The following is a 227,687-nucleotide window of genomic DNA, read 5'->3' as shown; positions in this document are numbered from 1 at the left end:
CAGGCTGTCGAGCAGATGACGCGAGACCATTTCGTCCGGGTTGCGCACGGCGGTCAGGTTGTAGGCCTTGTTCCACTTGATCAGCAGCGCCAGGTAGGCCAGCAACTGCGCCTGCTGCTCGGCGGATACGGCGACGCCCAGCGTCTGCGCGCCTTGCGCGAGTTCTTCGGCATGGCGTGGGGTAACGGCAGACATCAGGCGCTTTGCTCCAGCTGACGGCCAGCGCCGCGTTTCTTCAAATGGATCAGCAGCAGGGAAATCGCCGCCGGGGTTACGCCGGGGATACGCGAAGCCTGACCCAGGGTCTGCGGGCGGCTGTTGCCGAGCTTGCCCTGGATCTCCTTGGACAACCCGGAAATCCCGGCGTAGTCCATGTCGGCCGGCAGCTGGGTGTCTTCACTGGCGCGCAGGCGCTCAATTTCTTCCTGCTGGCGTTCGATGTAGCCGGCGTACTTGGTCTTGATCTCGATCTGCTCGGCGACCTGTGGGTCGCTGGCCCCGGCGCCGGTCACTGCGATCAGGCTGGCGTAGTCGATTTCCGGACGGCTGAGCAGGTTGAGCAGGTTGTACTCATGGGTCAGCGGCGTGCCGAAGCGCTCCATGATCGCATCGCCCTGGGGCGTACCCGGGCGCACCCAGGTGCTCTTCAGGCGCTGTTCTTCCTGGACGATGCCTTCGCGCTTGGCTTCGAAGGCAGCCCAACGCGCGTCGTCGACCAGGCCCAGCTCGCGGCCTTTCTCGGTCAGGCGCAGGTCGGCATTGTCCTCACGCAGGATCAGCCGGTATTCGGCGCGCGAGGTGAACATGCGGTACGGCTCCTGGGTGCCCAGGGTGATCAGGTCGTCGACCAGCACGCCGATATAGGCCTCGTCGCGGCGCGGGCACCAGGCTTGCTTGCCCTGGGCGCGCAGCGCTGCGTTGGCGCCGGCCAGCAGGCCCTGGGCGCCAGCCTCTTCGTAGCCGGTGGTGCCGTTGATCTGCCCGGCGAAGAACAGGCCGCCGATGACCTTGGTCTCCAGGCTGTATTTCAGGTCGCGCGGATCGAAGTAGTCGTACTCGATGGCGTAGCCGGGCCGCACGATATGGGCGTTCTCCATTCCACGGATGGAACGCACGATCTGCAGCTGCACATCGAATGGCAGTGAGGTGGAAATGCCATTGGGGTAGAGCTCATGGGTGGTCAGGCCTTCCGGCTCGATGAACACCTGGTGGCTGTCCTTGTCGGCGAAGCGATGGATCTTGTCCTCGATCGACGGGCAGTAACGCGGGCCGATTCCTTCGATCACCCCGGAGTACATCGGCGAGCGATCCAGGTTGCTGGCGATGATCTCGTGGGTGCGCGCGTTGGTATGGGTCATCCAGCAGCTGATCTGCCGTGGATGCATGTCCTTGTTACCCATGAAGGACATCACCGGGATCGGCGTATCGCCCGGTTGCTCGGCCATCAGCGAGAAATCTACCGAACGGCCGTCGATGCGCGGTGGGGTGCCGGTCTTCAGGCGACCGACGCGCAGCGGTAGTTCACGCAGGCGCTGGGCCAGGGCGATCGAGGGCGGATCGCCGGCGCGACCGCCGGAGTAGTTCTGCAGGCCGATGTGGATAAGTCCGCCGAGGAAGGTTCCGGTGGTCAGCACCACCGAATCGGCGAAGAAGCGCAGGCCCATCTGGGTGACCACGCCTTTGACCTGGTCCTGCTCGACGATCAAGTCGTCGGCGGCTTGCTGAAATATCCACAGGTTGGGCTGGTTTTCCAGGATCTCGCGGATCGCGGCTTTGTACAGCACGCGGTCAGCCTGCGCGCGAGTGGCACGTACGGCCGGGCCCTTGCGGCTATTGAGCACGCGAAACTGGATGCCGCCCTTGTCGGTGGCAATCGCCATGGCGCCGCCGAGTGCGTCGATTTCCTTGACCAGGTGGCTCTTGCCGATACCACCGATGGCCGGGTTGCAGCTCATCTGGCCGAGGGTTTCCACGTTGTGGGTCAGCAGTAGGGTCTTCACGCCCATGCGTGCCGCTGCCAATGCAGCCTCGGTACCGGCATGACCGCCACCGATCACGATCACGTCAAAACGGGAAGGGAAGTCCACCACGCACCTCGTGCCTGTAGAAAAGGGGGGCTTTTGATTGAAAAGCGAGAAGGGGCGCAAGTATAGGGACTTAGCCGGAGTGAATGAAGCCTTCTGCACAAAAAATAGCCAGTCGGTAAGGCTTCAGGTTTATAGAGAATAAAAGAATGAAGTTTTATAAAGCCTTATTTTTATATTTATATATGGTCAAGGCCTTTTCTGTGGATAACGTTCTGCAGGCCTTTGCTGGCAAGCTGTACAGAGAATGATAAGGCTGTGCTGATCCTGGCACTTTCCACTGGGCAAGCTGCTCATTAGCTGTGGATGGAATGGCTAGTTATGCACAGCCGGTTTTATCTTCAGCTTTCAAGCCTACTTATAGACCGGGCTTAGGCCTGGTTTTCCACAGGGCTTAGGTTCGCCTTGGCTGCCCATTGGATAACTTTCGGGCAGGGGGGATCCGCCTTGAACCAGGCAGGCGGATGCTACGAAGGCTGGTTTATTTACCGATGCAGAAGCTGGAGAAGATGCGCCCGAGCAGGTCGTCGGAGCTGAAGGCGCCGGTGATCTCACCCAGGGCTTGTTGGGCCTGACGCAGATCCTCGGCCAGCAGCTCGCCGGCCCCAGCCAGGGTCAGCTGGGCGCGGCCGTGCTCGAGGTGGCTAGAGGCCTGGCGCAGGGCTTCCAGGTGGCGGCGGCGGGCGCTGAAGCTGTTCTCGGTGGTCTGCTGGTAGCCCATGCAGGCCTTGAGGTGTTCGCGCAGCAGATCCAGGCCGTCGTTGGACTTGGCCGACAGGCTGAGGGTGACATGGCCGTCCGCGCAGGTATCCAGCGCTACGGCCTCACCGGACAGGTCGGCCTTGTTGCGGATCAGGGTGACCCGCGCCGGGTCTGGACGCTGGTCGAGGAACTCCGGCCACAGGGCAAAAGGATCGGCGGCTTCCGGCGCGGTCGAGTCGACTACCAGCAGCACCCGATCGGCCTCGCCGATGGCTTTTAGCGCGCGCTCCACGCCGATCTTCTCGACCTGGTCGTCGGTATCGCGCAGGCCCGCGGTATCCACCACGTGCAATGGCATGCCGTCGATGTGGATATGTTCGCGCAGCACGTCGCGGGTGGTCCCGGCGATCTCGGTGACGATCGCCGCCTCGCGCCCGGCCAGGGCGTTGAGCAGGCTGGACTTGCCGGCGTTGGGCCGCCCGGCGATGACCACAGTCATGCCATCACGCAGCAGGGCGCCTTGGCCGGCTTCGCGCAGCACTGTGGATAAGTTTTCGCGCACGCCATCCAGCAGACCAAGTACATGGCCATCGGCGAGGAAGTCGATTTCTTCCTCGGGGAAGTCGATCGCCGCTTCCACGTAGATACGCAGCTCGATCAGTTTCTCGGTCAGACCATGCACGCGCCGCGAGAACTCGCCCTGCAGCGAGCGCAAGGCATTGCGTGCGGCCTGGGCCGAGCTGGCTTCGATCAGGTCGGCGATGGCCTCGGCCTGGGCCAGGTCGAGCTTGTCGTTGAGGAAGGCGCGCTCGCTGAACTCACCGGGCCGCGCCTGGCGAGCGCCGAGCTGCAGGCAGCGCTGCAGGAGCATGTCGAGCACCACCGGGCCGCCGTGGCCCTGCAGTTCCAGCACGTCTTCACCGGTAAAGGAATGCGGGCCGGGAAAGAACAGCAGCAGGCCCTGGTCGATCACCTCACCTTCGTTGTCGTGCCACGGCCCGTAGTGGGCATGCCGTGGCTTGGCTTCGAGGCCGCTCAAGGTGATGCCGATCGCCCGCGCCCGTGGCCCGGAGACCCGCACGATGCCGACCCCGCCACGACCCTGGGCGGTGGCGACGGCGGCGATGGTTTCACGGGCGGCATTCATGGCGGCTTACTCGCAGGTTGGAAGGTAGGAGCGAGCTCTGCTCGCGAAGGTATGTTGCTGCCAGGGTTCGCGAGCAGAGCTCGCTCCTACAAAGTGTTTGTGACGGATAGCAAAACGCCCCACGAGGGGGCGTTCAGTGCAGCGGCGAGGAGGGTCAGGCTTTCGCCGCGGCCGCCTCGATCTTGCGGGTAATGTACCACTGCTGGGCGATGGACAGGACGTTGTTGACCACCCAGTACAGCACCAGACCAGCGGGGAACCAGAGGAAGAAGAAGGTGAAGATGATAGGCATCAGCTTCATCACCTTGGCCTGCATAGGATCCGGCGGCGTCGGGTTGAGCTGCTGCTGGATGAACATGGTGGCGCCCATGATGATCGGCAGGAGGAAGAACGGATCCTTGATCGACAGGTCGGTGATCCACAGCAGCCACGGGGCCTGGCGCATTTCCACGCTTTCCAGGAGGGTCCAGTAGAGCGCCAGGAATACCGGCATCTGCACCAGGATCGGCAGGCAGCCACCGAGCGGGTTGATCTTCTCTTTCTTGTACAGCTCCATCATCGCCTGGGACATCTTCTGGCGATCGTCACCATGCTGTTCTTTCAGCGCGGCCAGCTTCGGCGACACCGCACGCATGCGCGCCATCGACTTGTAGCTGGCGGCGGACAGCGGGAAGAACGCCAGTTTGATGATGATGGTCAGGACGATGATCGACCAGCCCCAGTTACCCAGGATGCTGTGGATATGTTCCAGCAGCCAGAAGATCGGCTGGGCGAGGAACCACAGGATGCCGTAGTCGACGGTCAGCTCCAGGCCCGGGGACAGTTCGCCCAGGTGCTTCTGGATCTTCGGACCGGCGTAGAGGATGGCGCTGGTCTCGGCCTGGGCGCCGGCAGCGACGCTGAGGGTCGGGCCGGTGAAGCCGATGATGTAGTTACCCTTGGTATCTTTGCGGGTCTGCACCACGTTGCTGGTGTCTTTGCCCGGAATCCAGGCGGTGACGAAGTAGTGCTGCAGCCAGGCGACCCAGCCACCCTGCACGGTTTCCTTGTCGGCCTGCTTGTCCATGTCGCTCATCGACACTTTCTTGTACGGCTCTTCGCTGGTCCACATGGCGGCGCCCAGGTAGGTCGCGGTGCCGGTGGCAGTGGTCGACGACGGATCACCGCTGCTGTCGCGCTTGAGCTGGGCAAACATGTTGCCGCTCCAGGCCTGGGTCGACTGGTTGTCGATCCGGTAGGCCACGTCCAGTTCGTACTGGCCGCGCTTGAAGCTGAAGCGCTTGATGTAGTTGACCCCGGCTTCGCTGTATTTCAGCTCGACGACCAATTCGTCCTGGCCGTCGGCCAGTTGGTACTGCTGCTGTGCGCTGCTCCACAGGGCGCGACCGCTGCTCTTGTCCGGTGCGTTGCTGCCGATCAGGCCGCTCTGGGCCAGGTACAGGCGCTCGCCACCGTTGTCGAACAGCTGGAACGGAATCTCCGGACGATCCTGACGACGCGGGTAAGCCGGCAGAGTCAACTGCACGATGTCGCCACCACGCGGATCGATGGCCAGGTCGAGCACGTCGGTCTTCACCCGGATCAGCTGATCGCTGACGGCGGCAGTGCTTTCAGGCTGAGCCTGTTCACTGTTGGCAGCCGGGATGTCGTCGTTGCTGCTGGCGACTGCCGGCGCATCGGGCAGATCCGGATTACTGTTGCTGGCAACAGCGGCACTCTGGGTCGGCAGAGCAGCCTGGCCATAGTCTTCGTTCCACTGCAGAACCATCAGGTAGGAGACGATTGCCAGGGCGACGAGCAGGATCGAGCGTTGGATATCCATGGATTACTCGGTCATCGAAGGGGGAGAAAGAGGCGGAACCGGATCGTAACCACCGGGGTTCCAGGGATGACAGCGGCTCAGGCGACGAATGCCAAGCCAGCCACCCCGCAGGACGCCATGCAGTTCGATGGCTTCCTGGGTGTAGCAGGAACAGCTGGGGTAGAAGCGACAGTGATTGGCCATCAACGGGCTGATGGCGTAGCGGTAAAACTGGATCGGAAGGATCGCCAGTTTACGCATGGGGACTGTCGCTCACCCCTATTCCGGTTTTGGCTTCAGGGCTAGGCTGCTGGCGGGCAAGGCGCTTCCAGAGTTTCTCGAACTGCTGATGCAGTTCGGGATTGTCCAGATCGCCAAGACCCTTGCGTGCCACCACGACAATGTCCAAACCGCCCAATAACGCCTGATGATGCCGGAACGAATCCCGGATCAGGCGTTTCAGGCGGTTGCGCTCGACGGAAAGCTTGACGCTTTTCTTGCCGATCACCAAACCCAGGCGGGGATGGTCCAGATCGTTAGTGCGAGCGAGGAGCAGGACGTTTTTGCCAGGAGCCTTGCCGCTGGGTGAGTCGAATACTGTCTTGAATTGCCGGGGTGTCAGCAGACGCTTTTCCCGACTGAAGTCTCGACTCACCACCCGTTCCGGTTTATCAGACGGTCAGGCGCTTGCGGCCCTTGGCGCGACGACGCGACAGGACTGCACGACCGTTCTTGGTGGCCATGCGTGCGCGGAAACCGTGGGTACGAGCGCGCTTGATAGTGCTGGGTTGGAAAGTGCGTTTCATGGTGCTTACCTGGGTGATCCACTGCGGGCCGGAATGGCCCCCGTTTAAAGAGACCGGCGATTCTAGTGAAAGCCGAGCCTCAGGTCAATTTCCAGACAGCCCTCTGAGCATAAAGAAGATAAAAGGAAAGAAATTCTTAAAAGAACTTGTAGTACTTATAAAGCTTTAAGGGGGCGGTTAGCTGTGGAAAACCCTGGGCAGGCCTAGTCGGGCGCCGCCTGCAGCGGTTGCAAAGATTGTCGGTAACCCGTGCGCCAACTGTGTGGAGGCTGGGTGAAGCCTGTGCAGCAAATGCCACTTTACCCACAGCCGGGTTATCCAGAGGCTTTTCCCCTCACTTGTCCATAGCCCTTACGGGTAGTTTATCCACAGCTTTCCTGGGTTATCCCGTTACCCAGGGAAACACTAATAAATCCTTGATTTTGCTCGGCGGATAAGCCGTTTTCGTGTGGATAACTCGGGTCTCGGGGGCTACAATGCAGGCTGTTTTTTGCCTCGCTGACCGTAGCGACTTAGGGGATTTCCGTGTCCGTTGAACTTTGGCAGCAGTGTGTTGAGCTGCTTCGCGATGAGTTGCCTGCCCAGCAATTCAACACCTGGATCCGCCCCTTGCAGGTGGAGGCCGAGGGTGACGAGCTGCGGGTCTATGCACCGAACCGCTTCGTTCTCGACTGGGTCAATGAAAAGTACCTGGTGCGGCTGCTGGAACTCCTGGCCGAGCGAGCCAATGGTCTGGCGCCTGCCTTGTCGATGCTGATCGGCAGCAAACGCAGCGCGGCCGCACGTGTTGCCCCGCCAGTCGCCACGCCTTCTATTAATAGTCATGTGCCGTCCGTTGCCGCGGTTGTGCACGACGCCCCGTCCAGTGAGCCGCAGGTCAGTTCCCAGCCCGTCGCCGCGACACGCCCAACCGAGCGCTCGGTTCAGGTCGAAGGCGCGTTGAAACACACCAGCTACCTCAATCGCACCTTCACCTTCGAGAACTTCGTCGAGGGTAAATCCAACCAGATGGCCCGCGCCGCAGCCTGGCAGGTGGCGGACAACCTCAAGCACGGTTACAACCCGCTGTTCCTGTATGGCGGCGTTGGCCTGGGCAAGACCCACCTGATGCATGCGGTGGGTAACCACCTGCTGAAGAAGAATCCGAATGCCAAGGTGGTCTACCTGCATTCCGAGCGATTCGTCGCCGACATGGTCAAGGCGCTGCAGCTCAATGCGATCAACGAATTCAAGCGCTTCTACCGTTCGGTCGACGCGCTGCTGATCGACGATATCCAGTTCTTCGCCAAGAAGGAGCGCTCCCAGGAGGAGTTCTTCCACACCTTCAACGCCCTGCTCGAAGGTGGCCAGCAGGTCATCCTCACCAGTGACCGTTACCCGAAGGAAATCGAAGGCCTGGAAGAACGTCTGAAGTCGCGCTTCGGCTGGGGCCTGACCGTCGCGGTCGAGCCGCCGGAACTGGAAACCCGCGTGGCCATCCTGATGAAGAAGGCCGAGCAGACCAAGGTCGATCTGCCCCATGATGCCGCCTTCTTCATCGCCCAGCGCATCCGCTCCAACGTGCGTGAACTGGAAGGCGCGCTGAAGCGGGTGATTGCCCACTCGCACTTCACCAACCAGCCGATCACCATCGAGCTGATCCGCGAGTCGCTGAAAGATTTGCTGGCCCTGCAGGACAAGCTGGTCAGCGTCGACAATATCCAGCGCACCGTGGCCGAGTACTACAAGATCAAGATTTCCGATCTGCTCTCCAAACGCCGCTCGCGTTCGGTCGCCCGACCGCGCCAGGTGGCCATGGCCTTGTCGAAAGAATTGACCAACCATAGCCTGCCGGAAATCGGCGATGCATTTGGCGGAAGAGACCACACCACAGTTCTGCACGCCTGTCGTAAGATTGCCGAACTGCGGGAATCCGACGCGGATATCCGCGAGGACTACAAGAACCTGCTGCGCACCCTGACTACCTGACACGCAGCCTTATTAGGCAAGGGACTAGACCATGCATTTCACCATTCAACGCGAAGCCCTGTTGAAACCCCTGCAACTGGTCGCCGGCGTCGTCGAACGCCGTCAGACCTTGCCGGTACTCTCCAACGTGCTGCTGGTGGTCGAAGGCCAACAGCTGTCGTTGACCGGTACTGACCTGGAAGTCGAACTGGTTGGCCGCGTGGCCCTGGAAGACAGCGCCGAGCCGGGTGAGATCACCGTACCTGCACGCAAGCTGATGGACATCTGCAAGAGCCTGCCGAGCGACGCGCTGATCGATATCCGCGTCGACGAGCAGAAGCTGGTGGTCAAGGCCGGGCGCAGCCGTTTCACCCTGTCGACTCTGCCGGCCAACGACTTCCCGACCGTGGAGGAAGGCCCGGGTTCGCTGACCTTCTCGCTGATCCAGAGCAAGCTGCGCCGTCTGATCGAGCGCACCAGTTTCGCCATGGCCCAGCAGGACGTGCGCTACTACCTCAACGGTATGCTGATTGAGGTGCAGACCGGCGTACTGCGCGCTGTCGCCACCGACGGTCACCGCCTGGCCATGTGCGCCATGGAAGCGGCCATCGAGAACACCGAGAAGCACCAGGTGATCGTGCCGCGCAAAGGTATTCTGGAGCTGGCCCGCCTGCTCACCGAGCAGGACGGCGAAGTCGCCATCGTCCTCGGCCAGCACCATATCCGTGCCACCACCGGTGAGTTCACCTTCACCTCGAAGCTGGTCGACGGCAAGTTCCCGGATTACGAGCGGGTGCTGCCGCGCGGTGGCGACAAGCTGGTGATCGGTGATCGTCAGGCGCTGCGTGAAGCCTTCAGCCGCACCTCTATCCTATCCAACGAGAAGTACCGCGGCATTCGCCTGCAACTGGCCAGCGGTCAGCTGAAGATCCAGGCGAACAACCCGGAGCAGGAAGAAGCGGAAGAAGAAGTGGCGGTCGACTACAACGGCGGCTCGCTGGAGATCGGTTTCAACGTCAGCTACCTGCTCGACGTGCTGGGCGTGATGACCACCGAGCAGGTGCGTCTGATCCTCTCCGATGCCAACAGCAGTGCCCTGGTGCAGGAAGCCGGTAACGACGACTCGTCCTACGTTGTCATGCCGATGCGCCTGTAACCCCCGAATGTCCCTTTCTCGCGTCACCGTCACCGCGGTGCGAAATCTGCACCCGGTGACGCTCTCCCCCTCCCCCCGCATCAACATCCTTCATGGCGCCAACGGCAGCGGTAAGACCAGCCTGCTGGAAGCCATTCACCTGCTCGGCCTCGCCCGCTCCTTTCGCAGCAACAAGCTGCTGCCGATGATTCAGTACGAGCAACCGGCCTGTACCGTATTCGGTCAGGTCGAGCTGGCTGATGATCGCTCCAGTAATCTGGGGATTTCCCGTGATCGCCAGGGCGAACTGCAGATTCGCATCGATGGACAGAATGCGCGCAGCACGGCGCAACTGGCTGAAGTGCTACCGCTGCAGGTGATCAACCCGGATAGTTTCCGCCTGCTCGAAGGGGCGCCGAAGATTCGTCGGCAGTTCCTCGATTGGGGAGTGTTCCACGTGGAACAACGCTTTTTGCCGGCCTGGCAGCGCCTGCAGAAGGCCCTGCGCCAGCGAAACTCGTGGCTGCGGCATGGTACACTGGACGGCGCTGCACAGGCCGCATGGGACCGTGAGCTGTGCCTGGCCAGCGATGAGCTGGACGGCTACCGACGGGCCTATATCCAGGCCCTCAAGCCGGTGTTCGAGAAGGTGCTGAGTGAGCTGGTGGAGCTCGAGGGGCTGACCCTGAGTTACTACCGCGGCTGGGACAAGGACAAGGCGCTGACCGATGTACTGGCTGCCAGCCTACCCCGCGACCAGCAGCTCGGCCATACCCAGGCCGGACCGCAGCGCGCCGATTTACGCCTGCGCCTCGGCGCACACAATGCCGCGGAGATTCTGTCCCGCGGTCAGCAGAAGCTGGTGGTCTGCGCACTGCGCATCGCCCAGGGGCATCTGCTGAACCAGGCCAAACATGGCCAATGCATTTATCTGGTGGACGACTTGCCGTCGGAGCTGGATGAGCAACATCGACGGGCCTTGTGCCGACTGCTGGATGATTTGCAGTGTCAGGTGTTTATCACCTGTGTCGATCACGAATTATTGAATGATGGCTGGCGCACGGATACGCCGGTCGCCATGTTCCACGTGGAACATGGCTGTATCACCCAGACACGACCACCGGGAGTGAAGGCATGAGCGAAAACCAAACGTACGACTCCAACAGTATCAAGGTCCTCAAGGGCCTGGATGCCGTACGCAAGCGACCAGGCATGTACATCGGCGACACCGATGACGGCAGCGGTCTGCACCACATGGTCTTCGAGGTGGTCGACAACTCGATCGACGAAGCGCTGGCCGGTCACTGCAGCGACATCAGCATCACCATCCACCCGGATGAGTCGATCACCGTGCGCGACAACGGTCGCGGCATCCCGGTGGACATGCACAAAGAGGAAGGCGTCTCCGCCGCCGAGGTCATCATGACCGTGCTGCACGCCGGCGGTAAGTTCGACGACAACAGCTACAAGGTATCCGGCGGCCTGCACGGCGTGGGTGTCTCGGTAGTGAATGCGCTGTCGAAGGAACTGATTCTGACCATTCGCCGCAGCGGCAAGGTGTGGGAACAGACCTACGTGCATGGCGTGCCACAGGCCCCGCTGGCCCCGGTTGGCGATGCCGATGGCACCGGTACGCAGATCCACTTCAAGCCGTCGGAAGACACCTTCCACAACATCCACTTCAGCTGGGACATCCTGGCCAAGCGCCTGCGCGAACTGTCCTTCCTCAACTCCGGTGTCGGCATCGTCCTCAAGGACGAGCGCAGCGGCAAGGAAGAGCTGTTCAAGTACGAAGGCGGTCTCAAGGCGTTCGTCGAATACCTGAACACCAACAAGACCGTGGTCAACCAGGTGTTCCACTTCAACATCCAGCGCGAAGAAGATGGCGTCGGTGTGGAAGTTGCCCTGCAGTGGAACGACAGCTTCAACGAGAACCTGCTGTGCTTCACCAACAACATTCCCCAGCGTGACGGCGGTACCCACCTGGCTGGCTTCCGCTCCGCCCTCACCCGTCACCTGAACAACTACATCGAAGCCGAAGGCCTGGCCAAGAAGCACAAGGTCGCCACCACCGGTGACGACGCCCGTGAAGGCCTGACCGCGATCATCTCGGTCAAGGTGCCGGATCCGAAGTTCAGCTCGCAGACCAAGGACAAGCTGGTCTCCTCCGAGGTGAAAACCGCGGTGGAACAGGAAATGGGCAAGCACTTTGCCGACTTCCTGCTGGAGAACCCCAACGAAGCCAAGGCCGTGGTCGGCAAGATGATCGACGCCGCCCGTGCCCGCGAAGCCGCGCGCAAGGCGCGCGAGATGACCCGCCGCAAGGGCGCGCTGGATATCGCCGGGCTGCCCGGCAAGCTGGCCGACTGCCAGGAAAAAGACCCGGCGCTGTCCGAACTCTACATCGTGGAAGGGGACTCCGCGGGCGGCTCTGCCAAGCAGGGCCGTAACCGCAAGACCCAGGCGATCCTGCCGCTCAAGGGCAAGATCCTCAACGTCGAGCGTGCCCGTTTCGACCGCATGATTTCCTCCCAGGAAGTCGGCACGCTGATCACCGCGCTCGGCTGCGGTATCGGTCGCGACGAGTACAACATCGACAAGCTGCGCTACCACAACATCATCATCATGACCGACGCCGACGTCGACGGTTCGCACATCCGTACCCTGCTGCTGACCTTCTTCTTCCGTCAGCTGCCGGAGCTGGTCGAGCGTGGCTACATCTATATTGCCCAGCCGCCGCTGTACAAGGTGAAAAAGGGCAAGCAGGAGCAGTACATCAAGGACGACGAGGCCATGGACGAGTACATGACCCAATCGGCCCTCGACGACGCCAGCCTGCACGTCAACGAGAGCGCTCCCGGTCTGTCCGGCGCGGCGCTGGAGAAGCTGGTCAACGAGTACCGCGCGGTGATGAAGACCCTCGGCCGCCTGTCCCGCGTTTACCCACAGGACATCACCGAGCACTTCGTCTACCTGCCGCCCGTATCACTCGATCAGCTGGCCGACCATGCCGCCATGCAAACTTGGCTGGAGGCTTTCCAGGCGCGCCTGAAGGGCGTCGAGAAGTCCGGCCAGAGCTACACCGCCAGCCTGCGTGAAGACCGCGAGCGTCACCTGTGGCTGCCGGAAGTGGAAGTCATGGCCCACGGCCTGTCGAGCTACATCACCTACAACCGCGACTTCTTCGCCAGCAACGACTACCGCACCGTGACCACCCTCGGCGAGCAGCTCAACAGCCTGCTGGAAGACGGTGCCTACGTGCAGCGCGGCGAGCGCAAGAAGCCGGTCAGCACCTTCAAGGAAGCACTGGCTTGGCTGATGGCCGAAAGCACCAAGCGCCACAGCATCCAGCGCTATAAAGGTCTGGGCGAAATGAACCCGGAGCAGCTGTGGGAAACCACCATGGACCCGAGCGTGCGCCGTATGCTCAAGGTGACCATTGAAGACGCCATCGCGGCGGACCAGATCTTCAACACCCTGATGGGCGATGCGGTGGAACCGCGCCGCGACTTCATTGAAAGCAACGCCCTGGCGGTATCCAACCTGGACTTCTGACCAGGTTGTTTCCCGACAGAAAAAACCCCGGCATGCCGGGGTTTTTTATTGTCTGTCGCTTAGCCCATCAGGCCCACCAATAGCGCACCACGTGGAAGAAGATCGGTGCGGCGAAACACACCGAGTCGAGGCGATCGAGCATGCCGCCGTGGCCTTCGATCATGTGGCCCCAGTCCTTCACGCCGCGGTCGCGCTTGATCGCCGACATCACCAGGCCGCCGGCAAAGCCCAGCAGGTTGACCAGCAGGGCCAGGGCGGCAGCCTGCCAGAAGCTGAACGGGGTGATCCAGCACAGCAGCGCGCCGACCAGAGTAGCCAGGGCGACACCGCCGACGAAGCCTTCGACGGTCTTCGATGGCGACAGCAGCGGCGCGATCTTGTGCTTGCCGGCCAGCTTGCCGCAGACGTACTGCAGCACGTCGGAGAGCTGCACCACTATCACCAGCCAGGCGATCAGCAGCAGGTTGCGCCCTTCGTAGCCGGGAATATCCAGGGTCAGCAGCGCCGGTACGGCGGAGATGCAGTACACCGCGATCATCAGGCCCCACTGCACCTTGGAGGCACGTTCCAGAAAGCGCGTGGTGTCGCCGCCCAGGGAGGCGAGAATCGGCAGCAGAAGGAACAGATAGACCGGGATGAAGATGCTGAACATGCCGTACCAATCGATGCCGATCAGCAGGTACTGCACCGGCAGGGCGAAGTAGAAGGCGGCCACCAGCGCCGGGTAGTCGCTACGCCGGGTCGGCGTAAGGGTCATGAATTCGCGCAGGGCGTAGAAGGACACGCCGTAGAACAGCACGATCACCCCGGTATTGCCGAACAGGAAGGCGGTGCCGATCACCAGCACCATCACCCACCAGGCGTTGATGCGCGCGTTGAGGTTATCGATCACCGAGTTGGGCGTGTCCCCGGCGCGGCGCTTGAGGATAAAACCGACCAGCGAGGCCAGCAGCAGAACGGCGCCGATACCGGCGAACAACAGCAGCGTATTGCGATCCATCTCAAGCCTCCTCGGGCGCGAGTGCCAGCAGGGCGTTGCGCGCACGTTCGAGGAACGCCGCCTTGTCTTCGTCGGCCAGGCGCTCGAGTGGCGCGCCAAAGCTCAGGGTGCACAGCAGCGGCAGCGGTAACGCGCGCCCCTTGGGCATGACCCGGTTGAGGTTGGCGATCCACACCGGGATCACTTCGACCTGTGGATTGGCCTTGGCCAGGTGGTACAGGCCGCTCTTGAAGGGCAGCAGCGGATCGTCGCCGAGATTGCGCGTGCCCTCGGGGAAGATGATCAGTGAGTCGCCCTGGCCGAGGGCATCGAGCATCGGCTGCAGCGGGTTGTGTTCGGGGCTGCTGCGGTCACGGTCGACCAGCACGCCGTTGAACACCTGATTGATCAGGAAGCTGCGCAGGCCGCCCTTCTGCCAGTAATCGGCGCCGGCTACCGGGCGAGTGGTGCGGCGCAGTTCATCGGGCAACGAGGCCCACAGCAGAACGAAGTCGCCGTGGCTGCTGTGGTTGGCGTAATACAGGCGTTGCACCGGCTGCGCGGTACAACCCAGCCAGAGCGCACGGGCTCCAGTGAGCAGGCGCGCCGCCGAGGTGATGGCGAAGGCAACAAATGAAGCGAGCATGGACAACTCCTATCCAGCGAGGGAAAGCCAGGGCATGGCCAGCACAGCAGCCAATGCCAACAGTATTTGCGCCGCCAACCAGGCGACTTGCAGGCGCAACAACCGCAGTGCGCCACGGCAGCGTTCAGCCCAGGGCCGTTCGACCGAGTTGGCCGGTTGCAGGCCGAGGCTGTGCAGGGCCAAATCGAGCTGACGGGTGTGCTCGGCAAGCTGCTCGGGTTGACCCGCCAGCTGAGCGAACAGTTCGGCATCCAGGGCGACCCGCACGGCCCAGTACTTCTGCGCCAGGCCGAGCAGAACCAGCAGGCCACAGAGCACTGCGCTGGCTGGGTTGACCTGGCCACTGAGCAGGGGCGCCAGACCCAGGGCCAGAGCCAGCAGGGTCAGCCCGGTGGACAGCTGGTCGAGCAGCCGGCCACGGCGCAGCAGGCCGGCCACCAGCTGCAACTGCATGTCAGTGGCCATGGACAATCTCCAGCGCAGCGGGATGGGCGTGACTCGGCAGTTGCTGTATCTCCAGCAGTGCCTGCAGCTGAGCAGGATCCAGGACTATCTGCGGGCGGGCTTGGCGGATCTGCTGCAGCGCCGCCGGGACATCCGCGCAGTGACCATAGCGCAACAGCCAGGCCGCCACGGCGGTAGCACTGCGCGAATAGCCGAGTGCGCAGCAGACCAATAGCGGCCCTTCTTGCCGCAACACCTCGATGGCCTCGGCAGCCTGCAGGCAGGCGTCGGCAGAGGGTGCGCAGAGGTCGAGCCAGGGCAGTGCGCGGTAGGCCTTGCCCTGGCTGTCGACTGGCAGCTCGGCACACAGGTCGAGCAGTGCGTTGAACGATTGGGCCTGCCCTGCCCCAGGCAAACGCCCGAGCCAGATGCCCTCGACGATCTGATCCGGTTGGGGATGGCGACGGGTCCACAGGCGCGAGTTGAGCCAGGCGGCGGCCAGGTAGGGGGCGAACAACCACAATGCCGCCTGGCTCAGGCGCCCATTCGCCTGCTTCTGGAAGCCCTCGGCGCCGCAGCAGGCGTAGTTCAGCGCCACCAGCAGCAGCGACAGGGCCGGCCATAGCAGCCAAAGCCAGGCACCGCCGAAATTGACCGCCAGGGCACTGCACAGCGCTGCGCCCAGACTGTAGCGCAGGGCCAGGCGCCAACGCTGCGCCGTACGGGCCAGGCTGGCCTGCTGCAGCGGGCTGCGTCCTGCGCTGGGCCACAGCCACACGCACAGCCAGCCGGCCAGGACGCCGGTGGGCACATCGATGAAGTGATGTTGCCAGGTGGTCAGCACCGACAGGCCGATCAGCGCCATCCAGCCGTGCAGCAGGCCACGCAGTAGCAGGCCTTGGGTATGCCGGGCGAACATCACCCAGATGATCACCAGCAGGGCGATATGCAGCGAAGGCGCCTGGTTGAAGGGCTTGTCGAAGCCCATCAGCACGTCGAACATCCAGCCGAATACACCGCTCAGTTCCGGCCGTTCGAAGGTGAAACGCAGCGGCCAGAGCAGGAAGCAGGCGACGCAGATGAGTTGGGTGCTGAGCAGGCGCAGGGCGTGGCGATCCATTTCCCGGCGGGTAGCCGGGAGCAGGAAGGACAGGCCGTAGAGCAGGTCGATCGACCAGTAGGGCACGATGCTCCAAGGCCACAGCGGCATCGCGCTTTCCCAGGCGAATACCAGGCTGCCGACATCGTCGCGCTGGCTGGTCAGCCAGTTGGCGAAGCTGTAGCTGGCGAAGAACAGCGGGCCGAGTAGCAGCAGCCAGAGTACCCCGCGTTTCCACAGCCCCGTTTCACGTGGAACAGTGGCGTCCATCAGGACACCCGCTGCGCCAGGGACACGCTGAAGATGCCCCATTCGTCGATACGTTGCTCCAGCTTGCGGAAGCCGGCAGCGGCCACCAGCTGGTCCATTTCCGCCTGGCTGCGGCGGCGCATGACCCAGGGCTGGCCTTCGCGATGGCTGGTCAGGGCGCGGGCGATCAGTTCCAGCTGCGGGTGCCAGGGCTGGCCGGTGTAGACCAGGTAGCCACCCTCCTCGACTGCCGCCGCCAGGCCAGCCAGCGAGTCGCCGACCATCTGGTTGCTGCCGAACAGCTCGTACAGGCCGGAGACCACCGCCAGCGTCGGTTTCGGCTCGAGGGCCGCCAGGTCGGCCTTGTCGAAGGCATCGCCTTTGACGAAGCGCGCGATGGCGCCCAGGCCTTTCTGCTCGATCAGCGCACTGCCGTCGCGCACGTTGATCTCGCTGTAGTCGCGCAGCAGGATCGCGTCCGGCTGTTGCTGCATGCCTTCCAGCGACTCGAGGATGTAGCGGCCGTGGCCGGCGGCGATATCGACGATGCGCACCGCCTTGCCGGACTCGCGCAGTTTGCCCATGGCCAGGCGCAGCAGTTCCTCAGCATGTACCTTGCGCTGGCGGATGCCGCGCCAGCCGATGGAGTTGAGGTAGTTCCGGTCGATCAGCCGACCCAGGGCGCTCTTGCCGCTCGGGGTATTGCGGTAGACATAGTCCAGGGTGCTGCCGGAGTCGAAACCGGTTTCGAAGCCCAGCTTCACGCCATCGGATAAGCCGCTACCGAGCTTCAGTCCGGCCCGCGTGGCGTGCCAGTACAGGTCGCCGAGCGAGTTCTTCGGCAGCGGCGCGGCCAATTCCTCGGCTTCCGCGCAGGTGGCGCCGAGGCGGTCGGCATCCAGCAACGTTGGTCGGCTTAGCGGCTCCTCGAAGCTGCGCAGGATGAAACGCCGCGCGCGCAACAGGGCATGGGCGCGGTCACGCTCGCCGAGGGTGTCGTGGAAGAAGCCAGGGAGGATGTGCTTCTCCTTGCGCAGGCTGCCCAGGCGTTCGAAGAACTGTTCCTGCGGCTGGCGGTGCACCACGAAGTCGGCGCCGGAGATCAGCAATTGGGTGGGGATCTGGATCGCCTGGGCATCGGCGACTACCCGCTCGGCGGCATCGTAGAGGCCGAGCAGCATATTCACCGAGATCGGTCGGCTGATCAGCGGGTCGTTCTCGAACGAGCGGATGCGCTCCGGATCATGGCTGAGGAATTTGGCCTTGACGTAGCTGTTGACGAAGAAATTGCCGCGCCAGGCGCGCATCAGCTTCAGACCGGGACGGGCGAACGGCACGTAGAGCTTGACCTTGAACGCCGGCGAAGCGAGCACCAGGCAGCGGATCTGCGGCGCGTAGTCGTGGGCCCAGGTCGACACCACTACGGCGCCGACGCTCTGCGCCAGCACGGCCATGTCCGGCTCGGCGATGGCGTACTTGGTGCGGATATGCTCGATAAAGGTCTGCACGTCGCGCACGCTGGTGGCGAAGCTCGGGCTGTCGCCGCGTGCACCGGGGGACAACCCGTGACCACGGGCATCCCAGGCGAAGAAATCGAACTCGGGCAGGTCCATCTCAGCGGGCAGGTGGGCCATGCGCCCGCCGTGCTCGTGGCCGCGGTGGAACATCACCACGGCCTGGCGGGGGCCGGCAGTCGGCGTGGTGGCGGGCCAGTGGCGATAGAGCAGCTCGACGCCGTCATGAGTGGTGAAGATGTAGTTCTGAGATTCGCGCATCGAAATATCCTTATTCCGATCAGGAGGGTTGTGTCGCCTCGGCCAGACCGTGGCGCACGCGGTTGAACAGGGTGTACAGCAACAGGGCCAGAATCACCGCCAGCAGCCCGTTTATCCAAGACGCCGCCAGCAGCCCGCACGCCACACCGGCACCCAGCACGCCGAAGCAGAAGGCGCGGTCGCTCTTGCCCATAGGTCCGTCGTAGCGCCGCCCGGCGCCGACCATCGGGCCGAGCACGCCGGCGTATTCGCTGATCACGGCAAACAGCACCACCAGCACCACCAGCAGCGGTGAAACGCCCGGCAGCAGGGCGAATGGCAGGTACAGGGCGCTGTCGGCGATCACGTCGCACAGTTCGTTGAGGTAGGCGCCGAGCTTGGACTGCTGGCCGAACTCGCGGGCGAGCATGCCATCCACGGCATTCAGTGCCATGCGCAGGAGCATCCACAGCGGGATCAGGGCGAACAGCCAGACGTGGCTGATAAAGACGGCGAGGAGCACACCGAGCAGCAGCGAAACGATGCCGGCGGCCAGGGTCACCTGGTTGGCGGTGACGCCGCGATCGAACAGGCGTTGTACGCCGGGACGCAGCAGATTCTGGAAACGCGGTTTGAGCTGGTAGATCGACAGCATGAACGAAATTCCTTTTCTAGCGGGCCCGGCAGTCAGCTCCAAGCTTAGCCGTATTGGGCGGTTCTCTGCCGTGCGCAGCGCATGGATTTGCCAGCTGCGGCGGGGGCTTGCGGAAAAACTTATGCCCCGCCGGGCATGTTCCAGAAAATCAGCTAATAACCATGTTATTCAATGACTTGCGGCGAGTAATGGCACTCTGCCGGTATTTTGCCCACAGCTTATCCACAGTTTGGCTGTCAGACCACTTCGGGCGTTTCTGTCGCCGTGCTCTGCATGGGCACGCCGGAAATCCGCTGCTGGGTCTGCTGCACCCAGGCGAAGGCGCGCTCGTTGAGTTCGGCAATCGCCCGTGGGCCACTGCCCTCGGCATGCATCACCGGGCCGATCACCACCTTGATGGTGCCCGGGTACTTGGCCCAGCCGTGCTTGGGCCAGAACTCGCCGGCGTTATGGGCAATCGGCAGCACCGGCAGGCCGGCATTCACCGCCAGCGAGGTGCCGCCACGGGAGAACTTGCCGATCTGTCCCGGCGGGATACGCGTGCCTTCCGGGAAGATCAGCACCCAGGCGCCCTGCCCCAGGCGTTCATGGCCCTGCTTGGCCAGTTGCTTGAGCGCCGCCTTGGGATTGCTGCGGTCGATGGCGATGGGCTTGAGCATGGCCATGGCCCAGCCGAAGAACGGCACGTAGAGCAGCTCGCGCTTGACCACCTGCGACAGCGGCTCGAACAGCGCGGACAGGTAGAAGGTTTCCCAGGTGCTCTGGTGCTTGGCGAGGACCACGCAGGGTTGCTGCGGGATGTTCTCCTGGCCTTCGACTTCGTAGCGCAGGCCCACCACGGTTTTTGCCAGCCAGGTGGCGCAGCGGCACCAGGCCTGGATGACGAAACGGTAGCGCGCGCGAAACGGCAGAAAAGGCGCGATGAACACGCAGAGGATGCACCAGAAGAAGGAGCTGGAGGACAGCAGCAGGTAGAAGAGGAAAGTTCTGAGGGCCTGCACTGTCGTCATGGGGGCTCGAGTTCTCTAGAGAAGAAGCTGATCGGCGATGGCTGCCAGATCATCGAATATCAGGGTTCCCGCTGGCAATGGTTTGCTCAGGGTGCGTTCGCCCTTGCCGGTTTTCACCAGTACGGGCTGGCAATGGACGGCCAGCGCGGCGTCGAGGTCACCACGGCTGTCGCCGACGAACCAGACGCCTGCCAGTTCTGTGCCGTAGTGCGTGGCAATCTGCTCGAGCATACCCGGCTTGGGCTTGCGGCAGGCACAGCCATCGTCCGGGCCGTGCGGGCAGTGCACGATCAGGCCGACTTCGCCGCCCTGCTCCGCCACCAGCTCACGCAGGCGCGCGTGCATGGCGTCGAGCGTGGCCAGGTCGTAGTAACCGCGTGCCAGGCCGGACTGATTAGTGGCCACGGCCACGGTCCAACCGGCCTTGCTCAGGCGGGCGATGGCGTCGATGGCGCCGGGGATGGGTATCCACTCGGCCAGCGACTTGATATAGGCGTCGGAGTCTTCATTGATCACTCCGTCGCGGTCGAGAATCAGCAGTTTTTGCAGCGCTGGCAAGGGAGCACCCGCTCGGATCGAAAAAGGCGATTCTACATCAGTCTGCCCGGCCTGCCGGGCAGCCATGGCTGACGGACGGTCGCACGTCGCGGAGGGACTGTACTAAGTTGAATCTAGTAACGGAAAGGATTCACCCAGCAGACAAGGAACCAGGTCATTTCCGCGATGCATGTCCCACAGCCGTCCATGCGCTCTTCGCAGAGCTGATAACGCCGTTCAGCCACCCTCTCCCTTCCTGCGTGGTCTTTGCCCCGCGGAACTCCGTCGTCGCGGTATCTCCCACTTGTCTGTCCAGGCAGGCCGTTTCGCTGAGCCTGTGCAGCGTCCACAGAGCCGAGAACGGACCCTCTATGGAAGGTTATCTATGAACATGCGATTAGCCAAAACCTTGTCTCCTCTGTCCATGGTCCTTGTCGGGCTGCTGGGCCTTTCTACAGCACATGCCGAGCCGATCATGCTCGACCAGGGCGAGCACTGGGCGAGCAGTGAACGCAAGGACTTCTACAGCCGCGATCAGGGTTCGCAGATCATGCCGCTGAACTGGATAGTGGCGTTGAAGCAGGCCAATGGCTCGCCGTTCATGGCCGACAGCCTTGATCGCTACGGCTACCTGGCCAACCCGGACAGTAAGCCGCCGGGCTTGCCGGTGGGGTTCACTGTGGCCAATGGCAAGTCCGGGCAGGTGATCGGTATGACCTGTTCGGCTTGCCACACCCGGCAGATCGAAGTGGACGCCAAGACCTATCGGGTCGATGGCGGGCCGGCCATCGTCGACTTCCAGAGTTTCCTCAGCGATCTCGACAAGGCGGTGGGCAAGCTGCTCGACGAGCAGGCCTCGTTCACTGACTTCGCCCATGGCGTGCTCGGCCCGCAACCCACGTCTGCGGAGCTGGCACAGTTGCGCAGCGAGGTCGAGGCCTGGTACCTGCCCTATCACACCCTGATCAGCCGTGCCCTGCCCACCGATCCCTGGGGGCCGGCACGTCTGGATGCGGTATCGATGATCTTCAATCGTCTGACCGGCCTGGATATCGGGCCACCGCCAACGTACATGATTCCGGAGAACATCCAGCCGGCAGTGGCGCCGGTACGCTACCCCTTCCTGTGGAATGCGCCCAAGCAGGACAAGACCCAGTGGCCAGGCTTCGCCGATAACGGCAACAACATCCTCGGCCTGTCGCGCAATGTTGGCGAGGTCTATGGGGTATTCGCCGTGTTCCATCCGCAAAAGGACAAATGGAGCCTGCTCGGCATCGACTACCTTGCCAACAATTCGGCCAACTTCCAGGGCCTGGATGCGCTGGAGGACCTGGTGAAGAAAATCGGCCCACCGAAGTGGCCGTGGGCTCTGGATCAGCAGTTGGCGGCCAGCGGCAAGGCCATCTACCAGCGCCCGACGGCCGATGGCGGTTGTGCCGACTGTCACGGCATCAAGCCCGGTACCACCCGCTTCTTCGAGCAGAAGACCTGGGCCACGCCAGTGCTGGATGTCGGTACCGATACACGGCAATACAGCATTCTCGACTTCCAGGTGCAGACCGGTGTGCTCCAGGGTGCGCATATTCCACTGCTGACCGATCCGCTGAAGGCCAAGGACTCGGCATTCAACGTACTTGGCCTGGCGGTGGTCGGCTCGATCTTGCAGCACTACGCACCGCTGCTGATGGACGCCGAGCAGGACGCGCAGAAGGCCGGGCTGAAGTCGCCGTTCACGCCGTTGACCAAGGACCTCCAGGGCGCGTTCCGCAAGCCCGAGGTAAAGGCCGATGGTCCCAGCTATGCCTATGAGTCGCGGGTCATGGAGGGTATCTGGGCGGCGGCGCCTTACCTGCACAATGGCTCGGTGCCGACCCTGGCCGAGTTGCTCAAGCCGGCGGCGCAACGGGTCGCCGCCTTCCAGGTCGGTCCGGCCTACGATGTGGTCAATGTCGGTCTGGCTGTGGAGCAGAGCAAGTTCGGCTACACCCTGCAGACCACCGATTGCAGCGCGCGCGACTCGGGCAACAGCCGCTGCGGCCATGAATACGGGACCCAACTGCCAGCGGCGGAGAAGAAGGCTCTGCTGGAGTACCTGAAGAGCCTGTAAAGAAAAACCCCGGCGCTCCGTGGGAGCGCCGGGGTTCTGCAGTGCCCTTCAGGGCTCAGCCCAGCAGCGAGATGTCGGCGACGCCGAGGAACAGGCCGCGCAGCTTGGCCAGCAGGGCGTAGCGGTTGGCCCGTACGGCGGCATCCTCGGCGTTGACCAGCACCGCCTCGAAGAACGCATCGACCGGCTCACGCAGGCTGGCCAGCTGCTCCAGCGCCTCGCGGTAGCGGCGCGCGGCGGCCAGCGGTGCCACGGCCTGTTCGGCGGCGGCCACGGCGGCGGCCAGGGTCTGCTCGGCACCGGCTTCGAGCAGGGCGTTGTCGACGCTGGTCGGGATCTGCCCGTCGAACTTGCCCAGCAGGTTGGACACGCGCTTGTTCGCCGCGGCCAGGGCCTCGGCTTCGCTGCGCGCGCGGAAGGCCTGCACCGCTTGCACGCGCTGGTCGAAGTCCAGCGGTGCGGTCGGGCTGAGGGCACGCACGGCCTGGTACACGGCGACGTCGACGCCTTCGTCTTCATAGCGCGCACGCAGGCGGTCGAAGATGAAGTCCTGCACCTGAGCGGCGAGACCGTCGGCCTTGACCTTGTCGGCGTACTGGCCGATGGCGAAGGCGATGGCCTCACTCAGGTCCAGGTCCAGCTGCTTCTCGATCAGGATGCGCAGCACGCCCAGGGCCGCTCGACGCAGGGCGTAGGGGTCCTTGGAGCCGGTGGGCAGCATGCCGATGCCGAAGATGCCGACCAGGGTGTCGAGCTTGTCGGCCACCGCCACGGCAGCCCCGGTGAGGGTCTGCGGTAGCTCGGCGCCAGCGCCGCGCGGCATGTACTGCTCGTTCAGCGCCTGGGCCACGTCGTCGGCTTCGCCGTCGTGCTTGGCGTAGTAGTAGCCGGCGATGCCCTGCATTTCCGGGAACTCGCCGACCATCTCGCTGGCCAGGTCGCACTTGGACAGAATGCCGGCGCGGGCGGCACGGGTGGCGTCGCCGCCGATGCGCGCGGCGATGAAGCCGGCCAGGGCGGAAACTCGCTCGGCCTTGTTGAACACGCTGCCGAGCTGGGCCTGGAACACCACGTTGGCCAGGCGCTCGTTGCGCTTTTCCAGCGGCTGGCGTTTGTCCTGCTTGAAGAAGAACTCGGCGTCGGTGAGGCGTGGGCGCACCACTTTTTCGTTGCCGGAAACGATCTGCGCCGGGTCTTTCGACTCGATGTTGGCCACGGTGATGAAGCGCGGCAGCAGCTTGCCGTTGCCGTCCAGCAGGCAGAAGTACTTCTGGTTGTCCTGCATGGTGGTGATCAGGGCTTCCTGCGGCACCTCGAGGAAGCGTTCCTCGAAGGAGCAGACCAGCGGCACCGGCCATTCGACCAGGGCGGTGACTTCATCCAGCAGCGCCGGCGGCACGATGGCGGTGCCGTTCTCGGCCTTGGCCAGTTCCGCGACGCGCGCGGCGATCTGCTCGCGGCGCTTGGCGAAGTCGGCGACCACGAAGGCGCCGCGCAGGTCATGGGAGTAGCTGGTCGGACTCTCGATCGCCACCTCGAAGTTGGCGTGGAAGCGATGGCCGCGGGACATGCGTCCGGCCTTCTGGGCGAGGATCTCGCAGTCGACCACATGTTGGCCGAAGAGCATCACCAGCCACTGGCTCGGACGGACGAATTCAGTCTTGCCGGCGCCCCAGCGCATGCGCTTGGGAATCGGCAGGTCGTTCAGCGCGGCGCTGACGATATCCGGCAGCAGGCTGACGGTTTTCTGCCCAGCGATGGACTGGCTGAACTTCAGCTTCGGACCACTCTGATCGATCTGGCTCAGCTCGACGCCACACTTCTTGGCGAAGCCCAGGGCAGCCTGGGTCGGGTTGCCGTCCTTGTCGAAGGCGGCCTGTACGGGCGGGCCATCGAGATTGACGGTGCGATCCGGCTGCTGGCTGGCCAGGGTCTCGACCAACACGGCCAGGCGGCGTGGCGCGGCGTAGTAGCGGGCGCTCTGGTAGCTCAGGCCGGCGGCCTTGAGGCCTTTCTCGACACCGGCGAGGAAGGCTTCGCCAAGGCTTTTCAGGGCTTTCGGCGGCAGCTCTTCGGTGCCCAGTTCAACCAGGAAATCATGGGCGCTCATTCTGCTGCCTCCAGCTTAGCCAGTACTTCGTCACGCAGTTCGGGGGTGGCCATCGGGAAGCCGAGCTTGGCGCGGGCCAATAGGTAGCTCTGGGCGATGCTGCGCGCCAGGCTGCGCACGCGCAGGATGTACTGCTGGCGCGCGGTCACCGAGATGGCGCGGCGGGCATCCAGCAGGTTGAAGCTGTGCGAGGCCTTAATCACCATTTCGTAGGCCGGCAGCGGCAGCTGCAGGCCCATCAGGCGGTTGGCTTCGGATTCGTAGAAGTCGAACAGCTCGAACAGCTTGTCGACGTTGGCGTGTTCGAAGTTGAAGGTGGACTGCTCCACTTCGTTCTGGTGGAACACGTCGCCGTAGGTGACCTTGCCGAACGGGCCGTCGGAGTAGACCAGGTCATACACCGAGTCGACGCCCTGCAGGTACATGGCCAGGCGTTCCAGACCGTAGGTGATCTCGCCGGTGACCGGGTAGCACTCGACGCCGCCGACCTGCTGGAAGTAGGTGAACTGGGTGACTTCCATGCCGTTCAGCCAGACTTCCCAGCCCAGGCCCCAGGCGCCGAGGGTCGGCGACTCCCAGTTGTCCTCGACGAAGCGGATGTCGTGGACCAGGGTGTCGACGCCGATGCGGCGCAGCGATTCCAGGTACAGGTCCTGGATGTTCGCCGGGTTCGGCTTGAGCACCACCTGGAACTGGTAGTAGTGCTGCAGGCGGTTGGGGTTCTCGCCGTAGCGACCGTCGGCGGGACGCCGGGACGGCTGCACGTAGGCGGCGTTCCAGGTCTCCGGGCCGATGGCGCGCAGGAAGGTGGCGGTGTGGAAGGTGCCGGCACCCATTTCCATGTCGTAGGGCTGCAGGATCACACAACCCTGCTCGGCCCAGTAACTCTGCAGGGCAAGGATCAGACCTTGGAAGGTGCTCACGTCGGGCGTAGTCTGGCTCACGAATTTCACCGGTATCGAGGCTTGGGCATAAAGCCGGGCAGTATACCCGATCAATTCTGCGGAAAGCGCAAGGAAGGCCCCATGCCACGCTGCTTCTGGTGCAACGACGACCCGCTGTACATCGCCTATCACGACCAGGAATGGGGGGTGCCGCTGCGCGATCCCCAGCGTCTGTTCGAGCTGCTGTTACTGGAAGGTTTCCAGGCCGGCCTGTCGTGGATCACCGTGCTGAAGAAGCGTGCGCGCTACCGTGAAGTGCTGTGGGGTTTCGAGGTGCAGCGCCTGGCGCAGATGAGCGACGAGGAAATCGAGCACTTGATGCAGGACCCCGGCATCATCCGTAACCGCCTCAAGCTCAAGGCCGCGCGGCAGAATGCCCAGGCCTGGCTCAAGCTGGAGGACCCGGTGGAGTTGCTCTGGTCGTTTGTCGGTGGGGTGCCGAAGATCAACCATTTCAGCGGGCGCGGCGAGGTACCCGCGGTCACGGCGCAGGCCGAGGCGATGAGCAAGGCGCTGAAGAAGCTTGGCTTCACCTTCGTCGGCCCGACCATCTGCTATGCCTACATGCAGGCGGCCGGCATGGTCATGGACCACACCACCGACTGCGATCGCTACCACACACTGCGCAGCTGAAGCGCACGCGCACAGTCGTTACAATGCCCGCCCTCTTTCCCCTCAGGAGTTGCTCGTGGAGAAGTTCAAAGGCGCCCTGGTCGTCGGCTTTCTGCGCTTGTTCGCCCTGCTGCCCTGGCGCGCCGTGCAGGCGGTGGGCGCTGCAATCGGTTGGTTGATGTGGAAATTGCCCAATAGCTCCCGCGAGGTGGCGCGAATCAACCTGGCCAAGTGCTTTCCCGAGCTGTCACCGGCCGAGCTGGAGCAACTGCTCGGCCGGGCGCTGATGGATATCGGGCGCACCTTCACTGAAAGCGCCTGCGCGTGGATCTGGCCGGCACAGAGGTCCATCGATCTGGTGCGCGAAGTCGAAGGCCTGGAGGTGCTGCAAGCGGCGCTGGCTTCCGGCAAGGGCGTGGTCGGCATCACCAGCCATCTGGGCAACTGGGAGGTGCTCAACCACTTCTACTGCGCCCAGTGCAAACCGATCATTTTCTACCGCCCGCCCAAGCTCAAGGCGGTCGATGAACTGCTGCAAAAGCAGCGCGTGCAGATGGGCAACAAGGTCGCGGCCTCGACCAAGGAAGGCATTCTCAGCGTGATCAAGGAAGTGCGTCGCGGCGGCGCCGTAGGCATTCCGGCCGACCCGGAGCCGAGCCTGTCGAGTGGCGTGTTCGTGCCTTTCTGCGCCACCCAGGCACTGACCAGCAAGTTCGTGCCCAATATGCTGGCCGGGGGCAAGGCAGTGGGGGTATTCCTGCATGCCGTGCGCCTGGGCGATGGCTCCGGCTACAAGGTGATACTCGAAGCGGCGCCCGAAGGCATGTACAGCGACAACGTGGAACAAGGCGTGGCGGCCATGAGCGAAGTGATCGAACGCTATGTGCGGGCCTACCCCAGCCAGTACATGTGGAGCATGAAGCGTTTCAAGAAGCGCCCGCCTGGCGAGAAGAAGTGGTATTGATGCCGCGGCCGATAGCTATTAACGTCTGAACACTTACCACTGGCTCACGACAGGACAGGCATGGACAACAAGCGCGAGCACAATCGCACCCCGCTCAAGGTCCAGCTGCGCATCGACCATCCGGTGCACGGCCAGATGCTGGTGACCACCCGCGACATTTCCGAGAGTGGCGTGTTCGTGGTGATCGACGATGCCCAGCGCCTGCTGCAGATCGGCGAACTGGTCAGCGGCCAGGTGCAAGGCCTGCCCATGGAGGCGCCGGTGGTGCAGATGGAAGTGGTGCGCTTCGAGCCCAGTGGGGTAGCGCTGATCTTCCAGCGCGACTAAGGGCTGCGTGTAGGGTGCGCCGTGCGCACCGGGAAACCCACAGATGCCAATGGTGCGCGCGGCACCCTACGGGGCTCCACCGTCCTGACCGGCCGCCTTCTCCAGGCGCCGCAGAAACACCAGCATTTCCTTTTCCGTCTGCTTGTCGCCGCGCTTGCGTGCCACTTCCAGGCCGTTGTGCCAGGCCTGGCGGGCTTCTTCGCCGAGGCCCTGGCGCTGGCAGGCCTGCCCGAGCAGCTTCCACGCCGCCGAATAGTTGGGGTCGAAACCCAGGCACTTTTGCAGGTGCTCGGCAGCCCGCGCCGGCGCCCCGGCATCCAGGTAGCCCTTGCCCAGGCCGAAGCGCAGCAGGGCGTTGTCGACGCCCTTGGCCAGCAGCTTTTCCAGGCTATCCGGTGTGGTCATGGACGCGGCCTCAGAAGAAGGTCAGACCGACCTGGAACAGACGCTCGACGTCGCGGATGTACTTCTTGTCGACCAGGAACAGGATCACATGGTCACCCGATTCGATCAGGGTGTCGTCGTGGGCGATCAGCACTTCCTCGTCGCGGATGATCGCGCCGATGGTGGTGCCTGGCGGCAGGGCAATTTCCTCGATCATCCGCCCGACTACCTTGCTCGATTTAGCGTCGCCGTGGGCGATGGCCTCGATGGCTTCCGCCGCACCGCGGCGCAGCGAGTGCACACTCTGGATGTCGCCACGGCGCACGTGGGTCAGCAGGGTGCCGATGGTGGCCAGCTGCGGGCTGATGGCAATGTCGATATCGCCGCCCTGGACCAGGTCGACATAGGCCGGGTTGTTGATGATGGTCATCACCTTGCGCGCGCCGAGGCGCTTGGCCAGCAGCGACGACATAATGTTGGCCTCGTCGTCGTTGGTCAGGGCCAGGAAGATGTCGGCATCGTTGATGTTCTCTTCCACCAGCAGGTCGCGGTCGGAGGCGCTGCCCTGGAGGACGATGGTGCTCTCCAGGTTCTCCGAGAGGTAGCGGCAGCGCGCCGGGTTCATCTCGATGATTTTCACCTGGTAGCGGCTCTCGATGGCCTCGGCCAGGCGCTCGCCGATGTGTCCGCCGCCGGCGATCACCACCTTCTTGTAGCTGTCTTCGAGACGGCGCATCTCGCTCATTACCGCGCGGATATGTGCCTTGGCGGCGATGAAGAACACCTCGTCGTCGGCTTCGATCACCGTGTCGCCCTGCGGCATGATCGGCCGGTTGCGGCGGAAGATCGCCGCCACCCGGGTGTCGACGTTGGGCATGTGCTGGCGCAGCTGCTTGAGCTGCTGGCCGACCAGCGGACCACCGTAGTAGGCCTTGACCGCCACCAGCTGGGCCTTGCCCTCGGCGAAGTCGATGACCTGCAGGGCGCCGGGGTATTCGATCAGGCGCTTGATGTAGTTGGTCACCACCTGCTCGGGGCTGATCAGCACGTCGACCGGGATCGCCTCGTTGTCGAACAGACCGGCGCGAGTCAGGTAGGCGGCTTCGCGCACGCGGGCGATCTTGGTCGGGGTGTGGAACAGGGTGTAGGCGACCTGGCAGGCGATCATGTTGACTTCGTCGCTGTTGGTCACCGCCACCAGCATGTCGGCGTCGTCGGCCCCGGCCTGGCGCAGCACGGTGGGGAAGGAGCCACGGCCGACCACGGTGCGGATATCCAGGCGGTCGCCGAGGTCGCGCAGGCGGTCGGCATCGGTGTCGACCACGGTGATGTCGTTGGCCTCGCCGGCCAGGTGTTCCGCCAATGTGCCGCCGACCTGGCCGGCACCGAGAATGATGATTTTCACGCGATCACTCCATTAGCCGCGTGACGCGGCGATCTTGATCAGCTTGGCATAGTAGAAGCCATCGTGGCCGTCGACTTGCGGTAGCAACTGGCGGCCATGGGTGGTTTTCAGGCCGGCGGTCGGTTGTCCAGGCGCGCCGGCGATATCCAGCTCGCGCGCCCCAGAAGTGCGGGCGAGGAAGGCGGCGATGTTGTCGCTGTTTTCCTGCGGCAGCACCGAGCAGGTGGCGTAGAGCAGCACGCCGCCGACGTCCAGGGTCGGCCACAGGGCGTCTAGCAGTTCGCCCTGCAACTGCGCCAGGGCGGCAATGTCGTCGGCCTGGCGGGTCAGTTTGATATCCGGATGGCGGCGAATGACCCCGGTGGCCGAGCAGGGCGCGTCCAGCAGGATGCGCTGGAACGGCTGGCCGTCCCACCAGCTGGCGGTATCGCGGCCGTCGGCGGCGATCAGGGTGGCCTGCAGGCCGAGGCGGTCGAGGTTTTCACGCACCCGCAGCAGGCGGCTGGACTCCAGGTCGATGGCAACCACTTCGCCCAGGCCCGGCTCGACTTCGAGCAGGTGGCAGGTCTTGCCGCCCGGTGCGGCGCAGGCATCCAGCACCCGTTGGCCGGGGGCCAGATCCAGCAGTTCGGCAGCCAGTTGGGCGGCTTCGTCCTGCACGCTGAGGCGGCCGTCCAGGAAGCCGGGCAGGGTTTTTACATCGCAGGGTGCGAGCAGGCGGATGCCGTCTTGGCTGAAGCTGCAGGGCGCGGCCTCGATGCCGGCCGCGCGCAGTTCGGCCAGGTAGGCGTCGCGGCTACCGTGGCGGCGGTTGACCCGCAGCAGCAGTGGCGGATGCTCGTTGTTGGCGGCGCAGATGGCCTGCCAGTGTTCGGGCCAGTCGGCCTTCAGGCGCTTCTGCAGCCAGCGCGGGTGCGCGGTGTGCAGCACCGGGTCCTTGTCCAGGCTGGCGCAGAGTGCCTCGCCGTCGCGCTGGGCATTGCGCAGCACGGCGTTGAGCAGGCCCTTGAGCGAGGACTTCTTCAGCTTGTCGACGCAGGCCACCGTCTCGCCGATCGCCGCGTGGGGCGGGATGCGGGTGTAGAACAGCTGGTACAGGCCGATCAGCAGCAGGGCCTCGACATCGCGGTCGGCAGCCTTGAACGGTTTCTGCAGGAGTTTCTCGGCGAGCAGGGCCAGGCGCGGTTGCCAGCGCGCGGCGCCGAAGGCCAGGTCTTGGGCTAGGCCGCGGTCGCGCGCCTCGACCTTGTCCAGCAGCGGCGGCAGGCTGCTGCCCAGCGAGGCCTTGCCATTTAGCACGGCGGCCAGGGCACGGGCGGCGGCCAGGCGTGGGTTCATTGTCCGAGCACCAGGCCGACGGCGAACTGCTCGCGGCGGCTGTTGTAAAGGTCGGCGAAACTCAGCGGCTTGCCACCGGGCAGCTGCAGGCGGGTCAGGCGCAGGGCGCCGGTGCCGCAAGCCACGGTCAGGCCGTCCTTGCTCGCCGCTAGGATCTCTCCGGGCTGGCCGGCGCCCTCGCCCAGGCTGGCGGCCAGCACTTTCAGCGGTTCGCCGTTTAGTGTGCTGTGGCAGATCGGCCAGGGGTTGAAGGCGCGGATCAGGCGCTCCAGTTCGTCGGCCGGGCGGCTCCAGTCGAGGCGCGCCTCGTCCTTGTTCAGCTTGTGCGCGTAGGTGGCCTGGCTGTCGTCCTGCACTTCGCCGTGCAGTTCGCCGGCGGCCAGCTTGCTCACCGCCTCGACCACTGCCGCCGAACCGAGCTGGGCCAGGCGGTCGTGCAGGCTGCCGCCGGTATCGGCGGCGGTGATGGTGGTACTGACCTTGAGCAGCATCGGCCCGGTATCCAGACCGGCCTCCATCTGCATCACGGTAACCCCCGAGCTGGCATCGCCAGCCTGTATCGCGCGCTGGATCGGCGCCGCGCCGCGCCAGCGTGGCAGCAAGGAGGCGTGGCTGTTGATGCAGCCCAGGCGCGGGGTGTCCAGTACCACCTGCGGCAGGATCAGGCCGTAGGCCACCACCACCATCAGGTCCGGCTTGAGCGCGGCCAGTTCGGCCTGGGCGGCCGGGTCACGCAGGGTCTGCGGCTGGTACACGGCAATCCCATGTTGCAGCGCCAGTTGCTTGACCGGGCTGGGCGCGAGCTTCTGTCCGCGTCCGGCCGGGCGGTCCGGCTGGGTGTAGACGGCGACGATCTGGCGACCGGCGTCGAGCAGGGCCTGCAGGTGCTGGGCGGCGAATTCCGGGGTGCCGGCAAAGACGATACGCATGGATCACTCACTGCTGGAAAAGAAAAAGGCTTGCCGGAGCAAGCCTTTGGGGAACGGGGTCAAGCTTGCTGGCGGTGCTGTTTTTCCAGCTTCTTCTTGATCCGGTCGCGCTTAAGGCTGGACAGGTAGTCGACGAACAGCTTGCCGTTGAGGTGGTCGCACTCGTGCTGGATGCACACCGCCAGCAGGCCTTCGGCGATCAGCTCGTAGGGTTTGCCGTCACGATCCTGGGCCTTGATCCGCACTTTCTGCGGACGGTCTACATTTTCATAGAAGCCAGGCACCGACAGGCAGCCTTCCTGGTACTGATCCATCTGCTCGGTGAGGGACTCGAACTCGGGGTTGATGAACACCCGCGGTTCGGATTTGTCCTCGGACAGGTCCATCACCACCAGACGCTTGTGTACGTTGACCTGGGTCGCGGCCAGGCCGATACCGGGCGCGGCGTACATGGTCTCGAACATGTCGTCGATCAGCTTGTGCAGTGCTTCGTCGAATACGGTGACCGGCTTGGCAAGGGTGCGCAGGCGCGAGTCGGGAAATTCGAGGATGTTGAGAATCGCCATAGATGTTTGTGATGCACTTGTGGAATAAAGTCAAAAACCGCTGCTAAGATGATGAACAGCTTTGAAAAACGGCTTTGAAGCCACGTATTCTGCGGCTTACAGGCGCCAGCCACATAATAAAGGGATTCACCGCATGAGGAAATCACTACTCGCCCTGCTGCTTCTCGCCGTCGGCGGTCTAGCCCAGGCAGAAGTGCAACTCAAGGAAGGTCACCCGGACCGCTACACCGTGGTCAAGGGCGACACACTCTGGGACATCTCTGGCAAGTTCCTCAGCCAGCCCTGGAAATGGCCAGAACTGTGGCACGCCAACCCGCAGATCGAGAATCCGCATCTGATCTACCCGGGCGATAGCCTGAGTCTCATCTACGTTGACGGCCAGCCGCGTCTGGTGCTCAACCGCGGCGAGTCGCGCGGCACCATCAAGCTGTCACCGCAAGTGCGCAGCACGCCGATTGCCCAGGCAATTCCGACCATTCCGCTGGAGGCGATCAACAGCTTCCTGCTGAGCAATCGGATCGTCGATAGCGAAGAAGATTTTGCCCAGCAGCCCTATGTGGTGGCGGGCAATGCCGAACGCGTGGTCAGTGGCGCGGGTGACCGCCTCTATGCCCGCGGCGCGTTCGACCAGGCCGAGCCGGTGTATGGCATCTTCCGTCAGGGCAAGATCTACACCGATCCGGAAACCAAGGAATTCCTCGGTATCAACGCCGACGATATCGGCAGCGGTGAAGTGGTGGCCCAGGAAGGCGATATCGCTACCGTCAGCCTACGCCGCTCGACTCAGGAAGTGCGTCTGGGCGATCGCCTGTTCCCCACCGAGGAGCGGGCGATCAATTCGACCTTCATGCCCAGCGAGCCGGCGATCGACGTCAATGGCGTGATCCTCGACGTACCGCGCGGCGTAGCTCGCATCGGCCAGTACGACGTGGTGACCATCAACAAGGGCAAGATCGATGGCCTTATCGAAGGCAACGTGTTGGCCCTGTACAAGACCGGCGAAACCGTACGGGATCGCATCACCGGTGAATCGGTGAAGATTCCGGACGAGCGTGCCGGCCTGATGATGGTGTTCCGCACCTACGAGAAGCTCAGCTACGGTCTGGTGTTGTACGCCACCCGTGACCTCGCGCTGATGGACAAGGTGAAGAACCCGTAATACCTGCAACCCCCGCTCTGCGGGGGTTCTGCTTTCTGCGCCGCCCGCGTCACCCGATCAAGGATGATCGTCATGCCAGCACTCTCTCCTGCTGAACTCGAGGCGCGTCTGCGCCTGCATTGCCTGCCCGAACTGGGTCCCCGGCGTTTCCGTCGTCTGCTCGATGCCTTTGGCTCGGCCTCCGCTGCCCTCAGCGCGCCGGCTGCTGCCTGGCGTTCGCTGGGCTTGCCGGACGGCTGTGCCGAGCCACGCCGCAGCGCGCTGATTCGTGAGCGCGCCGCCCAGGCGCTGGCCTGGCTGGAGCAGCCCGGTCAGCACCTGCTGCTCTGGGGGCAGCCGGACTACCCGGCCCTGCTGGGCGAGCTGCACGATGCGCCACCGCTGCTGTTCGTCGCCGGTGATCCGACTATTCTCGAGCGGCCACAACTGGCCATGGTCGGCAGCCGGCGCGCCTCGCGGCCAGGGCTGGATACGGCGCACGCCTTCGCCCGCAGCCTGGCCGGGGGTGGCTTTGTGATCACCAGCGGTCTGGCCCTGGGCATCGATGGTGCGGCGCATCAGGGCGCACTGGATGGCAACGGCAAGACGGTGGCGGTGCTCGGTACCGGCTTGCGCAGGCTTTATCCGCAGCGGCATGTCAGCCTGGCGACGCGGATTATCGAAGGTGGCGGCGCGCTGGTCTCCGAACTGCCGCTGGACTGCCCGCCGCAGGCCAGCAACTTTCCCCGGCGCAACCGCATCATCAGTGGCTTGTCGCTCGGGGTACTGGTGGTCGAGGCCAGCCCCTCCAGTGGTTCGCTGATCACCGCCAAACTGGCCGCCGAACAGGGCCGCGAGGTCTATGCGATTCCGGGCTCGATCCATCATCCGGGCGCGCGCGGTTGCCACCAGTTGATCCGCGATGGCGCCATTCTGGTGGAAAGCATCGAACATATCCTCGAAGCCCTGCGCGGCTGGCAGAGCGTGCCGCCTGCTCCGGCTGCAGACCCGGTCGACGAACATCCCCTGCTGCTGCACCTGCGTGCCGCGCCGCAGAACAGCGAAAGCCTGGCACGTGCCTGCGGCCTGAGCATGGGCGAAACCCTGGCGCTGCTCACCGAGCTGGAGCTGGACGGGCGGATCGTCTGCGAGGCGGGACGCTGGGTACCGCGCGCCGGCTGAGCTGGGTAAACTCGCCGCGAGTAAATCGTTGCGGGGGTAAGCATGCACAGCAGTTGGCGGGTACAGCGTATGGCGCGCATCGTGCGCGAGGGTGGCGTGATCGCCTATCCGACCGAGGCCGTCTGGGGGCTGGGCTGCGATCCGTGGAACGAAATGGCCGTGGATCGCCTGCTGGCACTCAAGGATCGCCCGGTGCACAAGGGTTTGATCCTGGTGGCCGACAACATTCGCCAGTTCGATTTCCTCCTCGACGACCTGCCCGAGCGCTGGGTCGACCGTCTGGCCAGCACCTGGCCGGGGCCGAACACCTGGCTGGTGCCGCACCAGGGTCTATTGCCCGAGTGGATCAGCGGCCAGCACGACACAGTGGCCCTGCGTGTCAGCGACCACCCGCTGGTGCGTGACCTCTGCGCCCTCACCGGCCCGCTGGTGTCGACCTCGGCCAACCCCGCCGGGCGCCCGTCCGCGCGTTCGCGCCTGCGCGTCGAGCAGTACTTCCACCAGCAGCTCGACGGCGTGCTCGGCGGTGCCCTCGGTGGCCGGCGCAACCCCAGTCTGATCCGCGATCTGCGTAGCGGCGACGTGGTGCGTCCGTCGTAGAGCGGATCGAGTCGCCATGCGCCGGAGCCGAACGAGCGATCTGATCGGGATGCCCCAGGCTCTCGGCACCGCAAGCCGCCGCAGGCGCCCGGACTGATCGCGGTCAAGTCTGCAGCCGAGGCGACGATGCTATGCTTGCGCCCTTTCCAGCTAGTCCGGATGACTGCCGTGAGTGACCGTACCCAGGCCGTGAAGGCCTACCTGCTCGACCTGCAAGACCGCATCTGCGCCGCCCTCGAAGCCGAGGATGGTGGCACCCGTTTCTTCGAGGACAGCTGGCAGCGTCCGGCCGGTGGTGGCGGCCGCACCCGGGTGATCGAGAACGGCGCACTGATCGAGAAGGGCGGGGTCAACTTCTCCCATGTGTTCGGCGACAGCCTGCCGCCATCGGCCAGCGCCCACCGTCCGGAACTGGCCGGGCGCGGTTTCGAGGCCATGGGCGTGTCCCTGGTGATCCACCCGGAAAACCCGCATGTACCGACTTCCCACGCCAACGTGCGCTTCTTCAGTGCCGAGAAGGAAGGCGAGGAAGCGGTCTGGTGGTTCGGCGGCGGCTTCGACCTCACCCCCTACTACGGCAACGAGGAAGACTGTGTGCACTGGCACCAGGTGGCCCGTGCCGCCTGTGCGCCGTTCGGTGCCGAGGTCTACCCGAAGTACAAGGAATGGTGCGACCGCTACTTCCACCTCAAGCACCGCGGCGAGCCGCGCGGCATCGGCGGGCTGTTCTTCGACGACCTCAACCAGTGGGACTTCGACACCAGCTTCGCCTTCCTGCGCGCCATCGGCGATGCCTATATCGACGCCTACCTGCCCATCGTCCAGCGGCGCAAGGCCACCCCCTTCACTGAGGCGCAGCGCGAGTTCCAGGCCTATCGCCGCGGCCGCTACGTCGAGTTCAACCTGGTGTTCGACCGCGGCACCCTGTTCGGCCTGCAGTCGGGCGGGCGTACCGAGTCGATCCTCATGTCGCTGCCGCCGCAGGTGCGCTGGGGCTATGACTGGAAGCCCGAGCCGGGCAGTAGCGAGGCGCGCCTGACCGAGTATTTCCTCACCGACCGCGACTGGCTCGCCGGCGTGTAGGATTGCCCTCTCCCCCGGCCCCTCTCCCATAAATGGGCGAGGGGAGCAGAGCAGAAGCCGCGTAGGGCGAGTGAAACCCGCGTATTTCCTCCGCCCGCTATCAAACAGAAGGACATTCCATGGACCGCTACGGCGTCTTCGGCAACCCCATCGGTCACAGCAAGTCGCCGCTGATCCATCGCCTGTTTGCTGCGCAGACCGGTCAGGCACTGAGCTACGAAGCCCTGCTGGCGCCGCTGGATGACTTCGCCGGGTTTGCTCGCGCTTTCTTCACCGAGGGCAAGGGTGGCAACGTCACCGTGCCGTTCAAGGAAGAGGCCTATCGCCTGGCCGATGAGCTGAGCGAACGGGCGCGCCGCGCCGGTGCGGTGAACACCCTGAAGAAGCTCGACGAAGGCCGTCTGCTCGGCGACAACACCGACGGCGCCGGCCTGGTGCGCGACCTCACGGTGAATGCCGGGCTCGACCTGGCGGGCAAGCGCATCCTCCTGCTCGGCGCTGGCGGCGCCGTGCGTGGCGTGCTGGCGCCGATCCTGGCGCATCAGCCGCAGGCCCTGGTGATCGCCAACCGCACCGTGGCCAAGGCCGAACAGCTGGCCCACGAGTTCGCCGACCTCGGGCCGGTGGCCGCCAGCGGTTTCGACTGGCTCAGCGAGCCGGTCGACCTGATCATCAACGGCACCTCGGCCTCGCTGGCCGGCGAGCTGCCGCCGATCGAGCCGGGGCTGATCCGTCCCGGTCACACGGTCTGCTACGACATGATGTACGGCAAGGAGCCGACCGCCTTCAACCGCTGGGCCGCCGAGCATGGCGCCGCGCGCTGCATCGACGGCCTAGGCATGCTGGTGGAACAGGCGGCCGAGGCCTTCTGCCTCTGGCGCGGCGTGCGTCCGGACAGCGCGCCGGTGCTGGCGGAGTTGCGCCGCCAGCTGGGCTGACATACCTACTTGCTGATCGGCACGCGCGCCGGCGACCTAGTGATCCTTCTGCAGCTGTGCCGCCGTAGAGCGGCCGCGCTCGCCTGAGGCGCGGCGCGCACCTATACTTTCGCCATCAGCCGGCAGGGAGCGCCCAGGCACCACTCCACTGTGCGGACCAACCTCGTGAACAAAGCTTTCTCCCTCGCCGGCCTGCTGCTGGCCTGCCTCACCCTCGTTGCCAGCCCAGCCCTGCAGGCAGCGCCCAAAATCCAGGAACTGGCCTCCGGCAGCGCCCTGCTGGTCGATCTCAACAGCAACCAGATCCTCTACTCCAGCAACCCCGACCTGCAGGTACCGATCGCCTCGGTGACCAAGCTGATGACCGCCATGGTCACCCTGGATGCCAAGCTGCCGCTGGACCAGCAACTGCCCATCGTCATCAAGGACGTCCACGAGATGCGCGGCGTCTATTCGCGGGTGCGGGTGGGTAGCGAGCTGAGCCGCCGTGACATGCTCCTGCTGACCCTGATGTCCTCGGAAAACCGCGCCGCCGCCAGCCTCGCCCACCACTACCCGGGCGGTGTGCCGGCCTTCGTCGTGGCGATGAACGCCAAGGCCCGCGCCCTGGGCATGACCCGTACCCGCTATACCGAACCGACCGGCCTCTCGGAGGGCAACCTGTCCACCGCCAACGACCTGGTCAAGCTGATCAAGGCCAGCGGCCAGTACCCGCTGATCGGCCAGTTCAGCAGCACCCGCGAGCGCGTCCAGGTATTCGCCAAGCCGCGTTACAGCCTGGGTTTCCGCAACACCAACAGCCTGGTGCACAAGCCGAACTGGAGCATCCAGCTGACCAAGACCGGCTTCACCAACGCCGCCGGCCATTGCCTGGTCATGCGCACGCAGATGGCCGGCAAGCCGGTGGCCTTCGTGGTGCTGGATGCCTTCGGCAAATACACCCACACGGCCGACGCCAACCGCCTGAAGAAGTGGCTGGAGACTGGTCAGGTGACCAAGGTGGCGCCAGCGGCGCTGGCCTACAAGAAGCAGAAGCAGGCAGAGCGGGCGCGCCTGGTGCAGGCGGCGCAGTAACGACGCAAGGCGGGCGATGTGAAAAGCCCGGCCTTGGTTGCCGGGCTTTTTTGTTTTCGGCGTGAAGGCCGAGCATGACGGGTGCGGTTTATTCCTGCGCTGTGGCAATCTGCCCCCCATCGCTGCCGCCACCGGGACTATCGAGCATCCATGCGTACCCTTGCCCTTGCCGCCGTCGCTGGCCTTTTGCTGTTCTTTCACGCCCGTGAGGGCTGGGTGCCCATCCTCGATTCGGCCAACCTGGCCTTTCATGAAGCTGGCCACCCGTTGTTCGGCCTGGTTTCCTCGCGGCTGATGGTCTACGGCGGCACCTTCATGCAGTTGCTCTTGCCGTTGACGGCGGCCTGGCAGCTACGCCGTCAGCAACAGATTGGCGGTTACCACCTGTGCCTGATCTGGCTCGCCGAGAACCTGTTGAATGTCTCCCGCTACATGGCCGATGCACGTCGTCAGGAACTGCCCCTGGTGGGCGGTGGCGACCACGACTGGACCTACATCCTTAGTAGTTGGGGGCTGCTGTCCTGGGACACCACGCTGGCGATGTGGCTGCGTGTGCTGGCCGTCGGCCTGATGGTCTGGGTGCTCTGGCGCGACTGGCGGCAGGTGCGGCCGGCCGAGGAGTGAGGCTGCGGCGCGCAGTGGCGCCGCCAGAAAAGCCTTGCCCCCTCCCGCATGCCGCTGCAGTACAGCGCTCGTTACGGCGTAGCCCGGGTGCATCCGGCAAGGCAACCACCCTGCCCCCGGATTGCATCCGGGCTACTACCTTAGAGCGCTGGCTTACAGGAACCAGCGATACTCCCGCGCGCTGACCTCGTTCATGAAGTCCAGGTGGTCCTGGCGCTTGTTCTCGCAGTAGACGAAGACGAACTCGCTGCCCAGCTTGTCCTTGACCACCTCGTGGGAGGCCATGGCCGCCACGGCGGTGAGCATGTCCTTGGGGAAGTCGATGCCGCTGCGGCGGTCTTCGTTGAGCGAGGGAATTGGCTCGCGGGCCTGGTCCAGGCCGTATTCCATACCGCTGAGGATGGCCGCCAGCACCAGGTAGGGGTTGGCGTCGGCGCCGGCCAGGCGGTGTTCGATGCGCAGGTTCTTGCCATCTGACTCGGGGATGCGGATGCATGCATCGCGGTCCTCGAAGCCCCAGCTGGCCTTGCTCGCCGAGTTGACCATGGCGCCGTAGCGGCGGAAGGCGTTGTGGTTGGCGGCGAAGATCGGCATGCAGTGCGGCAGCAGTTCCAGGCAGCCGGCTACGGCGTGGCGCAGCGGGCGCTGCTGGTCGCCATCGAGCAGGTTGTGGCCGGCTTTGTCGTAGAGGCTGACATGCACGTGCATGCCGCTGCCCGGGGCCTGCAGGTAGGGCTTGCTCATGAAGCTGGCGCGGTAGCCATGCTGCATCGCCACGCCACGGGTGCTGCGGCAGAACAGCGCGGCCTGGTCGGCGGCGTGCAGGCCGTCGTCGCAATGGGCGAAGTTGATCTCGAACTGGCCGGGGCCGAGTTCGGCGGTGATCACGTTGGCATCCACGCCCTGTTCCCGCGCCGCTTCCACGGTTGCATGCAGCACGTCAGAGAAGCGCGTCAGGCGCTCGATGTGCATGTTCGGCTGGTCGTCGGCGTCGCCGGTCAGCGGGTCGCGGGGGAATTGCGGCAGGCCATTCTCCAGCTTGCGGTCGAACAGGTAGAACTCCAGCTCGAAGGCCACCACCGGGCGAATGCCCTTGGCCTGCAGGCGCTTGAGCACGCGGGCCAGCACTTCGCGCGGCTCGAATTCGATCGGTGCCTCGGTGCCGTCGGAGCTGATCAGCATCTGCCCCATCGGCTGCTTTTCCCAGCGCACCGGCTTGAGGGTGCCGGGGATCAGGCGGCGCGGCGCATCCGGGTCGCCGTCGTTGAAGCAGTAGTCGCCAATCGGGTGCAGGCCGCCCTGGGCGCCGAGCAGCACACAGTTCTGCGGTACTTTCAGCGGGCCGCCGGCGGCGACCTTTTCCAGCATGTCCATGGGGTAGCGCTTGCCGTAGAAGTGCCCGGGAATGTCCAGGCAGATCAGTTCGACGTAGCGCACGTCGGGGTTGGCGGCGCGGAAGGCACGCACTTCGCTGAGCAGGTCGGGGAATGTCGTTGTTGTTGTCATGGTGGCTATCTGCGCGGATCAGGTGAAGACCCAGAGCACTCTTGTGGGGAAATCGGTGAGGTTGGCGTAGCGGAACTGCGCATGCGGCGGCAGCTGGAAGCTGTCACGTGGGCCGAGGGTGACCGGTTCGGCGTCGTCGCCATACCAGAGGGTCAGCTCGCCCTCGAGGACGAAACCGCCCTGCTCGGAGCTGTCGTTCAGATGGCCTTCGCCGCTGGTGGCGCCGGGTTCGAGGTGGCTTTCGAGCATGGAAAAGCCGCCGGACATGGTCGGCGAGGCCAGCACGTCGGTGATGCCGCCGGCGTAATAGAGGGTGCGTCGCTCGTCCGGACGGGTCACCCAGCGCACTTCGCGCGGCTTGCTCAGGCTGTAGAAATAGGTGGTCGGCACACCCAGCGCTTCGCTGATGGCGGTGAGGTCGGCCACGGTCGGGCGCGACAGGCCGCGCTCGACCTGGGACAGGAAGCCCACCGAGCGGCCGATGCGCTCGGCCAGTTCGTTGAGGGTGACGTTCTTGTGCTTGCGCAGGTCGCGCACCAGGATCGCCAGCCCTTCGATTTCATCCTGCATGTCCATGGGTATTCCTTCTTGCGTAGCCCGGATGCAATCCGGGGATAGCTGTCCCGGATTGCATCCGGGCTACGGGTTCAAATCACATCGCGCAGACGGTACCAGGCTTTGCCGACGGCCTCGATCGGTGCGGCCAGCAGGTCGCCACCGGGGAAGCGCGGGTTGCTCAGGCCCTGGTACAGGCCGAGCAGCTGGTCGTCGCCGAGGATCGCATCGCTCACCGCGCGGGCAGCGGCCAGGGTCGGCAGGATGCCGTGGCCGGAGAAGCCCTGTAGCCAGTACTTCTGGCCCTGGCGCCCGACGTCCGGGGTGCGGTGCATGGTGCAGTCGATATGGCCGCCCCAGCCGTAGTCGATCTGCACCCCGCGCAGCTGCGGGAAGACCCGCTCCAGATACGGCCGGGTGGCGGCCGGAACGTCCGCCGGGATGCCGCCCAGGTAGGTGCAGCCGCCGCCGAACAGCAGGCGATGGTCCGGGGTGACGCGGAAATAGTCGGGGACGAACTGGTTGTCGATGGCGCAGGTGCCTTGCGGGAACAGCGAACGCGCCAGCTGCGGATCGAGGGGCGCGGTCGCCACCTGGTAGGAGCCGACTGGCAGCAGGCGCTTGGACAACGCGGGGTCGAGGCGGTCGATGTAGGCGTTGCAGGCCAGCACCAGCACGTCGCCGCGCACCTCGCCATGCTCGGTACGCGCCACATAACCCGCGGCGGTCTCGCGGTAGTCGAGCACCTTGCTCTGCTCGAAGATGCGCCCGCCCGCTTTCTCGATGGCGTCGGCCAGGCCCTGGGCCAGTTTCAGCGGGTTGAGGTGGGCGGCGCCGGCGTCATGCAGCGCGGCCAGGTAGCGTGGGCTGGCGATCCACTTGGGTAGTTCTTTCTTGGGAATAAAGCTCAGCTGCTGGTAGCCGTACTTCTGCTCGGCCTCTTCGAGGTTTTCCTGCAGCAGGCGCACGCGGCGCGGCAACACGGCGGTGTAAATGGCGCCCGTGCGGTAGTCGATGTCGAAACCGTGGCGTTCGGGCAGCTCGCGCATTTCCTTGGCAGCCCAGGTCATGCTGTCCCACAGCTGGCGGGCGCGCTCCAGGCCGAGAGCCTTCTCGAACGGTGGCATATCGCAGGACCAGCCCGGCAGCGCCTGGCCGCCGTTGCGTCCGGAAGCAGCCCAGGCCAGGCGACTGGCTTCCAGCAGCACGACTTTTTTGCCGGCCAGGGCCAGACGCAGGGCGGTATGCAGGCCGCTAAAGCCGCCGCCGATGATCAGGATCTGTGCATCTTCACGACTTTCCAGGCGCGGGCGCAGCGGAATCTCGCCATAGGTGGCGGCGTAGTAGGTGCCGACGTGCTGCGCGGATTGCTTGAACATGGAAGCCTCGTGAAATTTCTTATTTGAAAGTTCATGAAAATCTACACGATAAAATTCACAAGGCCAAGTCTGGGGTTATTCCCGCGCTGAAGCCTGACGCCAGCGGACGACATCACCAGAGGCCACTTGCAGCAATGCGACATGCCCTTGGCGGGCGCATGCAGGAGCCGGCGTTGCCGGTTATCCTCCCAGGCATCCAGCGCAGAGGGCCCGACCATGCAGATTCGCAGCGATTTCGACAGCGGCAATATCCAGCTAGTGGATGCCAGCAACCCAAGGCAGGTGCGCCTGGCGATCCGCAAGGACTTCGCCAGCGAGCACTTCCAGTGGTTCCACTTCCTCGCCGAGGGCCTGCTGCCGGGCCAGCGCCATGGCTTCAGCCTGGTCAACGCGCCGCAGTCCAGCTACAAGAACGCCTGGAGCGGCTACCAGGCGGTGGCCAGCTATGACGGTGTGGACTGGTTCCGCGTGCCGACCACCTATGACCAGGGCGGCCTGCACTTCGAGCTGCTCGCCGAACAGGCCCAGGCCCGCTTCGCCTACTTCGAGCCCTACAGCCGCGCCCGCCACGCCCAGTTGCTGGTGCGTGCTCTGGCCCTGCCGAATGTCGAACTGCTGGCCTGCGGCAGCAGCCTGCAGGGGCGCGAACTGCCGCTGCTGCGAGTGCGCGGCACGGCCCAGGCGCCGCGCAAGATTTGGCTGATCGCCCAGCAACATCCGGGCGAGCACATGGCCGAGTGGTTCATGGAAGGCCTGATCGACAGGCTGCACGAGCAGGATGACCCGTTGCGTGGCCTGCTCGCCCAGGCCGATCTGTACCTGGTGCCGCACATGAACCCGGATGGCGCCTTCCTCGGCAACCTGCGCACCAATGCCGCCGGCCAGGACCTCAACCGTGCCTGGCAGGCGCCCAGCGCGGGGCAAAGCCCGGAAGTGCTGTTCGTCCAGCAACAGATGGCCGCCCACGGCGTCGACTGCTTCCTGGATATCCACGGCGACGAGGAAATTCCCTACGTGTTTACCGCCGGCTGCGAAGGCAACCCCGGTTTTACGGCGCGCCTGGACGCCCTGGAGCAGGAGTTCCGCGAGCGCCTGATGGCCTGCGGTGAGTTCCAGGTGGAACACGGCTACCCGCGTGACGAACCCGGCCAGGCCAACCTGGCGCTGGCCTGCAACTGGGTCGGGCAGACCTACGATTGCCTGGCCTATACGGTGGAGATGCCGTTCAAGGACCACGACCTCACGCCCGATCCGCGCACCGGCTGGAATGGCGCGCGCAGCAAGAACCTGGCGCGTGCCGTGTTCAGTGTGCTGGCGGCGATGGTCGACAAGCTGCGCTGATCAGCCTGTTCCGCGAACGCAGCCTAGAGGTCAATGCCCAGCTCCCAGCCTGGCTTGTGCGGGCGACGGTCTTCGCCACTGCGACGATCGGCCTCGAAACGAATACTCTGCCGGCGTTCGCTGTGCTGGCGGCGCTCGGTCTTGCATTTGTCGCGGGTGTCGATCTGGAAGCAGGCCTTGTTCTTCGGCGCTTCCTGGGCGGTGGCGGATCCCTGCTCTGGCTCAAGGGCCAGGCCGGGTGCGGCAAAGTCGATGGGGTCTAGGTCTGCCATGGGGCTGCTCCATTCCTGGCTGGCGCACAGGAAAATCCGGGGCCGGGTGCCGAGGGTTGTCCCCAGTCAGGCTAGATCGGCTGGAACAGTCGTGCCATGTCGTTCATCCGGAAGGGCGAGTGGTGCTTAGCGGTGAGATGAGCGGGGTGCTGAACGGTTGCTGAAGGCGCTTCACGCCCGCTTTCTGCCGGACATGAAAAAGCCGCTGACTCGATCCGAGGCAGCGGCTTTTTTTGCAGCAGAAGACGGAGCTTACAGGCGTGCGCCGCGTACCCCTTCGGCCAGCGACTGGCACAGGCTCAGCACGCCCTGGATGGCCTGCTGGTCGTCCGCGGCGTTGGCGATCTGGTCGATCAGCGCCGAGCCGACCACTACGCCGTCGGCCAGGCGGGCGATGGTCGCTGCGTGTTCCGGGGTGCGGATGCCGAAGCCGATGCACAGCGGCAGGTCGGTGTGGCGGCGCAGGCGGGTCACGGCTTCCTGCACGTGCTCGATGGTGGCCGAACCGGCGCCGGTAACGCCGGCCACCGAGACGTAATAGACGAAGCCCGAGCTGCCGTTGAGTACGGTGGGCAGGCGCTTGTCGTCGGTGGTCGGGGTGGTCAGGCGGATGAAGTCCAGACCGCCGGCCTGGGCCGGGTCGCACAGGTCGGCGTTATGTTCCGGCGGCAGGTCGACCACGATCAGGCCGTCGACGCCGGACTCCTTGGCCTCGGCGATGAAGGCGGCGACGCCGTAGTGGTGGATCGGGTTGAAGTAGCCCATCAGCACCAGCGGGGTGGTCTGATCGCCTGCGCGGAATTCGCGCACCATCTGCAGGGTCTTGGCCAGGTTCTGCTTGGCGGCCAGGGCGCGGATGTTGGCCAGCTGGATCGCCGGGCCGTCGGCCATCGGATCGGTGAACGGCATGCCCAGCTCGATCACGTCGGCACCGGCCGCCGGCAGGCCCTTGAGGATGGCCAGGGACGCATCGTAGTTGGGGTCGCCGGCGGTGACGAAGGTCACCAGGGCGGCACGGTTCTGCTGTTTAAGCTCGGCAAAGCGGCTTTGCAGGCGGCTCATCAGTGTTTCTCCTGCTTGGACTGTTCCATGTGGTGCATGACGGTCTGCATGTCCTTGTCGCCGCGGCCGGACAGGTTGATCACCATCAGGTGCTCCTTGGGCAGGCTCGGCGCACGCTTGAATACTTCGGCCAAGGCGTGGGCACTTTCCAGGGCCGGGATGATGCCTTCCAGGCGGCAGCACTTGTGGAAGGCTTCCAGGGCTTCGTCGTCGGTCACCGAGGTGTATTCGACGCGGCCGATATCATGCAACCAGGCGTGTTCCGGGCCGATGCCGGGGTAGTCGAGGCCGGCGGAAATCGAGTGGGCGTCGATGATCTGGCCATCGTCGTCCTGCAGCAGGAAGGTACGGTTGCCGTGCAGCACGCCGGGGATGCCACCGTTCAGGCTGGCCGCATGCTTGCCGGTTTCGATGCCGTGGCCGGCGGCTTCGACGCCGACTATCTGCACGGATGTATCGTCGAGGAAGGGATGGAACAGGCCCATGGCGTTGGAGCCGCCACCGATGCAGGCGACCAGGCTGTCGGGCAGGCGCCCTTCCTTCTCCAGCATCTGTTCGCGGGTTTCCTTGCCGATCACCGCCTGGAAGTCGCGCACCATCGCCGGATAGGGGTGCGGGCCGGCGACTGTGCCGATCAGGTAGAAAGTGTTGTGCACGTTGGTCACCCAGTCGCGCAGCGCTTCGTTCATCGCGTCTTTCAGGGTGCCGGTGCCGGCGACGACCGGGATCACGGTGGCGCCCAGCAGCTTCATGCGGAACACGTTGGCCTGCTGGCGATCGATGTCGGTGGTGCCCATGAAGATCACGCACTCCATGCCGAAACGTGCGGCCACGGTGGCGGTGGCCACGCCGTGCATGCCGGCACCGGTCTCGGCAATGATGCGTTTCTTGCCCATGCGCTTGGCCAGGAGGATCTGGCCGATGCAGTTGTTGATCTTGTGCGCGCCGGTGTGGTTCAGCTCTTCGCGCTTGAGGTAGATCTTCGCCCCGCCGCAGTACTCGGTCAGGCGCTCGGCGAAGTACAGCGGGCTCGGCCGGCCGACGTAGTCGCTCTGGAAGTAGGCCAGTTCCTTGAGGAACTCGGGATCCTGCTTGGCCTTCTCGTATTCGGCGGCCAGATCGTGGATCAGCGGCATCAGGGTTTCGGCGACGTACTGACCGCCAAACGAGCCGAACAGGCCGGTGGCGTCAGGGCCGGTGCGAAGGGAATTATGTGAACCAGGCATGGCTGTCATCCGTAGGTTGGTCAGACAATGGCGGCAAGTGTAAGGCTGGATGGGGCGGAGAAAAACCGATAAATCTGTTCTTATATGTGAGATAAACTGACAGGTGTGTGGCCTGTTCCTGGCATGGAAGCACGGTATGAACGAGCGTTGGCTATGGGCTTTCCCCGCGATTGGCGGATTTTTGCTGGCTGTTGCATTGGTGCTTCAGGTGCACAGGTGGAATGAAGAAGAGCACATGCTGCGGATGGTCGGCAGTGTGGTGTCGGTGAGTGGTAAAGGCTGCCCCGTCGTCGAATTTTCTCCCCGGTCTGGCGAGCGCGTAACCGTTGCGGGCACGGTCTGCAGTCGCCCCGGTTACGAAATCGGCGAGTCGGTGGAACTGCTCTACGATCGGACCGAGCCGCAGAATGCGCACATCAACAGCTTTGCGCAGAACTGGTTCGTCAGCCTGATGCTGGGTGGTTTCGGTCTGGTCTTCCTGCTCGGTGGCCTGCTCTTCATCGTGCCCGAGCTCGTCGCTAGCAGGCGCCGCGCCGGCCTGCACCGCGAAGGCAAGAGGGTGCAGGCGCGTTTCCTTGAGGTGCGACGCAATCCGCTGTCCACCCTCAATCACGTCCCCGCCTGGCAGTTGGTGTGCCAGTGGCAGAATCCGGCCAGTGGTGCCGTGCATCTGTTTTACAGCGAGGACCTGTGGTTCGACCCACAGCCCTTCATCGCAGAGGAGTCGCTACCGGTGCTGATCGACCCGCAGAACCCCAGGCGCTACAGCGTCGATATCAGCTTCCTGCCTCGGTTGGCTCAATGAGCCAGGAGCTGCCCCCGCTGAATGCGCTGCGCGCCTTCGAGGTGGCTGCGCGCCTGCAGAGTGTCAGCCAGGCCGCGGATGAGCTGAGCGTGACCCATGGCGCGGTGAGCCGGCAGATCCGGGTGCTGGAGGAGCAACTGGGGGTGGCGCTGTTCAGCAAGGACGGGCGCGGCGTAAAACTCACCGATGCCGGCATCCGCCTGCGCGACGCGGCGGGTGAGGCCTTCGAGCGTTTGCGCACTACCTGTGCCGAGCTGAAACAGCAGCAGGTCGATGCCCCCTTCGTCCTCGGTTGCCCCGGCAGCCTGCTGGCGCGCTGGTTTATTCCGCGCCTGGACCGGCTCAATCGCGAACTGCCCGAGCTGCGCCTGCAACTGTCGGCCAGCGAGGGCGAGCTGGATCCGCGCCGCCCCGGCGTGGACGCCACCCTGTGTTTTGCCGAACCGCCCTGGCCGGCGGACATGCAGGTGTTCGAGCTGGCGGCCGAACGCATCGGCCCGGTGCTCAGCCCACGCTCGCCGCGCTTTGCCGACTTGGCCCAGGCGCCGGCCGGGGCTTTGCTGGGTGAGCCGCTGCTGCATACCGTGTCGCGCCCGCAAGCCTGGCCGCAGTGGGCGCGCGCGCAGCAGCTGGACGCCACGCGCCTGCAGCTGGGCCAGGGCTTCGAGCACCTGTACTACCTGCTGGAGGCGGCGGCGGCCGGCCTCGGCGTGGCCATCGCGCCGCAGCAGCTGGTGGCCGACGACCTGGCCGGCGGCCGTCTGCTGGCGCCCTGGGGTTTTGTCGAGACGCCGGCGCGGCTGGCCTTGTGGGTGCCGGCGCGCACTCGCGACAGCCGCGCCGAGCGCCTGGCCGAATGGTTGCGCGAGGAACTGGCCGGCTGATTCTCGACTAGCCTCAGACAGGAACAGTCCTGCCTAAGGAGAAGCAGCATGTCCGATCACCACACCTACAAGAAGATCGAAGTCGTCGGGTCGTCGAAGGCCAGCATCGAGGACGCGATCAGCAATGCCCTGGCCGAGTGTGCCAAGTCCGTGCGCAACATGGACTGGTTCGAAGTCACCGAAACCCGCGGGCATATCGAGGGCGGCAAGGTCGGTCATTATCAGGTGACCCTCAAGGTGGGGTTCCGCATCGGCAATAGCTAGGAGCCCGTTGTGGGCCTCGGCCGCGCCCCTCTCCCCAGCCCTCTCCCGTGAACGAGAGAGGGGGCTATCCGTGTCTGCCCTGCACGCTGTGGCGTGGTCGGCAAAGTACATCGGCAACAAGCTCCAAGGCGTTGGCAGAAATTCCCCGCTCCGTGCGCTAGGCTGCCTGTGGTCTGGCAGCGTGGCGCTGGGGTTCGAACAAGAGCGCGCGCCCTTTCCGTCTGGGGGTGGATTGCCCCGCCATGGCTCGTTTGAGCCGTTTGTCTAACGAAGGAGCGTTAACCATGAAACAACTGATTCTGGGCCTGGCCCTGTTTTCCCTGGCCGGCTCGGCCCTGGCGGCGGCCAAACCGTGCGAGGAGCTCAAGGCGGAGATCGACGCCAAGCTCAAGGCCAAGGGCGTTGCCGCGTACAGCCTGGAGGTGGTGGACAAGGGCAGCGCTGGCGACAAGAGCGTGGTCGGCACCTGCGAGGCCGGCAGCAAGGAAATCGTCTACCAGCGCGGTTGAGCGTAGCGCCCGTCTGCACAGGCCGGAGTTCCCGCAAGGGGCTCCGGCCTTTTCGTTGCTGTGCCGCCCGCTTTCTCCGTGGATTTTAGCCACACACAACGCCCCACCCTCACTCGTCTCAACCGCGCAGTTGCCGATCCCAATGTGGCTCGGCGGCCAGGCGCTCGACCAGGAAATCCAGCAGCGCGCGCAGTGCCGGCAGCATCTGCCGGCGCGAGCCGTAGAGCGCATGGATGCCCAGAGCTTCCACCGCATAGCCCGGCAACAAGGCCTGCAGTTGCCCGGAGCGCAGCAGCGGCGCCGCCGAATAGAGCGGCTGCAGGCTGATGCCGGCGCCGGCCAGGGTGGCTTCCAGCAGCACGGTGGATTCGTTGGCGCTGATCGTGCCGCCGACCGGCACGCTGATGGGCTCCCCGGCGTGGCTGAACTGCCACAGGCTGCGGCCGAAGTAGGCATAGGTCAGGCAGTTGTGCCGGGCCAGCTCCTGTGGCGTCTGCGGCGTGCCATGCCGCGCCAGGTAGGCGGGCGCGGCGCACAGCACCGAGTGGCAGGTGGCCAGGCGCCGGGCGATCAGGTTGGGATCGAGCTGGTTGCTGATACGCACGGCCAGGTCGATGCGCTCCTCCACCAGGTTGACTGCCTGGCTACTCACCTGCAGATCCACCGCCACCCCCGGATATCGCTCGACGAAGGCGGCCACCGCCCGCGCCAGCCAGGCCTGGGCGAAGGACTGGCTGCTGGTGATGCGCAGGGTGCCGCTGGGGCTGTCGCTGGCACGCTGGCCGGCGCTGTGCAGGTCGTCGGCCACCGCCAGCATGTCGCGGCAGCGTGGCAACAGCTGCTCGCCCAGGCCGGTCAGGCTCAATTTGCGCGTGGTGCGGTGCAGCAGGCGCGCACCGACCCAGTCCTCCAGCTCGCCCAGGTAGCGCGAGACCATCGCCCGCGACATCTCCAGGTGCTCGGCGGCGGCGGTCTGGCTGCCACGTTCGACCACTTCGACGAAGACCCGGGCGGCGGTGAGTCGATCCATGATTAGCTCGATTGGTGCAATAGATAAGGGCAGGTTAAGCGGCTTTTTGCACGCTTTCCAGCAACTAACATGGCCCTCGTCGAATCCATCACCCCCGAGGTCAGCATGTCCAGTTTCCTTCGTTTGCGCGCTCTGTTCGCCGCCGGCCTGTTTGCCGTCACCGGCCTGGCTCTGGCCGCCCAACCTGCCTTGGAGCTGCAGGTGTATAACCCCGGCGAGGCTGCGGTGTTCCCGGTCAGCTCTACCCTGATCAGCGGCCAGCGCGATGCCGTGCTGGTCGATGCGCAGTTCTCCAGCCAACAGGCCGCCGAGCTGGTCAAACTGATCCAGGCCAGTGGCAAGCGCCTCACCAGCATTTACATCAGCCACGGCGACCCGGATTTCTACTTCGGCCTGCAAACCCTCAAGCAGGCCTTCCCCCAGGCCCGTGTGGTCGCCACGGCCGCCACCATCGAACATATCCGCGCCACCCAGGCCGGCAAGCTGGCCTACTGGGGGCCGATCCTCAAGGATGGCGCGCCCAGCGCGGTGATCATCCCCGAGCCGTTGCCAGGTGAGCGCCTGACCCTGGAGGGCCAGGAGCTGCAGGTAATCGGCCTCGACCCCGAGCGCACCACGCTGTGGATTCCCTCGCTCAAGGCGGTGGTCGGCGGTGTGCTGGTGGATGCCGGCGAGCATGTGTGGACGGCCGATACCCAGACCGCGCAATCGCGCCAGGACTGGCTGGCCATGCTGGCGCGCATCGAAGCGCTGCAGCCCGAAGTACTGGTGCCCGGCCATTATCTGGGTGACGTGCCGCACACCCTGGCCGCCCTGCAGTTCACCCGTGATTACCTGACCACCCTGGAAACCGAGCTGGCCAAGAGCAAGGACGCCGCCGCGCTGATCGCCGCCATGCAGCGCCACTACCCCGGCCTGCCGGGCGAGTCCAGCCTGGAGCTGAGTGCCAAGGTGCTCAAGGGCGAAATGCAGTGGCCATGAGCCTCCTGTATCCCCTGTGCGGCAGGTGCTAAGGCGCCGCCCCGCAGCCGCCGAGGCGCAATGCTGTGCTCCGGCACCAGCGGCTCGTTGCTGAGATCAGGGTTGCCTTTGTCGCAGATGGCCCCATAAAGCTTGTATGACCTCAGGAGGCTGTATGAGCAGGCTGTCCACCACCCCGATTTCCATCCTCGACCTGGCGCCCATGCGCGACGACGAGAGCGGCCCGGCGCCGGCCCTGCAACGTTCCCTGGCCCTGGCCCAGCATGCCGAGCGCGTGGGCTTCTCGCGCTACTGGGTGGCCGAGCACCACAACATGGAGGGCATTGCCAGCTCGGCCACCGCAGTGCTGCTCGGCTACCTGGCGGCCGGCACCACGACCCTGCGCCTGGGCTCCGGCGGCATCATGCTGCCCAACCATGCGCCGCTGGTGGTGGCCGAGCAGTTCGGCACCCTCGCCGCGCTGTATCCGGGGCGCATCGAACTGGGCCTCGGCCGCGCGCCGGGGGCCGACCAGCAGACCGCCCGCGCCCTGCGCCGCGACCGCCTGGGCAGCGCCGACGACTTCCCCCAGGATGTCGAGGAACTGCAGGCCCTGCTCGGCCCGCGTCAGCCGGGGCAGCAGGTGATCGCCATGCCCGGCATGGACAGCAACGTGCCGCTCTGGCTGCTCGGTTCCAGTCTGTTCAGCGCCCAGCTGGCGGCGCAGAAAGGCCTGCCCTATGCCTTCGCCGCGCACTTCGCGCCGCGCTACCTGCACCAGGCGCTGCGCATCTACCGCGACAACTTTCAGCCTTCGGCCGTGCTCGACAAACCCTATGCGATGGTTGGCGTACCGCTGATCGCCGCGCCCAGTGACGAAGAGGCCGAGTTCCTCGCCACTACCGCCTTCCAGCGCGTGCTGGCGCTGATGCGCGGGCAGAGCCTGGTGCTACGTCCGCCCGTGGAGAGCATGGCCGGGCGCTGGCAGCCGCACGAGCAGCAGGCGGTGGGCGATTTCCTCGGCCTGGCGGTGATCGGCGGGCCGGACAAGGTGCGTGCGCGCCTGGAGATCCTGCTGGAACAGACCGGCGCCGATGAGCTGATCTTCACCGGCGACCTGTACCAGCACGAGCATCGCCTGCGCAGCTTCGAGATTGTTGCCGGGTTGCGCTGAGCCCGGCGTTCACGCGTCACCGGATCGCGTAGCCCGGATGCAATCCGGGAAGCAGGCGGCTCCGATCCCGGATTGCATCCGGGCTACAAAAGGTAGGCCGCAGGCGATCAACCAAAAGTGTTGCAGCGCAGCACCTTGGCCCGCGCCAGCACCTGACGCTGGCTGTCATAGAGCCAGGCCTGGGCCTTGTACTGCAGGGGGCGGGCCTCGATGCGGTACTGCTGGCCGGCGGCGAAGCCGTCGTACTGCAGGCGCAGGTGGCAGGTCATCTGCAGCGGCTCACTGCTGAAGTCGCCACCACCGCCGCCACCCGCCACTTCGAACTGGAAGCGCACATCCAGCGCATGGGCGCCGGGGCTGACCTGAAAGTAGCGGCCGTCGCGGGTCTGTTTATCGTCCAGCTTGTGCGCCATCAGGGTGTGACCGGCGCTGGCATACAGCTCGACCCAGGCTTGTTGCGGGTCGGGCTTTGGCAGCGGGCTGGCGCAGGCGCCAAGGGTGAGCAGGATGAGGAAGAAGAGTGGGCGCATGGTGGGTTACTCCGGGCGGCAGATGTGCAGCATAGCGCCGATCAAACCTCGCCGCAGCGGCCTTCGCGGGCGCGTGCCAGTGGTTTGCCGTGTGCATCGTAGAGCCTGGCCCAGGGGCGGAAGCCGTGGCTGCCAGCCTTCAGGCTGTAGCGCTGGCCGGCGGCGAATTCGCCGTAGTCCAGGCTGAGCAGGCAGGTGCGCGGATGAGCCTGGCTGGTCGGGCCGATATTGCCCGGCGCGACCTGGAACTGCAGGCGCACCTGCAGCTCATGGCGCCCCGGACTGACCTGGAAATAGCGCACATCCTCCTGGGCCTTGTCGTCCACCTGCAGCGCTTGCAACTGCTGCTCTTCGCCCGCGTGCAGCTCGATCCAGGCCTGGCCGGGATCGTGACGCGGCAGCCACAGGGCGCAACCGGCGAGAAGCAAGGGCAGGCTGCAGAGCATCAGGCGATACATGTGACATTCCTCGTGGCTGGCGTCCGGCAGGGACAATGCAATAGGCTCGGCGGCATGCTCCCGACCCTATCGCTCGTCATACTCGACCGCGCCCGCCGCTGCGGGGTTCCCCTGCTGCTCGGCTTGCTGCTGAGCGGTTGCAGCAGCCTGGACTATTACGCCCAACTGGCTGGCGGCCAGTGGCAATTGCTGCAGGCGCGCGAGCCGGTCGGCGCGATCATCGCCGACCCGGCGCGCGACCCGCAGTTGCAGCGGCGCCTGGCCCTGGCCCAGCAGGCGCGCAGTTTCGCCAGCGCCCAGCTGGGCCTGCCGGACAACCGCAGCTACCGCCTGTATGCCGACCTGCAGCGGCCCTATGTGGTGTGGAATGTGTTCGCCACCGCCGAGCTATCGCTGGCGCCGCTGACCCACTGCTTCCCCATCGCCGGTTGCGTGGCCTACCGCGGTTTCTACCAGCAGGGTCGCGCCCGTGGCGCCGCCGCCCTGCTGCGCCAGGAGGGCCTGGATACCTATGTCGCCGGGATCGAGGCCTACTCCACCCTCGGCTGGTTCGATGACCCGATCCTCAACAGCATGCTGCGCTGGGACGACGAGCGCCTGGCCGCGGTGATCTTCCATGAGCTGGCCCATCAGCAGCTGTATGTGCAGGACGACACCGCGTTCAACGAGTCCTTCGCCAGCTTCGTCGAGCAGGAGGGCCTGCGCCAGTGGCGCGCCCGTCGTGGCCTGCCGGCGCAGGACGACGCCGGCGAGCGGCAGAAACAGCAGTTCATCGCGCTGATCCTGGCCAGCCGCGCGCGTCTCGAACAGCTGTACGCCAGCCCGCGCAGCGACGCGGCAAAACGCCAGGGCAAGGCCGCCGAGTTCGCTCGCCTGCGCAGCGAATACCGCCAGCTGCGCGATAGACAGTGGCGCGGCGACCGGCGTTTCGATGCCTGGATCAACGCTCCGTTGAACAATGCCAAGCTGCTGCCCTTCGGCCTCTACGACCGCTGGGTACCGGCTTTCGCTGCCCTGTTCGCCCAGGCCGGAAGCGACTGGGCTGAGTTCTACCGCCGCTCTTCGGCCCTTGGCGAGCTGGCGGCGGACGAGCGCAAACGCGCTCTGGCGGCGCTCATGGATTCGTCTCGAGTAAGCAGTTACGCGGCTTCGGCGCGATAGATCCAGCGCAGGCCGAACAGGGTCAGTGGCCAGAGCAAGGCGAGCGCAGCGATTCCGGCGAGAGTCAGTGGTAGCGACTCCAGGAGCGCGTCGTAACTGGTCAGCGCCGCGAATACCAGCAGGCCGGCGAGTAATAGCTGGGCGAGCAGCCAGGCCACGAAAATCAGCACGCCGGTAAGCGCCAGTCTCCCCGGTTTAAACCGGGCGAGCCTGGGCGGCAGCATGTGTCTGGCGCAGGCGAAGACGAGTGTGCCGTGAAGTAACGGGCCGGCGTACATCAGGTATGACCAGTCATGCAGCTGCCGCAGCTCGTAGGAGAACGACAGCAGGAGTTGCAAGCCCATGAAGATAATGCTCAGCCCCAGTAGCAACGCTGCTTCATCGCCTGCCACAGTTCCCGGCGCGGCGGGTGCCTTCGTCCCTAGGCGCAGGCCCAGCCACAGCGGCAACAGAAAGGTCAGGCTGAAGGAAATGATTTGCAGTCCTCCGTACACCCATTCCATGTCAAACGGCAGCCCATCTAGCCAGGGGTAGAAAATCTCGAATAGCCATCTTAAAAGGAGGCCAAACAGCAGTTTGGCGACGAGCATTGCCAGCCCGATGCCGAGGAGCAGGCGTTTGGGCTGTACAAAAGTGATGCGATGGCGCTCCAGGTAGCTGCGCACGAACAGGGCAGCAACCACAATGCTGAGAAGGATGGCGGCGGTCGAACTCGCTATCCATGCCGGCAAGTTATGCAGCATGTAGGTGGGATAGTTCGGATCCTGAAGCCAACTAAGCAAAATACTAAACAGGGTACTCAGTGCAGCTACCGCCGCGCAGGTTAGAGCAAAGGCCAACGGCTGATTAGAGGCTACCGGCAATTGTCGGTCCGGCATGTTCATTGTGGTGGATGCAAAGGGGTTGGCGTGCACGGAAAGTTCCTTTTTCGACAGTCCTGATGGGGTACGAGCTTAACCTCCGATGAGGTGCGGCGTTGTGAGGTCGTTCATTCCCGGTGGCAGTGCTCGCCCTCACCAAGCAGGTTGTGGTGGTGCTCAAACGAGCAACACTTACCGGTGAACAGGGTCAGGAGCTCACTGGTCGTACCCCTCGGCCAGGTGCAAATCCTTGAGCTTCACGTAGTTGGCCGCGCTGTAGCTGAAGAAGGCGCGTTCCTTGTCGGTCAGCGCTCGCGCCTGCTTCACCGGGCTGCCGACATAGAGAAAACCACTGTGCAGCAGCTTGCCCGGCGGCACCAGCGAACCCGCGCCGATCACCACCTCGTCCTCTACCACGGCGCCGTCCATGACAATGCTGCCCATGCCGACCAGGATGCGGTTGCCCAGGGTGCAGCCGTGCAGGGTGACCTTGTGGCCGATGGTCACCTCGTCGCCGATGATCAGTGGGTAGCCGTCCGGGTTGAACGGCCCGGCATGGGTGATGTGCAGCACGCTGCCATCCTGCACGCTGGTGCGCGCGCCGATGCGGATGCGGTGCATATCGCCGCGGATCAGAGCGAAGGGCCACACCGAGCTGTCTTCGCCCAGTTCGACATCGCCGATGACCACCGCCGAGCGGTCGACAAATACCTGTTCAGCGAGCCGCGGGCTGATCCCCTGATATTTACGAATCGCCACGATAGAAAGCTCCCAAGCTGCGGTTTACCCCGATTGTAATTAACATGCGCGGCATTCCGGTTGTGAATTGCCGCCTGCGGCCCCATAACCTGTTCATGAATTCGTGCATCAAAGGTGCCTTGCCGTGTCTGCCAGCAACCCGCTTCTCCAGGATTTCGACCTGCCGCCCTACTCCGCAATCAAGCCCGAGCATGTCGAGCCGGCCATCGACAGCATCCTCGCCGACAGCCGCGCGGCGCTGGTGTCCATCCTCGCAAGCCAGCGCGCCGCGCCGAGCTGGGACGGCCTGGTGCTGGCCCTCGACGAACTAGGCGCACGCCTGGGTCGCGCCTGGAGCCCGGTCAGCCACCTCAATGCGGTGTGCAACAGTGCCGAGTTGCGCGCAGCCTACGAGGCCTGCCTGCCCAAACTGTCCGAGTACTGGACCGAGATGGGCCAGAACAAGCCGCTGTTCGAGGCTTATGAAGCGCTGGCCGGCAGTCCGGCCGCTGGCGGTTTCGACGTGGCGCAACAGACCATCCTCGAGCACACCCTGCGCGACTTCCGCCTGTCCGGCATCGACCTGCCGGCCGCCGAGCAGAAGCGCTACGGCGAGATCCAGATGAAGCTGTCCGAGCTGACCAGCAAATTCTCCAACCAGCTGCTCGACGCCACCCAGGCCTGGACCAAGCACGTCACCGAGGAAGCCGCTCTGGCCGGCCTGACCGACTCGGCCAAGGCGCAGATGGCCCAGGCCGCCGAGGCCAAGGGCCTGGACGGCTGGCTGATCAGCCTGGAATTCCCCAGCTACTTCGCGGTGATGACCTACGCCGACGACCGCGCCCTGCGCGAAGAGCTGTATGCCGCCTACTGCACCCGCGCCTCCGACCAGGGGCCGAATGCCGGCCAGTTCGACAACGGCCCGCTGATGGCCGAGATCCTCGACCTGCGCCAGGAACTGGCCCGCCTGCTCGGTTTCGGCAATTACAGCGAACTGTCGCTGGCCAGCAAGATGGCCGAAAATACCGACCAGGTGCTGCATTTCCTTCGCGACCTGGCCGTGCGCAGCAAGTCCTTCGCCGCCCAGGACCTGGAGGAACTGCAAGCCTTCGCCTTTGATCAGGGCTGCGCCGATCTGCAAAGCTGGGACGTCGGCTACTACAGCGAGAAGCTGCGCGAGCAGCGCTACAGCATTTCCCAGGAGCAGGTGCGCGCCTGGTTCCCCATCGACAAGGTGCTCAGCGGCCTGTTCGCCATCGTCGAGAAGCTCTACGGCATCCAGATCAAGGAGCTTAGTGATTTTGATAGCTGGCACCCGGACGTGCGCCTGTTCGAGATTGAGGAGAACGGCCAGCACGTCGGGCGCTTCTTCTTCGACCTCTACGCCCGCGCCAACAAGCGTGGTGGCGCCTGGATGGATGGCGCTCGCGACAAGCGCCGTGCCGCCGATGGCAAGCTGGTCAGCCCGGTGGCCAACCTGGTGTGCAACTTCACTCCAGCCTCCCTCGGCAAGCCGGCGCTGCTGACCCACGACGAAGTCACCACCCTGTTCCACGAATTCGGCCACGGCCTGCACCACCTGCTGACCCGCGTCGAGCATGCCGGCGCGTCCGGGATCAACGGCGTGGCCTGGGATGCAGTCGAGCTGCCGAGCCAGTTCATGGAGAACTGGTGCTGGGAGCCCGAGGGCCTGGCACTGATCTCCGGCCACTACGAGACGGGTGCGCCCCTGCCCCAGGACCTGCTGGACAAGATGCTGGCGGCGAAGAACTTCCAGTCCGGGCTGATGATGGTGCGTCAGCTGGAGTTCAGCCTGTTTGACTTCGAACTGCACGCCAGCCATGGCGACGGCCGCAGCGTGCTGGACGTGCTCGAAGGCATCCGCGCCGAGGTCTCGGTGCTGCGCCCGCCGGCCTACAACCGCTTCGCCAACAGCTTCGCGCACATCTTCGCCGGCGGTTACGCGGCCGGTTACTACAGCTACAAGTGGGCCGAGGTGCTGAGTGCCGATGCCTTCTCCCGGTTCGAGGAAGAGGGCGTGCTCAACCCGGCGACCGGCCGCGCCTTCCGCGAGGCGATCCTCGCCCGTGGCGGCTCCCAGGCGCCGATGCTGCTGTTCGTCGACTTCCGTGGCCGCGAGCCGAGCATCGACGCCCTGCTGCGCCACTCTGGCCTGAGCGGGGAGGCGGCATGAGCGAGCAACCCGAAGTCACCCCCAAACGCTTTATCGCCGGCGCCGTGTGCCCGGCCTGCAGCGGCCAGGACACCATCAAGATGTGGAACGTCGACGGCGTGCCGCATCGCGAGTGTGTAACCTGCGGCTACGCCGACACCCTCAACGCCCAGGGCCACTCGGTGCCGAAGGAGCTCGGCACGCGGGTCAGCCTGGCGCCGCCGAAGCCGGCCGATCCCAAGGTGCAGGGCGTGCAGTTCTTCCCCAATCCAAAGCTGAAAAAATAGCAGGGAGCTATTTTTAACGTCGCACAGCGACGACCCGGAGGGTGGCTGCCAAGGATGGCAGGCCATAAAAAGCCGGAGTAGGCGACCAGCCGTCGCCGTCGCTCTGGTCAAACGGGCGCAAAACGAATACTGTTTTTATATACAGTATTCGTGAGCGTCCCGTATGTCCGTTTCCTTGCCGCCGCGCGGTCGCGGTACCGCCAGCAATCCGCACAACCGTTTCGCGCCGCAGCGCATCATCGCCAGTGACGACGGCTGGTTCCAGGAGGTGCCGCCCAGTCGTGCCACCGAGGTGCGGGTGGAAATGGCCAAGAGCATCATCAGCCGTAACCAGTCACCGGACCTGCCGTTCGACCGTTCGCTCAATCCCTATCGTGGTTGCGAACACGGCTGCATCTACTGCTATGCGCGGCCCAGCCATGCCTACTGGGATCTCTCGCCGGGCATCGACTTCGAGACCAAACTGATCGCCAAGCGCAACGCGCCGGCCCTGCTCGAACAGCAGCTGAGCAAACCAGGCTATGTCTGTGCACCGATTGCCTTGGGCAGCAACACCGACCCCTATCAACCGATCGAGCGTGAACACCAGCTGACCCGTCGTTGCCTGGAGGTGTTGCTGCGCTATGGCCACCCACTGACCATCGTTACCAAGGGTGCGCTGATCCTGCGCGATCTCGACTTGCTGACTCAACTGGCCGAGCGTCGTCTGGTCTCGGTGTATATCAGCCTGACCACCCTGGATGACGAGCTCAAACGCATCCTCGAACCGCGCGCCGCTGCACCTTCAGCGCGTTTGCGGACGATCCGCGTGCTGCGCGAGAACCGCATCCCGGTGGGCGTGCTGTGCTCGCCGATGATCCCGATGATCAACGACATGGAGCTGGAGAGCCTGCTGGAAGCGGCCAAACAGGCCGGCGCGCAGAGCGCCAACTACATGCTGCTGCGTCTGCCGCGCGAGGTGGCGCCGCTGTTCGAGGAGTGGTTGCAGGCGCACCACCCGCAGCGTGCCGAGCATGTGCTGAGCCTGATTCGGCAGAACCGCGGCGGCGAGCTGTACGACAGCCGCTTCGGCCAGCGCTTTCGCGGCCAGGGGGTGTTCGCCGAGCTGCTGGCTCAGCGCTTCCAGCTGGCGCTCAAGCGCCTGGGGCTGAGTCGGCGCGAAGGTTTCGGTCTCGACTGCAGCCAGTTCGCCCCGCCTGGCGGGCAGCTGTCTCTGCTGTAATTTGTGACTATTCACTGCTGGCGGCTGTCCGCATGCCAGGTCGATAATTCGTCCAGCGCAACGGTTCAGCATGAGGTAGACGCAATGCCCTACAAGCACAACGCCATTCCCCTGCAGGCGCGCACCGCGCCGGAAAGCGCCGACGAGGCGCTGAGTGCCATAGTCGGAGGCTTCAAGCGCTTCCGCACAGAGGTCTTCCCGCAACAGGAAGAGCTGTTCAAGGCCCTGGCCAGCGCGCAGAACCCGCGCGCCATGTTCATCACCTGCGCCGACTCGCGCATCGTTCCCGAGCTGATCACCCAGAGCGCGCCGGGCGACCTGTTCGTCACCCGTAACGTCGGCAACGTGGTGCCGTCCTACGGGCAGATGATGGGCGGCGTGTCCACGGCCATCGAGTACGCGGTGCTGGCCCTGGGCGTGCAGCACATCATCGTCTGCGGCCATTCCGACTGTGGTGCGATGAAGGCGGTGCTGGCTCCCGAGACCCTGGAGAACATGCCCACGGTCAAGGCCTGGCTGCGTCACAGCGAAGTGGCGCTCAAGGTGGTCGAGGAAAACTGCGGCTGCAGCGGCCACGACACCCTGAGCATCCTCACTGAGGAGAACGTGATCGCCCAGCTCAACCACCTGTGCACCCACCCCTCGGTGGCGGCCCGGCTGGCCAGCGGGCAGCTGTTCATCCACGGCTGGGTGTACGACATCGAGAGCAGCGCGATCCGTGCCTACGACGCCAAGAGCGGGGGCTTCCTGCCGCTGGACGGCGAGGTGGTGCCGATGGCCACGCCCCGGGCGCGCTACCCGGCGCAGTGAAACGACAAGGCCCGCGCATGCGGGCCTTGTTGCATCTGGCGTGTGGTCGGGCGCTGGGAGCTGTTGCTACGCCGGCAGGCCCAGCTCCACGCCCAGCTGACGCGACAGGCACGGCCAGTTCTGCCAGGCCGCCAGGGTCTGCGGGCTGCTCAGGCGGGCCCGGTAGTCCTGTACCGAACTCTGATGGAACACGCGGTCATCCAGCAGTCCTTGCATGGCGTGATGCACCGCTTCGTCCAGCTGGTTGGCGAAGGGCTCGCCGATCAGCTGGTGGGCGATCAGGTTGGCCACCGTGGTATCCAGCGGGATCAGAGGTTGGCCGAGGTGGGTGATGTAGCGGTCGTTGACCTCCTCGACCAGGCGATGGGCCAGGTAGGCCTCGTCGAGCAGGGCGTCGAGGCCCTGGTGGCCTTCCATCACGCTCGGCGGGCTGAGGAAGAACTGCTCGGCGAGCTGCAGCACCGGCTTGATCTGCGCCTCGATGCCGGCTTCGCGGGCCACGCTGTTGGCGGCGTCGAGCACATCCGGCACCTGTTCGATATAGGCGGCGACAAAGCGCTCGAGTACGCCGCGGGCGTCGCTGGTGGGGAGTTGGATGGTCGGGTGCAGCTTGCTCAGTTGGGCCTGCAACTGGTTGGCCAATGCACCGCTTTCGGCTTCATGGGCCAGTGCCTGTTGGATCTGTGCGCGCAGTGCGACGGTATTCATGACGGCTCCTGAAGTGAGGACATGAGACAAACGAGAATTCACCTTAGCCCGCAAAGCCTGCTCGCTAAGATCGGATTGTCATAATTATTAAATATTTATTCTTACTTGCTATATAGCGCGCCCCGCTCTGCGCTGCAGCCCTCGTCATTCTAGTCCTCCAGCCAAGGGGCAGAATCGAGCAGGCATTTTTCCGGCGGCGTTGTTATGTCGCGGTGGCTGGCTATACTCGAAATCGCAAGGCGTTACCTGATGGAACCGGACGGGCTTCGGCACGGAGAGGTTTCGACAGTTTTTGCCAGCTGTATCGGCAGTCGATCCCTTTGCCGCGGGCTTTGCCGGCGGGATAACAAGAAAAATTAAGGGGAACCCGCAATGATGCGACATCCACGAGTCTGGATGGGCCTCCTGCTGTGGTTGGCATTTGGCTCGGCGCAGGCCGAGTGGGCAGTGAATATGCTGCCGGGTGCCACCGAGGTCAGTCGTTCAGTCTTCGACCTACACATGATCATTTTCTGGATCTGCGTCGTGATCGGCGTGGTGGTCTTCGGCGCCATGTTTTGGTCGATGATCATTCACCGTCGCTCTACCGGCCAGGTCGCCGCTCACTTTCACGAAAGCACCACGGTGGAGATCCTCTGGACCGTCGTGCCCTTCGTCATTCTGGTGGTGATGGCGGTACCGGCGACCAAGACGCTGATCGAGATCTACGACACTTCCGAGTCGGAGCTGGATATCCAGATCACCGGCTACCAGTGGAAGTGGCACTACAAGTACCTGGGCCAGGACGTCGAGTTCTTCAGCAACCTGGCCACGCCCGCCGCGCAGATCAACAACCAGGCGGAGAAGGGTGAGCATTATCTGCTCGAAGTCGATGAGCCGCTGGTGGTGCCGGTCGGTACCAAGGTGCGCTTCCTGATCACCGCCGCCGATGTAATCCACTCCTGGTGGGTGCCGGCACTGGCGGTGAAGAAGGACGCCATCCCCGGCTTCATCAACGAGTCCTGGACCCGCATCGAGGAGCCCGGCATCTTCCGCGGCCAGTGCACCGAGCTGTGCGGCAAGGACCATGGCTTCATGCCGGTGGTGGTCGAGGCCAAGTCCAAGGAGGACTTCGCCATCTGGCTGGCCGAGCGCAAGGAGCAGGCTGCCAAGCTCAAGGAGCTGACCAGCAAGGAGTGGACCCGCGACGAGCTGATGGCGCGTGGCGAAAAGGCCTACAACACCTCCTGCGCCGCCTGTCACCAGGCCAGTGGCGAAGGCCTGCCGCCGATGTTCCCGGCCCTCAAGGGCTCGAAGATCGCTACAGGTCCGGTTGCCGGCCATCTCGGCATCGTGGTCAACGGCAAGCCCGGCACCTCCATGGCCGCCTTCGGCAAGCAACTCTCGGAAGTCGATATCGCCGCGATCATCACCTACGAACGCAATGCCTGGGGCAACGCGGTAGGCGACATGGTCACGCCGAAAGACGTCCTCGCGTTCAAACAGGCTCAGGAGTAAGGACATGAGTGCAGTGATCGACCACGGTCATGCCGGACATGACCATCACCACGGCCCGGCCAAGGGCCTGATGCGCTGGGTGCTGACCACCAACCACAAAGACATCGGCACCATGTACCTGTGGTTCAGCTTCGCCATGTTCCTGCTGGGTGGCAGCATGGCCATGGTGATCCGCGCCGAGCTGTTCCAGCCGGGCCTGCAGATCGTGCAGCCGGAGTTCTTCAACCAGATGACCACCATGCACGGCCTGATCATGGTCTTCGGCGCGGTGATGCCGGCGTTCGTCGGCCTGGCCAACTGGATGATCCCGCTGATGGTCGGCGCGCCGGACATGGCCCTGCCGCGGATGAACAACTTTAGCTTCTGGCTGCTGCCGGCGGCCTTCGGCATGCTGGTCAGCACCCTGTTCAGCGAAGGCGGCGGGCCCAACTTCGGCTGGACCTTCTACGCGCCGCTGTCGACCACCTACGCGCCGGAGTCGGTGACCTTCTTCATCTTCGCCGTGCACCTGATGGGCATCAGTTCGATCATGGGCGCGATCAACGTGATCGCCACCATCCTCAACCTGCGTGCCCCTGGCATGACTCTGATGAAGATGCCGCTGTTCGTCTGGACCTGGCTGATCACTGCCTTCCTGCTGATCGCGGTGATGCCGGTGCTGGCCGGTGTGGTGACCATGATGCTGATGGACATCCACTTCGGCACCAGCTTCTTCAGCGCGGCCGGCGGCGGCGACCCGGTGCTGTTCCAGCACGTGTTCTGGTTCTTCGGTCACCCCGAGGTGTACATCATGATCCTGCCCGCCTTCGGCGCGGTCAGTGCAATCATTCCGGCCTTCGCGCGCAAGCCGCTGTTCGGCTACACCTCGATGGTCTACGCGACCGCCTCGATCGCCTTTCTGTCGTTCATCGTCTGGGCGCACCACATGTTCACCGTGGGCATCCCGCTCACCGGCGAACTGTTCTTCATGTACGCCACCATGCTGATCGCCGTACCGACCGGGGTGAAGGTGTTCAACTGGGCCAGCACCATGTGGCAGGGCTCGATGACCTTCGAGACGCCGATGCTGTTCTCCGTGGCCTTCGTCATCCTGTTCACCATCGGCGGCTTCTCCGGGCTGATGTTGGCCATCGCCCCGGCGGACTTCCAGTACCACGACACCTACTTCGTGGTGGCGCACTTCCACTATGTACTGGTGCCCGGCGCGATCTTCGGCATCTTCGCCTCGGCCTACTACTGGCTGCCCAAGTGGACCGGGCACATGTACGACGAGACCCTCGGCAAGCTGCATTTCTGGATGAGCTTCATCGGCATGAACCTGGCGTTCTTCCCGATGCACTTCGTCGGCCTGGCCGGCATGCCGCGGCGCATCCCCGACTACAACCTGCAGTTCGCCGACTTCAACATGCTCTCGTCGGTAGGCGCCTTCACCTTCGGTGCCACGCAGTTCCTCTTCCTGTTCATCGTCATCAAGTGCATCCGTGGCGGCAAGCCCGCCCCGGCCAAGCCCTGGGATGGCGCCGAAGGGCTGGAGTGGACGGTGCCGTCACCGGCGCCCTACCACACCTTCAGCACCCCGCCGGAAGTGAAGTAGGAGCGGCATCGTGAGCGAGGTCATCGGCACCCGTCGTCTGGTCGTGCAGCTGCTGCTGGTGGTGGTGGCGATGTTCTGCTTCGGCGTCTTCGTCCTGCCGCCGCTGTACGACGCGATGTGCCAGGCCTTTGGCATCAATGGCAAGACTGCCGGGGCCTATGACGGCGCGCAGACGGTGGACGAGGCGCGCCAGGTGCGCGTGCAGTTCCTCGCCACCAATGCCGCCGGCATGGTCTGGGAGTTCAAGGCGCAGAACGACGAGCTGGAAGTGCATCCGGGCTCCAGCAACCAGATGCTGTTCGTCGCCTACAACCCCAGCGACAAGCCGATGACCGCCCAGGCCATACCCAGCGTGTCGCCGTCCAAGGCGGCGGCGTACTTCCACAAGACCGAGTGCTTTTGTTTCACCCAGCAGGTGCTGCAGCCGGGCGAGCGCATCGAGATGCCGGTGCGTTTTATCGTCGACCGCGATCTGCCCGCCGATGTGAAACACCTGACCCTGGCCTACACCCTGTTCGATATCACTGCGCGTAAACCGCCTGTCGCCCAGGCGACCCTTACCCAGTCGGCTCCATAAGGAGAACAACAATGTCGAGTCACGAGCAGTACTACGTTCCCGCCCAGAGCAAGTGGCCGATCATCGCCACCCTCGGCATGCTGTTGACCGTCTACGGTCTCGGCACCTGGTTCAACGACCTCAAGGCCGAGCGTGCCGAGTCCAATGGCCCGCTGATCTTCTTCGTCGGCGGCCTGTTCCTCGCCTACATGCTGTTCGGCTGGTTCGGCGCGGTGATCAAGGAAAGCCGAGACGGCCTGTACAGCCCGCAGATGGATCGCTCGTTCCGCTGGGGCATGAGCTGGTTCATCTTCTCCGAGGTGATGTTCTTCGCTGCCTTCTTCGGTGCGCTGTTCTACATCCGCACCTGGGCCGGGCCCTGGCTCGGTGGCGAGGGTGACAAGGGCGTCAGCAACATGCTCTGGGAAGGCTTCCAGTACAGCTGGCCGGCGCTGAGCAACCCGGATCCCAAGCTGTTCCCGCCGCCGAGTGCGGTGATCGATCCCTGGCACCTACCGTTGATCAACACCATCCTGCTGGTGACCTCCAGTTTCACCGTGACCTTTGCCCACCATGCGCTGAAGAAGAACAAGCGTGGCCCGCTCAAGGCCTGGCTGGCGTTGACCATCCTGCTGGGTGTGACCTTCTTGGGCTTCCAGATCGAGGAGTACATCGAGGCCTATACCGAGTTGGGCCTGACCCTCGGCTCGGGCATCTACGGCGCGACCTTCTTCATGCTCACCGGTTTCCACGGTGCCCACGTGACCCTGGGGGCGATCATCCTCACGGTAATGCTGGTGCGGGTACTCAAGGGCCATTTCGACGGCGACAAGCATTTCGGTTTCGAGGCGGCCAGCTGGTACTGGCACTTCGTCGACGTGGTTTGGCTGGGGCTGTTTATCTTCGTCTACGTGCTTTGATCGACCTGGCTGGCGGCAGGAGTTGCAACCTGTCGCTACCAGGTGACATGACTGACCAGTTGGCCGCTGTAGAAACCCCAGGCGATCAGCGCCACGGTCAGTGCCGTGAGAATCACCCGCAGGCTCAGCGAATTGACCACTCGCGAGCCGTGGCCCTCGTCCTTGACCAGGAAGAACAGGCCGCTGAACAGGCTGACCAGGGTGGCCAGCAGCAAGAGGATGATCGCGGCCTTGAGCATGCGTGACTCCGGGGGATGGGGAATGTGCAGTTGCAGTATAGCCAGACGCGCAGCGGGTTTCGGGAGTCGCCGGTGAGCGCCTTTCGCCCCGGCATTCTGCCGAGCGTGGTGGTGGCCCTGTTGCTGCCGCTGCTGGTAACGCTGGGCTTCTGGCAGCTGGCCCGCGCCGAGGAGAAGCGTGCCCTGCTCGCCAGTCACGAAACCCGCCAGAACGCGGCGCCGGTCAGCCTCACCGAACTTGAGCAACAGCGCGATCCGGCGCACACCCGCATCCGCCTGCAAGGGCAGTTCGACGAGCGCCACAGCCTGCTGCTCGACAACCGTCAGCGCAACGGCCAGGTCGGCGTCGAGTTGCTGCAACCCTTCTATGACCAACCCAGCGGCCTGTGGCTGCTGGTCAACCGCGGCTGGCTGCCCTGGCCGGATCGGCGTACCCCGCCGCAATTCACCACGCCGCAACAACCGCTGGAGCTGGTGGCGCAGGTCTATGTGCCGCCGGGCGCCAGCTTCCAGTTGCAGGGCGATGTGCCAGACAAGAGCTGGCCCCGGCTGATCACCCTGGTCGAGCCGCAGCGCCTGTGGCAGCAGCTCGGTCGCGGCGGTCTGGCCTATGAAGTGCGACTCGAACCGAGCTCGGCCAGCTACCTGGCCGAGTGGCCGGTGGTGGCCATGAGCCCGGACAAGCACACCGGCTACGCCGTGCAGTGGTTCGCCCTGGCGGCGGCCCTGTGTGGCCTTTACCTCTATTTCGGATGGCGCAATGCGCGGGAGCAGCACGATGAGCACAACCATGAATCCCCCCAACAGCATTCCTGAGGTTGCCGTGCCGCGCCTGCGTGGGCGCCTGCAGCTGATCCTGCTGCTGCTGGTGGCGATCGGCCCGATGGTCCTCGCCACCGCTATGTACCAGTGGCGCTTCTGGGTGCCGGATGCCCGCAACTACCACGGCGAACTGATCGGCAACGGCCAGAGCCTGGCTGATCTTGGGGTTAGCGGTGCCACCCAGGCCCGCTGGCAGATCCTGGTCACCGCGCCGCAGGCGTGCGCCGAGGATTGCCGTCAGCTGGTCTACACCGCCCGGCAGATCCAGATCGGTCTCAATCGCGAGGCCGCCCGTGCCAGTCATGGCCTGGCCGTCAGCAGCCCGTTGCCGGCCGATTACGAGGCCCAGCTGCAGCGCGAATACCCGCAGCTGGGTCGCTATGGCCTGGCGTTGCCGGCCTATGAGAAAGCGGCCAAAGGTGCCAGCGGGGCGCAGCTGTGGCTGGTCGATCCGCACGGCAACCTGGTGCTGCGCTACGACGCCACGGCCAAGGGCAAGGCCATCCTCAATGACCTGCGATTGCTCCTTAAGCTGTCGCAAATAGGCTGACGCCCACGCCATGCCCGCATAACAACAAGAACGAGGCCCCTGGATGACTGAACGCACAACCCGCCCCGGCTACCGCCTGGCCCTGTTCGCCACCCTGTTGGCGGTGGTGGTGATCCTGCTCGGCGCCTACACCCGGCTGACCCACGCCGGCCTCGGCTGCCCGGACTGGCCGGGCTGCTACGGCTTTATCGGCGTGCCGCAAAGCGAGGCGCAGCTGGCCCATGCCGAGGCGCGCTTCCCCGAGGCGCCGGTGGAAGCGCAGAAAGGCTGGAACGAGATGGTCCATCGCTATTTTGCCGGCGCGCTTGGCTTGGTGATTTTCGGCCTGGCAGTGCAGGCCCTGCGCCGGCGCGACGAGCCGGGCCAACCGCTCAAATTGCCGCTGTTGCTGCTCGGCGTGGTGATTGCCCAGGCGGCCTTCGGCATGTGGACCGTGACCCTCAAGCTGTGGCCGCAGGTGGTCACCGCGCATCTGCTGGGCGGCTTCACCACCCTGGCCCTGCTGTTCCTTTTGACCCTGCGCCTGTCCGCCGCGCTGCCGGCCCTGCCGAGCATTTCCCGGCGCCTGCGTTTGCTGGCGGGCGGGGCGCTGCTCCTGGTCATCGGGCAGATCGCCCTCGGTGGCTGGGTCAGCTCCAACTACGCGGCAGTGGCCTGTGTCGACCTGCCCACCTGCCATGGCGAATGGCTGCCGGCGATGGACTTCGCCAACGGCTTCCACCTGACCCAGCACATCGGCCCCAACTACCTCGGGGGCCAGCTCGACAGCGATGCGCGCACCGCCATCCACATGAGCCACCGTATCGGCGCCCTGCTGGTAACGCTGGTGCTGCTGGTTCTGGCCTGGCGCCTACGGGCTGCCGGCCAGGGCCGGCCGGCTGCCTTGCTGCTGCTGGCCCTGGCCGCACAAGTCAGCCTGGGTATCAGCAATGTGCTGCTGCATCTGCCGCTGGCTGTCGCGGTCGCGCACAACGGCGGCGGCGCAGCCCTGCTGCTGGTGTTGGTGCTGATCAACTACCGCTTGCGCACAGTTTCTGTAGGAGCGAGGCGGGCGGCCCAGTCCTCTGCTCGCGAATCCTGCGCCGCCGATGGTTCGCGAGCAGAGCTCGCTCCTACAGGTCTGGCCCAGGTCGGCAAATAATCACAAGGAGAGACCCCCATGGCTACTCTGCTGCAAACCCGCCAGGAGCACGCCAGCTGGCGTGACTACCTGGAACTGACCAAGCCGCGCGTAGTGCTGCTGATGCTGATCACATCCTTGGTCGGCATGTTCCTCGCCACCCGTGCCGGCGTAGCCTGGCAGGTGCTGGTGTTCGGCAACCTCGGCATCGGCCTGTGTGCCGGCGCGGCGGCGGCGGTCAACCATGTGGTCGACCGGCGCATCGACTCGATCATGGCGCGCACGCACAAGCGTCCGGTCACCGCCGGGCGCCTGTCGCCGGTGGCGGCGCTGGGCTTTGCCCTGCTGCTGGCGGTGGCGGGCATGGCCCTGCTGCTGACTTTCACCAACGAGCTGGCGGCCTGGCTGACCCTGGCCTCGCTGCTCGGCTACGCGGTGCTCTACACCGGCTTTCTCAAGCGCGCCACACCGCAGAACATCGTCATCGGCGGCCTGGCCGGCGCCGCGCCGCCACTGCTTGGCTGGGTCGCGGTCACCGGGCATATCAGCGCCGAGCCGCTGCTGCTGGTGCTGATCATCTTCGCTTGGACGCCGCCGCACTTCTGGGCCCTGGCCATCCACCGCAAGGAGGAATACGCCAAGGCCGACATCCCCATGCTGCCGGTGACCCATGGCGAGCACTACACCAAGGTGCACATCCTGCTGTACACCGCGGTGATGATCGCCGTGACCCTGCTGCCCTATGCCATCCACATGAGCGGGCTGCTCTATCTGGCCTGCGCTGTGCTGCTCGGCGGGCGCTTTATGTTCTGGGCCGTGGTGCTGTACCGTGACAGCCGACCGCACGCGGCGATCAACACCTTCAAGTACAGTATCTGGTACCTGTTCCTGCTGTTTATTGCCCTCCTCGCTGACCATTACCTGTTGCTGAATCTATGACCCGAACGCAGAAAACCCTGTTTGTCCTCGTCGCCGCTGTTGCCCTGGTGCTCGGCCTTACCGTCAACAAGGTGCTCAACAGCAAGGGCGACGGCACCGACAAGGTGGCCCTGCTCGACGCCGGCATCGTCCTGCTGCCGCAGAGCCGCAGCCTGCCGGATTTGTCGCTGACCAACCAGGATGGCCAGGCGCAGGCCGTGGACCAGCTCAAGGGCCAGTGGAGCCTGCTGTTCTTCGGCTACACCTTCTGCCCGGATATCTGCCCGGCCACCCTGGCGCAGCTGCGCCAGCTCAAGGGCATGCTGCCGGCCGAGACCCAGGCCCAGCTGCGCGTGGTGCTGGTGACGGTCGATCCGCAGCGTGACAACCCCGAGCAGCTGAAGAAATACCTCGGCTTCTTCGACCCAGCCTTCATGGGCCTGACCGGTGCCCAGGAGGATCTGCAGAAGCTGGCCGGCGCGGTGAGCATTCCCTATATCCCGGCCGACACCAGCAAGGAAAACTACACCGTCGACCACAGCGGCAACCTGGTGATCATCGGCCCGGATGGCACCCAGCGCGGCTTTATCCGCGCGCCGCTGAACAACGACAAGCTGGCGGCACAGCTACCGGGCCTGCTCGGCGTGAAATAGCCGTAGCCCGGACTGGGCTGAAACGTAGGGTGGATGACGCTCCATCCATCCACCGTGGCGGCCTGATGGTGGATGAACAAAGCGTCATCCACCCTACGAAAACCAAAGCAAGAAAAAGCCCGCTAATGAGCGGGCTTTTTGCTGGGCGGCTGGCTGGCGATCAGAACGCCGGCACTACCGCGCCTTGGTACTTCTCGGCGATGAAGGCTTTGACTTCGGCGCTGTGCAGCGCCTTGGCCAGCTTCTGCAGGGCCGCGTCGTTCTTGCTGGCTTCACGCACCACCAGGATGTTGACGTAAGGCGAGTCGCTGCCTTCGATCACCAAGGCATCCTGGGTCGGATTGAGGCCGGCTTCCAGGGCGTAGTTGGTGTTGATCAGCGCCAGGTCGACCTGGGCCAGCACGCGCGGCAGGGTGGCCGCTTCCAGCTCACGCACCTTGATCGCCTTGGGGTTCTCGGCGATGTCCTTGACGGTGGCAGTGATGCCGGCGCCGTCTTTCAGCTTGATCACGCCCGCTTTTTGCAGCAGCAGCAGGGCACGGCCGCCGTTGGTGGCGTCGTTGGGGATCACCACCTGGGCGCCTTGCGGCAGCTCGGCGAGGGTCTTGATCTTGCTCGAGTAGGCGCCGAAGGGTTCGACATGCACGCCGGCGATGCTCACGAGCTTAGTGCCGCGCGAGGCGTTGAATTCATCCAGGTACGGCTGGTGCTGAAAGAAGTTGGCGTCCAGGCGCTCTTCGGCCACCTGCACGTTGGGCTGCACGTAGTCGGTGAAGACTTTCACCTGCAGGTCGACGCCGTCCTTGGCCAGGGCCGGTTTGACGAACTCGAGGATCTCCGCGTGCGGCACGGCGGTAGCGGCGACGCGCAGGGTGTCGGCGGCCTGGGCGGCAGCGCTGGTCAGGGCGGCCGCGGCGGCCAGGGCAGTCAGCAGTTTTTTCATGGTTCAGCTCCTTGTGGGATTTTGGCGCGGGGTCCCGTGGGTAACGGGTCGCCCGCTGTTCTATGGGGTAGGGCGAATTCAGTCAGTTACTTGCGCGAGCTTTTTATTTCCTAGAAAAATGCACCACCAGCTTGTCGCCGACGGTCTGCAGCACCTGCACCAGCACCAGCAGAAGGATCACGGTGACCGCCATCACGTCCGGCTGGTAGCGCTGGTAGCCATAGCGCACGGCCAGGTCGCCGAGACCGCCGCCGCCGATCAACCCGCTCATGGCGGTGTAGGAGACCAGGGTAATGGCGGTCACGGTGGCGGCGGCGATTAGCCCCGGCAACGCTTCCGGCAACAGGGCGCGGAAGATGATCTGCAGGGTGGTCGCGCCCATCGCCTGGGTCGCCTCGATGATGCCGCGGTCGACTTCGCGCAGGGCGGTTTCCACCAGGCGGGCGAAGAACGGCGTGGCGCCGACCACCAGCGGCGGGATGGCGCCGGCGACGCCCAGCGAGGTGCCGGTGATCAGCAAGGTCAACGGAATCATCAGGATCAGCAGGATCACGAACGGCACCGAACGCAGCACGTTGACCAGCAGCGACAGCACCGCGTACAGCGCGCGCTGCTCGAACATCTGCCGCGGCCCGGTGAGGAACAGCAGCACGCCCAGCGGCAGGCCAAGCAACACGGTGAACAGCAGCGAGCCGCCGAGCATGTTGAGGGTGTCGAGGCTGGCGTAGCCGATCTCCTGCCAGTCGACATTGGGCAGCCAGCTGGCCAGCAGGGACTCGATCATCGCAGCACCTCCAGGTGCACGTCGGCGGCCTGGAAGCGCGCCAGCGCGGCGTCGATGTCGCCGCCGGTGAGGGCCAGGGTCAGCTGGCCATAGGGGCTGTCCTTGATGCGGTCGATACGCCCAGCAAGGATGCTGTAATCCACCCCGGTCTCGCGCGCCACGGTGCCCAGCAGCGGCGCGTAGGTGGCCTCGCCCTGGAAGGTCAGCCGCAGGATACGGCCCTGCACATGGGCGAAGTCGTCGCGCTGCTCGTTTTCGTCGATGTGCTCGTCTTCCTGGACGAAGCGCTTGGTGGTGGCGTGCTGCGGATGCAGGAACACCTGGGCCACCGGGCCCTGTTCGACGATCTGCCCGCCGTCCATCACCGCCACCTGGTCGCACACGCGGCGGATCACGTCCATCTCGTGGGTGATCAGCACGATGGTCAGGCCCAGCTCGCGGTTGATTTCGGCCAGCAGCTGCAGCACCGAGGCGGTGGTCTGCGGATCGAGGGCGCTGGTGGCCTCGTCGCACAGCAGGATCTTCGGCCGGGTGGCCAGGGCACGGGCGATGCCGACGCGCTGCTTCTGTCCGCCGGAAAGCTGCGCCGGGTACTTGTTGGCGTGCTCGCTGAGGCCGACGCGGGCCAGCAACTCGGCAACCCGTTGGGCGATCGCGTCACGGCTCAGCTCGCCGGCCAGTTGGAGGGGCATGGCGACGTTGGCGGCGACGGTCTTCGACGACAGCAGGTTGAAGTGCTGGAAAATCATCCCGACCTGCTGGCGGAAGCGGCGCAGGCCGTTGGCGTCGAGCGCGGTGACTTCCTCGCCGTCGACCGTGATGCGGCCGCCGCTGGGTTCTTCCAGGCGGTTGATCAGGCGCAACAGGGTGCTTTTGCCAGCACCGGAATGACCAATCAGGCCGAACACCTGGCCGGTTTCGATGCGCAGGTCGGTGGGCTGCAAGGCGGGCACGGCGCGCCCGGCGACCTGGTAGGTCTTGTTGACGTGGTGGAACTCGATCACGGAGCGAACCTTGTGGGTACGTGGGAGTGACTGCCGCCATCCGATGGGCGCGGCGACTCCTTCTAGCCTAGGCGGTTAGCCGAAAGCCGCGCATTTTAGCCGGTTTGTTTATGCGTTCTTAGTCTTTATTGGCCTGAATAGCTTATGCACAGGCATAAGCACGCAGGGCGGGTGCAACCCGCGTATCTGGCTCGCGGGTTACACCCGCCCTACGGGATGCTCCGGCGCTCGCGAGCTAGAGCCAGGCTAGGCGGGCAAGGGCCGAGGGCGCGGAGTTTACGAGCTGTAAATGAGCACCCGAGGCCCTTGCCCAACGACGCATGGCCGACGCGCAGCCGCGCCGATGGGGGTCAGCTGTTGCTTTGCGGGCTCAGCACCAGCCGCGGCTCCTGATCCGGCTTGAGCACCGGGGAGAACTGCGGGTTGAAGCCGGGTTCGAGCTTCTTGATGCGTGCCGAGAGCAGCGCGGCGACGAAGGGGTAGTCCTTGGCCTCGCGCACTTGCAGGCGTACCGCGCAATCGAAGGCGACCACGTCGGCGGCCACGGCGTCGAGCAGGGTGCGCAGGCCGTCGCGGTCGTTGGCGTCGAGCATCGGCATGGCTACGCTGCTGCTGGCGGCGGCCGGATCGATCAGGCGCGCGCGCGGGGTGGCGGCCACGGCGGGCTTGGCGGGTTCGACCTTGGCGACTGCCGGTGCCGGCTGAACCGGCTCGGCAGCGGCCTGCAAGGCACGGGCCTCGCGCTCGGCGGCGGCCTGTTCCTCGGCCAATTGCTGCTGGCGAGCGCGCGCGGCCTCCTTCTTGGCGATGATCGCCTCAGCTTCCTGCAGACGCCGTTCGACGCTCTCGCGGCGCTCGGCGGAGTCCTCGGTAACGGCAACGACTGCCGGTTTGGTCGCGACCTTGGCGGGCTCGGCTTTCGGTTCGGCTTTCGGCTTGGCCGCGGCGAGCGGTGCCGGCTTGGCACCGCCCTGGGTAGCGCTGGCGGTCAGGCTGGCCTGGTATTCCTGGCGCAGCGCCGGAGACGCGGCATTCAGATGGCGCTCGCCCTGGCTCAGGGTCGCATTGGCCGCGGCGGCATCGCCGGCCTGCAATTGCTGGCGACCCTGTTGCAGGTAGGCGCTGGCCAGCTCGCGCTGGTACTGGTCGATGCGCACATCGTTGCTGGCGGTACGCTGACGCAGGGCTTCCAGCCCGGATTCGGCCGCCTGCAACTCGCCGCGGGTGATCTGCGCGGAGACCTGGCTGAAGTCCTTCACCAGTTCATCCACAGTCCAGTATTCGGCACGGGCTTCGCCCAGCAGCAGGCCGAGGCCGAGCGCGGCGAGATAGCGATACGTTCCATTGTTCATTATGTGACCCGTTGGTTTTGTGGCGTTTTGGTCTGAGCAAAAAACGCCCAATACTAGCGGGCTCGGCGCGGCAGCACAAAGCTCAACAGAAAGAAGCCTGCGGCAGACACCACAATCGACGGCCCGGCCGGTGTGTCCTGATACCAGGAAAGGCTCAAGCCCGCGCCTACCGCGAGCATGCCGAGCACACTGGCGCCCACGGCCATCTGCTCCGGGGTGCGCGCATGGCGCTGGGCGGCGGCCGCCGGAATGATCAGCAGCGAGGTGATCAGCAGCACCCCGACGATCTTCATCGCCACCGCGATCACCACCGCGATCAGCAGCATCAGGGCCAGACGCAGGGCCGCCACGGGCAGGCCTTCGACCCGCGCCAGTTCTTCATGCACGGTGATCGCCAGCAGCTGGCGCCACAGCGGCACGAGCAGGGCCAGGACCAGCACGGCGCCGCCGATGATCCAGGCCAGATCGCTGGGACCGACGGCCAGCAGGTCACCGAACAGATAGGCCATCAGGTCGATGCGCACCTCGTCCATAAAGCTCAGGACGACGAGCCCTAACGACAGGGTGGTCGGCGCGAGGATGCCCAGCAAGGTGTCCGAGGCCAGCGGCTGGCGCTGCTGCAGGGTCACCAGCAGCACGGCCAGCAGCAGGCAGCCGGCGGTCACCGCCAGGGTCGGGCTGACGTCCAGCAGCAGGCCGAGGGCCACGCCGAGCAGGGCGGCATGCGACAAGGTATCGCCGAAATAGGCCATGCGCCGCCAGACCACGAAGGAACCCAGCGGGCCGGCGACCAGGGCCAGGGCCAGGGCGGCGAGTAATGCATTGAGGAGAAAATCGGGCATCAGTGGTTACAACCTGGACCGTGGACATGGGCCGGGCCGTGGATGGTCAGGCCGGGTTGATCGACCACCGCGCCATGCAGGTCGTGGCTGTGGTCGTGGTGGTGGTGGTAGATGGCCAGGCTCTTGGCGTCCTGGCCGAACATCTCGACGAACACCGGATCGTTGCTGACCTGCTCCGGGTGGCCGGAGCAGCACACGTGGCGATTCAGGCAGACCACCTGGTCGGTGGTGCTCATCACCAGGTGCAGGTCGTGGGAGACCATCAGCACGCCGCAGCCGTGGCGGTCGCGCAGCTGGGTGATCAGGCGGTACAGCTCGGCCTGGCCGGCTACGTCGACGCCCTGTACCGGTTCGTCGAGTACCAGCAGCTGCGGCTCGCGCAGCAGGGCGCGGGCCAGCAGCACGCGCTGCAGTTCGCCGCCGGAAATGCCCTGCAGCGGGCTGTCGATCACCTGTTCGGCACCGACCTCAGCCAGCGCCGCCTGCGCCGCGGTGCGGTCGACGCCTGGCACCAGGCGCAGGAAGCGCAACACCGAGAGTGGCAGGGTCGGGTCGACATGCAGTTTCTGTGGCATGTAGCCGATGCGCAGGCGCGGCTTGCGCTGCACGCGGCCGCTGTCGGGCTTGAGCAGGCCGAGCACGGCGCGCACCAGGGTGGTCTTGCCGGCGCCGTTGGGGCCGATCAGGGTGACGATCTCGCCGGCGCGCACGGTCAGCTGCACATCCTGCAGCACGCGCTGCCCGGCGAAGCCGACGCCGACGCCATCGAGCTGGACCAGCACCTCGCTCATGCCGCCTCCCGGCAACTGGCGCACAGGCCGACGATTTCCACGGTCTGGCTTTCCACTGCGAAGCCCACTGCTTTGGCGCCGGCGACAATCGCCTGGCTGATGCTCGGCAGCTCCAGCTCGATGGCGGTATGACAATTACGGCAGATGAGGAACTGGCCCTGGTGCGCATGTTCCGGCCGCACGCAGCCGATAAAGGCGTTGAGCGATGCGATGCGGTGCACCAGGCCGTTTTCCTGGAGGAAATCCAGCGCCCGATACACGGTTGGCGGTGCGGCGCGCCGGCCATCGGTCTCGCTCAGCACGCCGAGGATGTCGTAGGCGCCGAGTGGCTTGTGGCTGGCCCAGACCAGCTCCAGCACGCGCTTGCGCAGGGCGGTCAGGCGCACGCCCTGCTTGGCGCAGAGCGCATCGGCCTCGGCCAGGGCGCTGCTGACGCAGTGCGAATGGTCGTGTGGCAGGCAGGCCAGGGGCGTGTTGGCGGTGTGTGGTTTGAACATGACGAGGACGTCCGGGTGAAGAGACGTTATTCTATAACTCTTTGCCTGCCGAGTCTTGCCGTCGTGTTGCGTCTTTCCGTGGTTGCCCTGCTGTGCCTGTTTTCCCTCTGCGCCCGCGCTGAAGTGCAGCTGCTGACCAGCATCAAGCCGTTGCAGCTGATCGCCGCCGCGGTGCAGGAGGGTGTCGGCCCGCCCGCCGTGCTGCTGCCGCCGGGTGCCTCGCCGCACCATTTCGCCCTGCGCCCGTCGGATGTGCGGCGGGTGCAGAGCGTGACCCTGCTGTACTGGATCGGCCCGGACATGGAGAGCTTCCTGCCGCGTGTACTGCAGGCGCGCAGCCTGCCGAGCGTGGCGCTGCAGGACTTGCCCGGCCTGCAGCTGCGCCACTTTTCCAAGCTAGAGAGCGACGAGCACGGCCACGATGAGCAGGCCCACGACGAGCACGACCACGATCATCGCCCCGGCACGCTGGACGCCCACCTCTGGCTGCTGCCGCACAACGCCAAGGTGATAGCGGCGAAGATGGCTGCCGACCTGGCCCAGGCCGACCCGGGCAATGCGCCGCGCTACCAGAGCAACCTGGCGGCCTTCGAGGCGCGCCTGGACGTCCTCGACCAGCGTCTGCACGCGCGCCTGAGCAAGGTGGCCGACAAGCCCTACTTCGTCTTCCACGAGGCCTACGATTACTTCGAGGCCGCCTATGGCCTCAAGCACGCCGGCGTGTTCAGCGTGGCCGCCGAAGTGCAGCCGGGTGCACGGCACGTGGCGGCGATGCGTGAGCGCCTGCAGGCGGCCGGGCCGAGCTGCGTGTTCAGCGAGCCGCCGCTGCGCCCGCGCCTGGCGCAAACCCTGAGCGCCGGTCTGCCGGTCAAACTGGCGGAAATGGATGCGCTGGGCGCCGAGGCACAGAGCTACGAGCAGTTGCTGGAAGACTTGGCCAACGAGTTGGCCGACTGTCTGGAAAGCCTGTAGGAACAGCTCAGAGGGCGAACGGTAGAGTCAGGGCCACCTGCTGCCGCTGCGCCAGACGGCGTTGGAACTCGCCGGGATCCTTGACCAGCACATCACGGCCCTGGAAGCGCCGCGCGGCGATCAGGCGTGACAGCCAGAAGCGCAGGCAGGCGATGCGCAGCATGGCCGGCCACAGCTCGGCTTCGCTGCGGGTGAATGGCCGTAGCGCGGCGTAGGCGCCGAGCAGGGCGCGGGCGCGCGGCAGGTCGAGGCTGTCGTCGGCCTGCGAGCACCAGTCATTGAGGGTGATCGCCAGGTCGTAGAGCATCGGCCCCGAACAGGCGTTGTAGAAGTCGATCACCCCGGCCAGCTGGTTGCCGTCGAACAGCGCGTTGTCGCGGAACAGGTCGGCGTGCAGGTTGGCGCGCGGCAGGGCGAGGATGCGCGCCTTCAGCTCGGCTACTTCGTGCAGGCTGTCACGCAGCAACGGCACCTGCTCGTCGTGCAGCTCCAGGGCTAGCATCGGGCCTTCTTCGAGCATCCAGTCGAGACCGCGGTCGCTGCGCCGTTCGAGGATGCTGTCGCGGGTGGCTAGGTGCAGACGCGCCAGCCAGCTGCCGATCTCCGCGCAGTGGTGCGCGTTGGGCTGGCTGATGTGCTTGCCTGCCAGGCGCGGCTGCAGGATCGCCGGTTTTTCCGCCAGCTCGCCCAGGGCTTCGCCGTTTTGCATCGGCACCGCGTAGGGCACCGGCAGGCCGGCCTGGTGCAGGCGCGCGAGCAGCTCGATGAAGAACGGCATGTCGGCCCGTGGGCCACGCTCGACCAGGGTCAGCACATATTCGCCCCCTTCCAGGCTGACGAAGAAGTTGCTGTTCTCGGTGCCGGCACTGATGCCCTGGAAGTCCTTCAGCCGCCCCAGCCCATAGGGCGCGAGAAAGGCTTCCAGTTCGTGGCGTTCCAGGGGGGTGAAGACCGACATGGCGTGTGCGTCCGTTTATCAGGGGGCAGGCGGTTGGCCGGTTGCCCGGTGGTTTACCACTTAAAGATTTCCCAGGCGGGAATCAGCATGTCCGGCTGGTCGGAGCGGATGAAGTTGCCTTCGCTGCCGTCGGCACGCACCAGAAAGTAGGGCTTGCCGCCTTTCGGGGTGACCTTGATGGCATAGAGGAAACCGTTCTGCCGGTATTCGGTGATGGTCTTGTCGCCATCCTGGCGGATGGTCACGTCCGGATCGGCGCTCGGCGCATCGTCGGCGGCGATGGCATACAGCGGGCTGATGGCCAGCAGGCTGGTGAGCAACAGGCGGTTGAGTACGCGCATGGTAACCTTGTCCCTTTGTCGTCAATGGTCGGTTCAGTTTACCCCCGACCCTCAGGAAAAGGTTGATCCTGCGCATGTCTAACGCCCCTCTGGTTCTGGTCGACGGTTCTTCTTATCTGTACCGCGCCTTCCATGCCCTGCCGCCGCTGGCCACTTCCAAGGGCCTGCAGACCGGCGCGGTAAAGGGCGTGTTGAACATGCTCAAGAGCTTGCGCAAACAGTATCCGCACAGCCCCTTCGCGGTGGTTTTCGACGCCAAGGGCGGCACCTTCCGCGATGCCATGTTCGCCGAGTACAAGGCCAACCGCCCGCCGATGCCGGACGAGCTGCGCGGCCAGGTCGAGCCGCTGCATGCGGCCGTGCGCGCCCTCGGTTACCCGCTGCTGTGCGTCGAAGGGGTCGAGGCCGACGACGTAATCGGCACCCTGGCCCGGCAGACCGCGGCCCTGGGCCGCGACGTGGTGATCTCCACCGGCGACAAGGACATGGCTCAGCTGGTCTGCCAGCACGTGACCCTGGTCAACACCATGACCGGCAGCGTGTATGACATCGAAGGGGTGAAGACCAAGTTCGGCGTCGGCCCGGAGCTGATCATCGACTACCTGGCGCTGATGGGCGACAAGGTCGACAACATTCCCGGCGTGCCGGGCGTCGGCGAGAAGACCGCGCTGGGCCTGCTGGTCGGCGTCGGTGGCGGCCTCGACGTGCTCTACGCCAACCTCGACAAGGTGCCGGAATTGCCGATTCGCGGGGCCAAAACCCTGCCGGCCAAGCTCGCCGAGCACAAGGACATGGCCTTCCTGTCCTACCAGCTGGCGACCATCAAGCTGGACGTCGAGCTGAATGTCGGCGTCGACGATCTGCATCCGGGCGAGCCGGATCGCGAGGCTCTGACCACTCTCTATACCGAACTGGAGTTCAGGAGCTGGCTGGATGAGCTGCAGCGCGAGCAGGCGCGCAGCAAACCGGCGCCCAAGGCTGCGGCCAAGCCGGTGGTGAGCAGCGGCGGGCTGTTCGATGAGCCTGAACCGGCCGCCACTGAAGTCGAGGAGCAACCACAAGAGCAGGCCGCCGCCAGCGAATCGCGCTACGAAACCGTGCTGGAACAGGCGCAGTTCGATGCCTGGCTGCAGAAGCTGGAGCAGGCCGAGCTGATCGCCTTCGATACCGAAACCACCAGCCTCGACCCGCAGCAGGCCCAGGTGGTCGGCGTGTCCTTCGCCGTCAGCGCTGGCGAGGCGGCCTATGTGCCGCTGGCGCACTCCTACATGGGCGTGCCGGCGCAGCTGGATCGCGACGCGGTACTGCGTGCGCTCAAGCCGCTGCTGGAAGACCCGGCCAAGGCCAAGGTCGGCCAGCACGCCAAGTACGACATGAACGTGCTGGCCAATGCCTCGACGCCGATCCTGGTGCAGGGCGTGGCCTTCGACACCATGCTCGAATCCTATGTGCTGGATTCCACCGCCACCCGCCACGATATGGACAGCCTGGCGCTGAAGTACCTCGACCACAGCACCATCCGTTTCGAGGACATTGCCGGCAAGGGTGCCAAGCAGCTGACGTTTGACCAGATCGCCTTGGAGCAGGCCGGGCCCTACGCAGCTGAAGACGCCGACGTGACCCTGCGCCTGCACCAGACGCTGTGGGCCAAGCTGCAGGAAACGCCAACGCTGGCCAAGGTGCTGCAGGAGATCGAGATGCCGCTGGTGCCGGTGCTGGCACGCATCGAACGCCAGGGCGCGCTGGTCGACGCCAAGCTGCTCGGCCAGCACAGCGTCGAACTGGGCGAGCGCCTGGTCGAGCTGGAGCGCCAGGCCTTCGCCATCGCCGGCGAAGAGTTCAACCTGGGCTCGCCCAAGCAGCTCGGTGCGATCCTCTACGAGAAACTCGGCCTGCCGATCATCAGCAAGACCGCCACCGGCCAGGCCTCCACCGCCGAAGCGGTGCTCGCCGAACTGGCCGAGCAGGACTACGAGCTGCCCAAGGTGCTGATGCAGTACCGCTCCTTAAGCAAGTTGAAGAGCACCTACACCGATCGCCTGCCGGAGCAGATCAACCCGCGCACCGGGCGCATCCACACCAGTTACCACCAGGCGGTGGCGGCGACGGGACGACTGTCCTCGACTGACCCGAACCTGCAGAACATCCCGATTCGCACCGCCGAAGGCCGGCGCATTCGCCAGGCATTTATCGCACCCAAGGGCTACAAGCTGCTGGCGGCGGACTATTCGCAGATCGAGCTACGCATCATGGCCCACCTGGCCAAGGACGAAAGCCTGCTGGATGCCTTCCGCCATGGCCGCGACGTGCACCGCGCCACGGCCGCCGAAGTGTTCGGCGTGGCCCTCGACGAAGTGAGCAACGACCAGCGGCGCAGCGCCAAGGCGATCAACTTCGGCCTGATCTACGGCATGAGTGCCTTCGGCCTGGCCAAGCAGATCGGCTGCGACCGCAAGCAGGCGCAGGCCTATATCGATGTGTACTTCCACCGCTATCCCGGAGTGCTGGCCTATATGGAGCGCACCCGCGAGCAGGCCTCGCAGCAAGGTTATGTCGAGACCCTGTTCGGCCGCCGCCTGTACCTGCCGGATATCCACGCGAAGAACCCGTCACTGCGCAAAGGCGCCGAGCGCACCGCAATCAACGCGCCGATGCAGGGCACCGCGGCAGACATCATGAAGCGCGCGATGATTGCCGTGGACGCCTGGCTGCCGCAGTCCGGCCTGGATGCCAAGGTGATCCTGCAGGTACACGACGAACTGGTGCTGGAGGTGCGCGAGGATCAGATCGACGCACTCAAGGCCGGTCTGCTGCCGCTGATGAGCGGCGCTGCCGAGCTGGATGTGCCGTTACTGGTCGAGGCGGGAGTGGGCAACAACTGGGATGAGGCGCACTAAGCGCCTGCCCAACCTCTGCCGGCAGGCCCCTGGTGGATAACAGAGCGTTATCCACCCTGCCGTGCCTGAGGCGCCGCGTGGGGTGAAAAACTGCGCAACCGTTTTCATTGCCGAGTGGGCACCCGCTCTACAACAAGGTCCAGGCGCTCTGCGGCATAGAGTCGCAGCTGGCTCGTTTTTAGAAGCGTTTCCGCATTAACGATTATCTACTTATCGCAACGCGGTTTAAAAAAGCCTGAACTATCTGCCTGAAACACCGGTCAGAATTTACGAATGGCACGAAGCCCTTCGATGCTCCTATGTGTGTTTAGTGTTGGCAGATCTCTGAACCCCGCCCTAGCGGTTCAGAATTGAACCCCGGTCTTTTCCCTCCCCATACGAAGCCCGGGGTTTTTTTTGCCTGCGATTTGCCGCGTGCAGGCGCAGCAAGCCGGCTCTTACTCGGCCGACTCCTGATCGTCCTCGGCATCTTCGATCAGCTCCATCCAACCCGCCAGCACCGCCTGCGCCTCTTCGACGCCCTGGCGCTTGGGTGCCGAGAACAGCTGGATGCTGGCGTCTGTGCCCCAGCCCTTGTGGATATCCTGCCGCACCTTGAGCAGGGCGTTCTTGGCGGCGCCGAAGGTCAGCTTGTCGGCCTTGGTCAGCAGAATGTGCAGGCGCATGTGGCTGGCCTTTGACCAGTCGAGCATCATGCGGTCGAACTCGGTCAACGGATGGCGGATATCCATCATCAGGATCAGCCCGACCAAGCTCTCGCGGCTGCTCAGGTAGGCTTCCAGGTGGCGCTGCCAGTGCTGTTTGAGCGGAATTGGCACCTTGGCATAGCCATAACCGGGCAGGTCGACCAGGCGGCGCTCTTCGTCCAGGGTGAAGAAGTTGAGCAGCTGGGTGCGGCCCGGCGTCTTCGAGGTGCGGGCCAGGTTGGCATGGGTCAGGGTGTTCAGCGCACTCGACTTGCCGGCGTTGGAGCGCCCGGCGAAGGCCACTTCATAGCCTTCGTCTGGCGGGCACTGGTCGACCTTGGCCGCACTGATCATGAACGTAGCCTGTTGGCACAGACCGATGATGGGATTCTTGGGTTGCATGGGAGGTTCCGGTTGGGGCGGGCGCCGCGTGAGGCGCGGCATGGTGTCGCTTCCGTTTCAGCGACGCCAGTATATAATGCCGCAGATTTTGTGTGCGCTTTGTCCCGTCCGTTGTTCCGGGAACGAACAAATCAGCTGCGCGATAGAACGCAGATCGTTCCCAACCTGATGAGGTTGGCCCATGAAAAAAGTATTGATCGCAGTAGCGGCACTTTGTGCCCTGTCCGCTAATGTACAGGCTGCACAGGATGCCGAGGCGGTATATGCCAAGGCTTGCGCGGCCTGCCACGATGGACAATTGCCGATAGCGCCCAAGCGTGGCGACAAGGCAGCCTGGGAGCCGCGTCTGGCCAAAGGCATGGACGCGCTGGTAGCCAGCGTGACCAATGGTTTGAATGCCATGCCGCCGCGTGGTTTGTGCATGGACTGCACTGCAGAGGACTACCAGGCCGTCATCAAGGTGATGAGCGAGTAATCCCGCAGAAACTCTTTTACCTCTAGCCGTTATTGGATTAGCTGATGAACAAAGTACTCGTGACTCTGCTGTTGAGCCTGGGCCTCTCCTCCGCAGCATATGCTGCTGGTGGCGCCGCGATCGTTGGCGATGCCGAAGCTGGCAAGACGAAAACCGCCGTGTGTGGCGCGTGCCACGGGGCTGACGGCAACAGCGCCGCCCCGAACTTCCCGAAACTGGCTGGCCAGGGTGAGAAATACCTGTTCAAGCAGCTGCAGGATGTGAAGTCCGGCAAGCGCCAGATCGTCGAAATGACCGGCCTGCTGACCAACCTCAGCGATCAGGATCTGGCCGACATCGCGGCCTACTACGCCAGCCAGAGCATGAGCGTCGGCGCTGCCGATCCGGCGCTGGTTGCCCGTGGTGCCGAACTGTTCCGCGGCGGCAAGCTGGAAGAAGGCATGCCAGCCTGCACCGGTTGCCACTCGCCAAACGGCGCGGGCAATGCGCTTGCCGGTTACCCCAAGCTGGGTGGCCAGCATGGCGCGTACGTGGCCAAGCAGCTGACCGACTTCCGCGAAGGCAACCGCACCAACGATGGCGACACGCTGATCATGCGTGCCATCGCTGCCAAGCTGAGCAACAAGGATATCGCGGCAGTATCCAGCTACATCCAGGGCCTGCACTAAGCTCGGATGAACGCTCGCAAAAAGGGTGGCTACGGCCGCCCTTTTTTATGGGCGTCGCCGCTACAATGCCGGAACCCGCACCCGGGCCGCCGGTCGAACCCAGGCCCGCCCCGAGCGGCATCCATTTGCCAAGGAGTCATGCATGCGTAACCTGATGTTTAGTGCTGCTATCGCCAGCCTCAGCCTGTTCAGTTTTGGTGTTCAGGCCGAATCGGTCGAAGCCGAACCGGTCAAGGCCGGCCAGCACTATGTCGAGTTGCAGAAGCCGGTCCCGGTCTCCCAGCCAGGCAAGATCGAGGTGGTTGAACTGTTCTGGTACGGTTGCCCGCATTGCTACCAACTCGAGCCGACCCTCAATGCCTGGGTCGAGAAGCTGCCATCCGACGTCCATTTCACTCGTGTACCGGCCCTGTTCGGACGTACCTGGGATATCCATGGCCAGCTGTACATCACCCTCGACCTGATGAAGGTCGAGCAGCGTGTGCACAAGGCCGTGTTCGATGCCATCCACAAGCAAGGCAAGGAACTGAAGGATCCGGAAGAAATGGCCGACTTCCTCGTCGAGCAGGGTGTGGATCGCGACTCCTTCCTCAACACCTACAATTCCTTTGCCGTGAAGGGCCAGATGGCCAAGGCCAAGCAACTGGCCAAGGCCTATCAGATCACGGGCGTACCGGTGCTGATCGTCAACGGCAAATACCGTTTCGATGTGCGTTCTGCTGGTGGTGAGAAACAGCTGCTGCAGGTCGCCAATTACCTTATCGACAAAGAGCGTGCCGCTCGCTGAGTAACTCATCATGCTGCGCCGCTGGAGTTCCGGGCGTTCGATCGGTCTGCACCAACCGCAGGTCAACGGTCGTTGCCTGGACTCTGCCGGCCTGCCATGCAGCGGGCTGTTACGCCTGCTCAGTTTCAATATCCAGGTCGGTATCAGTACCGAGCGTTACCGCCACTACCTGACCCGTGGCTGGCAGCATCTGCTGCCGCACCCGGGGCGGGCCGGTAATCTGCAAAAGATCGGTGCCCTGCTTGCTGACTACGACCTGGTCGCCCTGCAGGAAGTGGATGGCGGCAGCCTGCGCTCCGGCTTCGTCAATCAGGTCGAGCACCTCGCCGAACTCGGCGCCTTCCCCTACTGGTACCAGCAGCTCAATCGCAACCTGGGTCGCCTGGCCCAGCACAGCAATGGCATGCTCAGTCGCTGGCAGCCGCAGCAGCTGGAAGACCATCCTCTTCCCGGGCCACCGGGGCGCGGTGCCATCCTGCTGCGTTTTGGTGAGGGCGCCGAAGCCCTGGTGGTGGTCGTGATGCACCTGGCGTTGGGCGCGCGTACCCGCACCCGTCAGTTGGCCTATATCCGCGAGCTGATCGGTGGTTACCGGCACCAGATCCTCATGGGTGACATGAACACCCATGCAGCTGATCTGCTGCAGCACTCGCCGCTGCGGGACCTCGGCCTGCTTGCGCCGCAGATTGAAGCGACCTTCCCGAGCTGGCGGCCACAGCGCTGTATTGATCATATTCTGCTCAGTCCCGGTCTGGCCGTGGAACGGGTGGCGGTGCTCAGCCAGCCGATTTCCGATCACCTGCCGGTTGCCATCGATATTCGCTTGCCGGCCGGGCTGACCGGTGCGCCGCCTACTACGCTGAAGACGCTTACCACTGGATCGCCCCCATGACCGATGATGCCCAGCGCTGGAAAGCCAAATACCTCGATAGCCTGGAACAACAGGAAAAGCTCGAGCGCCGCTGGGACGCCCGCCTCGATTTGCTGCGCCGCGGCCTGGTGCGCAGCTCGCTGGCGGCTGAAGGGTCGGACAAGGCAGTCGACCAGTGCATGCAGGAGCTGCGCGAGATCATCCGCGGCGAACAGATGGATGCCGGCCTGTCCGCCCTGATCCCGCGTCTGGAAAAGGCCGTGCTCGACTCCGAGCAGCGGCGTCAGCAGCGGGTCGAGCAGAACGTCGCCGGGATCACCGATCTGACCCAGCAGTTGCTGACCCTGGATCTGCCCCGTGAGGTGCGCCGGGCACTCAAGCAATTCGCCAAGCGCATCGATGAACGGGCCAGCCAGCCACGCGAGATGCCGGCCGTGCTGGCAGAGCTGAGCAGCCTGCAACAGAAGGTGCTGGCGGTGCTGGGCAGCGATCAGGTCGCCCGGCCGGGCCTGTTGCAACGCCTTTTCGGTGGGCGCGATGAGGCGCCGGAGTCGGAAAAGACGGCACCCGGCAGTGAAGTTGCCGAGGCGCACGACGAAGTCGCTCTGCCGCAGTCCCTGGCGGCGGACGAGGATGATCAGCCCGCTGCTCCCGCTGCTCCCGCTGCTCCCGCTGCATCGGCGCAGCCAGCCAGCCAGCCGGTCGCGGCGGCCACGGCGGTTGTGACCCCTGTAGTTGGCTCGGAGCCGGTCGCACCTGTGCCGGCTGTAACCAGGCCCACCCCCGCTCTAGACAGTCTGCCGCTGGATGCGCGGGTGTTCAGTGGCGATGATGATCCGGCCTATGCCCTGCCCGAAGCGGCCGAACCTGGCTACAGCGCCGTGGCGCCGCATGTCGCGCAGAGCCTGCTCGGCCTGCTCGATGAGCTGGAGCTGCCGCTGCGTCACCAGCCCCAGGGCGAAGAGCTGCGCGCGCGCATGCAGGGTGGCCTGAACTGGTACGAGTTGGTGCCGGTGCTGGATGATCTGGCCGTGCTGGTGCTGGCCGTCACCGACAGTGGACAGCGCGAGTTCGCCGGTTACCTCAAGCAGCTCAACGAGCGCCTGGCAGCCTTTCTCGGCACCCTTAGCGAAGCCCACGAGGGCTACAGCGAGTCGCTCGAAAGCGCGCGCAGCTTCAACCAGGAGTTGCGTGAACAGGTTAGCGGTCTGCAAGCCAGCGTGCAGGAGGCGGCGGATCTGGAAAGCCTCAAGCAGGCCCTGGAGGCGCGCCTCGACGGCTTGCTCAACACGGTTTCCGAGCATCAGCGCCAGCGTGACGGTCATGAGGATGAGGTAGCCGAGCGCCTGCAGGCCCTGGCGCAGAAAGTGGCAGAGATGGAGCAGGAAGCACAGAGTTTCCGCGACCACCTCGAAGAGCAGCGGCAGAAGGCCCTGATCGACCCGCTCACCGGGCTGGCCAACCGCGCCGGCTGGAGTGAGCGCCTGGAACTGGAAGTGGCGCGCTGGCAGCGTTATGGCGGTGAGCTGCTGCTGGCGGTGCTGGACATCGACCACTTCAAGCGGATCAACGATGGCTATGGCCACCTGGCAGGCGACAAGGTGCTGAAGATCATCGCTGGCGAGTTGAACAAGCGCCTGCGCAAGACCGACTTCATTGCCCGCTTCGGTGGCGAGGAGTTTGTCCTGCTGATTCCGGCGACCCCGTTGGAGGGTGGCGCACAGCTGTTACAGACCTTGCTCTCGGCGATCGAGCACTGCCCGTTTCACTTCCGTGGCGAGCGGGTGACCATCACCCTGTCCGCCGGGCTGACCGCATTCGCCGCTGGCGAGAGCAGTGAAGTGGTCTTCGAGCGTGCCGACCAGGCGCTGTATCGGGCCAAACGCAGCGGGCGCAACCGCATCGAGCAGGGCTGACGAGCCCGCTTCTGCTCTAAGAGTCTGTAGGCCGCGCCGGGTGCCTTAGAGGTCCTGCGGGGGCGCTGGTGCGCGCGGCGCACCCTACGCAAAGGGTGCGTTCTAGCCCCAAGTCTGGGCAGCCCTTATTTGCCTCGGTTGGAAAAGATCGTAAACCGCCTCTAAGCCGCGTCCGGCATATAGGGCTTCCACTGCTCGGGGATCTCTTCCAGACGTGGGTAGCCCATGGCGTCCAGCTGCAGATGCGACAGCAGGAACGGGGTATGGCGCAGGTGCTGGGGCACGCTGCGCAGCTCCGGCAGCCAGAGGCTGACATAGGCGGCATCCGGGTCGTACTGACGGGCCTGGCGCAGGGCGTTGAACAGGCGCCCGTGGCGCGGGTCGCTGCCCACGCCGGCCAGGTAGGCCCAGTTACCCCAGTTGCTGGCCGGGTCGTAGTCCAGCAGATGCTCTTCGAACCAGGCCGCGCCGTGGCGCCAGTCCTGCTGCAGGTCATTGACCAGGTAGCTGGCCACCACCTGGCGACCGCGGTTGGACATGAAGCCGGTACTCAGCAGCTCACGCATGTTGGCATCCACCAGTGGCATGCCGGTGCGGCCCTGGCACCACAGGCTGAAGCGCTGGTCGATCTGCCGCGGTGCGCGCGCGGTGGCCTTCAGGCCGCCCGCCTGGAACAGCGCGCTGCCATGGCGCACCAGGGTCCAGCGGAAGAAGTCGCGCCAGAGCATTTCCAGCCACAGGCAATGGGTCGAGTCGTTGCGTCCGAACTGCGATTCGTGGCGCCGCAGCTCGGCCACCACCCGCCGCGCGGACAGGCTGCCGTTGGCCAGCCAGGGCGAGAACTTCGATGAGTACTCGCTGCCGATCAGCCCATTGCGGGTGTCCTTGTACTGACGCACGCCCTGGCGTTGCCACAGGTAGTCGCGCAGACGTGCCTGGGCAGCGGGCTCGCCGCCGGAAAAAGGGAATGCGCTGTTGGCCACGCTGAGCGGTTCACCCAGGCCCAGCTGCGACAGGCTGGGCAGTGGCGCGAACCTCGGCTCGGCGTTTTCCGGCAGGGCTGGCAGGCGGGCCGGTGCCGGGCGCGGCTGGAACACCGGCAAGCGCTGTTCGACCAGCTCGCGGAACTGGCTGTAGACCTGCGGCAGCTCTTCCAGGCTGCAGGGCAGCTCCTCACTGCGCAGCAGATGGTTGCCTGGCAGTACGCGCAGCGGCACACAGCCGAGCGCCTGGCGCACCGCGTCGAGCTGGCTGCGTTCCTCGGGGGCGATTTCGTCCAGGGTCAGCACTTCCTGCAGGCTGAATTGCTCGACCAGTTGCGGAATCAGCTGCTCGGCGCGGCCATGCAGAACCAGCAAGCCGGAGCCGCGCTGACGCAGCTCGGCGTTGAGGGCGGTGAGACTCTCCAGGAGGAAGCGTGCACGGTGCACGCCCATCCGCCGGCAGCCGAATGGGCCCGGCTGGAGCAGCGCCGGGTCGAGGATGAACAGCGGCAGCACGCGCTCGGCATCCATGGCGGCTTGAAGCGCCGGGTGGTCATCGAGGCGCAGATCCTGTTTGAACCAGAGCAACTGGCGGTGCATGACGGTTATCCTCGGGGAGGCATGCCATTGACGATACGCTGCTGTAGACCGGGCATTGCGCCGTTTATCCCCGCCGCCGATCCCCATGTCCGATCATGGGGGGCATTTGTGACGTATTTGGCATTTTTACCCTGACAACGCCCTGGCCTGTCCCGTTTGCGCTGGTGGCGGACGCTTCGACGACAGACGCCCAGACGGCTGGCTTCTAGGGTCTGTTGCCGTTTCGTTCGCGAGCCGCGTTGCTGCGCAAAATCGCGCCAGGCTAAGCGCGGGACGCAGGCAATGGCATTCCCTTGCTAAGTCCCGCAACGACGCATGGCGCGATTTTGCGCGCAACCCGAAGGGACGGGCCTGTTTTTGCACGGGACGTTGTTACTCGACGGCTCATTTGGACGACCAAACCTCGCGTCTCGTGCCCAGCCCCGCGCAAAAACGGGCTCCGTCGCGGCCGTGAACGAAACGGCAACAGACCCTAAACTGTGCGCATCTGCTTCTGGAGTTCGTCATGGATATCTTCGGCATTGCCGTGCTGGTGTTTCTGGTTACCGATCCTTTCGGCAACATCGCCATCTTCCTGGCTGCGCTGAAAAACGTCGCGCCGGAGCGGCGCATGCGCGTGGCGCTGCGTGAACTGCTGCTGGCCCTGGTGTTGCTGATGGTGTTTCTCACCTTCGGTGACAAGATCCTCAGCGGCCTTGGCCTGTCGCGCGAGGCCACGGCGATTGCCGGCGGCATCATCCTGTTCGTGATTGCCATGCGGCTGATCTTCCCCCGGCCCGAAGGTGTGCTCGGTGATCTGCCGGATGGCGAGCCGCTGCTGGTGCCGCTGGCCACGCCCGCGGTAGCCGGCCCGTCGGCCCTGGCGGTGCTGATGACCCTGCGCAATACCCACGAAGGCGCGTTGTGGGAGCTGTACCTGGCGGTCGGCCTGGCCTGGTTCGCCACGGCCATGATTCTTCTGCAGGCCTCCTGGTTGCAGCGTTTTCTCGGTGCCCGCGGTCTCACCGCAGTAGAGCGTCTGACCGGCATGCTGCTGATCATGCTCAGCGTCGACATGCTGCTGGACAACCTGCAAAGCGTGTTACACATCACTCCCTGACCCGGCATGCATGCGCGTTGCGCCGGGTTAAACTGCCGACCCGACTGCCATGCCTGCCGTGAATTCGATGCGATTTGCCCTGCTTGCCCTCACCGCCCTGCTACTGGCCGCCTGCACGGGCGGCCAAGTCATCGACGACAGCTTCAGCTCGCGCAGCCAGAGCAGCCGCGTGCAATACATCGTGGTGCACTACACCTCCACCGATCTGGCCCATTCCCTGGCTCTGCTGACCCAGGGCGAAGTCAGCAGTCACTACCTGATCGGCGACAGCCCGGCCACCGTCTACCGCCTGGTCGACGAAAGCCGGCGCGCCTGGCACGCCGGGGATAGTGCGTGGCAAGGGCGTACCTGGCTGAACGCCAGCACCATTGGTATCGAGCTGGTCAATCAGGGCTACGAACAGGGGCCGCACGCTGCCGCCTGGCAGCCCTATAGCGAAGCGCAGATCGAAGCCCTGATCACCCTGCTCAAGGATCTGGTCAAGCGGCATGAACTGCCCATCGACAGCATCATCGGCCACAGCGATATCGCGCCGCAGCGCAAGGTCGATCCGGGTCCGCTGTTCCCCTGGCAGCGTCTGGCCGAGGCGGGCCTGATCCGCTGGCCGGATTCCGCCGCCGTGGCGCGTGAGCAGGCGCGCTTCGCCGTGGCGTTACCGGATGTGCGCTGGTTCCAGCAGCAGTTGCAGCAGTTGGGTTACTCGACGCCGCAGAGCGGTGAGCTGGACAAGGCCACGCGCAATGTCCTGGCGGCCCTGCAGATGAAATACCGCCCGGCGCGCTACGACGGCGAGCCCGATGCGCAGAGCGCGGCGATCCTCCAGGTGCTCAACCAAAAGCCCTGAGCAGCTGCCCGCTAGTCTGGGGTTGAGGGTGCCTGGCAGCCGATCAGTCGTGAGTCGGCCAGGGCGGCAGTGCGGTGCACGGTGGCGGCGCGATAATCGGGGTCGGCCAACATCGACAGAAAGGCCTCGGGGGATGGGTAACGCACCAGCAGCACTTCATCCCAGGCTTCCTCCGCCGGGGCAATCAGCGCCGCACGCGCCTGTGCCAGCAGCTCCACCTGACCGCCGACACCCCTGACCTTGGCCAGTGCCGTACGACTGTAGCGGGCATAGGCCTCACGCCCGCTGCAGGGTGGGTAGGCAGAAGCCTCCGGGTACACCGCCACGGCGTGATAGCGCAGTAGGTTGAGCATCATGATGGGCTCGCCACTGGGCATCTGTGCGGCGAAGGCGGCCAGTTGTTCGCGGCTGGGATTGAGGCTGGGCATGGCGCGTGACTTCCCTCAACAAACACTGGCCGGACATGAGTGTCCGGCCAGCAGGGACGAGCATCAGCGGCAGCCAGGCTGCCGCCCTATGCGTGGCTCAAGGGCGGAAGGCACGGGCATCGGCGGCCCAGACATCCAGGGCTGGTTTGAGCGCTTTCAGGGTCAGTTGGGTGCTGCTGTTTTCCAGGTCCTGGCCATGGCCCTTGCGTACCACGCGAACCATTGGCTTGCTGGTGCGCGCATCGATTGCCTCCATCTCGACATACACCTCGGTGGTGCGGTCGCGGGTGCCGGCGGCGGTGCTGGCGGCCGCGACCACCAGGGCAATCGGGATCACTTCGTAGACCTTCAGTCCTTCGGTGGATACGTCCACGGCCGTGATCGCCGTGCGTAGCACCAGGCTGTCCATGTCGGGCTGGCTGACCACCGTCATGCTGCCCTGCAATTCACGGCGCATGGCCTGGTACAGGTAGTCGGAAATTTCATCGAGGACCGCCTGGCTGACCTGGTCGCTCGGTTTCGGGGTGGGATAGAACACCGGCTTCTCGATATACACCGAGCGATAGTGGCCCGCCTTGTAGTCTGGCGAGACCCAGCGCATCACGGGGGCGCCACTGGCCGAAGTGGCCGGCTGCAGTTGCGAGTAGTCGCCGAGGAAACCCGAATACTGGTCGGGCTGGGTGGTCTGGCTGGCGCAGCCGGCCAGCAGCAAGCCTGCAGTGAGGCCAAGGGACAGCATGAGGGGGGATTTCATCCATGTACTCCTGAGGTTGGGAAACGCATTAACTCTAGACGCTATATGCAGTGTGGCCGAGCTTGCTTGCAGTTTTATGTGCAATGCCGCTGATGGCGCGCCGCGCAGGTGACCGCTGTCCGTGGCTGCCGCTATCATCGCCGCCATCGATCGGGGGGTAAGCAATGCTCAATGGCCTGTGGCTGGGATTCTTCGTGGTGGCGACGCTCGCCGCGCTGGCGCGCTGGATCGGCGGCGACGTGGCGGTGTGGGCGGCCATGGTCGAGAGCCTGTTCGCCATGGCCAAGGTCTCGGTCGAGCTGATGGTGGTGCTGTTCGGCACCCTGACCCTGTGGCTGGGCTTTCTGCGCATCGCCGAGAAGGCCGGCCTGGTCGACCTCCTCGGCCGCGCCCTCGGTCCGCTGTTCGCGCGACTGATGCCGGATGTACCACGCGGCCATCCCGCGCTCGGCTTCATCACCCTCAACTTCGCCGCCAACGGCCTGGGCCTGGACAACGCCGCCACGCCGATCGGCCTCAAGGCGATGAAGGCCCTGCAGGAACTCAATCCCAGCACCACGGTGGCGAGCAACGCGCAGATCCTCTTTCTGGTGCTCAACGCCTCGTCGCTGACCCTGCTGCCGGTGTCGATCTTCATGTACCGCGTGCAGCAGGGCGCCGAGGACCCGACCCTGGTATTCCTGCCGATTCTCCTGGCCACCAGCGCCTCGACCCTGGCTGGCCTGCTGGCGGTGGCGCTGATGCAGCGCCTGCGCCTGTGGGACCCGGTAGTGCTGGCCTACCTGATTCCAGGAGCCTTGTTGTTGGGCGGCTTTATGGCCCTGCTCGGCGGGCTGTCCGCCACGGCCCTGGCGGCGCTGTCGTCGCTGCTCGGCAATCTGGTGCTGTTCGGCCTGATCCTGCTGTTCCTGTTGGTGGGCTGGCTGCGCAAGGTGCCGGTCTACGAAACCTTCGTCGAAGGGGCGAAGGAAGGCTTCGATGTGGCCAAGAGCCTGCTGCCCTACCTGGTCGCCATGCTCTGCGCGATCGGCGTGCTGCGTGCCTCCGGCGCCCTCGATTTCGGCCTCGACAGCATCCGCAGCCTGATCGAGTGGCTGGGTTGGGACACCCGCTTCGTTGATGCCCTGCCCACCGCCCTGGTCAAGCCGTTCTCCGGCAGCGCGGCGCGCGCCATGCTCATCGAGACCATGCAGACCCACGGTGTCGACAGCTTCCCGGCCTTGGTGGCGGCGACCATCCAGGGCAGTACCGAGACCACTTTTTATGTGCTGGCCGTGTACTTCGGCGCGGTCGGCATCCAGCGTGCCCGCCATGCGGTGGGCTGCGCGCTGGTCGCCGATTTGGCCGGGGTGCTGGCGGCCATTGCTGTGTGCTACTGGTTCTTCGCCTAAAAAGATGTATTCGCTCAGCCTAAACATTCGACCAATACTGACGCTAACCCTTGGGCATCCCTTATTTCACCTAGGAGTAGGTCATGATCCTACGTTCGGTCAGCGTCGGTCTGCGCAACTTGATTGGTTTCGGTGCGCTCACCCTGATCCTGCTGGTCACCGGTGGCGTCGCGCTCAGCCAGATGTCCAGCCTGCGCAGCGATTTGCTGGAGGTGAAGGATGTGTGGATGCTCGGCCTCGACCTGATGGGCAAGATCAAGTCCGAGCGCCAGCTGCTGCGCCTGGCCGAGTACGAGTTGGTCACCCATCCGCAGAACGACCAGCGCCTCAGTGCCGAGGCCCAGGCTATTCGCGAGCGGGTGGCGGGCTACGATAAGAACTATGAGGACACCATCATCGATGACGAAGATCGTCGTCTGTTCGGTGATTATCACGACAAGAGCCTGGCCTATGAAGCTGCCCTCGCCAAGGTGGTTGCCAGTGTGCGCGGTGGCCAGCTGGATCCGGCAGCGGCCGAGGAATCGGAGGCCCGCTTCGGCGAACTGACCACGGCCCTGGACAAGCTGATCGAGCTGAACAATCGTGGCGCGGCGGCTGCCGGCGCGCGCGCGGAAAAGAATTCCGACAACGCCACCTGGGTTTTCAGCCTGATTCTCGCGGCCAGCGTGCTGTTCACCATGCTGGCCGCCTGGCTGCTCAGCCGCAGCATCACCCAGCCGTTGGCGCAGCTGGCCGAGGCGGCGCAGCGTATCGCCGGCGGCGACCTCACTCAGTCGGTAAGTGCCGAGGGTGCCGACGAGGTGACCCAGGTGCAGCGTTCGCTCGGTGGCATGCAGAACACCCTGCGCGAGACCCTGCAGAGTATCCAGAACTCGGCCACCCAGTTGGCCTCGGCGGCCGAAGAGCTGCACGCGGTCACCGAAGACTCGTCCAGGGGCATCACCCGGCAGAACGACGAAATCGAGATGGCCGCCACGGCGGTCACCGAGATGTCCGCGGCGGTCGACGAGGTGGCGCGCAACGCCAACCACACCTCCGACTCCTCGCGCGAGGCGGAAGAAACTGCCGAGGCCGGGCGGCAGAAGGTCAGCACCACGCGCAGCACCATCGAGCAGCTCAGCCAGCGCCTGCAGCTCACCTCCAGCACCATCGCCCGCCTGGCCGAAGAGGCCATCGCCATCGGCCGCGTGCTGGAAGTGATCCGCACCATCGCCGAGCAAACCAACCTGCTGGCGCTGAATGCCGCCATCGAGGCGGCGCGGGCCGGCGATCAAGGCCGTGGTTTTGCCGTGGTGGCCGACGAAGTAAGGGCCCTGGCCCAGCGCACGCAGACCTCGACCCAGGAGATCGAGCGGATGATCAGCGCGATCCAGAGTGCCAGCCGCGAGTCGGTGGATGCCATGGGCCAGAGCAGCGAGTACGCCAGCCGCAGCAGCGACATGGCCAGCGAGGCGGACAGCGCCCTGGAAGTGATTGCCCAGCGCGTCAGTCAGATCAACGAGATGAACCTGGTGATCGCCAGTGCGGCGGAGGAACAGGCCCAGGTGGCCCGCGAGGTGGACCGCAACCTGGTGGCGATCCGCGACATCGCCGCGCAGAACGCCACCGGCGCGCACCAGACCTCGGTGGCCAGCGACGAGCTGGCGCGCCTGGCCAGCGACCTCAGCGGCATGGTGCAACGCTTCCGCCTGTAGCAGCGGCCCGCGAGCCCGCAATGGGCGTTCGCGGACATGGAGCTGGACACACCTCTGGCTCTTGCGAGCTGCCTTCCCGGATTGCATCCGGGCTACGGAAAAGCCAGTCACTGTAGCCCGGATGCAATCCGGGGCGCGTTCCCTACTTCAGCCCCAGACGCGTGGCCAGCCGGTGCAGGTTGGCGCGGTCCAGGCCCAGCTCGCGTGATGTGGATGCCTACTTTCTCGGGCCCAAGCCGTTTATGGCCCAGCTCAAGCGCGACCTGCGCGTGCCGGCGCAGCAGAGCCGCTACAAGTTCTTCGGCCCGGCCGCCGCGCTGGACGCCTGAGGGTCGCTCCCGGCCGCCTGCAGCCCGTGGCGGCCGGGCACTGCTGGCAATTTACGACTATGGTTTATCTAGGTATGAGCCTGTTGTGATTGCGGGTGACCGACCATGAAAAATTGGACTATTCGGACAAGGTTGTTCGTCCTCATCGTCCTGATGATGGCGGGCAGCCTGGCTATAGGTGTCAGCGGCCTGCATGGCCTGCGCGGCGTCCTGGCCGACCTCAACAGCGTTTACCTGGACCGCGTGGTGCCGCTACGCGACCTCAAGGTGATCGCCGACCTCTACGCGGTGAATATCGTCGATGCCAGCCACAAGGCGCGCAATGGTGGGATCACGCCTGCCGAGGCGCTGCGCCAGGTGGAGGAGGCCGAAGGCAAGATCGGCACGATCTGGCAGGCCTACAAACAGACCCAACTGATCGCCGAGGAAGAGCAGCTGATCGCCCAGATCGAGCCGCTGATGCAGGCCGCGCGTGATCCGCTGCAACGACTCAAGACGATCCTGCGCGACAGCGATGCCGAGGCCCTGGCGAGTTATACCGCCAAGGAGCTGTACCCGCGCATCGACCCGCTCTCCGAGCAGTTTTCCAAGCTGATCGAAGTGCAGCTGCACGAGTCCGAGCGTAAGTACAACGACGGCCTGGCTCTCTACGAAAGCAACTTCACCCTGATCAGCGTGCTGCTGCTGGTGATCCTGCTCGGCGGTGGCCTGCAGGCCTGGATGATGAGCCGTGGCATCAACCTGCGCCTCACCGAGCTGCGCGAAGTAGTGGCGCGCAATGCCGGCGGCGACCTGACCTTGCCGGTGAAGGTCAGCGGGCATGACGAGATCAGCGATGTGCAAGAGTCCTTCAAGCTCATGCAGGAGACCCTGCGCGAGACCCTGCAAGGCATCCAGGGCGCGGCGGTGCAGCTGGCCTCGGCCGCCGAGCAGTTGCATGCGGTGACCGAGGAATCGTCCCGCGGCATCACCCGGCAGAACGATGAAATCGAGATGGCCGCCACCGCGGTGACCGAGATGTCGGCGGCGGTCGACGAGGTGGCGCGCAACGCCAACCACACCTCCGATTCCTCGCGCGATGCTGAGCAGACCGCGTTGAGCGGACGCCAGCAGGTCAGCACCACGCGCAGCACCATCGAGCAGCTCAGCCAGCGCCTGCAGCACACCTCCAGCACCATCGCCACCCTGGCCGAAGAAGCCATCGCCATCGGTCGGGTGCTGGAAGTGATCCGCACCATCGCCGAACAGACCAACCTGCTCGCGCTGAATGCCGCCATCGAGGCGGCGCGGGCCGGTGATCAGGGCCGCGGTTTTGCCGTGGTCGCCGACGAAGTAAGGGCCCTGGCCCAGCGCACGCAGACCTCGACCCAGGAAATCGAGCGGATGATCAGCGCGATCCAGAGCGCCAGCCGCGAGTCGGTGGATGCCATGGGCCAGAGCAGCGAATACGCCAGCCGCAGCAGCGAGATGGCCAGCGAGGCGGACAGCGCCCTGGAGGTGATTTCCGCGCGCATCAGCCAGATCAACGAGATGAACCTGGTGATCGCCAGTGCCGCCGAGGAGCAGGCCCAGGTGGCCCGTGAGGTGGATCGCAACCTGGTGGCGATCCGCGATATCGCCTCGCAGAACGCCACCGGCGCCCACGAAACCTCGGTGGCCAGCGATCAGCTGGCACGCCTGGCCAGTGATCTGAACGGCATGGTGCAGCGCTTCCGTCTGTAGCCGCTGCCTGGGCGGTAATAAGTGCTTTGCTCCCCTCTCCCGTTCACGGGAGAGGGGCCGGGGGAGAGGGTTGAGCAGGCTACTTGTAGTGGTCAAGTGCGCCCCTCTCCCTAACCCTCTCCCACAAGTGGGAGAGGGGACTGTCCGTGTTGCCTGAAGGTCCTTACCCCGTGCATGGCCACTGCATTTTTCTTAAGTGAACGGCATTACTGCCTGGGCGGGGCTTGGCCTGGGCGCGGATAACTGCGCTCCCACAGTGCGTAGCCCATAGCCCAGTTCAAGCCCTGGGCCTACTCGACCACCTTGAAGCGCAGCACGCCGATCTGCTGGCCGGTCTCGGTCACCACGTGCACCTGCCAGTTGCCGACCACCGTTTCGGGGAAGTTGCGCTTGTGCGTCCACGCCCGGTAGCCGCCCTTGCGCCCGCCGTTGATATCCAGGGCGATGCGGTCGACCTCCACGCCGGCATGGCGCCAGACATGGTAGATGCGTTCGTTCAGCCCGCGCGGCGCGCTGATCGCGGTGTAGGCATACAGGCCCTCGCTGCGCAGCTGCTGCACGCTGACCTGCTGCAGGCTGCGGCCGGGAGTGCGCTGGTGCAGCTCGGCACTCACCGCCACGTCGGTCAGCCACAGGGTGGCCGGCGGAATCCACGGCCGCGCCCACCAACCGCCGACGCCCAGCGCCGCCAGCAGGCCGAACATCGCCAGCCAGCGCCGCCAGTCGTGCAGCAGCAGCGCGCTGGCCAGGCTCGGTACGGCCAGCAGCAGGGCAATACCGAGGGCCAGGCGGTAGCTCTCGGCGGTGGTCTGCTGCAGCAGCAGCGGCAGCGCGGTGAGCAGCACGGCGAACAGGGTCAGGGTGTGGTAGCTCAGGTACAGCCAGCGCCGCGCGGCCAGCCACTTGTAGTACAGCGGATCGATGATGGCGAGCAGGGCGGCGGCGCCGAGCAGGCTGGTGAACACCAGCTGGCCGCTGTTCCAGGCGGTGGTAATGAAGAAGAACGGCAGGACAAAGAACAGGCTTTCCTGGTGGATCAGTTGGGTCAGATAGCGCAGCAGCGTGGGCGGAATTTCCAGCCCCAGCCAGCGCGCCGCGCTGCGCGTGAGCAGGCCTTCGAGCAGCAGCCAGGCCCAGCTCAGCAGCATCAGCACGGCGATCACCCGGCCCACGCCCTCCTGGCGATCGACCAGGATGAAGCTGGCCACCCCGGAGCAGAAGCCGAAGGCGGCAATCAGGCCGGGATAGCGCTGCAGCAGGGCGAGCAGGCGCAGGAAGTGGGGTTTCCAGTGTGGCATGGGCGTCGGCGGCGAGGTGTTGCGGGGCGCGCATCATCGCATGCCGGTTCGGACTCGTCAGTGCGTTTGAGCGCTTAGCGCCTGCCTCTTGGGAGACGACTGCATCCATGCAGTCGTCTCCCGTGAACAGGAGAGGGAGCAAAGCGCTCCGTGGCGGCCCTGCACGCCGTTGTGGTGTGCAACAAATCCACCCGAACGTACGCTCAGTGCTGGGTCGGCGGCCCGGGTTCGACCTCGGCGGGCTCGGCCAGCGGCGCGGCGGCGGCTGTCTCCTGCGGTGGCATCTGCGCGCTGGGCTGGCTGCCTTCCAGCGCTTCGACCAGGGCATAGGCGCTGCTGCAGAACAGCGAGTTGAGGCGCTTCATGTCGGCGATCAGCTCCAGGTGCAACGAGCTGGTCTCGATGCTCTGCACCACCTGCTGGCTGAGGCGGCCGACGTGGGCGTGGGCCAGCTTGCGTTCCTCCTGGCGGAAACGGCGTTTCTCCGCAATCAGGCGCTGGGCGTTGGCGTGGTTGCCATTGAGGAACACGTTGAGGCCCAGGCGCAGGTTGTCCTGCAGCAGGCCGAGCAGGCCGGTCAGTTCCTCCAGGCCGCTGGCGGAGAAGCTGTAGTGGCGCGAGCGCTTGTGGTTGTCGAGCTTGCCGGCCATCTGCTCGATCAGGTCGCCGGCGTGCTCCAGGTTCACCGCCAGCTCGATGATTTCCGCCCAGCGCCGGCTGTCGTGGCCGGCCAGGTCTTCGCGCGGCATCTGCGCCAGGTACAGCTTGACCGCGCTGTACAGCGCGTCGACATCGTCATCCAGGCGCCGCAGCTGGCGTCCGGCTTCCGAGGAGCCCTCGCGCAGCACCTCCTGCAGGTGGCCGAGCATCTGCTCGATCAGGTCGCCGATGCGCAGGGTCTCGCGCACCGCGTTGGCCAGCGCCAGGCTTGGCGTGTCGAGAGCGCTGCGGTCGAGGTGGCGCGGCTCGGCCACGCCTTCCGCACTCTTGCGCTCCGGCAGCAGCAGGGTGCACAGGCGCGCCATCAGGTTCACCGTGGGCAGCATCAGCAGGCAGCGCAGGCTGTTGTAGAGCAGGTGGAAGCCGATCACCAGGCTCGCCGCCGACAGCTCAAGGCCATCCATCCAGTTCACCAGCGGGGTCACCAGCGGCAGCACCAGCAGCAGGCCGAGCAGCTTGTACAGCAGGCTGCCGATCGCCACGCGGCGCCCGGCCGCCGACTGCATGCTGCTGTTGAGCAGGGCCAGCACGCCGCTGCCGATATTGGCGCCGATCACCAGGCCGATGGCCACCGGCAGGCTGATCATGCCGCTGCTGGCCAGGGTCGCGGTGAGCAGCACGGCGGCCAGGCTGGAATAGGTGAGCAGGGCGAACAGCGCGCCGACCAGGGCATCCAGCAGCAGGTCACCGGTCAGTGAGGCGAACAGCGCTTCCAGGCTGTTGGATTCGGCAATCGGCCTGGCGGCCTCGACGATCAGGTCGAGGGCGAGCAGCAGCAGGCCGAGGCCGATGGCCACCCGCCCGACCTGGCCGGCACGGCGCTGCTTGCGCGAGAGAAACAGCACCACCCCGGCGAAGATCAGCAGCGGCGACAGCCAGGACAGGTCGAGGGTCAGCACCCGCGCCATCAGCGCGGTGCCGACATCCGCGCCGAGCATGATCGCCAGCGCCGGGGCCAGTCCCATCAGGCCCTGGGCGACGAAGGAGGTGACCAGCATGGCGGTGGCGTTGCTGCTCTGCACCAGCGCGGTGACGCCGATGCCGGCGGCAAACGCCTGCGGCCGCTTGGCCACGCTGTGGCTGAGGATGCGCCGCAACTGCGAGCCATACACCCGCAGGATGCCGGTACGCACGATATGGGTGCCCCACACCAGCAGGGCGATGGCAGACAGCAAATTGAGCAAGGTCAGCATGGCGCAGCCTCCAGTGGGGCTCGCTCGATGGGCGGGGGTGGCTTGTCGTCGGGCTTGCGCCGTGCGCCGCCTCCCTTGATCTAGCTGTAGTTGCTGTTGTCCATCGGCGCCAGTGCGCGCGCCCTCAACGCGGCGATTGGCGCCCCCAGAACTGCTCCACCAGCAACTGCAGACGCTCGGCCAGGCCGGCCACATGCTCTGCGCTGCTGCGGCTCTGGTCGCTGGCCACCACGGTGCTTTCGTTGGCCTGGCGGATGCCGTAGAGGTTGCGCTGGATATCGTCGCCCACTGCACTCTGCTGCTCCACGGCGGCGGCGATCTGGATGCTCATGTCGCTGATCTGGCCGACCCGCTGGGTGATCCCGTCGAGCGCCTGGCTGGCTTGCAGCGCCTGCTCGACGCTGGCGCCGGCCTGCTGCTGGCTGCGCTGCATGGCCGCCACCGCCTGGGCGGTGCCCTGCTGCAGGGTGGCGATGATGGCGTTGATCTCGGCGGTGGACTGCTGGGTGCGCGAAGCCAGGCCGCGCACTTCATCGGCGACCACGGCGAAGCCACGCCCGGCCTCACCGGCGCGGGCCGCCTCGATGGCGGCGTTGAGCGCCAGCAGGTTGGTCTGCTCGGCAATGCCCTGGATCACTTCCAGCACCTGGTTGATCTTCTGCCCGTGCAGTTCCAGCTGGTGGATCACCAGGCTGCTCTGCTGCACCTCGCCGGCCAGGCTGGCGATCAGCTGGCGGGTCTGCTCGACCAGTTGCAGGCCGTTGCTGGTCTCCATGTCCGCCGCGCTGGCGGCGCTGGCACTGAGCTGGGCATGCCGCGCCACTTCCTGCACGCTGGCCGCCATCTGGCCGATGGCGCTGGCCACCTGAGCGGTCTCGCCCTGTTGCCGCAGGCTGGCCTGGCTGCTGCTGTCCACCGCCGCGGCCAGTTCGCTGGCTTCCTGGCTGAGCTGGCGCGCCGAGTCGGCGATGCGCCCGACCACCGCGCCGGACTCGGCCTGCAGGCTGCGCAGGGCAAAGGCCAGCTGGCCGAACTCGTCGTTGCGCGCGGTGTACACCCATTGGCTCAGCGGGTTGTCGGCGATGCGCCGGGCCTGTTCGGTCAGTGCCCGCAGCGGGCGCAGGCCCAGGTGCAGCAGGCTGCCCAGCAGGGCCGACAAGCCCAGGCCAGCGGCCACGGCCGGCAGCAGTGGCAGGGCTCCGCTCACGCCGAGCGCTGCCGCCATTGCCAGCAGCGGAGCGGCTGTCAGCAGGCTCAGGCGCGCGGCCAGGGCCAGCCGCGGTGGACGCAACTGGCGTGGCGTACGTCCGCTGCGCAACTCGGCGTAGAGCTGTTCGGCGCGGGCCACCAGCTCCGGCTCGGCGCGGGTGCGCACCGACTGGTATTCCACCACCTGGCCATTGCGCAGCACCGGCGTGGCATAGGCGCTGACCCAGTAATGGTCGCCGTTCTTGCAGCGATTCTTCACCAGGCCCATCCACGGCCGGCCGCTTTTCAGGGTCTGCCAGAGATGGGCGAAGGCCGCCGGCGGCATGTCCGGGTGACGCACAATGTTGTGGTTGCGGCCGAGCAGTTCCGCCTCGTTGAAGCCGCTGATGGCGATGAAGTCCGGGTTGACGTAGCTGACCGCGCCCTTGAGGTCGGTGGTGGAGAGGATGTTGGCGTGGGCGGGTACGTCCACCGCACGCTGGCTGACCGGCAGGTTGATCTTCATGGGCTGAGCTCCTTGCTATGCGCCGACTGGCTGGCGTGATTCACGGGGGGGATGGTCTGGTCGAACAGGCGCTCCAGTTCGTTGGCCGCGCAGGGCCGGCTGAACCAGTAGCCCTGGGCCAGGCGACAGCTTTCCTGGCGCAGGAAGTCGAGGTGCGCGGCCTGTTCCACGCCCTCGGCGACCACCTCCAGACCGAGGCTATGGCCGAGGCCGATGATCGCCCTGCTGATCGCGCCCAGCTCGGCATCCTGCGGGGCGCCGTCGATGAAGCTCCTGTCCACCTTGAGGATGTGCAGGGGGAAGCGCTTGAGGTAGCCGAGCGAGGAATAGCCGGTGCCGAAATCGTCGAGGGCCAGGCGCACGCCGAGGCTGGCCAGTTCGCGCAGGGTGATCAGGGTGGCGGTGCAGTCCTGCATCAGCTGGCTCTCGGTGATCTCGAGAATCAGGCTGGCCGGCGGCAGGCCGCTGCCTTGGAGGATCTCGGTGAGCCGGGCAACAAAGTCGTCCTGCTGCAACTGGCGACTGGACAGGTTCACCGAGCAGCGCAGCTGCGCCTGCCCGGCCAGTTGCCAGGCGCGCACCTGGCGACAGGCCTGCTCGAGCACCCAGTCACCGACGCGGAGAATCTCGCCGGACTCTTCCAGCGAGGCGATGAACTCCTGCGGCGGCACCAGCGCGCCGTCCTGACGCCAGCGCAGCAGGGCCTCGACGCCGACCAGCTGCGGCCGGTCCTGGTCGATGCGGTAGATCGGCTGGTAGTGCAGGACGAATTCGTCGCGCTCCAGGGCCTGGCCGAGGGCGCTTTCCAGCTCCAGCTGATGCCGCGCGCTGGTCTGCAGCTCGGCGCTGTAGCGGGCGAACTGCGCCTTGCCGGCCTGCTTGGCGCGGTACAGGGCGAGGTCGGCGGCCTGCAGGGCATCCTGCGAGGCATCGCTGGCCTGCAGCGCGGCAATGCCGATGCTGGCGCTGACCACCAGGGTCTGCTCGGCCAGGTGCAGCGGCAGGTGCAGGCTGTCGAGCATGCGCTGGGCGACCTGCTCGGCGTCGCTGGCGCAGGCCAGGTCGCAGAGCAGCACGACGAACTCGTCGCCACCGAAACGGCACAGGTGGTCGCCGGGGCGCAGGCACTGGCTGAGGCGCCGGCCGACCTCGACCAGCACCTGGTCGCCACAGGCATGGCCGAGGCTGTCGTTGATCAGCTTGAAGCGGTCGAGGTCGATGAACAGCAGGGCCGCCTGGCGCGCACCGACCTTGCCCAGTTGCTGCAGCGCCTGCGCCAGCAGCTCGTCGAGACGCAGGCGGTTGCCCAGGCCGGTCAGCGGGTCGTGGCGGGCGGCGTGGCGCAGCTGCTGCTCGACCGCCTTGCGCGCGCTGATATCGCTCTGCGAGCCGGCGATACGGCGTTGCCCATCGGCATCGCTTTGCGCCACGCCGCGCACCAGCACCCACAGGTAGTCGCCGCCGTTGCGGCGCATGCGGTACTCGTGGTGCACCAGGGCGCTGGCACCGCTGAGGTGCGCGTCGATGGCCTGGCGCAGGCCGGGCAGGTCGTCCGGGTGAACCCGCGAAAACCAGCTGGCGCTGCCTTCGCCGAGGCTGTCGCGACTGAGGTCGAGCATGCCCGCCCAGCGTTCGGAGACGTACAGCCGGTCGTGCTCCAGGTGCCAGTCCCAGATGCCGTCATTGGCCCCGCGCAGGGCGCGGGCGAAACGCGCCTCGCTGTCTTCCAGGGCCTTGCGCTGGGCGGCGCTGTAGGTGTCGATGGCCAGGGTCATGTCGAAGAACACCGCCTTCAGCAGGCTGGCGTACAAGGTGCGCTGGGCGTCATCGGGGAACAGCTCGGTGAGCATCGAGTCGAGGTACAGGCGGTAGCCACCCAGGTACCACTTCAACTCCACCCCGGCGACCTGGTGAATCAGGCCGATGCGCAGGCGGCTGGCCAGGTAGTCGCCGTCATAGGGGCCACGCCACAGGCGCTGGTAGTAGTCCAGCTGGCTGTGCTTGAGGCGGCCCAGGGTGGCTTCGTTGCTGAGCAGGCTGGCCGGACCGGGGAACTCGCCCAGGTGCTGGTAGAGCCGCTCGACGAAGGCCTGTTGCGCCGGTGCCATGGTCTCGGCCGCGGCGCTCAGGCGTGCCGCATCGGCGGCCTGCCAGTCGAGCAGGCGGCAGCGCTCATCGGCCTCGGCCTGATCCAGACCGATGCGCCGCATCAGTTCCTGGAGTGCTGCAATCGGGCCCATATGTCCTCCCTGTTGTTTTATTGCGGGCATAAAAAAAGCGCCGGACGCCGCGTTCTCGGGGAACGCGGTGTCGCGGCGCTTCGTCTTGCAGGCCCATGTGTCCTGCCCGGCAAAGCCGGTCTCCGCGGGTGGCGGAACCTACTGCGGTCTGTTCTACCTTATTGCGTGGGTGCTGACAATTCGCCTAACAGCTGTTGCAGACGCTGGCGCAGATCCGCCAGCTCGCGCGACTTGAAGGCATGCCGGGAGCGTTCGAGCACCTCGATGGCATCGGCCAGGCCGGCATGCAGGGCGGCGTGGGCCGGCAGCGGCTGGTCCTGCAGCCAACCGCACAGCGGCGCCTGGCTGCAGTCTTGCGCGCGTGCCAGCACGGCGCAGTCCAGCCCGTCGCTGTGCAGCAGACGCCGCACGCGGCAGGCCATCTGGGGGTCGCCATGGGTGATCAGGATGCTGGGGGTCGTTCGCGGCATGACTGCGGGACGCGCGCTGGTTTTCGTGGTGCCACTTTAGGTGGCCTCTGGCCAGCTGACTTTGACCTGAGTCAAGGCCAGGGTTGCCGCCGATCGCTTGCCGTTCTCGCAGGGTAGGCGCCGTTGCCACGCTTTCATCGTGCTCGCTCCGGCGCCTTGCTGGTAACCTGACGCTCTTTGCAAACTGCCTGGCCGCCCCATGCTCAACCTCTTCCACGCCCCCGACCTGGAAACCCTCGGCGCCCTGGCCACGAGCCTGCTCGCTCAGCCGCAACGCGACCCCTTCGCTCCGGCGCGGGTGGTGGTGCCGAGCCAGGGCATCGGCCGCTGGCTGACCCTGCAGCTGGCGCGCGAACAGGGCATCGCCATGCAGCTGGAAGTGCAGTTGCCCTCGGCCTTCGTCTGGGAGCTGTCGCGGTTGGTGCTCGGCCAGTTGCCGGAGCAGTCCGCCTTCACCCCGCTGACCCTGAGCTGGCGCCTCTATGACTGGCTATGCGAGCCGGCCAACCTTGAGCGCGCCGAACGCCTGCAACGCTATCTGGAGGGTGGCGACGAACGCCGGCGGTTGTCCCTGGCCAGCCGCATCGCCGACGTGTTCGACCAGTACCTGCTCTATCGCGACGACTGGCTGGCCGCCTGGGAACGTGGCGAACTGTGCGACCTCGGCGCCGACGAAGCCTGGCAGGCCCTGCTCTGGCGCGAACTCACCGCCGACGGCCACCCGCACCGGGCGCGTCTGCTCGATGACTTGCTGCAGCGCCTGTACGACCCCGCACCGCTTGCCGGGCTGCCCGAGCGCCTGCTGGTGTTCGGCATCAGTGCGCTGGCCCCCCATCACCTGCGCGTGCTTGAGGGGTTGGCGCGGCATACCGAGGTGGTGATCTTTGCGCTCAACCCGTGCCGCGAGGCCTGGGGCGAGATTCGCGATATCCGTGAGCTGGCCAAGCAGCCCCACAGCGCAGCGGTTGCTCAAGCGATGAGCCCGGACGAGTGGTATCTGGATGTTGGCCACCCGCTGCTGGCCAGCCTCGGCAAGCAGGGCCGCGACTTTTTCGACAGCCTGTTCAGCCTGGCCTCGGCCGAAGGCGGGCAGGAAACCGGTTTGTACAGCGAAGACGCCGACCTGGTCGACGACAGCCTGCTGCACGCCCTGCAGCACGATATCCTGCGGCTCAGAACGCGTAGTGCGGACGAGCGCATCGAGCTGCGCGAAGACGACCGTTCGCTGGAGCTGCATATCGCTCACTCGCCGCTGCGCGAAGTGGAAATCCTGCATGACCAGCTGCTCGCCCGCCTCAAAGCCGAGCCCAGCCTGACGCCGGATCAGGTGGTGGTGCTGACCCCGGATATCGAGCGCTACGCCCCTTACATCGAAGCCGTGTTCGCCCCGCGCGAAGGCGCGCCACGTATCCCCTTCAGCCTGGCCGACCGCAGCCTGCGTGCCGAGCTGCCGCTGCTGGAAGCCTTTGTCGACCTGCTCGCTTTGCCCGAGAGCCGCTTCGCCGCCGAGGAAATCCTCGCCTGGCTGGAGCAGCCGGCCATCGCCCGCCGCGCCGGCATCGAGCAGGAAGACCTGCCGCTGCTGCGCGACTGGCTGCGTGACGCCGGCGTGCGCTGGGGCCGCGACGCCGGCCACCATGCCGCCCTCGGCCTGCCGGCGGACAACGCCTTCACCTGGGCCCAGGGCCTCGACCGCCTGCTGCTGGGCTTCGCCGCGCCACCGCAACTGGCTGGCGACGGCATTCCCCTGCTTGGCGACAGCCTGCCGCTGGACGCCCTGGAAGGTGCGCGTGGTCAGCTGCTCGGCCGCCTGTGCGCCTTCGTCGGCAAACTCGCCGGCCTGGCCGAGAGCCTGCAGCGGCCGCGCCCGCTGGCCGACTGGGCGCTGGATCTGCAGGCGCTGATCGACAGCCTGTTCGACGAGCGCGAAGCCGGCGATACCTTGCTCCTGCTCAGCCAGGCCTGCGCCGCCCTCGCCCGCCAGGCTGCGGATGCCGGCATCGTGCGGCCGCTGGAGCTGGCCCTGGTACGCCAGCAGCTCGGCACGGCGCTGGAAGCCGGCGGTGGTGCCTCGGGCTTTCTCACCGGCGCGGTGACCTTCTGCACCATGGTGCCGATGCGCAGCCTGCCGTTCCGCCTGGTCTGCCTGCTCGGCCTGGACGACGGCGCCCTGCCGCGGCGTACTCCGGCGGCCGGCTTCGACCTGATCAGCCACAAGCCGCGGCGTGGCGACCGCGCGCGGCGCCTGGACGACCGCTACCTGCTGCTGGAAACCCTGCTCTCGGCACGCGACGGCCTGTACCTCAGCTACGTCGGCCGCGACCCGCGCGACAACGCGGTGCTGCCGCCTTCGGTGCTGGTCAGCGAACTGCTCGAAGCCGTCGACATCACGGCTGTTTGTAGGAGCGAGCTCTGCTCGCGAACCCAGGCCGAGCAAGCGCTTCGCGAGCAGAGCTCGCTCCCACCAGAGCAGAAAGCCAGCGCCGCGATCACCGTCGCCCACCCGCTGCAGCCCTTTGCCCCCGGAAACTTCCAGCAGACCGGCCAGCAACTGGGCTTCGCCAGTTCCTGGTTCCGCGCCGCCCAGCGCCTGGCCGAGGCACCGCTGCTGACCCCGCCGCCGTTCATCAGCCAGCTGCCAGAGCCGGGCGAGGACTGGCTAACCATCGAGCCGGCGCAGTTGCTGCTGTGCTTCCGTAACCCGGCGCGTTTCCTCCTCGAACAGCGCCTCGGCCTGCGCCTGGCCGACGCCGAGGAAGCCATCGCCGCCGACGAGCCTTTCGCCCTCGAAGGCCCGGCCCGCCGCGGCCTGCGCCACCTGGCCCTGCAGGCGGTGGAGCGCGACTGGAGTGAGCAACAGGAACGGCGCATCGCCCGCGCCGCCGGCTGGCTGCCCACCGGCGAGCTGGGCCACGCTCTGTGGGGCAAGCTGCGCGGCCCGGTACGCGCCTTCGCCCCGCGGCTGTTCGAGGCGCGCCCCGAGGAAGCGCCGCAACCGCTGCTGGTGGATATCACCCTGGCCGGCGTGCGCCTGCATGGCTGGCTGGACGGCGTGACCAGTGCCGGCCTGTTCGACTGGCGACTGAATGCGCCGAGCGCCTGGGACCTGCCCGGCTTCTGGCTGCGTCACCTGCTGCTGAATGTCGCCGCCAGCGACGGCATCGCCCGCGACAGCCTACTGGTTAGCCCGGCCGGCGACTGGCAGCTCGGCGCCCTGGCCAGTCCGCGCGAGCTGCTGGAGCCCTGGCTGGCCGCCTACCGCGAGGCGCTCAGCGCGCCGCTGCCGTTCCTGCCGCGCAGCAGTTACGAATTCGCCAAGGCGCTGGTCACCCCCAGCGCGCGCAGCAAGAAAGAACCCATCGAGGTGGCACGCGCCAATGCGCAGAGCGCCTGGCTCGGCGCCGACTTCAACCCGATCCCCGGCGAGGCTTTCGACCCCTGGAACGCCCTGGCCTTCCGCGAGCGCGATCCGCTCGGCGAGCGCTTCGAGCAACTGGCCGAACAACTGCTCGGCCCGGCGCTGTTGGCCCTGGCCGCGGATGACGAGGAGTGACGGGGCATGCACCTGGATGCCTGGGCGGACCTGTAACGAAACGGGCCACGCGCTATGCAGATGGCTGGTAATTTGTATAGAAAATAGCGCTTATCTATACATATAGTGCTTAACCCTTATAGCAACCGTCTGTTTGTTTTACAGATGATGAACATCAGGATGGCTGACATGCAGGCGCTACAGCTCCTCGCCCCCGAACGATTCGAGACCCGCGCCATCCTGAAGAGGCTCAACACCACCAGCCGTATGCTGGCCGAGCTCAAGGGCGTGGCGTCGTCTATCCCGCACCAGGGCATCCTGATCAATACCCTGGGTATGCAGGAGGCCAAGGACAGCTCCGCCATCGAGAACATCGTCACCACCCATGACGACCTGTTTCGTGACGATGCTTTCCCCGAGTCCGGTGACAATCTGGCGGCCAAGGAGGTACTGCGTTATCGGCAGGCGCTGCGCATCGGTTTTGCCGGCGTCAGCAAAACCGGCCTGCTGACCACCAACCAGATCATCGAGATTCAGGCCGAGCTGGAGCGCAACAATGCCGGCCTGCGTTGCCTGCCAGGCACCACGCTGAAGGATGGCCATGGCCGGGTCGTTTATACCCCGCCGCAGTCGGCTACCGAGGTGGTCGAACTGATGCGCGATCTGGAGCAATTCATCAACGACGATGAGCGTTTCGATGCCGATCCGCTGGTGAAGATGGCGCTGATCCATCATCAGTTCGAGAGCATCCACCCGTTCTACGATGGCAATGGCCGCGCCGGGCGCATCGTCAATGTGCTCTACCTGCTCAAGTGCGGCCTGCTGGATATCCCGGTGCTCTACCTGAGCCGTTACATCGTGCGGCACAAGGCGGAGTACTACCGCCTGCTGCAGGCGGTGCGCGAGCAGGACTGCTGGGAGGACTGGGTGCTGTTCATGCTCACCGCGATCGAGGACACGGCACGCCAGGCGATAGAAACCATCCAGGCCATCAAACAGGTGCTGATGGACTACAAGCACCGTATCCGCGACCAGCACAAGTTCTACAGCCAGGATCTGATCAACAACCTGTTCACCCACCCCTACACCAAGATCGATTTCGTCATGCGTGACCTCAAGGTCTCCCGCCTGACCGCGACCAAGTACCTGGATGCCCTGGCTGCCAGCGGCTTTGTCGAGAAGCGCAAAGTGGGGCGCTGCAACTACTACATCAACCTCGGCCTCAATGCGATTCTGACCGGGGAGAACCTGCGTGATGATTGATGCCAAGCCCTGCTGCGCGACTTCACCGCAAGGGTTGGACGCATGAGCCTCGACCTGCAGACCTCCTCCTTCAGCGGCCGCTCGCTGATCGAGGCCAGCGCCGGTACCGGCAAGACCTGGACCCTGACCGCGCTGTACGCGCGCCTGCTGCTGGAGCAGCAGCTCAGTGTCAGCCAGATCCTGGTGGTTACCTACACCACCGCCGCCACCGCCGAGCTGCGCGAGCGCATCCGCGCGCGCCTGGCCGAGCTGCTAGCGCTCTATGAAGGCACGCCAAGTAATGATCCATTCCTCAGCGAGCTGCATAGCCGTCATCCCGGCGCAGAGGCACGCCGCCGTCTGCTGCTGGCCGTGCACGGTTTCGATGAGGCGGCCATCTTCACCATCCACGGCTTCTGCCAGCGCGCCCTGCAGGACGCCGCGTTCGAGGCCGGTGGCGACTTCGACAGCGAGCTGACTCAGGATGACCGCGAGGTGCTCGACGCCCTGCTCGCCGATGCCTGGCGCCATGTGCTGGCGGCGGCCGACCCGGCCTGGGCGCGCTTCCTGGCCAAGCAGAAAGTCACCCCGGCCACGTTGCGCCAGGCTTTGCGCAGCCACCTGGGGAAACCCTACCTGCGTATCGAGCCGCGCGAGCCGTTGAGCGGCGACGAGCTGAATGCCGCCAGCAGTGCCTGGGAGCGCGCCGAACAGCTGTGGCGCGAGCAGGGCGCGGCTTTCGTCGCCTTGCTGCGCGAGCATGGCGGGCTGAGCCAGAGCACCCACAAGCTGGGCAAGTTGCCAGTCTGGACGGCCGAGCTGGACGCCTATCTCGCCGACCCGGCGGCGCTGTTCGAGCAGCCCGATGGCCTGGTCAAGTTCGGCGCGGCGGCGCTGCACAAGGCCACCAAGAAAGGCTTCGACGCGCCGCAGGGTGCCCTTGCCGAGGCCTTCGACCTGCTGGCCGAGGCGCTCGGTGTCGCCGTACCGGCCGGTCGTCAGCGGTTAATCGCCCTGCAGGTCGAGCTGCTCGATAAGCTCAACGCCGAACTGCCGGCGCGCAAGGCGGCGCAGCGCTTGCTGGCCTTCGACGACCTGCTTAACCGCCTCAACGAAGCGCTGCACGGCCCGGCCGGCGGCGACCTGGCCATGACCCTGCGCACGCAATACCCGCTGGCGCTGATCGACGAATTCCAGGACACCGATCCGGTGCAGTACCAGATCTTCGATCGCATCTACCGCGAGGGCGGCGACCTGTGTTTTGTCGGCGACCCCAAGCAAGCAATCTATGCCTTCCGTGGCGCCGATCTGGCCACCTACCTCACCGCCCGCGATGCCGCCGCGCGGCGTTACGACCTGCCGTTCAACTTCCGTTCCACGCCGCAGCTGATCGACGCGCTGAACTGCCTGTTCGACCGTCCGCAGCCGTTCGCCGAACAGGGTCTGGATTACCCACGGGTCAGCGCCGGGAAAAAGTCGCGGGCTGATCTGGTGCTGCCGGACGAAGCCAACGGTGCGCCGCTGGCCCTGGTCTGGCTGGGCGACGATGGCCTGAACAAGGGCCGCGCCGGCGAGATCGCCGCCATCGACACCGCCCAGCGCATCGCCGGCTTGCTGGCCGCCAGTGGCGAGGGCAGAGCCTATTTCGATGACAAGGGCGTGCGCAGCCCGCTGCGCGGTGGCGATATCGCCGTGCTGGTGGCTAGCCATCGCGAGGCGGCCAGCATCGCCGAGGAGCTGGCCGCCCGTGGCGTGCCCAGCGTGCGCCGCGGCCGCGACAGTGTGTGGCACAGCGAAGAAGCCGCCGAGTTGGCCGCGGTGCTGGCCGCTTATGCCGAGCCGGGCCGCGAGGGCGTGTTGCGTTATGCCCTGGCCAGCCGCCTGCTCGGCCGCGATGCCGCGCAGCTGGCGCGTTGCCAGGACGACGAACGCGCCTGGGACAAGGAGCGCGCCGACGCCGAGCAGTACCACCAGCTGTGGCAGCAGCACGGCTTTATGCGCGTGTTCCGCGCCTGGCTGGATCAGGAACAGGTGGCCGAGCGCCTGCTGGCCGGTATCGACGGCGAGCGCCGGCTGACCAACCTGCTGCACCTGGCCGAGCTGCTGCAGACCGAGAGCCTGCAGCGCCCCGGCCTGGAAGCCTTGCTCGCCTGGTTCCACGGCCAGCGCGGCAGCGAGGGCGCCGGCGAGGATGCCCTGCTGCGCCTGGAAAGCGATGCCGAGCGGGTGCAGATCGTCACCATCCACACCTCCAAGGGCCTGGAATACCCGCTGGTGTTCTGCCCCTTCCTGTGGGACGGCCGCCTGCTCGGCCAGCACACCGACAGCGCCCGTTGCCATGACGAACACGGCCAGCCGCTGCTCGACCTCGGCAGCGCCCGCCTCGACGAGCGCCTGCAGACGGCGCGGCGCGAACAGTTTGCCGAGAAGCTGCGCCTGACCTACGTGGCCCTGACCCGCGCCGAGCACCGGCTGTGGCTGCACTGGGGCCCGGTCGCCGTGCCCAAGCCGAAGAAGGATGGCGGCCTGCCCGACGAAGGCCTGCACAGCAGCGCCCTGGCCTGGCTGCTGCACGGCCGCGAGTTGGGCGGCGCCGACGCCCTGGCTGAGCTGGCCGGCCACCTCAACGACAAGTCCGCCGGCGCCTTGGCTAGCGAGCTGGATCAGCTGGCCGAGGGCAGCACAGGGATGATCGCCCGCGTACCGCTGCTTAACCGCGAGGCCAATGCCGCCGGCGAGCAGCGCGCCGCGCCGCCGGCCCGCTTGCAGCAGTTCCAGCGCAGCCTGCACAGCGCCTGGCGCATCGGCAGCTTCTCCGGCCTGGCCGCCGGCATGCATATGGAAGCGCCGGATCGCGACGGCCTAGTGATGCCGGATGCCAGCGAGCCGGGCAGCGGCTTCTTCGCCTTCCCCCGCGGCGCCCGCGCCGGTACCTGCCTGCACGCCATCCTCGAAGACTGGGCGCGCGGCAAGGCGCCCCTGGCCGACCTGGTCGAACCGGCGCTGAGCGCCCACGGCATCAGCGCCGAGCTGTGGACGGCCATCGCCAGTGCTCATCTGCAGCAGGTGCTGGACAGCGACCTGGACGGCAGCGGCCTGACGCTCTCCAGCTTGCAGGCAGCGCGGCGTCTGCCCGAGCTGGGCTTTACCTTCCCGGTGGCCGACCTGGACGTGCAGCGCCTGCGCGCGATCCTCGTCGACCCGGCCATGGGCCTGGCCGAGCCGCTACGCCAGGCCGCCGAACGCCTGGAGTTCGACAGCCTCAAGGGCTTTCTCAAGGGATTTATCGACCTGACCTTCGAGCATGACGGGCGCTGGTACATCCTCGACTACAAGTCCAACTGGCTCGGCCCGGACGCCAGCCACTACGGCGGCGAGCGCCTGCTGCAGGCCCTGGCTGGCGAGCACTATTACCTGCAGTACCTGATCTATCTGGTGGCGCTGCGGCGCTTCCTGCGTCAGCGCCTGGCCGACTTCGACAACGCGCAGCTCGGCGGCGCCTACTACCTGTTCCTGCGCGGCATGCCCCAGGCCGGGGTGTATTTCGCCCGGCCCAGTGATGAATTGCTGGATGCGCTGGACCAACTGTTTGCGGAGGGCCAGTGATGCGGCGCGTGCGTAGCCCGGATGCAATCCGGGGAATTCCGCTCCCGGATTGCATCCGGGCTACGGCTGGTCTGGAGTGGTTGCGATGAGTCTGTTGGATCTGCCCCTTGGCCCGCTGGAGCGAGCGCTGGTCGATAGCCTGCGCCGTCTCGACCCGACGGCAACGGACAGCGTGCTGGCCGCCGCCGCCCTGTGCTGTGAGGCGCTGGGCAAGGGCGATGTGTGCCTGCCGCTGGCGCGCCTGGCCGGACAGCGGCCCTGGCCGGAATTCGCCTTCGTCCTGCCAGCGCTGGGCGAATGGCGCACGCAGCTGGAAGCCTCTGCGCTGGGCGGCGCACCCGGCGCCTTCGCCCCACTGATCCTCGATGGTTCGCGCCTCTATCTGGCCCGCTACCAGGCCTATGAAAGCCAGCTGGCCAATCAGTTGCTGGCCCGTACCAGCGATCTGCCAGAGGTCGACGAAAGCGTGCTGACGGAGAGCCTGGCGCGTCTGTTCGCTTTCAACCAGCAGCAACCCGACTGGCAGCGCCTGGCCGCCGCGCAGGCGGTGCGTCGGCGCCTGGCGGTGATCTCCGGCGGGCCCGGCACCGGCAAGACCACCACCGTGGTGCGCCTGCTCGCTGCCCTGCTTGAGCAGCCGGGCGGCGCCCAGCTGGCCATCGGCCTGGCCGCGCCCACCGGCAAGGCGGCGGCGCGCATGGCCGAGGCGATCCGCAACGCCAAGGCGGCGCTGCCGGTCAGCGAGGCGATCAAGGCGGCCCTGCCGGAGGAGGCACGCACCCTGCACCGCCTGCTCGGCAGCCGTGGCGATACGCCCAAGGTGCGCCACGATGCGGCGAGGCCGCTGGCGCTGGACGTGCTGGTGGTCGACGAGGCTTCGATGGTCGACCTGGCGCTGATGGCCAAGCTGGTCGATGCCCTGCCGCCGCACGCGCGGCTGATCCTGCTCGGCGACAAGGACCAGCTCGCCGCCGTGGAAGCCGGCGCGGTGTTCGCCGAGCTGTGCGAGGGCCGTGGCTTCGACGCCCAGGCGGTGGCCGAGCTGCAGCGCATCACCGGGCAAACCGTGCCGGTCGAGCCGCCGCGCTCCAGGCTGGGCGACGCCGTGGTGCTGTTGAGCCACAGCCACCGTTTCGCCGGCGACAGCGGCATCGGCGAGCTGGCGCGACGGATCAACGGCGGCGATGCCGCCGGCACGCTGACCCTGCTTAAGGAACAGCGCGCCGACCTGCATTGGCAGGGTGCGCCGACCCCGGCCGAGCTGCTGGATCGCCTGGACCAGGGTTATCGCCCCTACTTGCAGGCCGCCCGCGCGGGCGATCCGGCCCAGGCCTTCGCCGCCTTCAATGCCTTCCGCGCCCTCACCGCCCAGCGTGAAGGGCCGTGGGGCGTCAGCGGCCTCAACGAGGCGCTGGAGGCGCGGATCAAACGGCGTTACAGCCTGGCCGAGCGCGAGCGCTGGTACCCCGGCCGGGCGGTGATGGTGCGGCAGAACGACTATGCGCTGGGCCTGTTCAACGGCGATATCGGCCTGTGCCTGCACGGCGAGCACGGCCTGCGCGTCTATTTTGAAGGCGAGGACGGCTACCGCGCTTTCGCCCCGGCGCGCCTGCCCAGCCACGACAGCGCCTTCGCCATGACCGTGCACAAGAGTCAGGGCTCGGAGTTCAGCGAAGTGCTGCTGGCCCTGCCCGAACTGCCCAGCCCGCTGCTGACCCGCGCGCTGTTCTACACCGGCATCACCCGCGCCAAGCACAAGGTGGAAATCTGGGGCCTGCCGGCGCGCCTGAGCGAGGCGGTGAACACCAAGGCCGAACGCGCGGCGGGCTTGGCCGAGCGCTTGGGGATGCAAGAGGTGCGGCCTGGTGTACCACCGGCGCAGGGACAGTTGGACTTGTTTGGCTAAGCTGATAGCACCTTGAATACGGGGCGGGTAATCCCGCTCAGCTCGGCCTTGGTTTGCCAGGTTAAGGAATGCGCATGCGTGGAGTTGTGCTGTGTTTGCTGCTTGCTTGTCTGTGCCGCCCGGCACTGGCATCCGCCGAAACCATGCGTTTAGTAACCGGTGACGATTATGCGCCGTTCACCGGCCAGCAGTTGTCCGGGGGTGGGCTGCTGACGCAGGTGGTGCAGGCCGCGCTGGCTCAGGTCGAGGTTAAAACCGAGCTGGAGTGGCACCCCTGGAACCGCGGTATGCAAATGACCCTGAAGGCTGAATACGACGCCACCTTTCCCTATGTCTACACGGTTGAGCGTGGACAGGACTATCTGTACAGCGAACCTATCACGGTGATCGAACAGCATCTGTTCAGTCGCGCAGGAGAAGTCTACGAAGTCAGTAACCTGGCCGCGTTGACCGGTAAACGTCTGTGTTACCCCCTGGGTTGGCAGTTGCCGCCGGCGATTGACCAGATGATCGAACAGGGCTTGCTGACGCGTCACTCCCCGATAGGGCTGCCCCAGTGTGCCCGTCTGCTGTTGCTCAACCGCGATGATGTCTTTGTTGCCGATAGCATGATCGGTGCAGGCGCGCTCAGTCAGGCAGGTGCTGCGCCTAGCCAGTTCCACCGCTCAAAGAGCACCTTCCCGGCAACCAGCCTGCACCTTCTGGTGTCTCGTCAGCACCCTCGAGCCGAGCAGCTTATCGCCGTGTTCAACCGTGGCTTGGCGTCGCTGCGCACGAGCAACCAGTACGAACAATTGGTTATCAACTACCTGAATGCGCAAACCGGGCCGTGACGGTAGTTGGCCCGCTCTCGGCTTATCTGGGGCAACAGCCGCTATACCGGCATAGATCCAGTTATCTCGATAGGACGTGACTTGTCGCCAAGTGTCGGCAGGTCACTTGGCTAAACTCGCCTGCCCCGGTTGCATCTGCCCGCCCGCTCGCGAAGAATGCGCCAAGCCCTGCCGGCCGTGGCGCCGGTGCACGATGGATTGCACGCAGATCGCAAGGAGTTGTTCATGTTCAGCCGCCTCGCCAATGTCTTCAAAGGCATTTTCTCCCTGTTCATCAAGGACATGGAGCGCAAGAACCCGGAAGCCCTGTTGGAACTGGAGCAGGAGAACCTGCGCAAGCAGATCGCCAACTTCAACCAGGGCCTGGCCGCCCACGCCGGCCTGGCCGAGCGTCTGATGAGCCAGGTGCGCAAGCAGGAAACCGAGGAGCGTGAGCTGCATGCGCGCACCACCGCGCACCTGCGTGCTGGTAACAAATCCGCCGCCGCACAGAACGCCCTGCGCCTGCAGAGCCTGGCCCGCGAGCTGGAAGAGAATCGTCGCCAACTGGCCCAGGCCGAAGAGACCTACCAGAACCTGACCAAGGCCCGCGAAGTCGCGGTGAATGCCGCGCGCAGCAAGATCGAGGCGCTCAAGGGCGCAATCAACGACATGCGCATGAAGACCGCCATGGCCGAGATGAACGAGATGGCCGCCGGCATGGTCAGCACCATCGGCGGCTCGGGCGACACCCTCAGCCGCCTGCACGAGATGGTCGAGGAAGAGCGCACCAAGGCCGCCGGCCGCGCGCGCATGGCCCGCGATTCGATGGACATGAGCGAAGTGAATATCAAGGAAGCCGAGATGGACGCCCTCGCCGATCAGGCCCTGGCCGAGTTCGCGGCCAAGGAAGGCATTGCCCTGCCTGGCGCAGAAGCCAGCGTGGCCCCCGAGGCCAATCGCAGCATGGGTAGCAATCCGCAGTCGGAAAGCCAGTAGGCCATGAGTGGGGCACAGGAAGTACCCAACTGGCTCGACGAACTGCGCCTGGCCTATGAAAGTGGCGCCCATGGCCAGTTCGTGCTGTACGGTAACGTCGCCGACCGCTTCCCGCTGGACGGCCGCCTGGTCAGCCTGACCCGTTACCTGGACGCCAAGCTGCTCGCCGCCTTCGATATCGTCTTCCTCTACGACCCGGGCAATGGCCTGAGCCTGCTGCGCGGCGGTGAGCGTTTTGCCGAATGGCCGGCCGCGGCGCAGATCCAGCCCTGGCCGCATGACCCGCGCGAGGCGGTCGAGCTGATCAGCCGCTACCTGCGCTACCGCGCCAACCTGCGGGCCCTCGGCCGCGGCGACAGCGAGCATGTGGCGGTGATTCTGCGTGGCGCCGAGCTGCTGCTGCCGGCCAGCCTGCAGGGCGATTTCGCCACCGCCAGCCTGGCCAGCCTGGTGCGTGACTGGGCCGCCGAGCCGCCGTTCTGCGACATGGCCTTCGCCAGCCTGCTGCTGGCCGACAACCTCAACGACCTGCACCCGCTGGTGGCCAATAACCCGCGCATCGACCGGGTGCAAGTGCCGCTGCCGGACGCCGCCAGCCTGCAGCAGTGCCTGGCGCAGCTGCAGGTCGAGCACCCCCAGGCGTTCGCCGCCGAGGATGCCGGTGCCGTGCAGGCCCTGGCCGGGGTCAGCCTCAGCGCCCTGGCCAGCCTGGTCAAACGCCGCGCCCACCAGGGCCAGGTGCTCGGCGCGCAGGACTGGGCCGAAGCGAAGAAGGAACTGGTCGAGGCCGATAGCGCCGGCCTGGTCGAATTCATCGAGTCTGAGCGTACCCTCGATGACTATCACGCCCAGGACGCCCTGAAGACCTGGCTGCGCCAGGACATGGCGCTGTGGCAGGCCAGTGATCTGCGCGCCTTGCCCAAGGGCTACATCTTTTGCGGCCCGGTGGGTACCGGCAAGACCTACCTGGTCGAGTGCCTGGCCGGCGAGGCCGGGGTGCCGGTGGTCAAACTGAAGAACTTCCGCGATCGCTGGGTCGGTTCCAGTGAAGGCAACCTGGAGAAGATCTTCCGCCTGATCCGCGGCCTCGGCCGCTGCATCGTATTCATCGACGAAGCTGACCAGACCCTCGGCAAGCGCGATGGTGGCAGCGGCGACAGCGGCCTGTCCGGGCGCATCTACTCGATGATCGCCCAGGAGATGGGCGACGCCGACAACCGCGGCAAGGTGATCTGGATTCTCGCCTCCTCGCGCCCGGACTTGATCGAAGTCGACCTCAAGCGCCCTGGCCGGGTCGACGTGAAGATCCCACTGCTGCCGAGCACCACGGTCGAGGAAAGCGCGGCGCTGCTCAAGGCCCTGCTCAAGCGCTTCGACCTCAAGCTGGAACAGGCCGAACTGGTCAAGCTCGACCTGCCGCTGCTGCTCACTCCCGGCGCCGCCGAGGCGCTGGCGGTGAAGATCTACCGCCAGGTGCGCACCAGCAAGCTGTCGGCCCTGGCCGCGCTCAAGCAGTGCCTGCAGGGTTACCAGCCGCCGGTCTCGGAGCAGGTGCTGCGCCAGCAGATGATTCTCGCCATCCGCGAGGCCACCGACGTCGCCTTCGTCCCCGAAACGCTGCGTCACCTGGCCCAGGAGAGCGTCAGTCCATGAGTGTCGGGCGTTATCTGTGGTCCGCCTTCAATGCCCGTCCGCTGGGCATGCCGCTGCCGCCGAACTGGCTGGCGCTGGCTGCCGTGGGCCTGCTCGGCGCGTTCATCAGCCCCGGTTTCTGGGTGCTGGGTGCCGGGCTGGAGCTGGCCTACCTGGGCCTGCTGGCCAGCAGCAAGCGCTTTCGCAATGCGGTGGATGCCGGCGAAGTACGGGTCGATCCGGCCGAGCAGCGCTACGAAAACACCCTGGCCCAGCTCGGTGACAGCCAGCGCCAGCGCCAGCAGCGCATCGAAGGCCGCGCCCGCGAGGTGCTGCAGCTGCTCTCCCGTTCGCCGCTGATGGCTTCGCACGCCGACAGCCTGGAGCAGTTGGTGTGGCTCAACCTGCGCCTGCTGGTGGCCGGGCAGGCGCTCAGCGTGGTGGTCGACACCGCTGCCCAGGACAGCGCCGAACTGCAGCGTCAGGAAGAGCAGATCGACCAGCGCCTGGCCGCCAGCGACCTGGGTGACGAGCTGCGGCGCAGCCTGGAACAGCAGAAGCAGGTGATCGACGCGCGCCAGGCCGCCCATGCCGAAGGGCTGCGGCGCAAGGAGCATGTGGACGCCGAGCTGGCACGCATCGACCAGCAGATCGCCCTGATCCGCGAGCAGACCCTGCTGGCCACCGACGAGGAGCAGATCGGCACAGCGCTCAACGCCCTGACCTCCTCGTTCAACGAGGCCAGCCGCTGGCTCAATGACCAGCGCGACCTGCTCGGCGTGCTCGAACTCAACGAACAACAGAGCCTGCCAAGCTACGTGCTGCAGGAGGGCGGCAAGCCGCTCACCAGGGAAGCCGTCAAACACTGACTGGGCGGGTAGCCCGGATGCAATCCGGGGGATTACGTGTGGGGTTTCCTGGATTGCATCCAGGCTACGGCTGACGCCACCGCGAAGATTTGCACACAGAATGGCGGGCCCTCGGCTCGCAACCGACAGGGAGACACGTCATGTATTTATCCTCGTTCCTGCAGCGCCAACGCGGCAATGCCGCCGGCAAGCTGCTGACCATCGTGCTGGTGCTTGGCCTGCTCGGCCTCGGCGGCTGGCTGGTCAGCAAGGACATGCTCAAGCAGGGCGGCGACAGCCCGCTGAGCAGCCTGCCGAGCAGTCTCGGTGGCGGCGTGGCGGTGCCCGAGCCGGCCGAGCCGGTCATCGGTACGCCGGTGCTGCAGTCGGCCGCGCCCTACGAGATGAAGAACAACATCATCGACATCGACATGAGCGAGTACGCCGGTTACGGCGGCTTGATCGTCGCCAACGGCGGCCTGGCGCCCAACCCGGAGTCGATCTTCGCCAAGCAGTACGGTTTCCAGGTGCGCCTGAACAAGGGCGAGAGCGAGGAATGGTCGGCGCTGAACAACGGCCAGATGGCCGCGGTGGCGACCACCGCCGATGTGCTGGCCGTGCTCGGCCGCCAGTTCGAAGTCACGGTGCCGGCGCAGATCGCCTTCTCCCGTGGCGCCGATCAGGTGGTGGTGGACAGCGATATCGCCAGCATCAACCAGCTCAAGGGCAAGGTGCTCGGCGCCAGCCAGTTTAACGAAAGCGAGTTCTTCATTCGCTACCTGGCCTCCGAGGCCGGCGTGCCGGTCAAGGTCCTGCGCGACCTGGAAAGTCGCCCGGCAGCCAACGAACTGGGCCTGGTGTTCTACGAGGACGCCTTCATCGCCTGCGATGCCTATGCCGCCGAGCTGAGTGGCAATGGCCGTCTGAATGGCTGCGTCGGCTGGTCGCCGCGTACCGACGAAGTGGTCGCCGAGTCTGCGGGTGCGGCGAAGATGCTGGTATCCAACCGCAACCTGCTGGTGGTCGCCGACATCCTGGTGGTGAACAAGGGCTTCGCCACGGCCCATCCGGACAAGGTCAAGGGCCTGGTCCACGGCCTGCTGGAAGGCAACCGCCTGCTGCGTGACGATCCGCAGACCCACGCGGGTGTGGTCGCCCAGGCGTTCGGCTGGACCCAGCAGGAAACCCTCGACGAACTGGCCAAGGTGCACCTGAGCAACCTGCCGGAAAACCTCGCCTTCTTCGATGGCAGCATCGACTCGGCCGGCTCCTTCCAGGGCATCTTCCAGTCCTCGGTGCTGGCCTACGGCGCGTTGATCAAGAACCCGGCCGACCCGGCGCGCTTCGCCAATGTGCAGCACCTCAAGGCGCTGGAGGCCGGCGGCCAGTTCAAGGGCCAGAGCATCTCCATCGCGCCGATCCGCACCAGCGGCAAGGTCGCCCTGGAAGGCGACGCGCTGCTGAGCAAGGACATCCGCTTCTTCTTCGAGGCCAACTCGGCCGCGCTGGACAAGCAGGCCAAGGCCAACCAGGACTACCTGGACACCATCAAGAAATTCCTCCAGGTCAGCCCCGGCTCCATCGTCCTGCTGCGCGGCCACGTGGACAACGCCATGGTCGCCGACTTCGAGCGCCAGGGCGGCCCGGCGCTGGTCAAGAGCATGGCGCTTAAGGCCATGGAGCTGTCGCGCCAGCGCACCCTGTCGGTCAAGGAGGCCCTGCTGGCCCGCCACCCCGGTATCGCCGACGACCGCATCGAGCTGGTCGGTCGCGGCTGGGAAGAACCGATCGGCCAGGACAGCGAGCAGAACCGCCGCGTCGAGGTGCAGTGGTTCACCCTGGAATAGCTCTCCCAGATCGCCGGGCGGGAGCGCATCAATCCCGCCCGGCTGCCCCGCTCAGGCAAGGCGGGTGAGCGAGACCCAGACGCTGCCCCGGTTGTTGCCGTAGGCCAGGGAAACGTCGTTGGCAAACAGGGTCAGCTCTGCATCCGTACCGTCCGGAATGTTCAGGTGGGCATCCAGGCCGAGCGGGAACAATTGCTTATCCGATTCGCCGAGGGCGGCAACCAGTTGGAACCAGGTTGCCGCCTTGCAGCGGATCAGCCACTTGAAGCAATTCTGCAAGGCGCTTCCCGCCTGGCCATTGGCGTCCGAGGGGATGCTCGCGTCCCGCCAGATGTCCAGGGATGCCTGTACCTGATAATGCTCTCCCGACATGACGCGGATGCCGGAGCGGTTCCAGCGCAATGCTGAGTTCACCTCTATACCGTCTTTGCGTTGGCCGATTTCCAGTCTTTCCATGCCGTTTTCCTCCGCTTCAGGCCAGAAGTGCATCGCAGATCTTGCCCAGCTCGCCTTCCCGTTCCCAGATCAGCTTTGCGGCGATCTCCTTCAGGCTGCGGATATTGAAGTTTGTGGCATCGTCCATGTCGTCGTTGGCGCATAGCGGGTCGTCGCGTTTGCCCAGGCTGGCTTGCAGTCTGAAGTAGGCGGTCTCTGGCAATATCTGGCGCATCTGGTAGTCGGCTGCGTCGGCAACACCATCGAACATGCAGCTCAGCAGAGGCAACAGCCAGGCGATCTTGCCTTTGCCGGCGACCTGATCATAGGCAATTGTTCGGGTTAGCTCGCCGGTTCCCAGCGACAGCATGAAGAAGTCCTCCTGGCGCCCGAACTCTTTGAGCGCCTCGGCGTAGCCGGAGACGCTGGGGTTGTTGATGAACACTCCACCGTCCACTAGGACGCTATCCACATCACGGACTTTCAGGCGTAGCGGATCGAAATAGGTGGGTGCCGCCGAAGTCGCGCGGGCCGCTTCGCGGAGCCTGATGTCGTGGTGATTTGCATGCCAGCTCTTGAGGAATAGCGGGCTGCGCAGGCGGATATCGTAGGTGGTCACAGCCACTTTTGGCTGGGGGGGCAGGTCCTTGAATTTTGCGTCCTTGAAATAGTCCTGCAGGACTTGCTCCAGTCCATCGGCCTCATACACGTTGTCCAGCACGCCGGCGGTTATGCCGTCCCAGAGGGAGCGCTGGAAGATATCGCGGCCCCGCGTTTCGTAGAGTTCGCCCAACTGCTTGGCCGAATACTGTGGCTTGCCGGTTGTGTCTCTTATGCTCAGCCCCAGCGCCAGCAGGCCGCCGGTCGAGGTACCGATGATCAGGTCGAACAGGTCGGCCACCGGTTCGCCGGTCAGCTCTTCGATTCGCGCCAGAATCAGTGCGGGAATGATGCCGCGGATACCGCCGCCGTCGATGCTCAGTATCTTCTTCATAACTGCCTCCTTGTCCCTGTAGTGAATGGTGATCGACTGTGCGCCGATCACTTGAACAGTTAGGACTAGTGGCCAAAGAGCATTAGATTTTTGTGCAATCCAGGTTAGTGCAGATCGTAATAGGCGCGGCGGCCGGCGCGGGATAGAAAGCAAAACGGGGCCTTTCGGCCCCGTTTTGTATTCGTGCAACTCCGGCTTACTCGCCCGGAATATCCTTGCGCAGCTTGACTGGGTCTTCCTTGCGGCCGCGGGCGGTGCGCATGCGGATGTTCAGCGCCTCCACGGCCAGGGAGAAGGCCATGGCGAAGTACACGTAGCCCTTCGGCACGTGAATTTCGAAGGCTTCGGCGATCAGCACGGTGCCCACCACGGTGAGGAAGGACAGCGCCAGCATCTTCAGGCTCGGGTGCTTGTCGATGAAGTCGCTGATGGTGCCAGCAGCCAGCATCATCACCAGCACGGCGACGATGATCGCGGCGACCATCACCGGTACATGGTCAACCATGCCGACGGCGGTGATCACCGAGTCGAGGCTGAAGACGATGTCGATGATGGCGATCTGGATGATGGTGCCGATGAAGTTGCGCGCGGCGGTGTTGCCCGGCGTCTGCTCGGTTTCATCCTCGCCTTCCAGGCTGTGATACATCTCGGTGCTGCTCTTCCACAGGAGGAACAGGCCACCGAAGAACAGGATCAGGTCGCGTCCGGAGATGCCCTGGCCGAACAGTTCGAACAGGTCGCTGGTCAGGCGCATGATCCAGGTGATCGACAGCAGCAGGGCGATGCGCGTGATCATCGCCAGGGCCAGGCCGAACAGGCGGGTGCGCGCCTGCATGTGCGGCGGCATGCGGCCGACCAGGATGGCGATCATGATGATGTTGTCGATGCCGAGGACGATCTCCAGGGCGGTCAGGGTCAGAAAGGCAACCCAGATTTCCGGGTTGGTCAGCCATTCCATAGGGGTTCCTTGGTCTTGTTGGGTCGACAGGCTGTCGAGCGGGCGCGCGATTCTATCGAGGTTTGCATGAAATTTCCGTCAATTCACCGCCGAACGGTGAAGGATTCTTCGGCGCGCAGCTTTCCCCGGCTGTCACTTCAGCTGCCCAGGACGAACAGCACGGCCAGCAGCGAAGCCGCGGCCATGAGCGTTTGCAGGGTGATGATGGCCGCCATCAGGTGGCCGTCGCCGCCCAGCTGGCGGGTTAGCACATAGGCAGTCGGGGCCGTGGGCAGGGCGAAGAACAGCACCAGCACGCTGCTTTCCAGGGACGGCAGCTGCAGCAGATGGGCCACTGCATAAGCCAGCAGGGGCATGGCCAGCAGGCGCAGGCCGCAGTTCCAGGCCAGTGCGGCGGTTTCGCCATGCAGCTCCTGCGGGCGCAGGGCCGCGCCGACGCAGAGCAGGCCCAGCGGCAGGCTGGCGGCGGCCAGTAGGCCGAGCAGGCGATCGCTGCCGCCAGGCAGGCCGACCCCGGCCAGGTTGACCAGAACGCCAGCCAGGCAGGCGAGGATCAGCGGGTTCTTCATGATTGGCCAGAGCAGGCTGCGCACGCTGACGCCTTGTTCGGCCGTGAGCGACCAGACCGACAGCACGTTGACTGCCGGTACCATCAGTGCCAGTAGCAGCGCCGCGAGCGCCAGACCGGGCTGGCCGTGCAGGCTGCCGACCACGGCCAGGCCGAGGTAGGTGTTGAAGCGCAGGATGCCCTGGCTGAAAGCGCCAAAGCGTGCCGCCGGCCAGCCGCGCAGGCGGCGAACCAGCAGCAGGGCCAGCCAGGCACCACCGAGAGCGAGCAGCACGGCCAGGGCCAGGCGCGGCAGTGCCGGGTTGTCCAGCGGTGCGCTGGCCAGGCTGCTGAACAGCAGGGCCGGGAACAGGATGAAGTAATTGAGGCGCTCGGCGGCCGGCCAGAAGGCCTCGCCGGGGAAGTTCCAGCGGCGCAGGGCGAGACCGCCGAGGATCAGGGCAAAGAGGGGCCAGAGGCTGTAAAGGAGGGTGGTCACGGCGACTTCCACGGCGGTCGAGCCGTCATCTTGGGCAAAAGCCGGCGCTCAGGCTAGGGTCTGTGAAACACTTCGGGAGAGCACCCATGACCGATACCTACAGCGGTGGCTGCCATTGCGGCCGGCTGCGCTATGCCTTCGAGGCGCCCCTGCAGGATATCGCGCACTGTCACTGTTCGATCTGCCGGCGTACCAGTGGCGGCATCGTCACTACCTGGCTGACGGTGCCGGCACAGAGCTTTCGCTGGCGCAGCGGTGAGCCGGCGGCCTACGCCTCTTCGCCCAGCTGCACGCGCTATTTCTGTGGCCACTGTGGCTGTCACCTGACGCTGTTGACCACGCTCAGCCCGGACAGTCTGGATATCACCGTGGCCAGTCTGGACCTCCCGGAGCTGGCCCCAGCCGAGCGGCATATCTGGGTGAAGAGTCGACTGCCCTGGCTGCAGCTGGACCCGCACTTGCCGCAAGAAGGCGAGGAGTTCATCCCCTGACGACGATCAGGGCAGCACCAGTCCGCCGCTGGCCTTGTGCAGGTTTCGCAGGTGCGTGCCGAGCTGTTTGAGGTTGGCTTCGCCGGCTTCCAGTTCGGCCAGGCGCTGCGGTTCGAGCAGGCGCCGTACTTCGCGGTCGAGGTCGTCGCTGAGCTGACGCAGGGTCTGCTGGCGCGTCGTGCTCTCCTGCTCCAGACGTTGCCATTCGTTGCGCTGCGGCAGGCCGTAGCCGGCGTCGAGCAGCTCCGCCGGGCGGCTGAGGAAGCCGCTGTTGGCGAGGATCTGCCGCAACGTGCTGTCGGCCTCGCCGAAACCGGGCTGTTGCTGCTCGCGGGCTTTGAGGTAGCGCTGCTTGAGGTCTTCCTGGGCCAGCAGCAGCTGGCGGCGCAAGGCGGCCTGTTCGAGCAGCAGCAGGGCCGCGCTGGTGCGCAGGTCGGCGCGGGCGAACCAGCTGCGGCGTTGCTCGGCCGGCAGCTGCAGCCAGTCTTCGACCTGCTCCTGCGGCACCGGCAGCTGGGCGCGCAACACGGCGAACATGGCCTGGTAGCGGTCGCGGAAGGAGTCGAAACGGTAGCCCAGGCGTAGCGCCTCGCGCGGGTCGGCCAGCACGCTGCGGTCGGCCAGGCCGCGGCCGTCGAGGATCTCCAGCAGGCCGTTGGGCATGATGCTGTCGAGGGCCTGCAGCTCGTCGCGGCCGGTGCCGCTGCGCAGCAGCTTGAGGGTTTCCACCGCGCAGTTGTTGGAGAGGAACCAGTAGTCGCCGTCGTAGCTCCAGTGCAGCTCGGCGGCACGTTCGACCAGTTGCTCCAGCTCGGCGCGTTGCAGTTTGAGCGGCACCGAGGCCAGGCCGCGCAGCTCGACCTTGGTGTATTCCTCGATCACCTGGGCCAGCGGCAGGACGAACAGGCGCGAAGGGTAGGCGCCGGTCAGACCGTCCCAGCTGGACAGCTGCACGTCGCCGACGAAGGCGCGGTAGGACAGCACCAGGTGCTCCTGCAGGTCCAGGCGGCATTCCGGGCCACGCGGCCGCCCCGGTGCGCAGATGACCAGGCGCAGCATGCTGTGCCCCCAGCGACTGGCCCACTGCTGGTTGGGTTCGGCGAGCAGGTAGTCCACTTCGTAGACCCGTGCGGGGTCGAGTTGGCCGAGGGGCTGGCGGGCGAAGTCGCGACCGGCGTTGAGGTAGGCATAGCCGTCGGCGCAGGTCTGCTGCTTGACCGGCGTCCAGGCGAAATGCGCGGCGAAGTAGCGCTGCAGGGCCGGTCGGCGGCAGGCGTAGCTGGGGTCGAGGAGGAAGTATTCGAGGTTGACCGCGACGAACTCGCGCGAATTGCTCAGCTCGTACAGGTCGGGGCTGCGGCTGTTCTGGCCGTTGTCCTGCTCGCGTTTACCGCGCTTGCCGACGGCCTGTTGCCAGCCGGCCAGATCGAGCAGGCGCGGGTCGTCGCTGAGGGTGAAACGGCGTGCGCTCTGGCCACGGCATTCATCCGCCAGGCCGACCATACCGCTGCTGGAGACGCGGGCCTGGCAGCGTTGCAGCAGGTTCTTGTCGGCATCAGGCCAGAGGCGCGCGCGGTCATACAGGTGGGTCAGCTCGTGGACGATGGTGGCGAGCACTTCGCGGCGCAGGTTGCCGTGGGGCTGCCCACTCGGCGCGCTGGCCTGCTGCGGGTCGAGCAGGCGCGGAAGCAGGTTGGCATTGAGACTCAGGGCGTCGAGACGGTTGATGCGCCCGTAGGCGTTGGCCGGCAGATCGTCCAGCCAGCGCACGCGTATCTGTCGATCGAGGCGCTGGATGAAGCTGGGCGGCAGTGTGGCCATGGCCTCTGCGATCAGCTGCTGACTGAGCTGGCGTTCGGCGGCGCTGAGCCCTGCACTGTCTAGGCTCAGGCGCAGTTCGGCCTGGGCTGCCGTGGCGGTTGCCAGCAGCACGGCCAGCAGCCAGCGCACGACGGCTACCCTCACAGGGCGAGGATGGCTTCGGCGAGTTCCTGATCTGAGGCGCTGCGGGCTTCCGGCAGACGTTCACGCAAGGTGACGAATGCGGCCTCCAGCTCTGCACCCCGGATGTCCCCTGCGCTGGCGACGAAGCTGGCGGCATCGTCCTGGGCGGCGCGCACGACTTTCATGTCGCGAGCGGAGGTGGTGGTGTCCGACGTGAAGTCGAAGCTGCGATCCAGCGCACGGATGATGATATTGCTGGTGGCCACCAGGGTTTGCGCCTGGACGTTGAAGGCACCCAGGCAGAGGGTGACGGCGAGCAGGGTGGGCAACAGGTTACGCATGACAACTCCAGATAAGTGGGGAACCTATCCATTGGACGAAAATAGTCTGCACCAGTTCAAGTCTGATGGCCCGTTGCCGCGACGGCGTTCACGCGGGTCAGCGCCAGTCTGCCCGATGTTGCTGTGGGAGCGCCTTTAGCCCCGCTGGGCTAAAGCTGCACGGCATTGCGGATAAATCCACTCTCCCAGAGGCGTGTCCGACTTAAGCCGGCGCGGGCAGCCTTCAGAGAACGAGAATGGCCTGGGCCAATTGCAGGTCATCGGCTTGCAGCTGGGGTACCTGCTGGCGAATGTGCTGCAGGGCGGCCTCCAGGCGCGCGCCGCGGATCTCGCCCTGGCTGGCGACGAAGCTGGCGGCATCGTCACGGGCGGCCAGCACGATCTTGTCGTCACCGAAGGAGGAAGAGATATCCGAGGTGGAGTCGGTACTGCCGACTGTGGCGCTGCCGAGGGCATCGGTGGTGACCACGAAGCTGGTGGCTTGTGCGGTGCCGGTCAGCATCAGTGCGGTGATAATGGTGGTGAATGAAAGATGCTTCATGTGTGTGTTCCTGACGCGTGTAGGTTATGGCTGGGGCGACCGAGGTGGTGCCGGCTATACGCAATAGTTAATGGTAGTTTTGGCCAGGGATCAAGCAAGGTCGAGAGTTGTGTGGCTTGACAATTAAGTTACACAGGGCTGTTTGGGTGGCAGCAGGGTTAAACCCTGAAATCCTGATAATGTTCTAGCGCAATTAAGAGTTCGGCGAGAGCGAATAGTTTATGCACTTTTGACTTGTCAGGGTTTTTCGGCATGGTGGCCGAACTGTGTTGCCCAAAAGAAAGCGTCACACTTTTCTTAACAGTGTGGCGGCGATTAGGGCGAGATTTTCCAAGCGCCCTTGTCTGTGGACGCCAGAGTGCAGTATGCCAATAACTCTACTCGGCATATTGGCATGCCGTGCGCGCGCAAAGCTTTCCAATACCCTGCGATTTTCATCGCTCAGGAGATGCTTGCAGGCCTCAATGGCATTCAAGTTTATTTCATTCCACTTCAGAAAATTTCCCGACATGACGCTTTTAAGTCGCTTAATACGACTGCGCAGCGAGTTGTTGGAGCCAACCAAGTTGGTACTGTGTTGCCGGTAATCAATTGATGGGATCGTATCGTAATTAACTACTCCACTAGAGCCACTGGTCAATATGTATAACCACCAGTCATGCGAAACAATCGGCTGATCACCGGCATGGGAGACAAGTGTTTTCAATGCAGCGTTAAAGACCATGGTGTTGCCACCGGCAATACTTTGCACCAAGGCATTACGGAACGAGGGCGGTTTGCAGAACAATGGCGAGAGTCCCCGAGGAACTCCGGTTGAACTGACCAAGCGAGTTCGTGAGCAATATAGGGCGGGATATTCCGGCGCCTGCTGCTGCAGCCAGACGATTGCACGCTCCAATTTGTCCGAATGCCAGAGATCGTCCTGGTCGCAGAAAGCAAAATAGTCGGCAGTAATGTCGTCAGCGGCGAGCATAGACAGGAAGTTCGCGGCAAACCCCTGTCGAGGGCCCGGTCGTATGTGCAGGCGGTCCTCCATGCGAGTTCGGTACTGCTCAAGAATACTCAGAGTAGTATCGCTGGACCCGTCATCGGACACATACAGCACCCAGTTCCGATGGGTCTGTGCGAGCAGCGAGTCAAGTTGGTCAAGTAGGTAGCGCTCACCATTATAAGTTGCCAGCAGGATAGCAACCCGCGGCTCTATGCAAGCGGACTTGGCTATTTCGCGGGGCGGCGACTCTACGCTGACGTACATGGATCCATGGCCTTTCAGGTGGCGGATGGGTATTGGTTGTCGTAATTCGCCGCATTTCCTCAGTGGATAGCAGCCTTCAATCTTAGCTTTTAAGCGCTTTCCAGCCAGCTGGCCACAGGTCTGGCTTGATGTGGTTTGCCGACTGTCTGCTCGCACAGGCGAAGTAAGTATGATGATTTTCGCTACTGGCCCAGGCATCCCAGTTGTATATCTCGCCAATAAGGCGCACTTGCTCCTGACTGGGGTTATCCAGCAGCTGCAGGAGATTGTCGAGAGCTCCAGAATATGTCACGGCTTGGTCAATATCCTTATATAGCTGCTCTGAATGAATGACGAAGTCGCTAATTCCTTGGTTTATCTCTTCGACGATGGTGGCAATGTTATAGTCAACACCGCGCTCCCGATCTTCAATAAACTCCAGAGGCTCGTTAGATGGCAAGCGATAGCCGATAGTAGTTGGATGGGGGGCCGAGAAAAAGAGTTCGGCGACGGCGCGATTTCGATACAGTGCTTGGGATTGTGCGTGGCTGGCGCCGGTGTTCTCCGTGAAGGCACGGAGCTTGATTTTCTTGTGGCTGGCCAATTTGCTGGAGTGTTCTGAAAGCCCCAGGTAATAGCCCGTCAGGTCTAGCGCGAACATGCCTTCGCACGCCGTCTGGAAGGCTTGTTGGGTGGTTCCGCTCCACCCAACGTCGACGAATGCAATGCGCATTCCATCGCGGATGCCGAGATCCAGAAGGTGTCGATAGAGGCCTTTGCGGGTTTGTTGTGCGGATTTGAGCAAGCTCGGGCGCATGGCGATTAGGAACTGCTGGACGCGCTCATAGCTGTTCTTTGTCAGGAGGGTTGCATTGCTCAACCCCAGATCCTCTAGCACCTGCTCATCCGGCAGATCGAGACCAATCCTGGAAAAAAGATCTTCCAAGGTGATGTTATTGGCACCGGACATCAGAAAAGTGACGTGCTTGAGGAAGTTTTGTTCGGTCAGACCTGCGAGCGTGAACGACACACGTGAGCCACGCAGATAGTACGCATCCAGATGCTTGCCTGGTGAGGATTGATGCAGTTGGTGCATTAGATAGCCATCGCGTGATACGAAGAGTATGCGATCTACTTGGTCGAGCCGTGCCTGTTGCTGAATCCAGTGCAGGAATTCCTGCAGGATTGGCCCACCAAACTGCCAACCTAACTGCCACCAACAGCTCTTTTCGGGAAAATAGGCCCCGTAGCGAGATAGTCCGAGACGGATTGAGCTAAGGGCATCAAGGGTGTCGCCAGGGCCAACAAAGGCTGGTGCCTGGTAGTGCAGGCAGCGCAACCCCTTCTCTTGGGCGCGTTGTACATCGCCCAAGGGATTGTCTCCGACGTGCAGGATATCTGCGGGCTGAACACCTAGTCGTTGCTGCAATTGAATGAAAAGTTCTCCGTTATCGCGCTTGGTACTGTTGCAGGCAGAGGAAATCAGGAAGTGCTCAATGTTGAGTCCAGCGCGTTCGACCAGAGCGCGGAAAAAGCTTTCCGGCAGATACATGTCTGATGTCAGGGCTATGCTCTTGCCGGCGACACGTGCTTCCTCTAGAAGTGCAAGCACCTCCGGGTTGACTCGCAGCACTAACTGCTCCAGGCGTTGCTCCCAGGCACCATGCTCGGCAAGGCTGGACAGTGTGCTGGGCATGCTGGAGTAGATATCTCCCAGGTGAATCTCGTTGCGGCCATCATTGTGCATGCGCTGGAAGCCCAGGCGTTGGGCCGCGATGCGTTGCTGGCGGAAATCATTGATCTGCAGTTTGAGCCCGAGCAGGTCAAATAGTGCCTCAGGCTCATGCAATACTCTGAGAAACAGCGTGTCGAAAACGTCGAACGATACGGCCCTAATATGCGGCAGATGACCGCGGAAGGCCTCAACAATGGCTTGGTAGCGCTGAGTCATGGGGAACAGGCCTTCAGAAGTTCTGGGCAAGGAAGTTCACGCTGCTGCCATGCAGGTTCGGATTGAAGTAGGGGTCGTGCATGAAATAACCCGGGTGCTTCTGGTACAGGCGTCGGCGCTCTTGTGCCAGTCGCTTCAGTTTGAGTGGATCCTCGTCGTCAACGCCACGGGAGACTGATTCGTGATGAATCAGGCGTGCGGCATTGCACACTAGGTTCTTCAAGCCATGATCATGCAGGCGCCAGCATAGGTCGATGTCGTTGTAGGCAACTGGGAAGGATTCGTCGAAGCCACCAATGGCTTCAAATTTACTGCGTTTGACCAGAAGGCAGGCTCCAGTGGCTGCGAGCCAGTTCCACTCCAGAATATTGCGGCCGAAGTAGATCGGTGCATCGGCTGGAGCGTTATAGAATGCATGCCCGGGACCCGCAGCGAGGTTGAGCACTCCGCAGTGTTGGATGCTGTTGCTCTTGGGAAACAGCAGTTTTGCACCGACTGCACCGATGTGATCCAGCTGAGCAAAGCCCAGCATGCGCTCTAGCCAATCTGGGGCTAGCGTTTCGGTATCATCATTGAGAAACAGCAGGTAGTCGCCTTTGGCCTCACGCACTCCGAAGTTGTTGATTGCTGAGTAGTTGAACGGATGCGGGTAACGCCGCACGGTTACCCGCGAATCCTGGACTATCTGGTCAAAATACAGACTCGCTTCCGGGGTAGCGGAGTCATTGTCGATCAGGATGATTTCGAAGCGCCCATAGCGGGTCTGCTGCAGTAGTGAGTTGACACAGCGCTGCAGGATCGTCGTGTTGTCACGGCTGGGGATGATGATCGAGACGAGAGGCGTGCCGACTGGGAGGTAGTTGACCCGACATTGACTCGGCATCTCTGCAACGTCCTCGACACTACCTTTCAGGCCCCGTCGTACCAAGGCTTCTTCCTTCAGCCGGCGCATGGCATCACTGGCATACGGCTTGGCATCCAGGCCGCTGGCCGTCGAAGAGGGTAATGTGCGCCAGTGATACAGCACTTTGGGTATGTGGTGGATACGTTGAGTGCGTTCTGTCAGGCGCAGTGCAAGGTCATAATCCTGGGCGCCGTCGAAACATGAGCGTAAGCCGCCGAGCTCCTCTACCAAGCTTTTGCGCATGCAAGCCAGGTGGCAGGTATACATGATGCTCATGAGAGCATCGGGTGACCAATCTGGCTTGAAGAACGGTTGGCTGTAATTGCCGGCATCGTCGATTTTGTCTTCATCGCTGTAGATGAAGTCAGGATTGTGGTGGTTAATTGCGCTCACTAGCTCGAAGAGCGCATCGGGCGTCAGCTCATCGTCATGATCGAGAAAGGCCACATACTCGCCATTGGCCAAGCCCAGTGCAATGTTGCTTGCCACAGAAATGCCGCCGTTCTTCTTGCAGAGAGTTACTTTGATGCGTGGGTCATTCAACTTTGCCAGGAAGTCACGGGTAGCAGAATTAGGGCCTGCATCCTCGACGAGGATCAGCTCCCAATAGGGGTACCATTGTTGCTCCACTGAGCTGATCAAAGCCTGCAAATAGTGGGGTTCGATACCGTACACCGGGGTTATGATGGATATCAGCGGCTTACTGCTGAACTCAGCCAGTGTCTTGTCCACTGCATGCGTGCGGCGTGGAGGTAGATAGCAATAAACGGGATAAGCCGTCTGCTCCAATTGATAGCGGCCAGTGCTTTCAAGTCCCGCGCGCTTATAGATGAAGCTGAAAGGTTTGGTCTGACCAGGACTCCAGGCCATCCGCCAGGTTTCGTAATGACCCATGCCACGGAAAAAGATACCGAAGTAGCGGTAGGCCAAGCGTAGGCTGGGTTCTCGTAATTCTACGGGCAGTCTATGGTAGAGCCGTTTGGCCATCAGTCTGGCCGAGCCTCTCAAGCGCTGTCCGGATTGGCGTGCCTTACTTGTGATGGCGCGTATGGGGCGGGTGAGACGCCAGGACGCGGATTGCCGGATGGCCTCAATAGCACGGGAGAGATCATGCAGTTCTTGCTGGGTGTCAACCAGTGCTTGCTGGGTGTCAACCAGTGCTTGCTGGGTCTCAGCCAACGCTTTTGTCACGTGATGTAAGTGGGCGTTTTCTTTCTGCAGCTTATCCAAGTGTTCGTTGGCCAAGGCGATACGGGCGTTCTGTTCAGTTACCAGTCGATATGTTGAGCCCAGAGTGTCTAGCCAGGTCGCGGTTTCTTGCAGCTGGGTGCGTACGGCTGGAGTTTCAGGCTCTACCTCGTCGGTTGCCAGCTGCAGCAGCAACTGATGGGTTCGGGCAATCTCTCGAGCTAAGTTAGGGTCTGCCTTCAAATCATTCGGGGTGTGCTGGTAGTGGCGCAGGCCACTTTCCAAAAAGCTCTCCTGATAGATCTTCAGCTCGGCGTCTGCAGGTTGCTGCAGGCCTGCAAGTCGGGCAATCCGTTTCAGCTCTCTGGTCGGCTGCTCCAACAACTTGTCGAAGTCGACCACCAGTCGTCTGTAGCCGGTGGTATTCAGTAAGGCGGGAAGAACATGTTCTAGCCATAGGAAGTAGCTTTTCCCAGGCAGGAAGTCGTCGCGTTTTTCCAGTGAGCGAGAAACGCTAATAGGATCGCGGCTGCTGATCAGAAAGATTGGTTCAACACTGCAGCGTCTGAATATCTCCAGCCAGAAAGGTAGTAGGCGAGTCATTCTGGGGTCTTTTAGGCCGAGCAGCGGGTACTGCTCGGTTTGGGCTTGCAAATAGGCTTCTGCCTGAGCGGCCAATGGGTGCCCCAGTAAGCCCGCCCAGTCATGCTCCCGTTGGAGAGAGCCCAGGCTATGCCAGTTCATCCCTAGTTCGGCGAGAAGTGCGTCGTTGAGGGCAACGATCTCCAGGTCCTCCCAGAAACCCTTACTGTTATTGCCTTCGAAGGCTGGCATCAGATTGTCACCCAGCGATACCCTCAGCACCTGAAGACCTCGGGTGAGAGCACTGGTGCCGCTGCGGTGCATGCCCAGAACAACTAAAATTTTTTTGCGCTCAGTACTCATACGTACTCTCTATCGGCTAGTGCCTGATTGCTTTTTATTCAGCCGAAGGCCTGCTTCAGAGTGCTGCGACGGTGCCAGTGCTTTTCTTTACCCGCTCATCCGCGAGGGCCATACGGGCAGATTCCAGGTATCCATCGGTAACGTAATCAGTGTCATCGCAGATGATGCTGCGGCCTTCATGGAGCCAGAGGACTCGATCGCAGAGCGACTTGATGGCATCCATGCTGTGAGAAACCAGAACGACGGTTTTATTCGAGTCAATCTTCTCTCTCATTGCGGCGTGAGATTTTGTCTTGAAGTTCTGATCGCCCACGCCCAGTACCTCATCGATCAGCAGGATGTCTGGGTCAGCTTGAATGGCCACGGCAAAGCCCAGGCGTGCGCGCATACCGGTTGAGTAGGTGCCTACTGCGCGCTCAAAGAAGTCACCCAAACCGCTGAACTGGTGTATAGCGTCGATCTGTGACTTGATCTGCTGCACGCTCATGCCGAGCAACAGGCCGCTGAGAATTGCATTTTCGCGCCCCGACAGCTCCGGCTTGAAACCGACATTCAACGCCAGCAGGCTGGCACTGGTATTGGGTTGCCGCCACACCTGTCCACTGTCCGGCTCGATGATGCCAGCAATCATCCGCAGTAGTGTGCTTTTCCCGGCGCCATTGGAGCCAATGACCCCCAGCGTTTCACCCGCGTGCAGGGTGAAACTCACATCTTTCAGTGCCCAGTAGTTGTCATAGCGCAGCACGCCCGCGCGTTGGCGATAGGAGATGCCGGCGTTTTTGGCTTCGAAGATGATCTTTTCACTCATGGTTTTGCTCAGAGCATCAGCTTTGGATAGCGCCGTTCATTCTTGCGGATGAACAGCAGGGCGAACACCAGGGGAGGAGTGGCAATCGCCACTACGTATAGAAGATGCTTGGCATCTGGCCACTGATTATTAAGCAGCACGGTGCGATAGGCATCGATCATCAGGACCATGGGATTTAACTCGAACAGCCAGCGTACTGACTCTGGAAGCCTGTCTGCGCTGAAGAAGATGCCAGAAAGAAACATCATCAGCATCAGGGCGTTGTCGACTACTTGCTTGAGGTCGTGGGCGAAGGGGATGAGAGCCGCCAGCAGCAAGCCAAAAGCAATGATCAGGTACAGCTGGGTGAAAATGACCGGTATCAGCGCAAACCAGTGCAGCGATGGCTTCTTGCCAAGGAATAGCACGAAGGCCAGCAGCAATAGCAGAACGATGAGGAATTTGAAGGTGTTGCTGAAAATCTGGATTAGCGGAAAGAGGCTTTTAGGAACGTAAATCTGCTGAATGAGGCCGGCATTCATTGTGATTGCCACACTGGCCTGGCGTACCGAGCCGTCGAACCACTTCCAGGCCACCATGCCGGTGAGCAGGAACGGTACATATTCCGGGCCTCCCTGGCGCAGAGCAAGGCCGAAAACCAAGTAGAAGGTAGCCATATACATGATGGGTTCGATGACCCACCAGAGAAAGCCGAGGAAGCGTCGGGCCACTTCTGTACGGAGGTCGCTGTACACCCCGTAAAGCAGGATTTCCTTGTAGTTCATCTACGACAGAGGCCAATTGAAAAGGGGCGCCCATTTAACCACAATGCACTCCTTTTTCATCACGTTAGCGGCACTGCAGCGCGATTTGCTGCCAGATGGTCGTGCCAGGCCCTTATAAGAAGAAATAGGAGCGTCATGCGGTTCATCCGATCCTTATTCGCCCGTCCTCAGGCCCCCAAGCCTCGCCCCGAACGAGCAACCGTCATGGTGGTGGGGATGCACCGCAGTGGCACTAGCTTTTTGACAGGTTCCTTGCAGCAGGCGGGTCTCGAACTCGGCAATATCAGCGCGTGGAATCCGCACAACCTTAAGGGCAACCGGGAGAACCTGGAGATCGTCGCATTCAATGACGAGGTTCTGGCAGCCCGCGGATTTGCCTGGGATAACCCGCCAGATGCTCCGGTGATGTGGACCGAGGCGGAGTACGCCAGGGCGCGTCAATTGATTGTCTATTACGATGGTGTGGCCCGCTGGGGCTTCAAGGACCCACGCACCCTGTTGCTGGTCGAGGGCTGGCAGCATCTGCTTCCTGAATTGCGTTTCGTTGGAATCTTCCGTCACCCTACGGCGGTTGCCCAATCTCTTGCTGCGCGCGGCGAGATGCCGCAGGAGCAGGCATTCGCCCTTTGGCTGGCCTATAACAAGCGGCTTTTGAAATTGTACCGGCAGACCAAGTTTCCTCTGTTGTGCTTCGACGAGGACGAGGCGGTGTTGCACCGCAAGCTGGATGTCGTATTGGACGAGCTGGGGCTCGAGCCTTCGCCGGAGCGGTTCTTCAGTGCTGATCTGAAACATCACAAGCAGGTGCGCCAGCCGCTTCCTGCCGAGTTACAGAAGCTTTATCGCGAACTGTGCCGTTGTGCGCGCTGACGGGTGACTTAACAAATGTCGATTTTCCAGCGAATCCCCCGTCTTTCTATCGTAGTGATTGTCTACAAGATGCCTGACCAGGCAGAAAAAACGCTCTATTCGTTGAGTCCGGCCTATCAGGAAGGGGTCAGTGAAAATGATTATGAAGTGATAGTAGTGGAGAATCGCTCGGATCGCCTGCTCGGTGAGCGACGTGCTACTCAGTATGCGAGCAACGTGCGCTATCACCTTCGCGACGAAACAACCCGCTCGCCGGTCAACTCCATCAATTTCGGTGCCGCTCAGGCAACTGGCAGCCATCTGGCCATCATGATCGATGGTGCGCGGATGGTAACTCCGGGCGTGGTCAGGCTGGCATTGGAAGCTTTTCGCATGTCACCTCAAGCGGCTGTTTCCGCACCGGGTTATCACATTGGCCACAAGCTGCAGCAGGTCGCAGTCAACGAAGGCTACGACGAGAAAGCGGAAGCCAAGCTGCTGAAGAGTATTGACTGGCCCAGGGACGGTTATCGTTTGTTCGATATCGCGGTGCTCAGTGGCTCCTGCCAGGGCGGCTTCTTCAGCTCGAACTATGAAAGCAACTTCATCGCCATGTCCGTGCGTAAATGGCAGGCGCTGGGTGGGATGGATGCGCGCTATGACGATTTCGGCGGCGGCATGGCCAACCTCGATCTTTACAAGCGGCTCCTCGAACACCCAGGAACCGCCTTCTATCTGCTCTTTGGCGAAGGATCCTTCCACCAGTTCCATGGCGGCGTCACCACCGGCACCTTGAAGGAAGAACGTGACAGGGTGTTCGAGCAGATCAAAGAGCAAGATCGGCAGATTCGCGGTGATCGCCGGGATCCGCCAAATGTGCGTCCCATTTTGTTTGGAGCACCTCACCCCAGCGTCTATCGCTTTATCCGTTACTCCCTCGACAAGGTAAATCCACAGTGAGCCAGCCCCTGCTGTCCATCATTGTCATTGCATACGATATGCCGCGTCAGGCGCTGAACACTCTGCGCAGCCTGAGTCCTGTCTATCAGCAGGGCGTGACGGGCGACGAATACGAAGTGATCGTGGTCGAGAATCGCTCACGGCGGAACATGGATGTCGCTGCCGTAGAGGCGTTGCCGGGGAATTTCCGCTACTTTCTGCGCGACGAGGCAGGTGTGTCTCCCGCTGCCGCGATCAACTTCGGCTTCCAGCAGGCGCGTGGCCGCTTCATCGGCCTTATGATTGATGGCGCACGCCTGGTTAGTCCCGGTGTGGTGCAGTATGCCCTGATGGCTTTCCGTATCAGCGCCGACGCCATGGTGGTCGTGCCGGGTTATCACCTGGGTGAGGACGAGCAGCAGTTCCATTTCAGCAATGGCTACACCGAAGAGGCAGAGCAGCAACTGCTGCAGGGTATCGACTGGCTCAACAATGGCTATCGCCTGTTTGAAATTGCCTGCTGGAGTGGCGCCAATCCGCGAGGATTCTTCAGCCCGTTCATGGAAAGCAACTGCTTGTTTATGTCGGCAGAGATCTTTCGTGATATCGGTCAGGCTGATGAGCGCTTCAATCTGTCTGGTGGTGGAAGTCTCAACCTGTTTCTATACCGTAAAACAGCCGTTCATCCGCGCACCCAGAGCTTCATGCTGGCCGGTGAAGGCTCCTTTCATCAGTTGCACGGCGGCGTCACAACGTCGGAGGTCGAAGGCCGCGACGAGATGCTCAAGGAGCAGAATGCCCAGCTTTGCCAGTTGCTGGGTTACGATTTCCGCTCGCCGGCAGTGGAGCCAGTCATTCTTGGCAAATTTCGTGGCCCGGCAATGCCCTACCTGATCACGTCTGCAGAGATGGGGCTACAGCGTCACCGGCGCTTCAAGGGGCAGGTTGGCCAAATGTTCGTGGATGACTTCGAAAAGAAGTGCGCCGAGACTTCGATTGCTACCGAATAACAAACAAAATCATCCTGAATCCACAGCAACAAGATCCTCAAAGGAAGTGTGTATGACCAGCGTATATATGCCCCCCTCGATTCGCCGCTTTGAACCATTGCACATGGTTTTCAGCACCTGGGTCGATCACCTTCCCTTTGCCTATGACCTGGTTACCGCTATTCGCCCGAAGCTGCTGGTTGAGCTGGGCACGCACAAGGGGCTGTCTTTCTTCACCTTCTGTCAGGCGATGAAAGAGCATGAGATCGATGGCCTGTGCTACGCCGTAGATACCTTCGAAGGTGATGAGCACACCGATAAGTACGACGAGTCGGTTTTTAATATGGTCAACGACCATAATCGGCAGAACTACCACGGCTTTTCTTATCTGATGCGCATGTTTTTTCAGGACGCCCTCAAGCATTTCAGCGAGGACACCATCGAGCTGTTGCACATCGACGGCTTCCATACCTATGAAGCGGTCAGCGAAGACTTTGCCAGTTGGTATCCCAAGGTAAAACCGGGCGGCATTATCCTGTTCCATGACGTGCAGGCGCGCGTGCAGGATTTCGGTGCATGGAAGTTCTGGGATGAAATTCGTGGCCAGTACGAGACTTTCACCTTCAATCATGGTTTCGGCCTTGGGGTGTTGCGCAAGGCTGGCGGCGATCGTAGCAATGATCCGGAACTGCTTAAGCTGCTGTTCTCTGGCCAATCGGACGAATCGGCAGCTGCTCTGCGGGCCTTCTATGTGCATGCCAGCAAGCATCTGGAGAACAATCGCAAGATCAAGCGTCTGGGCAAAGAGCCAGGCAAGCAGGTTGCGGCTGCATCCTGATTTGGCCGGATGGAGTGTTCTGGTGATGCGTGATCCGCTCAAGGCTCAGGGGCTGAGTCTGTGAGCGGGGCGCTGGGTGTGGCTGGCCTTCGTCAGCCTGGCCAATTCATTCCGGAGCTGGAGTCGCTGCGTGGCTGGGCGATTCTTCTGGTGGTCGCCTTTCATTACTTTGGCATCATGACTGGTGGAACCGAGCCGTTGGCGAGCGACTCGCCAGCTTGGTTGCGCGTTGTGGCGTCAGGTAATACCGGTGTCACCCTGTTCTTCGTGCTTAGCGGTTTCTTGCTGAGTCAGCCGTTCATTGCCTCACTGCGTGGCGGGCGCTCAGTCGATATTAAGCGATTTTATATCGCCAGGGTATTGAGGATAGTGCCCCTCTATTATCTGTTTGTCGTCCTTGCCTGGTGGTCGACAGGTAATACGATGGGCGCTTTGCAGGCATTCGCCTTTATCCACGTCGGTTTTTCGCTGTTTCCGTTCAGCGTATCGTGGTGGTCGTTGTGTACGGAAATGCAGTTTTATCTTTTGTTACCTTGGCTGATGCTGTTATTGCACTTCCGCTATGGGCGATGGTTGCTTGGGCTGGGGTTGCTCACTTGGGGCGTGGCCCACATTTACTATTTTCAGCAGCCGCGTTGGCTAGCCAACCCGCAAAACTGGGTTCTGCAGGCATCAGTATTTGGCCGCGGTTTGGCGTTTCTGGTTGGTGCCGCTTGCGCGAGCCTGTATGCCTCGTCGTACTTCCATCATCTGGTTCGCCGACAATGGCTGGTGTGGGGGATTTTACTGGTTCTTCTGTGGGCTCTATACCAACTGCTTAGTCTGCATGCGCAGCTGGGAATAATGGTTGCACCGAAGAGCCTGCCTATGTATCACAACATTGAAGCGCTGCTGTGGGGTGGGCTTCTGCTTTGTTGTGTGGCTTGGCGGTCGTCGCTCAGAGTGGTTCTGGTCAATCGCCTGTTGAATCATTTTGGTATGTTGTCCTACTCGATCTACCTGCTGCATGTGCCTATTCAGTTCTACGCGGTCACTTGGTTCAAGGCGCAGTCAAACAGCCCACTTCCACTCGATGGGCAGTTGGGCAATGTGCTGTTGGTTGGTTTCAGCTTCGCGCTGATATGGGGGTTGTCTTTCGTGCTCTACCACTGGTTTGAGCGGCCCATGCTGCAGCTGAAATCGAGATTGTCTACCTACACCGAGCGGCGGGATGGGCAGCGCGAGAATTTGCCGGTCTAGTCTGTGGCGGGCTAGCTGCTGCCCAGTTCGCTCTTACTCACGGGTTGCCGTTGCCGCACTCGCTCCTTCAGATTCAGGAAGGGTTTTTCCACTAAATAATAAAGAACGGTGGATAGTAGAGTGGCGGTGGCGGTGGCCATCAGCAGTACCGCAATCGGTGCCAAAGCAGTCTCTTGCGGCTGTGCCTTGTGCCAAGTGAAGAAGGCATAGAATACGGGCATATGCGCTAAATAAAGTGAATACGAAGTTCTTGCCAGAAAGCGGCCAAGAGCACCTAGAAAGTTTTTTCCCAGTATGACGCAGCTATATAGCATCGCCCCCCAGAGAGCGGACTCGCCCAGCGCATGTAGCGGAAATTTTGAGTGAAAATTGATTGCGGTCTCCATTCGCGGTAACAAAATCACTACAAGCAAAGCGCCGGAGATAAGCGTCGATGCAAGCGCCAGTGTCTTCTGACCGAAGAACACTTTCCTGGAGTACATAATCGATAGTAAGAAACCGATCAGAAAAGCATGCAGCTGACAGAGCAAGCTATTGCCGAGTTGTTTTCTAGCTGTAGGGCTAATCGGTAGAAGCTCGAGTGCGTATGAGCTGTAGAATGTAAGCCAGCCCAAGAGAAGTAAACTTAGGAGTGTTTTTCGGTTTGTCTGCTTGCACGCCATGTATAGCAGCGGAACCAATATATAGAAGTGGACTTCAACAATTAGACTCCACCAGACAGTACTGTATTGTGCGAAATCAAAACCTTTGGCATTGAACAATATGGCGTCAAGAGTCTTGCTGCTATCGCCTATGGCCAGCGTGGCGAAAAGTACCGCAAGATAATAGAGCGGTAATATTCTAAGGGCGCGTTGAATTGCATAGTCTTTCAGGCTGACGGTTTTGTCATACAGTTCTGCCTCAATAAACGGGCGCGTCACAAGAAAACCGCTCAGGATGAAAAATAAGGTAACCCCGGTGCCGCCGGATAGCAGCAGGATCAGCAGGGGATTTTCGCTGGTCTCGATTCGGGGGAAGAAAGTAGTAAAACCGTGCATGGCGACCACCAATGTGATGGCGATGGCCCTGAAGTCATCAAGCACTGCGAGGCGTTTCTGAGGCATGGAGAAATTCACTTAAGAAGATCGGCACCGGCGACCATGGGGTGGGGTCTATACCCCGCTCCCTCCAACCCTGCAGAGGTCGCATCGGCAGGCTGAATAATCAGTTGTCGGTAGGGCAATTCTCTCGCCGTTTGCGATAGGCGCGCGCCAGTTTTACGGCCTCTCGCAGATGCTCCTCGGGGATGTCGTGATATTCGGTGCTCCAGGGTGCAAAGCTCAGGGGCAGTTGCTGCCAGTAATATTGGAACTCTTTCGATTCCCAGCTGTTATAGATCTCATCCCAACTCAGGCGCTTGAAGTGTGGATGCAGGCACCCTTCTGTCAGGGGGCTGTGCACGGACTGGTAGCGGTAGTCCACAGATAGGCGCATGTGCTCGCTCAGGTTATCGAGAGAGCGATGCAGCATGAGGCTGTGGAAAATCAGCACGTCCCCCTGCTGGTAATCACCTGTTACCCAGGGTCTTTCCTTTATTTCATCGGGAAGCGTGGCTTGGCGGTTGCCCGCTCCCAACGAGAACTCCAGTGGCAGTAAGCCATTTTTGTGCGAGCCAGGCATGAAGGCCAGGCCGCCCAGCCGGATTGGACAATCACTCAAGGGTATCCAGCATGCGTATAGCTCTGTGGTTCCTTGATTGTTGGGGAAGTCCTGATGTGGCGGAGTCGTCGTTTCGGGGTTGTTGGGGAACATCAAGCGACAAATCGACAGCGGGTGAGGGAACGCACTCTCGTCCAGTAGTAGGCGCATCACTGCAAGTATTTCCGGTTGATGGGCCAGGGTATGGAATGACTCGAGGCGCTGTACCTGGTCGTAGACATGAAAGAATTCTGCCTCCCCCTCGAGGGCCGGAGGCACCAGCGGGCGGTCCGCCTGCACCGATGTGCTGTCGCTGGCGAACCATCCCTGATTGCGGCAAACGGAGAAGATATCGTCCAGTGTGGCCTGGATCTTCTGCCGAGGTAGCAGGTTCTGCAGGTACAGATAGCCCTGCTCCTGAAATTGGGCGCGCAGTGCAGCCGGGTCATTCAGCAGGTGGTTGGATGCCTGAATCGGAGCAATGAGAACTGATGGGGGCGTCATGCGATGTGCTCTTTGTCGCGGGTGGCTACGTTGGTTTGATGACTGGTTTTAGGGCTGTTTATAGCCTTCCGGAACTTCGCGCCAGGTTGTCGCGAAGGTCGGCTCTGCTTCGCCCTCGGGGCGGCCGTTGGTGTAGTAGTACAGGGCGATGGATTTGCGATGCACGCCTGGAGGGCACTGCAGTGGATAGGGATGCCCGTGGTAGGAGTTCGCGGTCGTGCTGAAGATCACGCAACGATTCAATTTGGGCAGGATACGCACCGGTGGCCCCTGCATATCCTTGTCCCACAATTCGAGATGTCCTCCCCAGCTCTCCTGCCAGTCCTGATTCAGGTAGAGCAGGAAGTTAAGGCGACGGGCCAAATCGAACTTGCGATGGGTACTGAAGTCAGCATGGATTTTCAGGAAGCCGCCCCGAGAGATCTGGTGGATACCGGCACCTTGCAGCTCGGGGTCGGAGATCAGTCGGCGAATACCGCTCAGCTTGGTCAGTGCATCCAGGAAATGGCTGGAACCCAGTTCCCATATCAGTTCCCGATAGGCCTTCGGCATGGCCAGAACATCGCGCAGGTGTCGCTTCTCGGTCTGCACCGCGCTCAGATTGGGAGTGCTATGGATCCACTCCTTGCGATCCTGATCCAGTGGGTATTGGTCGAGCAGGAGCTGCAGGGTCGACTCGGGGAGAAAGTCATCTATGACGATGTGTGGGAATGGGTTGTTACCCGTGTATTCCCCGTGTTTGGAAATGAACAACTCGGTAATTCTGGAAAAGTCCACCAGCGTGGAATAGTCGATGCCCTGCAGTTGTTGCGGGCTGTCGCCAAGCAGTGTTTTTATTAGCTCTTTCAAGGGTCTGCAGTCCGATTCTATTGTCTGATGCCTGCGGCAGGTCGCCCTGTTGGGTTCTGCCATCGCGCTCTGTATAGTGCGCTCGCTGCCCGCGAGCCTGCATTGTGCGCAGCACGCGCTCTGACGGCAATGATGCGAGTCAACTTCTTCCGGAATACCGGCCACCTGCCCATTCAGAGTCAAGGATGTTCTCTTGTCCCGTTTGTTGAAGCGTTTCTACCGTCTTGTCGTGCTAGCGAGTCTGGGCATGGCTTTTGTAGGTTGCGACGCTTCCATGCAGGGCACCGCATCACGTCCCAACATCCTGTTGATCCTGACCGATGACCTCGGCAACAACGATATCGCCAGTTGGGGTGATGGCCAGGCCCCCACGCCTACCCTAGACAGCCTGAGCAAGCGTTCGGTGCGCTTTCGTCAGCACTATACAGATAGCACCTGCTCGGCCAGTCGGGCGGCGCTGTTGACTGGGCGTGACCCGGTGGCTGTTGGCTTCCAGGCCGCCGGCGCAGGTTTGTCGAGCGATCTGCGGGTCCTTCCTGAGGCACTGCAGGGTCTGGGATATCGCACGATGCACCTGGGCAAGTGGCATGTCGGTGAGGCTCTGGAGTATCGGCAGATTGAGCCGGGCTCCCAGGGTTTCGATTACTGGCTGGGTTATCTGAACCATTTCCTGATGCGCGAGCCAGGGCCTGATGGCCAGCATCTCAGGCGGCGACCCTCGCATACCAATCCCTGGTTGCAGGAGAACGGACAGCCACCGACCCAGTACATGGGCAATGTGGACGATGTGCTTACCGACAAGGCTATCGAGCTGATTCGCGACTCTGGTTCAGAGCCCTGGTTCATCAACCTCTGGTTGTTTGCTCCGCATACTCCGTACGAGCCCTCTCCCGAGTTTCGGCAGCAGTTTCCGGATACGCTAAATGGTCGTTATATGGCTGTTCTGAAGCAGCTGGACCATAACGTCAACAGGCTGCTTGCCGAATTGAAGGCCCGTGGATTGGAGCAGAACACCATCGTGGTGTTCGCCAGCGACAACGGTGGAGCCAATCTGGCTCGGGATAACAATTTCCCCTTCGCAGGCAAGAAGTTCACCTACCGGGAGGGCGGGGTGCGTGCGCCCATGTTGATCTCCTGGGCTGGCCGCTATGAGGATGCTGATCTGCTCGAGGCGTCTACTCTCAAGGATCTCTACCCAACCCTGATTGCCCTGGCCGAAGGCGAAGCCGAGGAGGGGCTTGAGGGTCGTAGTCTCAAGCCGCTTATGGATGGTCGTCAGCAGGCCGAGCCAGCCCAGTTGTTGTGGGCTGCGGAGGATGGATCGAGCGGCATGATATACGGCTTGCATGATTTGCTGGCGCGGCAGACCTACTTTCGCGGTGCCGAGGCCGTATTGCTGGCAGAACCCATGTCTCCTCCGATTAGTCGCAACGAACCTGTGATGGTCGAGGGGCGTGACTATCTATCCCAGGCGCAGATAGAGGAGCGAATGGTGGCCTGGGAGACCAGGGTTAGACGGGTGCCCCTAACCTGGCAGGCCGCGGGTATGTGGTGGCCTGCACAGCTCAAAGGGCGAGATCTGCAGCGAGCCCCCATCTTTGGTGGATACTCCATCGGTTTGGCTTTGCCGGCGTGGTCCGCCCAGGGCGGGGAGCAGGTATTAGTGGATCAGCCTGGTGTGTGGAGCATGCGCCTGGATGGGACGAGGCGATTGCTGGTGCGCCATTCGGGTGTGGAGATGGCGAGTAGTCCCTTGGCGCTTAACCGCTCATGCAATGGGTTGGTTGTCAGTTTCAATATCAGGCCAGCAGTGACCACCCCGTTTCCGACCAAGGCGTCTGCCAGAACCACCGTCCTTCTGAACGGCGTCATGGTGCTTGATAGCGCCGAGCTTCTAAGTCGGCCGAGCGATGAGCAAGTACTGGCCAATGCCACCACAATTGGTGCGGCTGCTGATGGTAGCCATCCTTTTTCGGGGGTAATCCCACCGCCGCTACTAGTTGGCAAGCAGCTGTCCCATGCGACGTCTGGGTATGATGCGCAGGATATGCTGGCCGAACTCTGCCCAGAGAAGTGATGTCTCAGCTGAGATGGGGTCGATGGTGGAGGGCTTCGGCCGGCAATCTAACTCGCTGGCGCTTACCCTTCGAGCACGCTCTTTGCCTATTCAGGTTATTGTGAGCAACCACTAGGACGTGCGGCCCAAGCGGCGCAGGCGCTGTGTGGTGCTGTTGAGTCGAGCTCTGTACGATGCCCACCAACTGCTGGGTTGGAGCCCAGGTGGCTTGGTTCTTAGTTCATGGAACAGCTCCGCCACATCGACCGGATGGATCTGGCAAGTGGTTTGAGGGTGGGGTTTTCCAAGTGCCGAGTACAACCCTTCGATGGTTTCGGAGGGGGTCTGGATCAGATCTTCCTCACGACTGATGGCATGCTTTGGCTCTTTCCGAAGAGTCTCCTCCAGAGATTGGCCAAGGCGCTGCTCCATCCACGCAATATCCGCAGCATGCTGCTGATGTATGGCTTGAGTCAGTTCGTGGGACAACGCGAATTTGTCACTCCAGATTCCGGAGAGTTTGCGGTTGAGTCCCTCGACCTCGGCGATTTGCAGGGAGGCGGCTAGCTCGGGGGCAAATTTCCGGTAGACATACAGCAGCCCGACAAACTGCCTCGACATCGATTCGTTTTCTGTCCTGATGCGTTCTGCTGGAAACTCCAAGCCTAGTCGTTGGCAGAAGTCCGATACCGCGCAGCGGTTGTGCAGGGTGGTGCTATCGAACTTCCAAAGCTCGACGTTAGTCCTCCCGAAAATGTCGTCGAATTTCTGAAAAGTATCTTTGAAGGATCTGTAGAGCCGCATTGGCTCGAAGTTCGGGCTGCGTTTTTTCAGTCGCTGTTGAAATGCGCTGGCGAGATAGGAGGCGGGCGGGCGAACGTAGCTGACCACACGGATGTTCTGAAAGTGAGGCGCCAGGAAGTCGCGCAAGCGAGTCAGTGCTGCTGGGGGCATTGAGCTGATTTGCTCGCCAGAGATGAGTAGATCGCGCGTTCCAGTGTCCGCTATGGCCTGCAGCAGAAGCTTTTCGTAAGCGTCGATAGTCGACACGTCGGGCTGGACATCGAAGAAGCCTCTTTCCGCTCCTTGGGTGAAAAGGTCATAGATGGCATAGCTGTGATTGGGGCTATCACCCAGGTCGGCATAAGTGATGTGCTGATCCGCAAAGCCCTGCAGCGAGTGCTGTATGGATGTGCTGCCGGTCTTGTGCATGCCGATGTGAATGATGCAGGTGTGCATTGGATGTCTCGTGATAGGTTCTGGCAACGATGGTCGGGTCGAGTGAGTGCCAAGTCAATCCGTGTTCTAGATGGGCTCTCAGGTGTCGTTGCTTCAGCATCAGCCTGCAAGCCAAACTGCAATAAAAAACCCGGCACATGGCCGGGTTTTTGTGTCTGGAACAAAGCGTCTTAATCAACCGCCTTGACCATGTCTTCGATGACCTTCTTGGCGTCGCCAAAAACCATCATGGTCTTGTCCAGGTAGAACAGTTCGTTGTCGAGGCCGGCGTAGCCGCTGGCCATCGAGCGCTTGTTGACGATCACGGTCTTGGCTTTGTAGGCCTCGAGGATCGGCATGCCGGCGATCGGCGACTTCGGGTCGTTCTTCGCGGCCGGGTTGACCACGTCGTTGGCGCCCAGCACCAGCACCACGTCGGCCTGGCCGAACTCGGAGTTGATGTCTTCCATCTCGAACACCTGCTCGTAAGGCACTTCGGCCTCGGCCAGCAGGACGTTCATGTGGCCAGGCATACGACCGGCAACCGGGTGGATCGCGTACTTCACGGTGACGCCGCGGTGAGTCAGCTTCTCGGCCAGCTCCATCAGCGCGTGCTGGGCACGGGCCACCGCCAGGCCGTAGCCCGGGACGATGATCACGGTGTCGGCGTTGGTCAGCAGGAAGGCGGCATCGTCGGACGAGCCGGACTTCACCGGACGAGCTTCTTGAGCGCCCGCCGGGCCGGCGGCTTCAGCCGCGCCACCGAAACCACCGAGGATCACGTTGAAGAACGAGCGGTTCATCGCCTTGCACATGATGTACGAGAGGATGGCACCGGACGAACCCACCAGCGAACCAGCGACGATCAGCATCGAGTTGTTCAGCGAGAAACCGATACCGGCAGCCGCCCAGCCCGAGTAGGAGTTGAGCATCGACACCACGACCGGCATGTCAGCGCCGCCGATCGGGATGATGATCAGTACGCCGATGATGAAGGCCAGGGCCAGCATCAGGGCGAAAGCCTGCAGGTTGCCGGTGAACATGTACACCAGGCCCAGGCCGGCGATGGTCAGGCCGATCACCAAGTTGATCAGGTGCTGGCCCTTGAACTGCACCGGCGCGCCCTGGAACAGGCGGAACTTGTACTTGCCCGACAGCTTGCCGAAGGCGATCACCGAACCGGAGAAGGTGATGGCACCGATGGCCGCGCCGAGGAACAGTTCCAGGCGGTTACCGGCCGGAATCGCATCGCCCAGGTGAGCGACGATACCCAGCGATTGCGGTTCAACCACGGCGGCGATGGCGATAAATACCGCGGCCAGACCGATCATGCTGTGCATGAAGGCGACCAGTTCCGGCATCTTGGTCATCTCGACGCGCTTGGCCATGATGGTGCCGGCAGTACCGCCGACCAGCAGGCCGACCAGGACGAAGCCCAGGCCTTTGGCAGCGCCGCCTTCGGTCATCTGCGAACCCAGCTTGAACACCAGGAACACGGTGGTGACCACGGCGATGCCCATGCCGATCATGCCGAACAGGTTGCCCTGGCGCGACGAGGTCGGGTGCGACAGGCCTTTCAGCGCCTGGATGAAGCAGATCGAGGCGACCAGGTAGAGAAGGGTGATCAGATTCATGCTCATCAGTGCTTCTCCACCGGCGCTTTCGGCGCCTTCTTCTTGAACATTTCCAGCATGCGGCGGGTGACCAGGAAGCCACCGAACACGTTGACCGCGGCCAGGGCCACGGCCAGGGTGCCCATGGACTTGCCCAGCACGGTTTCGGTCAGGGCGGCGGCCAGCATGGCGCCGACGATGACGATCGCGGAAATGGCGTTGGTTACCGCCATCAGCGGGGTGTGCAGGGCCGGGGTGACGTTCCACACCACGTGGTAGCCCACGTAGATGGCCAGCACGAAGATGATCAGGTTGTAGATGCTTGGGGAAATCAGTTCCATGTCTCTACTCCTTAGCCGTTGGTGCGCACGACGTTGCCATCGCGGCACATCAGGCACGCGGCGACGATGTCGTCTTCCAGGTTGAGGTGGAACTTGCCTTCGCCGTCGATGACCAGCTTGAGGAAGTCCAGCAGGTTGCGTGCGTACAGGGCCGAAGCATCCGCCGGCACCAGGGCCGCCAGGTTGCTGTGGCCGACGATGGTCACGCCGTGCTGCACCACTACCTGCTCGGCAACGGTCAGCGGGCAGTTGCCGCCTTGGGCTGCAGCCAGGTCGATGATCACCGAGCCCGGCTTCATTTCCGCCACGGTGGCGGCGTGCAGCAGGGTCGGTGCCTTGCGGCCCGGAATCAGTGCGGTGGTGATGACGATATCGGCCTGCTTGGCCTTCTCGTGCACTGCCTTGGCCTGACGCTCCATCCACGAGGCCGGCATCGGACGGGCGTAGCCGCCAACGCCCTGGGCGCATTCGCGCTCTTCATCGGTCTCGAACGGTACGTCGACGAACTTGGCGCCGAGCGATTCGATCTGCTCCTTCACCGCCGGACGCACGTCCGAGGCCTCGATCACCGCACCCAGGCGCTTGGCCGTGGCGATGGCCTGCAGACCGGCAACACCGGCACCGAGGATCAGCACGCGGGCGGCCTTCACGGTACCGGCAGCGGTCATCAGCATCGGCATGAAGCGCGGGTAGTGGTTGGCGGCCAGCATCACGGCCTTGTAGCCGGCGATGTTGGCTTGCGAACTCAGCACGTCCAGGCTCTGCGCGCGGGAGGTACGCGGAGCGGCCTCCAGGGCGAAAGCGGTGATGCCACGGGCGGCCATGCGCGCAATGATCTCGTTGCTGAACGGGTTGAGCATGCCAACCAGCACGGCGCCGGTCTTCATGTGGGCCAGTTCGGCATCGGTCGGGGCGACCACTTTCAGCACCAGGTCGGCACCGAAGGCGGCGGCATCGTTGCCGATGGCTGCGCCCACGGCTGCATAGGCGCTGTCCGGAATGCTGGCGCTGACGCCGGCACCGGTCTGTACAGTCACCTGATGGCCTTGGCCGATCAGCTTCTTGATGGTTTCGGGAGTCGCGGCAACGCGCGTCTCACCGGCATGGGTCTCGAGAGGAACACCGATGTGCACTTCAATTCTCCTGCGTGATCGTTTTGATGAACCAGCGCACTGCGGGTGGCACGCGGGTGAGGGCGGATCAGCACAAACCCGCACGGATAATGGCGGGGCGCGGCATTTTGCAGGTGAACGGCGAGCCCTTCAAGAATTTATGGAGTTTTGAAATTCGATTACTACAAGTTATAGGTGCTGTCGTTGTCTTTTATACCAGCTGCAGGCCGCGCTGTTGCTGGCCTAGCCCCCAGCTGGCGGTGCCTGTAGGGGTGTTTTGGCATTCGCCAGCTGAATAACCGTTCGTCGATTCCAATGCGGTGTGAAATGTATCGAACGGATTGTGCGAAATCCTGTTCGCGCCAGCTGTGGCGGGGCTTTCAGGGGTTTTACCGGGTTGCGCCGATGTAGTGTTCGCGGCGCCGTGCTACATGGGCGCAGGCCGCGCACGGCAAGGGCTACAGGCGATTTTCTCGTTGGTAGTCACGGGCCGCCTGCAACAACCAGTCGCGAAACGCGCGCAGAGCGGCCGATTCCAGCTTGCGCTCGGGAATGATCAGGTAATAGGCGCGCTCATCGCTATGAAAAGCCTGCGGGTGGGCGGCGACCAGGCGCCCCTCGGCCAGCTCGCGCTGGATCAGGAACGGTGGGATCAGCGCCACGCCCATGCCGTGGATCGCCGCCTGGGCCAGCATGGAGAACAGCTCGTAGCGCGGCCCGCTGAGGTCACGCGGCACATTCAGACCCTGGGCGTTGAACCACTGGCGCCAGGCATAGGGGCGGGTGGTCTGTTGCAGCAGCGGCAACGCCGCCAGTTCCGCGGCACTGAACTGCGCGCGCCCGCCCAGCAGCTCAGGGCTGCACACCGGCAGCGGGTACTCGGGCATCAGGTAGTGCGCCTCGGTGCCGGACCAGTCGGCATCGCCGAAATAGATCGCGGCGTCGAAGGCGGTGTCGGCGAACAGGAAGGGCCGGGTGCGGTTGGTCAGGTGCACGGTGACTTCCGGGTGCAGGCGCTGGAAGTCCTTCAGGCGTGGCACCAGCCACTGGGTGGCGAAGGTCGGCACCACCGCCAGCTCGATGCTCATCGCACCCTGCTGGCCCATGGCGGCCAGGGTGTCGCGCTCCACCGCATCCAGCTGGGCGGCGACCTTGCGGCTGTAGGCCAGGCCGGCCTCGGTCAGCTGCACGCCGCGGCGCGAACGGCGGAACAGTTCGATGCCGAGAAACTCCTCCAGCCCGGCGATCTGCCGGCACACGGCGCCCTGGGTCAGCGCCAGTTCGTCGGCGGCTTTGGTGAAACTCTGGTGGCGGGCGGCCGACTCGAAGGCCACCAGGGCGACGGTGCTGGGGATCTTGCGGCGCATCTATGCGATAGCCTCACAGTCATGAGCTTGAATTGCCTTCTCAGGCTATCTCGGAGTGAGCTTATTGCACAACACCATGCAAAATCCTCGTTTGCCCCGTGCCGTTTACGGGCCTAGTCTTGCTCCATCGACTGGCCGCGCCCTTCGCAGGTGGCGGCCCTCTACTGCCAACGTTTCGAGGATTCGCCCCATGGCCAGCAAGGCAACCTTCAACTGGATCGACCCGCTGCTGCTCGATCAGCAACTGACTGAAGAAGAGCGCATGGTGCGCGACAGCGCCCAGCAGTTCGCCGCCGACAAGTTGAAGCCGCGCGTGCAACTGGCCTTCCGCAACGAGCAGACCGATCCGAAGATCTTCCGCGAGATGGGCGAAACCGGCCTGCTCGGCGCCACCATCCCCGAAGCCTACGGTGGCAGCGGCCTCAACTACGTGTGCTACGGCCTGATCGCCCGCGAAGTGGAGCGTATCGACTCCGGCTACCGCTCGATGATGAGCGTGCAGTCGTCGCTGGTGATGGTGCCGATCAACGAGTTCGGCAACGAAGCGACCAAGCAGAAGTACCTGCCCAAGCTGGCCAGCGGCGAATACATCGGCTGCTTCGGCCTGACCGAGCCGGACCACGGTTCCGACCCGGGTTCGATGATCACTCGGGCCAAGAAGGTCGACGGCGGCTATCGCCTGACCGGCGCCAAGATGTGGATCACCAACAGCCCGATCGCCGACGTGTTCGTGGTCTGGGCCAAGGATGACGCCGGCGAAATCCGCGGCTTCGTCCTGGAAAAAGGCTGGCAGGGCCTCAGCGCCCCGGCGATCCACGGCAAGGTCGGCCTGCGCGCCTCGATCACCGGCGAGATCGTCATGGACAACGTGTTCTGCCCGGAAGAAAACGCTTTCCCCGATGTGCGCGGCCTGAAAGGTCCGTTCACCTGCCTCAACTCCGCCCGCTACGGCATCAGCTGGGGTGCCCTGGGCGCCGCCGAGGACTGCTGGCACACCGCGCGCCAGTACACCCTGGACCGCAAGCAGTTCGGTCGGCCGCTGGCGCAGAACCAGCTGATCCAGAAGAAGCTGGCCGACATGCAGACCGAAATCACCCTGGCCCTGCAAGGCTGCCTGCGCCTCGGGCGGATGAAGGATGAAGGCACCGCCGCGGTGGAAATCACCTCGATCATGAAGCGCAACAGCTGCGGCAAGTCCCTGGAAATTGCCCGCATGGCCCGCGACATGCTCGGCGGCAACGGCATCAGCGACGAGTACGGGGTGGCCCGCCACCTGGTTAACCTGGAAGTGGTCAACACCTACGAAGGCACCCACGACGTGCATGCGTTGATTCTCGGCCGCGCCCAGACCGGTCTGCAGGCGTTCTTCTAAGAGCCTGACGCGGATTGCTTTGGCTCCCCTCTCCCACTTGTGGGAGAGGGGCCGGGGGAGAGGGCGTTGGCTGACTAACCCTCTCCCCAGCCCTCTCCCCAGCCCTCTCCCGTGAACGGGAGAGGGGGCAGGAACGCACCGCAGGCAATTTCGTAGGGTGGAAAACCGCGCAGCGTTTTCCACCAAAGCCGGTGGATGGATAGAGCGTCATCCACCCTACAAAGGAATCTCGCAATGTCCGGCGCCCTGTCCCATATCCGTGTTCTCGACCTGTCCCGCGTGCTCGCCGGGCCCTGGGCCGGGCAGACGCTGGCCGACCTCGGTGCCGAGGTGATCAAGGTCGAGCGCCCCGGTACGGGCGACGACACCCGTCACTGGGGCCCGCCCTACATCAAGGACGCCGACGGCAATGACAGCCGCGAGGCGGCCTACTTCCAGTGCGCCAACCGCAACAAGCAGTCGCTGACCCTCGACTTCACCCAGCCCGAGGGCCAGCGCCTGGTGCGCGAGCTGGCGGCGCAGTGCGATGTAGTGCTGGAAAACTTCAAGGTCGGCGGCCTGGCGGCCTATGGCCTCGACTACGAGTCGCTGAAAGCGGTCAACCCGCGACTGATCTACTGCTCCATCACCGGTTTCGGGCAGAACGGGCCCTACGCCAAGCGAGCAGGTTATGACTTCATGATCCAGGGCCTCGGCGGGCTGATGAGCCTGACCGGCAAGCCCGATGGCGAGGACGGCGCCGGCCCCATGAAGGTCGGCGTCGCCCTCACCGATATTCTTACCGGGCTGTACGCCACGGTCGGCGTGCTGGCCGCGCTGAACGCCCGCGAGCAGACCGGCCAGGGCCAGTTCATCGATGTGGCCTTGCTCGACGTGCAGGTGGCCTGCCTGGCCAACCAGGCGATGAACTACCTGGCCACCGGCCAGTCGCCCACGCGCCTGGGCAATGCCCACCCGAACATCGTGCCTTACCAGGACTTCCCCACTGCCGATGGCGATTTCATCCTCGCCGTGGGTAACGACGGGCAGTTCCGCAAGTTTTGCGAGGTCGCCGGCCTTCCGGCTTTGGCCGGTGACTCGCGCTTTTCCACCAACCAGGCGCGGGTGGCCCACCGCGCCGAGCTGATCCCCCTGCTGCGCCAGGCCACCGTGTTCCGCACGACCGCCGAGTGGGTGGCGTTGCTGGAGGAGGCCGGCGTGCCCTGCGGGCCGATCAACGACCTGGCCCAGGTGTTCGCCGATCCCCAGGTGCAGGCCCGCGGCCTGCGCGTGGAGTTGCCCAACAGCCTGGGCAGCGTCACCCCGCAAGTGGCCAGCCCGCTGCGCCTGTCGCAGACCCCGGTGGACTACCGCCTGGCGCCGCCGCTGCTCGGTGAGCACAGCGAAGCCATCCTGCAGCGCCTGCTGGGGCTGGATGCCGGGCAGATTGCCGAGCTGCGCGCGGCCGGCGTGGTCTGAGAACCTGTATCGGTGCTGACTTGTCAGCGCTCGGGCGGGCAGCTCTGCGGTAGCCCTCAATCGCCAATGCATTCGCCCCCGCCGGAGCGCAGCGCCTGTGCACCCGGTCAGCCGCCCCGCCTCGCTTCTGTAGGAGCCAGCTTGCTGGCGATGCTTTTGACCTGCTGGGATCGCCAGCAAGCTGGCTCCTACAAGTCTCCATGCAGATTTAATTTTTATATGTAAAACAATTAGTTATTTATAGTTTGATGGGGTGGATGTATCCGCGATGCCTTTCATGCCGCGCCAACACCGCGGACCTACACTGCCCGCCAGCGGCGCTCCTCAGCCTGCTGAGCCGCCCGGCGCGGTTGCGTCGAACGCCCCTTCCAGCAGCTGGAAGTAGCGCAGCATGCTGCGCCGCGCCAGGCTCGGATCGCGCGCCAGCAAGGCCTGGATGCGTTGCGTCTGGCTGTCGCGCAGCTTGTCCGCCAGGGCGGCGGGTAGCGGGTCGTGCTCGGCCATGGCGCCAAACACATGGGAAAACAGCGCGAGGGCGCGGTTGCCACTCAGCTCGGCAATGCACAGGTCGAGCTCGCGGGAGGTGGCCAGGCGTCCTGCCGCGGTGGCCGCCTGCAGCTGTTGCAGGCGCGCGCGGCCCTCGTTATCCAGGCGTTGCGCGGTCAGGCCTGCGGCGGCCAGCTGCAGGGTTTTCCACACCGAGTAGAAGTAGTGCCGCGGCAGTTGGTTGTGCCGCAGGTAATTCAGCGCCAGCTTGATGGTGTAGCTCGGATCGGGCGTTTCCACGATCAGCCCGCCGCCCTGGCCGCGCCGACTGCGCACGATGGCGTGCAGTTCCAGGGTGCGCACCGTTTCGCGCAGCACGGCTCGGCTGACCTGATGGAGGGCCTGCAGGTCCGGTTCGGCGCCGAGGCGGGCACCGGCGCGCAAGCCGGAATTGGCGATGCTGCGGGCGATCACCACCGCCAGGCGGTGAGCGGTTTTCTCGTAGACCTTGCGGATGGCGAAATCAGGCGCCAGTTGCAGGCTGCTCATGTCGGATGTCGGCCCCTGCTGCAGGCTGCCGCTGAGCTCGACGATCAGCTCGCGGAGCTGGCGCAGCGAGTCGCGCACGTTGTCCTGGGCGCGCTGGGCATCACCGGCCACGATGAACTCGAGCAACTCCAGCTTGAGTTGGCGGCCCGTGATAAAGGCCTGCTCCAGCTTGGCGCGCACGTGCGCCCGTTGCGGTGTACGGCCATTGATGGTGACGAAGCACAGCGCCACGTAGATCAGGCTGATGGCCGGGTTGGCGGCCACCTGGCAGATGAATTCGCGCACCTGGCCGTGCAGCTGCAGTTCTTCGTTGAAGCTGCAGGGCGGCGTATGGCGCAGCAGGTCGATCAGTTGCCGCGCGCGGCCGATGTCGCTATCGCTGAGCTGTTCGGCGGCATGGCTGACGATCAGGCATTCGATCAGCTCACGGGCTTCGAACAGCTCGGCAAAACTGACGTCGGTCAGTTCCAGATAAGTCGCCAGGGCCAGGGCGGCAGAGTCATTGGCGGGCTGGCGGACGATCAGGCCGCCACCGGCACCGCGGCGCATGCTGGCCACGCCGTTGCGCTCCAGCTGGCGGATCGCCTCGCGCAGGGTAGCGCGGCTGATCCGGTAGCGCTCCATCAGCTGGGCTTCGGAGCCCAGCAGGCTGCCGACGGGCCAGCCGAGGGCGGCAATATCTTGCTGTATCGCCTCGGCCACCAGCTCGGCGAGCTTGGCCTGGCGCCCACTGTGCTTCAGCGCGGCCCGGCGCAGGTCATGCACGCGGCTGAGTGCTGGGCTCGAATCGGTAGCAACTGGAGTCAACATGTTTGTGCCTGATCCAGGAGAAAGGCGCCACAGTAGAGTTTTTTAATCGATTTTGTAAGCGCTTTGCCATTGCTGGCGATGTGCCAGGCTCCGTCATTCGCGTGAGGGCATCACGCCAATTCAACTCGCTGATAACACCTTAGGGCGATACTCATGCGCCTTTATCTCGACCTAAGCTGCGTGACACTCAACCCGATCCGCGCCGTGCTGTGGCGTCGAGGAAGCATGCCAATGCCCAACAACAATAATGGCTACCCCTCCGGTCTGTCCGCCTGGACCACTGTGGTCATCCTGATGGTGGCCTATGTGCTGTCCTTTATCGACCGGCAGATTCTCAACCTGCTGGTGGAGCCGATCCGCCGTGACCTGGTGATCAGCGACACGCAGATGAGCCTGCTGATGGGCCTGTCTTTCGCGCTGTTCTACACCATCTGCGGCATCCCTCTCGGGCGCCTGGCCGATACCCGCAGTCGGCGCGGCCTGATTGCCATCGGCGTGCTGTTCTGGAGTGCGGCCACGGCCGCCTGCGGCATGGCCAAGCTGTACTGGCAGTTCCTTATCTGCCGCATCGGCGTTGGCGTGGGCGAGGCGGCGCTGTCGCCGGCGGCCTATTCGCTGATTGCCGACAGCTTCCCGCCAGAGCGTCGGGCGACGGCCATCAGCGTCTACTCGATGGGCGTCTACCTCGGCTCCGGCATCGCCTTCCTGCTCGGTGGCCTGGTGATCAAGTTCGCCTCGGCCCAGGGCGACCTGGTGCTGCCGGTGCTCGGTGAGGTGCGTCCGTGGCAATTGATCTTCCTCATTCTCGGCGCCGCCGGTGTGCTGTTCACCCTGCTCATGCTCGCCGTGCGCGAGCCTGTGCGGCGCGGCGTGGGCGCCGGGGTGGCGGTGCCGCTGGCCGAGGTCGGGCGCTATATCCGCAGCAACCGGCGCACCGTGCTGTGCCACAACTTCGGCTTCGCCGGCCTGGCCTTCGCCGGTTACGGCAGCGCGGCCTGGATTCCGAGCTTCTTCATCCGTACCTACGGCTGGGATGCCGGCCAGGTGGGCATCGTCTACGGCAGCATCGTCGCCGTGTTCGGCTGCCTGGGTATCGTCTGTGGCGGACGCCTGGCCGATCTGCTGGTCAAGCGCGGGCACAGCGACGCCAATATGCGCGTCGGTTTGATTGCCGCCCTCGGCGCGCTGCCGCTGGTGGTGCTGTTCCCGCTGATGGGCAGCGCCTTCTGGGCCGCCCTGCTGCTGGCGCCGACCGTATTCTTCCTGAGCATGCCGTTCGGCGTGGCACCGGCGGCGATCCAGGAAATCATGCCCAACTCGATGCGCGGCCAGGCCTCGGCCATCTACCTGTTCGTCATCACCCTGATCGGCCTGGGGATCGGGCCGACGGCGGTGGCGCTGGTGACCGACTTCGTCTTTGCCGACGACAAGGCGCTGCGCTATTCGCTGCTGATCGTCACCACGCTGGCGGTGCTGGCCTCGGTGGTGCTGCTGAGAATGAGTCTGCAGCCCTATCGCGAGAGCCTGCTGCGTCTGCAGCAATGGAACCCGGGATCGGTCGCCGACAACCCGCCGGCCCGCCTCAAGCCCGCCTAGCGGCGGCGCTGCCGACCACCCCACGAGCCCCGCTATGCGGGGCTTTTTCATACCCGCTGAACGGGCTTGGGACGGCTGGCTGATAGCGCTGCATTCAGCGCCGTGTTGATGGCGCGCAATGCCCTGGCCACCGGGCTATTCATACTTTCGGGCTACGGCACGAATCCAACCTTCGGGCGCTTATCCGAGTGTCATCCCCTGTTTAGGGTGCTGGACAGTTTTACTCACATCGGAGAGCCGCATGACAAAAACAACAAGGCCCGGAATCTTCCAGCCACACATCCTTAGCCTGGCCATCGCCCTCGGTGCTGTCGCGCCGGCGCAGGCCGTTACCTTCAACATCGGCGAGATCGAGGGCCAGCTCGACTCGTCCCTGTCGGTCGGCGCCAGCTGGTCGATGCGTAGCGCCGATCCGGACCTGATCGGTACGGCCAACGGCGGCAGCGCGTTCACCCAGACCGGCGACGACGGGCGCCTGAACTTCAAGAAGGGCGAAACCTTCTCGAAGATCTTCAAGGGCATCCATGACCTCGAACTGAAGTACGGCGACAGCGGCGTGTTCGTGCGCGGCAAGTACTGGTACGACTTCGAACTGAAGGACGAGCAGCGCCTGTTCAAGGACATCGACGAACACAACCGCAAAGAGGGTGCGCAATCATCCGGTGCGGAAATTCTCGACGCCTTCGTCTACCACAACTACGCCATCGGCGATCTGCCGGGCTCGACCCGGGTGGGCAAGCAGGTGGTCAGCTGGGGCGAGAGCACCTTCATCAGCAACAGCATCAACGCCATCAACCCGATCGATGCCGCTGCCTTGCGCCGCCCCGGCTCGGAGATCAAGGAAGGGCTGATCCCGGTCAACATGCTCTACCTGTCGCAGACCCTGACCGACCAGTTGAGCATGGAAGCCTTCTACCAGCTGGAGTGGGACCAGACCGTGGCCGACAACTGCGGCACCTTCTTTTCCAGTGCCGACGTGGTCGCCGATGGCTGCGATACCAACTACAACGGCCTCGGCCTCAGCAGCATCCAGACCCTGCTCGGCTTCCAGTCGACCCTGGCCGGCCTCGGCGTGACCGTGGAGCCGGAGGGGCTGGTGGTGCCGCGCGGCGGTGACCGCGACGCCCGCGACTCCGGGCAGTTCGGCCTGGCGCTGCGCTGGCTCGGCGACGACACCGAATACGCGGCCTACCTCCTCAACTACCACAGCCGCACACCGAATGTTGGCTACCAGAACGCCAATGCGACGGGCATCAGCAATGCCCTGACCACAGCCGGCGGGGCCTTGGCCCAGCCGATCCTGCTCGGCAGCGGCAGCTACTACCTGGAGTATCCGGAAGACATCCGCCTCTACGGCCTGAGCTTCGCCACCTCGCTGCCCACCGGCACCGCCTGGTCGGGCGAGATCAGCTACCGGCCCAACATGCCGGTGCAGATCAACACCACCGACCTGACCAGCCGGTTGGCCAGCAGCGTTGCCGGCGGCTTGGCCAGTGGTGGCGTCGCCGGCGCGCTGGCCCAGGCCGAGGCCCTGCACCGGGGCTACAACCGCAAGGAAGTGACCCAGGCGCAGACTACCTTCACCCACTTCTTCGATCGCGTCATGGGTGCCGATCGCCTGACCCTGGCCGGTGAAATCGGCGTGACCCGCATCGGCGCCCTGGAGAGCCAGGACGAGCTGCGCTACGGCCGCGACGGGACTTACGGCTCGCCGTACGGCACCAGTGCGTCGAACCTGCTGTCCGCGCAGGAGTACGGCGACGACGGCTTCTTCACCGCCACCTCCTGGGGTTACCGCGCCCGGGCGATCTGGGACTACAACAACGTGATCGCCGGCATCAACCTCAAGCCGAACCTGTCCTGGTCGCATGACGTCGACGGCTACGGCCCGGTGTTCAACGAAGGCAGCAAGGCCGTCAGCGTCGGTCTGGATGCCGAGTACCGCAATACCTATACCGCCAGCCTGTCGTACACCGACTACTTCGGCGGTGATTACAACGTCGCGGTCGACCGTGACTTTCTCGCCCTCAGCTTCGGCGTGAACTTCTGAACCGCGACCCAGGGAACGAGCCAACTATGAAAACAACAATGCAACTCATCAGTACCCTCACCCTCAGCCTGCTGGCCAGCGGCGTGTTCGCCGCCGTGTCGCCGGAGGAGGCGGCCAAGCTGGGCAGCAGCCTCACCCCGTTAGGGGCGGAGCAAGCCGGCAATGCCGACGGCAGTATCCCCGCCTGGACCGGTGGTCTGAGCAAGGACGCCGCCGCGGTGGACGCCAATGGTTTCCTCGGTGACCCGTTCGCCGGCGAGCAGCCGCTGTTCACCATCACCGCGCAGAATCTGCAGCAGTACCAGGACAAGCTGAACGAAGGTCAGCTGGCGATGTTCAAGCGCTACCCGCAGAGCTACAAGATGCCGGTCTACCCCAGCCACCGCACGGCGACAGTCCCGCCAGAAGTCGCCGCAGCAGCCAAGCGCAGCGCGCTGAACACCACGCTGGTGGAAGGCGGCAACGGTCTGCAGAACTTCGCCGACAGCCGCTACTACGCCTTTCCGATTCCGCAAAACGGCCTGGAAGTGGTGTGGAACCACATCACCCGCTACCGCGGCGGCAACCTGCAGCGCAACATCGTCCAGGCCACCCCGCAGACCAATGGCGACTACACCCTGGTGCACTTCGATGACGTAGTGGCTTTCCCGTCGATGATGCCCGACCTGCCGGCGAAGAAGGCCGAGAACGCCCTGCTGTTCTTCAAGCAGCGGGTCACCGCGCCGTCGCGTCTGGCCGGCAACGTGCTGCTGGTGCACGACTCGCTGGACCAGATCAAGGAACCGCGCATGGCCTGGATCTACAACGCCGGCCAGCGTCGCGTGCGCCGTGCGCCGCAGGTTGCCTACGACGGTCCGGGTACCGCTGCCGATGGCCTGCGCACCTCGGACAACTTCGATATGTACAACGGCGCCCCGGATCGCTACGACTGGAAGCTGATTGGCAAACGCGAGCTGTACATTCCCTACAACAACTTCAAGCTGGCCTCACCCGAGGTGAAGTACGCCGACATCATCCAGGCCGGGCATACCAACCAGGATCTGGCGCGCTACGAGCTGCACCGGGTCTGGGAAGTCGAAGCGACGTTGCGGGCCGGCGAGCGCAACATCTACGCCAAGCGGCGCTTCTTCATCGACGAGGACTCCTGGCAGATAGTCGCCTCCGAGCACTATGACGGTCGTGGCCAGCTCTGGCGCATCGGTCAGGCCATGGCCGTGCAGAACTTCCACGTACAGACACCGGGCTATGCCTTCGAAGCCCTCTACGACATCGTCGTCGGCCGCTACGTGGCCATCGGCATGGCCAACGAGGAAAAACATTCGGTCGAATACGGCGCCCACGCGTCGGCCAAAGACTTCACTCCGGCCGCCCTGCGCAACGCCGGCGTGCGCTGAGAGAAAAGCCGCTGCTCCTTGGCTTGAGGCGACCCTGGTGGTCGCCTTTTTTATGGCTGCGCCTAGGGTCTGTTCCCGTTTCGTTCACGGCCGCGACGGAGCCTGTTTTTGCGCGGGGCTAGGCGCGAGGCGCGAGGCGCGAGGTTTGGTCGTCCAAATGAGCCGTCGAGCAACGACGTCCCGCGCAAAAACAGACCCGTCCCTGCGGGTTGCGCAGCAACGCGGTTCGCGAACGAAACGGGAACAGCCCCCTGGCACTATTGATGTAGCGCCACTGCCGATATTCAGGCGCTGGTGACCCTCCGATTAGTGGGTATGATCGGCTGACGTTCCATCGACCGTACAAATACAACAACCGCGTCGAGGCCAGAACATGCATGACAGTGTCCGCGCTCTGCCCATGGCGCTGCGCCAGCACCCCCACGACAGCGCCCTGCCACGCCTGCCCGCCGCGCATATCGCCCGGCCGCGACTGGGTGAGGCCCTGCTCGCCAGCGACAGCCGCCTGAGCCTGGTCTGCGCCCCGGCCGGCTTCGGCAAGAGCGTGCTGCTCAACGAGTGCGTGCGCCGCGCCCCAGCGGGTACGCGGGTGGTCTGGCTGGAGCTGCTCGGCCTGCCGTTGACCCCGACCGAGTTGCTCAGCCGTCTGGCCGCGTCCCTGCAGCTGAGCCCCGGGCCGGGCGAGCCCAGCGCCGAACTGAACCTGCTGCTCGGGCGCATCGAGCAACCGCTATGGATCATTCTCGACGATTACCCGCGGCAAACCTGCGCCGAACTGGATGCCTGCCTTGGCCAACTGCTGGAACGCGCCCCGCATACCCTGCGCTGGTGGATCAGCGGCCGCCGGCGCCCGGCCTGGAACCTGCCGCGGCTGCTGCTGCAGGGCGATCTGCAGGAGCTCGACGCACAAGCCCTGGCGCTTACCGAGGCAGAGCTCGAACGCCTGCTCGAGCAACGTCAGCAGCGCTTGCCGAGCGCCTTGGCCCAGCAACTGCTGCAGCACAGCGAGGGTTGGCTGGCCGGTGTCTGCCTGCTGTTGATGGGCGGCAGTGCGGACAATCTCGCCGAGCGCCTGGTCGCCGGTACCCCGTTGCTGCAGGAATACTTCGAGCGCGAGGTACTGGCCGGCCTGCCACCGGCGCTGCTGCACGCGCTGTTCACCCTGGCGCATATGCCGCGCTTCTGCGCGGCCCTGTGCGAGCACGTGCTGGAAGAACCGGGCGGCGCGGCCCTGCTCCTCGAGTTGCGCCAGCGCCAGCTGTTCCTGCATGGCCTGGATGGCTGCGGCGAATGGTTCCGCCTGTGGCGTCCGCTGGCCAGCCTGCTCAAACGCTTGCCCGGCGGCCAGCCGCCGCTGCCGGCGCATTTGCGTGCCTGCCAGTGGTTCGCCGAGCGGGGCGAGGTGCGCGAGGCCGTGCAGCATGCACTCTGCGCCGGCCAACTGGAGGTGGCTGCCAGCTATGTGCAGCGCTATGGCCAGGATCAGTTGCTGATCGGTCACAGCGTCTCGCAGTTCCTGCAATGGCGCGACGAACTGCCGGCCAGTCTGTTCTCCAGCTCCGCCCGCCTGATCTGCCTGCAGGCCTGGGCCCTGATCATCTGTGCGCGCCTGGACGAGGCGGATCGCTGCATCGCCGAGCTGGCGCGCTTCCTGCCGCAACCCGATGCCCGCCGCCAGCAGCAACTGCTCGCCCAGTACCAGGCGGTGACCGGGGTGTTGCAGCGCCAGCGCGGTCTGCGCAGCGCGCGCCAGCACTGCCTGGAAGCACTGGCCGTGCTGGACGAGTCGGGCTGGTCGCAACACATCCTCTGCCACCAGGCCCTGGCCCAGCAGGCCATGGCCGAACTCGACCTGGCCCAGGCCCAGCAGCACAGCCACGAGGGCCTGCGCCTGGCGCGGTTGCGCGGCAATGTGCTGTTCGAGGCGCTGATCAGCGTCGACCACGTCCACCTGCTGGCCATGCTGGGTGAGCGCGAGCGCGCCCTGGAACAGGCCGAGCAGTCACTGCAGCAGCTGCAGGGCGCGGCTCTGCGCGGCCCCGTGCTGGCGCGTCTGTTGCTGATGCGCGGCCATCTGCTGGCGGGTCGTGGCAGCAGCGCCGAAGCGGAGCAGGCGCTGCGCACAGGGCTGCAGGAAGCCGAGCAATGTCAGGACGCCTACCTGCTGTTCGGTTACCTGAGCCTGGCCGAACTGGCCAGCGCCAGCGGCGAGTTCGAGCGCGCGCGCCAGCTGCTGCGCAGTGCCGAACGGCAGATGCAGTGGCTGCACGTGCCCGAGGTGCGTTACCGCGAGGTCCTGCTGCTGGCCCAGGGCGAACTCTGTTTGCACCAGGGCGAAGTAGAGCAGGCGCGCAGCCACTTCCTGCGGGTGCAGCAGCGCTTCGAGACCCATGCGCTGCTGGCGCCCTCGGGCTTCTTCGACCTGCAGCTGCGCGTGCGCCAAGGCTTGGCCCTGGCCGAGCTGGCGCTGGGACGCGTGGACAGCGCCGTCGAGCTGCTCCAGGCATTGCTCAGCGAATGCTGGCAGGCGGGTCACCACAGCCTGGCGGGCGTGATCCGCGTCAGCCTGGCCGAAGCGCAGTTTCTCGCCGGCCACAAGGAAGCCGCTGCCGCCCTGGTGTGCCAGGCCCTGAGCGAGGCCGAGCGCCTGCAGCAACCGCGCCCGCTGCTCGCCCTGCAGCAGCGCCAGGGCGCCTGGCTGGAACGCATCGTGCCGCAACTGAGCGACCCCCAGTGGTGTCAGCAGCACATCGGCACGGCGACTCCCCTGCCGGCGGGCGAGGTGTGCGAGTCGTTGCTCAGCAAACGCGAGGCGGCGGTACTGCACCTGATCGCCCAGGGCTGCTCCAACCAGCAGATCGCCGAACAGCTGTACATCTCCCTGCACACGGTGAAAACCCACGCGCGGCGGATCAACGTCAAACTCGGCGTCGAACGTCGCACCCAGGCGGTGGCGCGGGCCAAGGCGCTGGGCTGGCTGGAGTGAAGCCAAAGGCTTTTAATAAGCCCGGCGTTATCGTCAATCCGTCTAGCGATTCAGTGCTGGGCGTGCAGGCCAGGCGGGTCGCCACCTGCAGCCGCCAGGCCGGTGCTCTGGAGGCGCTTGAGGCATGCCCCCGCAGCATGCTTTGGCAGTGCCGCAATGCCCGTTGCAGAGCGGCTGGCTGAAAATTCACGGCGGTTATCCGGGTTTTTTTGCCCGCAGCACAGCAGGCTTGACGCTGCGCTTCTTTCAACTAAACCGATGTACTACAGCGCTGCAGGGGACTGGCAGTCGCTCACTCGACTCAAGCGGCACCCGCCACGGGATGCCAGGGCCGGGGTACAAGGAGTTTGCTGGGTGAAAGGACGTCATATTTCCGCATTACCTGCCTAGGTTCGATCTGCCCCTTCATCTGCCGTTGCATCTGTCACTGAGCCTGCGCTCCATCGCGGGTCGCTGTTGTGCACCTCCTTGTTTGGTTGCGCCCTGGTCACTGCCAGGGCTGCATGCGCCCGCCTGGCTCTCTGCGGTGGGCGCCCATACATCTTCTCGGAGGTTATGCAATGAAAGGGATTAACAAAAGCGAGCTGGCTCGTCTGCAACTGCGCACCCGTCGGGCCATCAATCCACAGCACAGCCATTTCAGTGCGCTGCTCGCCGCGCGTCACCAGTTCGCCCGCACCTATTCGATCAAGGTGCTGAACAACTTCGTCGGCAGCAGTCCGCTGGACTTCGAGCTGCTGACGCTGCTCACCCCGGCGCTGCAGGATCGCAGCCAGGATCACCTGCTGCTGGGCGACCAGCCGATCGCGCGCCAGGCCTCGAACTGGGACCCCCACAACCATGTGTTGAGCTGGCATCAGGGCAGCGGTGCCGAGGCCATCTCCGGGCGCATCGAGCTGCTGCCGGACAACAGCAAGGGTTATGGCTACATCAACCGTGGCGACGCGCACTTCTCCGTGGAAATCGACCTCAAGCCGGTGTCCTACACCTGCGCCGTGTCGGCCAACGCCGGCCAGTACGTGTCCGGCGATGCCAGCGGGCCGAAGCTGAACTGGGACGTGAACTCCACGGATTGGAAGAACGCCACCTGGATCGACGGCGCACTGCGTTTCACCTACGGCCTCACCGACAACGGCCCGTTCATCGGCCAGCCCGACCCCAATGTGCTAGTGGAGTTCTCCGACCTGCAGACCCAGACCGACTGGGCGCCGCAACCGGACTACGACTTCACCCTGCTGCTGACCCCGGAATTCCGCCTGATCTTCGGTGCCAACCAGGGCGTCACCCCGAACGCCGACGACCGCGGCAGCAGCCCGGTGAAAAGCGTGTTCCCCTACCAGATGGCCTTCACGTTTGACGGCTTCGCCAGCAGCTTCGAGGGCGCTTATCTGACCGGGGAGAACACCATCCTCGGCACGCCTTACGCCATACGCGGGGTAGTCGACAACCCGGCCATCGCCGGGTTCTACGGCCTGATCGACCACCATAGCGGCCAGCACCGCGGCCTGGTGCGGGTTCACAACGGCCAGCTGGTGATCGATGGCCAGCCCGTCGCCGGCTCCAAAATCCAGGGCAACCGCCTGAGCTGGCAGGGCCTCAGCAGCGCCCAGGCGCAAGCCTGCGGCCTGAGCGCCAATGGCCACCTGGAGTTCTCCGCCAACGGCGAGCAGATTCTCACCGGCAGCCACGGCGGGGTCGGCAAGCGCCACTGCGCGGCCTCGCTGATTCGCCTGGCCGACAACCTCAGCGCGCCGCAGACCAGCCTGAGCCAGACCATCAACACCACCCGCAGCGCCCTGCACAGTCAGCTGCTGGGCGACACCGCGCTGAATATCCATACCCTGCTCGGCATGTCGCCGTTCCAGCAGACCACGGTCGACGACCATGGTGTGCCGAAGAAGGTCTGGAGTGAGGTGGTGCGCGACAACTCGATGCAGGACTTCTACCTGATCCTGCAGTACTACATGGACCCCGAGCTGCGCAGCGAATTTATCTCGCCCAACCCGCCGGTACTCTCCTCAGCGCTGAAGAACATCGCCGCGATCAAGGGCGCCAACGGGCAACTGCCGCAGGACTGGTACAAGAGCCTCAGCGTGGCCTACCTGAGCAGCGCCCTGGCACATACGGACGACCCAGGCGCGCCCTACCTGAACGGCGACCGCGCCGGCAAATGGCTGTCCCAGCAGGTGGCCGCGGATCAGGTGTACCAGGCCCAGGCACCGCAGCTGTACGCCAACCGCTGGCTGATGCAGTTCCCCGATACCGCGTTGTTCACCCAGGATCAGATCAACAACAACGGCCAGTACGTGCCGCTGATCGACCAGGACCTGAGCGGCTGGATCGCGCAGATCCGCGCCACCGTCACCGGTAGCCAGGAGCAGATCGACGACCTGGTGAAGATGGTCACCGAGGCCGCCACCAAGGGCAAACAGAGCCTGTACTGGGCCTACCTGATGTTCCGCTACTCGACCCAGCCGTCGGCCCTCAACTACCTGCGCATGATCTCGATGAACAGCAATACCGGCCTGGATGGCTCGGCCTTCGCCCAGCGCGTGCAGACCAACCTGGCCGTGCTCAACGTACTCGACCCCAGCGGGTTCTTCTGCAACCAGTACACCCAGGTGATCCAGACCTTCCAGATCGGCAATATCCTGCCGACGCTGATCGACTTCAGCGGCAACCTCGACGACTACGAGTACTCCGTCAACCAGATCATCAGCGCGTTCATCAAGCAGTACGGCGGCTCAACCGATCCGCAGATCCTCGACATGATCCGGCAACTGCGTGAGGCCCAGGCCCAAGGACAGGTGCGCGAGGTGCTCGACACCTTCGCCAGCCTGTCTGCCACCTTCGCCGGTATCTACGAGTGGGAACAGCTGGCCGGTAAGTTCGCCGCCTCCTGGCCCATCAGCAGCAAGATCTCCCTCGGCCTGGCCAAGGCGATCACCCTGGCCGCCGCTTCCGTGGGTATCGCCGCCTTCGTCTTCGGCGTGATGGACTGGAAGAAACTCGACTCGGCGCAACAGGCCCAGGTGATCATCGGCGGCACGCAGGTGTTCGCCCAGTTGCTCGGCACCGTGCTGCGCAAGGGCACCGCCTACACCACCATCTTCCGCACGGAAAATACCTGGGGCTCGTTCTTCAAGAGCGTGTGGAGCAACGATGTGCTGGAGCTGGCCAACACTCGCGGCAGCAACGGCTTTTCACGCTGGCTGGTGCGTGACGCTTCGCTGGAGGCCAAGCTGCTCGTCGCAGGCGCGGAAGAAGACCTGGGCGTCGTGGCGAAGATCTTCGGCCGCAACCTCGACGAGTTCATCGCCACCCGTCTCGGCGCACTGTTCGCAGTGGCCAACATCGTCCTCAGCGCCATCGCCATCGCCAACTCGGAGTCCGATCTGGAAACCGCCGGCAATGCGCTGCTGCTGGCCTCGGCCTCGCTGGAGCTGATCGCCATTCTCGGCGAATGGGGCTTGGGCGCCTTCGGCATCGAGGCCATCGGCGGCCTGGCGGTGGCCTCCATCGCCTCCGGGGTGGCGGTGCTGGCGGCCTTTGCGGCGATTGCCGGGGCCATCATCCTGCTGGTGCTGGCCTTCCGTCCGCAGAAATCGCCGATCCAGAAGTTCGCCGAAGACCAGGCGAAGAAAGCCGGTTTCTACATGGAAGACAAGGCTTCCATCGATGCCCTCAACATCACCGGCAGCACCACCAACCAGACCTCGCCGAAGCTGGTCGGCATCGCCCTGCAGTACAACGCCAGCTACCAGCAGACCCTGACCTTCAATAACGACGGCTCGCTGACCATCGGCGCGCAGAAGCTGGACTTCAGCACCGACTTCTTCCTCGGTTCCGATGCCCTCGGCCGCGCCACTCTCTCTACCCTGCTGGCAGAGGGCGGCGAGACGGTGAACAACACGCCGCGGCAAAAGCTGGTGAGCATCACCCTGGACGACAACCAGTTGCTCAGCGCCGTGCCGCCAATCAGCGATGCGAAGAAAACCAGCCAGCAATTATGGGCCAGCGAGTATGTCGGCAGCCCGCAGTTCGACAGCCAGGGCGCGCTGGTGGCGGCGCAGTTCCGCTTCTACAACTGCTACTGGAACGACCAGGGCAAGAAGCTCTACCTCAACAGCGACGGCAAGACGGTGTCCGCCGGCGGCAGCGGTACGGCCTGGACGGTGGCCCTTACCACCATGGCGCCCAATCTGCTGGCCATGGGCAACTTCAACCTGTGGGACTACAACCGCGACCAGCGCAACACCCCTTACCTGGGTCAGCCCGGCAGCGCGCCGCGTAAATGGAAAATCGACCCGGCGTTGCCGAGCTTCCTGCAGTTCGACTTGGCCACTGGCGCCATCTCGCAGAAAGCTGGCGTGACACCCAGTGGCATGGCGGCGAAGAGCTACAAGCTCACCGTCTCCAATGACTACGGCGAGGCCGAGTGCAGTTTCTCGATCCGGGTGCAGATCTACATCCCGCCGGTGTACCCACACCTGCGGGCCGATGACGACCTGCAATTCGCCGTAGCCTGACCAGGAGGGCCGCCACCATGTCCAATGATCCTGTAGAAGCGATGTTCTCCGCCCTGCCCGATATCGGCGCAAATCCGGTCGGGATCCTGGCCAAGGCGGCCCTGCTCAGTCGTCTGGAAGGAGCCACGCCGGGCAAACACACCCAGCCGTGGCCCCAATCTTCCGGGCCAAGCTTTCTCGACATTTTCTTTCCCGGCTACACGCCGGCCGCCTACACCGGCAACGTCACGGGCAGTACCGGCCTGAACGATGATTTCTGGTCCGGATTCGCCGTCGCCGCCTTGTGCCAGGCGATGTACAACATCACCTCGGGTCTGCGCCAACAGCTCAAGTCCGGGGATATCGACAACGCGGTAAACGCCTGCAACGGGCAGATCAGCAACAGCGCCATGCCGCTCTATGGCCTGGCCCTGCAACAGGGTTATCCGGCGTTCACCCAGGCCTACAACGACTGCCCGGACAAGGCCCAGGCGCTGGCTACCTACAGCACCCAGCTGCAGAGCAACAACTACCTCAACGCCCTGGCCGTGCAGTATCACAGCCAGGCTGGCCTGCCCAACTTCGACTGGCTGATGTGGCACCACTGGGTCAAGCTCAGCGTGCTCGGCTGCCCGACCGCCACCATCAGCAGCCTTATCAGCGTGGTGAAAAACAACCTGGCCGCGCTGCAGGTCGTGCTGCCCGGCAACGTCGATGGTGTCACCTGGCTTGCTTACAACACCTGGATGTCCACCGGCGACCCGAACCGCCGCCGACTCGACTGGAACGACATCGCCGGCGCTGCACGGGGCGGCATCCTGGCACAGGTCTGCACGTACTATCCCGGCGCCTACGGGCCTTCGTGCATGAACGAGGAAAACTCCTACGAGTTCACCGCCAATAGCCAGCCCGGCAGTGGTTACCGCGAGAGCGGTGGTGGTGGTTGCTGCTTTGCCGCCGGCACCGGTGTGCTGTTGGCCGATGGCAGCGAACGAGCAATCGAAACCCTGCAACCCGGTGATCAACTGGCCACCACCGCCGGGCCGCGGCGCCTGGCCTTGGTCGCCCAGCCGTTCCGGGCCGGGCGCGCGCTGTACCGCATCGACGATCTACCTATCGGAGTCACCGCCACCCACCCCTTCCTGCGCTTTCCCCAGGCGGATCAGCCCACTCTGGCCAGTATCGACCCGCTGCAACTGAGCGCGCGCATCCCTGGCCTGGCCGTACTGGGTATCGGTCCGCTGAGCAGCGGCAGCACGCTGCTGCGTATCGCCAACCACAGCGCGCAGCCTTATCCGGTCACCCAGGTGCAACACCTGCCCGGCAGCGACAGCGCCGATGAGCGTCTCTATGACCTGCTGCTGGAACCTGGCGCGGAAATGGCCGGCTACCTGGTCGGCGGCAACGGAACCTATCTGGCAGTCAGTGCGGAAATACCCGATATCGGCGCCCACGCCGAGATCGCACCCGGCTTCTTCGCACTCGCGCAGAGCCTCTACGAGGAGTTGCACAGCGACATCGCCCCATTGTCCCAGGCCAACCTGGCGCCCATCCTCGAACACCTGGCGCTGACTCTGCACAGCCAACTGCTGCCCACCGCTCTGCAGCAGGCGCGCAACCGGCCCCAGGCAGCCCTGCTGCGCAGCACGCCAGCAGTGGATATCCATAGCGCCACCAGCGCCTTCTTCAGCCTGCTTGCCCAGCCCCCCGGCCCGGCCCTGCGTGCCAGCGCCGAGGGCAGCTCGTTCAACTGGCAACTCAACCTGCTCACCGAGCAACTGCTGGGCAGTCTCGGCGAATCGCTACTGGCCCAGTTGGCCCTGGGCTGGCGCGAACCCGGCGACGCCACAGGCGACACCCTGGCAGTCACGCTGTTCGGGATCAGCCTGCTCAACGGCCAGGCCTTCGCCGACAGCCCAGGCCCTCTCAACCTGAGCCTCGGCGAGCAGCACTATCAGCTGGAAGAAAGCGGCCAGCGACCCTCCAGTGCCTTTACCCGACACGTCGACCAGGTGCTCTATTGCCCACTGGCGAGCAGCGGCGAACTGGCGGAAAAACTGACGCTGACCTGCCAGGATGGCGCGGGCAACTCGCTCAGCACGCAGATCTATCTGCCGGAGCGCCTGGAAACCGGCTGGCGTAGCTGCGAAGGCCTGCTGCGCGACGCCCAGGGCGCCATTGCCGGTACCTGCCGTCTCGACCTGCGCCTGCTCGACCGCGCCGCCATCGAGCGCGAGCAGCAACGCCAGGCACACTGGGATCAAGCACAGGCCGATGCCTACCTGCACAGCCTGGTACAGGCCGTAATGGCGGAGCTGCCCAACCAGTTGCAGGCCTTCCAGGCCCAGCAGGCGGCCAAGGCAGGCGGCAAACGCAGCGACGCCGGGCACTAGGCCAAGCGCCAACGCAGAAACGCCGAAGGCCCCGGGCTTGCGCCACGGGGCCTTCGTTTTATTTGGAGGCAATGAAACACGGATTGCATCGCCGGTCCTGCTCCATTGGTTAAGATGCTGCACCTAGCTATTGCATGTGTGAGTTAACCAAAGCCCTGGGGCTCTGGTGGCAAGCGTTTTGATTCGGAGTATCTGCAGTTGAACCACGCGGTCCACAACAAACAGGTTTCTTTCATCTGGTCGAGTGCCGACGACTGCCTGCGCGACGCCTCGGGCTATGTGTTCTACAACACCAGCACCTGGACCTTGAGCCGGCTGCAGAAGACCGCCACCTACAATCAGCAGATCCTCCTGAGCAACGTCGAGGAATACCTCGATGGCTTCAGTGACATCATCAGCGCCGTCACCGGCAAGATCAAAGTGCCGGGCGTGGTGGAGCCGGGTACGCAGGATAGGGAGGTGGCCTGATGGATGCCCAGCAGCAACTGCAGCGTTTGCTAGCCGGCAGTGGCGAGAGCGAGGTGGTGGAGTTCAAGGAAGCCAAGAACACCTACCATTTCGACAAGCTCGGTCGCTATTTCTCGGCGCTAAGCAACGAGGCCAACCTGAAGGGTGTGCACAGTGCCTGGCTGGTGTTTGGTGTAAAGGATAACCAGCGAGTGGTGGGCAGCCAGTTCCGCGAGGCCTTCAAGGATCTGCAGTCGCTGAAGAAAGAGGTTGCCGATAAGGTAAGTCAGCGCCTGACCTTTATCGACATTCATACCGTTCTACATCCCGCGGGCCGGGTGCTGCTGTTCGAGATTCCCGCCGCCCCGCAAGGTCTGCCGGTGGCGTGGGACGGCCACTACTATGGCCGCGACGGCGAGTCCCTCGGGCCGCTATCACTTGAGGAAATCGAGCGTATCCGCAGTCAGAACCGCCTGCAGGACTGGAGTGCGGGCATTTGCCCCGGCGCTAGCCTGGCTGACCTGAGTGCAGAGGCCATCGCCCTGGCTCGCCGCGAATACGCCACTAAGCATCCCCGGATGACGGCCGAGTTGCCGATCTGGAGCGATGAGACCTTTCTCAACAAGGCCAAGCTAACCATCCAGGGGCAGATCACCCGTACCGCCATTCTGCTGCTGGGTAAGCCGGAGGCGGCGCACTGGCTTAACCCGGCGTCGCCTACCCTGAGCTGGATTCTCAAGGACCGCGACGGCCTGGAGCGCGACTACCAGCACTTCTCCTGCCCGCTGCTGGTCGGCGCCGATGAGCTCTACCGCAAGATTCGCAACCTGAAATACCGCTATATGTCGGAGGGCTCGCTGTTCCCTGAGGAGGTCGATCAGTACGATCCTTTTATCATCCGCGAAGCACTGAACAATGCTATTGCCCACCAGGACTACGAGCTGGGCGGCAAAGTCTCGGTGGTGGAGTTCGAGGACGGACAGTTGTGCTTCAGCAACCCCGGCGCGTTCATTCCGGGCTCGGTTGAGCAAGTGATCCAGGCTGATGCGCCGGAAAGCCGCTATCGCAACCGTTTCCTCACCGATGCCATGGTCAACCTGAACATGATCGACACCATCGGCAGTGGCATCCGCAAGATGTTCCTGATCCAGAAGAACCGCTTCTTCCCCTTGCCGGAATACCAGTTGGAGCAGAACCGCGTGCAGGTGACCATCACCGGGCGCGTGCTGGACATCAGCTATGCACGCAAGCTGGCCGAGCTACCCAACCTGGCGCTGGACGACATCATCCTGCTGGACCGGGTGCAGAAGCACAAATCCTTGAGCGAGGGGCAGGTCCGCCACCTCAAGGCGCAGGGGCTGATTGAGGGGCGCAAGCCCAATTTCCATATCTCCGCCCAAGTGGCGCGGCACAGCGATGACAAGGCGCAGTACATCCTCAACCGTGGCTTCGATGATGATCACTACAAGCGCTTGATCTGCCAGCTGATCGAGAAATTCGGTTCGGCCAAACGCGCCGACATCGACAAACTGCTCGTAGACAAACTGCCTGATGTTTTAACCATTCAGCAGAAGGCCCACAAGATCAAAAACCTGCTGCAAGCCTTGAAAAAACAGGGTGTTATCGAGCCAAAGGGCAAGCTTTGGCAAATGCCTAAAGGCTGATTTTTAGACATTTTTAGACATCCGCCAGCTGCGCGGGGATGGCCTTGCGCGTAGCAAAGGATGCCCGATGGGCATGGCACGATCTCATTTGCCGGCCATTTGACTGAGGCGGCCAGCGCCGTCAGGGAAAACCCTAAAACCCTGTAAATTCAAGGTGTTGGAAAAAACGCTCATTTGACTGAACAGAGAGCTCTAGACGACTTAGCCGAGCCATTAGACATTCGGCAGATTGTCGGTCAGCCCTGTCCCTGGCCGTAAATATCGGCAAATCAATGAGTTAGCGGAAAGTCAGGCGGCGAAGACGAATGTCTAAATCCTGCAGGCTGGATATTTTTAGACATTTGCACCAGCTGCCGAGCCAGCCTGGCGGCGGCAAGAAGGGACAGGCATAAGGAAGCCGGCGTGGTATGAAAAAGGGGACAGATTTATTTTCATCCAAGCTGTCGCACCATGCTGGCTGGATACAAACGGCAGACATAAAAAAGCCCCTGGCGTAAACCAGGGGCTTTTTCGTATATGGCGCACCAGGCGGGATTCGAACCCACGACCCCTGCCTTCGGAGGGCAGTACTCTATCCAGCTGAGCTACTGGTGCGTTGCGGGGCGCAATCATACGCATCCGTCGCGCGGGCGTCCATGCGGGCCGTTGGGCCTTTTGTTCAGAGTTCCTGCATGACGAAGTCGGCCTTGCTCACCCCGCAGTCGGGGCAGAGCCAGTCGTCTGGCACTTCGGCCCAGGGCGTGCCAGCGGGGATGCCATCGTTGGGCCAGCCGCTGGCTTCATCGTAGATCAGGCCGCAGATGATGCAGATCCAGGTCTTCATGCCGGCACCTGTTCTTTATTACTTAGCGGATGCAGGTGACGATCGAAACGACTGAGCGCAGGGAAGGTCAGCGGCTGCAGCTCATCCAGGCTGTTCAGGTAGTCGGCGTACTGTTCGAGGATTTCCCCACGGGTATCTGCGCTGACGTAGGGCACGTGATAGGCGGCGAACGGCGGTAGCACGCTGAGCCCGGTGTAGGCCAGAGTGCCGCGCTGCAGGGGGCGCAGCATGGGTTCCCAGTCGCCATGCACGGCGTCTTCGTCGGCGAACATATGCGCCTGGCCGCCGAGGCTGAAGCTGAGCAGCGCACGCTTGCCGGCCAGGCCGCCGCGGTCGTAGAAGCGCAGGCCGCCGTAGCACACGCCGGAGACCAGCACGCGGTCGATCCAGCCCTTGAGCATGGCTGGCACCGAGCACCAGAACAGCGGGAAGTTGAGGATCAGCAGGTCGGCCCAGAGCAGTTTGTCCAGCTCACCGGCGATGTCTGGTGCCAGGCTGCCAGTCTTCAACGCCTCGCGTTGTTCCAGGGCATAGACCAGGTAATCGGGGTTGCTGCGTTGGCTGAAGTCGGCGGCGCTGGCCACTGGGTTCCAGTTCATCGCGTAGAGGTCGGAGACCTGCACGCTGTGCCCGGCCTGCTGCAGGGTGGCGACGGCGAGGTCTTTCATCGCGCTGCAGAAGGACTGCGGTTCGGGGTGGGCGTGGACGATCAGGATATTCATGGGCAATTCCGGGAGCGGCGATAGAAGAACAACCCTCTCCCTAGCCCTCTCCCATAAATGGGAGAGGGGACTAAAGCGGGGCTTAGGCGGCCTGTTGGGTCGTGGCGCTGGTCGGCTTCTCGTGCGCCTGCCAGCGGTTGGCGCGGGCGAAGGTGCCGAAGTCGTTGAAGCGCACGCCGGCTTCGCGCATCAGCCGGTGCGCCAGCGGCGCGGTGAGCTGGCGGATATAGAAGGGCTCCTTGACCACGAAATGGTGGATGCCGTGGGTGCTGCCGAAGTTGCAGCAGAACGCCTGCAGCGGCCACAGCCACCAGGCATTCAACACCTGGGTCTGCTGGATCACGTTGCCCGCCTCGATGTCGCCGTAGTAGTGCATGTTCGAGCTGATGAAGTGCAGGCAGAAGGTGCGCAGCACGTTGGGCCCGACCAGTACGACCACGGCGATGTTCACGCCGTGCATCAGGCTCAGGGTGGTGGCCGACCAGGCGATTGGCGCGCCCGCAGCGCTGGCGGCGAAGTCGAGCAGGTGGAAGCCGAGGAACACATACCAGGTGCCCCAGTTGAGCAGGCCCAGCGGCGCGTAGCCGATCAGCGTGCGGCTGACGATCATCTTGCGGTGCGCCCAGGTCTTGGCACGCAGCAAGCGGATCAGCGAGGACATCAGGTTGTCGCCGACCATCAGCAGGCGGGCCAGGCCCCAGGGCTCGCCGTTGGTGATGGCGCGCTCCTCGATGTCGGTCTCGCTGCCGGACACCTTGTGGTGGTGGAGGTGCAGGTGGCGGCGGATCCACGGGTTGATCGTGCTCGGCCGCGCCAGCCACACCAGCGCCATCATCAGGTTGTGCGGCACCCGCTGCTTGCGGAAGTACATGGAGTGGATCAGGTCGTGCTCCAGCTCGTGGGTCAGCGAGGCGAAGAAGGCGTTGGCCAGCAGGCACGCCCACCAGGCAATGGCGCCGTCCAGGTAGAGCCAGGCACTGCCGAGCATGCCGGCCAGGGCAAAGGCCAGGATGCCGGCGCCGAGGGCGTCCTGGTGTTGCAGGATGGGGTAGCGCTGGCGCAATGCTGCGCCGCGGGCCAGTACCTGGCTGCGGATATGCGCGGAGCGCTGCTGGTCATTGTGCAGGCCATGGCTTGCAGGAGTCGGGGTCATGCACGCATCCTCTTCTCTGTTCGCCGAGCGTTGCCATGCGGGGCAGCGGGTCGGCATGCGGACTGTTGTGGGAAGACATCTGTGGAAAAACGTCTGTGGGAAATCGTCCAGGCTACTGTGCGCGCCTGCCGCCACTCTCGCCTGACCCATAACGCCAACCTGTTGACCGAGAATGCCAACCTGCATGACTGAAGCCTCCACCCTGGCCAGCTGGACCCGCGCCCTGCGTCGCCAACTCGACGGCCTCGGCCTGGACAGCGCCGCCCTGTGTCGCGAGGCCGGCCTCGACCCGCTGCTGCTGGACGACGCCAACGCCCGCTACCCGCTGTCGGCCACCACCCGTTTGTGGCAACTGGCCGTGGCCGCCAGTGGCGACCCGGCGCTGGGCCTGAACACCTCGCGGCACGTGGCGCCGACCACCTTCCACGCCCTTGGCATGGCGGTGATGGCCAGTGGCAGCCTGCGCGAGATCTTCGAGCGCATCGTGCGCTACCACCAGGTGGTCAGCGATGCCCTGGAGCTGGAGCTACGCGATGTCGGCGACAGCTGCGAGCTGCATTTCCGCCTGCCGCCGGGCGGCTCGGCACCGGCCGCCGAGGCCATCGATGCTTTCGCCGCGATCTACGTGCGCACCTGCCGCAATCGCCTGGGGCGCAGCTACGCGCCGTTGGCCGTGCACCTGCGCCGACCGCCGCCGGCCGATCCGCAGCCCTGGCTGGAAGCGTTCCGCGCGCCGGTGCATTTCGCCGCGGCCGAGGACGTGCTGTGCTTCGCCCGCGTCGACCTCGACCGCCCGCTGGATGACGGCAACCCGGAGCTGGCCGCGCACAACGAGGCGGTGCTGCGCAAACGCCTCGACGCCCTGCAGCCGGATACCGTCGGCCGCCGCCTGCGCCGCGCCCTGGAACAATGCCTGCCGAATGGCGAGCCCTCCGCCGAGGTGCTGGCCCATGGTCTGCACCTGAGCCTGCGCAGCCTGCAGCGCCATCTCAGCGAGGAAGGCAGCAGCTACGAGCAGGTGCTCGCCGAGACCCGCCATGCCCTGGCCGTGCAACACCTGGGCGCAGCCGATTGCTCGATCAGCGAAGTCGCCTACCTGCTCGGTTTCGCCGACAGCAGCAGTTTCAGCCGCGCCTTCAAGCGCTGGAGCGGGCAGAGCCCCAGCCAGTACCGCGACAGCCTGCACGGCCGCTGAAAGCCTGTAGCGCAGGGCGAACAGCACTACAGGCTCTTGTTGCACGTTCGTTCTGAATATTGAACGCCCGTGCGGCGCGCCTGTGCCTGCCCCGGCAGCCGCGCCACTCATGGCCGGGCTGGCTGGCGGAGGGGCAACAGGGAAATCGGTGGCTGACCTCGGCTGTTCATACTTTTTTGCTATTTTGTGGTTTTTATCGAACATCCCTATTGCCCTTTGCCGAAGCTGGCCCTAGGATTCGTTTGACATTTCAAACGCTGAGTAGCCGCATTCGGCTGCCCGCTTTTTGCTTGACTGCCTGCCCCGGCGGCGCCGCGCACCAGGAGAACAATATGCAACTGAAAGACGCCCAGCTGTTCCGCCAGCAAGCCTACATTGACGGTCAGTGGCTGGACGCCGACAGCGGCCAGACCATCGCGGTGAACAACCCGGCCACCGGCGAGATCATCGGCAGCGTGCCGAAAATGGGCCGCGCGGAAACCCGTCGCGCCATCGAAGCCGCCGAGCGCGCCTTGCCGGCCTGGAGCGCGCTGACCGCCAAGGATCGCGCCAACCGCCTGCGTCGCTGGTTCGAACTGATGATGGAAAACCAGGACGACCTCGGCCGCCTGATGACCATCGAACAGGGCAAGCCGCTGAGCGAAGCCAAGGGCGAAATCGCCTACGCCGCCTCCTTCCTCGAGTGGTTCGCCGAAGAAGCCAAGCGCATCTATGGCGACACCATTCCCGGCCACCAGCCGGACAAGCGCATCATCGTGCTCAAGCAGCCGATCGGTGTGACCGCAGCCATCACCCCGTGGAACTTCCCTTCGGCGATGATCACCCGTAAAGCCGGCCCGGCCTTGGCCGCCGGTTGCACCATGGTGCTCAAGCCTGCTTCGCAGACCCCGTACTCCGCCCTGGCCCTGGCCGCACTGGCCGAGAAGGCCGGGATTCCGGCTGGCGTGTTCAGCGTGGTCACCGGCAGCGCCGGCGACATCGGCTCCGAGCTGACCAGCAACCCGATCGTGCGCAAGCTGACCTTCACCGGCTCCACCGAAATCGGTCGCCAGCTGATGGCCGAGTGCGCCCAGGACATCAAGAAAGTGTCCCTGGAGCTGGGCGGCAACGCGCCGTTCATCGTCTTCGACGACGCCGACCTGGATGCCGCCGTGGAAGGCGCGCTGATCTCCAAGTACCGCAACAACGGCCAGACCTGCGTCTGCGCCAACCGCCTGTACATCCAGGATGGCGTGTACGACGCCTTCGTCGACAAGCTGAAAGTGGCCGTGGCCAAGCTGAAGATCGGCAACGGTCTGGAAGATGGCACCACCACTGGCCCGCTGATCGACAACAAGGCCGTGGCCAAGGTCCAGGAGCACATCGAGGACGCCATCAGCAAAGGCGCCAAGCTGGTTGCCGGCGGCAAGCCGCACAGCCTGGGTGGCAGCTTCTTCGAACCGACTATCCTGATCGACGTGCCGAACAACGCTGCCGTGGCCAAGGAAGAAACCTTCGGCCCGCTGGCGCCGCTGTTCCGCTTCAAGGACGAGGCCGAAGTGATCGCCATGTCCAACGATACCGAGTTCGGCCTGGCTTCCTACTTCTATGCCCGCGACCTGGGTCGCGTGTTCCGCGTGGCGGAAAAGCTGGAGTACGGCATGGTCGGCATCAACACCGGGGTGATCTCCACCGAAGTGGCGCCGTTCGGCGGCGTGAAAGCCTCCGGCCTGGGTCGTGAAGGCTCCAAGTACGGCATCGAAGACTATCTCGAGCTGAAATATCTCTGCTTGGGTGGCATCTGAGTTAACTGATTTCCGTGGGTGTCGGGTGACAGGCAGGAGCCGTGGTCACCCGGCGTCGGCGTTTCCGGTGGTGGCACCGGCGAACCCTGCAGACGAGTCGGCAGGAGCCTGGCAGTTCGATCATCGCTAGCTGCCAAGCCCCGCCCCATCGTCATCATCCTTGGACCAAGCCGCGCCAACACAAGCGGCCGATGAGGAAACCATGAGCAAGACCAACGAATCCATTCTGCAACGCCGTGCTGCCGCTGTTCCGCGCGGTGTAGGTCAAATCCACCCGATCGTCGCCGAGCGCGCCGAGAACGCCACCGTGTGGGACGTCGAAGGCCGCGAGTACATCGACTTCGCCGGCGGTATCGCCGTGCTCAACACCGGCCACCTGCACCCGAAAGTGGTGGCAGCCGTGCAGGAGCAGCTGACCAAGCTGTCGCACACCTGCTTCCAGGTGCTGGCCTACGAGCCCTACATCGAACTCTGTGAAGAGATCGCCAAGCGCGTGCCGGGCAACTTCGCCAAGAAGACCCTGCTGGTCACCTCCGGCTCCGAAGCCGTCGAGAACGCGGTGAAGATCGCCCGTGCCGCCACCGGCCGCGTCGGCGTGATCGCCTTCACCGGCGCCTACCACGGCCGCACCATGATGACCCTGAGCCTGACCGGTAAAGTGGTTCCCTACTCCGCCGGCATGGGCCTGATGCCCGCTGGCGTGTACCGCGCCGTCGCCCCGTGCGAAATCCACGGCGTCAGCGAAGACGAGTCGATCGCCAGCATCGAACGCATCTTCAAGAACGACGCGCAGCCGCAGGACATCGCCGCCATCATCATCGAGCCGGTGCAGGGCGAAGGTGGTTTCTACGTCAACTCGCCGGCCTTTATGAAGCGCCTGCGTGCCCTGTGCGACCAGCACGGCATTCTGCTGATCGCCGACGAAGTACAGACCGGTGCCGGGCGTACCGGCACCTTCTTCGCCAGCGAACAACTGGGTGTGGTGCCGGACCTGACCACCTTCGCCAAATCGGTCGGCGGCGGTTTCCCGATCTCCGGCGTGTGCGGCAAGGCCGAGATCATGGACGCCATCGCCCCGGGCGGCCTGGGCGGCACCTATGCCGGTAGCCCGATCGCCTGCGCCGCGGCCCTGGCCGTGCTGAAAGTGTTCGACGAAGAGAAGCTGCTGGAGCGCAGCCAAGCCGTGGGCGAAAAGCTCAAGGCTGGCCTGCGTGAGATCGCGGCCAAGCACAAGGTCATCGGTGACGTGCGCGGCCTGGGTTCGATGATCGCCATCGAGCTTTTCGAAGGCGGCGACGCCAACAAGCCGGCCGCCGAGCTGACCGGCAAGATCGTTGCCAAGGCGCGTGACAAGGGCCTGATCCTGCTGTCGTGCGGCACCTACTACAACGTGGTGCGTTTCCTCATGCCGGTCACCATCCCGGACGCCCAGCTGGAAAAAGGCCTGGCCATCGTCGCCGAGTGCTTCGACGAGCTGGCGTAACTGCTCTGCCGAGGCTTCCTCCTCCCCGTTGGAGGCCTCACAGAATCCGCCTGAAGCTCACCAGGCCAGGCGTTTCTTCAAGGCCCGCGCAAGCGGGTCTTTTTTTGCCTGGCGAATGCATAATACCGTTCACTTAAACGCTTTGCTCCCCTCTCCCGTTCACGGGAGAGGGGCCGGGGGAGAGGGTTGAGCAGGCCACGCCGCCCCTCTCCCTAACCCTCTCCCACAAGTGGGAGAGGGGACTGTCCGTGTTGCCAGATAGTCATTATCCCGTTGCATGTCCGCTGCATTTTCCTTAAGTGAAGAGCATTACCTCGTAGCCCGGATGCAATCCGGGAAGCAGGCCGCTCCGTCCCCGGATTGCATCCGGGCTACCCAGGCGCGCTGTCAGGCCTGCAGGGCTTCCACGACGAAATCCAGGCGATCCTGACCGAAGAACAGCTCGTTGCCGACGAACATGCTTGGCGCGCCGAACACGCCGCGCTTGACTGCTTCCTCGGTGGTGGCCTTGAGTTGGTCCTTGACCTCCTGTTCGGCCGTCAGCGCCAGCAGCGCTTGCGCATCGAAACCCGCTTCGCTCAGCACCTTGCCAAGCACCGCTAGGTCGCCGAGGTTCAAGGCGTCGACCCAGATCGCCCGGAAGATCGTCGTCACATAGGCGTCGAAACGCTCCGGCATGTGCAGTTGCACCGCCACCGCGCCACGCATCAGGCCCAGGGTGTTGATCGGGAAGTGCGGGTTGAACTGCATCGGCACCTGGTAGCGCCGGGCGAAGCGCTGCAGGTCCTGCAGCATGAAGCGGCCCTTGCTGGGGATGGTGATCGGCGAGGCGTTTTTCGTCGCCTGGAACACGCCACCGAGCAGCATGGGTTTGTACACCAGCTCGGCATCCGCCGCGGCACAGAGCGCCGGCAGCTGGGTCCAGGCCAGGTAGGTGGTGGGGCTGCCGAAGTCGAAGTAGAACTCGACGGATTTGCTCATAAGGCTTTCTCGCTTGCTGATTGTTCTTGTCGGGGTATCGCCACCGCACCGAGCGCGGGGGTGAGCGCTAATGTAGGAGCGAGCTCTGCTCGCGAAGCTTTTCGCTTGGCCGCTTCGCGAGCAGAGCTCGCTCCTACGGACTCAGGCATGGACGCTGCCGCGCAATGGGCGCAGCGGGTCGATGCACGTCACCACTTTTCGATCCAGGGGCGCAGATCCAGTTCGAAGGTCCAGGCATCGCGCGGCTGGGCGTGCAGGAACCAGTAGTTGTCGGCGATATGCTCGGGATTGAGGATACCGTCCTGCTCCTTGCGCGCGTACATCTCGGGGAAGCTGTCACGGATAAACGCGGTGTCGATGGCACCATCCACCACCACGTGGCCGACGTGGATATTCATTGGTCCCAGCTCACGCGCCATGCTCTGTGCCAGGGCGCGTACGCCGTGCTTGGCGCCGGCGAAGGCGGCGAAGTGCGAGGCACCGCGCAGGCCGGCGGTGGCGCCGGTGAACAGGATGGTGCCACGCCCGCGGGTGACCATGCGCCGCGCCACCGCCTGGGCGGTGAGGAAGGCGGAGAAGCAGGCCATCTCCCAGATCTTGAAGTACTTGCGCGCGGTCTCCTCGAGGATGCTGCACGGCACGTTGGCGCCGATGTTGAAGACGAAGGCCTCGATCGGGCCGATGCTGCTTTCGATCTGCTCGACCAGCGCGGCAACCTCGTCCTCCTTGCGCGCATCCGAGGCAAAGCCATGGGCCTGGCCGCCGGCAGCGCGGATTTCATCGACCAGCGGCTGCAGCTTGTCGGCGCTGCGCCGGGTCACACAGGCGATATAGCCTTCGCGGGCGAAACGCTTGGCGATGGCCCCGCCGGTGGCGTCGCCGGCACCGATCACCAGTACCACTTTGTTGTCGTTGTTTTGCGTGTTCATGGACTTCACCTTTACTAAACGATCGTTAGCTAAACGGACGTTATGCTACGCTCGCCGCATCGTCAAGCAGGTTTAGCAGCGGAGACTCCCATGCGCTATTCGCCCGAGCACAAGGCCCAGACCCGCGAGAAGCTGTTGCAGAGCAGCGGCGCCATCGCCAAGCAGGGCGGTTTTTCCGCGGCCGGCGTGGACAGCCTGATGAAGGCCATCGGCCTGACGGGAGGGGCGTTCTACAGCCACTTTCCATCGAAGAACGACCTGTTCAGCGCCATCGTCGAGCGCGAGCTGAGCCACAGCGTGGCGCTGCTCGGTGACAGCGCGGAAGCCAGCCGCGCCAAGCTGCAGCGCTGCCTGGAGCGTTACCTGAGCATGGCCCATGTGCAGCATCCGGACAGCGGCTGCGCCATCCCCACCCTGGGTGCCGAGATCGCCCGCGCCGATATCAGCGTGCGCGAGCAGGCCGAGCACTGGCTGGTGCGCCTGCAGCAGGCCTGGGCCGAGGTGCTGGGCAGTGGCGAGCTGGCCTGGGCGATCCTCGCCCAGTGTGTTGGCGCGCTGGTGGTGGCGCGCATGCTGGCCACGGAACAGCGCCAGGAAGAAGTCCTGGCGGCCAGCAAGGCGCTGCTGGCGAGGATCGTGCAGCCATAAGCCTGCGTCACCTGCGGCAATTCGCCTCTGCAAGTCTTGCAATAGAGCCTTGTCTGGCAACGATGGCGATGTAACGCTTAACCCGACAAATTGTCCGGTATTTCGTCGGATTGCCCTGGCGCCGCCGCACTTAATCCGTAGACTTGCGCGCCTTCTGTTTGACGCCACTATTTTGCCATCACTTTTGAGGTTTCCATGACTGCCCCGGTTGCTGCTCCGGAGATTCTGATTGCCGAAGCGAACCCCTGGACAGCCGATCTACTTGCCCAGCTGGTGCTCGACGTACGCAGCGACGCCGTGGTGACCAAGGTCGCCGATGGCCACGCGGCTCTGGCCCGTTGCCGGCGCAGGCTGCCGGACCTGGTGATTGCCGATGGTGAGCTGGCCGCGCTCGACGGCGTCGAGTTGCTGCGCCAGGTGCGCCGCCACCCACGCACCCCGGCCCTGCCATTCATCCTGATCAGCCGCCATACCGATGCGCGCAGCGTGCGGGCCGCCCTGCCGCTGGCCCCGACCGCCTACCTGGCCAAGCCGTTTAACGCGGAAAGCCTGCGCCAGCGCCTGCAAGGCCTGCTGCAGACGCATGGTGTGGCCGTCGCCCAGCCGCGCCAGCCACTGCTGGTCAGCGATCTCAACGAATACCTCGATAGCGTGCGCGAGGAAGGCCAGGGCGCGCCGCTGCTGGGTGACCTGCGTGACGCGGTGGCGCGCAGCCTGCAGGCTGCGGAACTGAGCCTCGGTGAGCTGGAGCAGGAGTTTGTGCGTGATCCGCAGATCACCGCGCGCCTGATCGCCGCCGCCAACAGTGGCGCCGAACACCGTGGCGTGGCCTGTCAGACCCTGTCCCAGGCCTTGCAGCGCCTGGGCGTGGCGCGCAGCCTGAACCTGGTGCTGGGCCTGGCCGTGCAGCGCAATGCCTTGCTGCAGGATGCCCGCCTGAGCGAGCTGGCCCTGCTGGCGGGGCGCCAGGCTCAGCAGAGCGCGGAGCTGGCCTACTGGCTGGCCGGGCGCCTGGGGCTGGATAACGAGCTGTGCTACACCGCCGGCCTGCTGCACAACATTGGCGAGCTGGCCCTGCTGCGCAGCCTGCAGGATTGGCTGGATGCCGGCGGCGAGCTGGGCAATCAGCAGATCGAGGCGGCCCTGCGCCAGCGTGCCGCCGGTTTCGGTTCGGCCCTGCGTATCCGCTGGCGCCTGCCGTTCGGCCTGCGCGAACTGATCGCGGCCTTCTATGCCCTGGGTAGCGGGGTGTTCTCCCGTGAGGCGCTGGTGCTCAACCTGAGTGCCGAGTTCCTCGCATTGCCGGCCAATCAGGGCCCGGAGCAGTTGGTGGAGTGCCGGGCGGCGAGCATGTTGCGGCTGTCGGCGGCAGTGCTCGGACAGGTTCCGCCGAGTCTGTTCAGGCGCGACTGACGGGAGCCGTCGAACGCTCGACAGCCTGGTCGGCCAATTCCACCAGCGGCTTGGGCTGGTCGATGAAATAGCCCTGGGCGAAGTCGATCCCCAGCTCGCGCAGGCATTCCAGGCCCGCGCTGTTCTCGACGAACTCGGCCACCGTCTGCAAACCCAGTTGCCGGGCGATCTGCACCATGGAGCTGACCATGGCGCGGTTGATCGGGTCGCGCTCGATGCCGAGGATGAAGGTGCCGTCGATCTTCAGCAGGTCCAGCGGCAGGTGGCGCAGGTAGGCGTAGGAGGCGAAGCCGCTGCCGAAGTCATCCAGCGCCACCTTGATGCCCCGGCTGCGCAGCCGCTCGATCCAGCTGGCCGAGGTGCCCAGCTCGGCCAGGGCGACCATCTCGGTAATCTCCAGGCACAGCTTGCCGGCGGGCAGGCGGTGGGTATCCAGCAGTTCGTCGAGCAGGTGGTGGAACTCGGGGTCGAGTAGCGAGGGCGCGCTGAGGTTGAGATTGACCTGCTGCAGGTGCGCCGCATGCTGCGGGTTCTGGCCCAGCCACTGGCAGTAGCGGCGCAGCACCCAGCGATCGATTTCGGCAAGGAAGCCATAACGCTCGGCGGCGGCGAAGAACTGCCCGGGCGCGATCCACTCGCCCGACTGCGGGTCGCGGTAGCGCAGCAGTACCTCGTAATGCCAGCCGCTTTCACTGTGCTGCAGCGCTTGCACCGGTTGGTAGAACAGCTCGAAATGCTCCTGCTCGATGGCCTCGCGCAGGCGGTTGATCCATTGCAGTTGGCGCTGGTGTTCGAGCAGTGCGCCGTCCGCCGGGTTGAACAGGTGCACGCGGTTGCGTCCCTGGCCCTTGGCCATGTGGCTGGCGTTGTCAGCCCAGTTCAGCGCCATTTCCCAGTCATCCACGCCGGAGTCCAGTTCCAGCACGCCGATGCTGGCGTGCAGGGAGAACGGCCGGCCGTCGTAGCTGAACACGAACTGGGCCACGGCTTCGCGCAGCTGCTCGGCCTGCACCAGGGCCTGCTGGGTATCCGTGCCGCTCAGCAGCACGGCGAACTCGTCGCCGCCGATACGCGCCAGCTCGCTGGTGCTGGGCAGGCGGCCGAGCAGGTAGCTGGACAGTTGGCGCAGTAATTGGTCGCCGGCGGAGTGGCCGCAAAGGTCGTTGACCTGCTTGAACTGGTCGAGGTCGAGAAACAGCAGGTGGCTGAAGTGCCGGCCATGCTGCTGCAGGCTCTCTTGCAGCAGGCGCTCCAGCTCGCGGCGGTTGATCAGCCCGGTCAGCGAGTCGTGTGCCGCCAGGTTGGCCAGGCGTTGTTCCAGGGCGCGGCGCTCGCTGAGGTCGACGACTATGCCTTCGATGCAATGCTGCTCACGCTGTTCGTGCAGCGACAGATGCACCCAGCGCACCTGGCCGCCACAGGCCAGCAGCTGCACTTCGCCACTGGCGGTGGGTTGCTCGGGGCTGAGTTGGGCGCGCAGGCGCTGCCAGTCGTTGCTGGCAATCAGGTTGTACATGGGTTGGCCTTGCAGCTGCGTACTCGGCCCGTTGTCCAGATTGAGCAGGCGCAGGAAGCTCGGGTTGCTCTCCAGCAGCACCCCCTGCAAGTTGCAGCGGAAGATGCCTTCGGCGGCATTGCGGAACAGCGCGCGGTATTGCTCCAGGTTGACGATGGCCTGCCCCTGCGAAGCCAGCAGGGCCTTGCGCACATGGTCGAGCTGGCGGCCGTTGAGCACGCCGAAGAGGAACACGCTGATCACCGGCAGCCAGGCATGCAGGGTGTCGACCAAGGCGGTGCGCGGGATCACGGCGCTGCGGCTCAGCGAGAGCAGCAGCATGAGCAGGATGGCGGCCCCCCAGAACAGGGTGAACCAGCCGGCATAGGGGCGGCGCAGGTGCAGGGCGAAGAGGGTCAGGGCCAGCTGGAACAGGCCGGTGGCGAGCATCAGCTGATTGAATACGGCTGCTGGCAGGTGCTGCCCCGGGCTCAGCTGCACCCACAGCTGTGCACCGACCAGGATCAGCAGCAGGGCATTGCGCAGCCAGCGTACGGGACGCTGGTCGAGTTTCAGCGAGGTGCTGATGAACAGGGTGCTGAAAATCAGGGTGAGGGCGCCGCTGATATTGAGCTCGAACAGCGCCATGGCCGGCCAGTGTGGCCACAGCAGCAGGCTGGTGAGGTCGTTGATCGCCGCGTTGTACCAGGCCACGCTGAGAATGCTGGCGCAGTAGTAACCCAGGCTGCGCTCGCGCACGGAGACGAACTTGAGCAGGTGGAACAGCGCCATGACCAGCAGTGCGCCGACGATCAGGCCGTTGCCCAGCCAGCTGCTGGCCAGCAACTGGCTCTTCTGCTCGGCCGGTATCAGCTTCAGCGGCAGGCTGATCGACGAGCTGCTGCGCACCCGCAGTATCACTTCCATCTCGCCGGTGCCGTGGGTCGGCAGCGGCAGCAGGAAGGCGCGCAGCGGTTCATCGCGATGGGCGAAGGGCAGGGTATCGCCGGTCTGCCGGTACAGCTGCAGCTGGTCGTTGCTGAAGACCCACAGCTGCACGTCGTCCAGGTAGGTGTGGTCCAGCCACAGGTAGTGGCGCTGGCCGGGCACACCGCTCAGGCGCATGCCCAGCCACCAGGTGCTGGCGCTCCAGCCCAGGGACGGGGTAGTGGTTAAGGTGCTGCCGTCGCTGAGCAGGCGTACGCGGGCTTCGCGTACATCCCACTGGCCCTGGGGTTCTTCCAGCAGACGCACGTGCAGGGCGCTATCGTCCGGCTTCGACCACAGCTGATTGAGCGGTAATTCGGCGTGCGCAGTGGCCATCAGGCAGGTGAGCAGCAGCAGGCTCAACACAGGTTTCAGCCAGCGAAAAGCAAATGGCATGCATGGCACCTGGGCGCAGGAGAATGGGTGGGGACGATGATGCGGGCCCGAGTGGCGACCCTAGGCAAGCTTAGCCGAGGCTGCCGGTATTGGCCTTGCGCCACTAGCAGGCTGTTGAAAAACGTTGGCGAGGCAGCCAGCGCAAGGCAAAAACAGGCGAAAAAGCGCAGTTTACGAGCTGTAAATGAGCATTTTGAGCCTGTTTTTAACGCAGCGATGGCAACGCAGGTAGTTTTTCAACTGCCTGCTAGTCGATTTGCGCAACCTGACGCAGGCACTCCAGGTCGAGGATTTCGATCTCGCCGTAGTTCAGGCGTAGGGCGCCGCGGGCTTCCAGTTCCTTGAGGATCTGGTTGGTGGTTTGCCGCGACAGCGCCAGCATCAGGGCCAGCTGTTCCTGGGCCAGGTGGATCACCCGCCTCGGACCGGTCTCGCCGTAGCCTTCGGTGATCAGCAGCAGGCGCCGGGCGAGGCGCGGTGCCGCTGGCAGCAGGCTCATCTCCTCCAGGGCGATAAACGCCAGGCGCAGCTTCTGGCTCATCAGCAGGGCGAATTCGCGCCAGTAGTGCGGCTGCTGTTCGAGCAACGTCAGCAGTGCGCCTTGCGGCACCTGCAGCAGACGGGTCGGGCCTTCGGCATAGGCGTCGTGGGTGCGTGGCTGGCCATCGAACAGGGAAATCTCGCCAAACCAGTAGGGCGGCTCGACCAGGGTCAGCAGGGCCTCCTTGCCGTCGCGATTGACCGCGCCCACGCGGATTGCCCCGTCGAGCACGGCATACAGGCCGCAGGGCGGATCGCCGCGGCGGAACAGGCGCTGCCCGCCACTCAGCTGGCGCTCGTTGGCCTGGTCGAGCAGGGCTTGCTGCAGGGCGGCGGGCAGGTGACTGAACCAGTGCCCGGCGAGCAGTTGCTGGTGCAGGGTGTCGGGGCTGGACATCGCGTCTCCTGGGTTTGTCGGCTAGCTGACAGAGGCCATCAGCACTACAGGGCCATTATCGATCAACCTGCCTGAATTATTGCGGAGATAGCCGATGAAGTCCCTTGTCGATCACCTTGGTCAGTACGCGGAATACCACCGCGACCGGCGCAACATCTTCAGCCACTTCATCGGTATTCCATTGATTGTGGTGGCCGTCGCCGTGCTGTTGTCGCGCCCCGGTTTCGAACTTGCCGGCCTGTGGTTGTCGCCGGCGCTGCTCACGGCGCTGGCCGCCGGCATTTTCTACCTGCGTCTGGACCTGCGTTTCGGCCTGCTGATGGCCGTCTTGCTGGCGCTGTGCCTGTGGGCCGGCGCGGAGCTGGCGCAGCAGACCACCCTGGTCTGGTTGAGTGCTGGCCTGGGCCTGTTCGTGGTCGGCTGGATCATCCAGTTCATCGGCCACTACTACGAGGGGCGCAAGCCGGCCTTCGTCGACGACCTGATGGGCCTGGTGGTCGGCCCGCTGTTCGTGGTGGCCGAACTGGCCTTCCTCTGTGGCCTGCGTGATGAAGTGCGCCAGGCAGTGGAGCAGCGCGCCGGGCCGACCTGTATCCGTCCGGGCAAAGCCCTGGCCTGAGCCGCGCCCCTTATGCAAACGCCCGCCTGGTTCTGAACCAGCCGGGCGTTTTTTATGGGCGGCGTAGTCCTGTCGATGTTTTGACAAGCGCGCCAGGGCATCTGCAGGTGCTCGGGTGCGGATTGCTTTACTCCCCTCTCCCGTTCACGGGAGAGGGGCCGGGGGAGAGGGTTGGGCAGGCCATTGCGCCCTTCTTCCGGGGCAGGACCGTTGCAGTTGCCGCCAGGCAAGGCGCTGCGTTCCAGCGCTGTAGCCCGGATGCAATCCGGGAGCGGAGCTGCCTGTTTCCCGGATTGCATCCGGGCTACGGCTTAAGCGCTGTACTCCCCTCTCCCGCGCCTGGGCCACTGCAGTTGCCGCAAAAAAAACGCCGCGTTCCAAGAGGAAGGCGGCGTCTTGTAAGTGAGCAGCGTTAGCGCGTGGGCCCAGCTGGCAGGGGCTCCGTTGCGCCTGCTGTCAGGGCGCTTGCTCGACCGAGTTGATGGCCATCCACTGGCTGCTCAGCGAGCGTGCATGGCGATCCACGGTGGTCGGCGCGAAGGCGCGACCGGAGGCGCTGGCCAGGGCGTTGCTCTGGCTGTTCATGTCGAGCAGGGCGGCACGCAGGAAGTTCCAGCGGGTCTTGAGCTTGGCCAGGGCCGGGTTGCTCTTGTCGTCGAGCTTCTTCATTTCTGCGTCGATGTCCGGTACCAGCACGCGCTCGTCCTGGCCGATGTAGTTGTCCGGCTGCTCGCGGGCAATCTCGAAGGTGCCGATGTAGGAGCGGCTCAGGTACTGCACGGCGAGGTATTCGACCTTGCCTGGCAGTTCGCCTTCCGACGTGGCGTCGGGTACTGCGCGGGCCACGGTGAGCAGGTCACGCAGGGCCTGGGCCAGTTCTTCCGGATAACGCCATGGCACGTTGTCTTCGTTGGGGCCAAAGGAAACACCTAGGCGTAACTGGGTAACAAGTTTGGTTGTCAATCCGGGAATTTCCGAGCTGGCGCTCATGGCGCTCTGCGATGCGCTTTCCAGGTCGGCGATATCCTTCTCCAGGCGTGCCTGATGGGCCTCCTGAAAGCCCTCGCCGCGCAGCAGCAGCAGGCTGCCGGTGGCGCGGCTGGCAAAAACCTGAACCTGTTCGGCTGCGGTCATCTGAGCCGAAGAGGCTTGTGCAGAGAGCAGCGTCAAAAGCCCCATGCATAGAAGAAAGAATCTAGTAATCAAAGGGTTACGGATCATGCCGTGGTACTCCTTATTATTCTTGTGAACCGCGGGAGCGTTGGCAAAGAGCAGCTGCCGCGCAGTGGCAACAGCCTACTGTGCTTGTCATAGCAAAGGATGAGCCAAAAGAGTGATTTGCGTCGCAATTCTGGCGCCGCAGAGCCGTTGCGGCTCTGTATGTGCTACCGGGCTCAGAACCTGCTTCGGATCTCTTGATCGTCGGCCATGCTGCGTTGAAATCGGGCTCGGGCTGCTCATTTACAGCTCGTAAACTCCGCGCCCTCGCCCAATTGATTCGCTGGCGCTTACCCTTCGGGCCAGCCTGCGGCTGTTACTCCCGCTGGTCGTTGCGCCTTGCCTGGCTCTAGCTCAAAAAATCCTAAACAGGTTCTTAGAGGGATGTTTGTGCCTGCCAGACCTTGGGCCTGAAGTAGAGGGTTTCACCGCGGATCAGGCCGTGCAGGCTGTCGTGATCCTTGACCACTTCCGCTTCGATCAGCTCGTCCTGGCCGTTGACCTTGAGGGTCACCCGGGTGATCGCGCCGAGCGGACGGATATCGCGCACTTCGCCGCTCTGATGCTCGGCAAGCGCCAGGCGCGACAGCGAGATTTCGTGTGGGCGGAATAGCAGGTGCTGGTCGTCGCCCAGGTGCAGGCGGTTGGAGTCGCCGAGGAAGTGGTAGACGAAGTCGCTGGCCGGCTTCTCGTAGACCTCGCCCGGCGTGCCGATCTGCTCGATCACGCCTTTGTTCATCACCACGATGCGGTCGGCCACTTCCATGGCTTCTTCCTGGTCGTGGGTGACGAACACCGAGGTCAGATGCACTTCCTCGTGCAGGCGTGCGAGCCAGCGGCGCAGCTCCTTGCGCACCTTGGCGTCGAGGGCGCCGAAGGGTTCGTCGAGCAGCAGCACCTTGGGTTTTACCGCCAGGGCGCGGGCCAGGGCGATACGTTGGCGCTGGCCGCCGGACAGCTGTTCCGGATAGCGGTCGGCCAGCCAGTCGAGCTGGACCATGCCGAGCAGCTCGTGCACGCGCTCGGCGATCTCCGGTTCACTCGGCTTCTCGCCCTTGGGCTTCATGCGCAGGCCGAAGGCGACGTTGTCGAACACGGTCATGTGGCGGAACAGGGCGTAGTGCTGGAACACGAAGCCGACGTTGCGGTCACGCACGTCGTGGCGCGATACGTCTTCGCCATGGAACTGGATGCTGCCGTTATCCGGGGTTTCAAGGCCGGCGATGATACGCAGCAGGCTGGTCTTGCCGCAGCCGGACGGGCCGAGCAGGGCCACCAGCTCGCCGCTGTGGATATCCAGGTTGATGTCGTTGAGCGCGCGGAAGGCGCCGAAGTTCTTGCTGACGTTACGGATTTCAATCGACATGAGCTATTCCTCGTCGGCATTCGATTTGAGGCGGGACAGACGCGCTTCGCTCCACTGCTTGAGCAGCAGGATGATCAGGGCCAGGGCCAGCAGCAGACTGGCCACGCTGAACGCGGCGACGTGGTTGTATTCGTTGTAGAGAATCTCGACATGCAGCGGCAGGGTGTTGGTGTAGCCACGGATATGCCCGGACACCACCGACACCGCGCCAAACTCGCCCATCGCCCGCGCGGCGCACAGCACCACGCCGTAGATCAGGCCCCATTTGATGTTGGGCAGGGTCACGTGCCAGAACATCTGCCAGCCGTTGGCGCCGAGCAGGCGCGCGGCTTCCTCTTCCTGGGTGCCCTGTTCCTGCATCAGCGGGATCAGCTCGCGGGCGACGAAGGGTACGGTGACGAACACGGTGGCCAGGACGATGCCGGGCAGGGCGAAGATGATCTGGATGTCGCGCTCCTGCAGCCATTCGCCGAAGAAGCCCTGGGCGCCGAACAGCAGTACGTAGATCAGGCCGGCGATCACCGGCGAGACGGAGAACGGCAGGTCGATCAGCGTCACCAGGATGCTCTTGCCGCGGAACTCGTACTTGCTCACGCACCAGGCGGCGGCCACGCCGAACACCAGGTTGAGCGGCACCGCGATGCCCACGGCGAGCAGGGTCAGCTTCAGCGCGGACAGCGCATCCGGCTCGATCAGCGCGGTGAAGAAGGTGCCCAGGCCGAGCTTGAGCGCCTCACTCAACACCACCAGCAGCGGCAGCAGGAGAAACACCACGAAGGCCAGCCAGGCGCCGAGGATCAGGGCGATACGGCCGGCATGGCTGCCGCGGCGGGCGGCATTGGCGCTGGCGGCAGCGCCGAGGGTAATAGATGTCATGGCGGCTCCTCAGGGCTTTTCGATACGGCGCTGCAGCAGGTTGATCAGCAGCAGCAGGATGAAGGAGACCACCAGCATCAGCACGCCGATGGCTGTGGCGCCGGTGTAGTCGTACTGGTCGAGCTTGACCATGATCAGCAGCGGCAGGATCTCGGTCTTCATCGGCATATTGCCGGCTATAAAAATGACCGAGCCGTACTCGCCGACGCCGCGGGCGAAGGCCAGGGCGAAGCCGGTCAGCCAGGCCGGCAGCAGCGCCGGCACGAGGATATGGCGGAACACCTGGAAGGGCTTGGCGCCCAGGCAGGCGGCGGCTTCTTCCACCTCACGGGGGATGTCCGCCAGTACTGGCTGCAAGGTGCGCACGACGAAGGGCAGGGTCACGAAGGTCAGCGCCAGGGTGATGCCCAGCGGCGTGTAGGCGATCTTGAAGCCGAGCCAGGTGGCGATCTGCCCGACCGGGCCGGCCGGGGCATACAGCGCGGTGAGGGCGATGCCGGCTACGGCAGTGGGCAGGGCGAACGGCAGGTCGATCATCGCGTCGATGACCTTGCGCCCGGGGAAGGTGTAGCGCACCAGGGCCCAGGCCAGCAGCGTGCCGATGATGCCGTTGATTACGGCAGCGGCGAAGGCGGTGGCGAAGCTGAGTTTCAGTGCGGCCAGCACCCGCGGTGCGGAGATGATGGCCCAGAACTCGCCCCAGCTGAGCTGGGCGGCGTGGACAAACATGGCACCCAGGGGAATCAGCACCAACAGGCTGAGGTACACCAGGGTGTAGCCCAGCGTCAGCCCGAAGCCGGGTATGACGGGGGAAATGCGGCGGGACATGATTTTGGCCTTGGCTAGTTTTGCGACGAAGGAATGACGTGCCGCGTGTAGGGTGGAAGTCGCTTTTCACTTCCACCAGTGGGCCTCGCGGAGGTCGATGGCGGATCGGTGGAGCGCGATCCACCCTACGGACGACGACCTACTGCGCCTGATAGATCTGGTCGAAAATGCCGCCGTCGTTGAAGAACTTCGGCTGTGCGGTTTTCCAACCGTTGAAGTCCTGGTCGATGGTCACCAGCTTCAGTTGCGGGAACTGCTTGGCGTACTCGGCGGCGACCGCTTCGTTACGCGGGCGGTAGAAGTTCTTCGCGGCGATGCGCTGGCCTTCTTCGCTGTACAGGTAGTTGAGGTAGGCGGTTGCCACTTCACGGGTGCCTTTCTTGTCGACGTTCTTGTCGACCACGGCCACCGGCGGTTCGGCGAGGATGGACAGCGAGGGCGCGACGATCTCGAACTGGTCGCCGCCCTGTTCCTTGAGGGCCAGGAAGGCCTCGTTTTCCCAGGCCAGCAGCACGTCGCCGATCTGGTTGTTGACGAAGGTGATGGTCGAACCGCGGGCGCCGGTGTCCAGCACCGGGACGTTCTTGTACAGCTTCTCGACGAATTCCTGAGCCTTGGCTTCGCTGCCGTACTTCTGCTGGGCGAAGGCCCAGGCGGCAAGGAAGTTCCAGCGCGCGCCGCCGGAGGTTTTCGGATTGGGGGTGATCACTTCCACGCCCGGCTTGACCAGGTCATCCCAGTCCTTGATGCCTTCCGGGTTGCCCTTGCGCACCAGGAACACGATGGTCGAGGTGTAGGGGGTGCTGGACTGCGGCAGGCGGCTCTGCCAGTCCGCCGGGATCAGTTTGCCGAGCTTGTTCAATTCGTCGATATCGCCGGCCAGGGCCAGGGTCACTACATCGGCACGCAGGCCGTCGATCACTGCGCGGGCCTGCTTACCCGAGCCACCGTGGGATTGCTGCACGGTCACCGCTTCCTTGCCCTGGGCGGTCCAGTGCTTGTTGAAGGCGGCGTTGAACTCCTGATACAGCTCACGGGTCGGGTCGTAGGATACGTTGAGGATTTCCGTAGCGGCTGCGGCCGGGCCGGTGATCAGCGCGGAGGCCAGGGCGGCCAGGGCGAAACGGCGAATGGACATGGTGGTGCTCCTGAGAATTCTGCGGTGTTGGCTTGTTGGCGTTATGGGTTTCAGGTTTGGCGCACCCTCTGGTTGTCCAGTCGGGTTAGGTGTTCAGGGTTGTTTGCTGGTCGAGGCCTGCAGACGGAATTTTTCCTTGCGCTCGATCTGTACGACCTGGGCGTTGTGTACGGTGATTTCCACCGCACCAAAGCGCAGGCCCTGCAGGGCTGCCTGGATCTCGCGCAGGATGCTGGCTTCGTCCTGGCCTTCGACGCTTCTGAGAGTGGCGCTCATGATTCGCTCCTATGCAAAGGTGCCCGTACCGGGATGGGTGGTGGGCGTGGAGCGGATAGTAGGGGGTGGTTTTATATTCTTAAAAATAATATTTAACGATTTATATATTCTTTTAACGTCTAAGAGATGGGCCGTTCTTCGCCCGAGCAGAGCACCTGGAGGACCAGCAGTTCGCTTTTCCTGACTGCGCTGATAGATTTTCTGCCGCTCGTCACATCGTGCGTCGCTACCCATCGCCAGGCTCTAGCGTGGGGAATAGTCTGTGGGCAGCAAGACAGGAGATGACATCATGGACGACAACACCCAGGCACCCAGTGAACTGGAAACCTTGACCCTCGGCCTATTGCACAGCCGTGGCGAGGTCGAACGCTTGCGCGAGCGCGAACAGCTGGTCAGCAGCCTGCTCGGCAGCGTCAACGTGGTGCTGTGGGCCTTTGACTGGCAGCAGCAACGGGTGGTTTATGTCAGCCCGGCCTACGAGCAGATGTTCGGCCGTTCTGCCGCCTTGCTCTTGAGCGACTACGGCGAGTGGCTCAACAGCATCTACCCGGACGACATGGAGTACGCCGCGCAGAGCCTGGCCGCCGTGCTCGATAGCGGCGCGGTGGAGCAGCGCGAATACCGCATCATCCGCGGCGACGGGCAGATCCGCTGGCTCAGCGACAAGTGCTTCGTCAGCTCGCGCCAGACGCCTGACGGCCAGCCGCTGATCGTCGGCATCGCCGAGGACATCACCGAGAAGAAGCAACTGCAGGGTGAGCTGCACCGTCTGGCCACCACCGACGTGCTGACCGGCATCCACAACCGCCGCTACTTCTTCGAGAGCGCCGAGCGGGCCCTGGAGCAGGCGCGCGGCAATGGTCACGAGCTGGCCTTCCTGCTGTTCGATATCGACGACTTCAAGAAGATCAACGACAGCCACGGCCACCAGACCGGCGACCGCGTGCTGCAACGCATCGCCCACTGCGGCGCCTATGTGCTGCGCCGCGATGACCTGTTCGGGCGCATCGGTGGCGAAGAGTTCGCCGCCATCTTTCCGGGTTGCGATGCCCCCCAGGCCAAGCAGATGGCCGAGCGCCTGCAGCGTGAAGTACAGCGCCTGAGCTTCACCGCCGGTGCGCAGACCTTCGGCGTGACCATCAGCCAGGGCCTCACCAGCCTGGGCCCGGACGACAGCCTCGAAGCGCTCTACGTGCGCGCCGACGAGGCCATGTACCACGCCAAGCGCAATGGCAAGAATTGCATCGTGCTGGGTTGAGGTAGCGACCCTGGCTAGGCTCTTGCGATCCCGCCCCCAATTCAATGAAGAGCAGGCGCTGAGCGCTTGGCCCCCTCTCCCGTTTACGGGAGAGGGTTGGGGAGAGGGGGCAGCACGTCAGGCTTTATGAAAATTAAGTTATAAACAAATAATTTCTTATTCCTTAACATCTCTGTTTCGCCCTCCTAGACTGGCCTCCATAGACCGCTCAAGGAGGCCCGCGATGCGCAGCCAATCCATCCGTTATCTGATCCTGCCGGGCTGGCAGGGCTCGCCGGACAATCACTGGCAAAGCCACTGGCTGCGCAGCCTGCCGAATGCCTTGCGGGTCGAGCAGGCCGACTGGGATCAGCCCGATCCGGTCAGTTGGGTCGCCGCCCTGGAACGCGCCATCAGCGCTGCCAACAGCCCGGTGATCCTCATCGCCCACAGCCTCGGTTGCATCACCGTGGCGCGCTGGGCGGCGCAGGCGCCGCTGGCTTCGCTACGCCAGGTGCGGGGGGCCTTGCTGGTGGCTCCGGCGGATGTCGAGCGGCCCGGCTGCCCGCCGGCGCTGCAAGGCTTTGCACCGATCCCGCGGGACTTGCTGCCGTTTCCCAGCCAACTGGTCGGCTCCGACAACGATCCCGCGGCGAGCGCCGCCCGCGCCCTGCAACTGGCCCGTGACTGGGGCGCGCAGGCCGCCGTGCTGACAGGTGTCGGGCATATCAACGTGAAGTCCGGCCATCAGCGCTGGGAGCAGGGCTTCGCCTACCTGTACCGCCTGCAGAGCCAGATCGAACAGCAGACGAGACGCCGCGCGTGAAGCGCTGGACGTGCTGTCCGCCCCCGTCACGAATGCCTGGCGGCACGCCCGTCTACGCCCCTCATTTACCCTGAGCTCGCTGCTGTGCGGCGGCTCACCTCGCACAGAGAAACCGATCCATGAGCCGCCCCCATTACCCCCAGCAAGCCCTGCTGACCTTTGCCGACACGGAGAAGAGTCCGCTGAGCATCCGTGCCAAGGCGCTGGTGTTCGTCGACCCGCGCTCCCGTGAGTTGCGCGAGCAGGCCAACCTGCTGGCTGCCATCGACCTGCCGGTGCTGATCCTCGGTGAGACCGGTACCGGCAAGGAGCTGCTGGCGCGGCATATCCACCGCGAAAGTGAGCGCGGCGGCCTGTTCGTCGCGGTCAACTGCGGCGCGATCAGCCCGCAGTGGGGCGAGGCCGAGCTGTTCGGTTACGCCGCCGGCGCCTATGCCGGCGCGGCCAGCAGTCGCGCCGGCTGGTTCGGTTCGGCCACCGGCGGCACTCTCTACCTGGACGAGATCGGCGACCTGCCGCGCGCCTTGCAGGACCAGCTGCTGAGCGTGCTGGAAACCCGCGAGGTACTGCGCGTCGGCGCCCATCACGCGACCCCGGTGGATGTTCGCCTGGTGGTCGCCACCAGCATCGACCTGGCCCAGGCGGTGGCCGCCGGCAAGTTCAGCGAGCGCCTCTATCTGTACCTTAACGAAGGCCGCCTGGACCTGCCGGCGCTGCGCGAGCGGCCGGGCGACATCCTGCCGCTGGCCGAGTATTTCCTCGGCATCTACGCCCAGCGCCTGGGCCTGGCCATTCCGCTGCTCGGCACGGCCGTGCAGGCCGCCCTGGAAAGCCATCCCTGGTACGGCAATACCCGCGAACTGGAGAACGTCATCCACTTCGCCCTGCTGGTCAGCAGCGGCGCGGAGATCCTGCCGCAGCACCTCAATCTGCCGACCGGTGCGCCGTTGCAACTGATCGAGCAACAGCTGGCGCGGCTGACGGCGGAGGAGCGGGCGGAGCTGCGGCAGCGGCTGGCGTCCTGACGGTTGCTTCGTTAGCAGCCCCACCTCATGCGTAGGGCGGGTGAAACCCGCGTAGGAAGGCTGCGCGGGTTGCACCCGCCCTACGGCGAGGCATACCGGCAGCGGCTACTGGCCCGGCATTCAAACAGCACGCAAAAAAACGGGAGCCGCCCTGCCTGAGACGGCCCCCGTGTAAACGCGTATTCAGGAATACAGCGACGGCGTCGGCGGCACGCCGCTGAGCAGCCAGTGGCCAATGTCGCGCACCTTGTGATCGAGCGGGTCGTGCAGGCTGTGCACCCGCACGTTGCGCCAGAAACGGTCGAAGCCGTAGCGCGAGGCCGTGGCGCGGGCGCCCATGGCCTCGAACACCTGGCTGGTGATCTCCAGCGCCGCGCGGGCCGCCGCGACCCGTGCCTCGGCGATCAGCAACGCCACCTCGCCCCGCTCGGCGGCGCCCAGTGCCGGTTTCTCCCAGGCCTGCTGCAGACGTTCGGCGGCGTGTTCCGCCAGCAGCAGGGCGCCGCGGTAGAGCAACCAGAGTTCGCCGTAGCGCTTCTGGATCAGCGGGTCCTCGCTCGCCGTGGCCACTCCGGAGCCGGGCCAGGCGCGGGCCTGCTCGCGGGTGTAGCGCAGGGCGCCATTCAGCGCGGCCTGGGCGTTGCCCAGGTAGAGCTGGGTGAGGATCAGCTGCGACACGCAGACCCGCAGGCTGCTGCGTGGGCTCTGGCCGCCGGAGACCAGCAGCTCGTCGCGATCGACGAAGACATTCTCGAACTGCACCGTGCCGCTGTCGGTCTGGCGCTGGCCGAAGGCGTCCCAGTCGTCGTTGATCGCCAGGCCTTCGCGCTGCGCCGGCAGGGTCAGGAACACCCGCTCCGTCGCGCTCTTGCCGCGTGGCGCACTAACCAGCAGGGCATCGGCGCCGAGGGCGCCGGAGCAGAAGGATTTGCTGCCGTTGAGTTCGAAGTGTTCCTCGCGGGCCTGCAATTGCAGGCCCAGGTCGCGGCCGTTACTGGCGTTGCCCCAGAACCAGCGCTCCTGCACGCTGCGGCTCAGCCAGTGGCGCTGCTGCTCGGCGCTGCCGTGCAGGAGAATGGTGGCCACCTGCAGGTGGTTGAAGGCGAACAAATGGGCCAACGAACTGTCCGCCGCCGCGAGGTGGCGGACGATGCGGTATATCTCCGGCCAGCTCTTGCCCTGGCCGTCGTAGCGCTGCGGGATGGCCAGGCTGAGCAGGCCGCTGTCGCGGATCAGCTCGCGCTCGGCGCGCGCATGGCCGCCGCGCTTGTCGCGTTCGATGGCGCTGTCGGCCAGCTTGCGCGCCAGGCGCTCGACCTTGCTGGTGAGGGTGCCGAAGTCGACGGGGAACAGCCGCGCATCCAGCAGCGGCTCGGCCTGTGGGTGCAGGTGGCGGGCTTCACTGGCCATGGTTCACCGCCGGTTGCCAGATCGCTACCTGGCTGGCATCCACTGCCTTGGGCAGCAGGCCTTCGGCGAAGAAGGCGTCGGCGATCTTCTGCTGTTCGCCGAGGTTGGCCGCCTGCACCGCGCGCACCTGGTAACTGCGTCGTTGGTTGGCCTGCTGGACGATAGCCGGGTCGAGGTTGCCCCACAGCGGGCCGAGCACCTTGGCCGCCTCGGCCGGGTGGGCACGCAGCCACTCGCCGGTCTTCACCAGCTCGCTGAACACCACCTGCAAGACTTGCGGATGGGCCTTGGCGAAGGCATTGCTGGTCAGGTAGTAGCGCTGGTAGCTGGCCAGCTGCTGGCCGTCGGCCAGGGTGCGGGTCGGCAGCTGGCGCTGGGCGCTGCTGAGGAAGGGTTCCCAGGTCACCCAGGCATCCACCTTGCCGTTCTCGAAGGCGGCGCGGCCATCAGCCGGGGTCAGGTAGGCCGGCTGGATGTCGCTGAACTGCAGTCCGGCCTTGGCCAGGGCGGCGAGCAGCAGGTAGTGGCTGCCGGCGGCCTTGGTCACCGCCACCTTCTTGCCTTTCAGCTCGCTCAGGCGGTGCAGCGGCGAGTCGTTGCGCACGATGATCGCCTGGGCGGCGGGCGAGGGCGCTTCCTGGGCGAAGTAGGTGAGCTGCGCGCCGGCGGCCTGGGCGAACACCGGCACGGTGTCGGCGACATCGGCGGACAGGTCGATATTGCCGACATTCAACGCTTCCAGCAGCGGCTGGCCACTGGCGAATTCATGCCAGCTGATGCGAATGTCCTGGCCGGCCAGGGCCTGCTCCAGGGTGCCCTGGCTCTTCAGCAGGCTGATCAGGGTGGAGGATTTCTGGTAGCCGATGCGCAGCTGGGTTTCGGCCTGAACCGGCAGGGCGGCGAGCAAACCGAGGCTCAAGCCGAGGCCGAGCAGGGCGCGACGGGTAAACGAATGAGGGAACATGGCAGACCTCTGCAAGGGGCACTCCGGCCATTGCGAGGCGGCGGAGCACAGCAAACTTCGGGGAAAAAGGAAGTCCGGTGATCCGGTGGAGACAAGCTAGTCGATCTAAAAAGCGCTCTACAAATACTTTTCAGGAATTAGCTTATGGGTTTGTTGCTGCAATCTTCATATTCCTTTTAGTTACATAAAAGTGAAAAACAATTCTTTTTAGGGATTAAAAAAATCCCCTAGATTGCACCCCAAGCCGACAGCGGACCACCGCACCGAGCCCGATCAAAGGGGCTCTCTTTCCTTAAGCAGCACGGCACACAGACCGCCGGCTCGAGCCCCAGCCCATACGAGACCAAGAACGCATCTGGAGCATCGAGCATGAACAAGTCATCCCTGGCCCTGGCCGTCGCCCTCGGCGCCATCGCCCAGCAGGCCGGCGCCGCCGGTTTCATCGAAGACAGCAAGGCCACCATCGGTCTGCGCAATTTCTACATCAATCAGGACACCCGCAACGCGGATGCCAACACCCAGGAAGAATGGGGCCAGGGCTTCCAGTTCAACTACATCTCCGGCTACACCGAAGGCACCGTCGGTGTCGGCGTGGACGCTATCGGCCTGCTCGGCATCAAGCTGGATTCCGGTAAGGGCCGCCACTACAACCCGGACTCCAGCAAGTACAGCGGCACGGTGTTCCCCACCGACGAAAACGGTCGCGCCGAGGACCAATTCAGCAGCCTCGGCCTGACCGGCAAGCTGCGTCTGTCCAAGACCGAGGCGCGTATCGGCACCCTGCAGCCGAAGCTGCCGGTGGTGACCTTCAACGACGGCCGCCTGCTGCCGCAGACCTTCGACGGCGGGCAGATCACCTCCAATGAACTCGACAACCTGACCCTGATCGGTGGCCAACTGGAACACGCCAAGGGCCGCAGCTCGAGCAGCAGCGAAAGCCTGTCGATCGGTGGCGCCAACAACGCCCAGACCGGTCAGTTCAGCAACACCTTCTACTACGCCGGTGGCGACTACAAGATCGGCAAGAACCTGCTGGCGCAGTACTACTACGGCAACCTGGAAGACTTCTACCAGCAGCATTTCCTCGGCCTGACCCACAACCTGGCCCTGGGCTCGGGTGCGTTGAAGTCCGACCTGCGCTACTTCAAGAGCGACTCCGATGGCGAGAACGGCAGCGCTGCCGGGCGCGCCGATGGCTATGTCAGCACCGGTTACTACGGCAATGGCGTGACCAAGGGTGAAGTGGACAACGACACCTGGAGCGCCCTGTTCACCTACAGCCTCGGCGGCCACGCGCTGAGTGCCGGTTATCAGCAGGTCTCGGGTGACAGCAACTTCCCGTTCCTCAACCAGGGCGATGGCGCCACTGCCTACCTGATCACCGATCGCCAGATCGGCAAGTTCCTCAGTGCCGGCGAGCGCACCTGGCTGGCCGAGTACGGCTACGACTTCAGCAAAGTCGGCGTACCGGGCCTGAAAGCCACCGTCACCTACCTGTCCGGCGACAACATCGACTCGGTCGACGGCGACAAGCAGGAATGGGAACGCGATTTCCGTCTCGACTACACCCTGCAGGACGGTGCCCTCAAAGGCCTTGGCGTGTCCTGGCGTAACGCCAGCCTGCGCGGCAACGCGGCGGCTGACCAGGACGAGAATCGTCTGATCCTCAGCTACAGCCTGCCAATCCTCTGATTCACCCAGAGCGCCGGCGAACCCCGCCGGCGCCACCTCCTGACCAGCCCGCCATCGGGCCGGAAGGCATCTGCCCAAGAGCCAAGGAGAACCCCATGAAACACTTCACATTGCGTCACGGCCTCAGCGCCCTGCTGGCCGCCCTGGCAGCCGCCGGCGTGCAGGCCGAAACACCCAAGGAAGTCCGCCTGGACTACGCCTACTACGCCCCCACCAGCCTGGTGCTGAAGGAGCAGGGCATTCTCGAGAAACAGCTCGCCGCCGACGGCATCCGCGTCAAGTGGGTGTTCAGCCAGGGCAGCAACCGCTCTCTCGAATACCTCAACGGCGGCAGCATCGACTTCGCCTCCACCGCTGGCCTGGCCGCTGTACTCAGCCGCGCCAACGGCAGCCCGGTGAAGACGGTGTACATCGCCAGTCGCCCGGAATGGACCGCCCTGGCGGTGCCGAAAGACTCGCCGATCAACACCCTGGCCGACCTCAAGGGCAAGAAGATCGCCGCCACCAAGGGCACCGACCCTTACCTGTTCCTCCTGCGCAGCCTGCAGACGGCCGGCCTGGACAAGAACGACGTGGAAATCGTCCACCTGCAGCATCCGGATGGCCGCGTGGCCCTGGAGCGCGGCGATGTCGACGCCTGGTCCGGGCTCGACCCACACCTGGCCGCCAGCCAGCTGCAAGCCGGCTCGCGCCTGCTCTACCGGAATGTCGACTTCAACAGCTATGGCGTGCTCAACGTCAGCGACAGCTTCCTCAAGGAGCAGCCCAAGCTGATCGAGAAGGTCATCGGCGCCTACGAGAAAGCCCGCCACTGGGCCGTTACCCACCCGCAGCAGACCGCCGAGCTGCTCGCCCGTGAAGCCAAGCTGCCGCTGGAAGTGGCCAAGCTGCAGCTGTCGCGTACCGACTTCAGCAACCCGCAGCCGGGGCCCGAGCACATTGCCGCGCTGAAGGCAGCCGCGCCGATCCTGGTCGAGGAGCAACTGGTGCGTCCGGGCACTGATGTGGCCGCCACCGTCGAGCAACTGATCAGCCCGCAACTGGCGGCCAGCGTCATCGGCCAGCCCGTGGCCAAGGCGGAGTAACGGCCATGCCCGCGTCCAGCCTGCTCGCCCTGCGCAGTGCCATGCGCCTACCGCGCTGGCGCCGCCCCGGCCTGGCGAGCTGGCGCGGCCTGGTGTTGCCGCTGGTGCTGGTCGGCTTGCTGGAGGTTCTGGTGCGCCTGGGCTGGGTACCGGCGCACCAGTTGCCGGCGCCCAGCCAGATCGGCGCGACGCTGTACTGGCAGGCGGCCAGCGGTGAGCTGTGGGGGCATGTCGGCGTCAGCCTGGCGCGGGTAGCGGCGGGGTTTGCCTGCGGTGCCGGCCTGGCTGTGCTGATTGGCGCCTGGGTCGGCCTCAGCCGCCGTGCCGAGGCCTACCTGGAGCCCAGTTTTCAGGCCCTGCGGGCGATTCCCAGCCTGGCCTGGGTGCCGCTGCTGTTGCTCTGGCTGGGCATCGACGAGACGCCGAAGATCGTGCTGATCGCCCTCGGCGCGTTCTTCCCGGTGTACCTGGCGCTGCTCGCCGGCATTCGCGGGGTCGATCGCAAACTGGTGGAAGTCGGCCAGCTGCATGGCCTGCCGGCCTTCGCTCTGACCCGCCGCATCCTCCTGCCGGCGGCGCTGCCCAACCTGTTTACCGGCCTGCGCGGGGCGCTCAGCCTGAGCTGGATGTTCCTCGTCGCCGCCGAACTGATCGCGGCCACCCAGGGCCTCGGCTACCTGCTCAGCGACGGCCGCGAGACGTCGCGTCCGGACCTGGTGCTCGCCGCCATCGTCCTGCTCGCGCTGCTCGGCAAGCTCAGCGACGGTCTGCTGAAACACCTGGAAAGCCGCGCCCTGCATTGGCGCGACAGCTACAGCGGTGGGGAGGCATGAGATGAGCGCATTGCTGCAATTGCAGGGCATCCGCAAGGCCTTCGCCGGCGTACGGGTGCTCGATGAAATCAGCCTGGCCTTGGCCCCCGGCGAGATCGTCAGCCTGCTCGGCCCCAGTGGTTGCGGCAAGAGCACCCTGCTGCGCATTGCCGCCGGGCTCGATCGCGACTTCTCCGGCAGTCTGGAACTCAACCCGTTGCTCGGCTTCGGCCGTGGCAGCGGTATCGGCGTGGTGTTCCAGGAGCCGCGCCTGCTGCCCTGGCTGACGGTGGTGGAGAACGTTGGCTTTGCCGCCGGCCGCGCAGCCGATGCCGCATGGGTCAGCCAGCTGCTACAGGATGTCGGCCTGGCCGGGCATGCCGAGAAACTGCCCAAGCAACTCTCCGGCGGTATGGCCCAGCGCGTGGCCATCGCCCGTGGCCTGTTCGGCCGGCCGCAGGTGCTGCTGCTCGATGAACCCTTCAGTGCGGTGGATGCCTTCACCCGCATGAAACTGCAGGATTTGGTGGTGGCCCTCGCCGAGCATTACGGCATCGCCCTGCTGCTGGTCACCCATGACCTGGACGAGGCGTTCTACCTGAGCGACCGGGTGCTGATCCTCGGTGGCACACCCAGCCGCCTGCAGCTGGAACTGAATGTCCCGCTGGCCCGCCCGCGTGATCGCCGCGCGGTGGAACTGGCCTACCTGCGCGGCGAGGCGCTGACCGCGCTGTACCAGGCCCACGCGCTGTAAAAGAACCTCAAGGTGGAAGCACGTTTCCGGGCCGCAAGGCCCGGTTTTTTATGTTCAGCACTTTTGAGCTGATTGGTGCCGGTAGCGTTCTCTGCACATGGCTGTTTACTGAGTGTTCCAATACCTCTGGTTTCGCCCCTCCGGGCGAGTCACTTTCTCTTTGCTCGCGCGAAAGAGAAAGCGCGCCCGGCATCCGGGTTTCGCTGCGCGAAACTTCCCTCCCTCCGGTGTCGCTCCGGGAGCCGGCGTTCAAGGCCCATCCCTAGCTTTTTACGCCTCTCGCCGCATCCTGTGAGGGGGTAGATGTATGGCACAGGGGCAAGATGAGCCGGAAGAATCCGCGACACAAGGCCTGCGCCTCGATCGCTCGATGCCAATCCGACTCTTAGCCATAGCTGTAGCGCTGAAATACGAAAAGAACGATCCTAACGCCCTTCTGACGCGCTTTATGGGCGCTTCCCCAAGGAGGGTTCGTGTCGATTCTCAAAAATGCAGTGGATTCGATCCAGATCGGCATGGAGGATTACCATAGCGATGATCCAAGGAGGGTGCTCTCAGCTATACGGAACGTGTACGCCGGGCTTCTGCTGATCTTCAAGCACAAGCTACAAGCGCTGAGCCCTACTGGCTCAAATGACTCTTTGCTTAAAGCACGTCTAGAGCTGGCCCTTGACCCGTCGGGGGCCCCAATCTGGAAGGGGAAAGGGAACCTCAGCGTCGATGCTGCTGATATTGAAGCTCGGCTGAAAGCTCTAGGCATCTCAGGGATTGACTGGAAGCGCTTGCAAAAGCTTCGGGAAATACGCAACGACGTCGAACACTACTTCAGCAAACACCCTGTGAATTTGATGAAGGAGGTAGTCGCTAGCTCGCTGCAATTGCTTACTGAGTTCTGTGAACCTCACCTAGGGCAGAGACCGGCTGATCTGTTCGGTGATGAGTGCTGGGACATGATGCTAGCGGTAGCGTCGTTCCATGAGGGCGAAGTCGCGGCATGCCAAAAGAAGCTCGCTGCAATTCAGTGGCCTTACAAAGTTGTTGCATCGAGTATCGACAAGATGCGGTGTGGCCATTGTGACTCTCAACTTATACAGCTTAAAGACGAGACGGCCGGCCCCCACGCTTTCTTTGAGTGTCTAGCTTGCCAAGCGCTTACTGATTATGAAGTGGTAATCGGCATGGCAATTGTTGAGAGCTTGCTGGGTGAAAACTACAACCGGCGGAAAGCCGGTCAACCACCGGCATCGGATGAGTGTCCTGGATGCGGTGAACAGGCCTACGTCTATGCCGAACAAATTTGTGTAGCCTGCCATTACGAACCTGGGCAATACACCCACTGTGAGGTCTGTGGAACACTGCTCGAAGGCGAGGATGCATTCAGCCCGATCTGCAGCTATCACCGACACAAAATGCATTCAGCCGACTGACCTACTGAAATCTGCTGGCCGGCGCATCAGATGTCTATGCCAAATGAAGAGCTAGGAGGTGCCAAATGTGGCGTGCGCTTACACATCCATGCGGCTTCCCCTGCACAACACCTACGCTCGGCCTCCTGACGGGTTCTAGGCTCCGAGCTGTCTGAAGGCTTTTTGTTCTGTCTGCACAATTCGACAGGCAACGCCAATTCCCCTTCAGAAGGGTGAACGTAATCGTCGTGGAAGGGGTTGAGCGGCATGGATGCCGCGAGAGCCGCGATGGGCCAGGGATGGCCCTTCGCGGCGGGCCCCTGGAACGGCGATGGAGCGAACGAACCCGGAGCGAAGCGCAGGGCCGGATGTAGGGGTGGCCTTCTCTTTGGTTACTTTCTCTTGGCCAGACAAGAGAAAGTGACTCGCCCGGCGGGGCGAAACCAAAAGTGTCGAGGTGCTCGGCAAAGAGCTGTGCCGCGGACAATTTCAGCTCTGCAAGCAATCAGCCCGCAAGTCTGTGTCGCAGGTATGAAAAAGCCCGGCACAGGGCCGGGCTTTTGCAGTGCGGGCGCGTCTTACTGCGCGACATAGATCTGGTCGAACACCCCGCCATCCTTGAAGTGGGTGCTCTGGATCACCGGCCAGTCGCCGAAGGTCTTCACCACGTTGAAGAAGGTGACCTTGGGGAAACGGTCGGCGAACTCGGCGAGGATCGCCGGGTTGCGTGGGCGCAGGTAGTTGTTGGCGGCGATGCGCTGGGCTTCGTCGGACCACAGGTACTTCAGGTAGGCCTCGGCCTCCTTGCGGGTGCCTTTCTTGTCGACCACCTTGTCGACCACTGCCACCGGTGGCTCGGCCTCGGCGGAGACGCTCGGGTAGACCACTTCGAAGCTGCCACGGCCGAACTCGCGGGCGATCATCTCGGCTTCGTTCTCGAAGGTCACCAGCACGTCGCCGATCTGGTTCTGGATAAAGGTGGTAGTGGCGGCGCGACCACCGGTGTCGAGTACCGGCGCCTGCTTGAACAGCTTGCCGACGAAGTCCTTGGCGGCTTTTTCGTCGCCGCCTTTTTCCAGCACATAGCCCCAGGCCGACAGGTAGGTGTAGCGGCCGTTGCCCGAGGTCTTCGGGTTGGGCACTACCACCTGCACGCCGTCCTTGAGCAGGTCCGGCCAGTCCTTCAGGCCCTTGGGGTTGCCCTTGCGCACGATAAATACGGTGGCTGAGGTGAACGGCGCGCTGTGGTTGGGCAGGCGTTCGGCCCAGTCTTTGGGCACCAGCCCGCCATTGTCGGCGAGGGCGTTGATATCGGTGGCCATGTTCATGGTGATCACGTCGGCGGCCAGGCCATCGATCACCGCGCGAGCCTGTTTGCTCGAGCCGCCGTGGGACATCTGGATCTGCAGCGGCTTGCCACCCTCGGCCTGCCAGTGCTGCTGGAAGGCGGCGTTGTAGTCCTTGTAGAAGTCGCGCATCACGTCGTAGGAGACGTTGAGCAGGGTAGCGGCCTGGGTCAGCGGGGCGAGGAGCAGGCCGGTGGCGAGGAGCGTGGCGGGCAGTAGGCGTTTCATCGGGCGTCCTTGGAAGAAGGGGAACGCAGCGACTATAGGAGGGAGTTTTTATTCTTTGAAAGAATAAATAATTTGATGCTTATGCCTTTGTGCGAGGCGGTCGATGATTCGCTGCATATCTCTTTATGGAATAAATAAATCATTATTTATTCTTTTTATTCGTTTTCGTTCCTGAGCATAGTGAGCCCCACGCCACGACTCTCAAGGAGCAGCAGCATGACCATCCGCCTGGGCGACATCGCCCCCGACTTCGAACAGGACTCCAGTGAAGGCCGCATTCGTTTCCACGAGTGGCTGGGCAACAGCTGGGGCATTCTCTTCTCCCACCCGGCCGACTTCACTCCGGTGTGCACCACCGAGCTGGGCTTCACCGCCAAGCTCAAGGACGAGTTCGCCCAACGTGGGGTCAAGGCCATCGCCCTGTCGGTGGACCCGGTCGACTCGCACCTGAGGTGGATCGACGATATCAACGAAACCCAGAACACCCGGGTTAACTTCCCGATCATCGCCGACGCCGATCGCAAGGTCTCCGACCTGTATGACCTGATCCATCCGAACGCCAACGACACCCTGACCGTGCGCTCGCTGTTCGTCATCGACCCGAACAAGAAGGTGCGCCTGACCATCACCTACCCGGCCAGCACCGGGCGCAATTTCCACGAGATCCTGCGGGTGATCGACTCCCTGCAGCTGACCGACAGCCACAAGGTCGCCACCCCGGCCAACTGGGTGGACGGCGACGAAGTGGTGATCGTGCCGTCGCTGAAGGACGAGGACGAGATCGCCCGGCGCTTCCCGCAGGGTTATCGCGCGGTGAAACCCTACCTGCGCCTGACCCCGCAGCCGAACCGGTAAGGACTGGCCATGCACGTAGTTCTGCTGTCTGGCAGCCCCGCAGCGCGTTCGCGCACCGAAGTGCTGCTGGAGCATGTCGCTCAGCGCCTGCGCGCCCAGCACGTCGAAGTGACCCTGCTGCGGGTGCGTGACTTCCCGGCCGAGGACCTGCTGCACGCCCGTTTCGACAGCCCGGCGGTGCAGCAGCTGCAGGCCGTGGTAGCCAGTGCCGATGGCCTGGTGGTGGCGACGCCGGTGTACAAGGCCTCGATCACCGGCGCGCTGAAAGTGCTGCTCGATCTGCTGCCGGAGCGCGCCCTGGCGCACAAGGTGATCCTGCCGCTGGCCAGTGGTGGCAGCCCGGCGCACCTGCTGGCCGTGGATTACGCGTTGAAGCCGGTGCTGGCGGCGCTCAAGGCCCAGGAGATGCTGCATGGCGTATTCGCCGTGGACAAGCAGATCGCCTATGCCGAGGGCGAGCGTCCGGCGCAGCTGGATAGCGAGCTGGTCGAGCGGCTGGACGAGTCGATCGAGCAACTGCTCGCCGCCCTGGCCCGCCGGCCGCAGCCAATCGATCCACAGTTATTGAACGACCGGCTGGTGAATGCCCGCTGGAGTATCTGAACCAACGCGGGTTTCACCCGCCCTACGGATCGCTGGTGCGTAGGGCGGGTGAAACCCGTGAGACACAGCAACACCCCTCCTTACTCACCCGCCAACGGGCGAGCAGGTCGACACCTAAATCACGAATTGCAAAGGAGAGCGCCATGCGCACTATCACTTTGCGTCGGAGCCTGGTCGCCCTGTTTGCAGCGGCCATCAGCTTTGGCGCCATTACTCAAGCTCAAGCCGAAACGCTACGAATCGGTTATCAGAAATACGGCACCCTAGTGCTGCTCAAGGCCAAGGGTTCGCTGGAGAAGCGCCTGGCCGACAAGGGCATCGAGGTGCAGTGGACCGAGTTCCCCGGTGGCCCGCAGCTGCTCGAAGGGCTGAACGTCGGCTCCATCGACTTCGGCACCACCGGCGAAGCGCCGCCGATCTTCGCCCAGGCGGCCGGGGCTGACCTGCTCTACGTGGCCCACGAACCGCCGGCGCCGACCAGCGAAGCGATCCTGGTGCCCAAGGATTCGCCGCTGCAATCGGTGGCTGAGCTCAAGGGCAAGAAAGTCGCCCTGAACAAGGGCTCCAACGTGCATTACCTGCTGGTGCGTGCCCTGCAAGACGCCGGCCTGAAGTACAGCGACATCCAGCCGGTGTACCTGCCGCCGGCCGATGCCCGCGCCGCTTTCGAGCGTGGCAGCGTCGATGCCTGGGTGATCTGGGACCCCTTCCAGGCAGCCGCCGAGCATCAGCTGCAAGCGCGCAGCCTGCGTGACGGCCAGGGTCTGGTGGCCAACCACCAGTTCTACTTGGCCGCCAAGCCCTATGCGCTGCAGAACCCCGAGGTGGTCAGCGTGCTGGTCGAGGAAATCCGTGGCATCGGCGAGTGGACCCGCGCCAACAGTGCCGAGGCGACCGCCCAGGTGGCGCCGCTGCTCGGTCTGTCGCCGGCGATCACGCGCACGGCAGTAGAGCGTCAGGCCTACGGCGCGCAGTTCATCAGCCCCGAAGTGGTGGCGGCGCAGCAGCAGATCGCCGACACCTTCAGCGACCTCAAGCTGATCCCCAAGCGCCTGACCATCAAGGACGTGATCTGGGCGCCGCCGGTCAAGGTGGCGCAGCAGTAACGGCCCTCCCTCTACCCCAGCCCCTCTCCCATAAATGGGAGAGGGTGGCCCGCAGGGCCGGGAGAGGCGACTGTCACTCAAATGCTTCGAGTAGCCCGGATGCACTCCGGGAAATCCCGCCCCGGATTGCATCCGGGCTACGTATGACCAAGGAGACCCCTCCATGAGCCTGAATATTTTCTGGTTCCTGCCCACCCACGGCGATGGCAAATACCTCGGCACCGCCGAGGGCGCGCGCGCCGTCGACCATGGCTACCTCAGTCAGATCGCCCAGGCGGCTGATCGCCTCGGCTTCGGCGGGGTGCTGATCCCCACCGGGCGTTCCTGCGAGGACTCCTGGCTGGTCGCCGCCTCGCTGATCCCGGTGACGCAGAGCCTGAAATTTCTGGTCGCCCTGCGCCCCGGGATCATTTCCCCGACGGTGGCGGCGCGGCAGGCCGCGACCCTGGATCGGCTGTCCAACGGCCGCGCGCTGTTCAACCTGGTCACCGGTGGCGATCCGGACGAACTGGCCGGCGACGGCCTCAATCTGTCCCACGCCGAGCGCTACGAAGCCTCGGTGGAATTCACCCGCATCTGGCGCCGCGTACTCGAAGGCGAAACCGTCGATTACGCCGGCAAACACATCCAGGTGAAGGGTGCCAAATTGCTTTACCCGCCGATCCAGCAGCCGCGTCCGCCGCTGTATTTCGGCGGCTCCTCGGATGCCGCCCAGGACCTCGCCGCCGAGCAGGTCGAGCTGTACCTGACCTGGGGCGAGCCGCCGGCCGCAGTGGCCGAGAAGATCGCCCAGGTGCGCGAGAAGGCTGCGGCCCAGGGCCGCGAAGTGCGCTTCGGCATCCGCCTGCACGTGATCGTGCGCGAGAGCAACGAAGAGGCCTGGAAGGCCGCCGACAAGCTGATCAGCCATGTCGATGACGACACCATCGCTCGTGCCCAGGCTTCCCTGGCGCGCTTCGACTCGGTCGGCCAGCAACGCATGGCTGCCCTGCACGGCGGCAAGAAGGACAAGCTGGAAGTCAGTCCCAACCTCTGGGCCGGGGTCGGCCTGGTACGCGGTGGCGCCGGCACTGCCCTGGTCGGCGACGGCCCGACCGTAGCGGCACGGGTCAAGGAATACGCCGCGCTGGGCATCGACACCTTCATCTTCTCCGGTTACCCGCACCTGGAAGAGTCGTACCGGGTCGCCGAGCTGCTGTTCCCGCACCTGGACGTCGCCCAGCCGGAGCGCCCGCAGAGCCGCGGCTACGTCAGCCCGTTCGGCGAAATGATCTCCAGCGACATTCTGCCCAAGGCGGCAGCCGCGAGTTGAAAGGCACCCTCTCCCCCGGCCCCGCTCCGCGCCCCGGCCCTTCGCATGGCTCAGGGCGCTACAGCGGGCGAAGCAGGGCTTCGCTATTTCCGCCTTCGCCCCATAAATGGGAGAGGGAGCAGATCTGCGCTGCCAGCTAGTTCGCTGGCACGGGCTTGGCTCCCCTCTCCCGCTTGCGGGAGAGGGGCTGGGGGAGAGGGTGGTTGTCCATACACATAGTGAAGGAGCGTTGAGCATGTCGACGCAAACGCTACACAAAATCGGCCTGCGCCTGGCGCCCTGGGCCCTGCCGCTGGCGCTGCTGGCGGTGTGGCAGATCGCTGTGGTCGCCGGCCTGCTGTCCACGCGCATCCTGCCGGCGCCGAGCGCGGTACTGGCGGCCGGCTGGGCGCTGCTCGCCAGTGGCGAGATCTGGACCCACCTGGCCATCAGTGGTCAGCGTGCTGCTATCGGTTTCGCCATCGGCGGCGGTCTGGGCTTGGTGCTGGGCTTTATTACCGGCCTGTCAAAATGGGGCGAGCGCCTGCTCGACAGCTCGGTACAGATGATCCGCAATGTGCCGCACCTGGCGCTGATCCCGCTGGTGATCCTGTGGTTCGGCATCGACGAGAGCGCGAAGATCTTCCTGGTCGCCCTCGGCACCCTGTTCCCGATTTACCTGAACACCTACCACGGCATCCGCAACGTCGACCCGGCGCTGGTGGAGATGGCGCGCAGCTATGGCCTGAAAGGCATCGGCCTGTTCTGGCAGGTGATCCTGCCCGGCGCGCTGCCGTCGATCCTGGTTGGCGTGCGCTTTGCCCTCGGCTTTATGTGGCTCACATTGATCGTCGCCGAGACCATTTCCGCCAGTGCCGGCATCGGTTACCTGGCGATGAACGCCCGTGAATTCCTGCAGACCGACGTGGTGGTGCTGGCGATCCTGCTTTACGCCGTGCTCGGCAAGCTGGCGGATCTGGCCGCCCGTGGCCTGGAGCGCGTGTGGCTGCGCTGGCACCCGGCCTACCAGGCCAAGGCAGGTGACCAATGAGCGCCTTGCACAGCATTCGCCAGGGCATTCCCCTGGCCATCGAAGGCATCCACAAATCCTTCGGCGAGCGCCAGGTGCTGAGCGCCATCGACCTGCATATCCCGGCCGGCCAGTTCGTCGCGATAGTCGGTCGCAGCGGCTGCGGCAAGAGCACCCTGCTGCGCCTGCTGGCGGGGCTCGACTCGCCCAGTGGTGGTCAGCTGCTGGCGGGCAAAGGCCCGCTGTCCGCCGCCCGCGAAGACACCCGGCTGATGTTCCAGGACGCCCGGCTGCTGCCGTGGAAACGGGTGATCGACAACGTCGGTTTGGGTCTGTCCGGCAACTGGCAGCCCAAGGCCCGTGACGCGCTGGCCGCCGTAGGCCTGGCCGACCGCGCCAACGAGTGGCCGGCGGCCTTGTCCGGTGGGCAGAAGCAGCGCGTGGCCCTGGCCCGTGCGCTGATCCACCAGCCGCGCCTGCTGCTGCTCGATGAGCCGCTCGGCGCCCTGGATGCGCTGACCCGTATCGAGATGCAGCAACTGATCGAACGCCTGTGGCAGCAGCATGGTTTCACCGTGCTGCTGGTTACCCACGACGTCAGCGAGGCGGTGGCCATTGCCGACCGGGTAATCCTGATCGAGGACGGCCAGATTGGTCTCGATCTACCGGTCGAGCTGCCACGGCCCCGTCAGCGTGGCTCGGCGCGCCTGGCTGCGCTGGAAGCCGAAGTGCTCAACCGCGTGCTGGCGCTGCCCGCACTGCCGCCCCAGGCGGAACCCGTTTCACCCCTGCCCACGCAATTGCGCTGGGCGCTTTGAGCAAACCCCTGTCCCGGATTGCATCCGGGCTACCCATGACCCAAGGAGCAATACCATGACCATCAAAGCCATCAACGTACGTAACCAGTTCAAAGGCACCATCAAGGAAATCGTCGAAGGCGACGTGCTGTCGGAAATCGATGTGCAGACCGCCGCCGGCATCGTCACCTCGGTGATCACCACCCGCTCCGTGCGCGAGCTGGAACTGGGCGTGGGCAGCGAAGTGATCGCCTTCGTCAAATCCACCGAGGTGTCGATCGCCAAGCTCTGAGCCATGCCGGTATCCCAGCTGTTCAGCCAGGGCTGAGCCAGGCGCGAGGATGCGTCGGGCCAGGCTCGGGCTGAAGTGCTGCAGGCATCGAAGGTGGTTGCCGGTAACACGCAGATACACGCCAGTGCGGCGCCTGCGTCGACTTCCCGCTGGCCGGCTATGGCGGAGGAATGGACGAGCCCGCATTATAGGCGCGCAGTACAAGTGTAAGCTGAACTCAATACTGTGCTGGTTTTATCCAGGCGCATAAGGATAATGCCCATGGGTCCGTGGTTCGGACCGGCGTCTATATCCCTGCGAGGCAACACCATCCATGTGGTACAACGGCTTTCTCGATCTGTCGGTCTGGCAACTCATCGCCGTGACCCTGGTGATCACCCATATCACCATTGTCAGCGTCACCGTCTATCTGCACCGTTACTCGGCGCATCGTTCGCTGGAGCTGCATCCGGCGCTCAAACATTTCTTCCGTTTCTGGCTGTGGATGACCACCGGCCAGAATACCCGTGAGTGGACCGCCATCCACCGCAAGCACCACGCCAAATGCGAAACCGTGGATGACCCGCACAGCCCGGTGATCAAGGGCCTGAGTACCGTGCTGCGCACCGGTGCCGAGCTCTACCAGCAGGAAGCCAAAAATCCGGAAACCCTGCGTATCTACGGCAAGAACTGCCCGGAAGACTGGGTCGAACGTAACGTCTATTCGCGCTTCCCGATGGCCGGCATCGTGCTGATGGCGATCATCGACCTGGCTCTGTTCGGCGTGCTCGGCATGACCGTTTGGGCGATCCAGATGATGTGGATCCCGGTCTGGGCCGCAGGCGTGATCAACGGCCTCGGCCATGCCGTCGGCTACCGCAACTTCGAGTGCCGCGACGCCGCCACCAACCTGCTGCCCTGGGGCATCCTGATTGGCGGTGAGGAGCTGCACAACAACCACCACACCTACCCGAACAGCGCCAAGCTGTCGGTGAAGAAGTGGGAGTTCGACATGGGCTGGGCCTGGATCCAGCTGTTCAGCTTCCTGCGTATGGCCAAGGTACAGCGCGTGGCGCCGATCGCTCACCGCGTGGAAGGCAAGCGCAATCTGGACATGGACACCGCCATGGCCATCCTCAACAACCGTTTCCAGATCATGGCGCAGTACCGCAAGCTGGTCATCGCACCGCTGGTCAAGCAGGAACTGGCCAAGGCCGACGCCTCGGTCCGCCACCAGTTCCACCGTGCCAAACGTCTGCTCTCGCGTGAGCCGAGTCTGCTCGACGAGACCCACCAGGCGCGTATCCAGCGCATGCTGGAACAGAGCCAGGCACTCAAGGTGATCTACGAGAAGCGCCTGGCCCTGCAGCAGATCTGGGTCAAAACCAGCAGCAATGGCCACGACATGCTCGAAGCGATCAAGCAGTGGGTAAGCGAGGCCGAGGCCAGTGGCATCCAGTCGCTGCGTGAGTTCGCCGAGCAGCTTAAGACCTATTCGCTGCGCCCGGCCGCCATGGCCTGAGAACCTGTCTACGATCTGCTGCGCGTCGGCCATACGGCGTTGAAATCAGGCTCGGGCTGCTCATTTACAGCTCGTAAACTCCGCGCCCTCGCCCGATTTCGCCTTGTCTGGCTCTAGCTCGCGAGATCGTAGATAGGTTCTGAGTTGCACCGAGATGAAAAAGCCCGCCCTTTGGCGGGCTTTTTCGTTTTGCGCAGTTTCATCACTCAGCCACGCAAATAAAGTGAACCGCTGACACGCGGAACTACGACAGAGGGGTGACAGCCATCTGCCCGGAGTGCCACCCGATGTCCTCACCCCGTGTTTTCCTGCTCGCCCCGCCCCTGGTCTACGATGTGTGTTGCCCGGCAGCACGTGTGGCGACGCGCCAGCAAGACCGCCAGCCGGCATGGGCCACAGTGCCGGTATGCGGCTGTGGCAAACCCCAACCCGACCGTGCGCCGCTGCGCGCCGCGGTTGTGCTCCAGTGAACCTCGCCGGCTACCCAGCCGGGTGCGCGTGGTCGCTGGGCTGGCACCACGGAGCAGGTATGGCCATGAGCATCGTGCACCGGCTGATTACAAGCACCCGTCGCTGCTGCGCGGTGTTCCTGCTCGGTAGTCTGGCCAGCCAGGCTGCGGCCGAGGACGTGCTCAACCTGGCGCCTGGGCAGACCCGCCTGAGTTTCAGCGTACTCGGTCTGGAGACGCTGGGTGCCGGTGACCAGTTGGCCGTGGAACTGGATGGCTACGACGTCAGCGCCCTGATTAGCCGCAGCGACAGCGATTTCCTCCTCGACATGCCCAGCCCGCTGGCTGACGGCAGCCACCCGCTGCTGGTGCTGGTGTTCTATGCCAACGGCAACGTCGCCACCCTGCTCGAAGCCAGCGTCGAAGTGGCTGCCGGCAGCGCGCCGCAGGCGAACGACGAGGCGCCGGCCGCAGTCGATCCGGCGACGGACACGACCGCAGTGCTGGCGGCGGAACCGGCCAGCGAAGAGGCCGCCACGGCGGTCGAAGCCTATGCCCAGGATGCTGCCCCGGCCGCTCACCGCTATACCCTCTATGGCCTGCTCAGCAACAACTACCGGGTCGACGAGAAGGATGCTGCCAACTACCCCGATAGCCCGCGCTACACCAGCAATGGTGGTGTCAGCTACCGCGGCGAGGGCGCCGGCGCCGACTGGCAGTGGCAGGGTGAGCTGGATGCCTTGTACGACAACCTCAGCGAGAACAACCCCAACGGCTATGAATGGGAGCTGCCCAACTACCGCCTGGCCGCGTCGCGCGGCACGGGCCTGAGTCGCCAGGGCCTGGCCCTGGGCACCTACAACGTGCTGCGCGAGGACCTGCTGTTCAGCGCCTACCAGCGCCGCGGTGTGGCGCTGACCCTCGGTGATGCGTTGAACAGCCCCTTGCAGCTGGAAGTGTTCGGCCTGCAGAGCGAGCCGCTGACTGACTACCGGCGCCGCCTCGGCTACCCGCAGAGCAGCGAGGAACGCAGTGCCGGTGGCCTGCTGACCTTCACCCCGCTGCAGGACAACCCGCAGTGGCTGCAGTTCAGCACCGCCTACCTCAATGGCGAGACCACCGACAGCGGTGTCGGCTGGTGGTCGCCGGATCAGCAGACCCGCTACGGTGGCGACAGCTGGAACATCGCGGTCGACTCGCGCCTGGGCAACAACAGCCTGTGGCTGCATGGCGACTACGCCCATTCCAGCTTCGACAGTGACGGACTCGGCATCGGCGAAGACGCGCGCACGGATACCTCGCACGACCTGCAGACCCAGTTCAGCTCCGGTGAATGGTTCCCTTCCGGGCCGTTCGACCAGTGGAACCTGACCTTGCAGCGGCGCGAGGTGGGCCTGGACTTCTTCACCCTGGGCAACCTCTCGCTACCCGGCGACCTGCAGCTGGATCGCGCCAACTGGCAGGCCTTCGTCGGCAACCTGCAGGTGGAGGCCGAGCTGGCGCGCGAGACCAACAACCTCGATGACCAGGACGACATCGCCGACCAGGTCGCCCACCGCCAGGTGCTCAACCTCTACTACTACCCGATGGTTGACAGCAACGCCTTGCCCTGGCGCATCCTCGGTATGCCCTCGCTGAATGCCGGGGTGACCGAGACCCGCCGCCGCCAGGATCGCGAAGACGCCCAGGTGGTCGGTTTCGACCTCAACGACGAGACGCGTGAAAGCCTGGTCGGGGTGAATTTCTACCACAACCGCTGGAACTGGTCGGTGCAGCACACGCTGCAGGAAACCCGCGACGATTCGCAGGCGGTGGAGCAGAACGGCTACCTGATCTACGAGCCGCCGTCCGACCAGCGCAACCGCTTCACCACCCTGCAGGTCGGCTACATGCCCTGGGACGTGCTGAGCATTTCCACCAGCTGGCAGTGGAACAAGCAGCAGGAAAGCGACGACGACAATCTCTACCGCAGCGTCAGCCGGGGCCTGGATGTGGCCTGGCAGATTGTCCCCGAACGCTGGCTGCTGAATGCCTCCTACTACCGCGGCCGCGATACCAGCCACTTCGGCGATGGCGACTTCCTCGGCGACAGCATGCTGCAGCAGACCGCCAACCTGCAGCTGACCTGGACGCAGATGCAGCCCGATGGCCTCAACCCCGGCATCGACTGGTTCATAAAGAGCAGTTACGCCAAGCAGGACAGCGACCTCTACGACCAGGGCCTGGAGGACTGGCAGCTGCTGCTGGGCTTCGACCTGCGCTGGGATACCCATACATATTGATGCCCCGCCCTGGCCGCGGGCCGGGGAGGGAAAGGAAGGTGAACGATGAACCTCTTGTGCAAACACACACTGCTGCTCGCCCTGCTGGCATGTCTCGGCCTGCCGGTGCTGTCTGCCCAGGCCGCCTTGCTGGCGGCGACTGCCCAGCCCAACCAGCGCCAGTTGCAGGTCAATCAGGACAACAATTTTGCGGTCAACTGGCGCGTCACGGCGGGCTCTGCCCACAGTGGCGGCGCCGCTTCCAGCTCGGCACGCATCATCAACCCGTCCGGCGGCGCGACCCTGGCCACGGTCGGTGGCACGCTCAGCCAGGGCGGCAGCGGGCCGTTCCTGTTCGGCGAGTTCATCAGCCTGCCGCAGGCCACGGTGCAGGGCTGGCAGCGCAGCGGCTTGCGCCGGGTTCTGCTGGTACGCGACTTCGCCGACCTGGCGGGGGGCGGTGCGGTGCGTGGCCAGCAGGTGCTGGTGCTGCCCGCGCCGACCCAGCCGACCCAGCCGGTGGGCAGTTTGCGCGCGGTGAAGATCCAGCCGGCGCAGCGCCAGGTGCTGGCCAGCCAGCGCAATGTCCTGGCCCTGGCCTGGCAGGTGGTGGCCAGCGACGACTTCAGCGGGCGGGTCAGTTCCAGCCGCGCGCGCATCATCGACCCGGCCAGCGGCGGCGTCTTGACCACCCTGGGCGACGGCCTGAGCGCCAGTGGCCGCACGCCCTTCCTGCTCAGCGAGCAGCTGGAGCTGTCGGCGGCCGAGGTGCAGGGCTGGTATGCCCGTGGCTTGCGCCGGCTGATCCTGCAGCGCGAGTTCTCCAGCGGCAGCCAGAGCCTGAGCGCCCAGGTGGTCCTCACCCTGGTCAGCAGCGGCCTGCGCGCGCCGCGGGAAAACCGCGATGGCGAGCTGCTGGTGCAGCGCCTGAGCCTGAGCTTCCTCGATAACCAGCGGATCAAGCTGGTGCCGCCGGCCACGGAACTGAAGGCCAAGGTGCTGCTGGGCTACAGCGGCAATGGCCTGGTCGAGGGGCGTTGGCAGGTGGCCGAGCCGGGCAGCACCGAGGGCAAACCGTTCTACCGCACCCTCACCCTGGTGCGCAGCCAGCTCGGCAGCGCCCAGCAGAGCACGCTGTTCAGCCCGCCCTTGCCGACGGCCAAGGCCGGCAAGTATCGGCTGCGTTTCTGCGTGACCAACCAGGACCTGGTGCCGGCCGATGCCCTGGTGCTGGACTCCGGCTGCCCGATCGAGAGCCTCACCGTGGAAACCGTCTACGAGGTGCTGGGCGGCAGCGGCCCCGCTGCCCAGCTGGCGATTGCCGCCAGCCCGCAGAGCGGCACGGTCGATGCGGCCACGGCCTTCCAGTGGCGGGCGGTGGATGGCGCGGTGGTCTACCAGTTGCAGCTGTTCGCCATCGGTCTAGACCAGCAGAATGCCGGCGAGGTCGAGGTGCTCGGCGAGTCGCCTAGCTTCGTCGCCGGCATGCTGCTGCCGGCAAGCACCACCCAGACCCCGTTGTCGGCGCTGATGCGCAACAAGCTGCAGCCGGGGCGTTACTATCTGTGGCGCGTGACCGCCCATGACCAGGGCGGCGCGCTGATCGGCAAGAGCCAGGAATGGAGAGTGCGCTACCAGCCATGAGCGAAGACACGGACGTACAACTGCTGCTGCGCATCGCCGGCCAGGATCAGCGCGCCTTGCGCCAGTTCTATGAGCGCTTCCACGGCGTGGTCTACCAGTTCTCGATGCGCACGGTGGCCAACGCTGCCGATGCCGCCGAGGTGCTCAACGAGGTGATGCTGGAAGTCTGGCGCCGCGCCGCCAGCTTCCAGGGCCAGTCGCAGGTGCGCACCTGGCTGTTGAGCATCACCCGGCACAAGTCGATCGACCTGTTGCGCCGCAAGCGCCCCACCGAACTGCTCGACGAAGCCAGCCTGGACGAAGGCGAGGAGGAGGCGAGCTGCCCTATGAGCCTGGCCATGGAGCTGGGCCAGCAGGGCGAGCAGGTGCGCCTGTGCCTGGACCGGCTCAAGGACAGCCATCGCCAGGTGGTCTACCTGACCTTCTTCGAGGAACTGTCCTACCCGGAAATCGCCGAGATCATGGCCATCCCCAATGGCACCGTGAAGACCCGCATGCTGCACGCCAAACAGCAGTTGCTGCAGTGTCTGCGGCGCCTGCTGGGAGGGGCCGATACATGAGAAAGACTGAACCGCTACACCGGCGCAGACGACTCAGGGGTACAGACTGCGGAGGTGAACAATGAACAGCGAAACTGACGACGATTTACGGGCCCTGCTGCCTTGGTACCTCAACGGCACGCTGGCGGTAGACGAGCGGGAACGGGTCGAGGCGCTGCTGCAACGCTCTGCCGAAGCCCGCGAGGAGCTGGCCGGATTGCGCCAGCTGGTGCCGGCACTGAAACACGCGGAACAGCAGCACAGCAACGCCCACAGCGCGCCAGCCGAGCTGGGCTGGGCGCGCCTGCAGCGCAGCCTGCAGCAGGAGCCGACGGCGGCCCGGCGCGACTGGTGGAAGCCTTCGCTAGCGGCCGCCGCAGCCCTGGCGGTGGCGCTGCAGCTGGGCATCCTGATGCGCCCGGCGCCGACCGATACGGACTGGCAACTGCAGAGTGGCGGCCCGCAGCAGGTGCTTAGCGGTGGCTACCGGGTGCAGCTGCGTTTCGTCGAGCATGCCCAGTGGCAGCAGGTACGCGGGTTGCTGCTGGAGGTCGATGCGGTGCTGGTGGATGGCCCTTCGGCGCTGGGTATCGTGCAGGTGCATGTACCAGATGATCGGCGCTTCGCCGATGGCCAGGCCCTGCTGCAGTGGTTGCAGCAGCAACCGGTGGTGCAGCATGCCGCGCTGTTGGCGCGTGAGCAGCCATGAGGCAGCCCTGGCTGCTGCTGGCGCTGGTCCTGAGCCTGCCGCTGCAGGCCGCCAGCGACGCCGCAGGCGGGCCGACAAGCTCCAGCGTTCCGGGCGGCCCGCCCGCCAGCAGTGCGCCGCCTGCTCCGGCTGTGCCGCCCGTGCCGGGTGGTCCTGCCCCGACGCCTGCCCCGGCGCCTGTCGTGCCGGCGGCAACTCCCGCCGCCCCGGTTGCCGCGCCAGCGCCGGTGTCTATCCCACCCGTCGCTCCGTCTGCTCCTGCAGCCATCCCGCCGCCGCGCCGCGCCACTGGCAGCCTGCTCGATCAGCCCATGCTGCAGGCGCCACCCCAGCAGTGGCGCGGCGTGGTGCAGCCACCGACGGAGGAGCTGCCGCCGCTGCGCGAGTGGCTGGTGTTCAGCCGTAATCTGGCCGAAGCGGAGCAGCAGCGCCTGGCCCTGCAAGCGTTCCAGCTGTCGATTCTGCGCCGGCAGCAGTTGCCTAATCTGCAGCGGGTGCTCAGCGTCTACCGCATTCCTGCACAGCTCGACCTGGAGCAGCTTGAAGAACAGCTAAGGCGGCAGTTTCCGCACTGGCAGCAGGAGCTCAATCAGCGCTACCGGCCGTTGCAGTTGCCGGACGCGGCCGAGCTGCAACAACGCAACTGGGGCCAGCGCGCGATGGGCCGCCAGCAGCCGGCTGCCGTCGACTGCGGCAAGGGCAAGCTGCTGGCCATGCTCGATGGTCCGGTGAACAGCGCGCTGAGTGAGTTTGCCGGTGCCGATCTGCATTACCAGAGCCTGCCGCCGGCGCAGTACCTGGCCCGCAGTAGCGAGGCGGCGCGCCACGGCACCGCGCTGGCGGCGCTGCTGGTCGGGCGCGAACAGGTTGCCGGCCTGCTGCCCGGCGCGCGCCTGCAGGCCCTGGGGATTTTTGGTGAAGACCGCACGGCTGGCCTGCACACCCGCAGCGATTGGGTGATCGCCGCCCTGGAGCAGCTAGCCGGCCTGCAGCCAGCGCCGCAGGCGGTCAACCTGAGCTTCGGTGGGGCCCACAGTCGTTTGCTGGCGGAGCTGTTCGAGCAGCTGGCGGCACGGATGGACTTCGTCGCGGCCGCCGGTAACGACGGCCAGGCCGGGGTGCGTTACCCCGCCGCCTATCCCGGCGTGCTGGCGGTGGGCGCGGTGGATGCGCGGCTACGGCGCTTACGCCAGTCCAACTTCGGGCGGCATCTGGCGCTGGTGGCGCCGGGCGAGGATATCTGGACCCTGGACGGCAATGGCCAGGGCTTCTACGCCAGCGGCACCTCCTTCGCCGCGCCCTTCGTCAGCGCCGCCCTGGCCCTGGCGCCCTCTGCCGAAGCGCTGCTGGCGCAGGCCCGCGATCTCGGCGCCAGCGGCCGTGACGAGCAGTACGGCGCCGGCCTGGCGCACCTGCCCGGCTGTCGCTAGTGGCCTGTGCGGCGACTCCTGGCGCCGGCACCCTGTGCAGTTCCAGAGCAGGCCGCCAACATCTCTACGTAGTCAAATCACTGTCGACCAAGCCGGTACTGCGCTACAAATCGTGCGGCATCATGAGCGAAGTTACCGGTGTAGCGTTCTATCAGGCGAATACGCTCATTGATGCCATGCAAACGGTACTGCGCCTCCATCGCCAAGCCGTAGTTCGGTAGATGAACAAGGTCGACTGTTCTGTCGAGATATTCCGCTTGGGTAACCCTGTGGTCGACGTAGCGACCGATATATAGCAACTCCATCAGCGGTGAGTTGCTGTGGACTTGCGCAATCGCGTGGCCGTAGATCGAGCGCGCTTCGTCATCCAGCAGGTTGGGCTGATAGATAGCCGCGAGAGGCGCCTCGAGGAACTGGCTGCGAAACCAGTGCGTCGCGAACGAAGTCTGCGCATCGCGGGTGATGACGCCGCGGACGGCGGAAGAGCTTCGCCTTACTGGCGATATGTCTGAAGGGTTAGCGATTTCGCGGACAGCGGCGTGAACCGCTACTCCCGCACCCAGAGAGGTGCCCACCAGGAAGATATCGTCAGGGTTGATATTCAGTGCGGCGGCGTAATGACGAGCGAATTGTACGAGGTAGCTGAGGTCAGCGACCGAAGACGGTGTGCGGTCGCTCTCGAGTTGTTTTAGCGGGTGCCGGAAGTCTGCCGAAGCAACGACCACACCCGCGCCGGAATCGGCAATTTCCAGTAGATAGCGGAGCAGTGTGCGATTTTTCGTCAGCAGCGACTCCTTATTCGAACCGGCCGAATGCGCATAAATGATCAGTGTATTGGCGGCGGCATTCGGGTTGAGCAGGCCATCTGCACCCGAATAGTAGAGATCGATGCGCAGCCCATCCGGCAGTCCATCGCCACGCTCAGGAACCCAGCTAACTCCAGGATCGCCGTAGTAGACATTCGAGTAATACCCGCAGGTGGGGTTGCAGTCAGCGACGACTTGGTAGTAGTTGGGCAGATCCGCTACCGAGAATGGCTCAGGCACATCGACGCCATTGGGCGGGTCTCCGCCCGCCACCTCTGCATATCCGCAGGTCGCTGAAGCCTCATCGACGCAGATGCGCAATAGGCGCTTTTCCCCATCATTAAGGCCGCCTGGATAGCCGGCTGTCTGGGGCCCGGATTGCGTGCTGGAGGCCGTTCGCCGGCCGCGCAACACGTCGTCGATATAGAAGAGCTGGTCCGATGTCGTTGGTTTGAGGATGGTGTAGTCGATGTCAAAGGGCGTCTGCGGCGGCACGTGACCGGCAACGCCGATCGGGCTGAGCTCAATGGTCTGCCCGGGCAGCAAAACCTGGCCGGCGCGAATACTGACCTGATCGCACACCTGAACCGGTACTGCCTCTACGCAAATGCGCAGTTCGAGCAGGCGATCCTGTGCGAGGCCAGTGGGGTAGCTGATGCTGTAGGCGCCCGAGGTGTTGTGCTCAATCTGGCTCGCATCCTTAACCAGGGCAAGCGTGTTGTCGAGATAGAAGGAGTGATTGCCAGAGACCTCGGGGATCACCTGGTATTGGATCTTGAACCGCTCGTCAGGCGGCACCACAAACCCCTGACCAATCCCGAAGATTTTTACGATTGGATCGGAGGCGAATGCACCTGGCGAACTCAACAACAGGCCTAGGGTTAACGCTTGAAGAATTGTCTGAGTGGCACATACAGGGGCTGGCATGGCTTATTGCTCCTTGGCAAAAGAGGCTTCGCTACCACCCGGATGCGCATAAGCAGATTAGAAGAAAAATTGGCAAGGATGGTTCCTGCCCGGTGATCCGGTGGCAGGCCCGCTAGTCGGACTCAATCGCGAGGCTCCGCCTGCTCCTTGTGCCGATCACCCCAACGCCCCAGAGGGCCTGTTCGATTCTGGGTGCCGAAATTGAATATTTGAATTAGCCAAATCGGCCACCAGGCCTCGCCAATCCTGGCTTAGCGGCTTTACTCAGAAGAATTATCGCGCGCGGCAAAAAATAATTTGAACCGCTGCAGTGGCGATCAACGACAGAGGGTGGCAAGGCAAATTTATCGCCCCCCTACAAGGATCTCTACCATGAAAGCGCTCAACGCCCGCTTCACCCTCAGCAGCCTCAGCCTGGCCCTGTTGCTGGCCAGCACCGCCGCCCAGGCGGTCGACGACAACCCGGCGGCTACCGCCACCATCAAGGCCGCACCCAATGGCGGCCAGCCGCACACCCTGCAGGTCCAGCTGGACCAGAAGGGCGAGTGGTCGGTGGTGCCCAGCAGCACGGTGAAAATGCGCTTCCAGTACACCCACCAGTGGTCGCAGCAGCCGAGCAAGCCTTGGGCGCGGATTTACGTCGGCGAAGCGAAGATCCCCAAGAATGGCGAGATGCACTTCGAGAAATCGCAGATGTTCGATCTCGGTGCCGCCCAGGTGAAGGCGGCCAGTGGCTATCTCAACGCCAACCTGCCGTTCAAGTTGCTGGTGAGTGACGGCATCCCCGGTGCCGATATCGCCCTCTACTGCGGCTTCGAAAAAAACAACCGCCTGAAGCAGGGCAAGGGCCTCAATCAGGTGCTGCGTCAGGGCTTCAACGTCAAACTCGATGTACCGCTGAAAATGGCCGGCTTCTACCAGCTGGGCGGCGGGCCGAACACCTCGCGGCCGGCCAGCAGCCACCAGTACCACCTGTGGGACAAGAGCGCGCCGGTGACCATCCAGTGCCTGGGCAACCCGACCATCGCCGACAAGGTCGCGCCGCCGAAAGGCCCGCAAGGTCTGGCGGCCCAGTTCCAGGTCACCAGCGTCGAGCTGGTCGCCCAGCCTGCCAAGTTCAAGGGCGTGTGCCCGGCGGAAGTGAACCTCAAGGCCACCATCAAGGGTGTCGGTGGCGGCGAGATCAAGTACTGGCTGGAAGAAGTCGGCGGCAAGGGTGCCGCCCTGCAGATGACCAGCAACCTGCCGGGCAAGGTGGGCGAGGCGACCCAGCGTGTGCTCAACCAGAAGGTCACCATCAAGCCGGATGCGCAGCCGCCGCAGCAGGGTATCGGCGGCTTCAAGGCCAATACCCAGGGCCAGGGCACGCTGGTCAAGCGCAGCTACCGCCTGCATGTGCTGGCGCCGAACAAGCAGCAGTCGAGCAAGGTCGAGGTCGAGGTGCTGTGCACCAGTACCCTCAACGTGCAACCGGGTGGTAGTGGCAAGCTGCAGGTAGCGCCAGTCGAGCCGCCGAAGCCGGGCCTGCAGATCAAGGCGCCGCAACCGCAGCCCGAGCCGCCGAAGCCGAAACTGCAGCTCAAGGCCAATGAGCCGCAACCGCCGAAACCCGAGCTGAAACTGCAGGCACCGCAAGCGCAGCCTGAACCACCCAAGCCGGTACTGCAGATCAAGGCGCCGCAGCCGCAGCCGGAACCGCCGAAGCCCACGCTGCAGCTGCAAAGCAACCCGCAGTGAGCTGATCCCACGCTCTGCAACAGCCCGCCACCCGGCGGGCTTTTGCATGGATCCGGTGATTGGCGGCTGATCTATGCTGCTCAAATGGATTAGCCGAGGTCAGCATGCCTGTGGATTCGGATCGACTGCCGGGGTGGAGCTGGTGGCTGCCGTTGCCGCTGTTCCATCTGGGCACCTGGATGTCCCTGTCGACCCAGTTTGTCAGTGGCGCTGCGCTCTGGTACCTGCCGTTCGCACTCGGCCTGACGCTGCTGTTGTGGTGGGGGCCGCGCATCCTGCCGGCGCTCTACCTCAACGCCCTGCTGAGCATCCCCCTGTGGGGGCTGGATTGGCGCTGGGCGCCCCTCTATGCGCTACCGGAAACCCTGGCTGTCGGCATGGTCTGGCTGTTTCTGCGCGGTCGCCAGTTCGATGCGGCGCTGAGCACGGTGGCCAGCCTGGTGCGTTTTATCCTCCTGGGCGTGCTGGTGCCGGCGGCGGTGGCCGCGCTCGGCGTACAGAGCAACCTGCTGCTGACCGGCGTGCTGGCGAGCGAGCAATGGGCCCAGGCGAGCCTGACCCTGTGGCTGGCCGATAGCCTGATTGCCTTGGGGGTAACGCTGCCGCTGCTGACCGGGCTGACCCCGCGCTTGGTCCGGCGTGGCTGGGCGCGGCGGTCTCCGCTGGCAGCGGACAGCGCGGCCAGCACCGGGCTGCAGCCCCCGCCCTGGTGGGCCTTGCTTGCGCTGCTGGTGGGCTTGCCGGTGTTGCTCTGCCTGTTGCCGCTGCTGCTGATCCTGCCGCTGATTGGCGCCATGATGCTGGTGCTGGCCATGCTCTGGGGCTTCAGTGGCGCCGTCTGGGGCGCCGTCCTGACTGTGCTCAGCGTACTGGCCCTGCCGCTGGCCGGGGTGCTGGTCAGCGATCTCGACTGGGCCAGCCCGCAGCGCCTGGAAATGCACTTCAGCCTGTTGCTGCTGATGATCGCCACGCTGCTGGTCGGCCGTGCCCTCAGCGACCTGCGCCGGACCCTGCACAGCAGTGCGGCGATGCAGCAGGAGCTGGCCCTGGTCAACCAGGCGCTGCAGTCCTGCCCGCTGGGTGTGTCGATTTCCGACGCGCGCCAGCCCGGTAACCCCTTCATCTATTGCAACCCGGCGATGGAGAAACTGAGCGGCTACAACCGTGCGGAAATCCTCGGCAGTGGCAGTCGCCTGCTGCTGGCCGGCAACAGTGACCACGGTGCCTTGCAGCGTGCGCGCCAGGCCCTCAGTCGCGGCCTGCCGCACCATGAGGTGCTGCGCAATTACCGCAAGAATGGCGAGGAGTTCTGGAACGAGGTGACCATTGCGCCGCTGCTCGATGCGCGTGGCAAGGTCAGTCATTTCGTCGCGCTCACCCAGGATGTCAGCGAGCGCGAGCGCCTGGCCAAGGAGCTGGCCAGGGGCCGCGAGGAGCTGATGCGGCAGACCCATCTGTTGTCGCAGACCGAGGCGATCGCCGATATCGGTGGCTGGGTTCTGGAAATGGCCGACCAGCGCATGTACTGGACCGATGGCTGCTTCCGCATGAACGAGATGGACCCCTCGGCCGGTGCTCCGCCGCTGCCAGTGGCGCTCAGTCGCTACGAGCCGGAGAGCCGCAAGCTGATCCAGCAGACCCTCCGGCAGATCCTGCGTTCGGGGCAGCCGTTCGACATGGAGGTGCGTCTGACCGGGCTGCGCGGCACCTCGCGCTGGGTGCGCCTCAAGGGTTTTCCGGAAATGGACGGGCGCAAAGTTGTGCGCCTGTACGGCGCGATACAGGACATCAGCGCGCGCAAACTCGCCGAGCAGCAGTTACGCGAACGCGACGAGTGGCTGCGCCTGTTCTTCGAGGCGCCGCTGATCGGCATGGCCATGATCACCCCGCAGGGCCAGTGGCTGGAGGTCAACTTCAAGCTCTGCCAGATTCTCGACCGCAGCCGCGAGGAGTTGTGCAGCAGCAATTGGCAGCAGATCACTCACGCGCAGGATGTCGAGCGCGAAGAGGCCCTGTTCGACGGCATTCTTTGTGGTGAGCGTGATGACTACGAGCTGGAGAAACGCTTTCTGCGTAGCGACGGTTCGGTGATCTACAGCCGCCTGAGCCTGCGCGCGGTGCGTGCACAGGGCGGTCGCCTGGAGGCCTGTCTGGCGATCATCGAGGACATCACTGCGCGCCACGAGGCGGAAGCGCGCTACCGCACGCTGGTCGAGCATGCCCCGGAGGCCATCGTGCTGTTCAGCCCCAAGGGCGGCATCATCGAGGCCAACGAGAATGCCCAGCGTCTGTTCAATCTGAGCCACGCCGAGCTGCTGGGGCGCAATCCGGTCGAGATGAGCCCGCCGCGCCAGGCCGATGGCCAGGACTCCACGCCTCTCGGGCTGCGTTATCTGCAGGCGGCGATCGGCGGTGGTACGCCAGTGTTCGAGTGGCTGCATCGCGACAGTGCCGGCCGCGTGCTGCCCTGCGAAGTACGTCTGGTGTGCATGCCCGGCAAGCCGCTGCTGATTCGCGCCAGCATCACCGACATCTCCGAGCGCCAGCGCTACCAGCGCGAGATCGAGCGCCTGGCCTACAGTGACGAGCTGACCGGGCTGCCCAACCGCCGTCTGCTGCAGGACCGCCTGCAGCACGCGATGACCCGCGAGCAGCGCGAGGGCAGTTACGGCGCCTTGCTGTTCATCGACCTCGATCACTTCAAGACGGTCAACGACAGCCTCGGCCACCCCACCGGTGATGCCCTGCTCCGGGCCGTCACCGCGCGCCTGGGCGACTGCCTGCGCGCAGAGGACACCCTGGCCCGCCTGGGTGGCGACGAGTTCGTCGTGCTGCTGGAACACCTGGCGGACAGCCCCGCGCTGGCGGCCGAACATGCGGCCGAAGTGGGCGAGAAGCTGCTGCTCAACCTGCGCGGGAGCTATTGGATTAACGGTCACGAGCTGGCCGTCAGTGGCAGCATCGGCATCACCCTGCACCCGCTGCCGGGGCAGGATGCCGCCGATGCGCTGAAGCAATCGGACACCGCCATGTACCAGGCCAAGCAGGGCGGGCGTAATGCCC

At 64.4% G+C, this 227,687-nt stretch carries 193 protein-coding genes, 1 tRNA gene and 2 pseudogenes (2 of these 196 cut by a window edge); 104 read left to right on the top strand and 92 right to left on the bottom strand.

Annotation, left to right across the window (positions count from 1 at the left end; all coding sequences use genetic code 11):
• From rsmG to rpmH, 7 genes are all read right to left on the bottom strand, one after another.
• Positions 1–195, bottom strand: the 5' end (the start) of a protein-coding gene (rsmG, locus tag HNE05_RS20310) for a 16S rRNA (guanine(527)-N(7))-methyltransferase RsmG (RefSeq protein WP_173210787.1). The gene continues 453 nt to the left of window position 1, outside the view; 195 of the gene's 648 nt are visible here — the first part of the coding sequence; its start codon is at positions 193–195; its stop codon lies off the left edge, out of view.
• On the bottom strand, positions 195–2,087 hold the full coding sequence (mnmG, locus tag HNE05_RS20305) for a tRNA uridine-5-carboxymethylaminomethyl(34) synthesis enzyme MnmG (protein ID WP_173210785.1): 1,893 nt from the start codon (positions 2,085–2,087) through the stop codon (positions 195–197). Before mnmG ends, rsmG begins: the two co-directional genes overlap by 1 nt.
• A gap of 478 nt (positions 2,088–2,565) precedes the next feature.
• On the bottom strand, positions 2,566–3,933 hold the full coding sequence (gene mnmE / locus HNE05_RS20300; RefSeq protein ID WP_173210784.1) for a tRNA uridine-5-carboxymethylaminomethyl(34) synthesis GTPase MnmE: 1,368 nt from the start codon (positions 3,931–3,933) through the stop codon (positions 2,566–2,568).
• Between the two features lie 154 nt (positions 3,934–4,087).
• The gene (gene yidC / locus HNE05_RS20295; protein ID WP_173210782.1) at positions 4,088–5,755 is read right to left on the bottom strand and encodes a membrane protein insertase YidC; all 1,668 of its coding nucleotides are present in this window, start codon (positions 5,753–5,755) and stop codon (positions 4,088–4,090) included.
• Between the two features lie 3 nt (positions 5,756–5,758).
• Positions 5,759–5,995, bottom strand: a complete 237-nt coding sequence (yidD, locus tag HNE05_RS20290; protein ID WP_173210780.1) for a membrane protein insertion efficiency factor YidD — start codon at positions 5,993–5,995, stop codon at positions 5,759–5,761.
• A complete protein-coding gene (gene rnpA / locus HNE05_RS20285; RefSeq protein WP_173210778.1) occupies positions 5,988–6,389 on the bottom strand; it encodes a ribonuclease P protein component in 402 nt (133 codons plus the stop codon). Before rnpA ends, yidD begins: the two co-directional genes overlap by 8 nt.
• Before the next feature lie 16 nt (positions 6,390–6,405).
• Complete coding sequence (gene rpmH / locus HNE05_RS20280) at positions 6,406–6,540, bottom strand: 50S ribosomal protein L34 (RefSeq protein WP_003246698.1); 135 nt, start codon at positions 6,538–6,540, stop codon at positions 6,406–6,408.
• Positions 6,541–7,065: 525 nt separating this feature from the next.
• Here rpmH and dnaA point away from each other — a divergent pair.
• The 4 genes and pseudogenes from dnaA (at position 7,066) to gyrB (ending at position 13,177) form a co-directional block, all read left to right on the top strand.
• Positions 7,066–8,508: a chromosomal replication initiator protein DnaA gene (dnaA, locus tag HNE05_RS20275; protein ID WP_173210775.1), complete on the top strand. Its 1,443-nt coding sequence runs from the start codon at positions 7,066–7,068 to the stop codon at positions 8,506–8,508.
• A 31-nt stretch (positions 8,509–8,539) separates the two neighbouring features.
• Positions 8,540–9,643, top strand: coding sequence for a DNA polymerase III subunit beta (gene dnaN / locus HNE05_RS20270; RefSeq protein WP_160077405.1), 1,104 nt, complete (start codon positions 8,540–8,542; stop codon positions 9,641–9,643).
• Positions 9,644–9,650: 7 nt separating this feature from the next.
• Positions 9,651–10,752: pseudogene (gene recF / locus HNE05_RS20265) on the top strand (DNA replication/repair protein RecF).
• Between the two features lie 4 nt (positions 10,753–10,756).
• A complete protein-coding gene (gene gyrB / locus HNE05_RS20260; protein ID WP_173210771.1) occupies positions 10,757–13,177 on the top strand; it encodes a DNA topoisomerase (ATP-hydrolyzing) subunit B in 2,421 nt (806 codons plus the stop codon).
• A gap of 67 nt (positions 13,178–13,244) precedes the next feature.
• On the opposite strand, the gene HNE05_RS20255 is transcribed toward gyrB, so the two are convergent.
• From HNE05_RS20255 to gmhB, 8 genes are all read right to left on the bottom strand, one after another.
• Complete coding sequence (locus tag HNE05_RS20255; RefSeq protein ID WP_173210769.1) at positions 13,245–14,177, bottom strand: phosphatidate cytidylyltransferase; 933 nt, start codon at positions 14,175–14,177, stop codon at positions 13,245–13,247.
• Between the two features lies 1 nt (position 14,178).
• On the bottom strand, positions 14,179–14,802 hold the full coding sequence (locus tag HNE05_RS20250; protein WP_173210767.1) for a lysophospholipid acyltransferase family protein: 624 nt from the start codon (positions 14,800–14,802) through the stop codon (positions 14,179–14,181).
• A gap of 9 nt (positions 14,803–14,811) precedes the next feature.
• Positions 14,812–15,267 (bottom strand): hypothetical protein, encoded by a 456-nt coding sequence (locus HNE05_RS20245; RefSeq protein WP_173210765.1) that lies wholly within the window; start codon positions 15,265–15,267, stop codon positions 14,812–14,814.
• Complete coding sequence (locus HNE05_RS20240) at positions 15,257–16,615, bottom strand: phosphatase PAP2/dual specificity phosphatase family protein (protein ID WP_173210763.1); 1,359 nt, start codon at positions 16,613–16,615, stop codon at positions 15,257–15,259. The genes HNE05_RS20245 and HNE05_RS20240 overlap by 11 nt, the downstream gene beginning before the upstream one ends.
• Positions 16,615–18,369: a bifunctional alpha/beta hydrolase/class I SAM-dependent methyltransferase gene (locus HNE05_RS20235; RefSeq protein WP_173210761.1), complete on the bottom strand. Its 1,755-nt coding sequence runs from the start codon at positions 18,367–18,369 to the stop codon at positions 16,615–16,617. Before HNE05_RS20235 ends, HNE05_RS20240 begins: the two co-directional genes overlap by 1 nt.
• A gap of 19 nt (positions 18,370–18,388) precedes the next feature.
• On the bottom strand, positions 18,389–19,003 hold the full coding sequence (locus HNE05_RS20230; protein WP_173210759.1) for a CDP-alcohol phosphatidyltransferase family protein: 615 nt from the start codon (positions 19,001–19,003) through the stop codon (positions 18,389–18,391).
• A 236-nt stretch (positions 19,004–19,239) separates the two neighbouring features.
• Positions 19,240–20,013 (bottom strand): lysophospholipid acyltransferase family protein, encoded by a 774-nt coding sequence (locus HNE05_RS20225; protein WP_173210757.1) that lies wholly within the window; start codon positions 20,011–20,013, stop codon positions 19,240–19,242.
• A 15-nt stretch (positions 20,014–20,028) separates the two neighbouring features.
• Positions 20,029–20,562 carry a D-glycero-beta-D-manno-heptose 1,7-bisphosphate 7-phosphatase gene (gene gmhB, locus HNE05_RS20220; RefSeq protein ID WP_240008873.1) on the bottom strand — a complete coding sequence of 178 codons (534 nt, stop codon included), beginning with the start codon at positions 20,560–20,562 and terminating at the stop codon, positions 20,029–20,031.
• A gap of 373 nt (positions 20,563–20,935) precedes the next feature.
• Here gmhB and HNE05_RS20215 point away from each other — a divergent pair, with 373 nt between their 5' ends.
• Positions 20,936–22,657, top strand: a complete 1,722-nt coding sequence (locus tag HNE05_RS20215) for a di-heme-cytochrome C peroxidase (RefSeq protein WP_240008791.1) — start codon at positions 20,936–20,938, stop codon at positions 22,655–22,657.
• Between the two features lie 55 nt (positions 22,658–22,712).
• On the opposite strand, the gene glyS is transcribed toward HNE05_RS20215, so the two are convergent.
• Both glyS and glyQ read right to left on the bottom strand, forming a co-directional pair.
• The gene (gene glyS / locus HNE05_RS20210) at positions 22,713–24,767 is read right to left on the bottom strand and encodes a glycine--tRNA ligase subunit beta (protein WP_173210753.1); all 2,055 of its coding nucleotides are present in this window, start codon (positions 24,765–24,767) and stop codon (positions 22,713–22,715) included.
• On the bottom strand, positions 24,764–25,711 hold the full coding sequence (glyQ, locus tag HNE05_RS20205; RefSeq protein WP_173210751.1) for a glycine--tRNA ligase subunit alpha: 948 nt from the start codon (positions 25,709–25,711) through the stop codon (positions 24,764–24,766). Before glyQ ends, glyS begins: the two co-directional genes overlap by 4 nt.
• A gap of 81 nt (positions 25,712–25,792) precedes the next feature.
• On the opposite strand from glyQ, the gene HNE05_RS20200 reads away from it, so the two are divergent.
• From HNE05_RS20200 to HNE05_RS20190, 3 genes are read left to right on the top strand one after another with little or no spacing between them, the layout of a single operon-like run.
• Positions 25,793–26,344, top strand: coding sequence for a DNA-3-methyladenine glycosylase I (locus HNE05_RS20200; RefSeq protein WP_173210749.1), 552 nt, complete (start codon positions 25,793–25,795; stop codon positions 26,342–26,344).
• A gap of 55 nt (positions 26,345–26,399) precedes the next feature.
• A complete protein-coding gene (locus HNE05_RS20195) occupies positions 26,400–27,287 on the top strand; it encodes a lysophospholipid acyltransferase (RefSeq protein ID WP_173210747.1) in 888 nt (295 codons plus the stop codon).
• Between the two features lie 60 nt (positions 27,288–27,347).
• A complete protein-coding gene (locus HNE05_RS20190) occupies positions 27,348–27,614 on the top strand; it encodes a PilZ domain-containing protein (protein WP_173210745.1) in 267 nt (88 codons plus the stop codon).
• A 66-nt stretch (positions 27,615–27,680) separates the two neighbouring features.
• Here the strand turns inward: HNE05_RS20190 and HNE05_RS20185 are convergent, their stop codons facing one another.
• The 5 genes from HNE05_RS20185 to def are packed head-to-tail and all read right to left on the bottom strand — an operon-like array spanning position 27,681 to position 32,236.
• Positions 27,681–28,019, bottom strand: a complete 339-nt coding sequence (locus HNE05_RS20185; protein ID WP_173210743.1) for a tetratricopeptide repeat protein — start codon at positions 28,017–28,019, stop codon at positions 27,681–27,683.
• A 10-nt stretch (positions 28,020–28,029) separates the two neighbouring features.
• Positions 28,030–29,403, bottom strand: a complete 1,374-nt coding sequence (gene trkA / locus HNE05_RS20180) for a Trk system potassium transporter TrkA (protein WP_173210740.1) — start codon at positions 29,401–29,403, stop codon at positions 28,030–28,032.
• A 12-nt stretch (positions 29,404–29,415) separates the two neighbouring features.
• Positions 29,416–30,741: a 16S rRNA (cytosine(967)-C(5))-methyltransferase RsmB gene (gene rsmB, locus HNE05_RS20175; RefSeq protein WP_173210738.1), complete on the bottom strand. Its 1,326-nt coding sequence runs from the start codon at positions 30,739–30,741 to the stop codon at positions 29,416–29,418.
• Positions 30,738–31,670 (bottom strand): methionyl-tRNA formyltransferase, encoded by a 933-nt coding sequence (gene fmt, locus HNE05_RS20170; RefSeq protein ID WP_173210736.1) that lies wholly within the window; start codon positions 31,668–31,670, stop codon positions 30,738–30,740. The genes rsmB and fmt overlap by 4 nt, the downstream gene beginning before the upstream one ends.
• Positions 31,671–31,729: 59 nt before the next feature.
• Positions 31,730–32,236, bottom strand: a complete 507-nt coding sequence (gene def, locus HNE05_RS20165; protein ID WP_173210734.1) for a peptide deformylase — start codon at positions 32,234–32,236, stop codon at positions 31,730–31,732.
• Between the two features lie 133 nt (positions 32,237–32,369).
• On the opposite strand from def, the gene HNE05_RS20160 reads away from it, so the two are divergent.
• The 7 genes from HNE05_RS20160 to HNE05_RS20130 all read left to right on the top strand — a co-directional run bounded on the left by HNE05_RS20160 (position 32,370) and on the right by HNE05_RS20130 (position 38,875).
• On the top strand, positions 32,370–33,395 hold the full coding sequence (locus HNE05_RS20160) for a LysM peptidoglycan-binding domain-containing protein (protein ID WP_173210732.1): 1,026 nt from the start codon (positions 32,370–32,372) through the stop codon (positions 33,393–33,395).
• A 72-nt stretch (positions 33,396–33,467) separates the two neighbouring features.
• Positions 33,468–34,556, top strand: a complete 1,089-nt coding sequence (dprA, locus tag HNE05_RS20155; RefSeq protein WP_173210730.1) for a DNA-processing protein DprA — start codon at positions 33,468–33,470, stop codon at positions 34,554–34,556.
• Between the two features lie 42 nt (positions 34,557–34,598).
• Complete coding sequence (tsaC, locus tag HNE05_RS20150; RefSeq protein WP_173210728.1) at positions 34,599–35,156, top strand: L-threonylcarbamoyladenylate synthase type 1 TsaC; 558 nt, start codon at positions 34,599–34,601, stop codon at positions 35,154–35,156.
• Between the two features lie 168 nt (positions 35,157–35,324).
• Positions 35,325–36,239 carry an oxygen-dependent coproporphyrinogen oxidase gene (gene hemF / locus HNE05_RS20145; protein ID WP_173210726.1) on the top strand — a complete coding sequence of 305 codons (915 nt, stop codon included), beginning with the start codon at positions 35,325–35,327 and terminating at the stop codon, positions 36,237–36,239.
• Between the two features lie 119 nt (positions 36,240–36,358).
• Positions 36,359–37,177, top strand: coding sequence for a shikimate dehydrogenase (gene aroE, locus HNE05_RS20140; RefSeq protein WP_173210724.1), 819 nt, complete (start codon positions 36,359–36,361; stop codon positions 37,175–37,177).
• 165 nt (positions 37,178–37,342) lie between these two features.
• Positions 37,343–38,251: a D-alanyl-D-alanine endopeptidase gene (gene pbpG, locus HNE05_RS20135; protein ID WP_173210722.1), complete on the top strand. Its 909-nt coding sequence runs from the start codon at positions 37,343–37,345 to the stop codon at positions 38,249–38,251.
• Positions 38,252–38,401: 150 nt separating this feature from the next.
• Positions 38,402–38,875: a hypothetical protein gene (locus HNE05_RS20130; RefSeq protein WP_173210720.1), complete on the top strand. Its 474-nt coding sequence runs from the start codon at positions 38,402–38,404 to the stop codon at positions 38,873–38,875.
• Between the two features lie 153 nt (positions 38,876–39,028).
• Here the strand turns inward: HNE05_RS20130 and HNE05_RS20125 are convergent, their stop codons facing one another.
• From HNE05_RS20125 to HNE05_RS20115, 3 genes are all read right to left on the bottom strand, one after another.
• Complete coding sequence (locus tag HNE05_RS20125; protein ID WP_173210718.1) at positions 39,029–40,381, bottom strand: glutamine synthetase family protein; 1,353 nt, start codon at positions 40,379–40,381, stop codon at positions 39,029–39,031.
• A gap of 18 nt (positions 40,382–40,399) precedes the next feature.
• Positions 40,400–40,957: a helix-turn-helix domain-containing protein gene (locus HNE05_RS20120; protein WP_173210716.1), complete on the bottom strand. Its 558-nt coding sequence runs from the start codon at positions 40,955–40,957 to the stop codon at positions 40,400–40,402.
• A gap of 71 nt (positions 40,958–41,028) precedes the next feature.
• The gene (locus HNE05_RS20115) at positions 41,029–42,315 is read right to left on the bottom strand and encodes an NAD(P)/FAD-dependent oxidoreductase (RefSeq protein ID WP_173210714.1); all 1,287 of its coding nucleotides are present in this window, start codon (positions 42,313–42,315) and stop codon (positions 41,029–41,031) included.
• Positions 42,316–42,531: 216 nt separating this feature from the next.
• Here HNE05_RS20115 and HNE05_RS20110 point away from each other — a divergent pair, with 216 nt between their 5' ends.
• A complete protein-coding gene (locus HNE05_RS20110; protein ID WP_173210712.1) occupies positions 42,532–43,656 on the top strand; it encodes a M14 family metallopeptidase in 1,125 nt (374 codons plus the stop codon).
• 23 nt (positions 43,657–43,679) lie between these two features.
• Here HNE05_RS20110 and HNE05_RS20105 read toward each other — a convergent pair whose 3' ends face one another.
• The 3 genes from HNE05_RS20105 to trpB all read right to left on the bottom strand — a co-directional run bounded on the left by HNE05_RS20105 (position 43,680) and on the right by trpB (position 46,216).
• Positions 43,680–43,928 carry a hypothetical protein gene (locus tag HNE05_RS20105; protein ID WP_173210710.1) on the bottom strand — a complete coding sequence of 83 codons (249 nt, stop codon included), beginning with the start codon at positions 43,926–43,928 and terminating at the stop codon, positions 43,680–43,682.
• Between the two features lie 252 nt (positions 43,929–44,180).
• Entirely contained in the window at positions 44,181–44,990 is an 810-nt protein-coding gene (gene trpA, locus HNE05_RS20100) for a tryptophan synthase subunit alpha (protein ID WP_173210708.1), read from the bottom strand.
• Positions 44,990–46,216: a tryptophan synthase subunit beta gene (gene trpB / locus HNE05_RS20095; protein WP_173210706.1), complete on the bottom strand. Its 1,227-nt coding sequence runs from the start codon at positions 46,214–46,216 to the stop codon at positions 44,990–44,992. Before trpB ends, trpA begins: the two co-directional genes overlap by 1 nt.
• A gap of 136 nt (positions 46,217–46,352) precedes the next feature.
• On the opposite strand from trpB, the gene HNE05_RS20090 reads away from it, so the two are divergent.
• The 4 genes from HNE05_RS20090 to HNE05_RS20075 all read left to right on the top strand — a co-directional run bounded on the left by HNE05_RS20090 (position 46,353) and on the right by HNE05_RS20075 (position 48,678).
• Positions 46,353–47,021, top strand: coding sequence for a DUF3592 domain-containing protein (locus tag HNE05_RS20090; protein WP_173210704.1), 669 nt, complete (start codon positions 46,353–46,355; stop codon positions 47,019–47,021).
• Complete coding sequence (locus HNE05_RS20085) at positions 47,018–47,905, top strand: LysR family transcriptional regulator (protein ID WP_173210702.1); 888 nt, start codon at positions 47,018–47,020, stop codon at positions 47,903–47,905. The genes HNE05_RS20090 and HNE05_RS20085 overlap by 4 nt, the downstream gene beginning before the upstream one ends.
• 48 nt (positions 47,906–47,953) lie before the next feature.
• On the top strand, positions 47,954–48,169 hold the full coding sequence (locus HNE05_RS20080; protein WP_173210700.1) for a dodecin: 216 nt from the start codon (positions 47,954–47,956) through the stop codon (positions 48,167–48,169).
• 284 nt (positions 48,170–48,453) lie between these two features.
• Positions 48,454–48,678, top strand: a complete 225-nt coding sequence (locus HNE05_RS20075; protein WP_173210698.1) for a DUF1161 domain-containing protein — start codon at positions 48,454–48,456, stop codon at positions 48,676–48,678.
• Positions 48,679–48,796: 118 nt separating this feature from the next.
• Here HNE05_RS20075 and HNE05_RS20070 read toward each other — a convergent pair whose 3' ends face one another.
• Complete coding sequence (locus HNE05_RS20070; RefSeq protein WP_173210696.1) at positions 48,797–49,708, bottom strand: LysR family transcriptional regulator; 912 nt, start codon at positions 49,706–49,708, stop codon at positions 48,797–48,799.
• Positions 49,709–49,813: 105 nt separating this feature from the next.
• On the opposite strand from HNE05_RS20070, the gene HNE05_RS20065 reads away from it, so the two are divergent.
• The gene (locus HNE05_RS20065) at positions 49,814–50,689 is read left to right on the top strand and encodes an MBL fold metallo-hydrolase (protein ID WP_173211742.1); all 876 of its coding nucleotides are present in this window, start codon (positions 49,814–49,816) and stop codon (positions 50,687–50,689) included.
• A 154-nt stretch (positions 50,690–50,843) separates the two neighbouring features.
• Positions 50,844–51,842, top strand: a complete 999-nt coding sequence (locus HNE05_RS20060) for an LLM class flavin-dependent oxidoreductase (protein WP_173210694.1) — start codon at positions 50,844–50,846, stop codon at positions 51,840–51,842.
• 107 nt (positions 51,843–51,949) lie between these two features.
• On the opposite strand, the gene HNE05_RS20055 is transcribed toward HNE05_RS20060, so the two are convergent.
• Positions 51,950–52,372 (bottom strand): PA0061/PA0062 family lipoprotein, encoded by a 423-nt coding sequence (locus tag HNE05_RS20055; RefSeq protein ID WP_173210692.1) that lies wholly within the window; start codon positions 52,370–52,372, stop codon positions 51,950–51,952.
• A gap of 41 nt (positions 52,373–52,413) precedes the next feature.
• The gene (locus tag HNE05_RS20050) at positions 52,414–52,830 is read right to left on the bottom strand and encodes a PA0061/PA0062 family lipoprotein (protein ID WP_173210690.1); all 417 of its coding nucleotides are present in this window, start codon (positions 52,828–52,830) and stop codon (positions 52,414–52,416) included.
• A gap of 54 nt (positions 52,831–52,884) precedes the next feature.
• On the opposite strand from HNE05_RS20050, the gene HNE05_RS20045 reads away from it, so the two are divergent.
• Positions 52,885–53,991 (top strand): aminopeptidase, encoded by a 1,107-nt coding sequence (locus HNE05_RS20045; RefSeq protein ID WP_173210688.1) that lies wholly within the window; start codon positions 52,885–52,887, stop codon positions 53,989–53,991.
• Here the strand turns inward: HNE05_RS20045 and HNE05_RS20040 are convergent.
• Together HNE05_RS20040 and HNE05_RS20035 are read right to left on the bottom strand one after the other, a co-directional pair.
• Positions 53,970–54,905 carry a hypothetical protein gene (locus HNE05_RS20040; protein WP_173210686.1) on the bottom strand — a complete coding sequence of 312 codons (936 nt, stop codon included), beginning with the start codon at positions 54,903–54,905 and terminating at the stop codon, positions 53,970–53,972. The two genes, HNE05_RS20045 and HNE05_RS20040, sit on opposite strands and share 22 nt — an antisense overlap.
• A 162-nt stretch (positions 54,906–55,067) precedes the next feature.
• Positions 55,068–55,610, bottom strand: coding sequence for a gamma carbonic anhydrase family protein (locus HNE05_RS20035; protein WP_173210684.1), 543 nt, complete (start codon positions 55,608–55,610; stop codon positions 55,068–55,070).
• 124 nt (positions 55,611–55,734) lie between these two features.
• Here HNE05_RS20035 and prlC point away from each other — a divergent pair, with 124 nt between their 5' ends.
• The 4 genes from prlC (at position 55,735) to HNE05_RS20015 (ending at position 60,081) form a co-directional block, all read left to right on the top strand.
• Positions 55,735–57,783 (top strand): oligopeptidase A, encoded by a 2,049-nt coding sequence (prlC, locus tag HNE05_RS20030; RefSeq protein WP_173210682.1) that lies wholly within the window; start codon positions 55,735–55,737, stop codon positions 57,781–57,783.
• Entirely contained in the window at positions 57,780–58,049 is a 270-nt protein-coding gene (locus HNE05_RS20025; RefSeq protein WP_173210680.1) for a YheV family putative zinc ribbon protein, read from the top strand. Before prlC ends, HNE05_RS20025 begins: the two co-directional genes overlap by 4 nt.
• A 163-nt stretch (positions 58,050–58,212) precedes the next feature.
• Positions 58,213–59,271 carry a PA0069 family radical SAM protein gene (locus tag HNE05_RS20020; protein WP_173210678.1) on the top strand — a complete coding sequence of 353 codons (1,059 nt, stop codon included), beginning with the start codon at positions 58,213–58,215 and terminating at the stop codon, positions 59,269–59,271.
• Between the two features lie 84 nt (positions 59,272–59,355).
• Complete coding sequence (locus HNE05_RS20015) at positions 59,356–60,081, top strand: carbonic anhydrase (RefSeq protein ID WP_173210676.1); 726 nt, start codon at positions 59,356–59,358, stop codon at positions 60,079–60,081.
• 66 nt (positions 60,082–60,147) lie between these two features.
• Here the strand turns inward: HNE05_RS20015 and HNE05_RS20010 are convergent, their stop codons facing one another.
• Positions 60,148–60,789, bottom strand: coding sequence for a hypothetical protein (locus HNE05_RS20010; RefSeq protein ID WP_173210674.1), 642 nt, complete (start codon positions 60,787–60,789; stop codon positions 60,148–60,150).
• Positions 60,790–61,161: 372 nt separating this feature from the next.
• Here HNE05_RS20010 and coxB point away from each other — a divergent pair, with 372 nt between their 5' ends.
• The 4 genes from coxB to HNE05_RS19990 are packed head-to-tail and all read left to right on the top strand — an operon-like array spanning position 61,162 to position 65,356.
• Complete coding sequence (coxB, locus tag HNE05_RS20005; RefSeq protein WP_173210672.1) at positions 61,162–62,286, top strand: cytochrome c oxidase subunit II; 1,125 nt, start codon at positions 61,162–61,164, stop codon at positions 62,284–62,286.
• A gap of 4 nt (positions 62,287–62,290) precedes the next feature.
• Positions 62,291–63,880, top strand: a complete 1,590-nt coding sequence (ctaD, locus tag HNE05_RS20000; protein ID WP_173210670.1) for a cytochrome c oxidase subunit I — start codon at positions 62,291–62,293, stop codon at positions 63,878–63,880.
• 10 nt (positions 63,881–63,890) lie between these two features.
• Positions 63,891–64,457: a cytochrome c oxidase assembly protein gene (locus HNE05_RS19995; RefSeq protein WP_173210668.1), complete on the top strand. Its 567-nt coding sequence runs from the start codon at positions 63,891–63,893 to the stop codon at positions 64,455–64,457.
• Positions 64,458–64,468: 11 nt separating this feature from the next.
• Positions 64,469–65,356, top strand: a complete 888-nt coding sequence (locus HNE05_RS19990) for a cytochrome c oxidase subunit 3 (RefSeq protein ID WP_173210666.1) — start codon at positions 64,469–64,471, stop codon at positions 65,354–65,356.
• Positions 65,357–65,391: 35 nt separating this feature from the next.
• On the opposite strand, the gene HNE05_RS19985 is transcribed toward HNE05_RS19990, so the two are convergent.
• Entirely contained in the window at positions 65,392–65,595 is a 204-nt protein-coding gene (locus HNE05_RS19985) for a twin transmembrane helix small protein (protein WP_173210664.1), read from the bottom strand.
• Positions 65,596–65,667: 72 nt separating this feature from the next.
• On the opposite strand from HNE05_RS19985, the gene HNE05_RS19980 reads away from it, so the two are divergent.
• From HNE05_RS19980 to HNE05_RS19960, 5 genes are read left to right on the top strand one after another with little or no spacing between them, the layout of a single operon-like run.
• A complete protein-coding gene (locus HNE05_RS19980; RefSeq protein ID WP_173210662.1) occupies positions 65,668–66,411 on the top strand; it encodes an SURF1 family protein in 744 nt (247 codons plus the stop codon).
• Positions 66,374–66,967, top strand: coding sequence for a hypothetical protein (locus HNE05_RS19975; protein WP_173210660.1), 594 nt, complete (start codon positions 66,374–66,376; stop codon positions 66,965–66,967). Before HNE05_RS19980 ends, HNE05_RS19975 begins: the two co-directional genes overlap by 38 nt.
• Before the next feature lie 43 nt (positions 66,968–67,010).
• Positions 67,011–68,108, top strand: coding sequence for a COX15/CtaA family protein (locus HNE05_RS19970; RefSeq protein ID WP_173210658.1), 1,098 nt, complete (start codon positions 67,011–67,013; stop codon positions 68,106–68,108).
• An 18-nt stretch (positions 68,109–68,126) separates the two neighbouring features.
• Positions 68,127–69,026 (top strand): heme o synthase, encoded by a 900-nt coding sequence (gene cyoE, locus HNE05_RS19965; RefSeq protein ID WP_173210656.1) that lies wholly within the window; start codon positions 68,127–68,129, stop codon positions 69,024–69,026.
• The gene (locus HNE05_RS19960; RefSeq protein WP_173210654.1) at positions 69,023–69,658 is read left to right on the top strand and encodes an SCO family protein; all 636 of its coding nucleotides are present in this window, start codon (positions 69,023–69,025) and stop codon (positions 69,656–69,658) included. Before cyoE ends, HNE05_RS19960 begins: the two co-directional genes overlap by 4 nt.
• Before the next feature lie 160 nt (positions 69,659–69,818).
• On the opposite strand, the gene HNE05_RS19955 is transcribed toward HNE05_RS19960, so the two are convergent.
• The 7 genes from HNE05_RS19955 to zur form a co-directional block, all read right to left on the bottom strand.
• The gene (locus HNE05_RS19955; RefSeq protein WP_173210652.1) at positions 69,819–70,601 is read right to left on the bottom strand and encodes a MetQ/NlpA family ABC transporter substrate-binding protein; all 783 of its coding nucleotides are present in this window, start codon (positions 70,599–70,601) and stop codon (positions 69,819–69,821) included.
• A 103-nt stretch (positions 70,602–70,704) separates the two neighbouring features.
• Positions 70,705–71,385 carry a methionine ABC transporter permease gene (locus HNE05_RS19950; RefSeq protein WP_173210650.1) on the bottom strand — a complete coding sequence of 227 codons (681 nt, stop codon included), beginning with the start codon at positions 71,383–71,385 and terminating at the stop codon, positions 70,705–70,707.
• Positions 71,382–72,389, bottom strand: a complete 1,008-nt coding sequence (locus HNE05_RS19945) for a methionine ABC transporter ATP-binding protein (RefSeq protein WP_173210648.1) — start codon at positions 72,387–72,389, stop codon at positions 71,382–71,384. Before HNE05_RS19945 ends, HNE05_RS19950 begins: the two co-directional genes overlap by 4 nt.
• 350 nt (positions 72,390–72,739) lie before the next feature.
• A complete protein-coding gene (locus HNE05_RS19940; protein WP_173210646.1) occupies positions 72,740–73,741 on the bottom strand; it encodes a hypothetical protein in 1,002 nt (333 codons plus the stop codon).
• A gap of 53 nt (positions 73,742–73,794) precedes the next feature.
• Complete coding sequence (gene znuB / locus HNE05_RS19935) at positions 73,795–74,583, bottom strand: zinc ABC transporter permease subunit ZnuB (protein ID WP_173210644.1); 789 nt, start codon at positions 74,581–74,583, stop codon at positions 73,795–73,797.
• Positions 74,583–75,374 carry a zinc ABC transporter ATP-binding protein ZnuC gene (znuC, locus tag HNE05_RS19930; RefSeq protein WP_173210642.1) on the bottom strand — a complete coding sequence of 264 codons (792 nt, stop codon included), beginning with the start codon at positions 75,372–75,374 and terminating at the stop codon, positions 74,583–74,585. Before znuC ends, znuB begins: the two co-directional genes overlap by 1 nt.
• Positions 75,371–75,871, bottom strand: a complete 501-nt coding sequence (gene zur / locus HNE05_RS19925; RefSeq protein WP_173210640.1) for a zinc uptake transcriptional repressor Zur — start codon at positions 75,869–75,871, stop codon at positions 75,371–75,373. Before zur ends, znuC begins: the two co-directional genes overlap by 4 nt.
• Positions 75,872–75,934: 63 nt before the next feature.
• Here zur and HNE05_RS19920 point away from each other — a divergent pair, with 63 nt between their 5' ends.
• Positions 75,935–76,843 (top strand): zinc ABC transporter substrate-binding protein, encoded by a 909-nt coding sequence (locus HNE05_RS19920; RefSeq protein ID WP_240008789.1) that lies wholly within the window; start codon positions 75,935–75,937, stop codon positions 76,841–76,843.
• 7 nt (positions 76,844–76,850) lie between these two features.
• Here HNE05_RS19920 and HNE05_RS19915 read toward each other — a convergent pair whose 3' ends face one another.
• Positions 76,851–77,801, bottom strand: a complete 951-nt coding sequence (locus HNE05_RS19915) for a homoserine kinase (protein ID WP_173210636.1) — start codon at positions 77,799–77,801, stop codon at positions 76,851–76,853.
• Between the two features lie 53 nt (positions 77,802–77,854).
• Positions 77,855–78,142 (bottom strand): DUF2782 domain-containing protein, encoded by a 288-nt coding sequence (locus HNE05_RS19910; protein WP_173210634.1) that lies wholly within the window; start codon positions 78,140–78,142, stop codon positions 77,855–77,857.
• Between the two features lie 74 nt (positions 78,143–78,216).
• Between HNE05_RS19910 and polA the strand changes: the two genes are divergently transcribed.
• On the top strand, positions 78,217–81,039 hold the full coding sequence (gene polA / locus HNE05_RS19905; RefSeq protein ID WP_173210632.1) for a DNA polymerase I: 2,823 nt from the start codon (positions 78,217–78,219) through the stop codon (positions 81,037–81,039).
• A 437-nt stretch (positions 81,040–81,476) separates the two neighbouring features.
• On the opposite strand, the gene yihA is transcribed toward polA, so the two are convergent.
• Positions 81,477–82,127: a ribosome biogenesis GTP-binding protein YihA/YsxC gene (yihA, locus tag HNE05_RS19900; protein WP_173210630.1), complete on the bottom strand. Its 651-nt coding sequence runs from the start codon at positions 82,125–82,127 to the stop codon at positions 81,477–81,479.
• A 181-nt stretch (positions 82,128–82,308) separates the two neighbouring features.
• Here yihA and HNE05_RS19895 point away from each other — a divergent pair, with 181 nt between their 5' ends.
• From HNE05_RS19895 to HNE05_RS19875, 5 genes are all read left to right on the top strand, one after another.
• Entirely contained in the window at positions 82,309–82,602 is a 294-nt protein-coding gene (locus HNE05_RS19895; RefSeq protein WP_173210628.1) for a c-type cytochrome, read from the top strand.
• 44 nt (positions 82,603–82,646) lie between these two features.
• Positions 82,647–83,270, top strand: coding sequence for a c-type cytochrome (locus HNE05_RS19890; RefSeq protein ID WP_173210626.1), 624 nt, complete (start codon positions 82,647–82,649; stop codon positions 83,268–83,270).
• Between the two features lie 142 nt (positions 83,271–83,412).
• Positions 83,413–84,057, top strand: a complete 645-nt coding sequence (locus HNE05_RS19885; RefSeq protein ID WP_173210624.1) for a thiol:disulfide interchange protein DsbA/DsbL — start codon at positions 83,413–83,415, stop codon at positions 84,055–84,057.
• A gap of 13 nt (positions 84,058–84,070) precedes the next feature.
• A complete protein-coding gene (locus HNE05_RS19880; RefSeq protein ID WP_420827015.1) occupies positions 84,071–84,949 on the top strand; it encodes an endonuclease/exonuclease/phosphatase family protein in 879 nt (292 codons plus the stop codon).
• Positions 84,946–86,844 carry a GGDEF domain-containing protein gene (locus HNE05_RS19875; RefSeq protein WP_173210620.1) on the top strand — a complete coding sequence of 633 codons (1,899 nt, stop codon included), beginning with the start codon at positions 84,946–84,948 and terminating at the stop codon, positions 86,842–86,844. Before HNE05_RS19880 ends, HNE05_RS19875 begins: the two co-directional genes overlap by 4 nt.
• A gap of 161 nt (positions 86,845–87,005) precedes the next feature.
• Here HNE05_RS19875 and HNE05_RS19870 read toward each other — a convergent pair whose 3' ends face one another.
• Positions 87,006–88,427, bottom strand: a complete 1,422-nt coding sequence (locus tag HNE05_RS19870) for a DASH family cryptochrome (protein WP_173210618.1) — start codon at positions 88,425–88,427, stop codon at positions 87,006–87,008.
• A gap of 505 nt (positions 88,428–88,932) precedes the next feature.
• Here HNE05_RS19870 and HNE05_RS19865 point away from each other — a divergent pair.
• Together HNE05_RS19865 and HNE05_RS19860 are read left to right on the top strand one after the other, a co-directional pair.
• The gene (locus tag HNE05_RS19865; RefSeq protein ID WP_173210616.1) at positions 88,933–89,526 is read left to right on the top strand and encodes a MarC family protein; all 594 of its coding nucleotides are present in this window, start codon (positions 88,933–88,935) and stop codon (positions 89,524–89,526) included.
• Between the two features lie 67 nt (positions 89,527–89,593).
• A complete protein-coding gene (locus HNE05_RS19860; protein ID WP_173210599.1) occupies positions 89,594–90,370 on the top strand; it encodes an N-acetylmuramoyl-L-alanine amidase in 777 nt (258 codons plus the stop codon).
• Between the two features lie 11 nt (positions 90,371–90,381).
• On the opposite strand, the gene HNE05_RS19855 is transcribed toward HNE05_RS19860, so the two are convergent.
• Both HNE05_RS19855 and HNE05_RS19850 read right to left on the bottom strand, forming a co-directional pair.
• The gene (locus tag HNE05_RS19855) at positions 90,382–90,798 is read right to left on the bottom strand and encodes a DUF1330 domain-containing protein (RefSeq protein ID WP_173210597.1); all 417 of its coding nucleotides are present in this window, start codon (positions 90,796–90,798) and stop codon (positions 90,382–90,384) included.
• Between the two features lie 97 nt (positions 90,799–90,895).
• On the bottom strand, positions 90,896–91,552 hold the full coding sequence (locus HNE05_RS19850; protein WP_173210595.1) for a DUF3313 domain-containing protein: 657 nt from the start codon (positions 91,550–91,552) through the stop codon (positions 90,896–90,898).
• A 164-nt stretch (positions 91,553–91,716) separates the two neighbouring features.
• Between HNE05_RS19850 and HNE05_RS19845 the strand changes: the two genes are divergently transcribed.
• From HNE05_RS19845 to HNE05_RS19830, 4 genes and pseudogenes are all read left to right on the top strand, one after another.
• Positions 91,717–92,943, top strand: coding sequence for a nucleoside recognition domain-containing protein (locus HNE05_RS19845; protein ID WP_173210593.1), 1,227 nt, complete (start codon positions 91,717–91,719; stop codon positions 92,941–92,943).
• Positions 92,944–93,026: 83 nt separating this feature from the next.
• Positions 93,027–94,637, top strand: a complete 1,611-nt coding sequence (locus HNE05_RS19840) for a methyl-accepting chemotaxis protein (protein WP_173210591.1) — start codon at positions 93,027–93,029, stop codon at positions 94,635–94,637.
• A 167-nt stretch (positions 94,638–94,804) separates the two neighbouring features.
• Positions 94,805–94,966 (top strand): annotated as a pseudogene (locus HNE05_RS19835) (NO-inducible flavohemoprotein); the annotation flags it as partial.
• Between the two features lie 105 nt (positions 94,967–95,071).
• On the top strand, positions 95,072–96,688 hold the full coding sequence (locus HNE05_RS19830) for a methyl-accepting chemotaxis protein (protein WP_173210590.1): 1,617 nt from the start codon (positions 95,072–95,074) through the stop codon (positions 96,686–96,688).
• 290 nt (positions 96,689–96,978) lie between these two features.
• Here HNE05_RS19830 and HNE05_RS19825 read toward each other — a convergent pair whose 3' ends face one another.
• The 5 genes from HNE05_RS19825 to HNE05_RS19805 all read right to left on the bottom strand — a co-directional run bounded on the left by HNE05_RS19825 (position 96,979) and on the right by HNE05_RS19805 (position 104,323).
• Positions 96,979–97,986, bottom strand: coding sequence for a DUF5924 family protein (locus HNE05_RS19825; protein ID WP_173210587.1), 1,008 nt, complete (start codon positions 97,984–97,986; stop codon positions 96,979–96,981).
• A 203-nt stretch (positions 97,987–98,189) separates the two neighbouring features.
• Complete coding sequence (locus HNE05_RS19820; protein ID WP_173210586.1) at positions 98,190–99,899, bottom strand: Na/Pi cotransporter family protein; 1,710 nt, start codon at positions 99,897–99,899, stop codon at positions 98,190–98,192.
• A 124-nt stretch (positions 99,900–100,023) separates the two neighbouring features.
• The gene (locus tag HNE05_RS19815; protein WP_173210584.1) at positions 100,024–101,613 is read right to left on the bottom strand and encodes a methyl-accepting chemotaxis protein; all 1,590 of its coding nucleotides are present in this window, start codon (positions 101,611–101,613) and stop codon (positions 100,024–100,026) included.
• The gene (locus HNE05_RS19810; RefSeq protein WP_173210582.1) at positions 101,610–103,853 is read right to left on the bottom strand and encodes a putative bifunctional diguanylate cyclase/phosphodiesterase; all 2,244 of its coding nucleotides are present in this window, start codon (positions 103,851–103,853) and stop codon (positions 101,610–101,612) included. The genes HNE05_RS19815 and HNE05_RS19810 overlap by 4 nt, the downstream gene beginning before the upstream one ends.
• A gap of 158 nt (positions 103,854–104,011) precedes the next feature.
• Positions 104,012–104,323, bottom strand: a complete 312-nt coding sequence (locus HNE05_RS19805; RefSeq protein ID WP_173210580.1) for a hypothetical protein — start codon at positions 104,321–104,323, stop codon at positions 104,012–104,014.
• A gap of 199 nt (positions 104,324–104,522) precedes the next feature.
• On the opposite strand from HNE05_RS19805, the gene recC reads away from it, so the two are divergent.
• The 9 genes from recC (at position 104,523) to HNE05_RS19760 (ending at position 120,747) form a co-directional block, all read left to right on the top strand.
• Entirely contained in the window at positions 104,523–107,876 is a 3,354-nt protein-coding gene (gene recC, locus HNE05_RS19800) for an exodeoxyribonuclease V subunit gamma (RefSeq protein WP_173210578.1), read from the top strand.
• 168 nt (positions 107,877–108,044) lie between these two features.
• Positions 108,045–109,118, top strand: a complete 1,074-nt coding sequence (locus HNE05_RS19795) for a Fic family protein (RefSeq protein ID WP_219637209.1) — start codon at positions 108,045–108,047, stop codon at positions 109,116–109,118.
• A gap of 42 nt (positions 109,119–109,160) precedes the next feature.
• Positions 109,161–112,703 (top strand): exodeoxyribonuclease V subunit beta, encoded by a 3,543-nt coding sequence (recB, locus tag HNE05_RS19790; RefSeq protein ID WP_173210574.1) that lies wholly within the window; start codon positions 109,161–109,163, stop codon positions 112,701–112,703.
• 85 nt (positions 112,704–112,788) lie between these two features.
• A complete protein-coding gene (recD, locus tag HNE05_RS19785; RefSeq protein ID WP_173210572.1) occupies positions 112,789–114,609 on the top strand; it encodes an exodeoxyribonuclease V subunit alpha in 1,821 nt (606 codons plus the stop codon).
• 74 nt (positions 114,610–114,683) lie between these two features.
• Positions 114,684–115,442, top strand: a complete 759-nt coding sequence (locus tag HNE05_RS19780) for a substrate-binding periplasmic protein (protein WP_173210570.1) — start codon at positions 114,684–114,686, stop codon at positions 115,440–115,442.
• Between the two features lie 225 nt (positions 115,443–115,667).
• Positions 115,668–116,420 carry a PspA/IM30 family protein gene (locus HNE05_RS19775; RefSeq protein ID WP_173210568.1) on the top strand — a complete coding sequence of 251 codons (753 nt, stop codon included), beginning with the start codon at positions 115,668–115,670 and terminating at the stop codon, positions 116,418–116,420.
• Positions 116,421–116,423: 3 nt separating this feature from the next.
• Positions 116,424–118,073: an AAA family ATPase gene (locus tag HNE05_RS19770; protein WP_173210566.1), complete on the top strand. Its 1,650-nt coding sequence runs from the start codon at positions 116,424–116,426 to the stop codon at positions 118,071–118,073.
• Entirely contained in the window at positions 118,070–118,921 is an 852-nt protein-coding gene (locus tag HNE05_RS19765; protein ID WP_173210564.1) for a hypothetical protein, read from the top strand. Before HNE05_RS19770 ends, HNE05_RS19765 begins: the two co-directional genes overlap by 4 nt.
• A gap of 140 nt (positions 118,922–119,061) precedes the next feature.
• A complete protein-coding gene (locus tag HNE05_RS19760; protein ID WP_173210561.1) occupies positions 119,062–120,747 on the top strand; it encodes a phosphate ABC transporter substrate-binding/OmpA family protein in 1,686 nt (561 codons plus the stop codon).
• 51 nt (positions 120,748–120,798) lie between these two features.
• On the opposite strand, the gene HNE05_RS19755 is transcribed toward HNE05_RS19760, so the two are convergent.
• The 4 genes from HNE05_RS19755 to HNE05_RS19740 form a co-directional block, all read right to left on the bottom strand.
• Positions 120,799–121,203: a hypothetical protein gene (locus tag HNE05_RS19755; RefSeq protein WP_173210559.1), complete on the bottom strand. Its 405-nt coding sequence runs from the start codon at positions 121,201–121,203 to the stop codon at positions 120,799–120,801.
• 16 nt (positions 121,204–121,219) lie between these two features.
• Positions 121,220–122,176 carry a patatin-like phospholipase family protein gene (locus HNE05_RS19750; protein ID WP_173210557.1) on the bottom strand — a complete coding sequence of 319 codons (957 nt, stop codon included), beginning with the start codon at positions 122,174–122,176 and terminating at the stop codon, positions 121,220–121,222.
• Between the two features lie 196 nt (positions 122,177–122,372).
• Entirely contained in the window at positions 122,373–123,134 is a 762-nt protein-coding gene (locus tag HNE05_RS19745; protein ID WP_173210555.1) for a TerC family protein, read from the bottom strand.
• Positions 123,135–123,271: 137 nt separating this feature from the next.
• Positions 123,272–124,192: an AEC family transporter gene (locus HNE05_RS19740; RefSeq protein WP_240008788.1), complete on the bottom strand. Its 921-nt coding sequence runs from the start codon at positions 124,190–124,192 to the stop codon at positions 123,272–123,274.
• A gap of 74 nt (positions 124,193–124,266) precedes the next feature.
• Between HNE05_RS19740 and HNE05_RS19735 the strand changes: the two genes are divergently transcribed.
• Positions 124,267–124,671 (top strand): GFA family protein, encoded by a 405-nt coding sequence (locus HNE05_RS19735; protein WP_173210551.1) that lies wholly within the window; start codon positions 124,267–124,269, stop codon positions 124,669–124,671.
• A gap of 6 nt (positions 124,672–124,677) precedes the next feature.
• Here HNE05_RS19735 and HNE05_RS19730 read toward each other — a convergent pair whose 3' ends face one another.
• From HNE05_RS19730 to HNE05_RS19695, 8 genes are all read right to left on the bottom strand, one after another.
• On the bottom strand, positions 124,678–126,621 hold the full coding sequence (locus HNE05_RS19730) for a DUF7844 domain-containing protein (protein WP_240008787.1): 1,944 nt from the start codon (positions 126,619–126,621) through the stop codon (positions 124,678–124,680).
• Between the two features lie 11 nt (positions 126,622–126,632).
• Complete coding sequence (locus tag HNE05_RS19725) at positions 126,633–126,956, bottom strand: DUF2388 domain-containing protein (RefSeq protein ID WP_173210549.1); 324 nt, start codon at positions 126,954–126,956, stop codon at positions 126,633–126,635.
• A 223-nt stretch (positions 126,957–127,179) separates the two neighbouring features.
• The gene (locus HNE05_RS19720; protein ID WP_173210547.1) at positions 127,180–127,497 is read right to left on the bottom strand and encodes a DUF2388 domain-containing protein; all 318 of its coding nucleotides are present in this window, start codon (positions 127,495–127,497) and stop codon (positions 127,180–127,182) included.
• A gap of 286 nt (positions 127,498–127,783) precedes the next feature.
• Positions 127,784–128,752 carry a glycosyltransferase family 2 protein gene (locus HNE05_RS19715; protein WP_173210545.1) on the bottom strand — a complete coding sequence of 323 codons (969 nt, stop codon included), beginning with the start codon at positions 128,750–128,752 and terminating at the stop codon, positions 127,784–127,786.
• Between the two features lie 82 nt (positions 128,753–128,834).
• On the bottom strand, positions 128,835–130,682 hold the full coding sequence (locus HNE05_RS19710) for an HAD family hydrolase (RefSeq protein ID WP_173210543.1): 1,848 nt from the start codon (positions 130,680–130,682) through the stop codon (positions 128,835–128,837).
• Between the two features lie 13 nt (positions 130,683–130,695).
• Positions 130,696–133,719: a glycosyltransferase gene (locus HNE05_RS19705; protein WP_173210541.1), complete on the bottom strand. Its 3,024-nt coding sequence runs from the start codon at positions 133,717–133,719 to the stop codon at positions 130,696–130,698.
• A gap of 55 nt (positions 133,720–133,774) precedes the next feature.
• The gene (locus HNE05_RS19700; protein ID WP_173210539.1) at positions 133,775–134,527 is read right to left on the bottom strand and encodes an ABC transporter ATP-binding protein; all 753 of its coding nucleotides are present in this window, start codon (positions 134,525–134,527) and stop codon (positions 133,775–133,777) included.
• An 8-nt stretch (positions 134,528–134,535) separates the two neighbouring features.
• Positions 134,536–135,291 carry an ABC transporter permease gene (locus HNE05_RS19695; RefSeq protein WP_173210537.1) on the bottom strand — a complete coding sequence of 252 codons (756 nt, stop codon included), beginning with the start codon at positions 135,289–135,291 and terminating at the stop codon, positions 134,536–134,538.
• Positions 135,292–135,495: 204 nt separating this feature from the next.
• On the opposite strand from HNE05_RS19695, the gene HNE05_RS19690 reads away from it, so the two are divergent.
• Genes HNE05_RS19690 through HNE05_RS19670 form a run of 5 tightly spaced genes read left to right on the top strand, consistent with a single transcriptional unit; the run spans position 135,496 to position 140,145 of the window.
• A complete protein-coding gene (locus HNE05_RS19690) occupies positions 135,496–136,161 on the top strand; it encodes a sulfotransferase family protein (RefSeq protein ID WP_173210535.1) in 666 nt (221 codons plus the stop codon).
• A gap of 15 nt (positions 136,162–136,176) precedes the next feature.
• On the top strand, positions 136,177–137,100 hold the full coding sequence (locus tag HNE05_RS19685; RefSeq protein ID WP_173210533.1) for a glycosyltransferase family 2 protein: 924 nt from the start codon (positions 136,177–136,179) through the stop codon (positions 137,098–137,100).
• Positions 137,097–138,089 (top strand): glycosyltransferase family 2 protein, encoded by a 993-nt coding sequence (locus HNE05_RS19680; RefSeq protein ID WP_173210531.1) that lies wholly within the window; start codon positions 137,097–137,099, stop codon positions 138,087–138,089. The genes HNE05_RS19685 and HNE05_RS19680 overlap by 4 nt, the downstream gene beginning before the upstream one ends.
• 52 nt (positions 138,090–138,141) lie before the next feature.
• The gene (locus HNE05_RS19675) at positions 138,142–138,906 is read left to right on the top strand and encodes a class I SAM-dependent methyltransferase (RefSeq protein ID WP_173210529.1); all 765 of its coding nucleotides are present in this window, start codon (positions 138,142–138,144) and stop codon (positions 138,904–138,906) included.
• Positions 138,907–138,966: 60 nt separating this feature from the next.
• Positions 138,967–140,145 (top strand): acyltransferase family protein, encoded by a 1,179-nt coding sequence (locus HNE05_RS19670; RefSeq protein WP_240008786.1) that lies wholly within the window; start codon positions 138,967–138,969, stop codon positions 140,143–140,145.
• Between the two features lie 11 nt (positions 140,146–140,156).
• Here the strand turns inward: HNE05_RS19670 and HNE05_RS19665 are convergent, their stop codons facing one another.
• The 3 genes from HNE05_RS19665 to HNE05_RS19655 form a co-directional block, all read right to left on the bottom strand.
• The gene (locus HNE05_RS19665; RefSeq protein WP_173210527.1) at positions 140,157–141,248 is read right to left on the bottom strand and encodes an acyltransferase family protein; all 1,092 of its coding nucleotides are present in this window, start codon (positions 141,246–141,248) and stop codon (positions 140,157–140,159) included.
• Between the two features lie 100 nt (positions 141,249–141,348).
• On the bottom strand, positions 141,349–142,326 hold the full coding sequence (locus HNE05_RS19660) for a phytanoyl-CoA dioxygenase family protein (protein ID WP_173210525.1): 978 nt from the start codon (positions 142,324–142,326) through the stop codon (positions 141,349–141,351).
• Between the two features lie 48 nt (positions 142,327–142,374).
• Complete coding sequence (locus tag HNE05_RS19655; RefSeq protein WP_240008785.1) at positions 142,375–143,175, bottom strand: 2OG-Fe(II) oxygenase; 801 nt, start codon at positions 143,173–143,175, stop codon at positions 142,375–142,377.
• Positions 143,176–143,368: 193 nt separating this feature from the next.
• Between HNE05_RS19655 and HNE05_RS19650 the strand changes: the two genes are divergently transcribed.
• Positions 143,369–145,252 carry a sulfatase-like hydrolase/transferase gene (locus HNE05_RS19650; RefSeq protein ID WP_173210523.1) on the top strand — a complete coding sequence of 628 codons (1,884 nt, stop codon included), beginning with the start codon at positions 143,369–143,371 and terminating at the stop codon, positions 145,250–145,252.
• A gap of 111 nt (positions 145,253–145,363) precedes the next feature.
• Here HNE05_RS19650 and HNE05_RS19645 read toward each other — a convergent pair whose 3' ends face one another.
• From HNE05_RS19645 to HNE05_RS19625, 5 genes are all read right to left on the bottom strand, one after another.
• Entirely contained in the window at positions 145,364–146,470 is a 1,107-nt protein-coding gene (locus tag HNE05_RS19645; RefSeq protein ID WP_173210521.1) for a hypothetical protein, read from the bottom strand.
• Between the two features lie 170 nt (positions 146,471–146,640).
• Entirely contained in the window at positions 146,641–148,089 is a 1,449-nt protein-coding gene (locus tag HNE05_RS19640; RefSeq protein ID WP_173210519.1) for an NAD(P)(+) transhydrogenase (Re/Si-specific) subunit beta, read from the bottom strand.
• Complete coding sequence (locus tag HNE05_RS19635) at positions 148,089–148,403, bottom strand: NAD(P) transhydrogenase subunit alpha part 2 (protein WP_160077203.1); 315 nt, start codon at positions 148,401–148,403, stop codon at positions 148,089–148,091. Before HNE05_RS19635 ends, HNE05_RS19640 begins: the two co-directional genes overlap by 1 nt.
• Positions 148,404–148,414: 11 nt before the next feature.
• Positions 148,415–149,536 carry a Re/Si-specific NAD(P)(+) transhydrogenase subunit alpha gene (locus tag HNE05_RS19630; RefSeq protein WP_173210517.1) on the bottom strand — a complete coding sequence of 374 codons (1,122 nt, stop codon included), beginning with the start codon at positions 149,534–149,536 and terminating at the stop codon, positions 148,415–148,417.
• Between the two features lie 437 nt (positions 149,537–149,973).
• Positions 149,974–150,882 carry a LysR family transcriptional regulator gene (locus HNE05_RS19625; protein ID WP_173210515.1) on the bottom strand — a complete coding sequence of 303 codons (909 nt, stop codon included), beginning with the start codon at positions 150,880–150,882 and terminating at the stop codon, positions 149,974–149,976.
• A gap of 190 nt (positions 150,883–151,072) precedes the next feature.
• Between HNE05_RS19625 and HNE05_RS19620 the strand changes: the two genes are divergently transcribed.
• The gene (locus HNE05_RS19620; protein WP_173210513.1) at positions 151,073–152,254 is read left to right on the top strand and encodes an acyl-CoA dehydrogenase; all 1,182 of its coding nucleotides are present in this window, start codon (positions 151,073–151,075) and stop codon (positions 152,252–152,254) included.
• 234 nt (positions 152,255–152,488) lie between these two features.
• Positions 152,489–153,712 carry a CaiB/BaiF CoA transferase family protein gene (locus HNE05_RS19615; protein ID WP_173210511.1) on the top strand — a complete coding sequence of 408 codons (1,224 nt, stop codon included), beginning with the start codon at positions 152,489–152,491 and terminating at the stop codon, positions 153,710–153,712.
• Positions 153,713–154,036: 324 nt separating this feature from the next.
• Here HNE05_RS19615 and HNE05_RS19610 read toward each other — a convergent pair whose 3' ends face one another.
• Positions 154,037–155,557, bottom strand: a complete 1,521-nt coding sequence (locus tag HNE05_RS19610; RefSeq protein ID WP_173210509.1) for a FadR/GntR family transcriptional regulator — start codon at positions 155,555–155,557, stop codon at positions 154,037–154,039.
• Positions 155,558–155,788: 231 nt separating this feature from the next.
• Here HNE05_RS19610 and HNE05_RS19605 point away from each other — a divergent pair, with 231 nt between their 5' ends.
• From HNE05_RS19605 to HNE05_RS19570, 8 genes are all read left to right on the top strand, one after another.
• On the top strand, positions 155,789–157,153 hold the full coding sequence (locus tag HNE05_RS19605) for a spinster family MFS transporter (RefSeq protein WP_173210507.1): 1,365 nt from the start codon (positions 155,789–155,791) through the stop codon (positions 157,151–157,153).
• 241 nt (positions 157,154–157,394) lie between these two features.
• Positions 157,395–159,203 carry a DUF1302 domain-containing protein gene (locus HNE05_RS19600; protein WP_173210505.1) on the top strand — a complete coding sequence of 603 codons (1,809 nt, stop codon included), beginning with the start codon at positions 157,395–157,397 and terminating at the stop codon, positions 159,201–159,203.
• A gap of 26 nt (positions 159,204–159,229) precedes the next feature.
• Positions 159,230–160,597: a DUF1329 domain-containing protein gene (locus HNE05_RS19595; protein ID WP_173210503.1), complete on the top strand. Its 1,368-nt coding sequence runs from the start codon at positions 159,230–159,232 to the stop codon at positions 160,595–160,597.
• 373 nt (positions 160,598–160,970) lie between these two features.
• Entirely contained in the window at positions 160,971–163,583 is a 2,613-nt protein-coding gene (locus HNE05_RS19590; protein ID WP_173210501.1) for a LuxR C-terminal-related transcriptional regulator, read from the top strand.
• 560 nt (positions 163,584–164,143) lie between these two features.
• The gene (locus HNE05_RS19585; protein WP_173210499.1) at positions 164,144–168,112 is read left to right on the top strand and encodes a hypothetical protein; all 3,969 of its coding nucleotides are present in this window, start codon (positions 164,144–164,146) and stop codon (positions 168,110–168,112) included.
• A gap of 17 nt (positions 168,113–168,129) precedes the next feature.
• Entirely contained in the window at positions 168,130–170,484 is a 2,355-nt protein-coding gene (locus HNE05_RS19580; protein WP_173210497.1) for a Hint domain-containing protein, read from the top strand.
• Positions 170,485–170,682: 198 nt separating this feature from the next.
• Positions 170,683–170,952, top strand: a complete 270-nt coding sequence (locus tag HNE05_RS19575) for a hypothetical protein (RefSeq protein ID WP_240008784.1) — start codon at positions 170,683–170,685, stop codon at positions 170,950–170,952.
• Positions 170,952–172,595 carry an RNA-binding domain-containing protein gene (locus tag HNE05_RS19570; protein WP_173210495.1) on the top strand — a complete coding sequence of 548 codons (1,644 nt, stop codon included), beginning with the start codon at positions 170,952–170,954 and terminating at the stop codon, positions 172,593–172,595. Before HNE05_RS19575 ends, HNE05_RS19570 begins: the two co-directional genes overlap by 1 nt.
• A gap of 517 nt (positions 172,596–173,112) precedes the next feature.
• On the opposite strand, the gene HNE05_RS19565 is transcribed toward HNE05_RS19570, so the two are convergent.
• The 4 genes from HNE05_RS19565 to HNE05_RS19550 form a co-directional block, all read right to left on the bottom strand.
• Positions 173,113–173,189: transfer RNA gene (locus HNE05_RS19565), tRNA-Arg, on the bottom strand.
• 64 nt (positions 173,190–173,253) lie between these two features.
• Positions 173,254–173,418, bottom strand: coding sequence for a rubredoxin (locus HNE05_RS19560; protein ID WP_173210493.1), 165 nt, complete (start codon positions 173,416–173,418; stop codon positions 173,254–173,256).
• Entirely contained in the window at positions 173,415–174,140 is a 726-nt protein-coding gene (locus tag HNE05_RS19555) for an NAD(P)H-dependent oxidoreductase (RefSeq protein ID WP_173210491.1), read from the bottom strand. The genes HNE05_RS19560 and HNE05_RS19555 overlap by 4 nt, the downstream gene beginning before the upstream one ends.
• 82 nt (positions 174,141–174,222) lie before the next feature.
• Positions 174,223–175,293: a fatty acid desaturase gene (locus HNE05_RS19550; RefSeq protein WP_173210488.1), complete on the bottom strand. Its 1,071-nt coding sequence runs from the start codon at positions 175,291–175,293 to the stop codon at positions 174,223–174,225.
• Positions 175,294–175,477: 184 nt separating this feature from the next.
• Between HNE05_RS19550 and HNE05_RS19545 the strand changes: the two genes are divergently transcribed.
• The 3 genes from HNE05_RS19545 to gabT all read left to right on the top strand — a co-directional run bounded on the left by HNE05_RS19545 (position 175,478) and on the right by gabT (position 179,755).
• A complete protein-coding gene (locus tag HNE05_RS19545; protein ID WP_173210486.1) occupies positions 175,478–176,488 on the top strand; it encodes an AraC family transcriptional regulator in 1,011 nt (336 codons plus the stop codon).
• Between the two features lie 332 nt (positions 176,489–176,820).
• On the top strand, positions 176,821–178,272 hold the full coding sequence (gene gabD, locus HNE05_RS19540) for an NADP-dependent succinate-semialdehyde dehydrogenase (RefSeq protein WP_173210484.1): 1,452 nt from the start codon (positions 176,821–176,823) through the stop codon (positions 178,270–178,272).
• Between the two features lie 202 nt (positions 178,273–178,474).
• Positions 178,475–179,755: a 4-aminobutyrate--2-oxoglutarate transaminase gene (gabT, locus tag HNE05_RS19535; protein WP_173210482.1), complete on the top strand. Its 1,281-nt coding sequence runs from the start codon at positions 178,475–178,477 to the stop codon at positions 179,753–179,755.
• Positions 179,756–180,142: 387 nt separating this feature from the next.
• On the opposite strand, the gene HNE05_RS19530 is transcribed toward gabT, so the two are convergent.
• Together HNE05_RS19530 and HNE05_RS19525 are read right to left on the bottom strand one after the other, a co-directional pair.
• On the bottom strand, positions 180,143–180,736 hold the full coding sequence (locus HNE05_RS19530) for a 2-hydroxychromene-2-carboxylate isomerase (protein ID WP_173210481.1): 594 nt from the start codon (positions 180,734–180,736) through the stop codon (positions 180,143–180,145).
• Between the two features lie 188 nt (positions 180,737–180,924).
• Positions 180,925–181,665 (bottom strand): SDR family oxidoreductase, encoded by a 741-nt coding sequence (locus HNE05_RS19525; RefSeq protein WP_173210479.1) that lies wholly within the window; start codon positions 181,663–181,665, stop codon positions 180,925–180,927.
• A 90-nt stretch (positions 181,666–181,755) separates the two neighbouring features.
• Between HNE05_RS19525 and HNE05_RS19520 the strand changes: the two genes are divergently transcribed.
• Positions 181,756–182,313 carry a TetR/AcrR family transcriptional regulator gene (locus tag HNE05_RS19520; protein WP_173210477.1) on the top strand — a complete coding sequence of 186 codons (558 nt, stop codon included), beginning with the start codon at positions 181,756–181,758 and terminating at the stop codon, positions 182,311–182,313.
• A 195-nt stretch (positions 182,314–182,508) separates the two neighbouring features.
• Positions 182,509–183,726, top strand: a complete 1,218-nt coding sequence (locus HNE05_RS19515) for an HDOD domain-containing protein (RefSeq protein WP_173210475.1) — start codon at positions 182,509–182,511, stop codon at positions 183,724–183,726.
• On the opposite strand, the gene HNE05_RS19510 is transcribed toward HNE05_RS19515, so the two are convergent.
• Both HNE05_RS19510 and HNE05_RS19505 read right to left on the bottom strand, forming a co-directional pair.
• Entirely contained in the window at positions 183,713–186,604 is a 2,892-nt protein-coding gene (locus tag HNE05_RS19510; RefSeq protein WP_173210473.1) for an EAL domain-containing protein, read from the bottom strand. The two genes, HNE05_RS19515 and HNE05_RS19510, sit on opposite strands and share 14 nt — an antisense overlap.
• 247 nt (positions 186,605–186,851) lie before the next feature.
• The gene (locus HNE05_RS19505) at positions 186,852–187,541 is read right to left on the bottom strand and encodes a Crp/Fnr family transcriptional regulator (protein WP_173210470.1); all 690 of its coding nucleotides are present in this window, start codon (positions 187,539–187,541) and stop codon (positions 186,852–186,854) included.
• 94 nt (positions 187,542–187,635) lie between these two features.
• Here HNE05_RS19505 and HNE05_RS19500 point away from each other — a divergent pair, with 94 nt between their 5' ends.
• Positions 187,636–188,160: an Mpo1 family 2-hydroxy fatty acid dioxygenase gene (locus tag HNE05_RS19500; protein WP_173210468.1), complete on the top strand. Its 525-nt coding sequence runs from the start codon at positions 187,636–187,638 to the stop codon at positions 188,158–188,160.
• Between the two features lie 456 nt (positions 188,161–188,616).
• Here the strand turns inward: HNE05_RS19500 and HNE05_RS19495 are convergent, their stop codons facing one another.
• The 6 genes from HNE05_RS19495 to oscA form a co-directional block, all read right to left on the bottom strand.
• The gene (locus HNE05_RS19495; protein WP_240008783.1) at positions 188,617–189,294 is read right to left on the bottom strand and encodes a hypothetical protein; all 678 of its coding nucleotides are present in this window, start codon (positions 189,292–189,294) and stop codon (positions 188,617–188,619) included.
• 460 nt (positions 189,295–189,754) lie between these two features.
• Positions 189,755–190,744, bottom strand: a complete 990-nt coding sequence (locus HNE05_RS19490; RefSeq protein ID WP_173210464.1) for a sulfate/molybdate ABC transporter ATP-binding protein — start codon at positions 190,742–190,744, stop codon at positions 189,755–189,757.
• Between the two features lie 3 nt (positions 190,745–190,747).
• Positions 190,748–191,620 (bottom strand): sulfate ABC transporter permease subunit CysW, encoded by an 873-nt coding sequence (cysW, locus tag HNE05_RS19485; protein ID WP_173210461.1) that lies wholly within the window; start codon positions 191,618–191,620, stop codon positions 190,748–190,750.
• Positions 191,621–191,629: 9 nt separating this feature from the next.
• Positions 191,630–192,448 (bottom strand): sulfate ABC transporter permease subunit CysT, encoded by an 819-nt coding sequence (cysT, locus tag HNE05_RS19480; RefSeq protein WP_173210460.1) that lies wholly within the window; start codon positions 192,446–192,448, stop codon positions 191,630–191,632.
• A gap of 139 nt (positions 192,449–192,587) precedes the next feature.
• On the bottom strand, positions 192,588–193,586 hold the full coding sequence (locus HNE05_RS19475) for a sulfate ABC transporter substrate-binding protein (protein WP_173210458.1): 999 nt from the start codon (positions 193,584–193,586) through the stop codon (positions 192,588–192,590).
• A gap of 93 nt (positions 193,587–193,679) precedes the next feature.
• Complete coding sequence (gene oscA / locus HNE05_RS19470) at positions 193,680–193,862, bottom strand: sulfur starvation response protein OscA (RefSeq protein WP_173210456.1); 183 nt, start codon at positions 193,860–193,862, stop codon at positions 193,680–193,682.
• A 289-nt stretch (positions 193,863–194,151) separates the two neighbouring features.
• On the opposite strand from oscA, the gene HNE05_RS19465 reads away from it, so the two are divergent.
• The 3 genes from HNE05_RS19465 to HNE05_RS19455 all read left to right on the top strand — a co-directional run bounded on the left by HNE05_RS19465 (position 194,152) and on the right by HNE05_RS19455 (position 196,950).
• Positions 194,152–195,120: a GGDEF domain-containing protein gene (locus HNE05_RS19465; RefSeq protein ID WP_173210454.1), complete on the top strand. Its 969-nt coding sequence runs from the start codon at positions 194,152–194,154 to the stop codon at positions 195,118–195,120.
• Positions 195,121–195,343: 223 nt separating this feature from the next.
• Entirely contained in the window at positions 195,344–195,925 is a 582-nt protein-coding gene (locus HNE05_RS19460; RefSeq protein ID WP_173210452.1) for an RBBP9/YdeN family alpha/beta hydrolase, read from the top strand.
• Between the two features lie 119 nt (positions 195,926–196,044).
• The gene (locus HNE05_RS19455; protein WP_173210450.1) at positions 196,045–196,950 is read left to right on the top strand and encodes a sigma 54-interacting transcriptional regulator; all 906 of its coding nucleotides are present in this window, start codon (positions 196,045–196,047) and stop codon (positions 196,948–196,950) included.
• A 183-nt stretch (positions 196,951–197,133) separates the two neighbouring features.
• Here HNE05_RS19455 and HNE05_RS19450 read toward each other — a convergent pair whose 3' ends face one another.
• Both HNE05_RS19450 and HNE05_RS19445 read right to left on the bottom strand, forming a co-directional pair.
• Positions 197,134–198,360 carry an acyl-CoA dehydrogenase family protein gene (locus HNE05_RS19450; RefSeq protein ID WP_173210448.1) on the bottom strand — a complete coding sequence of 409 codons (1,227 nt, stop codon included), beginning with the start codon at positions 198,358–198,360 and terminating at the stop codon, positions 197,134–197,136.
• The gene (locus tag HNE05_RS19445; protein WP_173210446.1) at positions 198,350–199,324 is read right to left on the bottom strand and encodes an aliphatic sulfonate ABC transporter substrate-binding protein; all 975 of its coding nucleotides are present in this window, start codon (positions 199,322–199,324) and stop codon (positions 198,350–198,352) included. Before HNE05_RS19445 ends, HNE05_RS19450 begins: the two co-directional genes overlap by 11 nt.
• A 369-nt stretch (positions 199,325–199,693) precedes the next feature.
• Between HNE05_RS19445 and HNE05_RS19440 the strand changes: the two genes are divergently transcribed.
• The 5 genes from HNE05_RS19440 (at position 199,694) to HNE05_RS19420 (ending at position 205,094) form a co-directional block, all read left to right on the top strand.
• Positions 199,694–201,016, top strand: a complete 1,323-nt coding sequence (locus tag HNE05_RS19440) for an OprD family porin (protein WP_173210444.1) — start codon at positions 199,694–199,696, stop codon at positions 201,014–201,016.
• A 95-nt stretch (positions 201,017–201,111) separates the two neighbouring features.
• Positions 201,112–202,101, top strand: coding sequence for an aliphatic sulfonate ABC transporter substrate-binding protein (locus HNE05_RS19435; protein WP_173210442.1), 990 nt, complete (start codon positions 201,112–201,114; stop codon positions 202,099–202,101).
• Positions 202,102–202,106: 5 nt separating this feature from the next.
• Positions 202,107–202,934: an ABC transporter permease gene (locus tag HNE05_RS19430; protein WP_173210440.1), complete on the top strand. Its 828-nt coding sequence runs from the start codon at positions 202,107–202,109 to the stop codon at positions 202,932–202,934.
• Between the two features lies 1 nt (position 202,935).
• Positions 202,936–203,667 (top strand): ABC transporter ATP-binding protein, encoded by a 732-nt coding sequence (locus HNE05_RS19425; RefSeq protein WP_173210438.1) that lies wholly within the window; start codon positions 202,936–202,938, stop codon positions 203,665–203,667.
• A 473-nt stretch (positions 203,668–204,140) separates the two neighbouring features.
• The gene (locus tag HNE05_RS19420; protein ID WP_173210436.1) at positions 204,141–205,094 is read left to right on the top strand and encodes a hypothetical protein; all 954 of its coding nucleotides are present in this window, start codon (positions 204,141–204,143) and stop codon (positions 205,092–205,094) included.
• A gap of 557 nt (positions 205,095–205,651) precedes the next feature.
• Here HNE05_RS19420 and HNE05_RS19415 read toward each other — a convergent pair.
• Entirely contained in the window at positions 205,652–206,647 is a 996-nt protein-coding gene (locus HNE05_RS19415) for a sulfate ABC transporter substrate-binding protein (protein ID WP_173210434.1), read from the bottom strand.
• Between the two features lie 216 nt (positions 206,648–206,863).
• Between HNE05_RS19415 and HNE05_RS19410 the strand changes: the two genes are divergently transcribed.
• The 13 genes from HNE05_RS19410 (at position 206,864) to HNE05_RS19350 (ending at position 221,154) form a co-directional block, all read left to right on the top strand.
• Positions 206,864–207,502: a peroxiredoxin gene (locus tag HNE05_RS19410; protein ID WP_173210432.1), complete on the top strand. Its 639-nt coding sequence runs from the start codon at positions 206,864–206,866 to the stop codon at positions 207,500–207,502.
• A gap of 9 nt (positions 207,503–207,511) precedes the next feature.
• A complete protein-coding gene (ssuE, locus tag HNE05_RS19405) occupies positions 207,512–208,105 on the top strand; it encodes an NADPH-dependent FMN reductase (protein WP_173210430.1) in 594 nt (197 codons plus the stop codon).
• 143 nt (positions 208,106–208,248) lie between these two features.
• Complete coding sequence (locus HNE05_RS19400) at positions 208,249–209,211, top strand: sulfonate ABC transporter substrate-binding protein (protein WP_173210428.1); 963 nt, start codon at positions 208,249–208,251, stop codon at positions 209,209–209,211.
• Between the two features lie 163 nt (positions 209,212–209,374).
• Positions 209,375–210,523 (top strand): FMNH2-dependent alkanesulfonate monooxygenase, encoded by a 1,149-nt coding sequence (gene ssuD / locus HNE05_RS19395; RefSeq protein WP_173210426.1) that lies wholly within the window; start codon positions 209,375–209,377, stop codon positions 210,521–210,523.
• Positions 210,524–210,758: 235 nt separating this feature from the next.
• Positions 210,759–211,553 (top strand): aliphatic sulfonate ABC transporter permease SsuC, encoded by a 795-nt coding sequence (ssuC, locus tag HNE05_RS19390; protein WP_173210423.1) that lies wholly within the window; start codon positions 210,759–210,761, stop codon positions 211,551–211,553.
• Positions 211,550–212,350, top strand: coding sequence for an aliphatic sulfonates ABC transporter ATP-binding protein (ssuB, locus tag HNE05_RS19385; protein ID WP_173210421.1), 801 nt, complete (start codon positions 211,550–211,552; stop codon positions 212,348–212,350). Before ssuC ends, ssuB begins: the two co-directional genes overlap by 4 nt.
• Before the next feature lie 55 nt (positions 212,351–212,405).
• Positions 212,406–212,621 carry a TOBE domain-containing protein gene (locus HNE05_RS19380; RefSeq protein WP_013793202.1) on the top strand — a complete coding sequence of 72 codons (216 nt, stop codon included), beginning with the start codon at positions 212,406–212,408 and terminating at the stop codon, positions 212,619–212,621.
• Between the two features lie 313 nt (positions 212,622–212,934).
• Entirely contained in the window at positions 212,935–214,122 is a 1,188-nt protein-coding gene (desA, locus tag HNE05_RS19375) for a delta-9 fatty acid desaturase DesA (RefSeq protein WP_173210419.1), read from the top strand.
• 535 nt (positions 214,123–214,657) lie between these two features.
• Complete coding sequence (locus HNE05_RS19370) at positions 214,658–216,853, top strand: hypothetical protein (RefSeq protein WP_173210417.1); 2,196 nt, start codon at positions 214,658–214,660, stop codon at positions 216,851–216,853.
• 45 nt (positions 216,854–216,898) lie between these two features.
• On the top strand, positions 216,899–218,476 hold the full coding sequence (locus HNE05_RS20610; RefSeq protein ID WP_173210415.1) for a hypothetical protein: 1,578 nt from the start codon (positions 216,899–216,901) through the stop codon (positions 218,474–218,476).
• Positions 218,473–219,036 (top strand): sigma-70 family RNA polymerase sigma factor, encoded by a 564-nt coding sequence (locus tag HNE05_RS19360; protein WP_173210413.1) that lies wholly within the window; start codon positions 218,473–218,475, stop codon positions 219,034–219,036. The genes HNE05_RS20610 and HNE05_RS19360 overlap by 4 nt, the downstream gene beginning before the upstream one ends.
• 61 nt (positions 219,037–219,097) lie before the next feature.
• Positions 219,098–219,724, top strand: a complete 627-nt coding sequence (locus HNE05_RS19355; protein ID WP_173210411.1) for an anti-sigma factor family protein — start codon at positions 219,098–219,100, stop codon at positions 219,722–219,724.
• A complete protein-coding gene (locus tag HNE05_RS19350) occupies positions 219,721–221,154 on the top strand; it encodes a S8 family serine peptidase (RefSeq protein WP_173210409.1) in 1,434 nt (477 codons plus the stop codon). The genes HNE05_RS19355 and HNE05_RS19350 overlap by 4 nt, the downstream gene beginning before the upstream one ends.
• A 77-nt stretch (positions 221,155–221,231) precedes the next feature.
• Here the strand turns inward: HNE05_RS19350 and HNE05_RS19345 are convergent, their stop codons facing one another.
• Positions 221,232–222,887 (bottom strand): alpha/beta hydrolase family protein, encoded by a 1,656-nt coding sequence (locus HNE05_RS19345; protein ID WP_173210407.1) that lies wholly within the window; start codon positions 222,885–222,887, stop codon positions 221,232–221,234.
• A gap of 372 nt (positions 222,888–223,259) precedes the next feature.
• Between HNE05_RS19345 and HNE05_RS19340 the strand changes: the two genes are divergently transcribed.
• Complete coding sequence (locus HNE05_RS19340) at positions 223,260–224,624, top strand: hypothetical protein (protein WP_173210405.1); 1,365 nt, start codon at positions 223,260–223,262, stop codon at positions 224,622–224,624.
• Between the two features lie 104 nt (positions 224,625–224,728).
• Positions 224,729–227,687, top strand: the 5' portion of a protein-coding gene (locus tag HNE05_RS19335) for a bifunctional diguanylate cyclase/phosphodiesterase (RefSeq protein WP_173210403.1). Its footprint extends 815 nt past the window's final position; only the first 2,959 of its 3,774 coding nucleotides appear in the window; the start codon lies at positions 224,729–224,731; the stop codon falls past the right edge of the window.

This window comes from Pseudomonas campi, assembly GCF_013200955.2.
In the GTDB taxonomy this organism is placed as follows: domain Bacteria; phylum Pseudomonadota; class Gammaproteobacteria; order Pseudomonadales; family Pseudomonadaceae; genus Aquipseudomonas; species Aquipseudomonas campi.
The sequence above is the reverse complement of the archived record's forward strand: the minus strand, read 5'-3'. Positions and strand labels throughout refer to the sequence as shown.

What these genes read in the sequence shown, in the direction of transcription:
- mnmE (WP_173210784.1), bottom strand. Translation starts at nt 3,933, where the DNA reads ATGAATGCCGCCCGTGAAACCATCGCCGCCGTCGCCACCGCCCAGGGT.
- yidC (WP_173210782.1), bottom strand. Translation starts at nt 5,755, where the DNA reads ATGGATATCCAACGCTCGATCCTGCTCGTCGCCCTGGCAATCGTCTCC.
- yidD (WP_173210780.1), bottom strand. Translation starts at nt 5,995, where the DNA reads ATGCGTAAACTGGCGATCCTTCCGATCCAGTTTTACCGCTACGCCATC.
- rpmH (WP_003246698.1), bottom strand. Translation starts at nt 6,540, where the DNA reads ATGAAACGCACTTTCCAACCCAGCACTATCAAGCGCGCTCGTACCCAC.
- dnaN (WP_160077405.1), top strand. Translation starts at nt 8,540, where the DNA reads ATGCATTTCACCATTCAACGCGAAGCCCTGTTGAAACCCCTGCAACTG.
- gyrB (WP_173210771.1), top strand. Translation starts at nt 10,757, where the DNA reads ATGAGCGAAAACCAAACGTACGACTCCAACAGTATCAAGGTCCTCAAG.
- HNE05_RS20255 (WP_173210769.1), bottom strand. Translation starts at nt 14,177, where the DNA reads ATGGATCGCAATACGCTGCTGTTGTTCGCCGGTATCGGCGCCGTTCTG.
- HNE05_RS20250 (WP_173210767.1), bottom strand. Translation starts at nt 14,802, where the DNA reads ATGCTCGCTTCATTTGTTGCCTTCGCCATCACCTCGGCGGCGCGCCTG.
- HNE05_RS20245 (WP_173210765.1), bottom strand. Translation starts at nt 15,267, where the DNA reads ATGGCCACTGACATGCAGTTGCAGCTGGTGGCCGGCCTGCTGCGCCGT.
- HNE05_RS20240 (WP_173210763.1), bottom strand. Translation starts at nt 16,615, where the DNA reads ATGGACGCCACTGTTCCACGTGAAACGGGGCTGTGGAAACGCGGGGTA.
- HNE05_RS20235 (WP_173210761.1), bottom strand. Translation starts at nt 18,369, where the DNA reads ATGCGCGAATCTCAGAACTACATCTTCACCACTCATGACGGCGTCGAG.
- HNE05_RS20230 (WP_173210759.1), bottom strand. Translation starts at nt 19,003, where the DNA reads ATGCTGTCGATCTACCAGCTCAAACCGCGTTTCCAGAATCTGCTGCGT.
- HNE05_RS20225 (WP_173210757.1), bottom strand. Translation starts at nt 20,013, where the DNA reads ATGACGACAGTGCAGGCCCTCAGAACTTTCCTCTTCTACCTGCTGCTG.
- HNE05_RS20215 (WP_240008791.1), top strand. Translation starts at nt 20,936, where the DNA reads ATGAACATGCGATTAGCCAAAACCTTGTCTCCTCTGTCCATGGTCCTT.
- glyS (WP_173210753.1), bottom strand. Translation starts at nt 24,767, where the DNA reads ATGAGCGCCCATGATTTCCTGGTTGAACTGGGCACCGAAGAGCTGCCG.
- HNE05_RS20200 (WP_173210749.1), top strand. Translation starts at nt 25,793, where the DNA reads ATGCCACGCTGCTTCTGGTGCAACGACGACCCGCTGTACATCGCCTAT.
- HNE05_RS20190 (WP_173210745.1), top strand. Translation starts at nt 27,348, where the DNA reads ATGGACAACAAGCGCGAGCACAATCGCACCCCGCTCAAGGTCCAGCTG.
- HNE05_RS20185 (WP_173210743.1), bottom strand. Translation starts at nt 28,019, where the DNA reads ATGACCACACCGGATAGCCTGGAAAAGCTGCTGGCCAAGGGCGTCGAC.
- rsmB (WP_173210738.1), bottom strand. Translation starts at nt 30,741, where the DNA reads ATGAACCCACGCCTGGCCGCCGCCCGTGCCCTGGCCGCCGTGCTAAAT.
- fmt (WP_173210736.1), bottom strand. Translation starts at nt 31,670, where the DNA reads ATGCGTATCGTCTTTGCCGGCACCCCGGAATTCGCCGCCCAGCACCTG.
- def (WP_173210734.1), bottom strand. Translation starts at nt 32,236, where the DNA reads ATGGCGATTCTCAACATCCTCGAATTTCCCGACTCGCGCCTGCGCACC.
- HNE05_RS20160 (WP_173210732.1), top strand. Translation starts at nt 32,370, where the DNA reads ATGAGGAAATCACTACTCGCCCTGCTGCTTCTCGCCGTCGGCGGTCTA.
- dprA (WP_173210730.1), top strand. Translation starts at nt 33,468, where the DNA reads ATGCCAGCACTCTCTCCTGCTGAACTCGAGGCGCGTCTGCGCCTGCAT.
- tsaC (WP_173210728.1), top strand. Translation starts at nt 34,599, where the DNA reads ATGCACAGCAGTTGGCGGGTACAGCGTATGGCGCGCATCGTGCGCGAG.
- aroE (WP_173210724.1), top strand. Translation starts at nt 36,359, where the DNA reads ATGGACCGCTACGGCGTCTTCGGCAACCCCATCGGTCACAGCAAGTCG.
- HNE05_RS20130 (WP_173210720.1), top strand. Translation starts at nt 38,402, where the DNA reads ATGCGTACCCTTGCCCTTGCCGCCGTCGCTGGCCTTTTGCTGTTCTTT.
- HNE05_RS20125 (WP_173210718.1), bottom strand. Translation starts at nt 40,381, where the DNA reads ATGACAACAACAACGACATTCCCCGACCTGCTCAGCGAAGTGCGTGCC.
- HNE05_RS20120 (WP_173210716.1), bottom strand. Translation starts at nt 40,957, where the DNA reads ATGGACATGCAGGATGAAATCGAAGGGCTGGCGATCCTGGTGCGCGAC.
- HNE05_RS20115 (WP_173210714.1), bottom strand. Translation starts at nt 42,315, where the DNA reads ATGTTCAAGCAATCCGCGCAGCACGTCGGCACCTACTACGCCGCCACC.
- HNE05_RS20110 (WP_173210712.1), top strand. Translation starts at nt 42,532, where the DNA reads ATGCAGATTCGCAGCGATTTCGACAGCGGCAATATCCAGCTAGTGGAT.
- HNE05_RS20105 (WP_173210710.1), bottom strand. Translation starts at nt 43,928, where the DNA reads ATGGCAGACCTAGACCCCATCGACTTTGCCGCACCCGGCCTGGCCCTT.
- trpA (WP_173210708.1), bottom strand. Translation starts at nt 44,990, where the DNA reads ATGAGCCGCCTGCAAAGCCGCTTTGCCGAGCTTAAACAGCAGAACCGT.
- trpB (WP_173210706.1), bottom strand. Translation starts at nt 46,216, where the DNA reads ATGCCTGGTTCACATAATTCCCTTCGCACCGGCCCTGACGCCACCGGC.
- HNE05_RS20090 (WP_173210704.1), top strand. Translation starts at nt 46,353, where the DNA reads ATGAACGAGCGTTGGCTATGGGCTTTCCCCGCGATTGGCGGATTTTTG.
- HNE05_RS20085 (WP_173210702.1), top strand. Translation starts at nt 47,018, where the DNA reads ATGAGCCAGGAGCTGCCCCCGCTGAATGCGCTGCGCGCCTTCGAGGTG.
- HNE05_RS20080 (WP_173210700.1), top strand. Translation starts at nt 47,954, where the DNA reads ATGTCCGATCACCACACCTACAAGAAGATCGAAGTCGTCGGGTCGTCG.
- HNE05_RS20075 (WP_173210698.1), top strand. Translation starts at nt 48,454, where the DNA reads ATGAAACAACTGATTCTGGGCCTGGCCCTGTTTTCCCTGGCCGGCTCG.
- HNE05_RS20070 (WP_173210696.1), bottom strand. Translation starts at nt 49,708, where the DNA reads ATGGATCGACTCACCGCCGCCCGGGTCTTCGTCGAAGTGGTCGAACGT.
- HNE05_RS20065 (WP_173211742.1), top strand. Translation starts at nt 49,814, where the DNA reads ATGTCCAGTTTCCTTCGTTTGCGCGCTCTGTTCGCCGCCGGCCTGTTT.
- HNE05_RS20060 (WP_173210694.1), top strand. Translation starts at nt 50,844, where the DNA reads ATGAGCAGGCTGTCCACCACCCCGATTTCCATCCTCGACCTGGCGCCC.
- HNE05_RS20055 (WP_173210692.1), bottom strand. Translation starts at nt 52,372, where the DNA reads ATGCGCCCACTCTTCTTCCTCATCCTGCTCACCCTTGGCGCCTGCGCC.
- HNE05_RS20050 (WP_173210690.1), bottom strand. Translation starts at nt 52,830, where the DNA reads ATGTATCGCCTGATGCTCTGCAGCCTGCCCTTGCTTCTCGCCGGTTGC.
- HNE05_RS20045 (WP_173210688.1), top strand. Translation starts at nt 52,885, where the DNA reads ATGCTCCCGACCCTATCGCTCGTCATACTCGACCGCGCCCGCCGCTGC.
- HNE05_RS20025 (WP_173210680.1), top strand. Translation starts at nt 57,780, where the DNA reads ATGAGCGAGCAACCCGAAGTCACCCCCAAACGCTTTATCGCCGGCGCC.
- HNE05_RS20020 (WP_173210678.1), top strand. Translation starts at nt 58,213, where the DNA reads ATGTCCGTTTCCTTGCCGCCGCGCGGTCGCGGTACCGCCAGCAATCCG.
- HNE05_RS20015 (WP_173210676.1), top strand. Translation starts at nt 59,356, where the DNA reads ATGCCCTACAAGCACAACGCCATTCCCCTGCAGGCGCGCACCGCGCCG.
- HNE05_RS20010 (WP_173210674.1), bottom strand. Translation starts at nt 60,789, where the DNA reads ATGAATACCGTCGCACTGCGCGCACAGATCCAACAGGCACTGGCCCAT.
- coxB (WP_173210672.1), top strand. Translation starts at nt 61,162, where the DNA reads ATGATGCGACATCCACGAGTCTGGATGGGCCTCCTGCTGTGGTTGGCA.
- ctaD (WP_173210670.1), top strand. Translation starts at nt 62,291, where the DNA reads ATGAGTGCAGTGATCGACCACGGTCATGCCGGACATGACCATCACCAC.
- HNE05_RS19990 (WP_173210666.1), top strand. Translation starts at nt 64,469, where the DNA reads ATGTCGAGTCACGAGCAGTACTACGTTCCCGCCCAGAGCAAGTGGCCG.
- HNE05_RS19985 (WP_173210664.1), bottom strand. Translation starts at nt 65,595, where the DNA reads ATGCTCAAGGCCGCGATCATCCTCTTGCTGCTGGCCACCCTGGTCAGC.
- HNE05_RS19975 (WP_173210660.1), top strand. Translation starts at nt 66,374, where the DNA reads ATGAGCACAACCATGAATCCCCCCAACAGCATTCCTGAGGTTGCCGTG.
- HNE05_RS19970 (WP_173210658.1), top strand. Translation starts at nt 67,011, where the DNA reads ATGACTGAACGCACAACCCGCCCCGGCTACCGCCTGGCCCTGTTCGCC.
- cyoE (WP_173210656.1), top strand. Translation starts at nt 68,127, where the DNA reads ATGGCTACTCTGCTGCAAACCCGCCAGGAGCACGCCAGCTGGCGTGAC.
- HNE05_RS19960 (WP_173210654.1), top strand. Translation starts at nt 69,023, where the DNA reads ATGACCCGAACGCAGAAAACCCTGTTTGTCCTCGTCGCCGCTGTTGCC.
- HNE05_RS19955 (WP_173210652.1), bottom strand. Translation starts at nt 70,601, where the DNA reads ATGAAAAAACTGCTGACTGCCCTGGCCGCCGCGGCCGCCCTGACCAGC.
- HNE05_RS19950 (WP_173210650.1), bottom strand. Translation starts at nt 71,385, where the DNA reads ATGATCGAGTCCCTGCTGGCCAGCTGGCTGCCCAATGTCGACTGGCAG.
- HNE05_RS19940 (WP_173210646.1), bottom strand. Translation starts at nt 73,741, where the DNA reads ATGAACAATGGAACGTATCGCTATCTCGCCGCGCTCGGCCTCGGCCTG.
- znuB (WP_173210644.1), bottom strand. Translation starts at nt 74,583, where the DNA reads ATGCCCGATTTTCTCCTCAATGCATTACTCGCCGCCCTGGCCCTGGCC.
- znuC (WP_173210642.1), bottom strand. Translation starts at nt 75,374, where the DNA reads ATGAGCGAGGTGCTGGTCCAGCTCGATGGCGTCGGCGTCGGCTTCGCC.
- zur (WP_173210640.1), bottom strand. Translation starts at nt 75,871, where the DNA reads ATGTTCAAACCACACACCGCCAACACGCCCCTGGCCTGCCTGCCACAC.
- HNE05_RS19915 (WP_173210636.1), bottom strand. Translation starts at nt 77,801, where the DNA reads ATGTCGGTCTTCACCCCCCTGGAACGCCACGAACTGGAAGCCTTTCTC.
- HNE05_RS19910 (WP_173210634.1), bottom strand. Translation starts at nt 78,142, where the DNA reads ATGCGCGTACTCAACCGCCTGTTGCTCACCAGCCTGCTGGCCATCAGC.
- polA (WP_173210632.1), top strand. Translation starts at nt 78,217, where the DNA reads ATGTCTAACGCCCCTCTGGTTCTGGTCGACGGTTCTTCTTATCTGTAC.
- yihA (WP_173210630.1), bottom strand. Translation starts at nt 82,127, where the DNA reads ATGCAACCCAAGAATCCCATCATCGGTCTGTGCCAACAGGCTACGTTC.
- HNE05_RS19895 (WP_173210628.1), top strand. Translation starts at nt 82,309, where the DNA reads ATGAAAAAAGTATTGATCGCAGTAGCGGCACTTTGTGCCCTGTCCGCT.
- HNE05_RS19890 (WP_173210626.1), top strand. Translation starts at nt 82,647, where the DNA reads ATGAACAAAGTACTCGTGACTCTGCTGTTGAGCCTGGGCCTCTCCTCC.
- HNE05_RS19885 (WP_173210624.1), top strand. Translation starts at nt 83,413, where the DNA reads ATGCGTAACCTGATGTTTAGTGCTGCTATCGCCAGCCTCAGCCTGTTC.
- HNE05_RS19875 (WP_173210620.1), top strand. Translation starts at nt 84,946, where the DNA reads ATGACCGATGATGCCCAGCGCTGGAAAGCCAAATACCTCGATAGCCTG.
- HNE05_RS19870 (WP_173210618.1), bottom strand. Translation starts at nt 88,427, where the DNA reads ATGCACCGCCAGTTGCTCTGGTTCAAACAGGATCTGCGCCTCGATGAC.
- HNE05_RS19865 (WP_173210616.1), top strand. Translation starts at nt 88,933, where the DNA reads ATGGATATCTTCGGCATTGCCGTGCTGGTGTTTCTGGTTACCGATCCT.
- HNE05_RS19860 (WP_173210599.1), top strand. Translation starts at nt 89,594, where the DNA reads ATGCGATTTGCCCTGCTTGCCCTCACCGCCCTGCTACTGGCCGCCTGC.
- HNE05_RS19855 (WP_173210597.1), bottom strand. Translation starts at nt 90,798, where the DNA reads ATGCCCAGCCTCAATCCCAGCCGCGAACAACTGGCCGCCTTCGCCGCA.
- HNE05_RS19850 (WP_173210595.1), bottom strand. Translation starts at nt 91,552, where the DNA reads ATGAAATCCCCCCTCATGCTGTCCCTTGGCCTCACTGCAGGCTTGCTG.
- HNE05_RS19845 (WP_173210593.1), top strand. Translation starts at nt 91,717, where the DNA reads ATGCTCAATGGCCTGTGGCTGGGATTCTTCGTGGTGGCGACGCTCGCC.
- HNE05_RS19840 (WP_173210591.1), top strand. Translation starts at nt 93,027, where the DNA reads ATGATCCTACGTTCGGTCAGCGTCGGTCTGCGCAACTTGATTGGTTTC.
- HNE05_RS19830 (WP_173210590.1), top strand. Translation starts at nt 95,072, where the DNA reads ATGAAAAATTGGACTATTCGGACAAGGTTGTTCGTCCTCATCGTCCTG.
- HNE05_RS19825 (WP_173210587.1), bottom strand. Translation starts at nt 97,986, where the DNA reads ATGCCACACTGGAAACCCCACTTCCTGCGCCTGCTCGCCCTGCTGCAG.
- HNE05_RS19820 (WP_173210586.1), bottom strand. Translation starts at nt 99,899, where the DNA reads ATGCTGACCTTGCTCAATTTGCTGTCTGCCATCGCCCTGCTGGTGTGG.
- HNE05_RS19815 (WP_173210584.1), bottom strand. Translation starts at nt 101,613, where the DNA reads ATGAAGATCAACCTGCCGGTCAGCCAGCGTGCGGTGGACGTACCCGCC.
- HNE05_RS19810 (WP_173210582.1), bottom strand. Translation starts at nt 103,853, where the DNA reads ATGGGCCCGATTGCAGCACTCCAGGAACTGATGCGGCGCATCGGTCTG.
- HNE05_RS19805 (WP_173210580.1), bottom strand. Translation starts at nt 104,323, where the DNA reads ATGCCGCGAACGACCCCCAGCATCCTGATCACCCATGGCGACCCCCAG.
- recC (WP_173210578.1), top strand. Translation starts at nt 104,523, where the DNA reads ATGCTCAACCTCTTCCACGCCCCCGACCTGGAAACCCTCGGCGCCCTG.
- HNE05_RS19795 (WP_219637209.1), top strand. Translation starts at nt 108,045, where the DNA reads ATGCAGGCGCTACAGCTCCTCGCCCCCGAACGATTCGAGACCCGCGCC.
- recB (WP_173210574.1), top strand. Translation starts at nt 109,161, where the DNA reads ATGAGCCTCGACCTGCAGACCTCCTCCTTCAGCGGCCGCTCGCTGATC.
- recD (WP_173210572.1), top strand. Translation starts at nt 112,789, where the DNA reads ATGAGTCTGTTGGATCTGCCCCTTGGCCCGCTGGAGCGAGCGCTGGTC.
- HNE05_RS19780 (WP_173210570.1), top strand. Translation starts at nt 114,684, where the DNA reads ATGCGTGGAGTTGTGCTGTGTTTGCTGCTTGCTTGTCTGTGCCGCCCG.
- HNE05_RS19775 (WP_173210568.1), top strand. Translation starts at nt 115,668, where the DNA reads ATGTTCAGCCGCCTCGCCAATGTCTTCAAAGGCATTTTCTCCCTGTTC.
- HNE05_RS19770 (WP_173210566.1), top strand. Translation starts at nt 116,424, where the DNA reads ATGAGTGGGGCACAGGAAGTACCCAACTGGCTCGACGAACTGCGCCTG.
- HNE05_RS19765 (WP_173210564.1), top strand. Translation starts at nt 118,070, where the DNA reads ATGAGTGTCGGGCGTTATCTGTGGTCCGCCTTCAATGCCCGTCCGCTG.
- HNE05_RS19760 (WP_173210561.1), top strand. Translation starts at nt 119,062, where the DNA reads ATGTATTTATCCTCGTTCCTGCAGCGCCAACGCGGCAATGCCGCCGGC.
- HNE05_RS19755 (WP_173210559.1), bottom strand. Translation starts at nt 121,203, where the DNA reads ATGGAAAGACTGGAAATCGGCCAACGCAAAGACGGTATAGAGGTGAAC.
- HNE05_RS19750 (WP_173210557.1), bottom strand. Translation starts at nt 122,176, where the DNA reads ATGAAGAAGATACTGAGCATCGACGGCGGCGGTATCCGCGGCATCATT.
- HNE05_RS19745 (WP_173210555.1), bottom strand. Translation starts at nt 123,134, where the DNA reads ATGGAATGGCTGACCAACCCGGAAATCTGGGTTGCCTTTCTGACCCTG.
- HNE05_RS19735 (WP_173210551.1), top strand. Translation starts at nt 124,267, where the DNA reads ATGACCGATACCTACAGCGGTGGCTGCCATTGCGGCCGGCTGCGCTAT.
- HNE05_RS19725 (WP_173210549.1), bottom strand. Translation starts at nt 126,956, where the DNA reads ATGCGTAACCTGTTGCCCACCCTGCTCGCCGTCACCCTCTGCCTGGGT.
- HNE05_RS19720 (WP_173210547.1), bottom strand. Translation starts at nt 127,497, where the DNA reads ATGAAGCATCTTTCATTCACCACCATTATCACCGCACTGATGCTGACC.
- HNE05_RS19715 (WP_173210545.1), bottom strand. Translation starts at nt 128,752, where the DNA reads ATGTACGTCAGCGTAGAGTCGCCGCCCCGCGAAATAGCCAAGTCCGCT.
- HNE05_RS19710 (WP_173210543.1), bottom strand. Translation starts at nt 130,682, where the DNA reads ATGACTCAGCGCTACCAAGCCATTGTTGAGGCCTTCCGCGGTCATCTG.
- HNE05_RS19705 (WP_173210541.1), bottom strand. Translation starts at nt 133,719, where the DNA reads ATGAGTACTGAGCGCAAAAAAATTTTAGTTGTTCTGGGCATGCACCGC.
- HNE05_RS19700 (WP_173210539.1), bottom strand. Translation starts at nt 134,527, where the DNA reads ATGAGTGAAAAGATCATCTTCGAAGCCAAAAACGCCGGCATCTCCTAT.
- HNE05_RS19695 (WP_173210537.1), bottom strand. Translation starts at nt 135,291, where the DNA reads ATGAACTACAAGGAAATCCTGCTTTACGGGGTGTACAGCGACCTCCGT.
- HNE05_RS19690 (WP_173210535.1), top strand. Translation starts at nt 135,496, where the DNA reads ATGGTGGTGGGGATGCACCGCAGTGGCACTAGCTTTTTGACAGGTTCC.
- HNE05_RS19685 (WP_173210533.1), top strand. Translation starts at nt 136,177, where the DNA reads ATGTCGATTTTCCAGCGAATCCCCCGTCTTTCTATCGTAGTGATTGTC.
- HNE05_RS19675 (WP_173210529.1), top strand. Translation starts at nt 138,142, where the DNA reads ATGACCAGCGTATATATGCCCCCCTCGATTCGCCGCTTTGAACCATTG.
- HNE05_RS19665 (WP_173210527.1), bottom strand. Translation starts at nt 141,248, where the DNA reads ATGCCTCAGAAACGCCTCGCAGTGCTTGATGACTTCAGGGCCATCGCC.
- HNE05_RS19660 (WP_173210525.1), bottom strand. Translation starts at nt 142,326, where the DNA reads ATGACGCCCCCATCAGTTCTCATTGCTCCGATTCAGGCATCCAACCAC.
- HNE05_RS19645 (WP_173210521.1), bottom strand. Translation starts at nt 146,470, where the DNA reads ATGCACACCTGCATCATTCACATCGGCATGCACAAGACCGGCAGCACA.
- HNE05_RS19640 (WP_173210519.1), bottom strand. Translation starts at nt 148,089, where the DNA reads ATGAGCATGAATCTGATCACCCTTCTCTACCTGGTCGCCTCGATCTGC.
- HNE05_RS19635 (WP_160077203.1), bottom strand. Translation starts at nt 148,403, where the DNA reads ATGGAACTGATTTCCCCAAGCATCTACAACCTGATCATCTTCGTGCTG.
- HNE05_RS19625 (WP_173210515.1), bottom strand. Translation starts at nt 150,882, where the DNA reads ATGCGCCGCAAGATCCCCAGCACCGTCGCCCTGGTGGCCTTCGAGTCG.
- HNE05_RS19620 (WP_173210513.1), top strand. Translation starts at nt 151,073, where the DNA reads ATGGCCAGCAAGGCAACCTTCAACTGGATCGACCCGCTGCTGCTCGAT.
- HNE05_RS19615 (WP_173210511.1), top strand. Translation starts at nt 152,489, where the DNA reads ATGTCCGGCGCCCTGTCCCATATCCGTGTTCTCGACCTGTCCCGCGTG.
- HNE05_RS19610 (WP_173210509.1), bottom strand. Translation starts at nt 155,557, where the DNA reads ATGTTGACTCCAGTTGCTACCGATTCGAGCCCAGCACTCAGCCGCGTG.
- HNE05_RS19605 (WP_173210507.1), top strand. Translation starts at nt 155,789, where the DNA reads ATGCCCAACAACAATAATGGCTACCCCTCCGGTCTGTCCGCCTGGACC.
- HNE05_RS19600 (WP_173210505.1), top strand. Translation starts at nt 157,395, where the DNA reads ATGACAAAAACAACAAGGCCCGGAATCTTCCAGCCACACATCCTTAGC.
- HNE05_RS19595 (WP_173210503.1), top strand. Translation starts at nt 159,230, where the DNA reads ATGAAAACAACAATGCAACTCATCAGTACCCTCACCCTCAGCCTGCTG.
- HNE05_RS19590 (WP_173210501.1), top strand. Translation starts at nt 160,971, where the DNA reads ATGCATGACAGTGTCCGCGCTCTGCCCATGGCGCTGCGCCAGCACCCC.
- HNE05_RS19585 (WP_173210499.1), top strand. Translation starts at nt 164,144, where the DNA reads ATGAAAGGGATTAACAAAAGCGAGCTGGCTCGTCTGCAACTGCGCACC.
- HNE05_RS19580 (WP_173210497.1), top strand. Translation starts at nt 168,130, where the DNA reads ATGTCCAATGATCCTGTAGAAGCGATGTTCTCCGCCCTGCCCGATATC.
- HNE05_RS19570 (WP_173210495.1), top strand. Translation starts at nt 170,952, where the DNA reads ATGGATGCCCAGCAGCAACTGCAGCGTTTGCTAGCCGGCAGTGGCGAG.
- HNE05_RS19560 (WP_173210493.1), bottom strand. Translation starts at nt 173,418, where the DNA reads ATGAAGACCTGGATCTGCATCATCTGCGGCCTGATCTACGATGAAGCC.
- HNE05_RS19555 (WP_173210491.1), bottom strand. Translation starts at nt 174,140, where the DNA reads ATGAATATCCTGATCGTCCACGCCCACCCCGAACCGCAGTCCTTCTGC.
- HNE05_RS19550 (WP_173210488.1), bottom strand. Translation starts at nt 175,293, where the DNA reads ATGACCCCGACTCCTGCAAGCCATGGCCTGCACAATGACCAGCAGCGC.
- HNE05_RS19545 (WP_173210486.1), top strand. Translation starts at nt 175,478, where the DNA reads ATGACTGAAGCCTCCACCCTGGCCAGCTGGACCCGCGCCCTGCGTCGC.
- gabD (WP_173210484.1), top strand. Translation starts at nt 176,821, where the DNA reads ATGCAACTGAAAGACGCCCAGCTGTTCCGCCAGCAAGCCTACATTGAC.
- gabT (WP_173210482.1), top strand. Translation starts at nt 178,475, where the DNA reads ATGAGCAAGACCAACGAATCCATTCTGCAACGCCGTGCTGCCGCTGTT.
- HNE05_RS19530 (WP_173210481.1), bottom strand. Translation starts at nt 180,736, where the DNA reads ATGAGCAAATCCGTCGAGTTCTACTTCGACTTCGGCAGCCCCACCACC.
- HNE05_RS19525 (WP_173210479.1), bottom strand. Translation starts at nt 181,665, where the DNA reads ATGAACACGCAAAACAACGACAACAAAGTGGTACTGGTGATCGGTGCC.
- HNE05_RS19520 (WP_173210477.1), top strand. Translation starts at nt 181,756, where the DNA reads ATGCGCTATTCGCCCGAGCACAAGGCCCAGACCCGCGAGAAGCTGTTG.
- HNE05_RS19515 (WP_173210475.1), top strand. Translation starts at nt 182,509, where the DNA reads ATGACTGCCCCGGTTGCTGCTCCGGAGATTCTGATTGCCGAAGCGAAC.
- HNE05_RS19510 (WP_173210473.1), bottom strand. Translation starts at nt 186,604, where the DNA reads ATGCCATTTGCTTTTCGCTGGCTGAAACCTGTGTTGAGCCTGCTGCTG.
- HNE05_RS19505 (WP_173210470.1), bottom strand. Translation starts at nt 187,541, where the DNA reads ATGTCCAGCCCCGACACCCTGCACCAGCAACTGCTCGCCGGGCACTGG.
- HNE05_RS19500 (WP_173210468.1), top strand. Translation starts at nt 187,636, where the DNA reads ATGAAGTCCCTTGTCGATCACCTTGGTCAGTACGCGGAATACCACCGC.
- HNE05_RS19495 (WP_240008783.1), bottom strand. Translation starts at nt 189,294, where the DNA reads ATGACCGCAGCCGAACAGGTTCAGGTTTTTGCCAGCCGCGCCACCGGC.
- HNE05_RS19490 (WP_173210464.1), bottom strand. Translation starts at nt 190,744, where the DNA reads ATGTCGATTGAAATCCGTAACGTCAGCAAGAACTTCGGCGCCTTCCGC.
- cysW (WP_173210461.1), bottom strand. Translation starts at nt 191,620, where the DNA reads ATGACATCTATTACCCTCGGCGCTGCCGCCAGCGCCAATGCCGCCCGC.
- cysT (WP_173210460.1), bottom strand. Translation starts at nt 192,448, where the DNA reads ATGTCCCGCCGCATTTCCCCCGTCATACCCGGCTTCGGGCTGACGCTG.
- HNE05_RS19475 (WP_173210458.1), bottom strand. Translation starts at nt 193,586, where the DNA reads ATGTCCATTCGCCGTTTCGCCCTGGCCGCCCTGGCCTCCGCGCTGATC.
- oscA (WP_173210456.1), bottom strand. Translation starts at nt 193,862, where the DNA reads ATGAGCGCCACTCTCAGAAGCGTCGAAGGCCAGGACGAAGCCAGCATC.
- HNE05_RS19465 (WP_173210454.1), top strand. Translation starts at nt 194,152, where the DNA reads ATGGACGACAACACCCAGGCACCCAGTGAACTGGAAACCTTGACCCTC.
- HNE05_RS19460 (WP_173210452.1), top strand. Translation starts at nt 195,344, where the DNA reads ATGCGCAGCCAATCCATCCGTTATCTGATCCTGCCGGGCTGGCAGGGC.
- HNE05_RS19455 (WP_173210450.1), top strand. Translation starts at nt 196,045, where the DNA reads ATGAGCCGCCCCCATTACCCCCAGCAAGCCCTGCTGACCTTTGCCGAC.
- HNE05_RS19450 (WP_173210448.1), bottom strand. Translation starts at nt 198,360, where the DNA reads ATGGCCAGTGAAGCCCGCCACCTGCACCCACAGGCCGAGCCGCTGCTG.
- HNE05_RS19445 (WP_173210446.1), bottom strand. Translation starts at nt 199,324, where the DNA reads ATGTTCCCTCATTCGTTTACCCGTCGCGCCCTGCTCGGCCTCGGCTTG.
- HNE05_RS19440 (WP_173210444.1), top strand. Translation starts at nt 199,694, where the DNA reads ATGAACAAGTCATCCCTGGCCCTGGCCGTCGCCCTCGGCGCCATCGCC.
- HNE05_RS19435 (WP_173210442.1), top strand. Translation starts at nt 201,112, where the DNA reads ATGAAACACTTCACATTGCGTCACGGCCTCAGCGCCCTGCTGGCCGCC.
- HNE05_RS19430 (WP_173210440.1), top strand. Translation starts at nt 202,107, where the DNA reads ATGCCCGCGTCCAGCCTGCTCGCCCTGCGCAGTGCCATGCGCCTACCG.
- HNE05_RS19425 (WP_173210438.1), top strand. Translation starts at nt 202,936, where the DNA reads ATGAGCGCATTGCTGCAATTGCAGGGCATCCGCAAGGCCTTCGCCGGC.
- HNE05_RS19415 (WP_173210434.1), bottom strand. Translation starts at nt 206,647, where the DNA reads ATGAAACGCCTACTGCCCGCCACGCTCCTCGCCACCGGCCTGCTCCTC.
- HNE05_RS19410 (WP_173210432.1), top strand. Translation starts at nt 206,864, where the DNA reads ATGACCATCCGCCTGGGCGACATCGCCCCCGACTTCGAACAGGACTCC.
- ssuE (WP_173210430.1), top strand. Translation starts at nt 207,512, where the DNA reads ATGCACGTAGTTCTGCTGTCTGGCAGCCCCGCAGCGCGTTCGCGCACC.
- HNE05_RS19400 (WP_173210428.1), top strand. Translation starts at nt 208,249, where the DNA reads ATGCGCACTATCACTTTGCGTCGGAGCCTGGTCGCCCTGTTTGCAGCG.
- ssuD (WP_173210426.1), top strand. Translation starts at nt 209,375, where the DNA reads ATGAGCCTGAATATTTTCTGGTTCCTGCCCACCCACGGCGATGGCAAA.
- ssuC (WP_173210423.1), top strand. Translation starts at nt 210,759, where the DNA reads ATGTCGACGCAAACGCTACACAAAATCGGCCTGCGCCTGGCGCCCTGG.
- ssuB (WP_173210421.1), top strand. Translation starts at nt 211,550, where the DNA reads ATGAGCGCCTTGCACAGCATTCGCCAGGGCATTCCCCTGGCCATCGAA.
- HNE05_RS19380 (WP_013793202.1), top strand. Translation starts at nt 212,406, where the DNA reads ATGACCATCAAAGCCATCAACGTACGTAACCAGTTCAAAGGCACCATC.
- desA (WP_173210419.1), top strand. Translation starts at nt 212,935, where the DNA reads ATGTGGTACAACGGCTTTCTCGATCTGTCGGTCTGGCAACTCATCGCC.
- HNE05_RS19370 (WP_173210417.1), top strand. Translation starts at nt 214,658, where the DNA reads ATGAGCATCGTGCACCGGCTGATTACAAGCACCCGTCGCTGCTGCGCG.
- HNE05_RS20610 (WP_173210415.1), top strand. Translation starts at nt 216,899, where the DNA reads ATGAACCTCTTGTGCAAACACACACTGCTGCTCGCCCTGCTGGCATGT.
- HNE05_RS19360 (WP_173210413.1), top strand. Translation starts at nt 218,473, where the DNA reads ATGAGCGAAGACACGGACGTACAACTGCTGCTGCGCATCGCCGGCCAG.
- HNE05_RS19355 (WP_173210411.1), top strand. Translation starts at nt 219,098, where the DNA reads ATGAACAGCGAAACTGACGACGATTTACGGGCCCTGCTGCCTTGGTAC.
- HNE05_RS19350 (WP_173210409.1), top strand. Translation starts at nt 219,721, where the DNA reads ATGAGGCAGCCCTGGCTGCTGCTGGCGCTGGTCCTGAGCCTGCCGCTG.
- HNE05_RS19345 (WP_173210407.1), bottom strand. Translation starts at nt 222,887, where the DNA reads ATGCCAGCCCCTGTATGTGCCACTCAGACAATTCTTCAAGCGTTAACC.
- HNE05_RS19340 (WP_173210405.1), top strand. Translation starts at nt 223,260, where the DNA reads ATGAAAGCGCTCAACGCCCGCTTCACCCTCAGCAGCCTCAGCCTGGCC.